This is a genomic window from Kordiimonas laminariae, from assembly GCF_023008165.1.
GTDB lineage: Bacteria > Pseudomonadota > Alphaproteobacteria > Sphingomonadales > Kordiimonadaceae > Kordiimonas > Kordiimonas laminariae.
Genome location: NZ_JAKQZA010000001.1, coordinates 515,949 through 719,295, shown reverse-complemented (window position 1 = coordinate 719,295; position 203,347 = coordinate 515,949). Strand labels below are relative to the sequence as shown.

187 protein-coding genes, 1 other RNA gene and 1 riboswitch (1 of these 189 running past the window's edge) are annotated in these 203,347 nt (G+C 47.0%); of the genes, 110 read left to right on the top strand and 78 right to left on the bottom strand.

Annotated elements, in window-relative coordinates:
- Positions 1-221 precede the first annotated feature (221 nt).
- Positions 222-1,796 carry a sodium:solute symporter family transporter gene (locus tag MF542_RS03385; protein WP_247015953.1) on the bottom strand — a complete coding sequence of 525 codons (1,575 nt, stop codon included), beginning with the start codon at positions 1,794-1,796 and terminating at the stop codon, positions 222-224.
- A 48-nt stretch (positions 1,797-1,844) separates the two neighbouring features.
- Positions 1,845-3,683: an amylo-alpha-1,6-glucosidase gene (locus MF542_RS03380; RefSeq protein WP_247015951.1), complete on the bottom strand. Its 1,839-nt coding sequence runs from the start codon at positions 3,681-3,683 to the stop codon at positions 1,845-1,847.
- A 143-nt stretch (positions 3,684-3,826) separates the two neighbouring features.
- Here MF542_RS03380 and MF542_RS03375 point away from each other — a divergent pair, with 143 nt between their 5' ends.
- Positions 3,827-5,095 (top strand): glycerate kinase type-2 family protein, encoded by a 1,269-nt coding sequence (locus MF542_RS03375; protein ID WP_247015949.1) that lies wholly within the window; start codon positions 3,827-3,829, stop codon positions 5,093-5,095.
- A gap of 23 nt (positions 5,096-5,118) precedes the next feature.
- A complete protein-coding gene (locus MF542_RS03370) occupies positions 5,119-6,132 on the top strand; it encodes a LacI family DNA-binding transcriptional regulator (protein ID WP_247015947.1) in 1,014 nt (337 codons plus the stop codon).
- Here MF542_RS03370 and MF542_RS03365 read toward each other — a convergent pair.
- A complete protein-coding gene (locus MF542_RS03365; RefSeq protein WP_281501481.1) occupies positions 6,129-7,298 on the bottom strand; it encodes an ROK family transcriptional regulator in 1,170 nt (389 codons plus the stop codon). The genes MF542_RS03370 and MF542_RS03365 overlap by 4 nt on opposite strands.
- Positions 7,299-7,637: 339 nt before the next feature.
- Here MF542_RS03365 and MF542_RS03360 point away from each other — a divergent pair, with 339 nt between their 5' ends.
- The 7 genes from MF542_RS03360 to MF542_RS03330 all read left to right on the top strand — a co-directional run bounded on the left by MF542_RS03360 (position 7,638) and on the right by MF542_RS03330 (position 16,891).
- Positions 7,638-10,091, top strand: coding sequence for a TonB-dependent receptor (locus tag MF542_RS03360; RefSeq protein WP_247015943.1), 2,454 nt, complete (start codon positions 7,638-7,640; stop codon positions 10,089-10,091).
- 92 nt (positions 10,092-10,183) lie between these two features.
- On the top strand, positions 10,184-11,479 hold the full coding sequence (locus MF542_RS03355) for an MGH1-like glycoside hydrolase domain-containing protein (protein ID WP_247015941.1): 1,296 nt from the start codon (positions 10,184-10,186) through the stop codon (positions 11,477-11,479).
- 2 nt (positions 11,480-11,481) lie between these two features.
- Positions 11,482-12,276 carry an SDR family oxidoreductase gene (locus MF542_RS03350; RefSeq protein ID WP_247015939.1) on the top strand — a complete coding sequence of 265 codons (795 nt, stop codon included), beginning with the start codon at positions 11,482-11,484 and terminating at the stop codon, positions 12,274-12,276.
- Positions 12,269-13,465: a mannonate dehydratase gene (gene uxuA, locus MF542_RS03345; RefSeq protein WP_247015937.1), complete on the top strand. Its 1,197-nt coding sequence runs from the start codon at positions 12,269-12,271 to the stop codon at positions 13,463-13,465. The genes MF542_RS03350 and uxuA overlap by 8 nt, the downstream gene beginning before the upstream one ends.
- Before the next feature lie 11 nt (positions 13,466-13,476).
- On the top strand, positions 13,477-14,388 hold the full coding sequence (locus MF542_RS03340) for a sugar kinase (RefSeq protein ID WP_247015935.1): 912 nt from the start codon (positions 13,477-13,479) through the stop codon (positions 14,386-14,388).
- The gene (locus MF542_RS03335) at positions 14,385-15,260 is read left to right on the top strand and encodes an SMP-30/gluconolactonase/LRE family protein (RefSeq protein ID WP_247015933.1); all 876 of its coding nucleotides are present in this window, start codon (positions 14,385-14,387) and stop codon (positions 15,258-15,260) included. Before MF542_RS03340 ends, MF542_RS03335 begins: the two co-directional genes overlap by 4 nt.
- A gap of 239 nt (positions 15,261-15,499) precedes the next feature.
- On the top strand, positions 15,500-16,891 hold the full coding sequence (locus MF542_RS03330; protein ID WP_247015931.1) for a serine hydrolase: 1,392 nt from the start codon (positions 15,500-15,502) through the stop codon (positions 16,889-16,891).
- 55 nt (positions 16,892-16,946) lie between these two features.
- On the opposite strand, the gene MF542_RS03325 is transcribed toward MF542_RS03330, so the two are convergent.
- Positions 16,947-18,224: a serine hydrolase domain-containing protein gene (locus MF542_RS03325; RefSeq protein WP_247015929.1), complete on the bottom strand. Its 1,278-nt coding sequence runs from the start codon at positions 18,222-18,224 to the stop codon at positions 16,947-16,949.
- Between the two features lie 601 nt (positions 18,225-18,825).
- On the opposite strand from MF542_RS03325, the gene MF542_RS03320 reads away from it, so the two are divergent.
- The gene (locus MF542_RS03320) at positions 18,826-21,075 is read left to right on the top strand and encodes a calcium-binding protein (RefSeq protein WP_247015927.1); all 2,250 of its coding nucleotides are present in this window, start codon (positions 18,826-18,828) and stop codon (positions 21,073-21,075) included.
- A 43-nt stretch (positions 21,076-21,118) separates the two neighbouring features.
- Here MF542_RS03320 and MF542_RS03315 read toward each other — a convergent pair whose 3' ends face one another.
- The 3 genes from MF542_RS03315 to MF542_RS17775 all read right to left on the bottom strand — a co-directional run bounded on the left by MF542_RS03315 (position 21,119) and on the right by MF542_RS17775 (position 25,602).
- On the bottom strand, positions 21,119-23,449 hold the full coding sequence (locus MF542_RS03315) for an aminotransferase class III-fold pyridoxal phosphate-dependent enzyme (RefSeq protein WP_247015925.1): 2,331 nt from the start codon (positions 23,447-23,449) through the stop codon (positions 21,119-21,121).
- A gap of 188 nt (positions 23,450-23,637) precedes the next feature.
- Positions 23,638-24,624 carry an alpha/beta fold hydrolase gene (locus MF542_RS03310; protein WP_247015923.1) on the bottom strand — a complete coding sequence of 329 codons (987 nt, stop codon included), beginning with the start codon at positions 24,622-24,624 and terminating at the stop codon, positions 23,638-23,640.
- Between the two features lie 132 nt (positions 24,625-24,756).
- Positions 24,757-25,602 (bottom strand): LytR/AlgR family response regulator transcription factor, encoded by an 846-nt coding sequence (locus MF542_RS17775; protein ID WP_247015921.1) that lies wholly within the window; start codon positions 25,600-25,602, stop codon positions 24,757-24,759.
- Between the two features lie 310 nt (positions 25,603-25,912).
- Between MF542_RS17775 and MF542_RS03300 the strand changes: the two genes are divergently transcribed.
- On the top strand, positions 25,913-26,425 hold the full coding sequence (locus MF542_RS03300) for a hypothetical protein (RefSeq protein ID WP_247015919.1): 513 nt from the start codon (positions 25,913-25,915) through the stop codon (positions 26,423-26,425).
- Positions 26,426-26,481: 56 nt separating this feature from the next.
- Here MF542_RS03300 and recQ read toward each other — a convergent pair whose 3' ends face one another.
- Both recQ and glk read right to left on the bottom strand, forming a co-directional pair.
- Complete coding sequence (gene recQ, locus MF542_RS03295; protein WP_247015917.1) at positions 26,482-28,305, bottom strand: DNA helicase RecQ; 1,824 nt, start codon at positions 28,303-28,305, stop codon at positions 26,482-26,484.
- 69 nt (positions 28,306-28,374) lie between these two features.
- Complete coding sequence (gene glk / locus MF542_RS03290; RefSeq protein WP_247015915.1) at positions 28,375-29,358, bottom strand: glucokinase; 984 nt, start codon at positions 29,356-29,358, stop codon at positions 28,375-28,377.
- Between the two features lie 234 nt (positions 29,359-29,592).
- Here glk and MF542_RS03285 point away from each other — a divergent pair, with 234 nt between their 5' ends.
- From MF542_RS03285 to MF542_RS03235, 11 genes are all read left to right on the top strand, one after another.
- Entirely contained in the window at positions 29,593-31,155 is a 1,563-nt protein-coding gene (locus MF542_RS03285) for a sodium/sugar symporter (RefSeq protein ID WP_247015913.1), read from the top strand.
- A 59-nt stretch (positions 31,156-31,214) separates the two neighbouring features.
- A complete protein-coding gene (locus tag MF542_RS03280; protein WP_247015911.1) occupies positions 31,215-32,222 on the top strand; it encodes a LacI family DNA-binding transcriptional regulator in 1,008 nt (335 codons plus the stop codon).
- A gap of 135 nt (positions 32,223-32,357) precedes the next feature.
- Complete coding sequence (gene zwf, locus MF542_RS03275) at positions 32,358-33,824, top strand: glucose-6-phosphate dehydrogenase (protein WP_247015909.1); 1,467 nt, start codon at positions 32,358-32,360, stop codon at positions 33,822-33,824.
- A gap of 11 nt (positions 33,825-33,835) precedes the next feature.
- A complete protein-coding gene (gene pgl, locus MF542_RS03270; RefSeq protein ID WP_247015907.1) occupies positions 33,836-34,531 on the top strand; it encodes a 6-phosphogluconolactonase in 696 nt (231 codons plus the stop codon).
- A 24-nt stretch (positions 34,532-34,555) separates the two neighbouring features.
- Positions 34,556-36,373: a phosphogluconate dehydratase gene (gene edd, locus MF542_RS03265; RefSeq protein ID WP_247015905.1), complete on the top strand. Its 1,818-nt coding sequence runs from the start codon at positions 34,556-34,558 to the stop codon at positions 36,371-36,373.
- On the top strand, positions 36,373-36,996 hold the full coding sequence (gene eda, locus MF542_RS03260) for a bifunctional 4-hydroxy-2-oxoglutarate aldolase/2-dehydro-3-deoxy-phosphogluconate aldolase (protein ID WP_247015903.1): 624 nt from the start codon (positions 36,373-36,375) through the stop codon (positions 36,994-36,996). Before edd ends, eda begins: the two co-directional genes overlap by 1 nt.
- 76 nt (positions 36,997-37,072) lie before the next feature.
- Positions 37,073-37,546 (top strand): MOSC domain-containing protein, encoded by a 474-nt coding sequence (locus MF542_RS03255; protein ID WP_247015901.1) that lies wholly within the window; start codon positions 37,073-37,075, stop codon positions 37,544-37,546.
- A gap of 96 nt (positions 37,547-37,642) precedes the next feature.
- Positions 37,643-38,173: a hypothetical protein gene (locus MF542_RS03250; RefSeq protein ID WP_247015899.1), complete on the top strand. Its 531-nt coding sequence runs from the start codon at positions 37,643-37,645 to the stop codon at positions 38,171-38,173.
- The gene (locus tag MF542_RS03245) at positions 38,173-39,657 is read left to right on the top strand and encodes a sodium/proline symporter (protein WP_247015898.1); all 1,485 of its coding nucleotides are present in this window, start codon (positions 38,173-38,175) and stop codon (positions 39,655-39,657) included. The genes MF542_RS03250 and MF542_RS03245 overlap by 1 nt, the downstream gene beginning before the upstream one ends.
- Positions 39,658-39,688: 31 nt before the next feature.
- A complete protein-coding gene (locus tag MF542_RS03240) occupies positions 39,689-41,134 on the top strand; it encodes a cryptochrome/photolyase family protein (RefSeq protein ID WP_247015896.1) in 1,446 nt (481 codons plus the stop codon).
- Between the two features lie 60 nt (positions 41,135-41,194).
- On the top strand, positions 41,195-43,291 hold the full coding sequence (locus MF542_RS03235; protein WP_247015894.1) for a DUF748 domain-containing protein: 2,097 nt from the start codon (positions 41,195-41,197) through the stop codon (positions 43,289-43,291).
- On the opposite strand, the gene MF542_RS03230 is transcribed toward MF542_RS03235, so the two are convergent.
- The 3 genes from MF542_RS03230 to MF542_RS03220 form a co-directional block, all read right to left on the bottom strand.
- On the bottom strand, positions 43,284-44,375 hold the full coding sequence (locus MF542_RS03230) for a CaiB/BaiF CoA transferase family protein (RefSeq protein ID WP_247015891.1): 1,092 nt from the start codon (positions 44,373-44,375) through the stop codon (positions 43,284-43,286). The two genes, MF542_RS03235 and MF542_RS03230, sit on opposite strands and share 8 nt — an antisense overlap.
- A gap of 129 nt (positions 44,376-44,504) precedes the next feature.
- Positions 44,505-45,275, bottom strand: coding sequence for an SDR family NAD(P)-dependent oxidoreductase (locus tag MF542_RS03225; protein ID WP_247015889.1), 771 nt, complete (start codon positions 45,273-45,275; stop codon positions 44,505-44,507).
- A 184-nt stretch (positions 45,276-45,459) separates the two neighbouring features.
- Positions 45,460-45,930 (bottom strand): DUF1842 domain-containing protein, encoded by a 471-nt coding sequence (locus MF542_RS03220; RefSeq protein ID WP_247015887.1) that lies wholly within the window; start codon positions 45,928-45,930, stop codon positions 45,460-45,462.
- A gap of 350 nt (positions 45,931-46,280) precedes the next feature.
- Between MF542_RS03220 and gor the strand changes: the two genes are divergently transcribed.
- The 3 genes from gor (at position 46,281) to MF542_RS03205 (ending at position 50,676) form a co-directional block, all read left to right on the top strand.
- A complete protein-coding gene (gene gor, locus MF542_RS03215) occupies positions 46,281-47,627 on the top strand; it encodes a glutathione-disulfide reductase (protein ID WP_247015885.1) in 1,347 nt (448 codons plus the stop codon).
- A gap of 161 nt (positions 47,628-47,788) precedes the next feature.
- Positions 47,789-49,639 (top strand): 2-oxoacid:acceptor oxidoreductase subunit alpha, encoded by a 1,851-nt coding sequence (locus MF542_RS03210; protein ID WP_247015883.1) that lies wholly within the window; start codon positions 47,789-47,791, stop codon positions 49,637-49,639.
- 11 nt (positions 49,640-49,650) lie between these two features.
- Positions 49,651-50,676, top strand: a complete 1,026-nt coding sequence (locus MF542_RS03205) for a 2-oxoacid:ferredoxin oxidoreductase subunit beta (protein ID WP_247015881.1) — start codon at positions 49,651-49,653, stop codon at positions 50,674-50,676.
- Positions 50,677-50,679: 3 nt separating this feature from the next.
- Here the strand turns inward: MF542_RS03205 and MF542_RS03200 are convergent, their stop codons facing one another.
- Positions 50,680-51,378 (bottom strand): helix-turn-helix transcriptional regulator, encoded by a 699-nt coding sequence (locus MF542_RS03200; RefSeq protein WP_247015879.1) that lies wholly within the window; start codon positions 51,376-51,378, stop codon positions 50,680-50,682.
- A 142-nt stretch (positions 51,379-51,520) separates the two neighbouring features.
- Here MF542_RS03200 and MF542_RS03195 point away from each other — a divergent pair, with 142 nt between their 5' ends.
- Complete coding sequence (locus tag MF542_RS03195; protein ID WP_247015877.1) at positions 51,521-52,291, top strand: hypothetical protein; 771 nt, start codon at positions 51,521-51,523, stop codon at positions 52,289-52,291.
- A 111-nt stretch (positions 52,292-52,402) separates the two neighbouring features.
- Entirely contained in the window at positions 52,403-53,896 is a 1,494-nt protein-coding gene (locus MF542_RS03190; RefSeq protein ID WP_247015875.1) for a DUF7133 domain-containing protein, read from the top strand.
- On the opposite strand, the gene MF542_RS03185 is transcribed toward MF542_RS03190, so the two are convergent.
- Complete coding sequence (locus MF542_RS03185) at positions 53,893-55,116, bottom strand: S-methyl thiohydantoin desulfurase family protein (RefSeq protein WP_247015873.1); 1,224 nt, start codon at positions 55,114-55,116, stop codon at positions 53,893-53,895. The two genes, MF542_RS03190 and MF542_RS03185, sit on opposite strands and share 4 nt — an antisense overlap.
- Before the next feature lie 224 nt (positions 55,117-55,340).
- On the opposite strand from MF542_RS03185, the gene MF542_RS03180 reads away from it, so the two are divergent.
- Complete coding sequence (locus MF542_RS03180) at positions 55,341-55,967, top strand: glutathione S-transferase family protein (RefSeq protein ID WP_247015870.1); 627 nt, start codon at positions 55,341-55,343, stop codon at positions 55,965-55,967.
- 46 nt (positions 55,968-56,013) lie between these two features.
- On the opposite strand, the gene MF542_RS03175 is transcribed toward MF542_RS03180, so the two are convergent.
- Positions 56,014-56,754: a DUF1330 domain-containing protein gene (locus MF542_RS03175; protein ID WP_247015868.1), complete on the bottom strand. Its 741-nt coding sequence runs from the start codon at positions 56,752-56,754 to the stop codon at positions 56,014-56,016.
- Between the two features lie 112 nt (positions 56,755-56,866).
- Here MF542_RS03175 and MF542_RS03170 point away from each other — a divergent pair, with 112 nt between their 5' ends.
- Positions 56,867-57,748 (top strand): LysR family transcriptional regulator, encoded by an 882-nt coding sequence (locus MF542_RS03170; RefSeq protein ID WP_247015866.1) that lies wholly within the window; start codon positions 56,867-56,869, stop codon positions 57,746-57,748.
- 76 nt (positions 57,749-57,824) lie between these two features.
- Positions 57,825-58,190, top strand: coding sequence for a hypothetical protein (locus tag MF542_RS03165; RefSeq protein ID WP_247015864.1), 366 nt, complete (start codon positions 57,825-57,827; stop codon positions 58,188-58,190).
- A 29-nt stretch (positions 58,191-58,219) separates the two neighbouring features.
- Here MF542_RS03165 and ribB read toward each other — a convergent pair whose 3' ends face one another.
- On the bottom strand, positions 58,220-58,885 hold the full coding sequence (gene ribB / locus MF542_RS03160) for a 3,4-dihydroxy-2-butanone-4-phosphate synthase (protein WP_247015863.1): 666 nt from the start codon (positions 58,883-58,885) through the stop codon (positions 58,220-58,222).
- A gap of 117 nt (positions 58,886-59,002) precedes the next feature.
- A riboswitch (FMN riboswitch) is annotated at positions 59,003-59,151 on the bottom strand.
- 146 nt (positions 59,152-59,297) lie between these two features.
- Here ribB and MF542_RS03155 point away from each other — a divergent pair.
- The gene (locus MF542_RS03155) at positions 59,298-60,176 is read left to right on the top strand and encodes a calcium-binding protein (protein ID WP_247015861.1); all 879 of its coding nucleotides are present in this window, start codon (positions 59,298-59,300) and stop codon (positions 60,174-60,176) included.
- 60 nt (positions 60,177-60,236) lie between these two features.
- On the opposite strand, the gene MF542_RS03150 is transcribed toward MF542_RS03155, so the two are convergent.
- From MF542_RS03150 to rimO, 4 genes are all read right to left on the bottom strand, one after another.
- Positions 60,237-60,935: a glycine-rich domain-containing protein gene (locus MF542_RS03150; protein ID WP_247015859.1), complete on the bottom strand. Its 699-nt coding sequence runs from the start codon at positions 60,933-60,935 to the stop codon at positions 60,237-60,239.
- A 75-nt stretch (positions 60,936-61,010) separates the two neighbouring features.
- The gene (locus MF542_RS03145; RefSeq protein WP_247015857.1) at positions 61,011-61,931 is read right to left on the bottom strand and encodes a bifunctional helix-turn-helix transcriptional regulator/GNAT family N-acetyltransferase; all 921 of its coding nucleotides are present in this window, start codon (positions 61,929-61,931) and stop codon (positions 61,011-61,013) included.
- Positions 61,932-62,028: 97 nt separating this feature from the next.
- Complete coding sequence (locus tag MF542_RS03140) at positions 62,029-62,595, bottom strand: hypothetical protein (protein WP_247015855.1); 567 nt, start codon at positions 62,593-62,595, stop codon at positions 62,029-62,031.
- A gap of 27 nt (positions 62,596-62,622) precedes the next feature.
- Complete coding sequence (gene rimO / locus MF542_RS03135; RefSeq protein ID WP_247015853.1) at positions 62,623-64,008, bottom strand: 30S ribosomal protein S12 methylthiotransferase RimO; 1,386 nt, start codon at positions 64,006-64,008, stop codon at positions 62,623-62,625.
- A gap of 114 nt (positions 64,009-64,122) precedes the next feature.
- Here rimO and MF542_RS03130 point away from each other — a divergent pair, with 114 nt between their 5' ends.
- Together MF542_RS03130 and MF542_RS03125 are read left to right on the top strand one after the other, a co-directional pair.
- The gene (locus MF542_RS03130) at positions 64,123-64,593 is read left to right on the top strand and encodes a nuclear transport factor 2 family protein (RefSeq protein WP_247015851.1); all 471 of its coding nucleotides are present in this window, start codon (positions 64,123-64,125) and stop codon (positions 64,591-64,593) included.
- 69 nt (positions 64,594-64,662) lie between these two features.
- Entirely contained in the window at positions 64,663-65,526 is an 864-nt protein-coding gene (locus tag MF542_RS03125) for an acyl-CoA thioester hydrolase/BAAT C-terminal domain-containing protein (RefSeq protein WP_247015849.1), read from the top strand.
- A 38-nt stretch (positions 65,527-65,564) separates the two neighbouring features.
- On the opposite strand, the gene MF542_RS03120 is transcribed toward MF542_RS03125, so the two are convergent.
- A complete protein-coding gene (locus MF542_RS03120) occupies positions 65,565-67,010 on the bottom strand; it encodes a serine hydrolase (RefSeq protein WP_247015847.1) in 1,446 nt (481 codons plus the stop codon).
- 200 nt (positions 67,011-67,210) lie between these two features.
- Here MF542_RS03120 and MF542_RS03115 point away from each other — a divergent pair, with 200 nt between their 5' ends.
- Positions 67,211-68,419, top strand: a complete 1,209-nt coding sequence (locus MF542_RS03115) for an adenosylhomocysteinase (RefSeq protein ID WP_247015845.1) — start codon at positions 67,211-67,213, stop codon at positions 68,417-68,419.
- A 47-nt stretch (positions 68,420-68,466) separates the two neighbouring features.
- On the opposite strand, the gene MF542_RS03110 is transcribed toward MF542_RS03115, so the two are convergent.
- Positions 68,467-69,948: a tyrosinase family protein gene (locus MF542_RS03110; RefSeq protein WP_247015843.1), complete on the bottom strand. Its 1,482-nt coding sequence runs from the start codon at positions 69,946-69,948 to the stop codon at positions 68,467-68,469.
- A 13-nt stretch (positions 69,949-69,961) separates the two neighbouring features.
- Complete coding sequence (locus tag MF542_RS03105; RefSeq protein ID WP_247015841.1) at positions 69,962-70,423, bottom strand: hypothetical protein; 462 nt, start codon at positions 70,421-70,423, stop codon at positions 69,962-69,964.
- Positions 70,424-70,664: 241 nt separating this feature from the next.
- Here MF542_RS03105 and MF542_RS03100 point away from each other — a divergent pair, with 241 nt between their 5' ends.
- Positions 70,665-72,017, top strand: a complete 1,353-nt coding sequence (locus MF542_RS03100; RefSeq protein ID WP_247015839.1) for a serine hydrolase domain-containing protein — start codon at positions 70,665-70,667, stop codon at positions 72,015-72,017.
- 44 nt (positions 72,018-72,061) lie between these two features.
- Here the strand turns inward: MF542_RS03100 and MF542_RS03095 are convergent, their stop codons facing one another.
- The 4 genes from MF542_RS03095 to dapF all read right to left on the bottom strand — a co-directional run bounded on the left by MF542_RS03095 (position 72,062) and on the right by dapF (position 76,337).
- Positions 72,062-73,129, bottom strand: coding sequence for a DUF6607 family protein (locus MF542_RS03095; RefSeq protein WP_247015837.1), 1,068 nt, complete (start codon positions 73,127-73,129; stop codon positions 72,062-72,064).
- A gap of 173 nt (positions 73,130-73,302) precedes the next feature.
- On the bottom strand, positions 73,303-74,232 hold the full coding sequence (gene ftsY / locus MF542_RS03090) for a signal recognition particle-docking protein FtsY (RefSeq protein WP_247015835.1): 930 nt from the start codon (positions 74,230-74,232) through the stop codon (positions 73,303-73,305).
- A gap of 27 nt (positions 74,233-74,259) precedes the next feature.
- On the bottom strand, positions 74,260-75,537 hold the full coding sequence (mtaB, locus tag MF542_RS03085) for a tRNA (N(6)-L-threonylcarbamoyladenosine(37)-C(2))-methylthiotransferase MtaB (protein ID WP_247015832.1): 1,278 nt from the start codon (positions 75,535-75,537) through the stop codon (positions 74,260-74,262).
- Positions 75,534-76,337 carry a diaminopimelate epimerase gene (dapF, locus tag MF542_RS03080; RefSeq protein ID WP_247015830.1) on the bottom strand — a complete coding sequence of 268 codons (804 nt, stop codon included), beginning with the start codon at positions 76,335-76,337 and terminating at the stop codon, positions 75,534-75,536. The genes mtaB and dapF overlap by 4 nt, the downstream gene beginning before the upstream one ends.
- 135 nt (positions 76,338-76,472) lie before the next feature.
- On the opposite strand from dapF, the gene MF542_RS03075 reads away from it, so the two are divergent.
- Positions 76,473-77,432 (top strand): hypothetical protein, encoded by a 960-nt coding sequence (locus MF542_RS03075; protein ID WP_247015828.1) that lies wholly within the window; start codon positions 76,473-76,475, stop codon positions 77,430-77,432.
- On the opposite strand, the gene MF542_RS03070 is transcribed toward MF542_RS03075, so the two are convergent.
- Positions 77,421-78,902, bottom strand: coding sequence for an SLC13 family permease (locus MF542_RS03070; protein WP_247015826.1), 1,482 nt, complete (start codon positions 78,900-78,902; stop codon positions 77,421-77,423). The genes MF542_RS03075 and MF542_RS03070 overlap by 12 nt on opposite strands.
- Before the next feature lie 162 nt (positions 78,903-79,064).
- Between MF542_RS03070 and MF542_RS03065 the strand changes: the two genes are divergently transcribed.
- The 11 genes from MF542_RS03065 to MF542_RS03015 all read left to right on the top strand — a co-directional run bounded on the left by MF542_RS03065 (position 79,065) and on the right by MF542_RS03015 (position 91,135).
- The gene (locus MF542_RS03065; protein WP_247015824.1) at positions 79,065-80,882 is read left to right on the top strand and encodes a DUF885 domain-containing protein; all 1,818 of its coding nucleotides are present in this window, start codon (positions 79,065-79,067) and stop codon (positions 80,880-80,882) included.
- A gap of 98 nt (positions 80,883-80,980) precedes the next feature.
- Entirely contained in the window at positions 80,981-82,774 is a 1,794-nt protein-coding gene (locus MF542_RS03060) for an ATP-binding protein (protein ID WP_247015822.1), read from the top strand.
- Between the two features lie 217 nt (positions 82,775-82,991).
- On the top strand, positions 82,992-84,401 hold the full coding sequence (gene ffh / locus MF542_RS03055) for a signal recognition particle protein (protein ID WP_247015820.1): 1,410 nt from the start codon (positions 82,992-82,994) through the stop codon (positions 84,399-84,401).
- Between the two features lie 119 nt (positions 84,402-84,520).
- Positions 84,521-84,910 (top strand): 30S ribosomal protein S16, encoded by a 390-nt coding sequence (rpsP, locus tag MF542_RS17770; protein ID WP_343264779.1) that lies wholly within the window; start codon positions 84,521-84,523, stop codon positions 84,908-84,910.
- A 63-nt stretch (positions 84,911-84,973) separates the two neighbouring features.
- Positions 84,974-85,579, top strand: a complete 606-nt coding sequence (gene rimM, locus MF542_RS03045) for a ribosome maturation factor RimM (RefSeq protein WP_247015818.1) — start codon at positions 84,974-84,976, stop codon at positions 85,577-85,579.
- Entirely contained in the window at positions 85,579-86,298 is a 720-nt protein-coding gene (gene trmD / locus MF542_RS03040; protein ID WP_247015816.1) for a tRNA (guanosine(37)-N1)-methyltransferase TrmD, read from the top strand. Before rimM ends, trmD begins: the two co-directional genes overlap by 1 nt.
- A gap of 4 nt (positions 86,299-86,302) precedes the next feature.
- Positions 86,303-86,674 carry a 50S ribosomal protein L19 gene (gene rplS / locus MF542_RS03035; protein ID WP_343264775.1) on the top strand — a complete coding sequence of 124 codons (372 nt, stop codon included), beginning with the start codon at positions 86,303-86,305 and terminating at the stop codon, positions 86,672-86,674.
- A 186-nt stretch (positions 86,675-86,860) separates the two neighbouring features.
- Positions 86,861-88,273 carry a 3-isopropylmalate dehydratase large subunit gene (gene leuC / locus MF542_RS03030; RefSeq protein WP_247015812.1) on the top strand — a complete coding sequence of 471 codons (1,413 nt, stop codon included), beginning with the start codon at positions 86,861-86,863 and terminating at the stop codon, positions 88,271-88,273.
- 15 nt (positions 88,274-88,288) lie between these two features.
- Positions 88,289-88,894, top strand: a complete 606-nt coding sequence (leuD, locus tag MF542_RS03025) for a 3-isopropylmalate dehydratase small subunit (RefSeq protein ID WP_247015810.1) — start codon at positions 88,289-88,291, stop codon at positions 88,892-88,894.
- A 22-nt stretch (positions 88,895-88,916) separates the two neighbouring features.
- On the top strand, positions 88,917-90,002 hold the full coding sequence (gene leuB / locus MF542_RS03020; RefSeq protein ID WP_247015808.1) for a 3-isopropylmalate dehydrogenase: 1,086 nt from the start codon (positions 88,917-88,919) through the stop codon (positions 90,000-90,002).
- Positions 90,003-90,112: 110 nt separating this feature from the next.
- Positions 90,113-91,135 carry an aspartate-semialdehyde dehydrogenase gene (locus MF542_RS03015; RefSeq protein ID WP_247015806.1) on the top strand — a complete coding sequence of 341 codons (1,023 nt, stop codon included), beginning with the start codon at positions 90,113-90,115 and terminating at the stop codon, positions 91,133-91,135.
- A gap of 36 nt (positions 91,136-91,171) precedes the next feature.
- Here the strand turns inward: MF542_RS03015 and MF542_RS03010 are convergent, their stop codons facing one another.
- Positions 91,172-92,437, bottom strand: a complete 1,266-nt coding sequence (locus MF542_RS03010; RefSeq protein ID WP_247015804.1) for a sensor histidine kinase — start codon at positions 92,435-92,437, stop codon at positions 91,172-91,174.
- Between the two features lie 183 nt (positions 92,438-92,620).
- Here MF542_RS03010 and MF542_RS03005 point away from each other — a divergent pair, with 183 nt between their 5' ends.
- A complete protein-coding gene (locus MF542_RS03005; RefSeq protein ID WP_247015802.1) occupies positions 92,621-94,450 on the top strand; it encodes a M2 family metallopeptidase in 1,830 nt (609 codons plus the stop codon).
- 87 nt (positions 94,451-94,537) lie between these two features.
- The gene (locus MF542_RS03000; RefSeq protein WP_281501522.1) at positions 94,538-95,413 is read left to right on the top strand and encodes an HpcH/HpaI aldolase/citrate lyase family protein; all 876 of its coding nucleotides are present in this window, start codon (positions 94,538-94,540) and stop codon (positions 95,411-95,413) included.
- Positions 95,414-95,427: 14 nt separating this feature from the next.
- Here MF542_RS03000 and MF542_RS02995 read toward each other — a convergent pair whose 3' ends face one another.
- The 5 genes from MF542_RS02995 to MF542_RS02975 all read right to left on the bottom strand — a co-directional run bounded on the left by MF542_RS02995 (position 95,428) and on the right by MF542_RS02975 (position 104,432).
- Entirely contained in the window at positions 95,428-96,234 is an 807-nt protein-coding gene (locus tag MF542_RS02995) for a DUF3667 domain-containing protein (protein WP_247015798.1), read from the bottom strand.
- A gap of 41 nt (positions 96,235-96,275) precedes the next feature.
- On the bottom strand, positions 96,276-98,189 hold the full coding sequence (locus tag MF542_RS02990; protein WP_247015796.1) for an alpha/beta hydrolase family protein: 1,914 nt from the start codon (positions 98,187-98,189) through the stop codon (positions 96,276-96,278).
- A 208-nt stretch (positions 98,190-98,397) separates the two neighbouring features.
- Entirely contained in the window at positions 98,398-100,329 is a 1,932-nt protein-coding gene (locus tag MF542_RS17765) for an alpha/beta hydrolase family protein (protein ID WP_247015795.1), read from the bottom strand.
- Positions 100,330-100,457: 128 nt separating this feature from the next.
- The gene (locus MF542_RS02980; protein ID WP_247015793.1) at positions 100,458-102,428 is read right to left on the bottom strand and encodes an alpha/beta hydrolase family protein; all 1,971 of its coding nucleotides are present in this window, start codon (positions 102,426-102,428) and stop codon (positions 100,458-100,460) included.
- Between the two features lie 69 nt (positions 102,429-102,497).
- Positions 102,498-104,432: an alpha/beta hydrolase family protein gene (locus MF542_RS02975; RefSeq protein WP_247015791.1), complete on the bottom strand. Its 1,935-nt coding sequence runs from the start codon at positions 104,430-104,432 to the stop codon at positions 102,498-102,500.
- Between the two features lie 237 nt (positions 104,433-104,669).
- Here MF542_RS02975 and sdhC point away from each other — a divergent pair, with 237 nt between their 5' ends.
- From sdhC to MF542_RS02950, 5 genes are all read left to right on the top strand, one after another.
- Positions 104,670-105,065 (top strand): succinate dehydrogenase, cytochrome b556 subunit, encoded by a 396-nt coding sequence (gene sdhC, locus MF542_RS02970; RefSeq protein ID WP_247015789.1) that lies wholly within the window; start codon positions 104,670-104,672, stop codon positions 105,063-105,065.
- Positions 105,066-105,449, top strand: coding sequence for a succinate dehydrogenase, hydrophobic membrane anchor protein (sdhD, locus tag MF542_RS02965; RefSeq protein WP_247015787.1), 384 nt, complete (start codon positions 105,066-105,068; stop codon positions 105,447-105,449).
- 3 nt (positions 105,450-105,452) lie between these two features.
- Positions 105,453-107,240, top strand: coding sequence for a succinate dehydrogenase flavoprotein subunit (gene sdhA / locus MF542_RS02960; protein ID WP_247015785.1), 1,788 nt, complete (start codon positions 105,453-105,455; stop codon positions 107,238-107,240).
- 15 nt (positions 107,241-107,255) lie between these two features.
- A complete protein-coding gene (locus tag MF542_RS02955; RefSeq protein WP_247015783.1) occupies positions 107,256-108,032 on the top strand; it encodes a succinate dehydrogenase iron-sulfur subunit in 777 nt (258 codons plus the stop codon).
- A gap of 157 nt (positions 108,033-108,189) precedes the next feature.
- The gene (locus MF542_RS02950; protein ID WP_247015781.1) at positions 108,190-108,897 is read left to right on the top strand and encodes a substrate-binding periplasmic protein; all 708 of its coding nucleotides are present in this window, start codon (positions 108,190-108,192) and stop codon (positions 108,895-108,897) included.
- Here MF542_RS02950 and MF542_RS02945 read toward each other — a convergent pair.
- Positions 108,894-109,688 carry a tyrosine-protein phosphatase gene (locus MF542_RS02945; RefSeq protein WP_247015779.1) on the bottom strand — a complete coding sequence of 265 codons (795 nt, stop codon included), beginning with the start codon at positions 109,686-109,688 and terminating at the stop codon, positions 108,894-108,896. The two genes, MF542_RS02950 and MF542_RS02945, sit on opposite strands and share 4 nt — an antisense overlap.
- Positions 109,689-109,885: 197 nt before the next feature.
- On the opposite strand from MF542_RS02945, the gene zapE reads away from it, so the two are divergent.
- The 7 genes from zapE (at position 109,886) to lpdA (ending at position 120,228) form a co-directional block, all read left to right on the top strand.
- Positions 109,886-111,079 carry a cell division protein ZapE gene (gene zapE, locus MF542_RS02940; RefSeq protein ID WP_281501520.1) on the top strand — a complete coding sequence of 398 codons (1,194 nt, stop codon included), beginning with the start codon at positions 109,886-109,888 and terminating at the stop codon, positions 111,077-111,079.
- A gap of 371 nt (positions 111,080-111,450) precedes the next feature.
- Positions 111,451-112,413: a malate dehydrogenase gene (mdh, locus tag MF542_RS02935; RefSeq protein ID WP_247015775.1), complete on the top strand. Its 963-nt coding sequence runs from the start codon at positions 111,451-111,453 to the stop codon at positions 112,411-112,413.
- A 32-nt stretch (positions 112,414-112,445) separates the two neighbouring features.
- A complete protein-coding gene (gene sucC, locus MF542_RS02930) occupies positions 112,446-113,615 on the top strand; it encodes an ADP-forming succinate--CoA ligase subunit beta (RefSeq protein ID WP_247015772.1) in 1,170 nt (389 codons plus the stop codon).
- Positions 113,615-114,490, top strand: a complete 876-nt coding sequence (gene sucD / locus MF542_RS02925; RefSeq protein ID WP_247015770.1) for a succinate--CoA ligase subunit alpha — start codon at positions 113,615-113,617, stop codon at positions 114,488-114,490. The genes sucC and sucD overlap by 1 nt, the downstream gene beginning before the upstream one ends.
- A 45-nt stretch (positions 114,491-114,535) precedes the next feature.
- Positions 114,536-117,442 carry a 2-oxoglutarate dehydrogenase E1 component gene (locus MF542_RS02920; RefSeq protein WP_281501519.1) on the top strand — a complete coding sequence of 969 codons (2,907 nt, stop codon included), beginning with the start codon at positions 114,536-114,538 and terminating at the stop codon, positions 117,440-117,442.
- Between the two features lie 59 nt (positions 117,443-117,501).
- A complete protein-coding gene (odhB, locus tag MF542_RS02915) occupies positions 117,502-118,743 on the top strand; it encodes a 2-oxoglutarate dehydrogenase complex dihydrolipoyllysine-residue succinyltransferase (RefSeq protein WP_247015766.1) in 1,242 nt (413 codons plus the stop codon).
- A 78-nt stretch (positions 118,744-118,821) separates the two neighbouring features.
- On the top strand, positions 118,822-120,228 hold the full coding sequence (gene lpdA / locus MF542_RS02910; RefSeq protein ID WP_247015764.1) for a dihydrolipoyl dehydrogenase: 1,407 nt from the start codon (positions 118,822-118,824) through the stop codon (positions 120,226-120,228).
- An 81-nt stretch (positions 120,229-120,309) separates the two neighbouring features.
- On the opposite strand, the gene MF542_RS02905 is transcribed toward lpdA, so the two are convergent.
- The 7 genes from MF542_RS02905 to MF542_RS02875 all read right to left on the bottom strand — a co-directional run bounded on the left by MF542_RS02905 (position 120,310) and on the right by MF542_RS02875 (position 124,432).
- Positions 120,310-120,747 carry a universal stress protein gene (locus tag MF542_RS02905; RefSeq protein WP_247015762.1) on the bottom strand — a complete coding sequence of 146 codons (438 nt, stop codon included), beginning with the start codon at positions 120,745-120,747 and terminating at the stop codon, positions 120,310-120,312.
- Positions 120,748-120,826: 79 nt separating this feature from the next.
- On the bottom strand, positions 120,827-121,300 hold the full coding sequence (locus MF542_RS02900) for a DUF1203 domain-containing protein (RefSeq protein WP_247015760.1): 474 nt from the start codon (positions 121,298-121,300) through the stop codon (positions 120,827-120,829).
- 80 nt (positions 121,301-121,380) lie between these two features.
- A complete protein-coding gene (locus tag MF542_RS02895) occupies positions 121,381-121,884 on the bottom strand; it encodes a methylated-DNA--[protein]-cysteine S-methyltransferase (RefSeq protein ID WP_247015758.1) in 504 nt (167 codons plus the stop codon).
- A complete protein-coding gene (locus MF542_RS02890) occupies positions 121,868-122,440 on the bottom strand; it encodes a bifunctional transcriptional activator/DNA repair enzyme AdaA (RefSeq protein ID WP_247015756.1) in 573 nt (190 codons plus the stop codon). The genes MF542_RS02895 and MF542_RS02890 overlap by 17 nt, the downstream gene beginning before the upstream one ends.
- A gap of 54 nt (positions 122,441-122,494) precedes the next feature.
- A complete protein-coding gene (locus MF542_RS02885) occupies positions 122,495-122,788 on the bottom strand; it encodes a hypothetical protein (RefSeq protein WP_247015754.1) in 294 nt (97 codons plus the stop codon).
- Between the two features lie 22 nt (positions 122,789-122,810).
- Positions 122,811-123,764 carry a tyrosine recombinase XerC gene (locus MF542_RS02880; protein ID WP_281501478.1) on the bottom strand — a complete coding sequence of 318 codons (954 nt, stop codon included), beginning with the start codon at positions 123,762-123,764 and terminating at the stop codon, positions 122,811-122,813.
- 2 nt (positions 123,765-123,766) lie between these two features.
- Positions 123,767-124,432, bottom strand: a complete 666-nt coding sequence (locus MF542_RS02875) for a COQ9 family protein (protein ID WP_247015752.1) — start codon at positions 124,430-124,432, stop codon at positions 123,767-123,769.
- Between the two features lie 271 nt (positions 124,433-124,703).
- On the opposite strand from MF542_RS02875, the gene rpsU reads away from it, so the two are divergent.
- Positions 124,704-124,922: a 30S ribosomal protein S21 gene (gene rpsU / locus MF542_RS02870; RefSeq protein WP_247015750.1), complete on the top strand. Its 219-nt coding sequence runs from the start codon at positions 124,704-124,706 to the stop codon at positions 124,920-124,922.
- A gap of 68 nt (positions 124,923-124,990) precedes the next feature.
- On the opposite strand, the gene MF542_RS02865 is transcribed toward rpsU, so the two are convergent.
- Both MF542_RS02865 and MF542_RS02860 read right to left on the bottom strand, forming a co-directional pair.
- Positions 124,991-125,284: a DUF3892 domain-containing protein gene (locus MF542_RS02865; protein WP_247015748.1), complete on the bottom strand. Its 294-nt coding sequence runs from the start codon at positions 125,282-125,284 to the stop codon at positions 124,991-124,993.
- 175 nt (positions 125,285-125,459) lie between these two features.
- Entirely contained in the window at positions 125,460-127,115 is a 1,656-nt protein-coding gene (locus MF542_RS02860) for a thiamine pyrophosphate-binding protein (protein WP_247015746.1), read from the bottom strand.
- A 227-nt stretch (positions 127,116-127,342) separates the two neighbouring features.
- On the opposite strand from MF542_RS02860, the gene MF542_RS02855 reads away from it, so the two are divergent.
- The 4 genes from MF542_RS02855 to MF542_RS02840 all read left to right on the top strand — a co-directional run bounded on the left by MF542_RS02855 (position 127,343) and on the right by MF542_RS02840 (position 131,494).
- Entirely contained in the window at positions 127,343-128,275 is a 933-nt protein-coding gene (locus MF542_RS02855; RefSeq protein ID WP_247015744.1) for an MBL fold metallo-hydrolase, read from the top strand.
- A 31-nt stretch (positions 128,276-128,306) separates the two neighbouring features.
- On the top strand, positions 128,307-129,305 hold the full coding sequence (locus MF542_RS02850; RefSeq protein ID WP_247015742.1) for a YheT family hydrolase: 999 nt from the start codon (positions 128,307-128,309) through the stop codon (positions 129,303-129,305).
- Positions 129,306-129,452: 147 nt separating this feature from the next.
- The gene (locus MF542_RS02845) at positions 129,453-130,418 is read left to right on the top strand and encodes a DUF2336 domain-containing protein (RefSeq protein WP_247015740.1); all 966 of its coding nucleotides are present in this window, start codon (positions 129,453-129,455) and stop codon (positions 130,416-130,418) included.
- A 137-nt stretch (positions 130,419-130,555) separates the two neighbouring features.
- The gene (locus MF542_RS02840; protein WP_247015738.1) at positions 130,556-131,494 is read left to right on the top strand and encodes a DUF2336 domain-containing protein; all 939 of its coding nucleotides are present in this window, start codon (positions 130,556-130,558) and stop codon (positions 131,492-131,494) included.
- A 54-nt stretch (positions 131,495-131,548) separates the two neighbouring features.
- On the opposite strand, the gene MF542_RS02835 is transcribed toward MF542_RS02840, so the two are convergent.
- From MF542_RS02835 to MF542_RS02825, 3 genes are read right to left on the bottom strand one after another with little or no spacing between them, the layout of a single operon-like run.
- Complete coding sequence (locus MF542_RS02835; protein ID WP_247015736.1) at positions 131,549-132,013, bottom strand: hypothetical protein; 465 nt, start codon at positions 132,011-132,013, stop codon at positions 131,549-131,551.
- Between the two features lie 46 nt (positions 132,014-132,059).
- On the bottom strand, positions 132,060-133,193 hold the full coding sequence (locus MF542_RS02830; RefSeq protein WP_247015734.1) for a hypothetical protein: 1,134 nt from the start codon (positions 133,191-133,193) through the stop codon (positions 132,060-132,062).
- Positions 133,180-133,839, bottom strand: coding sequence for a DedA family protein (locus MF542_RS02825; protein ID WP_247015732.1), 660 nt, complete (start codon positions 133,837-133,839; stop codon positions 133,180-133,182). The genes MF542_RS02830 and MF542_RS02825 overlap by 14 nt, the downstream gene beginning before the upstream one ends.
- A gap of 387 nt (positions 133,840-134,226) precedes the next feature.
- Here MF542_RS02825 and MF542_RS02820 point away from each other — a divergent pair, with 387 nt between their 5' ends.
- On the top strand, positions 134,227-134,760 hold the full coding sequence (locus tag MF542_RS02820) for an adenine phosphoribosyltransferase (RefSeq protein ID WP_247015730.1): 534 nt from the start codon (positions 134,227-134,229) through the stop codon (positions 134,758-134,760).
- Between the two features lie 27 nt (positions 134,761-134,787).
- Here MF542_RS02820 and MF542_RS02815 read toward each other — a convergent pair whose 3' ends face one another.
- Positions 134,788-135,912, bottom strand: a complete 1,125-nt coding sequence (locus tag MF542_RS02815) for a M14 family metallopeptidase (RefSeq protein ID WP_247015728.1) — start codon at positions 135,910-135,912, stop codon at positions 134,788-134,790.
- Positions 135,913-136,346: 434 nt separating this feature from the next.
- Between MF542_RS02815 and ykgO the strand changes: the two genes are divergently transcribed.
- Together ykgO and MF542_RS02805 are read left to right on the top strand one after the other, a co-directional pair.
- The gene (gene ykgO / locus MF542_RS02810) at positions 136,347-136,472 is read left to right on the top strand and encodes a type B 50S ribosomal protein L36 (protein WP_191251113.1); all 126 of its coding nucleotides are present in this window, start codon (positions 136,347-136,349) and stop codon (positions 136,470-136,472) included.
- A gap of 83 nt (positions 136,473-136,555) precedes the next feature.
- Entirely contained in the window at positions 136,556-137,164 is a 609-nt protein-coding gene (locus MF542_RS02805) for an HAD family hydrolase (protein ID WP_247015726.1), read from the top strand.
- A 4-nt stretch (positions 137,165-137,168) separates the two neighbouring features.
- Here MF542_RS02805 and pyk read toward each other — a convergent pair whose 3' ends face one another.
- Positions 137,169-138,626 (bottom strand): pyruvate kinase, encoded by a 1,458-nt coding sequence (gene pyk, locus MF542_RS02800; protein WP_247015724.1) that lies wholly within the window; start codon positions 138,624-138,626, stop codon positions 137,169-137,171.
- 142 nt (positions 138,627-138,768) lie between these two features.
- Here pyk and MF542_RS02795 point away from each other — a divergent pair, with 142 nt between their 5' ends.
- Together MF542_RS02795 and MF542_RS02790 are read left to right on the top strand one after the other, a co-directional pair.
- Positions 138,769-139,536 (top strand): N-formylglutamate amidohydrolase, encoded by a 768-nt coding sequence (locus MF542_RS02795; RefSeq protein WP_247015722.1) that lies wholly within the window; start codon positions 138,769-138,771, stop codon positions 139,534-139,536.
- Positions 139,537-139,546: 10 nt separating this feature from the next.
- Positions 139,547-139,858, top strand: coding sequence for a DUF1244 domain-containing protein (locus MF542_RS02790; protein WP_247015720.1), 312 nt, complete (start codon positions 139,547-139,549; stop codon positions 139,856-139,858).
- Positions 139,859-139,893: 35 nt separating this feature from the next.
- Here MF542_RS02790 and glpD read toward each other — a convergent pair whose 3' ends face one another.
- A complete protein-coding gene (gene glpD, locus MF542_RS02785) occupies positions 139,894-141,387 on the bottom strand; it encodes a glycerol-3-phosphate dehydrogenase (RefSeq protein ID WP_247015718.1) in 1,494 nt (497 codons plus the stop codon).
- A gap of 135 nt (positions 141,388-141,522) precedes the next feature.
- Between glpD and MF542_RS02780 the strand changes: the two genes are divergently transcribed.
- Positions 141,523-141,831: a DUF2312 domain-containing protein gene (locus MF542_RS02780; RefSeq protein WP_247015716.1), complete on the top strand. Its 309-nt coding sequence runs from the start codon at positions 141,523-141,525 to the stop codon at positions 141,829-141,831.
- A 59-nt stretch (positions 141,832-141,890) separates the two neighbouring features.
- On the opposite strand, the gene murI is transcribed toward MF542_RS02780, so the two are convergent.
- From murI to MF542_RS02765, 3 genes are read right to left on the bottom strand one after another with little or no spacing between them, the layout of a single operon-like run.
- On the bottom strand, positions 141,891-142,724 hold the full coding sequence (gene murI, locus MF542_RS02775) for a glutamate racemase (RefSeq protein WP_247015714.1): 834 nt from the start codon (positions 142,722-142,724) through the stop codon (positions 141,891-141,893).
- A 33-nt stretch (positions 142,725-142,757) separates the two neighbouring features.
- Complete coding sequence (locus MF542_RS02770) at positions 142,758-143,378, bottom strand: pyridoxamine 5'-phosphate oxidase family protein (protein WP_247015712.1); 621 nt, start codon at positions 143,376-143,378, stop codon at positions 142,758-142,760.
- Positions 143,379-143,385: 7 nt separating this feature from the next.
- Positions 143,386-144,834: a sigma-54-dependent transcriptional regulator gene (locus tag MF542_RS02765; RefSeq protein ID WP_425531244.1), complete on the bottom strand. Its 1,449-nt coding sequence runs from the start codon at positions 144,832-144,834 to the stop codon at positions 143,386-143,388.
- Between the two features lie 325 nt (positions 144,835-145,159).
- Here MF542_RS02765 and MF542_RS02760 point away from each other — a divergent pair, with 325 nt between their 5' ends.
- The 4 genes from MF542_RS02760 to MF542_RS02745 all read left to right on the top strand — a co-directional run bounded on the left by MF542_RS02760 (position 145,160) and on the right by MF542_RS02745 (position 148,573).
- A complete protein-coding gene (locus tag MF542_RS02760; protein WP_247015707.1) occupies positions 145,160-146,290 on the top strand; it encodes a Re/Si-specific NAD(P)(+) transhydrogenase subunit alpha in 1,131 nt (376 codons plus the stop codon).
- Position 146,291: 1 nt separating this feature from the next.
- Positions 146,292-146,615: an NAD(P) transhydrogenase subunit alpha part 2 gene (locus tag MF542_RS02755; protein WP_247015705.1), complete on the top strand. Its 324-nt coding sequence runs from the start codon at positions 146,292-146,294 to the stop codon at positions 146,613-146,615.
- Positions 146,612-148,033 (top strand): NAD(P)(+) transhydrogenase (Re/Si-specific) subunit beta, encoded by a 1,422-nt coding sequence (locus tag MF542_RS02750; protein WP_247015703.1) that lies wholly within the window; start codon positions 146,612-146,614, stop codon positions 148,031-148,033. The genes MF542_RS02755 and MF542_RS02750 overlap by 4 nt, the downstream gene beginning before the upstream one ends.
- Before the next feature lie 129 nt (positions 148,034-148,162).
- Positions 148,163-148,573 (top strand): hypothetical protein, encoded by a 411-nt coding sequence (locus tag MF542_RS02745; RefSeq protein WP_247015701.1) that lies wholly within the window; start codon positions 148,163-148,165, stop codon positions 148,571-148,573.
- A gap of 30 nt (positions 148,574-148,603) precedes the next feature.
- On the opposite strand, the gene MF542_RS02740 is transcribed toward MF542_RS02745, so the two are convergent.
- Positions 148,604-148,891: a hypothetical protein gene (locus MF542_RS02740; RefSeq protein ID WP_247015699.1), complete on the bottom strand. Its 288-nt coding sequence runs from the start codon at positions 148,889-148,891 to the stop codon at positions 148,604-148,606.
- Positions 148,892-148,913: 22 nt separating this feature from the next.
- Here MF542_RS02740 and MF542_RS02735 point away from each other — a divergent pair, with 22 nt between their 5' ends.
- The 6 genes from MF542_RS02735 (at position 148,914) to MF542_RS02710 (ending at position 156,422) form a co-directional block, all read left to right on the top strand.
- Positions 148,914-149,462, top strand: a complete 549-nt coding sequence (locus MF542_RS02735; protein ID WP_247015697.1) for a hypothetical protein — start codon at positions 148,914-148,916, stop codon at positions 149,460-149,462.
- A gap of 76 nt (positions 149,463-149,538) precedes the next feature.
- Positions 149,539-149,970 (top strand): DUF6491 family protein, encoded by a 432-nt coding sequence (locus MF542_RS02730; protein ID WP_247015695.1) that lies wholly within the window; start codon positions 149,539-149,541, stop codon positions 149,968-149,970.
- 169 nt (positions 149,971-150,139) lie between these two features.
- Positions 150,140-153,229 (top strand): efflux RND transporter permease subunit, encoded by a 3,090-nt coding sequence (locus MF542_RS02725; protein ID WP_247015693.1) that lies wholly within the window; start codon positions 150,140-150,142, stop codon positions 153,227-153,229.
- A 13-nt stretch (positions 153,230-153,242) separates the two neighbouring features.
- The gene (locus MF542_RS02720; protein ID WP_247015691.1) at positions 153,243-154,334 is read left to right on the top strand and encodes an efflux RND transporter periplasmic adaptor subunit; all 1,092 of its coding nucleotides are present in this window, start codon (positions 153,243-153,245) and stop codon (positions 154,332-154,334) included.
- A 21-nt stretch (positions 154,335-154,355) separates the two neighbouring features.
- Positions 154,356-155,549, top strand: coding sequence for a sensor histidine kinase (locus MF542_RS02715; RefSeq protein WP_247015689.1), 1,194 nt, complete (start codon positions 154,356-154,358; stop codon positions 155,547-155,549).
- Positions 155,550-155,609: 60 nt separating this feature from the next.
- Positions 155,610-156,422 carry a LytR/AlgR family response regulator transcription factor gene (locus MF542_RS02710; protein WP_247015687.1) on the top strand — a complete coding sequence of 271 codons (813 nt, stop codon included), beginning with the start codon at positions 155,610-155,612 and terminating at the stop codon, positions 156,420-156,422.
- A 54-nt stretch (positions 156,423-156,476) separates the two neighbouring features.
- On the opposite strand, the gene MF542_RS02705 is transcribed toward MF542_RS02710, so the two are convergent.
- From MF542_RS02705 to MF542_RS02685, 6 genes are all read right to left on the bottom strand, one after another.
- Entirely contained in the window at positions 156,477-157,151 is a 675-nt protein-coding gene (locus MF542_RS02705; RefSeq protein WP_247015685.1) for a class I SAM-dependent methyltransferase, read from the bottom strand.
- 7 nt (positions 157,152-157,158) lie between these two features.
- A complete protein-coding gene (locus MF542_RS02700; RefSeq protein ID WP_247015683.1) occupies positions 157,159-157,974 on the bottom strand; it encodes a TIGR00282 family metallophosphoesterase in 816 nt (271 codons plus the stop codon).
- 26 nt (positions 157,975-158,000) lie between these two features.
- Complete coding sequence (locus tag MF542_RS02695; protein WP_247015681.1) at positions 158,001-158,582, bottom strand: 5-formyltetrahydrofolate cyclo-ligase; 582 nt, start codon at positions 158,580-158,582, stop codon at positions 158,001-158,003.
- 17 nt (positions 158,583-158,599) lie between these two features.
- Positions 158,600-158,760: non-coding RNA, 6S RNA (ssrS, locus tag MF542_RS17880), on the bottom strand.
- 10 nt (positions 158,761-158,770) lie between these two features.
- Positions 158,771-159,088 (bottom strand): cell division protein ZapA, encoded by a 318-nt coding sequence (locus MF542_RS02690; protein WP_247015679.1) that lies wholly within the window; start codon positions 159,086-159,088, stop codon positions 158,771-158,773.
- Positions 159,088-159,573: a hypothetical protein gene (locus tag MF542_RS02685; protein ID WP_247015677.1), complete on the bottom strand. Its 486-nt coding sequence runs from the start codon at positions 159,571-159,573 to the stop codon at positions 159,088-159,090. Before MF542_RS02685 ends, MF542_RS02690 begins: the two co-directional genes overlap by 1 nt.
- 243 nt (positions 159,574-159,816) lie before the next feature.
- Between MF542_RS02685 and tkt the strand changes: the two genes are divergently transcribed.
- The 3 genes from tkt (at position 159,817) to MF542_RS02670 (ending at position 164,122) form a co-directional block, all read left to right on the top strand.
- The gene (tkt, locus tag MF542_RS02680) at positions 159,817-161,820 is read left to right on the top strand and encodes a transketolase (RefSeq protein ID WP_247015675.1); all 2,004 of its coding nucleotides are present in this window, start codon (positions 159,817-159,819) and stop codon (positions 161,818-161,820) included.
- A gap of 55 nt (positions 161,821-161,875) precedes the next feature.
- Entirely contained in the window at positions 161,876-162,880 is a 1,005-nt protein-coding gene (gene gap / locus MF542_RS02675; protein ID WP_247015672.1) for a type I glyceraldehyde-3-phosphate dehydrogenase, read from the top strand.
- Between the two features lie 78 nt (positions 162,881-162,958).
- Positions 162,959-164,122 (top strand): phosphoglycerate kinase, encoded by a 1,164-nt coding sequence (locus MF542_RS02670; RefSeq protein ID WP_247015670.1) that lies wholly within the window; start codon positions 162,959-162,961, stop codon positions 164,120-164,122.
- A 47-nt stretch (positions 164,123-164,169) separates the two neighbouring features.
- Here MF542_RS02670 and MF542_RS02665 read toward each other — a convergent pair whose 3' ends face one another.
- Positions 164,170-166,113 (bottom strand): ATP-binding response regulator, encoded by a 1,944-nt coding sequence (locus tag MF542_RS02665; RefSeq protein ID WP_247015668.1) that lies wholly within the window; start codon positions 166,111-166,113, stop codon positions 164,170-164,172.
- A 9-nt stretch (positions 166,114-166,122) separates the two neighbouring features.
- On the bottom strand, positions 166,123-167,127 hold the full coding sequence (locus MF542_RS02660; protein WP_247015666.1) for an ABC transporter substrate-binding protein: 1,005 nt from the start codon (positions 167,125-167,127) through the stop codon (positions 166,123-166,125).
- A gap of 192 nt (positions 167,128-167,319) precedes the next feature.
- Here MF542_RS02660 and MF542_RS02655 point away from each other — a divergent pair, with 192 nt between their 5' ends.
- Complete coding sequence (locus MF542_RS02655; protein WP_247015664.1) at positions 167,320-168,240, top strand: class I fructose-bisphosphate aldolase; 921 nt, start codon at positions 167,320-167,322, stop codon at positions 168,238-168,240.
- An 87-nt stretch (positions 168,241-168,327) separates the two neighbouring features.
- Positions 168,328-168,966, top strand: coding sequence for a thiamine phosphate synthase (gene thiE, locus MF542_RS02650; RefSeq protein ID WP_247015662.1), 639 nt, complete (start codon positions 168,328-168,330; stop codon positions 168,964-168,966).
- A 39-nt stretch (positions 168,967-169,005) separates the two neighbouring features.
- On the opposite strand, the gene MF542_RS02645 is transcribed toward thiE, so the two are convergent.
- On the bottom strand, positions 169,006-169,560 hold the full coding sequence (locus tag MF542_RS02645) for a peroxiredoxin family protein (protein WP_247015660.1): 555 nt from the start codon (positions 169,558-169,560) through the stop codon (positions 169,006-169,008).
- A gap of 97 nt (positions 169,561-169,657) precedes the next feature.
- Entirely contained in the window at positions 169,658-170,023 is a 366-nt protein-coding gene (locus MF542_RS02640) for a helix-turn-helix domain-containing protein (RefSeq protein WP_247015658.1), read from the bottom strand.
- A gap of 312 nt (positions 170,024-170,335) precedes the next feature.
- Between MF542_RS02640 and efp the strand changes: the two genes are divergently transcribed.
- The 7 genes from efp (at position 170,336) to MF542_RS02605 (ending at position 178,097) form a co-directional block, all read left to right on the top strand.
- A complete protein-coding gene (gene efp, locus MF542_RS02635) occupies positions 170,336-170,899 on the top strand; it encodes an elongation factor P (protein ID WP_247015656.1) in 564 nt (187 codons plus the stop codon).
- Between the two features lie 93 nt (positions 170,900-170,992).
- A complete protein-coding gene (locus MF542_RS02630) occupies positions 170,993-171,805 on the top strand; it encodes an inositol monophosphatase family protein (protein ID WP_247015654.1) in 813 nt (270 codons plus the stop codon).
- Between the two features lie 231 nt (positions 171,806-172,036).
- Positions 172,037-173,203 (top strand): hypothetical protein, encoded by a 1,167-nt coding sequence (locus MF542_RS02625; RefSeq protein ID WP_247015652.1) that lies wholly within the window; start codon positions 172,037-172,039, stop codon positions 173,201-173,203.
- A 5-nt stretch (positions 173,204-173,208) separates the two neighbouring features.
- The gene (locus MF542_RS02620) at positions 173,209-174,297 is read left to right on the top strand and encodes a peptidoglycan -binding protein (RefSeq protein ID WP_247015650.1); all 1,089 of its coding nucleotides are present in this window, start codon (positions 173,209-173,211) and stop codon (positions 174,295-174,297) included.
- 8 nt (positions 174,298-174,305) lie between these two features.
- Positions 174,306-175,304 carry a serine hydrolase domain-containing protein gene (locus tag MF542_RS02615; protein WP_247015648.1) on the top strand — a complete coding sequence of 333 codons (999 nt, stop codon included), beginning with the start codon at positions 174,306-174,308 and terminating at the stop codon, positions 175,302-175,304.
- 111 nt (positions 175,305-175,415) lie between these two features.
- Positions 175,416-176,375 (top strand): polyphosphate kinase 2, encoded by a 960-nt coding sequence (ppk2, locus tag MF542_RS02610; protein WP_247015646.1) that lies wholly within the window; start codon positions 175,416-175,418, stop codon positions 176,373-176,375.
- A 138-nt stretch (positions 176,376-176,513) separates the two neighbouring features.
- Complete coding sequence (locus MF542_RS02605; RefSeq protein WP_247015644.1) at positions 176,514-178,097, top strand: hypothetical protein; 1,584 nt, start codon at positions 176,514-176,516, stop codon at positions 178,095-178,097.
- 34 nt (positions 178,098-178,131) lie between these two features.
- Here MF542_RS02605 and MF542_RS02600 read toward each other — a convergent pair whose 3' ends face one another.
- Positions 178,132-179,916: an ABC transporter transmembrane domain-containing protein gene (locus MF542_RS02600; RefSeq protein ID WP_247015642.1), complete on the bottom strand. Its 1,785-nt coding sequence runs from the start codon at positions 179,914-179,916 to the stop codon at positions 178,132-178,134.
- Positions 179,917-180,111: 195 nt separating this feature from the next.
- On the opposite strand from MF542_RS02600, the gene rpmE reads away from it, so the two are divergent.
- Together rpmE and MF542_RS02590 are read left to right on the top strand one after the other, a co-directional pair.
- Positions 180,112-180,339 carry a 50S ribosomal protein L31 gene (rpmE, locus tag MF542_RS02595; RefSeq protein ID WP_247015640.1) on the top strand — a complete coding sequence of 76 codons (228 nt, stop codon included), beginning with the start codon at positions 180,112-180,114 and terminating at the stop codon, positions 180,337-180,339.
- 213 nt (positions 180,340-180,552) lie between these two features.
- Complete coding sequence (locus tag MF542_RS02590) at positions 180,553-181,011, top strand: Hsp20 family protein (protein ID WP_247015639.1); 459 nt, start codon at positions 180,553-180,555, stop codon at positions 181,009-181,011.
- Positions 181,012-181,128: 117 nt separating this feature from the next.
- Here MF542_RS02590 and MF542_RS02585 read toward each other — a convergent pair whose 3' ends face one another.
- Entirely contained in the window at positions 181,129-181,323 is a 195-nt protein-coding gene (locus MF542_RS02585) for a DUF1192 domain-containing protein (protein WP_247015637.1), read from the bottom strand.
- Between the two features lie 73 nt (positions 181,324-181,396).
- Between MF542_RS02585 and MF542_RS02580 the strand changes: the two genes are divergently transcribed.
- Both MF542_RS02580 and MF542_RS02575 read left to right on the top strand, forming a co-directional pair.
- Positions 181,397-182,377: an NAD(P)H-quinone oxidoreductase gene (locus MF542_RS02580; RefSeq protein ID WP_247015635.1), complete on the top strand. Its 981-nt coding sequence runs from the start codon at positions 181,397-181,399 to the stop codon at positions 182,375-182,377.
- 210 nt (positions 182,378-182,587) lie between these two features.
- Positions 182,588-183,208, top strand: a complete 621-nt coding sequence (locus MF542_RS02575) for a DUF1013 domain-containing protein (protein WP_247015633.1) — start codon at positions 182,588-182,590, stop codon at positions 183,206-183,208.
- Between the two features lie 70 nt (positions 183,209-183,278).
- Here MF542_RS02575 and MF542_RS02570 read toward each other — a convergent pair whose 3' ends face one another.
- Positions 183,279-183,446 carry a DUF465 domain-containing protein gene (locus MF542_RS02570; RefSeq protein ID WP_247015631.1) on the bottom strand — a complete coding sequence of 56 codons (168 nt, stop codon included), beginning with the start codon at positions 183,444-183,446 and terminating at the stop codon, positions 183,279-183,281.
- Between the two features lie 155 nt (positions 183,447-183,601).
- On the opposite strand from MF542_RS02570, the gene MF542_RS02565 reads away from it, so the two are divergent.
- Together MF542_RS02565 and MF542_RS02560 are read left to right on the top strand one after the other, a co-directional pair.
- A complete protein-coding gene (locus tag MF542_RS02565) occupies positions 183,602-184,186 on the top strand; it encodes a UbiX family flavin prenyltransferase (protein WP_247015629.1) in 585 nt (194 codons plus the stop codon).
- Positions 184,187-184,265: 79 nt separating this feature from the next.
- A complete protein-coding gene (locus MF542_RS02560; protein WP_247015627.1) occupies positions 184,266-184,469 on the top strand; it encodes a YdcH family protein in 204 nt (67 codons plus the stop codon).
- Between the two features lie 14 nt (positions 184,470-184,483).
- Here the strand turns inward: MF542_RS02560 and MF542_RS02555 are convergent, their stop codons facing one another.
- Positions 184,484-185,224, bottom strand: coding sequence for a GGDEF domain-containing protein (locus MF542_RS02555; protein ID WP_247015625.1), 741 nt, complete (start codon positions 185,222-185,224; stop codon positions 184,484-184,486).
- A 204-nt stretch (positions 185,225-185,428) separates the two neighbouring features.
- Here MF542_RS02555 and purE point away from each other — a divergent pair, with 204 nt between their 5' ends.
- From purE to MF542_RS02540, 3 genes are read left to right on the top strand one after another with little or no spacing between them, the layout of a single operon-like run.
- The gene (purE, locus tag MF542_RS02550; RefSeq protein WP_247015623.1) at positions 185,429-185,926 is read left to right on the top strand and encodes a 5-(carboxyamino)imidazole ribonucleotide mutase; all 498 of its coding nucleotides are present in this window, start codon (positions 185,429-185,431) and stop codon (positions 185,924-185,926) included.
- Positions 185,927-185,938: 12 nt separating this feature from the next.
- Positions 185,939-187,012, top strand: a complete 1,074-nt coding sequence (locus tag MF542_RS02545; protein ID WP_247015621.1) for a 5-(carboxyamino)imidazole ribonucleotide synthase — start codon at positions 185,939-185,941, stop codon at positions 187,010-187,012.
- Entirely contained in the window at positions 187,009-187,404 is a 396-nt protein-coding gene (locus MF542_RS02540) for an ASCH domain-containing protein (protein ID WP_247015619.1), read from the top strand. The genes MF542_RS02545 and MF542_RS02540 overlap by 4 nt, the downstream gene beginning before the upstream one ends.
- A 10-nt stretch (positions 187,405-187,414) precedes the next feature.
- Here the strand turns inward: MF542_RS02540 and MF542_RS02535 are convergent, their stop codons facing one another.
- Positions 187,415-187,732 (bottom strand): hypothetical protein, encoded by a 318-nt coding sequence (locus MF542_RS02535; protein ID WP_247015617.1) that lies wholly within the window; start codon positions 187,730-187,732, stop codon positions 187,415-187,417.
- 5 nt (positions 187,733-187,737) lie between these two features.
- On the bottom strand, positions 187,738-187,995 hold the full coding sequence (locus tag MF542_RS02530; protein WP_247015615.1) for a YjhX family toxin: 258 nt from the start codon (positions 187,993-187,995) through the stop codon (positions 187,738-187,740).
- Between the two features lie 238 nt (positions 187,996-188,233).
- Here MF542_RS02530 and MF542_RS02525 point away from each other — a divergent pair, with 238 nt between their 5' ends.
- Positions 188,234-188,668 carry a nuclear transport factor 2 family protein gene (locus tag MF542_RS02525; RefSeq protein WP_247015613.1) on the top strand — a complete coding sequence of 145 codons (435 nt, stop codon included), beginning with the start codon at positions 188,234-188,236 and terminating at the stop codon, positions 188,666-188,668.
- Here MF542_RS02525 and MF542_RS02520 read toward each other — a convergent pair whose 3' ends face one another.
- The 3 genes from MF542_RS02520 to fsa form a co-directional block, all read right to left on the bottom strand.
- Positions 188,669-189,331, bottom strand: a complete 663-nt coding sequence (locus MF542_RS02520) for a class I SAM-dependent methyltransferase (RefSeq protein WP_247015611.1) — start codon at positions 189,329-189,331, stop codon at positions 188,669-188,671.
- Positions 189,328-189,753: a hypothetical protein gene (locus tag MF542_RS02515; protein ID WP_247015609.1), complete on the bottom strand. Its 426-nt coding sequence runs from the start codon at positions 189,751-189,753 to the stop codon at positions 189,328-189,330. Before MF542_RS02515 ends, MF542_RS02520 begins: the two co-directional genes overlap by 4 nt.
- A 63-nt stretch (positions 189,754-189,816) precedes the next feature.
- On the bottom strand, positions 189,817-190,470 hold the full coding sequence (fsa, locus tag MF542_RS02510) for a fructose-6-phosphate aldolase (RefSeq protein ID WP_247015607.1): 654 nt from the start codon (positions 190,468-190,470) through the stop codon (positions 189,817-189,819).
- 196 nt (positions 190,471-190,666) lie between these two features.
- On the opposite strand from fsa, the gene MF542_RS02505 reads away from it, so the two are divergent.
- The 6 genes from MF542_RS02505 to MF542_RS02480 all read left to right on the top strand — a co-directional run bounded on the left by MF542_RS02505 (position 190,667) and on the right by MF542_RS02480 (position 198,021).
- On the top strand, positions 190,667-192,895 hold the full coding sequence (locus MF542_RS02505; RefSeq protein WP_247015605.1) for a primosomal protein N': 2,229 nt from the start codon (positions 190,667-190,669) through the stop codon (positions 192,893-192,895).
- Between the two features lie 248 nt (positions 192,896-193,143).
- Positions 193,144-193,704 carry a F0F1 ATP synthase subunit delta gene (locus tag MF542_RS02500; RefSeq protein WP_247015602.1) on the top strand — a complete coding sequence of 187 codons (561 nt, stop codon included), beginning with the start codon at positions 193,144-193,146 and terminating at the stop codon, positions 193,702-193,704.
- Positions 193,704-195,236 (top strand): F0F1 ATP synthase subunit alpha, encoded by a 1,533-nt coding sequence (gene atpA, locus MF542_RS02495; protein WP_247015600.1) that lies wholly within the window; start codon positions 193,704-193,706, stop codon positions 195,234-195,236. Before MF542_RS02500 ends, atpA begins: the two co-directional genes overlap by 1 nt.
- Positions 195,237-195,261: 25 nt before the next feature.
- Entirely contained in the window at positions 195,262-196,152 is an 891-nt protein-coding gene (locus tag MF542_RS02490) for a F0F1 ATP synthase subunit gamma (RefSeq protein WP_247015598.1), read from the top strand.
- A 24-nt stretch (positions 196,153-196,176) separates the two neighbouring features.
- A complete protein-coding gene (atpD, locus tag MF542_RS02485) occupies positions 196,177-197,595 on the top strand; it encodes a F0F1 ATP synthase subunit beta (RefSeq protein ID WP_247015596.1) in 1,419 nt (472 codons plus the stop codon).
- A gap of 18 nt (positions 197,596-197,613) precedes the next feature.
- Positions 197,614-198,021, top strand: coding sequence for a F0F1 ATP synthase subunit epsilon (locus MF542_RS02480; RefSeq protein ID WP_247015594.1), 408 nt, complete (start codon positions 197,614-197,616; stop codon positions 198,019-198,021).
- Between the two features lie 88 nt (positions 198,022-198,109).
- Here the strand turns inward: MF542_RS02480 and MF542_RS02475 are convergent, their stop codons facing one another.
- The 5 genes in view from MF542_RS02475 to gpmI are tightly spaced (at most 57 nt apart) and all read right to left on the bottom strand, a layout consistent with a single transcriptional unit that may run on beyond the window.
- Positions 198,110-198,568, bottom strand: coding sequence for an RNA pyrophosphohydrolase (locus MF542_RS02475; RefSeq protein WP_247015592.1), 459 nt, complete (start codon positions 198,566-198,568; stop codon positions 198,110-198,112).
- A 28-nt stretch (positions 198,569-198,596) separates the two neighbouring features.
- A complete protein-coding gene (locus MF542_RS17760) occupies positions 198,597-199,781 on the bottom strand; it encodes a divergent polysaccharide deacetylase family protein (RefSeq protein ID WP_247015590.1) in 1,185 nt (394 codons plus the stop codon).
- Positions 199,782-199,838: 57 nt separating this feature from the next.
- The gene (locus tag MF542_RS02465) at positions 199,839-201,185 is read right to left on the bottom strand and encodes a S41 family peptidase (RefSeq protein ID WP_247015588.1); all 1,347 of its coding nucleotides are present in this window, start codon (positions 201,183-201,185) and stop codon (positions 199,839-199,841) included.
- 25 nt (positions 201,186-201,210) lie between these two features.
- Positions 201,211-202,440, bottom strand: coding sequence for a murein hydrolase activator EnvC family protein (locus tag MF542_RS02460; RefSeq protein WP_247015586.1), 1,230 nt, complete (start codon positions 202,438-202,440; stop codon positions 201,211-201,213).
- Positions 202,427-203,347 carry the 3' portion of a 2,3-bisphosphoglycerate-independent phosphoglycerate mutase gene (gpmI, locus tag MF542_RS02455; protein ID WP_247015584.1) on the bottom strand. The gene runs 645 nt beyond the window's last position, so only the last 921 of its 1,566 coding nucleotides appear in the window; its start codon lies off the right edge, out of view; its stop codon occupies positions 202,427-202,429. Before gpmI ends, MF542_RS02460 begins: the two co-directional genes overlap by 14 nt.

Here is a 203,347-nt window from a genome sequence, read left to right as displayed (position 1 = left end):
GCGCAGATTGCCTAGATCCTTTGCCTGGCTGACCAACCACGAAGGGGAGACTAACCCTCCCCACAATACCACCTTAACTCGACCTGCAAGAGCATAGAAATAACTGCTTTGCCGATAAAAATACTGGTAGAAAAGCTACCTGCTATTACTTTGGTATAGCTATTAAATTAAAGGAATGCATGAAGAGAAGGCTCGAGTAGGGTCATTCGAGCTTGTTTGCTCTAGATGATCAATGTTGGCAGCAATGTGGAGATAAGCAGCATTGTAGCAAATGCACCAAGCATCAAGCTGAGCTCTTTCATGGTGATTAAAGCGCCTTCATTTGATGGTGCTATATCTGCGCTAAGGCGGCTAGTATGCTTACGCAGATAAGACATGGCCAGGCCAACTGAGAGTGCGCTAACACAGCCAATAAAGTTCCACCACAGCCAGAATACTTCTGGCACCATAAGCCAAAGATACATATTGATACCAACACCTGTGATCAGGCCAAGATTTGCATCGCGCGAACCAATACGTTTGAACATGATCGCCATCATGAATGTTGCGAGGATAGGACCGTAGAAAACAGAACCAATTTTATTGATGGCTTCAATCACTGTATCCGCAATATCACCACCAAATACTGAGAAAGTTACAATCACAATACCCCAGAAAAACACCATGATACGCGACCATGATACATACTGTTTTTCGCTAAATTCGCGGCCTGTAAGGCGCGTGAAATCTTCCATGGAAACAGCTGTTAACGAATTTAAAGTAGAACTAAGGGATGACATGGCGGCCGCCATAAGGGCAACCACTAGAATACCGATGATACCATGCGGCAGGTAGTTCACGATAAACAGTGGTACCATCAGGTCTGGCTTATCTTTAGGGATGAGCGAGAGGAATTCCGGTGTTGTTAATGTGAAGGTGCCAAGCACTAATCCAGTCAGGCAGTAGAGCATCACCATAGGAAAACGCAGAAGGCCGTTCATCAACAGGATCTGACGAAGTGTTTTTTCACTACTTGCAGAAAGGGAACGTTGGGCTTGTGTCTGGTCACAGCCATAATAGGAAGCATAGAGAACGATACCGCCAAAGATCATCGGCATCAGGCCCCATTCATCACCATTGAAACCGAAAGAATCCGCGCGGATAACGTCTAAACGTGATGTGTCTACATTTGCCACAAGTTCATCAACACCGCCCAGATTGTGTAGAGCAAAGGCGCCCACTATGATCACACCAAAGAAGATAAGTCCCATCTGGATGGCATCAGAATAAACAACAGCTTTCATTCCGCCTTGAAGGGAATAGATAATGGTAATAATCCCAATTACGGAAATGGAGGTCCAGAAACTAATCCCCATCATCCCTTCGAGAATAAGCGCAGTGGCATAAACCATAATGCCTGTACCGAAGGAGCGGCTGATCTGGAATACAGTGCTGATGAGCATGCGCGTGGATATACCAAAACGCCCTTCAAGATATTCATAAATACTCACCACACCGGAGCGGTATAGGGGAGGCAGGATAAACATCAGCAGCAAGATCATCGCCAAGGGTACCGCAAACTCGTACGCCAGCCACACCATGCCGCCGCCGCTCTTTAGGCCTACAAAAGCAGGGGCTGAAATGAAGCTGATTGCGGAAAGCTGGGTTGCCATTGTTGAGAGCGTGAGCGGAACAGTGCCCATGCTTCGGCCGCCAAGGAAATAATCCTTTTTGTCGGTGTTCTCTTTGAAGAAATATCCCATGCCCAACAAGGCAATCAGATATCCTGCGATAATCGCATAATCCAAAAAGTCCATATACCCCTCCCTACGAATTACTTAGTTTATAGGTGACGGCAGTGGCCGTCACGTTGCTTCTTTTTTGTGTAGATATTCCGCCATTAGGAGGAAGCTACTTGCAGTCCATGTAAAGCCCCGGTCACGTAGACGTTCGCCCGTTAGTGCATGGTGGTTTTCTGCAAAATCGAATTCCTTGCACATGCTGCAAAACCGTTTTGCAATATCGGTTGCAAGATCATTAAATCCGCTTCTTAAAAGCCCACTGAAGAACAGATAAGTGGATGGTCCCCAGATAGGACCGCGCCAATAACCATCATCCATGAATTTTGGGCTGTCAGGATGTTCGGTTGCCAAGCCGTAAGGTGTGATAAAACGTTTGATTTCAGAAACCAGTTTTCTTTTTATGTCCCCTGGTAGGCGATCTCCCAGCAGAATAGGCATGCAGTAGATAAGGCTATCAGAGGTGATAGTTTCGCCGCGAACCGCTCCTTTTGCAGTAAATTTTTCACCGTCCCAAAGCTCTTTGATGAGGTTGGCATATAAGGCGTCTGCGGTTTCTTTCCAGCTTTTGGCTTTTGCTTCAAAGCCATGTTGTTTTGCGAAAGAGGCGAGGGCATCACATTGAACAATCAGGAAGGTGTTCAGATCAGGGCTAATGACGGGCACCATTTCATCAAACATAGTGGCATTATCCCAGCCACTGTCATACCCATGCATATAGTGCGCAAGTTCATTTGCTTCTAGGCGGCGATGATTTAGCCAGAAATTGGTCCAGTTTTCGATGGAGTGAAACAGCTCCAGAGCTTTTGTTTCATCAACTTGATCGCCCATACGGTTTTGTAGCTCTTCCAGTGTCCAGCCGTGGATTGGCGGCTTGGTATAATTGAAGATCATATGGGTGTCGTTATAGGCATCCGGATAACCGCCAAATTCATCTTGTTCATCAGCCATGACCAGCATTTGGTCCCAGGCCAGGCTGTTATAGGCTGTGCGGTCTGAATTTGAAGCCAGTGCCAGGGCGTTGAAGCAGTGATCCCAGCTCCAGATACGGCACATATAGTTTTTTGACATCAGCATCGTGTCACGCTTCAGAAGGCCATGCGGCTTCACGGTAGCAGACCATGTTATATAAGCAGCTAGTTTTCTCGCAGGTTCAAGGTCCGGATTGGCCGGTGGTGTGTTTCCAAGCCATTCGCTAAAATCAGCAGCTACAGCAGATTTGCAAATATCAAAGCTGGCGCGGTTTGGTTTGGTCCATACGCTTACATAAAGATCAACCGCGATTTCCCAACTTTCGCCGGAAACATTAACCTGCACATTAAATTCTTTACCTGTCTCAGCTTCTCGTTCTGAGTAGATACTCATATGTCCGGAAAGGCGCTCAATCTGGAATTTTCTGTGGATGGGAAGAATGTTGAATGTGGCTACAGAGCAATTACCATGGTCTGCTTCTAGTGTATTTACCTCAGCTCGTTCCCTGGGGCTCAGGCTTAAGCGGCAGTCCCCAGTTCCTTTAATGCGGATAGTATCTGTACCGTCAAATACCGCTTCAACGGATTGCCCTTTGTGTTTCCAAAGGAGGGATGTTGGAGTTGCTGCAGGCCTTAGTTTTACATCTGGGTCAGTGAATTCAGGGATGAGTTCAATCACAGGCTTCGCATCGTGATGGTGGCATTTGATATAGTGACGATCGAGATCGTATGGTTCAAATTTGGCGATAAGAGGTGTGATTGAAAGCCACGAACCTCTTCTGCTGAAGGATACATCTTCAAGATTGATATGAACATCTGAATGCAAATTGCCGGACATAAACAAGCCTTTAACTGGCGCAAGTGCGCGTTCCAAACCCGCTGAGATTTTGAATTTAAGCGGTTTTTCAAATAAATTGGAACCGGTTTCTATCATTGGAGTTGGATAATTTCAACGAAAATAATTGTTATAGAAACATTGTATGCTTAATTATTGGTACCGGTTTCAATTTCCACTTGCTATAGCTGGTGAGGGGATTTATTTCTTGGTTATGTATTTTGTTATAAGTGGAGCGGGTGATGTCTGGATTGAGAAGGCGAGAGGAATTAATGCGCGAGATGTTCCGCGCTGCTGTTGCTGCGGTTCATCCAGAAACATGTTTGCCTCGCTATCTATTGGTAGCAGATAATTTCTCTGGTCGAACTATCGTTCTCGCAGCCGGCAAGGCAGCGGCTGCAATGGCTGTTGAGGCGGAGAAAATCCTCGGTTCTGTGGAGGGGCTTGCAGTAACACGTCATCATCATCTTCCTCAGGAAATGCCGAAGCATATCAGGGTGGTCGAGGCTGGGCACCCTATGCCAGATGATGCCAGTGAAAAGGTGGCTGCTGAAATGCTCACGCTTGCTGAAAGTGCGGGCGAGGGTGATCGGGTTATTGTTCTGATGTCAGGCGGGGCATCCGCGCTCTTGTCCGCCCCTGTTGTTGAAATTGATTTTGAAACCAAAAAGGCGGTGAATAAATTTTTGTTGCATTCGGGTGCTGCAATCTCAGAGATGAACTGCGTCAGAAAGCATTTGTCACGTATTAAAGGTGGGCGTTTGGCGAAGGCTGCATACCCTGCAAGCGTTGAAACCTATGCCATTTCTGATGTACCCGGCGATGTTCTTTCACATATTGGATCAGGACCAACATGCGGTGATACTTCGACGCTAAAGGATGCCAGAAATATTCTAAACAAATATGGATGGAAAGGTGATGCTGGCGTTCTGGCAGCTATTGAGAATGAAGGCAATGAAACTCCAGCGCCTGATATGTTTGTGGGCAATAAAGAGCTGATTATAGCTAAAGCCGCTGATGCACTTACTGCAGCAAAGCAGTTAGCAGTAAAGGATGGCCGGCAAATATTGATGCTGGGCGATGATCTTGAAGGTATTGCGGGTGATGTGGCGCAGGAACATGCGGAACTGGTTCGTGAATGCCGTGATAAAGGTGGGCGATGGGCTATTATCTCTGGTGGTGAAACCACTGTTGAGGTTAGAAACCCAAACGGAAAAGGCGGTCGGAACCTTGAATATTGTGCGGCACTGGTAGAAGCGCTTGCCGGTATGAAAGGTGTTTCTGCGCTGGCATGCGATACTGACGGTATAGACGGTACTGAAGATGTAGCTGGTGCGGTTTTTGATGAAAATACGTTATCCGCATTCGAAGGTGCTGGCGTTTCGGTGGCGGAAGCAAGGGCTACAAATTGTACGTATCAGCTTTTTGAAGCAATTGATGCATTGATTAAAACCGGGCCAACCCTTACCAATGTGAACGATTTTCGTGTCATTCTGATTGATGATGTCTAAGTAATTGAAGTTTGGAGCTTTCTTTGGTTAATCCCGAAAAAAATACTGGTGTGACAAGTATTCTTGCTGTGGCGAAAGCGGCTGGGGTTTCCAAGGCTACTGTAAGTAGGGTCTTGAATAACCGTCCGGGAGTGAATGCAAAAACCAAGGCGAAGGTTTTAAAAGTTATTGAAGACACCGGTTATCAACCGGATGAAACAGCACGTAACCTGTCTTTTGGTAAAAGCTCTAAAGTTGGTTTGAATACTGGCTTTAGTAGTCAGTTGAATGTGCATTTCTTCCTGTTCAGGCAATATCTGGAATCTGCTCTGTTTCCGAAAGGTATGCGAGTTGAACAGCTGCCAACCGATGAGCGAGGACTTTTTCCAGCTACTGCAGATCATATGGTTATTGCATCCATTTATGATGATGATCCCAGAGTGGCATATCTGCAGGAGCGTAATATTCCATTTGTCTCGCTCGGTAAAAGTAGTGCTGATTTTTGGGTAGCCTCTGATGAATATAGTGGTGGTCAGCAGGCTGCAGAGCATCTGCTGAAATTGGGACATAAGGATATCCTGGTGTTAGCGGGCAGTGTGTCTGGAGATGGGGCTATGTCGTCTCCGCTTCATACTCGCGCTACTAGCGAGCGTATTAGAGGTGTGCGAGATGCGCTGGGGGCCACCGGTATTGAGCTTTCCAACAAGCATATCCTTGAAGGCAATTTTACAGGGCTTGGCGCTTTTCTTGCTGTCAGGCAGGCTATTCGTGACAGTTTGAAGTTTACAGCGATTTTTGCGCTTTCTGATGTGATGGCTGCTGGTGCTATTAAAGCGTTAGAAGATCATGATCTTAGGGTGCCGGATGATGTTTCTATCATCGGGTATGATGAAATCCCGGAAGTTGGTGAGGCGATTACCACTATTCGGCAAAATACTGAAGAACTGGCCCATGCAGTGGCTGATCTGCTTGATGATGCGATCGAAGGTGCTGAGGCGCGCAGTATTATGGTACCTGTTGAATTGGTGGTGCGAGGCACCACTCAGCAATTACGCTAAACAGTGCTGTAAAAGTATTTATGAAGTGGGAGCATTGCTGCCCCTAGTACGCCGCCGTCCCCTGTGTGATCTGAAATAGTCAATCGCGGCATGGCGCGGGGTTCTGAGCGTCTGCCATCATCGTAGATTTTCAGTTTTTCAATAAGCATACGGGCGAGCGAGCGTGGGATGCGCCCACCAAGCACGATGGCATCTGTATCCAGAATAGCAGCGATTGCAGACACTACGAGTGATAGCGCAGGTTCCGTTTTCTCAATCCAATCCGTAACGCCGGGTTGCTCAGGATCAAATTTCGCCAGCATGTCAGAAATGCCTTCAATATCAGCGCCTTTTTCCTGAAGCATCGTGTGAAGGAGGTCCAGCATTGGGCGTGGGTACATATTGCTAGGTACAATCAAGCCAATCTCGCCAGCGTTACCGTTGCTGCCCCTTAGCATTTCACCGTTAATAACAATGCCGCCACCAATGCCCGCGGCAATGAATAGATATGCAAAATTTTCGTAATCACGACCAGTGCCAAGGAGGCTTTCGCCCAGAGCTGCGACATTGCCGTCGTTCTCCACCCAAACAGGGAGATTGAGTTCTTCAGCAATGATTTCATCAATATCAATGAGGGCCCATTCACCAAGGCCTGGTGGTGTATTGAACTTTGACCTGCCGCCAAGATTGTAGCCGGAGATAGCAACACCAGCGCCAAGGATGCTAGTGTGCTCGATATTGTGTTCGCTGGTGAAACTATCAAAAGACAGTTTGATCAGGTTAAGTACCTCTTTCCGGCTCATGGAGGGGGGGATGTGCGTTGTCTCTGCTATCGTTTCGCCAGCCAGGTTCACCAGTGCGATGGCAACGCAGTCTGTCATGATAGATATGCCAAAGGTGTAGGCGTAATCTCCTATAATGCTTGTAGAAAGGCTTGGTTGGCCTCTTTTCCCGGTTGCAACGCGGTCGGATGCAACGAGTATTCCCTTTTCAATCATCCCTTTGATAAGGCGAGAAATGCTCTGCTGGGAGAACTCTGATAGCGAGGTTAATTCTGCCAATGTCAGATTGGGGCGTCTGATAAGCAGGGACAGGATTTTCCTCTCACTGAGTGAGCAGGGGGTGCGGATCGAGTCTCTAAAAAATGGTGGTGTTGCAAAAGTTTTGTGACTCAAAAATCTGCTCATTCTCGCGCTTTCAATCCTGTTTTATTGCGAAATCCTAGAACTGATACGCATACCTCTATGCCGGGACGTATGTTGTCTAAAATTCCAAATATTTCAGCGGTTTCGAAATCTTACTCTAGCGATTTATATGTGTTTGGCAACTATAAAACTTAAATATAACTCATAATAAGTTTTAATAATTGTGAAAAATATGTTGCAAATATAGTTTTTATTCACAATAGTCTCGACCTAAGAGCGAGGACCCGCTGAAATTCGGGGATTGGCTTAAAAGTCCATCAGCGTTTGACAGGGAAGGAAGGCGCAAGTTGGATGTGATATAGTGTAAATGGGAGGGATAAGATGACGTTTAGCTCACTTAAAACCAAACTTTTAACCGGCGTAACTTTATTTGCTGTTGCGGGTGCTGCATCTGCGCAAGATGCGTCTGAAAAAGAAGAAAAAGTACTGTCTTTGGAGGAAATCGTTGTTACCGGTACGAGTAAAGCGCGTAGCAGCTTTTCTACACCTGTTCAGGTAACGTCAATTTCTGAAGATCAGCTTCGGAAGTTTACCGCAAGTAGCCAGGCAGATATTCTGCGTTCAGTAACAGGTATTAAAGCTGAAGGCGGTGGCGGTGAAGTTGCTGCGAACGTTTTCATTAAAGGTTTGCCGTCAGGTGGCCAGTTCCAGTTTACACCGCTCCTTTATGATGGTGTTGCATCCTTCAGTACATTTGGTCTGAACTCTTCAGCTTTTGATGTTTATTACCGTAATGATCTAGGCATTGAGCGCGTGGAATTTGTTCGTGGTGGTGTATCCAACCTGTTTGGCCCGGGTTCAGTCGCCGGTGTTATCAACTATATCTCCAAAACGGGTGAAGATGAGCCGGAAGGTCAAGTTCAGTTTGAAGTAGCTGAAGAAGGCCGGTACCGCGCCGATTTCGCAGCGAGTGGCCCGCTAAGCGCTGATGAAGGCCTTTATTACGCTGTGTCTGGTTATTACCGCTATGATGAAGGGCCACTTGATTCTGGTCTGCCAACTGAAGGCTACCAAATCCGCGGTAACATCAAAAAGGAATTTGGTGACGGATCTGGTTCTGTAACACTCTATACGCAGGTAATTGATGATAAAGTTCAGTTCTTCCTGCCTTTCCCGCTAGATGGTGATACGCGTGAACGCCCAACGGGCAATGATGGCGAAACTATCTATACGCTGCAAACCCGTGATGCATCACGCTTGAGCTACCAAACACCTGATGGCGTTTTTGAAACGCCTATTGCGGACGGTGTTTCCACACAAGGCGCTACTTTTGCGTTAGCGTTTGAGAAAGAGTTGGAAAACGGTTGGGGCTTTAACGGTAAAGTTAAATACGCTGATTATGATCACCAGTTTAACCTGTTCCTTGATGGTGACGGTATTGCGAATACACCAGAAACACAGGCTGGTTTCCTTGCGGCTCGCGGCTTAGGTGATCTTGCCGGTGCATCATTTACATTCACAGAATCTGGTCAGGCGCTTGGTGCGAATGATCTGCTGTTTGCTAACCGTATTCTGGATCGGGACCGCCCGGCGACAGATTTTACCAGTGAATTGAATATCACAAAAACATTCAATACAGGTGACTGGGAACACAGTTTCACGCTTGGTGGTTTCTTCGCGAACGCTGAAGCAGCGGATGATAATGTTATCTCAACATACCTTGGTGAATTCAATGATCAGCCGCGTCTTGTGGATCTGACCTATACGGACGAAAATGGTAATCCTGTTGTTTTCTCACTGAATGGCCTGACAAATGCTGGCGTTATTTTCTCTAATCGAGAACATACAGCCAAGCGTATTGCAGGTTACATCGCTGATCAGTTTGAAAATGATCGCTGGGTATTTGATGTTGGTTTCCGTGTAGAACGGTTTGTAGGCGATTTCTTCCGTGAAGGAACAACAACAGCTGTTATCAATGATGATCCAGGTTTTGCTCCAGGCCTTCAAAGTGTAGTAACGGGTGATGGCTCCTTCCAGATTGGTTCTGTTTCTACAACAGAATGGGCGGTTGCTCTTGGCGCTCTATACCGTCTCAATGACAATGTGAACCTTTACGGTAACTTCTCTCGCGGTTTCTTCTTCCCGCAGCTTCGTAGTGTACGTGTAAATTCTCTTGGCGAAACAGCTTCTTACGATGCTGAAATTATCAAGCAAGCGGAAGTAGGTGTGAAATATGGTTCAGCTAATTTTGCAGCAACATTCTCTGCTTTTTATGCTGAGCTTGATAATCGTGCGAACGTTGATTTTGTAAACGACGGTAATGGTGGAGTTGTTGAAGAAGTAAGTCTTCAGTCAACTAAGTCATACGGCATCGAAGCTACTGCTTCATATAATATTACAGAAACACTGCGCGTAGATGCGAATGTGACCCTTCAAGACCATGAGTTGACGCAAAATGACGGCAACCCGGCACTTATCGGCAATGAACTTCGCCGTCAGCCAAATCTGCTGTTTAACGCTGGTGTTTACTATGATGATGATACCTTCGACGTATCCTTCTTCCAAAACTATGTTGGCGATAACTTCGCAAACGATTCCAACAGTGTTGAGCTGGATGCCTTCAGTATCTTCCGTTTGGACGCTGGTTACAGCTTTGGCTTTGGTGGTGAAAAGAACGCACGTATTGGCCTCGGGGTATTCAACCTGTTTGATAGCCAAGGCACAACAGAAGGTTCGCCTCGTCAGGGTACATCTCAATCAAATACAGGCAACTTCTTTGTAGGTCGCCCGGTTCTGCCACGCCGCGTAACACTGCGGTTTAACTACAAGTTCTAAGTATTCGCAGAACCAAAGTTTCGGTGAGGGGAGGCTTCCCCTCACTTCTGTTAAGTATCAGTAAGTTTGTAGTTATTTAAAGTAGATGTATCATGGAAGCTGAGAAAATTGAGCTTCAAGGCCCGACAAATAAAGCCTTGCATGAAGCCGCAGAAAAGATCCTGATTGAGAATGACCTGGGCGGCTATTCGGTACCAAACAGAGATGTGTATCCGTTCCAGTGGAACTGGGATTCTGCTTTTGTTGCTCTGGGATATGCACAGTTCAATCTTGATCGCGCATGGCAAGAGCTTGAAACTCTTTTCAAAGGCCAATGGGACGATGGTTTCCTGCCGCAGATTATCTTCTGGAAAGATAACGCAGGATATTTCCCAGGGCCTGAGATTTGGCAAACAAATCAGCAGCCACGTACATCCGGCATCAGTCAGCCACCTGTTGTGGCAACTATTCTTCGCCAGCTTTGGGAACAAAATCAAAATGCTGAGGCGGAAGAAAAAGTTAAACAGCTAATTCCTCAGGTGTTTGCCCTGCACCGGTGGTTCGCATCCTTCCGCGATCCACTAAAAAAGGGCCTTGTTGTAACTACTCACCCATGGGAAACAGGCCGCGATAACGCGCCGGAATGGGATGAGGCAGCCAAACGTGTTGATACCAGCAATGTCACACCTTATGTGCGCCAGGATACCAAGCATCTAGATAAGAAGATGCGTCCACACAAAGAGGATTACGACCGTTTTATCGCCATGGTGGAGTTCGGCCGTGATGCTGGTTGGGACCATAAAAAAATCATCGAAGAAAGTCCATTCCGCGTAGCTGATGTGGGCATGACAATGATGCTCCTGCGGGCGAACCGAGATCTTCTTGTATTGGCTGAGCAGTTTGGTTTTGAAGGTGAAGCTGAGTTCCTAAAAAATCAAGTTTCTCTCTCTGAAACAGGTGTTGATTATCTTTGGAATGAAGAGAAGCAGGCTTTCTGTTCCCGCGATGTTATTTCAGGTGAAAGCACAGGTATTATCAGTAGCGCATCGTTCCTGAATTTTTATGCGGATGTTGGCACTGCTGCACAGCGGGCGGCCACGGAAGCTCATATTGATCGGATTGCAAAAGTAAGCCAGTTTCTTATGCCAAGCCTTGCGCCGGGTGAGAAGCAATTTGACGCAATGCGCTATTGGCGCGGCCCTATTTGGGCGGTTGTGAACTTTATGATAGCAACAGGGTGTGCTGAGCAAGGTCTTGAGACGTGGGCTGATAAAATCAGAAACGATACTGCGGCGCTTATCAAAATCGCAGGATTCTCTGAAGCCTTTAATCCTGAAAGTGGTGAAGGAACGGGTGGTACAGATTTCTCCTGGACGGCAGCTATGTGGCTGCACTGGGCAGGAAAATAACCATGCTTCAGGATAAGGTCATTATTGTTACGGGTGCCACCTCTGGCATTGGTTGGGGGATTGCGCAGGAAGTATACAGGCAAGGTTCAAAGCTTGTCCTTCATGGCCGCAGCCTTAAAGAAGCGGAAGCCGCGGTAGAGAAGCTGGGTAAAAGGGCCTTTCCTGTAGAGGGTGATCTGACTGATGAAACCGTTTTGGATGCCTTGGTGCCAGCTGCTGTGGAAGCATTCGGCAAGCTTGATGGCCTTGTAAACAATGCCGCTGTGATGACCCGGGATGATGTTGAACACACCACTCGCGATTTACATGATGAGATTATGGCGATCAACTGTCGCGCGCCACTGTTTCTCAGTCAATCTGCCATCAAACAGTTCCTGAGACAGGGCTCGGAAGGTGCGATTGTTAATATCGGTTCCATTAATGCTTATTGCGGGCAAAACAACACCCTTACATATTCTATGGCAAAAGGGGCTCTTCAAACCATGACCCGAAATTTGGGTGATGCATTAGGGCCCCAGCGAATTCGTGTAAATCAGCTCAATGTTGGTTGGACGGACACTGAAAATGAAGACCGTATCCAGAAACTACAGGGTATGGGGGCAGACTGGCGGGAGCAAATTCCGCCGGTTTTTGCACCGTCCGGGCAGCTGCTTCAGCCTCACAACATTGCGGCACACGCTGTTTTCTGGCTTTCAGATTTATCTGCACCCGTAAATGGCCAAGTTTATGAAGTTGAGCAATACCCGGTAATTGGCCGCAATAAAATCAATGTAGCCGAAAGGGCGAGCAATGCGTGAGGCATGGCGGTGGTTCGGCCCGAACGATCCCGTAAGTTTATCAGAAATACGCCAGACGGGTGCGACGGATATCGTTACAGCACTTCATGAAATTCCAATTGGCGATACTTGGCCGCTCGAGGCAATTCTTGAGCGCAAAAAAATGATTGAAGAAACGCCTGAAGGTTTATCTCCTCTGCGGTGGTCAGTTGTTGAAAGTGTGCCTGTTCATGACGCTATCAAGCGTGGTGATGCTGATGCGGGTAAATACATTCAAACATTTATCGAAAGTATGCGGAACCTGGCCGCTGCTAATATTCGGGTGATCTGCTATAATTTCATGCCTGTTATTGATTGGACCAGAACGGATCTGAGATACAGAACCGATAAGGGCGCGTATGCTTTGAAGTATGATCATGATGTGTTTGCTGCTTTCGATCTTTTCATTCTTCAGCGTGAAGGTGCTGAAGAGGACTATTCCGCAGAAGAAATTGAGCGGGCAGGGCAAGTTTTTTCATCAATGAACGTGGGTGAGAAAGATACACTTGCCCAAACAATTATGGCAGGCCTTCCAGGCAGAATGACAGATCAATACGGGATTGATGAATTCCGGAATGCCGTCGGGCGCTATGCTGATATTACGCGTGATGAATTACGAACCAACCTGTTTAGGTTCTTAAAGGCAGTTATACCCGTTGCTGAAGAGCTGGGAATGAAGCTGGCAATTCATCCAGATGATCCGCCACGTGATCTGCTTGGTATTCCCCGAATTATCTGTACCCCTGATGATCTTGAACTGTTGTTTAGCGAAATTCCGAGTGCATCAAATGGTGTAACTCTGTGTGCTGGTACATTTGGCAGTCATCCGACTAACAATGTGGTTGAAATGGCTGATACGTTTGCGGAGCGAATATATTTTGCGCATCTCCGCGGTGTCACCTTGGATAAGGAAAACCCGCTTACTTTCACGGAAGACGAACATTTAGGTAGTGATCTGGATATGGTGGGCTTGATCCGTAATCTGCTCGATGCAGAAAAGCGTAGGCCGAAAGGATATACAGGCGAAGTGTTCATTCGGCCAGATCATGGCCATCTGATGATGGATGATGTGGGTAAGAAAAGTAACCCGGGATATTCCGCGATTGGTCGTTTGAAAGGCTTAGCAGAGATCAGGGGCGTGATCCGAGCACTAGAGCAAACAGGTAACTAATGGTGGCCGCTATGCAGATTGCCATTGTTGGGGAATGCATGATTGAACACCGTGAAGATACACCCGCGGGTGATCTTCATTTCGGTGGTGATACGGTAAACACCGCCGTTTATCTATCTCGCTTGTTAAGCAGCGAAAAGGTGGATGTTTTATATGTAAGCCAGTTAGGTGGTTCAGAAAAAGATAAACGGCTTCTAGCGCGTTTTAAGGATGAAGGGCTTAATTGTAGCATGCTGCCGTTACTGCCAGAAAGGCAGACGGGCAATTATACAATTCACACAGATGAGACGGGTGAAAGGCATTTCACCTATGATCGTGCGCACTCTCCGGCGCGCGAAACTCTAAGGAGCATTGCTTGCAATGCAACGGGGCAACTGGCGAGCTGTGATGTCTTATATGTAACAGGCATCACACTCGCGATTTTTTCACCAGAAGACCGTGAAAAGTTGCTTGCATTGATGGCAAAGATGAAAGAGGCGGGCAAACAGGTAGTGTATGACATGAACCACAGGCCCGTATTGTGGGAAAGCGCGCAGATAGCCCATGAAATACACCAGAGAGCAGCCGGTGCCTCCAATATTTTTATGCCGTCTATAGAAGATCTGGAAATGGTGTTCGGAGCAGAAGAAAGTCTCTCTGTTGTTGAAAAACAACAGGGCAGAGATGATCTGCTGCTGGTGCTTAAAAATGGTGGTGGTGAGCTGGCAATCTCGAAGGCTGGCAGGCAGCATGTTTACGGCCTGGGCGTAAATGAAAACGTTTTAGATACAACGGGCGCAGGCGATAGCTTTAACGCAGGGTTTCTTGCAGCGTATCTCACGAATGGATCCATTGATGAGGCGGTAGAAAAAGCCCACCAGCTGGCATCAACGGTAATTATGCATCGCGGTGCAATTATTCCGCAAGAGGCCATGCCTTCATGAAGCCTATTGTTGTTACAGAGAACATTATCTGCACTTTAGGCGAAGGGCCAATGTGGTCAGCGCATCATGGTAAAATTTTCTGGGTAGATATTTTTGAAGGAACGGTACATGGGCTTCATATCCAAACCGGCGAAACAGAAAGCTGGGCTATGGGGGCGAGAGCATCTGTCGTTGTAGAAGATGCTGATTATAACCTTCTTGTCGTATGTCAGAACTCTAATAAAAAACTCAATCCGTTAACCGGAAAGATAGTAGAGCTATCAACGTTTGAAGAAGGGTTGCCTAATAACCGCCCTAATGATGGCAAGCTGGACCCAAAAGGCAGGCTTTGGTTCGGTACTACAGATCATTTGGAACAGAATATTTCCGGCAGCATCTATATGCTTGATAACGAAGGTAGGCTTCATAAAAAGCTAACTGATTTTGGTAATCCAAATACTTTTGCGTGGAGCCCGGACGGTACGATTTTTTACCTTGCTGACTCTGTAAAACAAACAATGTGGGCGTTTGATTTTAGCTTGGAAACGGGTGGGATTTCAAACCGCCGAGAGTTTTTCTCACTTGCGGGCACTGATATTATACCTGATGGCTCTGCTGTTGATGCTGAAGGTTATCTCTGGAATGCACAGTGGAATGGTTGGCGTATAGTACGCTATGCACCTGATGGTTCGGTAGACCGGATTATCGAAATGCCCGTTTCTTGCCCAACAAGCTGCGCATTTGGAGAGAATGACCTCGATATTCTGTATGTTACTTCGGCCCGAAAAGGACAAACAGAAGCCCAGTTAGCTGGCCAACCGGACGCAGGAAAACTGTTTAAGATTGACGCAAAGATTCCGGGAGTTGCGGTTGGTTCTACGCCCTCCCATTAGATGTTCATGCTTTCCATCCAGAACTTTGAAAGCCCTAGACTATTGCTGAACTTAACAGTTCTCTAGAGTTACAGAAATTTAGATTTGCTGATCAGCGAGCAAATTTAATCAGTGCAAAAGAAAGCAGATTATCGACACCTATACCGCTGCAGGAGGCGTTTCTTTTCGTTGACATCACAGCCGGATACCGTATCTACTACACGTGTAGTAGACATTTTCGCGAAAAGAAGGGGGATGTGATGAAATATTATTTACTAGGAGCTTCCGCGCTTTTTGCTCTGGAGGCTAATATCGCCAGTGCACATGCAGCTAATTATTTAGATGCAGCTGTTGATCCTGTCATTGAAACAGTTAAAAAAATACCAGAATTGATGAAGGTTTATGGCGTTTCCGGCTTGGCCGTAACAGCCGTAAAAGAGGATAGGGTTCTTTTCTCTCAAGGGTTCGGGGTTACCGCGAGTGGGCAATCTTACAGTTCTTCAACTTCCTGCGGTTTATATTCAGCTACGAAGGTATTGGCGTCGCTTACATATGCGAATCTTGCAAAAGATGGCAGGATTAATATGGAAGGTGAATTGGCTGACTATATTGAAGATGCGCCAGAAGCATGGCAGGATATCCCTTTCTACAGGCTCCTTAATCATACCTCCGGTATCACGATGGCCGTCAATAAAGACTGGTTTGGTGAATTAGCTTCTAATCCTGCAACACAAAACGCAGATATTTACCAAAAAGTGAGAGATATCCCCCTTGATTATAAACCGGGAGAGTTTTCAAGGTATCGTCAATCGGGTTATGCTGTTGCGGAAATGATTTTAAAAAACCAGTTGGATGCAAGCTTCGCTGATTTGGTCCATGAATATCTTACCACCCCCGCAGACATGACGAACACTAAGCACCCCAGTGTTTTGGATGATAGTCAGCCCGCTTTTCTTCTAAGCGCTGGTGGGTTTGTCACAACTGTTGATGATATGGCAAAACTTTTTATAGGGATTAATAATGCTAAGGTAATTGCCCCACAGAAATGGAAAGCATTCCTTCTTAATCAGGATTATCTCTTTAAGGATTACAGCCTAGGCAGTTTGATCGAAGAAAGAGACGGTATCTTAACTGTGGGCCATAGCGGAGGTGGCGCAAGAGCGAATATTCGCTATGCTCCAGATGAACAGACTGGTGTTATGGTTTGTACGGATGACCGCAGTAATAAAGGATTAGCTATTCCTTTGGCACGTATGCTTATGCATGAATTGGTGACAGGGGAAGTACCTCCGATGCCACTTTTAACAGCATTTGGTGATTATAAAGCTATGAATGGTGCTGATATTATCTCTGTTTATAAACAAGCGAAAGAACGAGTTGACGGCTATGATTTCTCTGATGCTGAGGCTCTGTTGAATAATATTGGTTACACATTCCTTTCCGATAAGAGGGTAGAAGACGCAATTCAGGTGTTTAAGCTGAACGTGCAGGAGCATCCGAATTCAGGAAATGTTTATGATAGCCTCGGAGAAGCGCAGTTAACAGCTGGCGATAAACTAGCTGCGTTGGCAAGTTATCAACAAGCAGTAGCGCTTAATCCGCACAACCAAGGCGCTGCGAAGGCTGTGAAAAAATTGCTTCAGGAAAAATAAGTAAAATGAGCTAGAGAAGTGACCGATTGAACCGCTCTAGCTCTTTTCATTGTAGTTATTTGTGTGATGAACTTGCTTTATATAGCCATACAAATCTGGCGATAACCGATAAAATCGAAATTAGCCATCCAAGAAGAATGATATTGATCATTTGTTCTGACTGTATGGAAAATAGCATCAGGTCTATGTTACCAGTTTGCCAATAAACCCATTCGCCTGCCAGTTCAGTTGCCAGAATCTTGTTACCTGTTTCTAGAATGATAATACCGTCACCGTTTGCGGGGTTATAGCGTGCGGAAGTGTTAATAGCTGGCTCGTTGCTTCCGTCATGACCTGCAATGAAATCACCGTGGTTATTGGATGCATATAGGATGGTACCAAGCCCCCAGATATCTGCGCCTAGTTCAGAGGCATGAGGTTCACGCATATGAAGCAGCATTTCAGGGGGTAAAATGCCTCTGCCTGCTGGAAGAGTACCTGAAGGGAAGTGCGCTTGTATGAACAAACTCATATCATGGCCACTGGTGTAGAGTGAGGATGCAGCAAGTGCTGTGAATTTATAGTGAATGGCTGGCTTGCCGTTTGTGCTATAGAGCGTGGCAAGATTCTTTTGGTTAGTATCGAGAATATAGGTGGACCGCACCATGCCTAACGGTTGGAATATATGCTCTTGCATATAATCGTTAAAACTCTGTCCGGATACTTCTTCAATAAGCAACTGGAGCAATGTGTACCCCCCACCCGAATATGCGAAAGTGCCACCAGGTTTGATACCCACCATAACGCGTCCGTCTTTCCCGGGTGAAGCATCTGCTGCGTGCGTTAGTGATTGTTCAAGGGATTGAACTTCTTGTTCGGGAAGAAAACCCGCGTACCCCAAGCCATCTGTAAGACCTGCAGTGTGGCTCAGGAGGCGCCTTACAGTTACTTTCGTGTTATCAAATTTACTTGCTGGAAGTTGCCAACGAGTTAGGTAGGTGCTGATAGGTGAATCCAGATCAAGTTTATTTTGTTCTACAAGAGATAAAACACCCCAGGCAGTTACCCACTTGCTGAGAGAAGCAACCTGAAAAAGAGTGTCGGCATTTACACTATTGTCTGGCGAATAGCTGTAATTGGTATGAATGATGCCATCTTTGATCAGGAGAAGAACGCCATTTCCCTGAGCCTGTGCGTTGAGCTTTTTTTTAGTTGCGGCTGAGAAGGCTTGTGTGTCCTCTTTCACTGCCAGTGGGGTATGAAACCAGCCTTGGTCAAAGCTTGTGAAAACCAGAAATGTCCAGAGTAATCCAAAGAAGACTGCTGTGAGAAATGTATATATATAAGACCGCATAGTGAGTTCCTGCATTGCTGACATTTTTACTATAGCTGCAGGTTTGTGAGTTTAGATATTTTTCAATTGCATACAGTCATTTGTTCTGTGAGCGGTTGCGTATAATCTGCAATCGGTGGGAGTTAAAGGCGCTGCATCACCATCTTCATATCCGGTTGATCTGCAATATGCTGAGCCAACGGTAGATCACATTTTAGTCATCAACTTAAATTAGCGTCAGTATGTAATAGATAAAAGTAGTTTTATAAATAAACCAAAATGCAACTATTGCGTTATTTTAGATAAGGTATAAACTACCCTATTTGTTTAATATAATAGATATATATTTTTAGTATACATAAAATATAGGAATATAATTTTATAACTTAAGGTTAAAATAATTCGATAAAAATTGTATAAATATATGATATTTATGAATAACATGAAAATATTTTCAGAAATTAAATAACATAACAAGTTAATTTTCTATGTAATATCTATTGTATTTTTATTGCACTCAATAATAGTATTTCGGCTTGTTTGGAGTAGATAAGGGAGCCACAGGTTTGAATGATCATCTGGTGGCTGTTTGTGCAATTGAGACAAGAGAGGGAGCCCTATCATGCCAAGCACGAATGGGAACGCGGTAACGGTAGCGGGCGTAGAATATACGGAAGTTTCACATGAGGTCTTGTTTGGACCGGAAGAGCTAGCAGAAGAGGGGCTGTCTACTTTCCCCTTTGAAGCATTCAATAACCTTCCGGCGTTTATTACGTCTGCCAGCTTAAGTAATCCATTGTTTGATTTCGGCGTTGCCGTGGTGAACGCTGCAGACGAATCTTTCGACGGATTTGTTGATGATTTGGCTGCGGTTACAACAGCCGCATTGGAACTGATTTCAGATGTTATTGTTGGCGCTGACGGAGCAGATATTCAGGTAGCGGTCACAATTAATCCAACCCTTGGGCCTGGAACTGTTGCAAGTGCAACGGCGGGGAGCTTCTTTGTAGGGCCTGAAGACGAAAACGGTTTCGTAGAGGTATTTACTTCCGCGCAACTGGAGCTTCAACAGGGTGTAGACTTGAACGGCGATACCCCAGATATCGTTATCAACGTAAATCCTGAATTTTTACTTGGTGCATCTTTTGATGTTGATCCGGATCGTGTTGCAGTACCGGGTGTGACGGATTTTGTTTCTGTACTAGCACATGAAATTATCCACAGCCTTGGCTTCTTGTCGTTCCGCGATAATACAGGTCAAGATTTTCTGCTGGATATCGATGGTGATGGTGAGCTTGAAACGCTCGATTCTACATATGGAACATTTGTAGAGTTTGATGAGGTCGACGGTTTCCTTACGCCTACCTTTAATGGCGACAATGCCGTTGAGGTGTATGGTGAAGCAATTACGCTTGAGAGCACATTTGATAGTGCTGGTTCAGACGTTTCTCACTTCGCTCTCCGTAACCCTGACGGTTCTATTGCCGATACAGCACTTGCACTCGAAAATCCTTCTGTGATCCCGGGCGATATCGTAACACTCGGTGCGCTTGAACTCGCTGTATTTGAGGATCTGGGTTATACGGTGGAACGCCCGGATGGTATTGGTCTGGTGAATACACTTGACGGCTTGCCGTTTACGCCAACGGTATCTGTAAACCAGCAACTTTCTGCTAATGGTGATACGGTTGAACTAACACTGCAGTTTGATTCAGCATCGCTCTTTACCACCCTTCCAAGTTCTGTGGGTATCACGGTTGTGGATGCAGATGGTTCTGAGCAAACATTGCGTGCCCAATTCAATCCAGGTGAAACCACTGTAACTATTGAACTGGACGCTGCAGAGTTCTTTGATGTGACGGGCCCTGATGGTTTTACAAGCATATCTGGTGATATTGACGTAACGCTCTTCTTCCCAGCACAGGCTGAACTGGCAAATGGCGGACAAACGGAAACTGTATCTGTTTCCGCAAACCTGATCAGTGGTACAATTGGTGATGATGTTATCAATGGTAGTCACGGTAATGACCAACTGTTTGGCGGTGATGGCGCTGATGATGTAAATGGTGGTAATGGCAATGATCTCGTAAGCGGCGGTGCTGGCGATGACGAGCTAGACGGTAGCCACGGTAATGACTCGCTTATCGGCGGTGCAGGAGATGACGATCTTTCAGGTGGTACAGGCCACGATCTACTGTTTGGTGGTGATGGCAACGATACTGTGGAAGGATCTCATTCCAATGATACGCTTGATGGCGGTTCTGGTGATGATGAAATCGACGGTGGTACAGGCAATGATGTAATCAATGCTGGTGCCGGCTCTGATGTTGTTGAAGGCAGTCACGGTAATGATCTTGTGTTCGCGGGTGCTGGTGATGATGATGTTGAGCTTGGTACAGGTAATGACACTGTAACTGCCGGTGATGGTAATGATACCCTTGATGGATCACATGGTAATGACCTCCTGATTGGTGATGCTGGTGATGATAATATCTCCGCAGGTACGGGTAATGATATTCTTGTTGCCGGTGCGGGTAGCGATACGCTTGAAGGTAGCCACGGCAACGATAACTTTATCTTGGGCTTTGGTAATCAAGATGATGCAGATGTTATCACTGACTTTGGTAGAAATGACACGTTATCGCTTGATGGCTTCACAACTTTTGAAACAGCAGAAGATGTGTTGGCAGCGGCCGCTCAGGTAGGGGATGATGTTCTGATCACTCTTGATGCAGCTACAAACCAGACAGTACTTCTTGAAGATGTTGATCTTTCTTCTCTTCGGGCATCAAACATTTCACTTGAAACTGAAGAGTTTGAACTGCCAACTTTTGGTTCTTTCATTTCGAATGATCTGGCTAACCTCGCATAAGGTTGCTTTAGGTATGGAAAGGCCCGCATTTTGCGGGCCTTTTTTATGGTGTGCTTTGAAGCCAGTTTTCGAAATGCCTGAGGAACCTGTCTGCATCTTCTGTTGAAAAAACAATAGGTGGTTTGATTTTTAAAATATTATGAAAAGGCCCTTCAGTGCTGAGGATGATATGACGCTCTTTAAGATACTCAATCAGTTCAGCTGTTTCTTCTGTTGCCGGTTCTTTCGTATCGCGGTTTCGTACCATCTCCACACCCAAGAATAAACCAAGACCACGTACATCACCCAGTATTTCAAAGTCTTGCTGTAGTGCTTGAAGTTTGCCTTTGAAATAAGCACCAACTTCAAGGGCATTTTCTCTGAGGCCTTCATCCTTAATCACATCAAGAACAGCCATGCCAATGGCACAGGAAACCGGGTTGCCTCCAAAAGTATTAAAATATTCCATACCCGTAACAAAAGCATCTGCAATTTCCTGAGTGGTAATAACAGCAGCTAGCGGATGCCCGTTACCAATTGGTTTGCCGAGTGTCACTATATCTGGAACCACGCCTTGTGTTTCGAACGCCCACATGTGTGTGCCTACGCGCCCGAAGCCTACTTGTACTTCATCTGCAATACATACACCGCCTACGCTTCTTACATGTTTATAAACATGTTTGAGATAACCCTCTGGCATAATAATTTGGCCGGCCACACCCTGCAGACTTTCACAGATAAAGGCTCCCAGTTTTTTACCTGTGCTTTCAAGTTCAAGAATGGCTCGCTTTACATCAGCGGCATATTCTTTGCCTGTTTCTTTCGTGGTGCCCGCATAGGTGCCTCTGTAAGGATCGGGCAGTATTACTTTATGAACATAATCTGGTGCGCCTTCCCCACCTGGGCCATCAAACTTATAGGGGCTCGCCTCAATGCAGGCATTTGTGTTGCCGTGATATGCGCCTTCAACCGTTAGTAGCTCTCTAGAACCAGTGAAATTACGTGCAAGCCTGAAGGCAAGTTCGTTAGCTTCACTGCCTGAGTTTACAAACATACAAACAGATAGCTTTTCAGGCATGGTAGAGAGTAGTTTTTCAGCATACTCCACCAGATTGTCGTGGAGGAAACGCGTGTTGGTGTTGAGCTTTGCCATTTGCGCTTGGCCAGCGGCAACCACCTTTGGGTGGCAGTGGCCAACGTGGCAAACATTGTTCACCATATCCAGATATTCAGTTCCGTTTTCATCATAAAGATAAGGGCCTAAACCACGGACTATTTTAAGCGGTTCCTTGAAGCTCAGGCTCAGCGTTTTTCCTAGATGTTGCTGGCGGAAATTTTGGATATCGTTTTTGGCGTGACCATTATCGGGTTCTATGCCGCACGCTTTCTTAAGTTGGCATTCAATGGCAAAAGGCGCCATGCGTTTAAGTTTTTTAAGGAGGTCAAATGCAGGGCGCACAGAAACCAGTAAATATTCATTGTCTGGATGTTTTTTATATTCCGTTGCTGCGTTACAAAGTGTGGTGCAAAGTCTGAGAGCAATTAGTCCGTAAAGTACTTCGAATTCCGCACCGGACAGTGGGCGTGCTTGATGATAAGCACTAACAATAGCTTTCAGTGTTTCGACAGGGTCGACCTGATCAAGTAACGCATAGGCACAGGCGATTGCCAGTTCATTAATAGTGTGGCTATGAACCATATCGCCAAAATCAATTAGTCCGGTAACAGTTTTGGGCTCGTTAGCGTTACCTATTAAAATGTTATAGTCATTTGCATCATTATGGATGACGGATGTTTCAAGTCCAGCGAGCTGCGGCATGATATGGCTGTGGTAGTAGCTTAGGAAATGCTCAACAACGCCCTTATGTTCTTCGCTTAGATCGGCTTTTTTGCTTTGGCAGATACCGTGGCCATGGGCCAAATCCCAATCAAAAAAGCGGTATGCGCCAGTATGTTTGAAGTTTTTGAGAGTGTTGTCCATTGCGCCTAAAAATGTACCTAAACTGGCCCATAATTCGGCGTTGTGGGTTTCTGGTTTTGCTTCCGCGTAAAACTGACCTTCAAGGAAGCTGAGAACACGAAAATGGAAGTGCGTGCCTTCACCGTCTATGATGAAGCTAATCTCACTACCTTCTCTAGATTTAAGTGTATGAGGTACAGCGATTTTCGCCTTAGTTAAATGCGCCATCGCAGCATTTTGCATGTCCAGTTCGTGAAAGCTCTCTTGCTTATTGGCTATTTTTACAATGAATTTATTATCGGTATCGGTTTTCAGAAGGAAATTTTGATCGCTATAACTTGCGAGCCCTTTAAGTGTACCTTTCAAATCATAATGATGGGAGAGGTGATCCAGAATGGCTGCTTTACCAAAAGACGGGGTAAGCGATTGAGACATAATTTTTACTCAAGTTCCTATTTAATCGTCCGTATGAATTATAGCGCAGTCACATAGAAGGAAGCGCAGAAGCTAGGGGGAACTATAGTGATAATTTCGTCTTGGGACAGTTTTTTTCTTGAAGGCTGGGGGCGATTCTAAAATGCATATTGATGTTGCCACCAATATGCGAGGATGTTTTTTATGGGCTATTTGGCTGGCAAAAAAGTACTTACTATTTGTTCGAACTTTTCATTTTCTTCTGCCCATATCCAGTGCCCGCTTTTTTCAAACATTTCAAATTTCGTTGTCTGTTCAGGTAGCATTTTATAAAGGCGGTATACCAGTTCCGGCGTGGAAACCTTATCAGCCCGACCACCAAGGATAAGGGTAGGGATATTAAAGCCCTGCAATTTGTCCTCAACCGTTAAGCCTTTAAGCGTGCCGGTGATTTCCCATTCTGGATCTTCCCCGATAATATCCAAATACACTTGGAAATTAAAACGGTCACGCTGATCATTTGAACGGTATTTCCATAAGCCTTTCCGGTTTTCCCGGTTGAACCACTGAAGTTCACGACCAAGTGCGCTCTCGTAAATCAGATCCAGATATTCATCTTCAGAGGAAAGCATACCTTTTGCACGTAATGCCATAACCTGCTCATGAATTTCAGGATATTTGGTTTTCATTAGATGGCTTACGTGATCAATATTCATTTGTTGGCTTTGAGCGTCATAGGATGCGCTTAACATAACAAGGCGTTCAACATGTTCTGGATATTGAATGGCATACTGCATGGCTGGAATGCCGCCATATGAATGGCCCATAACCACAATTTTTTTTGCGTTCAGGTGTGCCCGAAGCGCTTCCATATCATCCACCGTCATTTGTGGTATAAACTTGCCTTTGATGTTTCGTTCAGAACGGCCCCTGCCAATGTCATCGAAGTAGACAATCTGGTATCCTTTTGTTTTAAGGAATTCAAACCAACCTAAGAAAACCCGGTGACCCGCACCTGGCCCGCCATTAATAATAAAAACAGGCGTGCCACTGCCTTCAGTCTCGTAATAGATTTTACCACGCGATGTTTCCAGATACTGCCCATGACCATATGGGGTGTTTTGCTCGGCATCAGATTGGCTGAAAGCTGATTGGGCGCCTAGAATGAGGGCTGATAATAAAAGAAGAATACGCAAAGTTCGCTCCTGGTCTATTTGTAAGATTGTGAAAGAAACTCCCGTGAACCGCAGCTGTGCACAAGGCCTCAATCGGCCAGTTGGGCATAGATGCGGTGAACTGGATTGTTGGTAAGGAAAGTTGGAGTGCTTTTATTTGATGCCAGCAAAACGGCTTTTGAAATCTTTCATATAACTACGGCTGGAAGCGATTTTGGTGCCGGACTTTAGAATAAGCGTGAAGTCACCTTTTCCTTTTGGGTCCAGTTCTTTGATGGCGTGCAGATTTACGATGGTTGAGCGGTGGACACGCTGGAACAACTGTGGGTCCAATGTACGGTTCATATTGCTTAAGGAATCGCGTTTTAGAAATGTGCCATCATCGGTGCTGATTTCTACATAATCTCCCGCACCTTGAATAACAGTAATACTTGCGACAGGTAATAGGACAATCTTCTTGTTCCGCTCTAGTGCGATAAATTCAGGATAAGTAGAAACGGAAGTGATGGAAGAGATTGCTTCCGCTGCTTTTTGTGCTTCATCGCCTTTTACAAACTTTAAGCCCATTTTGAATGCCAGATAAAGACCGCACCAAACAAGAATAACCAGCGAGAAATTTAATGAGCCTGAAAACCAGCGAGGCCAAGGTAGTTCCCAAACGAGTAATCCCCGCATGGCAAAGGCGATAGGGTTTACAAGAAGGGAAACTGCCGTACCAATGGTGTAAGCGCTCAATAGAGTAGTCAGGAGTAGTTTTTGCGTACTTTGCAGGCGGCTTTGATCGAACAGTGGAATTAATAGAAGTGTAGAGACAAAACCTAAAATGCCATATGAAATGTTCCGTACCAGTGCAACTTCAAGCGTTTTAAACTGGGATAAGCCAGCAAGAAACATGATGACAAAAGTTATGCACCAGAAAACGAGATGAAATCGCCAGAATTGATTGCCAAACCCCTTTTTCTGGTGAGGTTCTATATCGTTGTTATCTGTGGCGTTCACGAGCCATGCACCCTGAAAAATTACATTTATAAAACTTGTTTTCGGACATATGTAAGATAGTCATACTAATCAATATGTCTATTGATTAGAGCTGTTTAGTAATAATTATGGTTAACGAATCAAAACTTTCTGCTTGAAGCAAAATTAGATAAGAATTTAATAAAATATGATGTTTTTATCGCGCTCAGATGGTGCTTCGCGGTGTGATTTAACAAAAAACATTCATAAAAGTTGAATTAAATTGCCTTTTATCTCAATTGCGGGAACACTGAAGTTCGTGGGTGATAGAAATATCAACGAGGGATTTATCGTGAATAAATATGTAAAACTACTAGCAGGCGTTTCTGCAGGCGTAATGATGACAACAACAGCAGCTTTCGCTGGTGATAAAGGTGATTGCTATGAAGCTGTTGCAGCTTATGAAAATGGCATGCCTTCAATTGCTAAAGCGCAAGGTATGGAAGTTGAAAAGCAGGTTGAGCTTGTATCTGGTGAGTTCAAGAAAGTTATCTCTGCATCAACTGCTGCACACCGCTGCTATGTGAAAAGCATGAAATCAGCGTCTGATGCTGATCGTGCTGATCTGAAAGCTGGCATGAAAAAAGCTGGTGCCATTCTTATTAAAGCACAGTCGCAGTTCAGCGGCTGGATTGATGAAATGTCAGTTTCCATGATGTCTGATATCGCGCCGGCAGCTGGTGCAACGACAGAAGCAAGCGATGCTCCATCTGCTATGGAAGCAAGCCTTGACGTGCTTATTGGTTCTTACATGCTGCTTGATGATGCGACAGAGGTTGCGTCTCGCATGACTAAAGGCAACTAATTTAGCCAACATAATTTGGAAGAGCCGCTCAATATTGGGCGGCTTTTTTTATGAGATTATTTATTGGCTTTGATGAAGCTCACAAAATCTGGCCCAAATTCTTCCTGCTTGGATGCGCCTACCCCGTGCACAAGGCCGAAATCAGTAAGATTAGTGGGTTTCATGAGTGCCATATCCACCAACGACTTATCAGAAAATATTACATAGGCAGGCACACTGCGCTCAACTGCAATTTCTTTCCGGTACTCCTTGAGCGCCTGATAAAGATGCTGAGCGTGTTCCGGCAGTTCAATTACAGCCGCTCTTGAGCGTGAAGCGCCAGCAGCTTTTTTCTTTGAAACCAAGTCAGGCCGATACTGAAAACTCTCTTCACCTTTGATCAACTTTATACCTAAATCAGTAATCTTCAGGGCGCCAAATTCCATATCAGCAACAATGAAGCCTCGCGCCATTAGCTGTCGGGCAATGGTTTTCCATTCATTCTGACTGTATTCCTCACCAATACCGTAAGTGGGTAGTGTATCATGGCCAAGTTTTTCGATTTTGTCTGTAAGCTTGCCAAGAAGCACATTCACGATATGGCTGGTGCCAAAGCTTTGGCCTGTGCGGTAAGCCGCAGACAGGAATTTTTGCCCGGCCTCGGTGGCCTCGCTTGTAGGTACAGGGTTTGCACAGAGATCACAGTTGCCGCAGTGTTCAAATTCTGGTGTTTCAGCAAAATATCGAAGCAGCGTAACACGCCTGCATTCTGGTGCTTCCGCATAGGAAAGCAGGGCGTTAAGCCGTTGGTGACTACGCATTTTATGATCATCGCTCGCGAATTCATCATCAATGAACATGCGCCGCATGCGGATATCATCCATGCCGTAAAGCATGTGCGCAACAGCAGGTTCACCGTCTCTGCCCGCGCGGCCAATTTCCTGATAGTAAGCTTCAGGGGAGGATGGTAGATCTGTGTGAAATACAAAACGGATATCCGGTTTATCAATCCCCATACCGAAGGCAATGGTCGCCACCATAATTAGATCATCTTCCGCCATAAAGCGGCTGAGATTTTCTTCTCTCGTCGCGTTTGACATGCCTGCGTGATAGGCAAGTGCGTTATAGCCTTTTGCTCTCAGGATACTGCACGCTTCTTCAGTTCGTTTGCGAGAAAGACAGTAGACAATGCCGTTTTCCTGAAGGCCTTCACCGGGTTTGGTACGGCCAGCGATAAAGCGCACCATTTGCTGTTTCCAGCCGTTTTTGATTTCAACATTCAGGCTGATGTTCGGGCGATCAAAGCCTGTAAGGAATGTATGAACCTTGCGCGAAAAAATCTTCTGTTCGATCTGATCGCGGGTGGTTTCATCTGCGGTGGCGGTAAGTGCGATTACTGGGATATGAGGGAACCTTTTATGAAGCAGGGCCAGGTCTTCATACTCGGGCCTGAAAGCAGCACCCCACTGTGAAATACAGTGGGCTTCATCAATGGCGAATAAGCTTACGTTCAGGCTTTCGACCGCATTCAGCATGTTGGTAGTTAGTAGCTTTTCTGGCGAAATATAAAGCAGTTTCAGCGTGCCGTTCTGCATCTTTTGCCAAATTGCTGCGTTTTCTTCCCGGCTATTACTGCTGTTAATGGTGGCCGCTTCAACGCCCAGAATTTTAAGGGCTTCTACTTGGTTTTGCATTAATGAGATCAGCGGAGAAACAACAATCCCGAAACCTGATTTCATCAAGGCTGGGATTTGGTAGCAGAGCGATTTACCAGCACCAGTGGGCATAATAGCAAGCACACTTTCACCCGTTGTTACACGGTCTATAATCTCGGCTTGCTTACCTCGAAAGCTTTCATACCCAAATACACTATGTAAAATTTCTGCTGCAGTTTGCTGCATGAAAGCCCCTAAGAGATACTAAATTTCTGCATTCTTAACGGGCTTTATATCTGGCGGCTAGTCAGAAAATTATTGGTCAAACATTAAGGCTGCTCCTTTGAGAGCGGCATCTGGTGCTGTGATAAGGTTTACAGGGATATCAGCCACGAAATGTGACATGGGTGGTTTGTGCAGAAAACGCTTCAGGAAGTGGCTGTTTGTGAAGAAATCGGAAACCTTTGGCAGAATACCGCCACCAATGAAGACACCACCTTTTGCACCAAGTGCCAAGGCCAGGTCACCTGCCACGCTACCCATAATGCCGCAGAAGATAGTGAGAGTTTCCATGCAAAGTTCATCTTCACCATCCATAGCGAGCTGAGAGATTGTACTTGGTTCATAATTAAGCGGTGAAACATGGCTGATATGGCATAATTCTCGGTAAATCCGCATCAAGCCAACGCCCGAAAGCATTGTTTCAACGGTTACACGTTCAAGGCTGTTTTGAAGGTTTTCCCATACTGCTTGCTCTCGCTCGCCCTGCGGTACAAAGGAAATATGCCCACCTTCGGTGGGGACTACGGTAACACCAGCTGCATGGCGCACAAGAAGTGCAAGACCAAAACCGGTGCCCGGGCCCATGATGGCGATTGGGCTATCAGGCGCGTTATTACCGTTCGTTAAGGTAACCAGATCATTATTTTCCAGCGCTGTGACGGACCGGGCAAGTGCTGCAAAATCATTCACAAGTTTAACATCTGTGAAACCAAATTCTTGCTGGAGTTTACTTTCATCAAGATGCCACCCAAGATTTGTAAGGTGGGCTGTGCCATCAAAAATTGGCCCAGCAACAGCCAGACAGGCACAAGTTGGTTTATGGTTGGGGAAGTCGATTTGGTACTGCTTAATAACCTGCGACATATCGTGATATTCAGAATTTGGATACGCTCTGAAATCTTGTATCTGCGGGGCTGAATTATCAGTGCTGAGTGTGGCAATTGCCAACCGTGCGTTGGTGCCGCCAATGTCGCCGACCAAAATAGTCTTGCTGCTCTTCACTGTTTTCTCAAGCATGATCATCCCCTCTCACTAGTTTTTACTGGTGGTAATCACAGATTATGAATTGTCCTTCCCGAGGCTTATTTCTTAATCTTGCTTGACAGCGCTGTCAATTATTGCTTTAGATATTTTGGGAATTTTCGCCACACTCACATGTGTGGCAGGGACTATTTGGAAGGAATGCCGTACCTTATGGTATGAGCATAAATAGGGGCTCAAGCGGCCCGCTTAGTAGTTTAGGGGAGGACTATGTTATCAACTCTCGATGTCACGGTTGTGGCACTTTATGCTGTTGCGCTTTTTGCAATTGCGCAGTGGGTATCTCGTGAAAAAGCAGGACATGAGAAAGATGCCTCGGATTATTTCCTTGCAGGCAAGGCGCTGCCTTGGTGGGCAATTGGTGCGTCCTTAATCGCGGCCAATATTTCTGCTGAACAGATTATTGGTATGTCTGGTTCCGGATATGCAATGGGACTTGCGATTGCATCCTATGAATGGATGGCGGCTGTTACGCTCCTGGTTGTTGGTAAATATCTACTGCCGATCTTCTTGAAGCGCGGTATTTATACTATGCCGCAGTTCCTTGAGCAGCGGTATGACCACAGCGTGCGTATGGTAATGGCCTTCTTCTGGCTTGCCGTTTATATCTTTGTGAACCTAACCTCTATTCTGTGGCTGGGTGCGCTGGCTATTTCATCAGTGGCGGGTGTTGATCTTGTTACAGGCCTTGTTGTGCTGGGTGTGTTTGCGGCGGCATACAGCTTCTATGGTGGTCTGAAAGCAGTGGCCTTTACTGATATTATTCAAGTTGTTCTGCTTGTATTCGGTGGCCTTGTGATCGCTTATATTATGCTTGATCAAATCTCTGGCGGTGCAGGCGTTGCAAGCGGCTTTAATACGCTTCTAGAGAGGGCGCCTGAAAAGTTTGATATGGTGTTTGAGAAAGGTCACCCCTTCTATGATGCCCTGCCGGGTATTAGTGTGATTGTTGGTGGTATGTGGATTATGAATCTCTCTTATTGGGGTTTTAACCAGTATATTATCCAGCGTGCACTTGCTGCCAAAAGCCTTCCGGAAGCGCAGAAAGGTATCGCTTTTGCTGCCTTCTTGAAGATTCTTATGCCTGTTATCGTGGTGCTACCGGGGATCGCTATTGGGGTTCTTTCTACAGAGCCTTTAAGTGCCCCAGATCAAGCATATCCAGAAGCTATGAAGCTGTTGCCAACGGGCCTTCTTGGTCTTGTGTTCGCAGCGCTTATCGCGGCTATTGTTTCAAGCCTTGGCTCCATGACTAACAGTATTTCAACCATCTTCACTATGGATATTTACCCATCCTTTGTGAAAGAAGAAAACCGTAAGAACCCTGTTGTTGTTGGCCGGTTTGTAGCGGTTGTTTCCATGTTGATTGCGATTGTTATCGCGAAGCCACTTCTTGGTAACTTTGATCAGGCGTTCCAGTATATCCAGGAATTCACAGGCTTCTTCACGCCAGGTATTGTTGTGATCTTCTTCCTCGGTATGTTCTGGAAGAAGACAACGGCTAAAGGTGCTCTTGCTGCTGCCGTTGGGTCGTTTGTCTTGTCACTCGCTTTCAAGCTTTACTGGCCTGAATTGCCGTTCATTGACCGTGTTGGTGTTGTGTTCCTTATCTGTGCGGCGCTTGCGGTTGTGATTTCCCTTGTCCAGAAGGGTGGTGACCAAGAAGGTGCGGTTGAATTGAATGATATCCAGTTCAGCACTACAGCGGGCTTTAACATTGCCTCGATAATCGTTGTTGCAATTATCGCAACACTTTATACGATTTGGTGGTAAGTAGAGTTTGGAAGGTGGGTATGGGCCCGCCTTCCAAAATTTCAGGCTAAGGGGGCCGTATGTCTGGTTCTGTGACCATTGATGACGTTGCCAAAAAGGCAGGCGTTTCCATGAAGACCGTATCACGTGTTGTAAACCGTGAACCGAATGTCAGCGCTAAAACCAGAGAAAAAGTTCAAGCTGTTATCAGCGAATTGAATTACAGGCCTAATCCTTCGGCTCGTGGCCTTGCCAGCCGCAAATCATTTGTTATTGGATTGTTGTACGATAGGCCCAGCCCAAACTATCTCGCAAAATTACAAGCCGGCGTCCTCGAAGTATGCCAGAGAAGTGGTTATAGCATGGCGCTTGGGCCGTTTGATTTTCATACTGAAAACCTTGTTGAAGATATCCTCAATTGGGTGCGCCATTCGAATATAGACGGTGTTATCCTTACACCGCCGCTTAGTGATTTTTTCCCACTCTTAACAGCGCTTCAGGCACGCAGGATTCCTGTTGTAGCTGCATCATCTAAGGGAAATGGTGAAGTACCTTCCGTGATGATTGATGATGAAGAAGCGGCTTACCAAATGACGCGGCATCTCATTAAAGGCGGCCATACCGATATAGCGTTTGTAAAAGGACATCCTGACCATTTGTCTACCCGTTACCGTTTTGAAGGATTCTCCCGTGCGGTGACCGAAGCGGATATTGAAGTGGCAGATACATTTATCTGTGACGGTCTTTATGATTTTGAAAGTGGCCGCACAGCAGGTGAAAAATTACTCACTCAGGCAAAACGCCCCACCGCGGTTTTCGCCAGTAATGATGATATGGCAGCGGGTGTCATGAATATGGCGCATCAGCTAAATATTAAAATGCCAATTGAGCTTGCTGTTTGCGGATTTGATGATACTCCGATTTCGCAGCAGGTTTGGCCAACCATGACGACAATCCGTCAGCCAATCCGGCAAATGGGAATTAGCGCTGGCGAGATACTTCTGAAAAACATCAGCGCCAAGACAATTGAGGCGGAAATATCTCATCACCAATTTGAACTGAAAGAGCGCGGTTCTACCCAGAAATAGCTGTGAATTTGACTAATTTCTTCATTAAATCACATTATGAATATTTGACAGCGTTGTCATATGGTAATAACTTCACTGTCATGAATTGAAAACATCTCGGCCCTATGATGGGAAGTGTAAGTTGGAAGGTGTGATATGGTTGATGTGTTTGATCTGGTGATTTTTGGTGGTACCGGGGACCTATCCCGAAAAAAGCTGTTGCCCGCGCTTTATGCTGGTTATGTGGCTGGCCGTATCTCAAGTAAGAGCCGTATTTTTCTAACTTCACGAAGTGCGCAAGATGTAGCCATGGAAGAATGGCTCAGGGAAGTGTTTGCGGCAACTACGCCAGCATGCGGGATTGATGCTATATCAATTCGTGAGTTTGCGAATATGGTGGAAGTGGTTGAACTTGGTCTCACTGAAGGTGGTGAGCAGTGGGAAACGCTTCAGGCAAAGCTTTCAGAAACCAAAAGCACGTCTGTTGTTCATTTCCTTGCAATTCCGCCATCACTATTCACAAGCACATGTAGCTTGCTTGCGGAATATGGCCTTAACGGCTCGAATGCCCGTGTTGTACTTGAAAAACCACTTGGCAATAATCTGGAAACGGCGCAAGCGATCAATGCGGATGTAGGTAAGTTTTTTGGTGAAGACCAAACTTTCCGGATTGATCATTACCTTGGTAAGGAAGCGGTACAGAACCTTCTTGCCCTTCGTTTCTCGAACATCATGTTTGAAGAGCTTTGGAGCGCCCGCACTATTGATCATATCCAGATTACGATTGCCGAAGATCTGGGTGTGCAAGGCCGAGCAGGTTTTTATGAAGGCACAGGTGCTATGCGCGATATGGTGCAGAACCATTTGCTACAACTTCTTTGCCTTGTAGCGATGGAGCCGCCAGCGCGGCTTGATGCAGATAGTATTCGCGATGAAAAATTAAAAGTTCTGAAATCACTTCGTCCACTTGAAGGCGATTTGATCGACCGTAATGTGGTGCGTGCTCAATATGGCGCAGGTGCTATGCATGGCGAAGCAGTGAAAGGCTATGCTGATGATCTTGAGCTTGAAGAACCATCAAACACCGAAACTTTTGTGGCTATTAAAGCCCATATTGAAAACTGGCGTTGGGCAGGTGTCCCTTTCTATTTACGTACAGGTAAACGCCTTCCAGAACGGTTTGCTGAGATTGTAATCCAGTTCAAAGAGGTACCGCATAGCCCGCATCCTGATTGGAAAGGCGGCATTAATCCGAACCGCTTCATTATCCGCTTGCAGCCCGAGGATCATCTGGCGCTCCGTATGATGGTGAAAAACCACGGTGCGAAATCGGAAACACTTCGTGAAGTGGAAATGAACCTGGATGTGATGGGCAACAGCGGCACACGCCTTGGCCCTTACCTCCGCCTTATTCTTGATGCTGTTAAAGGGGATCAAAGCCTCTTCGTACACCGTGATGAGGTTGAACATGCCTGGCGCTGGGTGGACCGTATTATCAACCACTGGCAGGAAAAAGGGCAGGCACCAAAAAGCTATCAGGCAGGCACATGGGGGCCTTATGAGGCGCATGATTTGATGGTGCGAGATCGCCGTGAATGGTTCCATGAAACCGTTGGTAAATAGGGTTTAGAGTTATGATTTGGCATAAGTTTGATAACCGGGATGAAATGGTGGCTGCGCTGAAGCGAGCTACTAAAGAAAAGCTTGAAGCAGCACTTGATGCGCGCGGCCAGGCAAGTTGGTTGGTGTCTGGTGGTTCAACACCAAAACCGCTTTTCGAGGCAATGAGCGCCGAAAAACTTGCGTGGAATAATGTGCAGATTGCGCTTGTGGATGAACGTTGGGTGGACATAGGTCACCCGCGGTCTAACGAAGCCTTTATGCGGGGTGCACTTGAAAAGGGTGAAACCGCGGCAGCTAATTTTATTGGTATGAAAACCGAGCATACTGATCCGTTTGAAGCAGTGGAAACCGTGAATGAACGGTACGGTACTATCGTTTATCCGTTTGATAGCGTGCTTCTCGGTATGGGGCCTGATGGTCATACCGCTTCCCTGTTTCCTGATGCAAAAGGGCTGGATTCTGCTTTTTACCCGGAATGCCGTAATATCTGTGCGGCGCTAACGGCTGTTAAATCAGATGTTACTGGGGAAGAAGTGGACCGTATGAGCCTAACTGCGGCTGCGATCACTAAAGCCCATCATGTGGTGTTGATGATTACTGGCGAAGAAAAATTGCGAGTGCTTGAGGAAGCCCTTGATCCTCAATCCCGCTTGCCAATTGGTAGGCTCGCACGCCGCAAACCGTTTGAAGTTTATTGGGCACCGTAAGGAGCCATCTGTCAGGAGTGTGCAATGACACATCCAAAACTCGTTGAAATTACAGAGCGGATTAAAGAACGCTCTAAGAATACCCGCGCAGTTTACGAAGCACGTATTGAAGCCATGCGGGCGCAAGGCAGGGCGCGACCGCGTCTTTCCTGTGGGAACTTGGCGCATGCTCTGGCTGCTTGCTCAGAAACTGAGAAGCATAAGCTGATGCAAGACGGTATGGCGAATATTGGTATCGTAAGCGCATATAATGATATGCTTTCTGCCCACCAACCGTATCACCAGCTTCTGGATCAGGTAAAAGAATATATCACCGATGTTGGTTCCGTGGCACAGATGGCAGGCGGCGTTCCGGCCATGTGTGATGGAGTTACTCAGGGCCAGCCGGGCATGGAGCTTTCGCTTTTCAGCCGGGAAGTGATTGCTATGTCAACGGCTGTGGCGATGACCCATAATGTGTTTGATGCAGGGCTCCTGTTCGGTATTTGTGATAAGATCGTACCTGGTCTTCTTATTGGCTCTCTTTCTTTCGGACACTTGCCATTTATGTTCCTGCCCGCAGGGCCTATGCAAACAGGTATTTCCAATAGCGAAAAAGCCAAAGTGAGGCAGGAATTTGCTCAGGGTAAAGTTGGCCGCGCTGAACTGCTTCAAAGCGAAAGCCGTGCTTACCACAGCCCGGGAACATGTACTTTCTACGGTACAGCAAACTCGAACCAGATGATGCTTGAAATGATGGGGCTTCAACTACCGGGTAGTAGTTTTGTGAACCCAACCGATCCGCTAAGGGAAGCGCTCTCGCGTTCAGCGGCCGCACGTATCGCAGAACTGGCACAGCCTGATGCAAATGTTGGTTTGGCTGAGATGGTAACAGCGGAGTCAATTGTGAACGGTACCATTGGCCTCTTGGCAACAGGTGGTTCAACAAACCACACGCTTCATATTGTGGCGATAGCAGCAGCAGCCGGTATCCAGATCAATTGGCAGGATTTTGCTGATCTTTCCGAAATTATACCACTTCTTGCTCGTGTTTATCCGAACGGTACGGCGGACGTGAACGCATTCCACGAAGCTGGTGGTACACCATTTGTTGTGCGCGAGCTTTTATCTGCTGGTCTTCTTAATACCAATGTTCAAACCATCCTCGGTGAAGGCATGGAAGCGTTTGCAGAGACACCTGTGCTGAAGGATGGTATCGCCGTTTGGGAAGAAACACCAGCTGAGCCGGGCGATGATATGATCCTCCGCAAAGCAGATAATCCATTCCAGCCAAACGGTGGCTTGGCTGTACTTCACGGTGAACTTGGTGAAGCGGTGATGAAAATCTCTGCAGTGAAGCCCGAGAAGCGGTTTGTAGAAGCGCCAGCGGTGGTGTTTGAAGATCAGGATGAACTTCTTGAGGCTTATAAAACCGGTGAACTTGAAAAGGATTTCGTGGCAGTTATCCGGTTCCAGGGCCCAAAGGCAAACGGGATGCCTGAACTGCATAAGCTTACCCCAAGCCTTGGTGTTCTTCAGGACAAAGGGTTCAAGGTTGCACTGGTAACGGACGGCCGTATGTCTGGTGCATCGGGCAAAGTACCTGCAGCAATCCATGTAACGCCAGAGGCGGCACATGGCGGCGCTATCGCGCGTGTGCAAAGCGGTGATCTTGTGCGTGTCGATGCTGAAGGCGGCAAGCTTGAAATCCTTGTGGATAAAGCTGAATTTGAGGCGCGTACACCATCAACTGGCCCTGTAGTTATGGATACTTTTGGTCGTGATCTGTTTGCTGGTATGCGCAGCCTGGCGGGTCCTGCGGGCCTGGGTGCTTCTTTCTTTGAAAATAATGGAATTCGCTAATGACAACTGTTCTTGAAGTAATGAAAGCAGGGCCTGTTATCCCTGTACTTGCATTTAAAAGTGCTGATGAAGCGGTAGCTGTGTGTCGCGCGCTTTACGAAGCGGGTATCCGTGTTTTCGAAATCACGTTGCGCCATGCAACTGCGCTTGAAGCGATTAAAGCGGTGGCAGATGACTTGCCTGAAGATGCAATTGTGGGTGCTGGTACAGTGCTCACGCCAGAGCTGGCAGAAAAGGCAAAAGCTGCTGGTGCGGTTTTCGGTGTAAGCCCGGGTCTTACAGAAGAACTGGCGAAAGCAGTTAAAGCACTTGATTGGGCTTTTCTTCCAGGTGTGGCCAGTATTTCTGAAGCGATGCAGGCCAAAGAATGGGGCTTTACCGAGTTGAAGTTTTTCCCAGCAAGCGTTTCTGGTGGGCCAGCTTTCCTGAAGGCAGTTGGCAGTGTGCTGCCTGATCTTACCTTCTGCCCAACAGGTGGTGTAACACCTTCAACTGCGGATGATTACCGTGTACTAGCCAATGTGGCAACGGTAGGTGGTTCATGGATCACACCGCGCGGTGAAGGCGGTACGATTGACCTTGTTAAGGTGAAAGAACTTGCTGCTGCTGCGATAGCTGCATAGGGATAAAGAAAACTTGTAATGCGCTTGTTCCCTCTGCTCGGTATGGTGACTATATCAGCAGGAAGGCAGGCGCATTATGTTATCTGATTTACTCAAAAAATTCTCGTCACATGGTAGCGTTGATTGGATTGGCCTCAGGCCGGAACGCAAAGCGCCTATGAAAGTGGTGGAAGAAGTTGAGGTTACAGAAAGTGGCCTTGTGGGTGACAGGCGTGAAAAGCCGGGCAAGCGGGCTGTTACCCTTATTCAAGCAGAGCATCTGCCTGTTATTGCGAGCCTTGCTGGCCTGGAAGCGATCTATCCTGAACAGCTTCGCCGGAATATTGTTGTCTCTGGCTTAAATCTTCTCGCTCTCCGACACCATGAAATCAGGATTGGTGAAGTTATCCTCCGTACTACAGGACCCTGTGCGCCATGTAGTTATATGGAGAAAACACTTGGGTTCGGTGCCTATAACGCTATGCGTGGGCATGGGGGTTTAACTGCTGAGGTAGTTCAGGGCGGTATCATCAGGTTAGGCTCTGAAGTTTCCCCTGTTTTAAAAGACTAAATTCAACGATTGTTGAATAAATACACTTTAGTGACTTGACGCTCTATCGCTCTCGCGACTAGGCTTTCTCGAAATACTGGAGGGGAGGCCAGTCCTGTGAAGCTTATACATGTTGTTTTTGCTCTGCTACTTGTCGTGGCAGGGATTACTATTTTCGTCCTTACATCCGAACCACCACTGAATGCCGCTGGTATTGCCAGCGATAGCATTAAAGGTGTGAGTTTAGGTGGTGATGGTGCTGCGCGCCTCAGCACTATTGGTGACGCGCCGCTTTATTTCCAGATTGCCGTTATTCTTCTGGCTGTATGCCTTCTGATGATGGGTGTAAACCCAAAGCGCAGGGATACTCTCTTTAAAGGGCTTATGGCAGGAGCCGGTGCTTTTGCATTGTTTGCTTGGATTATGCTTTACACCAGTTATCAGGATTATCTGGCAACAGGGCAAACAGATATTGTTGCAGGTTTCCCGGTGCCAACCAATTGGTTCTTCTGGGGTGTTTGGGGCAGCTTTGTTGTTTTTAATATGATTTATGTGGTGTTCTTTAACCGTTACTTCCTTCACCCGGATGATGAAAAAACATTTCAGGACTTAGTGGCAGAACTTAAAACCGAGAAGGGAGGCGCATAATGGAAGCGATGCGTCAGGAAATTATTCTCGGCTGTGTGTTTATCTATCTGCTGCTGTGTATTGGTGTTGGCTTGTGGGCAATGCGCCGCACGAAATCCGCTGGTGATTTCTTTGTAGCGGGCCGGGGTCTTGGCCCTGTGGTGATCAGCTTGGCTGTATTCTCCTCCACCCTTTCCGGCTTTGGTTTCGTTGGTGGGCCAGGCCTTGTTTATGCAACAGGGCTCTCATCTGTCTGGATGGCAGTGTGCTCCGCGCTTGGTTTCGCAACAGGCTATTATCTCATTTCCAAGCGTATCAGGATGATCGCAGAGGTGCGGGATACTATGTCTATGCCTGATGTGGTGTTTGCTCGTTACGGAAGCGAAACGGCAAGACTGCTTACAGCAGCAACAATCATTCTGGGTGTGCTTGGGTATCTTGCAACACAAATTCTAGCTATGGCACTTGTGCTGCAGAGCATACTTTCTGCCACTGATATGCTTGCTGATATCAGCCTTCTAGCGTGTGTGGTTATCTCATCAGCTGTGTTGATTTTCTACTGCGTAACTGGCGGTATTATCGCGTCTGTTTATACGGATTTGGTGCAGGGTATTGTGATGATTATCTCGGGCGCACTTGTGGTGATTACCGCATACAGTGTTTTTGGTGGTGGTTTTACGGAAGTAAGTTCCATCCTGCTTGAGAAAGACGGTGAAGATATCATGCCGTTCGGGACACTGGGATCTATGGCATCGCTCAGCTGGTATTTCCTCTTCGGGCTTGGCCTTGCGGGCCAGCCTCATGTTGCCAGCAAGATGATGATGAACCGGAAGCTCTCGGATAACCGTGTTGTGCTGCCGATGACCATCTTCGGCTATGTGATCGCGGCTATGTTGTGGGTGAGTGTTGGCGTGGTGATGCGGGCGCTTGTGCTGGGTGATGTAGCATTGCCGCTTGGTGCTCCTGATGAAGCAGCTCCCGCTTTCCTTTCTACTTATGCGCATCCGCTTTTGGCAGGTATTGTATTCGCAGGTTTGTTTGCGGCGATCATGTCGACAGCAGATAGTTTCCTCAATATCGGTGCTGCGGCAATTATTCATGATATTCCGAAGGCTATTCGCGGGAAATCACTGAATAACGAACTTTTCTGGGCCCGTGCATCCACCGTGGGGTTGGCGGTTTTTGCAGCGGCTATCGCGCTATATAGTGGTGATCTGGTGGCGATCCTCGGGGCCTTTGGATGGGGTACATTCGCTGCTGCCTTGGTGCCGGTGATATTGATCGGATTAAATTGGAAACAAGCTTCGGCAAAAGCAGCAATAGTTTCTATTTCAATCAGTTTGCTGATCAACTTTGTAATCCAGCTTTATGGTATCAAAGTGCCGTACGGTATCAGTACAGGTTTCCTTGCAATGCTTACGAGCATGATCCTGTTCATTGGTATTTCACTGCTCGAGAAGCCGAAGAAATTACCATATGATATTGATCGGATTATGGATTTATAGCGTAATAAGCCTCAAGTAATTGAGGGCTTTTATGAAACCTATTCTGGTGTTGATGAACGGTGCGTTGCGCCTTAGTGATCATCCGGCGCTTTATAAAGCGTCGGAAACTGGTGCGCCTGTTATTCCTGTTTATATCTATGACGATGAAAGCCGGGGTGTGCGGCCGCTTGGCGGGGCTTCAAAACTTTGGTTGCTGAAGTCGCTTGATAGTTTGACCAAGTCTCTCGACCAGCTGGATAGTAAGTTAATTATTCGCCGAGGTGCCACACTTGAGGTGCTTAGAAACCTTGTCGCTCAAACGGATGCAGGTGGTGTTTACATGACCCGCCGTTACAGCCCATGGGCCAGAGATATCGAAGAAGATATTCACGGTTTTGCTGTGAATAGCCAGATCGAATGCGGACGTTTTGGGGGTAATCTGCTTATAGAACCAGAAGAGCCGAGAACTCTGCAAGGTAAACCTTACGGCGTGTTCAGCCCTTTCTGGCGAAAGCTTCAGGAAATTCTTGGCGCTGTAATGCCGTTGCCTTTACCTCAAAAATTGGTGTCACCAGCAGTTTGGCCTGAAAGTGAAAGTTTGAGTGCGGACGATATTATCGCGAAGCCACATCACTGGTTTGCACCAATCAAAGAAGCATGGAAGGTGGGCGAAGCTGGTGCAGCTGCGAAACTGGAGCGTTTTACCGAGGAAGCTGTTCACCACTATGCCAAAGGTCGTGATTTGCCCGGGCATGATTTCACTTCTCAGCTATCCCCCTATCTGGCGTTTGGTGAGATAAGTCCGCGGCAAATTTGGTATCATGTGCAAGAGGCAACCGAAGGCCGTTCTGAATGTGAAAAGGGTGCATATTCCTATCTTCGGGAGATCGGCTGGCGGGAATTTAGTTATCACCTGCTATTTCATAATGAAAAAATGCCCAAGGAGCCGTTGAGACAGAATTTCAAGGATTTCCCTTGGTTCAAAGGCAAGGGTGATACGCTTGCGGCGTGGCAAAAAGGTAAAACAGGCTTCCCGATTATTGATGCAGGAATGCGGCAGCTTTGGCAAACGGGCTGGATGCATAATCGCGTACGGATGATTGTTGCCTCTTTCCTGGTGAAAGATCTTTTGTGGCACTGGCATGAAGGAGAAGAATGGTTCTGGGATACGCTCGTGGATGCCGATATCGCGAATAACACCGCCAGTTGGCAGTGGGTAGCTGGATGTGGCGCTGATGCGGCACCCTTTTTCCGAATTTTTAATCCTGTCACACAGGGGGAGAAGTTTGATCCAGATGGTGCTTACATCCGGAAATATGTGCCAGAGCTTAAGCATATGCCTGATAAATTTATTCACAGACCTTTTGAGGCTCCACTACTGGTGCGGAAAGAAGCTGGTGTGGAACTTGGTGATACGTATCCCGAACCGATTGTGGACAGAAAAAAGACACGCGTTGATGCACTTGCGGCATACGAAACGGTGAAAGTCGCAAAATAACCTCTGGATTGTGTTTCGCCGATTTAAAGCCTATATCTGGGGAAACATTCAGAGGGTTTTATGCTTAAATTTATCCGCCGTTTTTTACTTGTTCTCTTTGTTCTAACCGGGCTGTTTTTTGCGCTCAGCCCCATTCTCGTGCCGTGGGTGGTGGAACGGTCTGCACAAAGTGCCTTTTCCAAATCGGTGACTGGGGAATTAAGTATTGAGCGAACATCCTTTAATCCCTTCACATTGAAGCTGGAAATTGAAGGAACCCGAGTTAATGGCCCCGATGGGAAGCGAGTGGCAGAGTTTGCCAAACTGCGTTTGGATGTTGCCTGGCGTAGCTTGTGGGCAGGGCATGTTGATGTTGAAGAAGTAGCGCTCCTGAGCCCTGATGTTTTTGTTGAGCTTACCGCCGATGGTTCCCCAAAAATTCTGCAGATGCTGAAACCTTCTGAGACGGCAGAGGTGGCTGAAGAAGAAGTTGGAGAACCGCTTATTGTGCAGATTGCACAAATTGTGATCGAAGGTGGCCAGCTTGAAGTGCAAGATAGCCAGAATAATACCTTAAAAACTGGCGAAATTAACCTTACCGCGAAAGATATTACAACTGAGGCTGGGAAAGCTCTTAATCTTTCTGAATTTCTGGTGCCACTTGCTGATGGGCGCTTGAGTATTACGGGAGAGATTAAGCATTCACCGCTAGAACTCGATATACGCATTGAGGCTGAACGTTTGCCTGTAGCAAATATAGCTGCACTTGCTGGAAATCCCGATTTTAAGGTGAAAGACGGATTACTGTCTGGCAGCCTCACTTTAAAACGCACAGAAGTATATAGCGCCGTCGGAAATATTGAGCTTGAAAGCTTTGAGGTTGAAACACAAACACCCCTCAAAACAGCGAGCATTGATAAACTCACGATCCCTACTTTTTCTGCAGATACAGAAAACAGTTCGTTGATATTGAGTTCGGGCTTGGAGCTGGTTGGCTTTTCCGCGGAAACAAATACGCCCGTTAAACAGGCAGCTGTTCAAGCGCTTACGGTTGACGATTTTTTGTATGATTTTGCCGCCAGTGAAGTTGTTGTTGGCCCAGTGCGTATTGACACACCAGAACTCATAATCGATCAGAGCCAGAAAACAGCGAATGAAGCTGCGGAAGTAGGTACCGAGAAAGATACCCCGCTCGAGATATCTCTTGCAGAACTTAAAGTACAAAATGGTGCTGTGACATATGTGGATAGCTCATTACCAGGTGACCATCAGGTTGATGTTACAGAATTAAATGTATCGCTGACAGATGTGAAAGCAGCAGAAGCTATTGAGACAGCGTTTGATGTTTCAGCGGTGGTGGCGGGGGAAAGCCCGTTTACGGCAAAGGGTAATTTGAAGCAGGCAGATACGCTGAATTTAGAAGGCAAGTTCGTGCTTGATAAATTAAGCCACCAAGTGGTTAGTCCATATACAGAAGCGTTTATTGGCCGCTCCTCTAAAGAAGGTGGTTTGTACATTGATATGGATTACAAAATCACCGAGAACCAAATGAACGGTAAAAACACTCTACTGTTTGATCGTTGGTCTTGGAGCAACACGATTGATGGTTATGAAGGCGATGCTGTGCCCGTGGATATGGCCTTTGCTCTTCTTCAAGATAGCCGTGGTCGGGTGAATATGAATATCCCTGTGGAAGGGGATTTGAATGACCCGAATATCAAAATTGGTGCTCTTGTCAGGAAGGCAACTGCCAACGTTGTTACCAAACTTGTGAGCTCACCGTTCAAACTTCTGGGAAGTTTGATACCGGGCGGTAAGAGCGATCTTGATCTTACCAAAGTGAAGTTTGAAGCATCTGCGTTTGAAATGGCACCACTTGAAAAAGCAAAGCTGGATGCTTTGGCCGTAGCTCTTAAAGAACGCCCTCGCTTGAAACTGGAATTAGCGGGAGAGGCTTATCAAGCATCTGATCTGTTGCCGCCAGCGGAAGAAGACGGTGAACCAATTGTGCGAGACGAAGTAGCCCTTAAGAAACTAGCGGTGATGCGTGCAGATAGTGTGTATCAGCTGTTGCTTGAGCAGGGTGTGGGGCCAGACCGTCTGATTAAAACAATCCCTAAGGTGGGTTTGTCTAAACGCAAACGGTCTGCCTATGTGCGGTTGAAGTTGATTAAATAACACCAAGTTCCTTTAGGATCACATCGGTATCAGCACCTTTTTCTACAAGGCCATGGTTTATTTCTGGTTCTGTGCGGGAAAATTTAGGTGCTGGTGCTGGCTGCATCAAACCGTCTATTTCCGTGAAGCTGTTTCTTGCCTGGTTGTGTGGATGCTTGTGTGCTTCCCAGAATGGTAGAATAGGTGCAAAGCAAGCGTCTGACCCTTCAAGCAAATCGCACCATTCTTCCTGTGTTTTGGTTTTAAAGAGCGTGCGCAGTTCGTCTTTCAGTTCCGCCCATTTGCTGAAATTCAAGTGGTTTTGCATCCAGCTTTCATCGAGGCCTGTTTTCTCAATAAACTCCTGCATGAATTGAGGTTCCATCGCCCCGAAGCTCACGAACTTGCCGTCTTTCGTTTCAAAAGTGTCATAGAAATGCGCGCCACCGTCTAGGAGGTTCACACCGCGCATAGGCGCCCAGCGCTGGCTTGCCATCAGGCTGTGCATCAGGGTCATCATCAAAGAGGAGCCTTCAACCATGCTTACATCAATAACCTGACCTTTGCCCGAGTTCTTAGCCTCAAGTATGCCGCATACCATACCGAAGGCGAGCATCATAGCGCCGCCGCCATAATCACCAATCAGATTGAGGGGCACGGTTGGCGGGCCATCTGCGGGGCCAATACCGTGGAGAGCGCCAGATAGAGAGATATAGTTGATATCATGCCCAGCAGCATGGGCCAGAGGGCCGGTTTGCCCCCAGCCGGTCATGCGGCCATAAACAATCTTTGGATTGCGCTTCAATACATCATCAGGGCCAAGACCAAGTTTTTCCATCACACCGGGCCGGAAGCCTTCAAAAACAGCATCTGCGGTTTCGCAGAGTTTGAAGAAAATTTCTTTATCTGCGTCTGATTTTAAGTCTAATGCGATCGAACGCTTGCCGCGACGATTGATATCAACGGGAAGTTCAACAGGGGAGGCTGCGCCTTTGCGGTCAATGGCAATAACTTCGGCTCCCATATCTGCCATCATCATGCCTGCAAATGGCCCCGGGCCAATGCCAACCAGTTCAATTACTCTAACGCCAGAAAGCGGTCCCATATTGTCCTCCCACATCTCATTTATCTGAGATTTAGACTGATTAGTCTATTTTGCAAGTATCCTTTGAAAATAGAAAAAGGTGGCACCATTACAGTGCCACCTTTTTTGTAACTGCGGAAGATCGTTCGCTTATTTTGGAGCCATGCGTGCAGCAGCATCCATGCGAATTGTTTCGCCGTTAAGGTATGCGTTTTCAACGATGTGAGCTGCAAGCTTTGCATATTCTGCTGGCTGACCAAGGCGTTTCGGGAACACAACCTGTTCCTTAAGGCTTTCAACAGCTGCTTCTGGAAGGCCATCAAACAGTGGTGTGTGAATAAAGCCCGGTGCAATTGTCATCACACGAATGCCTGAGCGGGCAAGCTCACGTGCAACAGGAAGAGTTAGGCCAACAACACCGCCTTTGGATGCAGAGTAAGCTGCCTGACCGATCTGGCCTTCGTATGCTGCAACAGATGCTGTGTTGATGATAACACCGCGCTCGCCATCAGCATTTGGTTCATTTGCCTGCATTGCCTCTGCTGCGTGAGAGAGAACATTGTATGTGCCCACGAGATTTACAGCGATAATTTTCTGGAAGTATGCGAGCGGGTTGCGGTTGCCTTCGCGGTCCAGCACCTTTTGTGGTGTACCGATGCCCGCACAGTTCACTGCGATGTCAACACTGCCGAATTTTTCTTTGGCATAGTTGATGGCTGCCGTAACTTCACCTTCATCAGCAACGTTTGTTTTCTTGTAAGCAACTTTACCGCCATGAGCAGCTACTAGCTCAGCACCTAGATCATCGTTCAGATCGATTACCAACGCGTTCGCGCCTTTTTCTACAAAATACTCAACCGTCGCACGGCCAAGGCCAGATGCACCACCAGTTACAACAGCGGTCTTACCTGCAAAATCCATTTCTCGTTCTCCGTAAGGGTTTGTTGCGGTGCAGCATATGCGCGGCGCACAACTTGATCAAGCCAAACTATTATGAAGTATATGAAAGGAAAATAGATGTGCATTGATGGAAGGCAAAAAAGAGAGGAAGCGAGTGGTTATACGCTTCCTCTCGTAGCTGGGAGTTAGGTCTTTGGAAACTTTATTATTCTGCTGCTACCTGGGCTGCTGAAGTCTGCTCGTCGGCAATATGTATTGGCTTTACACCCGGGTTTACCCATTCGCCATTACGTGCTTGGTACTGGTATGATACCTCACCCTTTTGCCAGTCTGTATCCAAAAGGATTGTCGCTTTGAAATTCTTTGGAATAACTGGGCCGACACCGCCGCCTTTAGGCCAGTCAATCACTGGGTAGCCTTCGAGATCGATACGAATTTTAGAGCCGGGGCCCATCACTGTTTCATAGATAACAGGGCCTGCAACATCAGCCGTACAAACAACAGGCTGAGCAAGAGCCTGAGTTACCTCTGCAAAACCAGAAGCGCGGTCATGTACTGTATCAATGCCGAGGAATAGATGTAGAGTAGGTGCACCCGGCATACCGCCTTCTGCAATTAGAGGGAGGCGGAATAAACCAGCACGTTGCTGGCCTTCAAATGTAGTTGTTTCAGTCATGATTAATCCCAATCGTGTTCCAAGATTTAAAGAAATGTTGGTGATTCAGTTATAATCGGATGAGTATTAAAATACAATTATTGATATAAATAATTCATATTAATCGCTTATAAATTTCTACTAAAAAGTGTATTTTAAAAATAGATATTTTGAATCAAAAACTTAAAAATTTTGGAAGGCAACTTAGAATTTTTTGAACTCTTTGGTGTGATAAATGGTTCTATTCAAAATGTGTGCTTGACGCTGCGATCATAAAATTGTGATCCTGTTATCAGGAATGTAGCCATTGGCAGTCGGAATATCATGTCCATATAGAGGACAATTCGTTTATAAAGCCGGGAGGCAGTTTAGTGACTTTTGATTATGATTTGTTTGTGATTGGAGCAGGTTCTGGCGGCGTACGCGCCAGCCGTATTGCGTCCAGTTTTGGTGCCAAGGTAGCGGTAGCTGAAGAATACCGTGTTGGTGGTACATGTGTGATCCGCGGCTGTGTGCCGAAAAAACTTCTAGTGTACGCTTCTCATTTTTCTGAAGATTTCCATCTTGCAGAAGGTTTTGGTTGGACAGTTGGTGAAACATCGTTCGACTGGAAGAAGCTGATTGACCGTAAAGACGCCGAGATTGACCGTTTGAATGGCCTTTATATCAATACCCTGAACGGTGCGGGTGTAGAGATCATCAATGGCCGTGCAACTGTTGAAGATGCAAACACCGTGCGTGTTGGCGACAAAACTTATACAGCTAAGAAAATTCTTGTTGCTGTTGGTGGTTGGCCTTCAATGCCTGATGTGCCGGGTATTGAGCATGCGATTTCATCCAATGAAGCGCTGCACCTTGAAGAGCAGCCAAAGCGTATCGTAGTCGTAGGTGGTGGTTATATCGCCGTTGAGTTCGCAGGTATTTTTGCAGGTATGGGCAGTGAAGTGATTCAGCTTTACCGCGGTGATCAAATTCTGCGCGGCTTTGATGATGATCTTCGCGAGCGCCTCGCCCGTGAAATGACAGGCAAAGGCATTGATCTTCGTCTCGGTACAAACATCACTGAAATTAAAAAAACAGATGATGGTGTACGCCTTACATTGACAGATGGCTCCACGCTTGATGCAGATGCCGTGATGTATGCAACAGGTCGTGTGCCGAAAACAGCAGGCCTTGGCCTTGAAAATGCAGGCGTTGAAATGGAACGCGGTGCCGTGAAGGTTGATGCATACAGCCGCACAAACGTGCCGAGCATTTTCGCAGTAGGTGATGTAACCAACCGTGTACAGCTAACTCCTGTTGCGATTAAAGAAGGCCATGCTTTTGCGCTAACTGAATTTGGTGGCACTGAACAAGCGGCTGAGCATGATGCTATTCCATCTGCCGTATTCTCACAGCCGCCGATTGGCACAGTGGGCCTTTCAGAAGCGCAAGCGCGTGAAAAATATGGTGAGATTGAAGTTTACACATCTGATTTCAAGCCAATGAAACACACGCTTGGTGGTTCTGATGAGCGCGCTTTCACAAAAATGATTGTGGATAAGAAAACGGATGTAGTTGTTGGTGCACACATGATTGGTGCTGATGCCGCTGAAATTATTCAGGGTGTTGGTATTGCAGTAAAAGCTGGGCTTACAAAAGCACAGTTTGATGCAACAGTTGCGGTACACCCTTCAAGTGCAGAAGAATTTGTATTGATGCGTAACGCTAACTCCTAAATAGTGAATAGGTTCCCTTTGCCCCGAGTGCGAAGGGAACCATTTTAATATGTAGAGAGTGGTTAACAGTAAGAAGTTTATGGTGAGTATGGTATAGTTGAAATGATCTCAGGATAGCGGTTCCCTTGTATCTACCGTGACACCTGAAGGAGGACATGGCGATGGCGTTAGAGGTTCAAACTCTTGAATCTGCAGTGGTTCGATTTGCGGGCGACAGCGGGGATGGGATGCAGCTAACCGGTAGTCAGTTCACTAATTCAACCGCACTCTCAGGAAATGATCTTGCCACTTTCCCGGATTTCCCAGCTGAAATCCGTGCTCCTGTTGGCACCACCTTTGGTGTTTCTGCTTTCCAGATAAATTTTGGTGCAACGTCTATCAAAACAGTGGGCGATCAGCCCGACGTGCTGGTTGCTATGAACCCGGCTGCTTTAAAGGTAAATCTCAGTAACCTGCGCAAGGGTGGGATGCTGGTACTGGATGAAGGATCATTCACTACACGTAACCTTCAGAAAGCCGGGTATGCAGATAACCCTGCAGAGGGGGATACGCTTGATGGTTATCAGGTGATCAAACTTGATATCTCGAAGATGACCATGGAGGCGGTGAAAGAATTCGGCCTTGGCAACAAGGAAGCTCTCCGCTGTAAGAATATGTGGACATTGGGGCTTATGCTTTGGATGTACACAAGAAAGCGCCAGCCTGTGATTGATTGGCTTGAAAAGAAATTTGCCAAGAAGCCAGAAATTGCGAATGCAAATATTGCGGCTTTGAATGCAGGCCACGCGTATGGCGAAACATCAGAACTATCAGCGCACATACACCAGTATGAAGTGGAACCAGTGCATGCAGAACCGGGCATTTACCGGACCGTAACCGGAAGTCAGGCACTTTCCTGGGGTATTGCTGCAGGCGGTGAGCTTTCAGGGCTCGAGATAATGTTTGGTAGTTACCCGATTACACCTGCTTCTCCCATTCTTCACACGCTATCAGGTATGAAAGAGCTGGGAATTGTAACATTTCAGGCAGAAGATGAAATTGCCGCTATTTGTGCTGCCCTTGGTGCATCATATGCAGGCGCTTTAGGGGTAACCAGTTCATCAGGGCCAGGTATTGCGCTGAAGACAGAGGCACTTGGCCTTGCTATTTCAACAGAACTTCCGCTGGTGGTGATAAACAGCCAGCGTGGTGGGCCATCAACGGGGCTCCCGACCAAGACAGAACAATCTGATCTCTATCAAGCAATTTATGGTAGGAATGGTGATGCACCCATGCCTGTAGTGGCAACCAGAAGCCCGGGGGACTGTTTTGAAGTAGCTATAGAGGCTTGCAGGTTGGCTGTAAAATATATGACGCCAGTAATGCTGCTAACGGACGGCTTTATCGCCAATGCGGCGGAACCCTGGAAGCTGCCTGATCTTGATGCTATTGAGCCGTTTCCTGCTTCTCAGGCCAAAACACCAGAAGGAGATGAAGCCTTCAATCCGTTCCTTCGCGACGAAGAAACACTTGCCCGCAATTGGGGCGTGCCGGGTGTGAAAGGTACAGAGCACCGCATTGGTGGTATCGAGAAAAGTTATGACACTGGCCATATTTCCTATGACCCAGCCAATCACCAGAAGATGACAGATACCCGTTTTGCCAAGATAGACGGCATCGCGGGTGATATTCCTGATCAGGTTGTTGATCAGGGTGAAGATAGTGGAACGCTTGCCGTGGTAGGCTGGGGGTCAACATACGGTCCTATTGAGGAAGCTGTGAAACGGGCGCGCGCAGATGGCCTGAGCGTTAGCCATATTCATTTGCGGTATCTCAATCCTTTCCCGAAAAATCTGGAAAATTTGCTGGGAGGATTTGATAAAATTCTGGTGCCGGAAATGAACAACGGCCAGCTTAAAACTGTGTTGCGGGATAAATTCCTGCTGGATGCCAAGCCGTTCACACAGGTTTCTGGCCTGCCGTTTAAAATCGGTGACCTGCTCAGTGCAATCCGTGCAGAAATCGCAAGTTAAGGGGGCGAACGATGAATGAAATGACAACCCCACAAGAGAAACTCACCATCAAGGATTTTACCAGTGATCAGGAAGTGCGGTGGTGCCCGGGCTGTGGTGATTACGCTATCCTGAAGTGTATGCAGCGCACACTGCCAGAACTGGGAGCGACCAGAGAGAATACCGTGTTTGTTTCCGGTATCGGGTGTTCGAGCCGGTTCCCTTATTATATGGATACATACGGTTTTCACACCATCCACGGAAGGGCGCCTGCCATTGCAACAGGCGTTAAGCTCGCAAAACCTGAACTGGATGTGTGGGTCATCACTGGGGATGGGGATGGTTTATCTATTGGTGGGAACCATCTGGTACATGCCATCCGCCGCGATGTGGATTTAAATATCCTGTTGTTTAATAACCAGATTTACGGTCTTACCAAAGGGCAATATTCACCAACCTCAGTGGTAGGAACAAAAACACCTTCAACCCCGCAAGGGTCTGTTGATCCAACGTTGAACCCGATTGCTTTTGCACTCGGTTCCGGTGCGCGGTTTGTGGCCCGTACTGTGGATACAGCGCAGAAACATATGCCTGATGTATTTAAGCGTGCTCACGCCTTTAAGGGGGCTTCGTTTGTGGAAATTCTCCAGAACTGTATCGTTTATAATGATGCGATATGGGAAGAGATTACTAATAAGAAAACAGCACCTGATCATCAATTACTGCTTGAGCACGGTACGCCCATGATCTTTGGTGCTGAACGCAATAAGGGAATTATCTTCAATACCAAGAGCTTTGCGCTCGAAGTGGTAACCATTGGAGAAAATAGTGTCACGGAAGGGGATATTCTGGTCCATGATGAAACCAGCCTGCAAATGGCCCGCATGCTTGGTGATTTAGGTGAAAAACCCGGAGAACCTGCCCCTATGGGAGTAATTTATGCCTCAGAAGCTGATCATAGTTATGTAGATGCTGTGCGCGGCCAGATGGATTCTGAGAAAGGTAAGCGCACCTTGAAGGATATTATTCGCGGCGGCCAAACATGGGTTGTGGAATAAAGCCTAATCCCGCAGTTTTTCTTTATGCTGATACATACGCAGCCAGTTCTTCAGGCTGGTTTCGGGAGTATCCTTGAACGGTTCGCCTGTTTTCTCCGCAGTTTTCATACGGTCGAGCCGGAAATGGCGGTAATCATTTCTTAGTTCGCACCATGCGAGTAACAGCCATGTTGGCCCCCAGAATGTAAGCGCTAGCGGGCGTACGGTGCGTTCAGATGCTTTGCCAGATTCGTCTTCATATTCAAGGCGCAATATATCTTTGGCTCTGATCGCTTTCCGAAGTTCAGAGAAGTCAATGGTCCACGGAATTTTAATGCGGCTTGGCGGGGCATACATCGCGGTGCCTGAGAATATCTCCCTGTCGCGCTCAGGAAGTACAGATTTCAGTTTGTTCACTAGGCTGCGGGCAGATTTGGCCATGGTTTCATCAGACCAGCTACTTACCATTTCCGCCCCTAACATAAGGGCCTCAAGCTCGCTAACGTCAAGCTGCATAGGCGGCAGGCAGTAGCTTTTATCAAGCAGATACCCAACGCCTGCTTCGCCTGAAATAGGAACACCTGTCAGGATCAGGTCTTGTACATCCCGGTAAACGGTGCGGATACTTACATCAAACTCTTCTGCAATATCTTGCGCCGTTACAGCAACCCTGCGGCCCTGCATGAAATTTACTATCTGAAATAATCTGTCTGAACGTCTCATGAGTTTGCTTTTAAAACACTATTGCTGTCAATTTTTGTCAGTATAGCTGATTGGGTAAATAATTCAGCAGATTTCACTGTGGACTTCCGGTGGCTCAAACGGCACTTTGGTTGCGACCAAACGGGGAGCATATGAGGCACCAATGACAGCGAAGAAACATTCGGCGCTTTACCGCCATATTGAAAGCTTGCAAGGAGCAAGTGCGTGGGGTCGTATGCTTGATGCTGGTACTGGTGTGAATTCCCTTAGTTGGGTTTCAAGCCTGAAAACTGAAAGTTGGACTGCTGTCACTGGTTCTGCGCAAGAAGCAGATTGGGTGCGTGATACGCTTCAAGCCAGCATCCGTTCACAAGACAATATCATTGAAGGTAACTGGGCTGATCCTCAGCTTCTTAAAGGCGAAGTTTATGATACTGTTCTAGCAGATTATCTCTTGGGCGCGATCGAGGGATTTGCGCCGTATTTCCAATCGTATTTGTTTTCCCGTCTCCGGCCTCATGTAGGGGGAAGGCTATATGTTACTGGGCTTGAGCCTTATGTGCCAACTATGAAGCCGGAAACTGAAGCTGGTCGTCTGCTGTGGGAAATTGGTAGATTCCGAGACGCATGTGTGTTGCTTTGTGGCCAGCGGCCATACAGGGAATACCCTGCGCAGTGGGTAGTTGATAGTTTGCAGCGGTCAGGCTTTGCGGTTCGTTCAGTAAAACATTTCTCCATTGGTTTTAAGAAGCGCTTTGTGAATGCACAAATTGATCTGGTAATGCCCGGGCTTGAAACACTTGAAGATAGACAATTAGCAGATACACTCAAAGCTCGTGGGGAAGCATTACGCCGTGAGGCGTTCGACATGATCACCTCTGAAGGAGCGCTCCGTCATTGCCGGAATTATGTGGTCGTTGCAGAACCATTATAAAGCGCTGATCCAATTCACGATAATGGGAGGGAGCGGTTGTTTGCCTGCTCATCCCTTGTCGGGTTTCCCTTATCGCTCTAACTTTCTTACTGTCAGGGTAGGGAGAGCGTGATGCTGAAGAAAATTGGACTTGGTTTTTTGGTTCTGTTGCTGGTGTTAATACTGGCGCTATGGATTTTCTGGCCTAAAAATTTAAATATAGGTGGCCCGCTTCTTGATTTTGTTACGGGCAAACAGCTTGAAACCCCTGATACTGCAACAATGAATGCGCGCTTCCAACTACCGGATGGGTTTAAGCTTGGAGTGTTTGCCGAAAATGTAGCTCACGCTCGCATGATGCGTACCACAAGCCGGAGTGATCTGGTGGTTAGCAGTATGCGGGAAGGTAAGGTTATTCTCTTGCATGCAGATGATGATGGTGATGGTCGCTCTGATGGTAGAACCGTGCTGCTTGAAGGGCTTGATGTACCTCATGGGCTCGCACTACAGGATGGCTATCTCTATGTAGCTGAAACTCACCGTATTATCCGCGTTCCTTTTGCTGCAGCTACCAGAAAGGTTGGTGCCATTGAAAGCGTATTTGAGGGCCTGCCACCTGGAGGAAATCATAGAACACGTACAATCGGCTTCGGCCCTGATGGCTGGCTTTATGTAACCATTGGTTCAAGCTGCAATGTATGCATTGAAGAACATGAATACCGTGCTGCTATGCTTCGGATGCGGCCTGATGGCAGTGAAGCCCGTATATACGCAACTGGCCTGAGGAACACTGTTGGATTTGATTGGCACCCTACCACCGGTAAACTTTACGGTACAGATAATGGTCGAGACCTTCTGGGTGATGATACGCCGCATTGCGAAATTAACCAGATTGAAGAAGGACAATCCTACGGCTGGCCTTACACCTATGATGATAAGCAAGTTGACCCAGATTTTGGTTTGGGAAATGAAGATAAAATCGCTGCTTCTAAAGCTATGGTGCACGGGCTTGGTGCACATGTTGCGCCGCTTGGTATTAAATTTCTGAAACCAAACTTGGCCCCTGAAGAGTATGATAGTGTTGCGCTTGTTGCACTGCATGGTTCATGGAACCGCAGTAAGCTTTCTGGCTACAAAGTAGTATCGCTCCATTATGGTGACGATGGTTCAATTGAACAGAGAGATTTCCTTACGGGTTTTGAGGAAAATGAGGATGTGATTGGTCGCCCTGTGGATATCGAACAAGGGCTCGATGGGGCTATTTATATCTCGGATGATTATTCAGGTACCATCTACCGTGTGGGGTGGGGCGATATTCGAACCTCTGCGGCTACCGAAGAAAATGGAGTAGTGCGTGATCCATTTGAAGATTTGGGCGAGGACAGCATTCGCTCATTAAGTGCGGTAGGGGAAGTGCTGTATAGAGAGCAGAACTGTGCATCTTGTCATGAAGCCGGGCAGGCAGGTGAAGGTGTTCAGGTGAAGCTTTTGCAGGGTTTACAAAGTCGCTACACCTTAAGCAGCCTGCAGGCGTTGCTTGATACACCGCCCGGCCCTATGCCGAGGCCTGATATCTCGGATGAAGAGCGCAAAGCCCTAGCGGCCTATTTGCTTTCAACACGTTAGATAAGGCGTTCTTCAATAGGGATATAATCCACGTCATAACCAAAGTATCTTGGTGCAAAAACGGACAATCCCTCTGCAGTACGCCACAGAGGGTCACATTTGAAACCTAGTACGGTGACGGCCTGGTCTTTCTTGAAATCAGGGTTATTGACGCCTTCTGCTGTTGCTTCATCCACTACTGTGATGAGGTCCGGGCAAGTAGCTATAACTTTATCATTAAGGCGTGCAACAAGGTGTTCGTTTTTATAGTTAAGAAGCATAGTCTGGCCGTTAAAATGATCTGTGCCGGATAAGGTTAATGTGCCAACAAGGAAACCGTCTTTATCTTCCCAAGTGAAGTCTTTTACATATCCGCTGAATAATTTATATCCGCCGCCTGCAATGCGTGCTGCTTCAATAGGGTTTTGGTCTTTACTTTTTGCAGTGCGTGCTGCTTTGCCGATTGCTGCAGCTAGTGAAAAGCTTCCAGTTACGAGAGTGCCTTTTTTCTTTGCCTGTGCGCCCGTGATCGGGGCATCGGCAACGCCCACAAGCCTGCTGATAACAGACAATGTGCGGAAAATGTCTTCTTCCCGGGATGGATCTTGCAGGCTTTGCAGAATGATTTCATCGCCAAACATGGTAACGCCCGCGGCGGGGGTAAGAGGGTAACCCGCAACACGGACAGAGTGTTGGTTGATTTCAGGTGTAGCGCGGCCCACAGTATCAGCATCCAGCGCAGGCACGCCAAGCCGTGCAGCAATGGATAGACCTTCTGCCATGCTGAGTGGCCCTATCTCACCGAGAATAACACCTGCGAAAGTTTGCCCTATATGTTGTTCTAACAATCGAAAGGCATTCAGAACTGGCATTTCTATCTTGTTCGGGATAGTGTTCAGGCGAGCTTCCATTTCACCGCTGATCGGGGCAAGGCTAGCGAGCGCATAGGGGCAGGCAACGCGGTCAGTATCCTTTAACGTATCTACGTCTATGCTTTTGAACTGCAAGCCATTGGCTAAATCAGCTGCAATAAGTTCCCGTGCTTCAGAGAGGCTACCTCCACCGCCACAGCCAAGGTAGCTGCTGCCCACCAGTGCATCTTCAAGTATTTGTGGTGTTAAAGTTTTACCGTTATTTAGTGATGGATTTGCTGTGTTTGAAGAAAATGCAGGTGTTGTGCTCAGGGGGAGTGCGCCTGTTGCAACAGCAAGTCCTTGAAGAAATTTACGGCGTGCCAGCATGGGCTGCTCCTTTTGTTGATGCCCATGGGGAAAGAGCATCATTACGGAAATTGAAAGCTCAGAACACCAGATATTAGTAACAATGAATAAGAAGCTGGACAAGGTTATTAGCAGAGGGCCTTCAGAGAATATTTCAAACGAAAGTGAATAAAATTACCTGAAGGTGGATTTCCTCGAGGGGCAAGTGATCTAGTTCATAAAGAAAGTAGATCAGGGAGCATTTTATGATCAAAGTTCACCATCTGAACAACAGCCGATCTCAGCGTATTTTATGGGCGCTTGAGGAGCTTGGACTCGAATATGAAATTATCTACTATCAGCGTGATGCGGAAACTCGCCTTGCGCCTGAAAGCTTAAGGGAACTCCATCCGCTGGGGAAATCCCCAGTGCTTGAAGATGGTGATGTGAAAATTGCCGAATCTGGCGCGATTGTTGAGTATCTTATCCGCACATATGGCGGCGGTAAGTTTGCTCCTGCAGTGGATAGTGCAGCATACAACAAATATGTGGAATGGATGCATTATGCAGAAGGATCTGCCATGTTGCCGTTGTTATTGGGGCTATACACAAGCTTACTTGGTGAAGCTGCAGCACCGCTTCAACCGCGTATCCAAAGTGAATTTGCCAACCATTTCGGATATATGGCGCAGTCGCTTGGTGAGCAGCAGTATTTCATGGGTGATGAGCTTACGGGAGCAGATTTTATGCTTAGCTTCCCGATGGAGGCTGCGAATTCAAAAGGCGCATTAGGCTTTTTCCCTAACCTTGATGCCTATATGAAGCGGATAGAAGAGAGAGAGGCGTATAAGCGTGCTCTGGAGCGTGGCGGACCATATAAGCTTGGTGCATAAATGCATGTGGCAGGCTTTGGCCTGCCATTTATGCTATAGGTATCTATTACTGAGGTGCGGTTAAGCGGTAAAACTCCAGCTTTTGGATGCCGTTTTCCCTTAAGGGTACATGCTTTTTATAGTCAGGGTTTCGGCTTAGCTGGGCAAACGCATCAGGGGTATCCCATTCAACAAATGTTAGTTGCGCCGGGGCTTGGCCTTTTGTGTTGGCTTCATATTTTGGGGTTTGCATTTTATAGATAAAGCGCCCACCTGCTTCGTTTACCACCTGTTTGATTGCGTCCAAATAGCGGAAATAATCATTAGGGTGCTCAGGGTTTGTCCAGGCAACAACCAGTGTATAGCTTTTTTCCGGATCGAAGGTGATGTTGAGGTCATGTTCGATGGTTGCGCTGTAGAACTTAATCTCTTTCCAAGCTTCTTTACGTAGTTTTACGATCTCAGGCCACATTGCTTCGTTTGTTAAATTTCTCTCTGATGCTTGATCAGGATAGGAGAAAAATAAAGCTGCTGATGGGTTGTAATCACTTATAATTTTCTGTTCAACTTTCAGGCCCACCTCTCTTTTCAGCCCATATTTTTCCGCTAAAGGAAAAGCTGCGGAATAATAAGCTTCGCGAAGCATGTTTTTCGCTGGGTTGGTTTCAGGAAGAACAACGGTAAGGTATTGTCCTTTTTCAAGATGAAGGGCTGGTGCTTTATTTCCAGCATAAACCGGAGAGCTGTTTTGGTGCCATATTCCTGCAATCAGGAATATGGCGATTTGGGCTAACAAGAGGTTTTTCATTTCCATAATCCTCGGCTGTCTTTGGAAGAAATTGTTTTGTGGCACCAAGGTAGGGAAATAATTTGAAGATGTATGGATTTACTTTTGCTTTCTTTGGTGCAAAATTGCACCAATGGAAAATTGGGATGATTATAGATTTATTCTGGCTCTAAGCCGGTACGGGACTGTGCGAGGAGCGGCGTGTCAGCTGCGGGTTACCCATTCTACGGTTTCCAGGCGGTTGGCTGTGATTAATGGCCGGTACGGTGCTCCGGTTTTTGAACGTGTTGCTGGTGGGTATCGCTCCACTGAACTTGGCGACCAATTATTAGCGGCCGCGCGCAGGATGGAGCAGATAAATTATGCGGCTAACCGTAAGCAGCGGGCACAAGGCAAAGGCGAAGTAGGGCCAATTACTATTTCCATCCCGGTTGTTATGGGGCAGTTTTTTCTGCTTGATGCGCTGGATGAATTTTCCAGAATGTACCCCGAAATCGAGCTAACTATTAACAGCGGATATCACTTCGCTGATTTGGATAAATCGGAAGCTGACGTGGTGGTACGGGCAACATCAAAACCACCGGAACATTTGGTGGGGCGAAAGCTATTCTCCTTTTATCTGAATTATTATTGCAGGGTAGATTATCTGGAAGAAACACCTGTTTCAGATATACGGTGGATTGTAAATTCGCTCGATCCTGCACCAGAAGAATGGATTGTGAAATCACCGTTTCCTGAAGCGCCTATTGGTTGGCGGCTTGATGATTTTTTGTTACGCCACCTAGCTGCGCTTCAGGGACGGGGGATATACCGGGGTACTTGTTACATGGCCGATCCAGACCCCAATTTAGTGGCGCTCGAAGGAAGTGATCCCTTCCCTTGGCAGGATATATGGGTATTAACGCATCCTGATTTGAAAAACACACCACGAGTAAAGCTCCTGATGCGTTTTATCTCGAAGGTGCTTATGGAAAAACAGGATCTTCTCCAAGGCAGGTATAAAGTGTCGCAGTGACAAGCTGTCATCTCTGTTTTGTATCTAACACTTCATAAACTGTCTTTCACATTCATTAGCTGTGAGGGGCTGACTTATGAATATTTATCTGATGGCAGCGGCTGCTGCATCTTTTCTGACATTTGCAATCCACACATGGGTTGGTGGGCCAGTTATTGCCAAACCACTTGTTGAAAGCGATATGCACAGGGTACCTAAATATACCAATTATGCATGCTGGCATATTGTTACCATTATGCTTTTTGCTATGGGAGGTGCTTTTCTTTGGGCTGCTTATTTCCCAAGTGCTATTGAACTCGCCTGGTTTGCATTTTTGCTATCAAGTGCAACGCTTGTTTGGTTTGCAGTATTGATCTTATGGAAACGATTAAGTTTGGTTGAATTCCCGCAGTGGGCGCTTTTTGTCACCATTGATGTTTTGGCATTTATGGGGTTGGTATAGCCCCCCACGGAAGGGGCTATAGGGATTGTTTATGCCGCGGCGCTATTTTGCGCTTCAAGGTATCCAATCAAATCTTCGATGGTTACGACAGGCATATTATGGGCTTTGCCGTAAGCACAGATTTCAGGCAGGCGCGCCATGGTGCCATCAGGTAAGGTGAGCTCGCAAAGTACGCCTGCGGGCTTGAAGCCAGCCATCCGCACCAATTCTACAGAGGCTTCTGTATGGCCGTGACGCGCAAGCACACCACCTGCGTGGGCCCTTAACGGGAATACATGGCCAGGGCGTGCAAGCTCGCTTGGTTTGCAACCATCTTTGATGGCGGTTTTGATCGTGGTAACACGGTCAGCCGCAGAAACACCGGTGGTTACGCCTTCTTTCGCTTCGATAGAAACGGTGAAAGCAGTACCCATGCTGGATGAATTATCTGCAACCATCTGCGGCAACTCAAGCGCCTGAAGTTTTTCATCAGGTAGCGTGAGGCATACAATGCCTGAACCTTCACGGATCAGAAGCGCCATTTGCTCTGGTGTAATAGTTTCAGCGGCAAAAATGAAATCACCTTCATTTTCCCGATTTTCATCATCCATAACTAAGATGCCGCGCCCTTCTTTAAGTGCAGCAATAGCATTTTCAATACGTTCAACCGATGTGCCGAACTCACTTAGTTTAATTGTTTGATCAGTCTGATTCACTGTGTGTCTCCATAAATTTCAGACAGCAGGAATCAGGGCGTAAATATAGGGAATAGGCGCGCAAAACGGAGCACGTCCTATAGCAATAGGCCACCCATAAAAAGGATGCCTTATGCTGCTTCCACTCTACCATCCGGACTATACCGTCGGCTCTGGCCTCTCACCAGATCTGCTGACCCCACCACAGGTGCGGTGGGCGCTCGCGGGCTTATCTGAAAAACAGACATACCGCCGGTCAGGAATTTCACCTTGCCCTGAGTACAAGCTATTTCAATCACTTCTAGTAAGCGACCATTAGTAAATATAGCCCGATGCCAAGAATTTCAACTGATTACAGTTATCACTATCGTTGATTGTTTTATGTTCTCTTTAGGGGTATTTGTGGTGGATAAAACTAAAATTGGGGGTTTTTATGAATTTTGACACAGATGATACTCTTATAGGAAGCGGGAACAGAGATACTTTAGAAGGCTTCAATGGTGATGATGTAATCGTTGGCGGAACGGCATATGATCGCTTAATTGGCGGCGATGGGAATGATTTTCTTATCGGCAGTTTGCACACGGATGTTATTGTAGAGGGACAGACAGTTATACACGCTGATTTTATGGTTGGCGGTGAAGGTGATGATACTTTGGTTGGAGGTAGCTTTTATACAAGTCCTTTGTCACTTGGTAATGGCGCTCCTGCAGAGGCAAGCCCTAATTTTGGTAGCGGAGCTTTGTTAAAAAGCAATATCGCGAAAATCCATTCGATGTGGGCAGGCGATGGAAATGATCTTATTCTGAGTGGCCATGATGATATTATTGGCACAGGCGCAGGAAATGACACTATTCGATCTGTATCAGGTGATGACACTATTTATGCCGGTACAGGCGATGACCATATTATAAGATATTTAGATTCAGCAGTTATTTACGGCGGCGATGGTAATGACTCCATTGTTGCAGGTTATAACAGTGATACTGTTTGGGGAGGCGCTGGTGATGATACAATTAATGGTGCTGTAGACCAGCAGGCTGAATTTGAGCAGGATACATTCTATTTCGCCAGTAATCATGGCAATGATGTATTGCTTGTAGGTGGTGATGCTGACAGTTTTATTTTAAACTTCGAAAATTTTTCGGGTGGCGTATCTTCAGCATCTCAGCTGAGAGCTACCGCCGAAACTGTTTCTAGCGATCATCATTATTATTCATTTGGTTTGAAGCTTACTACGGATGATGGAGATAGTATTACCATATTGTCTCATGAAGTGATTACTGCATCTGATTTAAATATCGTTTTTTAAGGAAATCTATGACAGGGGCAGAGATATATCTCTGCCCAAATATTATTGTAGATCTATGTGTTAGCTGCTGCACCCGCCGCCACAGCCACTGCTGCATCCGCCACCATCACCACCGCCATCTCCGGCACTGTCACCACCTGAAGCGCCAAAGATTGCCGCGCCGCCGGAGGCTGCACTTGTTCCTGCGGCGGCCGCTGCCATACACTGGATGTGCCGTGCATTAAAAATACGTTCATCAAATGCGGATTTATTGAGTGTATAGGTAAAGCCGTTTTTCACATTAAAGCGGGCATCAAGCGCAAAGAGGGGCGGCAACCTGTCTGGTTTTTTAGGATCTATATTCTGTTGGCGGCATGCATACCTCCAGACGCGCTTAAGGCTTTCTTGCGCGGAGTTTTCACTGTGCATTGCCTCGGAAGGAATATGATGAATAAAACGGCCTAGCCCTTTTTGGCAGAAGCTTTCATATTCACGTGTTGAAAGAATAAACTCATGCCATGCGTCATCGACAATTTTTGACGGCATAGCGATACCTTTCTTTTTCTCTTGCTGGTGGATGATGAAATAATCCCTGAGAGCTGAGAAAATTGTGTTGATATCGCTGCGGCTAAGTTCCGGATATTTTTCAGATACCTTCTTTTGTACATGTTCTGGGAACTGGTAAAGTGCTAGAAATTGTTTTTCTTTTGCTGTTTTCCATAGCCTGTAAGCACCATAAGAAAAGCCGATGCCTACCGCTGCTGCTATATATTCAATCATAAGCCCCCTGTGTATTAAATCACAGTAATAGGTGGGGAGTTAGCTAGCAATTTCAAGATAGATAGCTGATAGGGTTTATAGAGCGAGACGCCATGTTTGACCAACTTGTGGCCCTCCAAAGTCTTCATGTGTATCTTCGCCAATCAGTTCAAAGCCTGACTTTTCATATATATGGCATGCGGTTTCCAATACCTTGTTGGTCCAAAGTTCAATCTGGCTATAGCCGGCGTTTCTTGCAAAGGCGATACATTCCGAGACGAGTTGTTTGCCCAGACCGTATCCCTGCGCATCGGGTGATACATAGAGAAGTCTTAGGCGTGCTGTGGTTTCATTTTCCCATACCAGCATAATAGAACCTACATTTTTGCCATTTAGTTCTGCTATCCAGCAGTGTTCCAATTCAGGATCATAATCATTGATAAAATCAGCGGCAATTTTGGCAACCAGTGCTTCAAACCCTTCATTAAAGCTGTGATGTTCCGAATAATACTTACCGTGTTCTGAAATAATCCATCCGATATCGCCTGCACGGTGACTTCGGATTATGGGGGCAGGTATTTGATTGCTTGAACTTTGGAAAGTTTGTTCAATGTGATTAAGGCTCGCAGTTAATGTGGCAAGATTATTCGGAGATAGTTTATCCATTTTTTCCGCAAGATCATCATTGGCACGGTCTGCCATTAATTTAGCTTGTCGCTTACCTTCCTTGGTCAGGGAAACATGATAGGCGCGGCCATCCTTCTTTGAACGTTCCTTGGAAACAAGGCCCATGCTTTCGAAACGCTTGATAATGCGGCTCAGATAACCGGGATCAAGTTCCAATTCTTTAACAATTTCTTTAGAGGTTAAACTATCAGTTTGTGCAAGATCATAAAGCACTCGAGCCTCTGAAAGTGAATAATCAGAATCTAAAAGGCTTTTGCGTAATAAACCAAAGTACTTGGTATAGAAGCGGTTAAACTTTCTAACTGCTAAAATTGCATCGTATTGCTTCATGTCTTTTGCCTCTCAATTTATTTGATTTTATCAAATATATATTTGCTTTTGTCAAATAAATTGAGATTTGAGAGAAATGAAATAGAGGTGTCCCGTATTACGTTAGGTGATTTCGAAGGGCTAGATGAAAATCTTTAGGTTGATCAAGAATCATATGGATAGATTTAACTGGTAGGCTGGAATTTTCATCTAGATTGATTGCAATGTTAGGTTCGGCGAGAAACACATTAATAACGTATCCTTTTTCTCGCCTAAGCTCCCGACTATCTTTTGGCTTGGTGATACTGCTTATCGCTTCAAACGGTATTATATGTTGGTTAGAAAATCCCCAGCGAGTTCTGATTATTCGGTTTGAAAAATCTACTTCTACAGGATTGTGTTTCCAGCTTTTTATGATGCCTACAACATATACTAGGCCAAGAAACCCAAGAATGAAAGCAGGTAAGCTCCAACTTGGCTTTAGGAATATCAGTAGAATATGAACAGCCACGATTTCCAGCAAAGAAGCCAATATCATAGCTTTCATCAGGCCAACGTCCTGATTGTCATCATAGTAGCTATAGTTGGTTTTGGGATCAGATGGTTGTTTTGGTTTTATCCAGAAAAATAAACCGAGGAGTAAGGTACTTATGGTTGGATGGAGTTTCGAAATTGTCTCGTACATAAGCACCTCTTATTGGGTTAGAGATTGTTACCAATCCCAGTCATCATCGTCTTCATCTGTGTCCACAACAACCACGCCGTATAGGTCATAGTCATTGCTTTCTGTGATATAGGCCATCACCATATCACCGGGGGTGTACGCTGTTGCACCTTCCAAATATACGCGGCCATCGATTTCCGGCGCGTCGGCATATGTGCGGCCAATGGCACCTTCTTCTGTTATCTCGTCAATGATAACGGCCATTTCCATACCAATACGTTTCTTTAGTTTTTCCGCAGAAATCTCTTGGGATACCGCCATAAAGCGTTCCCAACGTTCTTGCTTTACGTCTTCTGGCACTTGACCCTCAAGTTCGTTGGCTGCAGCGCCATCAACAGCTTCATATTTAAAGCAGCCAACGCGGTCTAATTGTGCTTCTTGTAGCCAGTCGAGAAGATACTGGAAATCTTCTTCAGTTTCGCCGGGGAAGCCCACAATAAAGGTAGAGCGAATTACGATTTCAGGGCAGATTTCACGCCATTTTTTTAAGCGCTCAAGCACTTTGGCATCGTTCGCTGGGCGCTTCATTGCCTTCAGTACCTTAGGGCTTGCATGCTGGAATGGGATATCCAGGTACGGCAAGATTTTTCCTTCTGCCATCAGCGGGATGACGTTGTCCACATGCGGGTATGGGTAAACATAGTGCAGGCGTACCCAAACACCTAAATCACCTAGCGCTTCCGCTAGGTCTTGCATATGTGCACGGATTTCGCGGTCTTTCCATTCTTCGGTGGCATGCTTGCGGTCGAGCCCGTATGCGGACGTATCCTGGCTGATAATCAGGAGTTCTTGCGTGCCTGCTTCTACAAGCTTTTCGGCTTCGCGAAGTACAGCCCGGATCGGGCGGCTATCCAGATCACCGCGCAGGCTTGGAATGATGCAGAATTTGCAGCGGTGGTTACAACCTTCTGAAATTTTCAGATAGCTATAATGGCGCGGTGTTAACTTCAGGCCAGCCTCAGGCACAAGATGTGTGAACGGATCGTGCGGTTGCGGCGCTGCCTTATGAACCTCTGATACCACATGTTCATATTGCTGAGGGCCTGTTACCGCTAGAACCCCAGGTACCACTTCGCGCACTGCGCTTTCATCCACGCCCAGGCAGCCGGTTACAATTACCTTGCCGTTTTCGTTCATTGCTTCTTTGATAGCGTTGAAGCTTTCTTCTTTTGCGCTATCGATAAAACCGCAGGTGTTTACGATAACAACATCTGAACCCTCATATTCAGGTGAGATTTCATAACCTTCGGAACGAAGCTGCGTGAGAATGCGTTCGCTATCCACCAGTGCTTTTGGGCATCCAAGTGAGATAACACCAACCTTGCTGGTTGCTGGTGCGGCTTTCGGTGATTGAACTGTATCGGTTTGTGTCATGTTATTTCTCTGTGCGGTACCCGTTGGTCGCTAAAGCAAACCATTACACCGCATCGATGTTTCAAATGTGTAGTCCACGCCTTATTTACAAGTGCAAATAACGTGGGGGATTCTATGTCGTATTTGAAACTGTTGGCCCTTTTGCCGTTCCTATATCTTTCATCGATGGTTAGTGCAACCGATGAATGCTCTAAAGACTGCCAATTATCAAAGATTCAGGCCTATTTTGCGCACCTTGATAAAGTGAGTATGCAAGGCTCAACAGTGGCTGATATTGATGCGCTACTCGGTGATATGCATGAAGATGTAGAATATATTCATGCTGAATATGATGCGAATTTTGATAGGGCGACTTGGCGCAAAGCGTTTATTCGCAACCTTGAAGCAGGTGCATATCAGGACGGGCCTGAGAATATCACACAGATAATCCATACAATTCACGGCAACAGGTTTGTGGCAGTGGAATATCTTGGTGCCTACAAGGATGAGAACGGGAAAAATATTCTGACCGAACCAAGACTGGCAATGTTTGGGTTTAAAGACGGGAAAATCATAAATATCACTGAATATTGGATTGCGAAATAACTGCCCTTGTAACGGCCCTCGCTGAACTTATGTTTAGATAATAACATATAAAAATACAGCGAGGATATTATGAAAAAGATTTTAGTAGCTGCTGCGGCTTATGCAGCAGTATCAATGGCGGTTCCCGCCCAAGCTTCAGATTTTAACTCAGTTCAAACGGATCAATTTGTTGCTGATTTTGCGCCTGCCGAGGGTAAGAAATATGGCGTGTTGGTACTTGGTGGTTCAGAGGGCGGCAAACCAAAAGATTTGGCTACTAAAATTTCAGATATGGGATATCCGGTTCTGTCTTTAGCCTACTTTAAGGAAGAAGGCCTGCCACAGGAACTGAACGAAATCCCTCTTGAATATTTTGATGCACCGAAAGATTGGTTGCAGGCTCGCGCTGATACAAAAGATGATGGTGTGATTGTTGTAGGTTGGTCTAAAGGCGCAGAACTTTCCCTTCTCCTTGCCTCGCGTGATCCTTCTTATAAAGGTGTAATGGCAATTGCCCCAAGCAGCGTTGTGTGGGCTGGTATCCTTAAAGATTGGACGAAAATACCATCGTCCAGCTGGACTGTGGGTGGAGAGCCAATGGCTCATGTGCCATTTGCACAGGGTGTTCAGATAAACTCCCTTGTTGATCTGTATGAGGCTTCTTTAAAGCAGGAAACCTTTGCAGAAAAAGCAGTGATCTCCGCAGAAAATATAGCAAGCCCCGTTTTACTGATGTCTGGTGGTATGGATGAAATCTGGCCAGCGGGTAAGATGGCGGATGGTGTTTGCAAGCGTATGGAAGCAGTGGGCGGTAGTTGCTCCCACGCACATTATCCAGATGCAGGGCACCTTCTAAACCCGGATTATCCTATTGGCGGCACTGATGAGGGTAATAAAAACGCGGGTGTGGATAGCACTGCCAAGATGAAAGCTTTTCTGAAGAAACTGAATTAATAAAGAAAGGGCGCTTTCTATAGCGCCCTTTTTAAAATCTATTCGGTTTCAGACAGCCGTTTGATAGTAGCTTCAATGCGCTTCATCTGTTCAGCGCCAGGGTTATGCTCAGTTGCTTTTCGGTAAAACTCGATGGCATGTGCTTTATCGCCAGAACGTTCGTAAGCATCTGCGAGGCTATCGTAAGTGTTCCAGGAATTTGGAAAGTCCTTAACGTTTACTGCGAACAGCTTGGTAGCACTTTCCAAATCTCTTTTACGCATCAACATATAGCCAACATCATTGACAATGGCTTCCATGTTGATGTCTGAATTATCGGCCTTCAGCTTCGTGTAACGTGCGATAGCATCATCAAAATCATACGCTAAAAAGCTGTTTGTGACTTGTTCGTGGATAAGTTTGTTTTTGTCATACAGTTTCTCATCCACAAGGCTTGCAACATGGTTGATGACCGTGTTGTGGATAATCTGATATTCAAACCCATTGCTTAGATAGATGATGGTGAGATCTTCTGTTGGGAATTTCCTGAAGCTGGAAACACCGCCCCCCGTGAAACCGATGCTATCCACGCCTGCAAGAGGATAATAATCCCAGCCGTGCATGAAACGGCGATCTGAGTTGCTGTAATGGAACTGCTGCCACATCTGCTGCTTGGTGCTGTTTTTTAGAAGTTCGCCTTTATCAAGGCGATTATTCCATTTTATGAACTCATTAAGACTGATGTTGAGCCCGTTCGAGCTGTGTGCAACGGGGCCAGCATTGAAATCAAGCCGTTCATAGGTTTTTGACGTCCGGTTAAAGTTATATTTTACAATTCGGTTTGGGATAACCTCGAAAGCATTGGAATTAAAAAGAGCTGATTTGGTGTTTTCGAGTTGGTGGGACAGGACAAAATCTTCGAAACTCTGTCCGGAAAGCTTGGCGATAATTCGGCTTAGAAGCCAGAAGTTGGTTTGATTATAACGGTACCTTGCGCCTGTTTCGAACTGCATATCGTATTTCGCAAGCCGATCTATGATTTCAGCTTCGGTTAAATCCTTGAAGGCTAATCGGTGTTCCAGAATATCCGGCAGGCCTGAGGAATAGCTGAGCAAGTGCTTTACCTGTACCTTTTTCCACGTCTCAGGAAAGTTGGGGAAAAGGGTGTGGACATAAGTTTCCACAGAAAGCTTGCCTTCCTCAATAAGCTGGAAAACAGCAACAGATGTTAATAGCTTGGTGGATGAATACACCCAGAACATCTGATTTTCTGAAACGGGTACGCGGTGTTCAAGGTTCGCATAGCCATAATATCCTTCGTGGATAGTCTTACCGTCTTTGATAACAGCAAGGGCAATACCGGGAATGCCATGGACCGTCATGACTTCGCGGATGTAGTTGTCAATTTTCTCTTGGGTAGGGTTCTCGGTTGTCGCTCGGGTTTTCAGTGGCGCTGCGGTAAACACTGCACACAGCAGTGCCATAGATAAGAATAGTCTGCACATTGTGCATATCCTCTCTGTCTAGAGTTCACATTATATGTGGTGCCGCATGTATGTTTTTATACTTATGAGAGAATATTTAGATGTTGTGAGTTCAGATTCAATTAAACCTAAGTTTATTAATTCTCTTCATTGGCTATAAAGGAAGATGGCTTTATACTCTACCCATCAATCACTAAATAACGCGCCTTGAAGGGACGAACGTGAACTATGAAAAAACGTATGAAATAGAAGATATCAATTTGGCCCCCAGTGGCCGCAAGCGCATTGAATGGGCGCGGGCAAACATGCCTATCACACATTCAATTGGTGAAAGGTTTGAGCGCGAAAAACCTTTCCAAGGCAAATCCATTTCCATTTGCCTGCATCTAGAAGCCAAAACCGGGGTTTGGCTCGAAGCACTCCGCAAGGGCGGTGCAGAAATAGCCATTACTGGCAGCCCGGGCACCACACAGGATGATACCGCCGCAGCTCTTGTCGCTGATATGGGCATATCCGTGTTTACTCGTAAAAATGAAAGCTTTGAGGAGCACCTATCCTACTGTGAGCACGTGTTGGAATTTACTCCCGATCTGATCGCCGATAACGGTGGGGATTTGCATCATTTGATCTACCAAAACTCTGAGTTTTCTCATCTGCAAACCTGCCTAGTTGGAGCGACAGAGGAAACCACGACTGGTGCTAACCGTATTCGTAGAGAGGAACTGACAGGTAATTTTCCAACCTTCGTAATCAATGATACGCAAGCAAAGCGGATTGTTGAAAACCGTTTTGGTGTGGGCTCCAGCGTGGTTGACGGCATTATGCGGGCCACCAACATCATGCTGCACGGGAAAAGGGCTGTAGTTATTGGATATGGTTATTGTGGCTCTGGTGTAGCGCAGCGGCTCAGGGGCCTGGGCGCACATGTGGTGGTGGTTGATGCGAACCCACTCACACGCCTTGAAGCACACCTCGAAGGGTTCCAAACCGCCGATCTTATGAATGCAGTTTCGGTTGCTGACCTCGTGATTACCGTCACCGGTGAAAGCGGTGTTTTAGGTGCTGAGCATTTTGCAGTGATGCAAGATAAAGCCATCATCGCTAATGCAGGTCATTTCGCTAATGAAATAAATATTGATGCATTGGCCCATATGTCTGTTGCTACCTCTGAAATCAGAGAACATATAACAGCGCACACCGTGAGTGATGATAAAACGCTTTATCTGCTGGCAGGTGGTAACCCGGTTAATCTGGCAGCTGGCGATGGTAATCCGATTGAGATTATGGACCTTGGCCTCGCTTTGCAGGCACTGAGCCTGGAACGACTTGCTCTGTGCGCAACAGATTATGAAAGCACACCGCAAATTGTACCTCATGATATTGAAAATCTTGTTGCCGAAGGTGCTCTTAAATATTGGGCTAAAGTATAAGATGGTAGGGCAGGGCAGAAAACAACTGCCCTGCTAAGGGCTGTAAACTATTCGTCCGTTACAAGAAGACGAGCATGAATGGTTGGGTCACCAACAGCTTTCAGGGAAATCCTGTCCCCAGTCATTTCCTTATCCATGGGTTCAATAACAATTCCCAATTTGCCGCCCTCTACTTTGCTTATTGGCAGGCGGAAATCCATGTTGATGAGAGCATTCGCGCTACAGTTTGTACAGGTTTCAGGTTCCGCAGGCTGGAAGAAACCCTTCCATGCGATATCTTCGCCGTTTTTCTGTAGGCGTACGATAAAGCTGCCAGGAATTTTAAGCCTGTTAATGCCTTTCACACGAACGGAGGTATTATCGACATCGATGGAAATTGCGTTTGTCGCTGGAAGAGAACCAAAGAACCGCAGCGCTTTTTCGGTGGTGAGAGTTTCGCTTGCCGGATGTTGGTAATCAGTATCCAAATTAGCCGCCAAATCGATGACTTCAGTAGTTTTCTGTTCGAATGGCGGCAGAACTTCCAGGGCAGGAACCTGGAAGAAGGCCAGGTTGCTTGCATCGGTAACTGTGCTGATGAAAGTTTCTAGTGTTGTAGCTTGCATTTCTTGCTGCCATTTCCACCACAGACGATCCCAGTTCGCATGGAAAAACCAGAAAATAGGATCAAATGCGGCTACTCCTTGATCAGCCATTGTTGGCCCTGTGGTTACATGGCCATCATCATGGCCGCCAATAATGCCGTAATAACCTTGGGCATTGAAACCATTGAATAGCTCCCAGGTTTTTTGCTTCAAGGCAAAGAGTGTTTGTGGCTGTACCTGGTTTTTAAAACCCTCAAGAATGTGAGAAACAGCAAACCGAGAGGTGGCATAGCCTTTTTGATAATTGGCAGAGACGGCTTCTGGCAAAGTGTATGATGCAAAAGGTTCCTTAGTAAATAAATCGGGGAACTCACTGGTGTTTCCGAAATCCCAATATGGAAGAGTTACATTCTCACAGCCGGGAACCGACCGAAGTGCGTTTTCAAAGCTGTGTAGGTAAGCTCGGTGCCAAGGGTTATAGTTGTTCACATGATGCTGGCAATAAAGGTTAGGTCCGGGGAACCAGTGGTAACCGGCTTGAACGAAATAACTGTTCGGGTCAGAAGTGTCTTTGCCCAAGATGCCTTTAAAGGCTTTAATTAAGTTTGTTACTTCCGCGTCTGAAAGTTCTCTTACTTCTTTTCGAATTCTAGTTGCCGGAGCTGTGTTGGTTGCGGCTAGAAGGTTGGTGGTTGGCGCAGTTCCCATGGGGTAGTTATTAATCATCCAGTTCAGGAAGCTCTTAATTTTATTATCGCTCCATGGGTCACCAGGAGGCATATGTTTGGCTGATACCTGCGCATAAATGTTGCTGGCGTTTGTTTTAACACCTTCATACGTACCTAGTTCCAGCCCAAATGAGCGCATATGTTTGATATCAATCTCTGAAAAGAAATACCGTATATCGGCATACCATGTAGGATTTTGAATTACTGGATCGGTCATTGGAGGCCCCCTTTTATGTTTGTGCGTTGAACCACTGATTGCTTTGGTTAAGGATGGTTACACTCAACAAATAGCCGGCACAGGTACCAATACCCATGCCAGCAATCATCGCAGCGTTAAGAACAACGCTGTTAAAAACTGTTTCTTCCATGAAATGAAAACTTGCCAGATCGCCGGCGAGCATCATGCCTGCAAACATCGTAATAGCGCCGATCGTGTGAATGGTAATGATCTGTAGCCGATTAAAGTGGTGTTTAAGGCAGAGGCCTGCTTTGAGGCAGGCAGGTATGCAGAACAGCAGCATGCCGATTGTCATGCCGCTAAACAGAATAAGCGAAATTGCCCCTGAATGCAGAGCATGGTGGTTTATAGGAAACAGTAGATCACCAAGGATCATGCCTGCACCACCAAATGATATTGCTCGTAAGCCGCAATTACAGGAAAGAGACGTAGCTTCTTCTAGTGTTAGAGACATATATCACCAGTCTTTGAGTGGAAGGATATACTTGAAACTACCTTTTAAATATATCTTGCTCTTTATAGGTGTGTCCGTGATCAAGGTCATGATGTGGATAATAAATTGCCAACACAGGTTTTCTCTCAGCCTTAGGCAGGGATAGATGATGAATGTCGGAAGGTATTGGCAGGTGCGTTAACACTTGCCTGCGCCTTTAAAAGATATAGTGTCATTCGTTCAATAAATCTGTGAGGTATGTATGAGCAAATGGTGGAAAATTCCGTTGGGTGCGGTAGGCGTATTGGCGGTGGCTTCATATGCTTCGGGTATCACGCCAGCCTATGTATCAAATGCGCCAGCCATGGTAACTGGGATGGGTGCGATGGTTGCCTGCTCTGCGAAATATGTTTCCGGCATTGGGGCTGAGCAGAACCTTAGCGATCTTGGTAGCTATTCTCCGCTATTGGCTGAGCTTGATATTACGTATGATGACAGTGAAAAACGCGTAAGTGCAGAATTTCTGGGCCTTGATGTAACATCGGCTTCTTACCGGGACGGCTTGGGTTGCGCGTTGGATATTGGCGATACATCAGCTCTTGATCGATTAACGATCCCAAATTTTGAGAATGAACCAAATGCTCTGTGGCCTATGGGGAATAAGGCGCTTGCACCCGATGCCAAAGTGCAGGCGGTTCTGGAAAGCCTGATCGTAAAAGATAATGTGGCTGGCCTTCAGACGCGAGCGTATCTCGTGGTGAAAGACGGGCAGGTTATTGCAGAAACTTATGCTGAAGGCTTCGACGCAAAAAGTAGGCTTTTTGGTTGGTCTATGACCAAAAGCATGAATGCCATTATGGTCGGTAACATGGAAATGCGCGGTCTTATTGATCCTGCTCATAAGCCCGTATTTGAAAACTGGGGTGGGGATGAACGCAAGGAAATTTCTCTTGATGATATGCTCCATATGGCATCAGGCCTTGATCTCGCGGAAACCTATCAGCCGGGTGAAACTGTAACCCGTTTGTTGTTCACAGAAAACAGCGGCTCGGCCCTTGGGCTTGATGTGCCGCTGGTTGCAGTACCTGGCACGCGTTACCAATATTCATCAGGCACATCGAACCTACTTTCACGCCTTGTGTTTGAAAAGAATGGTGGCGCGCAGGCTAACCTTGATTATCTATATGGTACTTTCCTGAAACCAATGGGAATGCGGGATACGCTCTTTGAAACAGACCCGCAGGGTGTTTTGATGGGTGGTTCTTTCATGCTTTCAAGCGCCAGAGATTGGGCGCGTGTAGGGCAGTTAATGCTGAATGGTGGTGAACTAAACGGCTACCGTATTGTGACAGAAGCGTGGGTGAAGCGCGCGCTAACACCAAATCACACGGAAAACAACAAGGGCTACGGCTATCAGTTCTGGTTGAATTACGGGAATGAGGAAGCGCGATGGCCTGACCTGCCGGCTGATACCTATGCCATGCTTGGTAGCCGTGATCAGATGGTGATGATGTTCCCAAGTGAGAATACCATTATCGTGCGTCTTGGATGGAATGCGGATAATGCCTACCCGAAAAATGAGCAGATGCGCCAGATACTGGATGCAATATCCTAAAAGGAAGAAAGGGCAAACCAAATTAGCTCGCCCTTATTTTTATCTTAATCGGAAGCAGCTTCTTCCTGTCTGGTAGCGGCCAAGCGGTCACCAGCCGATAGTGGTTTGGTGGTGATATATTCCGCCATAATCTCTTTAGTATCTGCGATAGATTTTGCTTCAGTGATTTTATCGTCTTGAAGATCAGCAGCGACACCGAGGATTGCCATATACATTTCCTGAGGCTCACCAAGAATAGTAAGCGCAACGGTATCATTTTCGGCGAAAAGCTTATCCCATTCTGCTCGAACTGCTGTCCACAAGCCTTCGGTTTTTTCCCAGTAATCAGTGCCTACATCAGTGCGGAAATCACCAAATTTCTTGTAAGTGTTCAGGCCAATCTCATGCACGAGAACCTCTGTGTTGTTACCATCAATAATAATCTTGGCGTTATCTTGCTCGTGCACCCAGCCGTTTGGTGTAATTGCATGGCGGTTTACGGCAGAAATTGTGTGGTAATCATCGCGCTTAGTAGCGTCACGGCGTGGAAGTGGACGCCAGCTTTTTGGGGAGGTCCAAGCTGGTGAACCGTTTGTATGGTCCCAAGCGGCAACAGCTGCATAACGCGGTGCATCATCAACCTGGTAAACAACCTGTGCCCATTTGCCTGCGCGTTCTGCTTCTGTCAGTTCACGCTTTTCCCAGATGTTTGCACCCGCATATTCCATGATGCTTGTAGGTTCGTAAATCCAGTCCTGACGCCAGTGTTTGATTGGCATAACCGGCATTTTCTCACCGTCGCCTACAATCAGAATATGCTGAAGAGCAATATAGGTGCCCGTATCTTCGATTACACGTACCATTTCGTGGCCGCCGGAAAGCTTCGGCTTTTTGATTTCATATCCGTCTTTGAAAGAAACCGTCTCACGAAAATCGAAGGTCACTTTATAGTCACCAACCATCGCGAGAATGGCAGCCCTATCTTGCTCGAAGGTTTTAATGACCTGTGCTTCTGAGTTCTGCACTGAAGATGTAGCGGCAGGTGCCGTATGGTTCGCGCATGCTGCAAGCCCAAATGCCGCAAGCGCAAATACCCCAGCACGTACTGGGGCGGAAAAACTGGAAAATGCCATGATGAATCCCTCTAGGCGAAAAATAATAATCATTATTATTATCGATTGGCCAAGTGAGTCAAGAATAATGCATATAAGAATCGTTTGCATTATTAATTAATATACAAATGAAGCAACAAAAAAGGGCCAACGTGATTGGCCCCATCATTTGCATTAATGCCATAAGTGGTTGGTTATTCAGCGCCAACGAGTGTTCTAGCGAACTCCTTAGGGTCAAAGGGCTGAAGGTCTTCGATGCTTTCGCCCACACCGATGGCGTGAACGGGCAAACCGAATTTCTCGGCGCAAGCCACAAGTACACCGCCACGAGCAGAACCGTCCAACTTAGTCATGATAATGCCTGTGATCTTCGCCATCTTCTGGAACACTTCCACTTGGTGTACGGCGTTCTGGCCAGTAGTGGCATCAAGTACGATCACTGTATCATGCGGGGCACCGTCTAGTTTTTTGCCAATTACACGCACTACTTTTGCAAGCTCGTCCATCAGCTCTTCACGGTTTTGAAGGCGGCCAGCGGTATCGATTAGCAGTACATCCACCTTTTCGCGGACAGCACGGTCCAGCGCTTCAAACGCAAGCGCAGCGGCGTCTGAACCAATTTCTTTTGTAACGACAGGCACGCCTGTGCGTTCCCCCCAAACCTGAAGCTGTTCAACAGCGGCCGCACGGAATGTATCGCCGGCTGCAAGCATCACCGATTTCCCTTCGCCTTTATACTTCTTGGCGAGCTTACCGATTGTAGTTGTTTTACCGGCACCGTTTACACCAGCCATCAGAATAACATGCGGCTTGTGCTCAGGGCTTGGCGTGAGCGGCTTTGCAACAGGGGTAAGGATTTTTTCAATCTCACTTGAGAGGATTTCTTTCACTTCCTCGCCAGTGATTTCTTTATCAAACCGATCTTTTGATAGAACTTCTGTGAGCTTTGCAGCTACACCAACCCCTAGATCGGACGTGATCAGCAGGTCTTCAAGATCATCCAGAGTGTCAGCATCAAGCTTGGCTTTCGTGAAAATACCTGTGATGCCATCTGAAATAGCGCTGGTTGATTTTTTAAGGCCGTCTTTAAGGCGCTGGAACCAACTTCTTTTTTGCTCGCTCACGGATGAGTGCTCCTGATCGTATCTTTATTATGCTTTGTCTGCTGTTGTCATACAGCGGGTATCATTTTTCGCCAAGACCACATCGATAATTTCACCTGCTTTGGCGGTGTTTTTTGTGGTCACTGGTATAAATTGTTCGGTATGGCCATGGGCTGTGCCGTCTTCCGCCACGCGCTCCAAAAGGAGTTTAGCTTTCCTGCCAACGCTGCGATCAAACAGTTTCTGGGTCTGCATTTCGCCAGCTGCGCGCAAGCGTGCGGCACGTTCTTTGCGGATTTGCTTTGGTACTTTGTTTGGAATGCGAGCAGCCGGTGTACCTTCCCGTTCAGAATAGGGGAATACATGCAGCCATGTAAGGTCACATTCTTCGATGAGCTTCAGGCTGTTTTCAAACATCTCTTCAGTTTCTGTCGGGAAGCCTGCGATGATATCAGCACCATACACCATATCAGGGCGTGCTTTTGAAACGCGCTCACAAAACTCAATGGCTTGTTCACGCATGTGGCGGCGCTTCATGCGTTTGAGAATCATGTTATCCCCAGCCTGCAGGGAAAGGTGCAGATGCGGCATCAGGCGTTCGTCCCCAATAATGGCGTCATAAAGTGGTTCATCCACTTCAATGCTATCGATCGAGCTGATCCGAAGGCGCGGCAGGTCTGGCACCAGTTTAAGGATTTTCTGTGTTAGCTGACCTAGGGTTGGATTGCCCGGCAGGTCTTCACCGTAACTGGTGATATCCACGCCCGTAAGAACCACTTCATTATAGCCTTGCTGCACAAGCCGTTTGATCTGGTCAACCGTTTCGCCCATAGCCACTGAGCGGCTGTTGCCGCGGCCATAAGGAATGATGCAGAAAGTGCAGCGGTGGTTACAGCCGTTCTGGATCTGCACAAAGGCCCGTGCCCGCTCGCCGAAACCGTCAATCAAATGCCCTGCGGTTTCTTTTACAGAGAAAATATCATTTACCTGTACGCGCTCAAGCTCATTGGTGGCAAGCGCCGTGAAGGATTTAGCTTCCAATTTTTCCTGATTACCAAGAACGGTGGTTACTTCATCCATTTTGGCAAATTCATCTGGGTTAATCTGCGCTGCACATCCCGTTACAATAATCGGTGTATCTGGGCGTTCGCGTTTCATGCGGCGAATGCTTTGGCGTGCTTGGCGGGTGGCTTCTGCAGTTACAGCACAGGTGTTCACGATGATTACATCATCGAGGCCTGCTGCATCTGCATGCCGCTGCATCACTTCACTTTCATAAGCGTTCAGGCGGCAGCCAAAGGTCACAATGTCAGCTTTGTTGGTCAAACTGCGATCTCGCCTTTATATACAAGCGTTGCTGCGCCTGTCATTTGAACCGTGCCGTCCTCTAGCCATTCAACTTCAAGATCTCCGCCATCAAGGCGTACGGTAGCCTTGCGGTCAATCAAGCCTTTACGAGTGGCAGCTACAACGCTAGCACATGCTGCTGTGCCGCAGGCTTCCGTGATACCAGCGCCGCGTTCCCAAACCCGCAGGCGGATAATACCGTCTTCCACAGAAGCAATCGAGGCATTCACCCGCTCGGGGAATAGTTCGTTCAGTTCTGTCTGAGGGCCGATCACTTCGATATGTTCGTTCTCAGCGTTATCAACAAAAAATACAGCGTGTGGGTTGCCCATGTTGACGCAGCCGGGGGCAGAAATGCCGTCAATTTCGAAATCGGCACTATCGGTTGCCATCTCCGACGCCAGTGGGATTTGATCCCAATCAGTACGGGCAGGGCCCATATTGACAGAGATACCAGCCGCAGCACGTTTCGCGGATAGAAGGCCTGCATCGGTTTCAATGCTCACTTCATCTTGGCTGAGTTCATCCAATATCAGCATACCAACACAGCGTGTTGCGTTGCCGCATGCACCAACGCGGCTACCGTCCGCGTTCCATATTTCCATGAATACATCTGCTTTCTTTGAAGCACGCAGCACAATCAACTGGTCACAACCGACACCGCGGTGGCGATTAGCCACACGGGAAGATAGCTCTTCATTCATCATGAGAGGTTCTGTGCGAGCATCGAAAATAACAAAATCATTGCCGAGGCCGTGCATCTTTAGAAATGGGCGCATATGTATCTCTTTATTCATAACCGCGCTTATATGGGGGTTTGATCGTTGCTGTCTAGTTTTGTAATGCCGCATTTATATTAAAAAATACTAAGCGAGGCATGGACAAAAGCTTATGCCCCCCGCTAAAACGGGGCCATGAAATCACTATACATCCATATGGGCTTGCACAGAACAGGCACAACAACACTGCAAAGGTTGCTGAAAATCCAGCGTGAAAAACTGGAAGAAAACGGAGTCTCGCTGGTTCTGCGTGCTGATATGTGTGCCCATGAAAACCTTGATATGCGAAGGTTTTATGCTTCTCGTTGGTGGAGACCGAAGAAGACAGGACTAATTGTGGATGGCCTTGATGCGCTCGGCGGTAACAGTGTGATAGTGAGCGAAGAAGGTTTGCCGGGTATTATGCCGGGTATCCGCAGTATGCGTGCTTACCCGACTGTGGATGTATTTGCGAAGAAGGTTGCTGAATTTTCACCGCGTTTTGATGTGCAGCCGCGCCTGATGTTAAGGCGGCAGGATAAATTTATAGAATCAGTCTATGCCTTCCGTGTGTCACGGGGGATGGATATGAGCTTTCGGGATTTTGTGAAAAAAGTACCAACGGCTGATCTTGATTGGCGGCGATTTACAAAAGCGTTTGAAAAAGCTGGTCTGAAAAATAGTGAATTTTATGTACTCGAAGATTTGCAAGACGAAGATTTCGCCGGCAAGCTCATAGAGATGGTTGGACTGAAAGATGTGCTTGAGACGCCAGGTCGTTTGCCAAAAGGTAATGGACGCCAGAGTGTTGAAGCGCTGAAATTGGCCCTTGCTCTTAACAAGGCTGAGTTGCTCACCGTTAGTGATGACCGGAAACAGTTTGTTTACCGAAAATTTGAAAAGAAGCGCGCTTTAACCGCTGAAGAGTGTTTGTACGAATTACCAATTAATCCGATTGAAAAGGACCGGGTACGCTCCTTTATGAAGGAAGAAACTTCCTTTGGATTCACAGATGAAGAGCGTGTGAAATTTCTAGCCAAATATGAAAAGGCCAATAGCGAACTATTGGCCCATGATTTCGTTAAAGCAGATGCTGATATCTGGCTAGAAAATTAGCGGCAACAGGAAATAACAAATACTGGATACAGCAAAAGTCCCCAGTACGTTCAGCCATAAGCCTGCTCGCATCATTTGCGGTACTTTTACTTCCCCAGTTGAGAAAATTACCGCATTTGGCCCGGTTGCTACTGGTAGCATAAAGGCACAGCTTGCAGCCATCGCAGCAGGCGCTGCCAGCATGATTGGGTCAATATTAGCGGTGGTAGCCAAGGCCCCAAGAACAGGTACAAGTGCTGCCGTTGTTGCAGTGTTGCTTGTAAGTTCTGTCAGGAATGTAATCAGCGCGACAATTGCAAGAATAATCAGGAATAAGTGAGCTGTTGCAAGACCACTCATAGCTTCGCCGAGCCATAGTGCTAGGCCTGTTGCTTTAATGGCTGCCGCAATGCTGAGACCACCACCAAACAGGAGAATTACACCCCAAGGTAGGGTAGCTGCGCTTTCCCAATCCAGCAGATTGCCTTGCTTTTTGTCAGTGTCAGCTGGGATGATAAACATGGTAAGGCCCGCCGCTACTGCGATATGCATATCTTTGATTTTTGCAACAAACGGCATTAGCTCTGTGAGCCATTCCCAGTCGGTATAAACCTGACGGAAACTCCAAGCAAGAGCGAGTGTTGTCATGGCAATGGCAACACGTTTTTCCGGTGTGGTGAGCATGCCGAGTTTCGCTAGTTCTTCTTGAATAACGCTTGATCCGCCTTTCGCAAGACGCGCCTCAAAAGGGAAACAGATACGCGTGAGAACTAGCCATGCCAGTGGGACCATCACCAGTACAATGGGAACTCCGATCATCATCCACTCATAGAATAGAATCTCTCTGCCCGTGCTTTCTTCAATAAAGCCTTTTACGAACAGATTTGGTGGTGTGCCTATATAGGTACCCAGCCCGCCGATAGATGCTGACCACGCACAGCCAATCAGAAGCGCGATCGTGAAGCGGTGGCCTTTAGCTTGCTCGCCGAGAATGGTGGAAGCCACGGTGATGGCGATCGGGATAATCATCAATGTTGTGGCTGTGTTCGATATCCACATAGAGAGAAGGGCACAGGCAGCCATAAAGCCGCCGATAAGCGCATAGGGATGATCACCAACACGAGCAAGAATATTAAGGGCGATCCGGCGGTGCAAATTCCATTTTTGCATGGCCATAGCTGCGATAAAACCGCCCAGAAGAAGGTAAATTACAGGGCTCGAATAGGGTAGAGATGCGCCCTTTGAATCTGTAATACCGAGCAGTGGCAGCAGCACGAGCGGCAAGAGACTTGTTGCAGGTACAGGGATAGCTTCAGTAGCCCACCAAGTAGCTAGGAACAGAGCAACAGCTACAGTTTTCCATGCTTCAGGTGATAGGCCTTCTGGCACAGGTAATAACAGAATTAGGCCGAATAAAAGTGGCCCTAAAAGCAGCCCAATTTTCTGATATAGCGCTTTGCCTTGCGGTTTGCTTGCAGCAAGCTCCGTCATACAGTCCTCCCCGATTGCAGGCCCCCGCCTGATTAGCGCCCATCATTACCCATGAAGTTCAGTTTGGAAAAGGTTTAATTGGTCTTTGTTCTGGGAAGTATGACTTGCGAACGGCTGGGCGCTAGGTATGCTCTCTCAAAATAGAGTAGGGAGGAAGCACATATGGGCTCGTATGTTTCTAAAGGGTTAAGCGCTTTTGCGGTAGCCGGTAGTATTTTGCTGGCAGCATGTTCTGAAGCGCCGGCAGAAAAAGCAGAAAAACTGTCGCTGGAAGAATTTCAGGAAAAAGTATTCTGGGATGAGGTGAAAGAAAGCCCGGAAACGCTTTCAAGCCTACGTATTCTAGCAGAGCAGGGCATTACAGAACATAATGGCCGCCTTGATGATCTTTCTGTGGCTAAACAGAAGGCTGACCTTGAGCGCACCAAAAAGTTGCTCCAAGAACTAAAAGCTTTTGATGATGCTTCGCTCACTGAAGAGCAAAAATTGAATAAGGCCCTTATGGTGCATTCCATGGAACAGGACATCAAAGAATCTCCATATATGTTCCATAATTACCCAATTACGCAGCTATACGGTTGGCACAATAATATTGCTGGTTTCCTTACAGGAACGCATGCTGTTACCACCGTTGAAGACGCTGATTATTATATCGCACGTCTTAACTCACTCAGGGGCCAGTTTAATCAGATAATGGAACAGCTCCGGCTTCGCGAAAAGCTGGGTATCATCCCGCCAACCTTCATTATTGAAAAAGCAGAAAAGCAAGTTGAAGGTTTCATTTCCGGGCAACCAAAAGAAAACGCTTTTTATGTTTCCTTTAAAAACAATGTCGAAAATATTGAAGGCATTAGTGATGTAGACAAATTACGCCTGCTTCAGGAAGCAGCAAAGGCTGTTGAATTGCATGTGTATACAATCTGGGGTGAGCTGAAGGCCTATCTCGCAGGCCTAAAGGCGCGCTCAAACAATGATGCAGGTGCTTGGAAGCTTCCAGACGGGGCTGCTTACTATCAAATCCAGCTGGAGCATTATACAACAACAGATATGACAGCTGAGGAAATTCATAACCTTGGTTTGAGCGAAGTGGCCCGTATTCAAGCTGAGATGCTTACGCTGTTTGAGGCGGAAGGCTATGATACATCAAAGTCATTCGCTGATTTAATTAACGGTTTTGCTGCAGAAGAACGCCATTATTATCCTGATACGGATGAGGGCCGTGCACAAATTCTTAAAGATTATACTGCGATGGTTGATGAAATCGCGGCTGGTATTTCCGATCAGTTTAATCTGAAGCCTAAAGCGCCGGTTGAGGTTGTGCGAGTGCCGGTGTTCCTCGAACAAGGTGCACCAGGCGGCTATTATAACAGCCCGGCTCTAGATGGCAGTCGTCCTGGTCGTTTTTATGCGAACCTCTATGATATTAAAGGCACACCAAAATTTGGTATGCGCGCCTTGACATACCATGAAGCTGTGCCAGGCCATCACTATCAGATTGCTTTGCAGCAGGAGCAGGAAGGCCTGCCAATGTTCCGTAAGTTCCTCGGTTACACGGCTTATATTGAAGGTTGGGCGCTATATTCCGAACGTGTGGCGGCAGAGATGGGCTTCCTGAAAACTAATTTTGACCGTATTGGTGCGCTTCAATCTGAATTGTTCCGGGCTGTGCGTCTTGTGGTGGATACAGGTATGCACGCAAAGAAATGGACCCGTGAAGAAGCGATTGATTATATGGCTTCTAATACCGGTATGGCCATGAGTGATGTTGTGACAGAAATCGAGCGCTATATTGTTTGGCCAGGGCAGGCGACAGCTTATAAAGTTGGACAGCTTTCCATTCTGGAGATGCGTGATAATGCCCGTGAAAAGATGGGTGATAAGTTTGATATTCGCGAATTCCACGATCTTGTGCTGAAAGGCGGATCATTACCGCTTACCGTTCTGGAAGCGCGTGTTGAAAATTATATCAACAGTAAATAGCCGTTACTTATTCTAAGGGGCTTTGGCCCCTTTTTCTTTTGCGGGATCAAAGGGTTTGGTCTAGGCTATGCTCCGGTGAGGAATTTGAGTGGGCTAGCATGCTGGATCGTTACTTCAAGGCGAACGATAGGATACAAGAGGCGCTTGATCGTCTCTATGTGCAGCAATTAAGCCGTATTCTTTCTATTGGTGCCTTTTATTATCTGGTTATCAGTGTGGCACATCTCTTCTTTGTTCCCCGTGATATATTAATCCCGTTGATATCCAGTTCACTTGCAACAGCGATTGTTTCTGTGATCATTCGTATAGCTGTTCTTCGAGGTGTTCTTACCCCAAAACAGTGTCGGTATGCTTTTATTCCAACAGGAATTTTGGGAAGTGTAGCCGTTTACCTGCATGTTTACCTGTCAGGGGATATTCTTCAGCTTACCAATAATGCACTGATCATGTTTGTTATATGCATGGCTACGCTTTCTGTGCGGATTTTCTTAGGGTTTTTAGCGCTTACAGCCGGGCTTTATATCTATGTAATGTTGCAACTTGGTGGCCCGCTTGTGGGCCACTTTGCCTTCCTGCTGTTTGGTACGACAGTCGTAAGCATTATGGGCTTTATGGTGCGGTATAAGGCTCTCTATAGCGCCGAAGAGTTGGCGCTTGAAAATGCTGATAAAGCAGCGCGGCTTGAAGAAGCGAATAAGCTTGTGGAGCGTAAACGAGCCGACGCGGAAAAAGCTGTGGAGGAAGCACGTAGGGCCAATATCGCCAAGGATGCATTTTTGGCCAACACTACGCATGAACTTCGGACACCGCTTACTGGCGTATTAGGTATGCTTGATGTTCTTGAAACAACTGCTTTAACAAAAGAACAGGAAGAAACTGTAAGCGCAGCACAGTTCAGCGCGCGGAGCTTGCTGGTTATTATCAATGACCTTCTGGATATCGCAAAAATCGAAGCAGGCAAATTTGAGTTCAGAACCAGAAGCTTTGATCTTGAGGTTATTCTTCAGCAGGTGAAGGGGCTGTTATTACCCAAAGCGCAGAACAAGAAAAATGTTCTTATTATCAAAAGGCTTACCGGCCCCCGCAAAACATTTCTGGAAGGTGACCCAGTTAGGGTTGGACAGGTTCTTTTTAACCTGATTGATAATGCGATTAAATTTACGGATGAAGGCTCGGTTGTTGTCAGTACTCAACTGACTGTCGAAGGTGATTTCGCCCATGTTTCATGCAGTGTAAAAGATCAAGGTGTAGGGTTCCACGCGGAGGAAGCTGAAAAGCTGTTTCAGCGGTTTGGGCAGATTGATGATACCTCAACAACATCAACAGGCGGCACTGGGCTAGGGCTTCCTATCAGCCGTGAACTGGCGCGTTTAATGGACGGTGATGTGGTAGCGGAAGCTATCCCGGGTGAAGGAGCAACATTCACCTTCACTGCTAAGTTTAAATTGTCTGACGAACAGGAAGCTACTAAATCCGCAGTGCAGACGGAAGTACTGCCCTCTATATCCAAAGCGCCACTCCGGGTTCTTATTGCTGAAGATGTTTCCATCAATCAGATGCTGATTGAAAAACTTTTGGCAAAGCATGCGTGGCAACTTGAGTTTGCTGATGATGGTCAGATTGCCCTTGAGAAAATTGAAGCCAACCCGCCGTATGATTTTATTCTTATGGATATCAGAATGCCGCGCATGGATGGTGCGCAGGTAATTCACGCTGTACAGGGAATGGAAAAGGCAAAAGCAGATGTTCCTATCATTGCATTAACGGCCAACGCTGGCCCTGATGATAGAGCGAGTTATCTGCGAATAGGGGCCGCTGCAGTGGTTGGAAAGCCGATTAAGGAACGCAAGCTTGCTGAAGCTATTAACAGGCTGGTTTCGGTGAAAGCTTGAAACCTTTAAAACAGCCCTTTTTCCTTGACTCTCATGCCTTAAAAGCTTAACGAATGCCTGCTTTTACAGCACAACATAGCTAGAGAGTGTCTACTGAGGCCTACCCAGTGATACCCACCAGTCAGCGAGTTTCGCCCACTGGTGCCATTGGTCTTTGGTTTGAATGTTACCTGTAATGCTTTGAATTTGAACCGCTTTTTACGAAGGTGAAGAGAGTATGTTTGATAGTTTGTCCGATCGGTTGAGTGGCATTTTTGATGGCCTGACGCGTCGTGGTGCGCTGAAGGAATCAGATGTCTCTGCAGCGATGCGCGAAGTGCGTGTAGCACTTCTTGAAGCAGATGTTGCGCTCCCGGTTGTTAAAGACTTTATCAAAAAAGTTACTGAAAAAGCGGTTGGCCAGGAAGTTCTTAAGTCGGTTACACCGGGCCAGCAGGTTGTTAAGATCGTTAACGATGAACTTGTTGGTATGCTTGGTTCTGAAGCCAGCACGATCAATACTGCAGGTGTCCCGCCTGTTGCGATCCTTATGGTGGGTTTGCAGGGGTCTGGTAAAACAACCACAACAGCGAAAATCGCCAAACGCCTGACAGAAAAAGATAAGAAAAAAGTATTGATGGCGTCGCTTGATGTACGCCGTCCGGCTGCACAAGAGCAGCTAAAAGTGCTCGGTGAACAGATTGGTGTAAAAACGCTGCCAATCATCACTGGGCAGATGCCTGTTGATATCGCAAAACGCGCTATGGATTCTGCCAAGTTGCAGGGTTTTGATGTTGTTATGCTTGATACGGCAGGCCGTCTTCACGTTGACCAAAGCCTGATGGCAGAAGTGGTAGCAGTGCGCGATACAACGCAGCCGCTTGAAACACTTCTTGTTGCCGACAGTTTAACTGGTCAGGACGCGGTTAATGTCGCGAAAGAATTTGATGCTCAAGTAGGTATCACTGGTGTGGCTCTCACCCGTATGGACGGTGACGGTCGCGGTGGTGCTGCGCTTTCCATGCGCGCAGTTACTGGTAAGCCGATCAAGCTTGCGGGTACTGGCGAGAAAATGGATGCGCTGGAAGATTTCCACCCTGAGCGTGTTGCCAGCCGTATTCTCGGCATGGGTGACGTTGTAAGTCTTGTTGAAAAAGCTGCTGAAACCATTGAGCAGGAAGACGCTGAAAAAATGGCCAAGAAAATGGCCAAAGGCGAATTCGATCTTGATGATCTCAGAACACAGCTTCAGCAAATGTCCAAGCTGGGCGGTATGAAGGGTGTTCTTAATATGTTGCCAGGTATTGGCAAGATGAAGAGCGCGCTTAACCAATCTGGTGTGGACGATAAAGTGTTCAAACGTCAGGAAGCAATCATCTGCTCCATGACGAAGACGGAGCGCAAGAAACCACAGCTTATCAATGCATCTCGCAAAAAGCGTATTGCCGCTGGTGCGGGTGTTGGTGTGCCTGAGGTGAATAAGCTCCTGAAAATGCACATGCAAATGGCCAAGATGATGAAGAAAATGTCCAAAATGGGCAAAGGTGGCCGGATGCCTGGATTACCTGGTGGAATGGGCGGAATGCTTGGCGGCGGTGGCTTGCCGGGCGGCGGTCTTCCTCCTGGGTTCGATAAACTGCTCAAGTAATTTGCGCGAGCCCCCTTTAAAATGGTTTCATTTTGAAGGGATAAGGCGAACCGGATATTGAGCAAAACTAAACTTGAGAATAATCCCATATTGGTTTGGGATTCTGAAAGGAAACTAAAATGGCACTAGCAATTCGTCTCGCACGTGGTGGCGCAAAAAAACGTCCTTACTACCGTATCGTAGTAGCTGACAGCCGCATGCCTCGTGATGGTCGCTTCATCGAGAAAGTTGGCGCATACAACCCAATGCTCGCTAAAGACGACGAAAACCGCGTAATTCTTATCGAAGACCGCATCAAAGAGTGGATGGGTAAAGGCGCGAAGCCTTCTGACCGTGTACTACGCTTCCTTGAAGCTGCTGGTATTGTTGCTGACAAACGCGTTCGCAATAACCCTAACAAAGCGAAGCCTGGTCAAAAAGCTCTAGAGCGTATCGAAGAGCGTAAAGAAAAAGCTGAAGCTGCTGCAGCCGCTGCTGCGGAAGCTGCAGAAGAAGCTGCTGCTGAATAAGCATTTCTTATGGAATTGGCGCGGGCTTTTGCTCGCGCCTTTTCTGTTTCAGGATAAAAGAAAATGACCATACGCCCGAAAAAAGATCTTGAACAAGCCGGTATTGAAGGCGGTTGGATTTGTATTGGTGCTTTCGCTGGCTCCCATGGTGTGCGCGGTGATGTGAAGCTGAAATCGTTCACAGAGCAGCCTGAGGCCATTTTCTCTTATTCTGATATTCATATTGGCGCAGGTGGTTCTAAAGTGGCGCTTAAGAAAGTGCGTGCGAGTAAAGATGGTTATGTTGCGCGTGTGGAAGGCGTTACTAACCCTGAAGATGCACTGAAGCTGAAGGGTAAACGCCTTTATATACCGCGTGATACATTTTCCGCTGAAGAAGATGATGAGTTTTATCTGGCTGATCTGATCGCGTTAACGGCCGTGGATGAATCAGGCAGTGAAATTGGATTCGTGAAGTCTGTTGAAAATTTTGGTGCTGAAGATCTTTTAGAACTTATCCTCAACGCGCCAGTAAAAGGCCTCGGACGCAGCGTCTTTATCCCATTCCGTAAAGCACTTGTGCCAGTGGTGGATATTAAAGCTGGTCGTGTGGAAATTGCTTTCTCAGAGTGGCAAAAAAGCCAAGTATCAGAAAGAGATACGGATGATGCCGCTGGAGAGCAAAACTGATGGAACCACAGTTTACAGCGCAGCTTTTAACCCTGTTTCCGGAGATGTTTCCGGGCACCCTTGGTCAGTCCCTTGCGGGGAAAGGGTTAAGGGATGGTAAGTGGGCGCTGAAAACACTGGACATCCGCGATTTTTCAAGCGATAAGCACCGCTCAGTTGACGATACCCCTGCGGGCGGTGGTCCGGGGATGGTTATGCGTGCTGATATTCTGGGGAAAGCCATTGATGCAGCGAGAGCTGAGGCGAAACCAGAATGGCCGCTTGTTTATATGAGCCCGCGCGGGAAAAGATTTGATCAATCTGAAGCGCAGCGATGGCAAGAAGCAGGCGGTGTTACAATCCTGTGTGGACGCTTCGAAGGCGTTGATGAACGTGTTCTTGAGGCGCGCGGGGTTGAAGAAATCAGCGTTGGTGATTTTGTGCTGTCAGGCGGTGAGCCAGCAGCGATCGTGATGCTGGATTCTGTTGTGCGGCTTATCCCCGGTGTGATGGGGAAAATGAGCACACTGGATGAAGAGAGTTTTACATCGGGGCTTCTTGAATACCCTCAATATACCAGACCACAGGTTTGGGAGGGTAAAGAAATTCCGGAGGTGCTAACAAGCGGGCACCATAAAAAAGTCGCTGAATGGCGCCGCGAAAAAGCGGAAGAGTTGACTCGTATACGCCGGCCGGATCTCTGGTCGACCTATGTACGGGAAAAAGAAGAAAAGGAATAATATCGTGAATATTATTGAAAAACTAGAGCAAGAACAGATTGCTAAACTTACTGAAGGTAAAGAAATCCCAACATTTGGTGCTGGTGATACACTTCGCGTAGACGTTAAAGTTCGCGAGGGTAGCCGTGAGCGTCTACAGGCGTTTGAAGGTGTATGTATCGCACGTGCTAACAAGGGCATCAGCTCTAACTTCACAGTTCGCAAACTTTCTTACGGCGAAGGCGTTGAGCGTGTATTCCCACTTTATGGTCCAGCTGTAGACAACATCACTGTTGTGCGTCGCGGTAAAGTACGTCGTGCGAAGCTTTACTACCTACGTGGCCGTACTGGTAAGGCTGCTCGTATCGCTGAGCGCAAAGACTGGATGAAAAAATAAGTCTTTGAAATAATATTTCAAAATTCAGCATTTAAGCTATTATTAAGTTGCTTAGTGTTGGAGGCGAGATTAAAGAACGGGGGCAGGATTAATTTCCTGCTCCCGTTTTTTATTATCTGATATCATTGGGCCAATCAGGCCAAAGGCGGGATATGTGATTTAATCGGCGATGAGCGGAGCATTTTCATGTCAGGTACCATGCCACAAACGATGTATGATAAGATTTGGGAACACCATGTTGTTGAAGAGCGTGAAGGTGGTGTGGCTCTCCTTTATATCGACAGGCATCTGGTGCATGAAGTAACAAGCCCACAGGCTTTTGACGGGCTTCGCGCCGCTGGACGTAAAATCCATAGGCCCGATAGTATTATCGCCGTGCCGGATCATAACGTGCCCACGAAAAACAGGCATCTTCCGAACCCTGATCCGATGTCTACGGCACAGCTAACAGCCCTTGAAGCGAATGTGAAAGAGTTCGGGCTTGAGTATATTGCTATAGATGATGTGCGGCAGGGCATTGTTCACGTGATCGGCCCGGAGCAAGGCTTTACCCAGCCCGGTGTAACACTGGTGTGCGGTGATAGTCATACCTCCACCCACGGTGCTTTTGGTGCGCTTGCATTCGGGATTGGTACCAGTGAGGTTGAGCATGTTATGGCAACCCAAACACTGGTTCTGAAGAAATCTCAGAACATGCGGGTAACGGTAAATGGTACCTTGCCTGTTGGCTGCACAGCCAAAGATGTGGCGCTTGCAATTATTGGCAAGATCGGCACTGGCGGCGGCACAGGTTATGTTATTGAATATGCAGGTTCGGTTATTGAAGGGCTTTCGATGGAAGGGCGAATGACGCTCTGTAATATGTCGATTGAAGCAGGAGCGCGCGCGGGCCTTGTGGCGCCTGATGAGAAAACATTTGAATACTTGCGCGGCAAGCCAAAGTCCCCAAAGGCAGGGCAGTGGGATGCCGCCGTTAGTTTCTGGAAAACGCTGGGCTCTGATGAAGGCGCTTCGTTTGATACGGAGGTCGTATTGAACGGCGATGATATTGTACCGCAGGTAACATGGGGCACAAGCCCGGAGGATGTGGCACCAGTTACTGGCTTTGTGCCAGAAGCATCGGATATTCAGGATGATCATAAAAGCGCATCCCTTGAAGCTGCACTGAAATATATGGGGCTCGAACAAGGGCAGGCGATCACTGATATCCCGGTAGACCGCGTGTTTGTGGGTTCATGCACTAATAGCCGCATTGAAGATATTCGCGCCGTCGCGGAAATCGCCAAGGGTAGAAAGATTGCCGACCGGATTATTGAAGCGATTGTTGTGCCGGGATCGGGCTTAGTGAAAGAGCAAGCAGAGGCTGAAGGGCTTGATAAAATCCTCATTGACGCCGGCTTTGAATGGCGGGAGCCAGGGTGTTCTATGTGCCTTGCTATGAACCCGGATAAAGCTGGTGCGGGTGAGCATGTTGCTTCCACAAGTAACCGGAATTTTGTGGGGCGGCAGGGGCCTGGTGCTCGCACGCATCTTGTAAGCCCAGCAATGGCTGCGGCTGCAGCGATCGCTGGCCATTTTGTTGATGTTCGTGATTTTTAAGGCAGGGGAAGAGAGATGGAAAAATTTACGCAAGTAACCTCAATCGCAACCCCTTATATGCGGGCGAATGTTGATACAGACATCATTATTCCGGCGAAGCATCTGAAATCAATCAAACGCACAGGGTTTGGTGAACACGCATTTGAAACGGTTCGTTTTGATGCGGTGGGTAACCGTGTTGGGGATAATGTTTTTGACAGTGACCGTTATAAAGGAGCGAAAATCCTTGTAACCGGTGATAACTTTGGCTGTGGTTCAAGCCGCGAGCATGCACCGTGGGCGATCGCCGAACTTGGTTTCCGCTGTATTATAGCACCAAGTTTTGCTGATATTTTCGCGGGTAACTGTGTGAAAAACGGTATCCTTACAGTGGCGCTGCCTCAGGCCGAGGTGGATGCGATTGCTATGGCTGCCGAAGGTGGGCAGGATATTACGGTGAACCTTGAAGATCAAACTGTAGAAGTTGGCAACAGCAAATATGAGTTTGATTATAATGCGGCACATAAACATATGCTGCTGAATGGCCTTGATAGTATTGGACAAACGCTTCAGGCATCAGCGGCAATTTCTGCGTTTGAAGAAAAACAAAAACACATGACACCGTGGCTCTATCGGGCATAAGCGGCAAGGGATTTAATTCATTATGACAACACATAATATTATGCTTTTGCCGGGTGACGGCATCGGCCCAGAAATTATGGCACAGGTTCGCCGCGTGATGGCGTGGGTTGAAGGCGCTTACGGTGTTATTTTCAATGTAGATGAAGGTCTTATTGGTGGCTGCGCATATGATGCGGAGGGTGTGCCGCTTTCAGATGAGACACTCGCAAAAGCAAAAGCATCAGACGCGATTGTCATGGGCTGTGTTGGTGGCCCGAAGTGGGACGGCAAAACCGATTATGATAAACGCCCGGAAGCCGGGTTGTTACGCCTCCGTAAAGACCTTGATTTGTTTGCAAACCTGCGCCCGGCCATGTGCTTTGATGCGCTTGCGGATGCATCAAGCCTAAAGCGTGATCTTGTTGCAGGCCTTGATATTCTGTTTGTTCGGGAACTTGCTGGTGGCGTTTATTTTGGTGAACCACGCGGTATTGAAGAATTACCGGGTGGTGGCCGTATTGGCATTAATACCCAGCGCTATACGGATGCTGAAATTATCCGAATTTCCCGCGTAGCCTTTGATATGGCGCGCAAGCGTGGCGGGCGTGTGCACAGTGCTGAAAAAGCCAATGTGATGGAAGCTGGCCTCTTGTGGAGAGAAGAAGTAACCAAACTTCATGCGGAAGAATATTCTGATGTGAAGCTTGAACATATCCTTGCAGATAACTGTGCTATGCAACTTGTGAAGGCCCCAAAGCAGTTTGATGTAATCCTTACCGATAATTTGTTTGGGGATATTCTTTCTGATGCAGCGGCCATGCTGACGGGTTCGCTTGGTATGCTGCCTTCTGCTTCACTTGGTGATGGCGGACCGGGGCTTTATGAACCGGTTCATGGTTCCGCGCCCGATATTGCAGGCCAGGGTATTGCGAACCCAATTGCGGCTATTCTCAGCTTCGCTATGGCGCTTCGCTACAGCCTTAATATGGGCGATGCAGCGGACAAGGTTGAAGCTGCAGTATCTGAGGCACTTGCTCAAGGCCTTAGAACGGGGGACCTGATGTCAGAGGGTATGACTGAAGTGAATACTGAGGGCATGGGGGACGGTATCCTCAAAGCGCTTGGCTAACATACTGGAACAAGAAAAATTGATTCACCACACTATGCATTAGTGTTTGACCATTAAGGGGGCTCCCGTCATTAAGGAGCCTCAAAATTTTTTACCCACAGGAGAGTATAATGGGTTTTCGTGTCGCTGTTGTAGGTGCGACTGGTAATGTCGGTCGTGAAGTACTTAATATTCTAGCTGAGCGTGATTTCACAGCTAAGGAAGTTATCGCGATTGCATCCCGAAAATCCATCGGTCAACAGGTGGGTTACGGTGATAAAGATCTCGATATCGTAGCGCTTGATACCTTTGATCCAAAAGGTGTTGATATCGCATTCTTTGCAGCGGGTTCAGGTGTTTCAAAAGAGTTCGCGCCAAAGTTTGCAGAAGCCGGCTGTGTGGTGATTGATAACTCATCCCTTTACCGTATGGACCCTGACGTGCCGCTTGTGGTGCCAGAGGTGAACGCAAAGGCGCTTGAAGGTTTTTCTAAGAAAAACATCATTGCGAACCCAAACTGTTCAACTGCACAGATGCTTGTGGCGCTGAAGCCGCTTCATGACGCCGCGAAAATCAAGCGCGTGGTTGTTTCTACATACCAGTCTGTTTCCGGTTCCGGTAACGCTGCGATGGATGAGCTCTTCAACCAGACACGTGCTGTGTTTGTAAATGATCCGATCGTAAATGAAGTGTACCCGAAGCAGATCGCTTTCAACGTTATCCCGCACATTGATGTATTTATGGATGATGGCTCTACGAAAGAAGAGTGGAAGATGGTCGCGGAAACACACAAGATGCTTGATGCGGATATTGAGCTAACAGCTACATGTGTGCGTGTGCCTGTGTTCATTGGCCACTCAGAAGCTGTAAACATCGAATTTGAAAAGCCAATCAGCCATACTGAAGCGCGTGAAATCCTCCGTGAGGCTCCAGGCTGCCTAGTTGTAGATAAGCGCGAAGATGGTGGTTATACAACACCAACAGAATGTGTGGGTGATTTTGCAACATACATTTCACGCATCCGCGAAGATAAAACAGTTGAGAATGGCCTCAATATCTGGGTGGTTTCAGATAACCTGCGTAAGGGTGCAGCACTGAATGCTGTACAGATTGCAGAATCCCTTGTGAACCAAGGCCTTATTTCTGCTGAATAAGTTGCGCTGACAATTAGAACTCAAAGGAAGGCGACTTTAGATAAAGTCGCCTTCTTTGTCTGATAGAAGTTCTTTAGGGAAATGTAAGCGCACAGTTGTACCTTTGCCTTCTGCGCTCTCGATAGAAAGTTGGCCACCTTGTTTTTCCATCATCATAATAGAGAGCGGAACACCTAAACCAGCACCATTTTGATGGAATTCGTATGTACTTCCGATATCTTTCATTGGCTTGGTTATTGCGGATATCTTTTCCACAGACATCCCAATGCCAGTATCTGTTATAGCAATTTCAGCGCCATCTTCAGTTTTGGAAATGCTGATTTCAATCTCACCGTTCTCGGTATATTTCACAGCATTGATAAGCACATTCAAAAGTGCCTTCTTGGTGAGGGTTATGTCACCAACGACATAAATAGGTTCTGTTTGTTTAATAGGGAGTATTTTAAGATTTTTGCTAGCGGCTTGCTGCATCTGCATGCGTTTGCCCGCAATTGCAGTATCCGTTAAATCAAAAGTTTCTTTGGCAATTGAATTACCCCAAAGCTCCAGCGAGGAGAGAGAGATAATATCGCTGACAAGCGCTTGCAGTGTTTCACCAATAGTACATATGCTATTGGCAAAATCCCTGACTTCTTTTGGGTCTACCTGACCGTCCCTGATAAGGGCCGCATATCCAATCATGGAGGCAAGCGGATTATGCATTTCGTGGCTGATATTCGCCATAAACATAGATTTTGTATAGTTCAGGATTAGGGAATCGCTCAATGTATCCTGTAGTTTTTTCTGCAAGATATAATGCTGCAATTCTGCTCTCGTTCTGGCGGCGGCAATGCGTGCGAAATCCATGATCAGGCTATCTACTTCAATAGGCTGCTGGCTGAGAGCGATGATAGCCCCTATTGTTTTGCCGTTTTCATCGATAAGCGGATAGCCGATATACCCTTCAATAGCATCGTCCACTAAATCCTGATCATCGGGGAATTCATGCTGAACACCTTTACGGTATATGCAGTAATCGCTGGTGACTGTTTCTGCGCACGGTGTTCCTCTGAGACCATATTGAAGATCATCAACATGTTCACCAAAACGGTACATAGCGATGGTTTGCATGCTTTGCCGGTCTTCGCTTAATTGCCCAACAAGCGCAATATCAGCGCCAAGCGCATCACATATGCTTTTAGAAACTGCTTTCAGATAGGTTATGCCGGAAACGTTTGCCAGACCTTCCAGTAAGGCCTTGATGGTGGGATTGATTTCTAAATTACTTCCAAAACTCTGAACGGTATCTGGCATATATGACATAGCAGCACCTTCTTATTACCCCTATGCATATACTTTACTAAATTATGTTGAAAATAAAGCTGTATTTTACTTCGGTTTAACTTTGCTTGACTGTCTTAAGTTATGTTCAGTTGACAGTGATGGCCGGATTTGTCAGACCGGATAGGTGAAAAATATAACAATATCTATCAGGAGGGGCTTGATATGAGGAATATGAAATCCGGATTATCCAAAGTTGCGGTGTTAACGGCTGCATCACTGATGCTGGCAGCATGTTTTGATAATGCTGCTGATACCCGAATTGCGAAAGTAGAAGCGCCAACGCTTGCGGAAGCTCAGGCTTTTATCTTGGATGCGGAAAAACAGCTGGATGCTGAAGGTTTGGCCTATGGCCGCGCTCTTTGGGTACAAGCAAATTTCGTAACCACAGATACAAACCAACTGGCTGCAAGTGCTGATGAAAAATTCACGCTTCTTACCGTTGATCTGGCTACAAAGGCAAAGCGCTTCAATGATGTTGAAATGCCTGCTGAACTACGCCGGAAGTTTAACAAGTTGAAGTTCCTTCTTGATCTGCCAGCTCCCCAGAATAAAGAGCGCACTGCAGAGCTTGCGACCATCAAAGCAAACCTTGGGGCAACATATGCAACGGGTAAGCTTACGCTGGACGGTAAAGAAGCTACACTTGGTGATGCTTCTGATGTGCTCGCAAAAGAACGTGATCCTGCCAAGCTTCTTGAAGCATGGGATGGCTGGCGTGAAGTTTCTGGGCCGATGAAAGATCAATATGCGCGCATGGTGGAAATTGCAAACGAAGGCGCCGTTGAAATGGGCTTTGATGATATTGGCGGCATGTGGCGCGGCCAGTATGAAATGGAAGATTTCGCCGGTGAAGCTGACCGTCTTTGGGGACAGGTGAAGCCGCTTTATGATGCTCTTCACTGTCATGTACGGGCCAAGCTTAATGAAAACTATGGCGATGAAGTTGTTTCAAAAACTGAAGCTATTCCAGCGCACCTGCTTGGCAATATGTGGGCACAGAGCTGGGGTAATATCTATGATATGGTGAAGCCTGAGGGTGACGCTAAAACCTTTGATCTCACTGAGCGCCTTGTAGCCAATGGGTATGACGCGAGGAAAATGGCGGGTGCGGCGGACGACTTCTTCCAGTCGCTTGGTTTTGAACCACTGCCGGATACATTCTGGGAACGTTCACTGTTTGTAAAACCGCGTGACCGGGAAGTGCAGTGCCATGCTTCTGCATGGAACCTGGATGCTAAGGATGATATCCGGATTAAGATGTGTACGAAGGTGAATGGTGAAGATTTTGCAACCATGCACCATGAAGTTGGCCATAACATCTACCAGCGTGCTTACAAACATCAGTCTGGTCTTGATCAAGGCGGTGCGCACGGTGGTTTCCATGAAGCTATCGGTGATATGATCGCGCTTTCCATTACACCCGAATATCTGAAAACAATTGGCTTGATTGATGAAGTGCCTTCGGCTGATGCAGATATTCCACTTCTTATGAAGCAGGCGCTTGAAAAGGTGGCATTTCTGCCGTTTGGTTTGATGGTTGATCAGTGGCGCTGGAAGGTGTTTTCTGGTGAAGTAACACCAGCAGGCTACAATGATGCCTGGTGGCAACTGCGTGAGAAATACCAGGGTGTGAAAGCACCGAATGAGCGCCCAGCTGATGCGTTTGATCCGGGTGCTAAATATCATATCCCGAATAACACATCTTACACACGTTACTTCCTGGCGCATATTCTGCAGTTCCAATTCCACCAGACAGCCTGTGAAGATGCAGGTTGGGAAGGACCGCTGCACCGTTGTTCCATCTACGGCAACAAGGAAGTTGGTGCAAAGTTCAAGGCGATGCAGGAACTAGGTTCATCAAAACCGTGGCCTGATGCTCTTGAAGTGTTTACAGGAACACGTGAGATGAATGGTTCTTCCGTGGTGGCGTATTTCGCGCCGCTTAAAGAGTGGCTTGATGAGCAAAACAAAAACCGTTCGTGTGGTTGGTAAATTGCCGCAATAGATAATCCAGTACTGGATTATTGCGAAAGCCCGGGTACAATGCCCGGGCTTTTTTCGTTTACCCTTATGAAGGATATGTCCGTGTCTGATTTCCGTCCCCGCCGCAGTGTTCTATTTATGCCTGCCAGTAACGCACGTGCACTTGAAAAAGCGAAAACACTGGCCTGTGACGCTGTGATTTTTGATCTCGAAGATGCGGTTAGCCCGGACGCTAAGGAAGAAGCACGAGAACAGGCAGTAGCCACCATCAAATTTGGTGAGTACGGCCATAGGGAGCGTATCATTCGCATCAATGGCTTGAATACTGATTGGTGGCAAGATGATCTGGTCGCCGCGGCATCTGTTAAACCGGATGCTATTTTAGTGCCTAAGATTGAAACCGCGAATGATGTGAAAGCCATTGCTGGTGCTCTTTTGGCTCAAGGCGATATGGATACAGCGATTTGGGCCATGATGGAAACACCACTTGGGTTCTTGAACGCACAGGAAATTGTGGGCGCGTCAGAACGGCTTAAGTGTGTAGTGATTGGTACCAATGATTTAGTGAAAGATTTGGGGGCAAGCCATACGCCATCAAGGGAGCCAGTCATTACAGCTCTTGGGCTTGCCATGCTCGCGGCACGTACACGAGATATTACTATTCTGGATGGTGTTTATAATGATTTTAAAAACACTGAAGGGCTACATGCTGAATGCGAACAGGCGAAGGCAATGGGGTTTGACGGTAAAACCCTTATCCATCCTTCGCAGATTGAAACGGCGAATAATGTTTTTGCTCCATCCATTGAAGAAGTTGCCTTTGCGGAACGCATGATTAGTGCCTTTGATAAAGCGAAGGCTGATGGCAAAGGTGTGGCGGTGCTGGACGGTAAGATGATTGAAGAACTGCATGTGGAGCAGGCCAGAAAGATAAAGGCAGCTGCTGAAGCAATTGCTGATATTGGAGGCTAGCAGTACATCGGCTTTTATATATAACCAGCCATCCTTAGTTCTGCTGCAACGGATATAGTTAAACCGGCTAAGGCAAAATATACCGCTGTGGATAAAAGCAGAGAGATCAACAAGCCAGGCCAAGTTAGCTTAAAGAAAATTTTTGAACCATACGCAAACATGAACAGCAGAACCGCTGAATAAACCCACAAATTAAAATAAGAAAGCATGCCGAAAAGAAGCATAGCGAGAAGAATGGGAATATTAATCAGGGCCGTATGCGCGAAGATATAGCAGAGAAAACTGGCAATCTCGGCATAGTTTCTGCGTTTTCTATAGTGTAGTAATCTCAGGAAAAGAGCTGCAATTGGGATCAGTATCAATTGCATTGGCTGAAGATACTCTGAGTAAACCTCAACGGTGGCTTTTTGCCGCGCTTTTGCATACTTCAGAACAGCATCATTTAAGTCTTTTGATTGTTCCTGCCAAGCCAGATTGGCTGTGGTTACTTTCTCTACAGTTTGGTCAATTTGGCCAGAGAGATGCATGATCGCCAGAATAAGTGCAAAAATAGTGATGCAGTATTTCACCGGGTTCAGGTAAGCAACGCGCGCACCGCCTATGTAATTAAGAGCAACTTGGCCGGGGTTCAGTGTAAGTTCTTTAATCGTACGGAATACTTTGGAATCCAGTTCCATAAGCGCTTTAAAAGCACCACCAAGAAGTGTCTTAATCTCAAGTCGCTGGGTATTGGCTTTTTGCCCACACTGATTGCAGTAGAGGCCAGTAATGGTATTTTCGCAATTTACACATGTTCCTTCATGCGGTGAAAATACTGTCATGCTGGCCTCATTAAATTTTATTTGGCTATACGCAAAATATCTTAGCTACCAAGATGTTCTTTCAGGAACTTCTCTGTTGCTTCCAACATCTTCTTTCTGTTGTCAGAGGTATACATGGAATGCCCGCCTTCTTCGAACAGGATATATTCGCTCTTTGTACCCTGCTTTTTCAGTGCTTTATGCATATCAGCTGAATGTTCATATGGAACACGAGCGTCATCTTTTGTTGCGATAAGCATCACAGGAACGTTGAACTCGGATGCACGGTGATAAGGGGAAACGTCCCTATCGTTTTTGTCCTCGTGCCCCATTCGTTTGATCCAGGCACTACCACCAATAGCGCTTTTTTTGTCAGTTACTTTGAGACGAGGTAGATTGGCAACACCGTTGATGGAAATAGCACATTTATAAAGACCCGGTTCCTTGATGGGTCCCATAAGTGAGGCGTAGCCACCATATGACCAGCCAACAATGCATACTTTTTCAGGATCAGCATAACCTTGATCAATAACCCACTTTGTTGCGTCAGTAACATCGTCTTGCATCAAACCACCCCACTGTTTTACGCCTTTGGCATAGTGGTGGTCGCCATAACCGCCGGAACCACGGAAATTAGGCTGAACTACCAAGTATCCACGGCTTGCATAAAACTGTGTCCAGTAATTCCAGTGTGCATCATCTCTGACACCGTATGGACCACCGTGTGGTAGGATAATCGTTGGCATGTTTTTCGGTGTTTCAATGCCATTTGGTACGGTGATGTATGTAGGTACTGCATCATCATCCCGGGTTGGGACGTTTACAGATAATACTGAAGCCATTTGTTTCGGATCAATGAAATCTCTGGCTGAAGCGAAATAACCCAGTTTTTTATTTTCCCGGTCATATACATAATAACTGCCAGGGTCCGTATCATTAGAGAGCACAAACATATAGAGCTCTCTGTCGCGGGCAGAGCTGATCAATGTAACGTTTTTGCTCTTAAGAGCCTTAGCAATACTGCGCTGAATTTTTGATAGTGTTTTATCGAAATATTTCGTGTGCTGGAAATCAGTTGTGTATGTCACGCCTGCTGGCTTGTTCGTGATAGGATTTAAAGTAATAAAATCCATATCGACCATTTCGTGGGTGAACAGTCTTTCCACAATTTCACCGGATTGTAGATCAAGAGTGAAAAGGCCATTAGTACCGTGATCTGTTTGGCCACTTACATAAATGATATTTGGATCTGTTGTGAAACCTTCAAATGTGTATTTCTGATACCAGCTAGTGTTCGTAAGATCCCGCCATTCGCCTTTAGTATTTTTAAAGCGAATGTTAAATGTTTCTCCTGAGAAACCTGTGCCTAGGCGTACTTCAGAACTGTAATCTGTAAACCAGTTTTGAATACCCTGACGTGCAGGTTTAACGGAGCGATATTTACCAGAATGAACATTTGCTTTGTAAACGGTTGAAGCGCCATCAAGCTCAAAATCCATTTGCAGAAGCACATGATCAGGATCATCAATAAGAAGATCCACGATACGCTCGTTCTGTGACATTCGCTTGTTTTTCTTCGGTTTAGCAAGCCAACGAAGTTTGTTTTTCTTTAGATTGTATGATTGAACCCGTGTTTCATGCACCTTTGTGCGAAATTCATCACGTTTACTGGTGCCGCCTGATGTTAAAATCATGATATTGTCGGTTTTCCAGTAGAAGGCCTCAATACTGGTATTTGCAGGTGCCGGAATAACCTTTGGGTTCTCACCGTCAATATTTTGCACAAAAAGGGCACTTTTCCCTTTCAGGTCGATAAAGAAACCTAGCTTTGTTCCGCTAGGTGATAGTTTTGGCTGACTGATATTTGGAAGCTTTGAGAAAGCTTCAACTGGTATGATTTCGTCTTTTGCAAGTACACTTGCTTCCATGGATATTGTGAAGAAAAGTGCAGTGAATACGCACAAAAATCTAAGCATATTTCTCCCCCGAAAAATAAGAATGCCCAATTTTGTAGAAGATCTGGCGACTTCTACCCCCAACAAGAGTTATACATCATTATTCCTAAAGTGTAAGACTTTAGTTCGCAAAGGCTTGGTGTGCGGTTATTGTTCATCTGTAGATAGGAAAATATGAGCAGCCGCCAAAGCGGCAACTCTTTAGTTAATTGCATATAAAAACAATAGATTAGTTTCCGATGTGTTTTTGAAGAAATTTTTCTGTTTCGGTTAGGAGCGTATGACGTGCTTTCGCCGTGACCAAGCTGTGACCACCGTCATCCAGTTTGATATAAGTGGAATCCTTACCTAGTTCTCTGAGTCGAGTATGCATTTGACCCGACTGTCGATATGAAACGCGCGTATCATCCTCCGCAGAGATAAGCATGACCGGAACTTTGATTTCTTGTGCCCTATGATAGGGTGATACCTGTTCATCATCCACGCCATCTAGGCCCATACGTTTAATCCAGTTTCTACCGCCAATACTATTGTTTTTGTCATCACGTTTTATACGCGGCAGATTGGTTACACCATTAATAGAGATCGCACATTTATATAGATCAGGTTCGGTAATCAGACCCATGAGGGATGCATAACCACCATAAGATCCACCAACAATGCAAATACGCTCAGGGTCAGCGTAGCCTTCACTGATAAGCCATTTAGTGGCATCTGTTAGATCATCTTGCATTTTGCCGCCCCACTGATTGAAACCAGAGTAGCGGTGTGTCCGGCCATATCCTCCAGATCCACGAAAATTGGGCTGCAATACGATGTAGCCGCGACTGGCATAAAATTGGGCCCAATAGTCCCAATGTGCATCATCTCTGACCCCGAAAGGGCCTCCATGAGGTAAAATAATTGCCGGAAGACTCTTGGTGTCTTCTTTACCTGCTGGGAAAGTAAGAAAGCTTGGAATATTTATGGAGTCTCGAGCGGTTATGTTCACCATTTTAACGGTGCCCATTTGCTCTGGAATAATATGAGCACGTACAGGAGCTATGACGTTGAGAGCTTTTAGTCCGCGATCATAAAGATAATAGGTGCCAGGATTTTGATCACTGGAAGACAGGAAAAGATAGCGTTCCTGTTCTTTTGCCGCATGGGTAAGGGTGGTAATATCCTTCTTTAAGACTTTGGCAATGCTACGCTGGATTTTTGCCATGGTTTTATCGAAAAACTTCACCCGGTAAAAATCTGTAGTGTAACCAACGCCAATAACTACTCCGGTGACTGGATGGGTTACAATGTTACTCATATCAACATCTTTATGTTCAAAGAGAGTATCAATAATTTTGCCTGAATTCAGGTCTAGCGTATATAATCCGTCAGTGCCGTGTTCAGATGGGCCGCTGACATAAATAACATTAGGTTGTGCGGTAAAGCCTTCGATGTCGTATGTTTTATACCAATCAACCTGGTTTAGGCTTTCCCAGTTGCCCTTATGGTTTTTAAAGGTAATGCGGAATTCATCATCATAATACCCTAATCCAAGGCGGACTTCCGAGTTTTGATCCGTGAACCACTGTTGAATACCAGGGCGATCTTGAATGATTTCACGCTTGCGACCATTTTTTACGTTCACTTTGTAGACAGATGATCGGCCATCAAGTTCAAAATCCATTTGCATTAGGATGTACTTGGGATCGTGTGGGAGCATATCTACGATACGTTCGTTTTGTGATGTGTAAATCGTAGCATTGCTGGTGCGGCTCTGTTTAGGTTGTCCGAGCCATGTATATTCACGCGTTTTCAGATTGAAAGCAGTTACTCTGGTTTCGGAAGTTTTTGTATTAAACTCAAAACGTTTCCATGTGCTGCCATACTGTAGAACGATGGTATGATTGTTTGCCCACCGGAAGCTGGTCAGGTTAGTGTTTTCACCTGATGGGATAATTTGACTCTCTTCCCCATCAAAGGGTTGAATCATTAAAGCTCTGCGGCCTTGAAGATCAACGAAATAGGCGACCTGATTACCATCGGGAGATAACCTGGGGCGGCTGAGATTTGGTAAGTTTGAAAAGGCTTCTACTGGTATTATTTCGTCTGTTGCATAACCCGGGGCCAGAGCGAAAAATAAAGCGCTGGCGATTAATAGTGATTTCTTAAATCCCCCCACAGGATACTCCTATAAATATATTACTATGGATTACTAATGGCATCTTTAAGTTTAGTTAGTAGAGAAAATATAACGATTAAGTAAAAGTATGAGCAACCGTTGATTGATGCGCTAATCGTCATTTAGGTTCATCTTCCAGGACGCAGTTTAATGCCGCTTTCCTGAATAGGCATTTCCTCGTCTAGGAACTTTTTAATTGCGGTTAAGGCTTTTAATCTTGAGCGTTTTGTATTGAGTGCAATACCGCCGTCTTTCGTTTCCACATAGGTTGCGCGTCTTTTTAATTTTTTGAGGCGCTTATACATCAGACGCGTTGGTTTTTGACTGTATGGGGAATGAATGTCGTCCGCAAAAATATATAAACCCGGTACATTATTTTCGTCGGCGCGGTGGTAAGGAGAGGCAAATTTATCAGGTTGGTTCTTCAGGCTAATGAAATCGTTCCAAAATTCATGTGTGATTGGGTGTGTTACCAAATAGGTACGTTTATATTCCGCTAAATCGAATATACCGTTGATGCTGATAAGACACTTAAACGTATCAGGGGCTTTAATTGCGCTCATGGCTGTTGAGTAGGCTCCATGCCAGACACCCATGGTGCAAATATTGTTTGAAATTCCTTGTTTTTTTAACCACCTGGCGACATCGATAATATCATCCTGTGGTATACCGCCCCATTGGTTTTTGGCTGCATATTCATGTTCTGCACCAAAGCCACGCGTACCTCTCGGGTTTGGTTTAATGACAATATAGCCACGTGAATTAAGATAGGCACTATACGTATCCCAATTTGTTGACTGATAACTGGATAAGCCATTATGCAGCATCATGATTGCTGGCATTGCCACGTTTTCTTTATAACCTTTAGGGAAGGCTATATGTGTTTCAATCGGAGTGTTGTCTCGATTGGTGATGATATGTGTTTCTGTATGAACTAAAGCAGTTTCAGTCATAGTTGGGTAGCTTTGAGCCCATAAGCTGATTTGTTTGTTGGCACGGTCATAAAGGTAATATTGTGCTGGTGTATGTGGGCTCGAGCTTTTGATGAGATATAGCGGCTTATCTTTCGCAAAGCTTATGATGTGATTTGATGTCGTCTTTAATGCTTTATCTATCGTACCTTGTACGGCCTTCATTTTCTTATCGAAATAAAAGTATTTTATTGAACCGTTTTCTGGGTAGGAGACCCCGATTATATGGCCATTTAGGGGATTGGTAAGAGGCCGCAAATAATCTATCCCCGGCATGGAAAACAGGGGCTCAAGGAGTTTTTTGGCAGCCATGTCAAAACGGAAAATGCCTCGAGTACCATATTGGGTGAGAGATTCTACCAATATGATGTTGGTATTATCGGTGAATCCAATGAAATAGAGACCGTCAAACCAGCTTTGTTTGTTAAGGTTGATCCATTCACTGGCGCGGGTTTTGTAGACGGTTCCTGTTCTATCACGATCTGTGAAAATTGCTTTGCTGCTGCGTCTGTCTGAACCGTAACCAAACCGTACCTCTGAATTATGATCAGTAACCCAGGTTTGAATACCGCGCTTGCCGCCTTTTTCTCTCAACAAATGTTTGCCAGTTGTTAGGTTGGATTTATAGATCGTACGTTGAAAGTTGTCTTGTGAATCGAGGCTGATGAGTACATGCTTGGGGTCGTTCGGTAATAAATCTACGAGTTCCTCACGGAATGAAGTTGCTTCCTGTTTTTTGCCATTGGGTTTGCCGAGCCAGCGGCTTTTTCCTCTTACAACATTGTGAGCAATAAGCCTGTGAACAGTGATGTTGGTATCTGTTTTTGTAACGTACAGCCATATGAGAAGTGTTTCTTCATTCGCCCACATCAGCCGTTCAGGCAATAGCTTTTTGTATGGTGGGATGAGAATAGGTTGTTTGCCAACAAGGCTCTGAACCACAATATAACGTGTGTCATCAATAGTTGATATGTGAGCTATTTTATCTCCTGAGGGGGAGAGGGTTGCTTGCTCATATTGTGGAAGCTCTGCAAATAATTCAGCGTTTTCTGCCTGTGCAGGTTTTAAAGAAACCTGTGCTCCGAGAAGAAAAACACCAGCAATCCACATCATGAAAAAAGTTTTCATGTTTCCCCCATATTCATAAAGTAGCTAGATCTCTCTAAAGCGGTGCATGCGTGTTGTGTATACTCAAATTTAATCAGAAACGGGCAAGTGTTTACCGAGGAAGTTTTCAACTGCTTTAAGAGTTGTAAGTCTTGCAGCTTCGGTGTTCATGCTGTGGCCACCATCTTTAACTTCGACATATTTCGTTTTTAGTTTCTGTTTCTTAAGTTTCTTATACATATCCTTCGACATTGTATACGGAATGCGTGCATCATCTTTTGAAGCGATGATGAGTGTGGGGACTTTAATTTCCTTCGAGCGGTGATAGGGCGAAACACCGTTTACTTCACCGTCTAGATTTCTGGTCACTCTCCAGTTTTTGCCGCCAAGGAAGCGCCGGTCCAGCGTATTCAGGCTAGGTAGGTTGGTTGCGCCATTAATAGAAATGGAACATTGGTATAGCGCTGGTTCTTTGATGGTACCCATCAATGCTGCGTATCCGCCGTATGAAGCGCCCATAATACAAAAGTCACTGGCATATCCATTATCTTTAAGCCAGTTTGTGGCGTCTGTTACATCATCCTGCATAACACCGCCCCACTGATTTTTCCCAGCTTGCTCGTGTTTGTATCCGAAGCCGTCAGAGCCTCGGAAATTAGGTTGTAAGACAACATAGCCGCGGTTTGCCAAAAACTGTGCCCAAGCATCCCAGTGAGCAGTATCGTGACCGCTGGGGCCGCCATGCACCAATATTATTGCAGCCTGCTTGGTATCTTTCTCGAAACCTTGCGGTAGAGTAAGAATACTTGGTATTGAAGCGTTGTCTCGTGCAGGAATTGAGATGCTATGAACATCGGCCATTTCTTTAGGGTTAATGCCATCAATTCTGTCTCCAAGGTAATTGAAAGTACCAGTTTGCATATTATGTAGGAAATATTTCCCTGGGATTTTTGAATTGCTTGAAAAGATAAGAGAATAAGGCTGTGTTTTTGCGCGGCTTACCAGAATATTGGAGGACCCCTGAATGGTTTTGTCCAGAACAGATTGGTAAGACTTGAAGGATGGATCGAAATAAAACGGTTTCTTCAGGCCATTTTCATAATAGGCAACACCAATGAGACGGTTGGTAATAGGGTGATGAAGCAGATGAGCATAGTCCACGGTTTCATTGGTGAAGAGTGTGTTTACGATTTCACCGCTGAGAAGATCGAGCTCAAACAGGCCGTAAGTCCCATATTCAGATATGCCTGAAACATATAGTCGGTTTGGATTTGGTGTGAAGTCCGCAACAGAATAGTATTTGAACCAATCAACATTTGTCAGGTCGATCCATTTGCCTTCTGTATTCTTGAAACGTGCATAGTAAGTTCCCTGATCATCATAACCAGATCCAAGGCGAACTTCATGGTTTTGATCGGTGTGCCAATCCAGTATACCTTTGCGTCCGCCCTGAACTAATTTACGACGACCTGAGTTGATGTTTACTTTGTAAACAGCGGGATTGCCGTCTAATTCAAAATCTAACTCTACAAGTATATGGTCAGGGTCGTTTGGTAGTAGATCGTTGATCTGTTCAAGTTGTGAAGGGATTTGGTCGCGACCAGTACCGACGGTTTGTTTGCGTTTAGGTTTGCCGAGCCAAATGCTTTCCTGCGAGGCGGTGTTGAAGGTAACGAGCCGTGTTTCAGCGGTTGCTCTATTGCCAAACCGTTTTGTTTCCGCCAACTGTTTCATGATAATGACATCATCATTTCCCCAATAGAAGTTGGATATCTCCATCTTATCAAGGGGCGGTAAGGTGAAGAATTTATCTCCGGAAAAACTTCTTACCTGTAAATACCGTTGGCCCTCATGAGAAATGAGGTAACCGAGCGTGGTGCCATCGGGAGAGATTTTAACGTTATCAAGAGAAGGAAGGCTGGCAAAGCGCTCTGTCGGAACCTGTGGTGGTAAAGCAAGGGCGTTATGAGTGCAGGCGAAAATTAAGAAGCTGAAATATACCAAAAATGTGCGAGCAAAAACCATGCTGCGTTCCCCCATCAAGTAGAAATGTTCAATCGCGCACACAATTAACAGTAGAATTATTGCGGGGCAATCGTGAATTTGATGAGCAGTTGATTTTGCTGCATGTGCGAAATATTATAGGGAAAGTGATATCTTTTCTTGCAGTTGCATGGGGTTGAAGGCTAAAAGTAAACTCGAATCAAAGCGTCCGTCAGTGGCGCCGGGTCAACAATGTTAATTTCTGTCAGGGGACTTTTCATGGCAAAAGCGAAGCGTCCGCTTTCCCCCCACCTTCAGGTTTACCGCTGGGGTGCACATATGGCTGTTTCCATATTGCACCGTGCTACAGGGTCAGCTCTTGCTGTTGGCTCAATCCTGCTTGCGTGGTGGCTCGTTGCAATGGCAACAGGGCACGATTACTTCAACACTGTTCAGGGATACGCAGGCTCAGCGCTTGGTCGTATCGTTCTGTTCGGTCTTACGTTTGCACTGATGCAGCATTTAGCATCAGGTATCCGTCACCTTTATATGGATGCAGGCAAATTGTATGATCTGAAAGTGAACACTCTTTCCGCTAAAGCAACTTTCGTTGTTTCGATTGTCCTAACAATCGTGATCTGGGTTGCAGCCTATAAAGTGATGGGAGTGCTTTAAATGACAGATTATAAAACACCACTCGCAAAAGTGCGCGGCCTTGGTTCTGCCAAGGATGGAACCCATCACTGGTTCACACACCGCATCACAGCGCTTGCCAACATTCCGCTGGTAATCTTTTTCGTGGTTTCCTTCGTAGGAAATGCAGGTAAAGGACACGACGAATGGGTGGCATGGCTCAAGCAGCCGCTGGTTTCAGTGTTGATGATTTTATTCGTTGCAAACTTTACGCATCATATGCGCCTTGGTTTGCAGGTGTTGATTGAAGATTATGTGCATACGCCGGGAACAAAAATGTTCTCGCTTATCATGGTGAACTTCGCTTGCATTCTTATTGCAGCAATCAGCATCTTTTCTGTTCTACGTATTGCATTCGGGGGCTAGGCCATGACTGCAGCTTATCCTATTGAACATCACACCTATGATGCCGTTGTTATTGGCGCGGGTGGTTCTGGTTTGCGTGCAACGATGGGCCTTGCGGAAGCTGGCCTGCGTACAGCATGTATTACAAAAGTTTTCCCAACACGTTCACACACTGTGGCAGCACAGGGTGGTATCGCGGCATCCCTTGGTAACATGGGCCCGGATACATGGCAGTGGCATATGTATGACACTGTTAAGGGCTCTGATTGGCTTGGTGATCAGGACGCGATTGAATATATGGTGCGTGAAGCACCAGCCGCTGTTTACGAGCTTGAGCACTACGGTGTGCCATTCTCTCGTACAGAAGAAGGTAAGATCTACCAGCGTGCGTTTGGTGGTATGACAACTGAGTTTGGTGAAGGCCCTGCGGCACAGCGTACATGTGCGGCGGCTGACCGTACTGGCCACGCGATGCTTCATGCGCTTTACCAGCAGTCTTTGAAGTATGATAGTGATTTCTATATCGAATATTTCGCGATCGACTTGATTATGGAAGACGGCGAATGTCGCGGTGTTATTGCCATGAACATGGAAGATGGTTCGATCCACGCTTTCCGTGCGAAATCTGTTGTGCTTGCAACAGGTGGTTATGGCCGTGCTTACTTCTCTGCAACATCAGCGCATACATGTACTGGTGATGGCGGTGGTATGGTTCTCCGTGCTGGTCTGTCTATGCAGGATCTTGAGTTCGTACAGTTCCACCCAACTGGTATTTACGGTGCTGGCGTTCTGATTACAGAAGGCGCACGCGGCGAAGGTGGTATCCTGATTAACTCTGAAGGTGAGCGTTTCATGGAACGTTATGCACCTTCTGCGAAAGACCTTGCGTCTCGCGACGTGGTATCTCGTTCAATTTCTAACGAAATCCGTGAAGGCCGTGGTGTGGGTCCTGATAAAGATCACATGTATCTGCACCTTGATCATCTTGAGCCTTCAATTCTCGCTGAGCGTCTGCCGGGTATTTCTGAATCTGCGAAAATCTTCGCAGGTGTGGATGTAACCAAAGAGCCGATCCCGATTATTCCAACAGTTCACTACAACATGGGTGGTATTCCAACCAACTATCATGGTGAGGTGATTAACCCAACAGCTGACAATTCTGATGCGGTTGTACCTGGCCTGTTCGCGGTCGGTGAAGCTGCTTGTGTATCTGTTCACGGTGCGAACCGCCTCGGTTCAAACTCTCTTATTGACCTTGTGGTATTTGGCCGTGCGGTTGGTAAGCGCATTCCTGAGACTATCAACAAGAACGAAGCCTTCAAGCCACTACCAAAAGGCTTTGATGAAATGGCTCTTGGTCGTCTGGATGCAGCACGTTATGCAGATGGTGGTATTCCAACGGCTGAACTTCGCCTTGAAATGCAGCGCACGATGCAAAATAACTGTGCGGTATTCCGTACGGAAGAAGTTCTTGCAGAGGGTGTTGAGAAAATCGATGCTGTGGCTGCGAAAGCTGGCGACGTTAAGACAACTGACCGTTCACTTGTATGGAACAGTGACCTTATCGAAACGCTTGAGCTTCAGAACCTGATCCCGCAGGCAGTACTTACAATGCATGGTGCTGCAGCGCGTAAGGAAAGCCGCGGTGCGCATATGCATGAAGATTATCCAGACCGCGATGACGTAAACTGGATGAAGCACTCCATGACTTGGTTCGACGGTAAGAAAGTGACAATGGGTGAGCGCCCTGTGCACGATTATACGCTTACCGAAGAAGTTGAATACATCAAACCTAAAGCTCGGGTTTACTAAGGGAGGGTATGAACAATGGCTGAATTTTCACTTCCCGCTAACTCCAAAGTTGGTAAGGGTAAATCTGTAAAAGCTGATGGTGCTACAAACACCAAGAATTTCAGTGTTTACCGTTGGAATCCGGATGACGGTGAAAACCCGCGCATGGATACTTTTGAAGTAGACATGGATAACTGTGGTCCGATGGTGCTGGATGCGCTCATTAAAATTAAAAATGAGATGGACAGCACTGTAACGTTCCGCCGTTCCTGCCGTGAAGGTGTTTGTGGTTCATGTGCCATGAATATCGACGGTAAAAACGGTTTGGCGTGTACAACTGCTATTGAAGACGTGAAAGGCGATGTATCCATCACGCCACTTCCGCACATGGAAGTTGTGAAGGATCTTGTGCCGAACATGTCAAACTTCTATGCGCAGTATGCTTCCATCAAGCCGTGGATGCGTACACAGAGCCCAACGCCTGAAGAAGAGCGCCTTCAATCACCAGAGGACCGTAAAAAGCTTGATGGCCTTTACGAGTGTATCCTTTGTGCTTGTTGTTCTACTTCTTGCCCAAGCTACTGGTGGAATGGCGATAAATATCTTGGCCCAGCTATCCTCTTGCAAGCATATCGCTGGCTGATTGATAGCCGTGATGAGACAACAGGTGAACGTCTGGATGAACTTGAAGATCCATTCCGTCTCTACCGCTGTCACACTATCATGAACTGCTCAAACGCTTGTCCGAAGGGCTTGAACCCAGCGAAGGCGATTGCAGAAACTAAGAAAATGATGGTTGAGCGCAAGTATTAGTTACGCGCTTGATTTCTAAGTTATTGAAAAGGCATAGCTTGTTGGCTGTGCCTTTTTCTTTTGGCTGATTTCGCGGGGAATAACTAAGTTTTAACATCTTCTATGCATAATGCGCCGCATGAAATGGAAAGACATATTTCTTCGGAATGGGGCAATGGTGGGTGCTGCACTAATATTTGGTGCGGCTTCTTTTTTGCTGCCTGTAAGTAGCGTGTATGCCGAAGATAAAGTTGTTGCAGGTATTTCAAAACAAAGTGTGTTGCGCACTGCATGGCGAGCAATACTTGATGAAACAGGCTTGCCGATCGAACTTAAGACCCTTCAGGCAAAGGACCGAAGGTTACAGTTTGTTGAGGGGCGTATAGATCTTGATTGTTGCTCAATCCCTGAATGGCGAACAAAACCTGAAGAAATGGCAGTGCAGCTTTATACCGAGCCGTTTTTTGTATCTGCTCAGTTTTTTATCTACCACGAAACAATGCCGTTTCACTATAAAACGCCAACTGATCTGAAAACAAAAACCATTGCCGTTATCAGGGGCCATGATCATCTCCATCAGGAGTATTTTGGCGATAAGGTTTTGGTGAATGATTTCAGGGAACTGTTTGAAGCGGTGTCTGATGGACGTGCGGATATTGCAATTGTGAACGAACAGGAATTTAAGTTCCAGATGTCGCAGTATGATTTTCCTGTGGCGCAGGGGGATGTGTTTCACCGTTTGGCGGCGAGAGCCAGAGTTCATAAAAGCCGGGTTGACCTACTGCCTAAGTTAAATGGCGCAATCAAAAGGCTGAAAAGCAGTGGTGAAATCAATATGCTTATTGGCCGTGAGATGCGTAAGAGAATGTACCAATCTAAGCCTTAAGCTAGGTATATATCTCTCAGATTTTCTAGGCGATCATCATCTAAACCAAGGGCTTCAGCGAAATAATTTTGCAAGCTGCCATAGTGTTTTTCAATAGAAGCATACGCAGCATGCAGGAATGAGGCTTCAACCCCTGCCAGTGGTACAACATCGGTTGGCTTGATGATGCGCCCAGCTTTCTTTGAAATCCACTGCGCAATTTCTTCTGTTGCTGTGTCTAGGTTTACCGCGCGGTTGGTAAGCAAGAAATCTTCCATAATCTGCTCATCAGGAATATCCAGCGCCTTCATAAGAAGGGCACCAGCAATCCCGGTACGATCTTTCCCCGCAGTACAGTGGAAAAGAACAGCATTGCCTTTATGGTCGTCAATCAACGTGTTGAAAAATTCTCTCAGGCCTTCGGCATTTTCAATAGGGATAGTTTCAAAAGCTTTGATAAACTGTTCATGTAGCTCTTTCGCCGGGAAATCACTGTCTGAAAGGCGGTCATAAAGTTCTTTAACCCATGCGGCTGCATTCCCGCCGATTGGTACTGGGTGATAATCGGGTATCCAGCTGTTTGGCCAGCGAACAGGATGGCGATCTTTCTCTCGTGGTGAGCGAAAATCAATCACTGTTTCGATATCGCGGGCGAACATCTCTGTGCCGCAGTTTTCTGTCATATCTGATAAATGGCCAGATCTGAAAATGCGGCCGGGGCGCATATACCTGCCGTCTCTTGCTCTGTAGCCTGCCATGTCGCGGAAATTTTTTACACCGCATAGGGGCACGATACGTGAATCGACGTTCATAAACAGGCCTTTCTTAGGGTCGCGCGTATCCATACGACTCATGATACCGCAAAATTACTAAAACATTATGATTACGTAATGTTTTCTTAGGGCGAAATTAGCAGCTTTCAATTTCTTTTACAGGCTTGTCATTCAGTGTGCTTTCGCTACATGATACGGAGACGAAAAGATAATAGAGGTTTTCAGTGTCCGAGACCATGCACCCTGAGGGGCCACTCGCAGCTTATACTGCCTTGGAAAAAGAAGGTGAAATCCGTGCGGATGATGATCAGCGCAGGGTTCTTGAGTATTTTGAGCGCCTTTATGGAGATTTGAAGGACTATCCCGAAGTTGGGGATAAGTCGGGCGGGCTTGCGCTAAAGAACTGGCGTTTTTCCCGCTTGTTTCAGTGGTCGGGTAAGGACAGAAAGCCTCCCCGTGGTCTTTACGTATATGGCGGTGTAGGGCGTGGAAAATCCATGATTATGGATTTGTTCTATGAGATCGCTCCGGTAAAAGCGAAACGCCGGGTGCATTTCCATGAGTTTATGCTGGATGTACATGCACGCTTGAAAGAATGGCGTTCTTTGTCCGGCAAAGAACGCGCGGCACGTGGTGGCAGAGCGTCAGAGGATGATCCTATTCCACCCGTTGCACGGCAGTTGGCGGCTGAAGCTACACTTCTTTGTTTTGATGAAATGCAGATCACCGATATTGCGGATGCGATGGTGATAGCGCGTCTCTTTAAGGAAATGATGGAATGCGGTGTTGTGGTTGTTGCTACATCGAACCGGCCGCCGAATGATCTTTATAAAGATGGTCTGAACCGTCAGCTGTTCTTGCCGTTCATTGATAAACTCAATGCCGATTTTGACGTGATTACTTTAAATGGCCCAACGGATTACCGCTATGACCGCCTTAAAGGGGTGGATACATATTACACCCCGGTGAATAGTGAAACCACGGCCAAGCTCTCTGAAGCCTTTTTTCGCCTGACGGACCGGGATGTTGAGAACCGAGATAAAGTACCTTCTGATGAGTTAACTGTTCAGGGGCGTAAGCTGTTCGTTCCGAAAGCTGCTCGTGGTGTAGCGGTTTTCTCATTCAAGCGTTTGTGTGCCAATCCTCTCGGTTCCGCTGATTATTTGGCTATCGCTCGTGCCTATCACACTGTGATCATGGTGGCGATCCCGCAGCTCAGCAAGGAGAAGCGTAATGAAGCGAAGCGTTTTGTAACTTTCATCGACGCGCTTTATGAGCACGGCGTTAAATTCCTTTGCTCTGCTGAGGTAGCTCCAGAAGAACTTTACCCGGCTGGTGACGGCTCGTTTGAATTTGAACGCACCGTTTCTCGTTTGATGGAAATGCAGTCAGAAGATTATCTTGCCAGGGGACACGGTATAGAGGCTTAAGATAGTTTCTCTGCATTGATGAGGGGCTTTTGGTTCGAGTCGTTAGAAAATAAGCTAAATTTCACCGATATTTCCGCTTAGTGGATGGTTAGGCTTTTAATTCAGTTGAGTTTTGTTCATAAAAAATTGAAGAATATTTCCAATTATGTGTCTGGTACGCACTAAATGCATAGCTGATGGGCTGAAAAAGTACGGCAAATGGGGTGTTTTTTTACTATGGTAACGTTTCGTCAACATATACGGGGCTAGGTAGAGTAATCATGGCTTGTCTGAGGGACATAAACGCGCTAGTTACCACCTTGAATATTCTTTCGTTTTCAGTAGCGACCTCAAGCTCGTTGTCGCCAAACACTTTGCTGGAGCATAATTAAATGGCACGTAAAAAAATTGCACTGATCGGTGGCGGTCAAATTGGTGGAACCCTTGCGCATCTCGCAGCGCTTAAAGAAATGGGTGATGTGGTACTTTTCGATATCGTAGAAGGCTTACCACAAGGTAAATCACTAGACCTCGCACAAAGTGCTCCGGTTGAGGGTTATAACTCTACACTTAAAGGCGCGAATGATTACGCAGACATAGAAGGCGCCGATGTTGTTATCGTAACAGCAGGTGTGCCGCGTAAGCCAGGCATGAGCCGTGATGATCTTCTCGGTATTAACCTGAAGGTAATGAAAGCTGTTGGTGAAGGCATCGCGAAGTACGCTCCCGATGCCTTTGTTATTTGTATCACAAACCCGCTTGATGCGATGGTTTGGGCGCTACAGAAATTCTCTGGTCTGCCAACAAACAAAGTTTGCGGTATGGCTGGCGTTCTAGACAGCTCACGCTTCAGCCACTTCCTAGCAGAAGAATTCAATGTATCTGTTCAGGATGTAACAACATTCGTACTTGGCGGCCACGGCGATACAATGGTTCCGCTAACACGTTATTCTACAGTAGCAGGTATTCCTGTTCCTGATCTTGTGAACATGGGTTGGTCCACACAAGAGAAAATCGACGAGATCGTTCAACGCACACGTGATGGCGGTGCCGAGATCGTTGGTCTCCTTAAAACAGGTTCTGCTTTCTATGCGCCTGCAACAAGCGCAATTGAGATGGCTGAATCCTACCTCAAGGATAAAAGACGTCTGTTGCCATGTGCTGCTTTCCTAAGCGGTGAATATGGCCTTAACGACATGTATGTTGGTGTACCAGTAATTATCGGTGAAAACGGTATTGAGAAGGTTGTGGAAATCGATCTTCAAGGCGAAGAAAAATCTGGCTTCGACCATTCAGTAGATGCGGTTAAAGGTCTGATGGATGCCTGTCAGAACATTGATCCAACTCTAGCATAATAGTAGGGGCACTCCTTTAGGGGTTTTGAATAATGAATATTCATGAGTATCAGGCGAAAGGCCTGCTAAAAAAATACGGCGCACCTGTTCTTGCAGGCGGTGTCGCTTACACAGCAGCGGAAGCTGTTGACGCTGCAAAAGAGCTTGGCGGTCCTGTTTGGGTTGTTAAAGCGCAGATCCACGCTGGTGGCCGCGGTAAAGCGGGCGGTGTGAAAGTTGTTAAGTCTCTTGATGATGTTGAAGCAACAGCAAAAGAACTTATCGGCAAAACACTGGTAACACACCAGACTGGCCCAGAAGGTAAAGAAGTAAAGCGTGTATACGTTGAAGATGGCTGTGCTATCAAAAACGAATTCTACCTTTCCATGCTTCTTGACCGTGCATCTGGCAAGCTAGCGATCATGGCGTCTACGGAAGGCGGTATGGATATTGAAGAAGTTGCTGAAGCAACTCCTGAGAAAATCGTAACAATCACGATCGATCCGGTAACTGGCCTTCAGCCTTACCACTGTCGCCGTGTTGCGTTCGGTCTGAACCTTGAAGGTGCAGCTGCTAAAGAATGTCAGAAAGTTGTGGCATCTCTTTATAATGCATACACAGACCTTGATGCCTCTCTTCTTGAAGTGAACCCACTTGTTCTTACTGAAGATGACAAGATGGTTGTTCTTGATGCGAAGATGTCATTCGATGGTAACGCTCTGTTCCGTCATGCTGACGTTCGTGAACTTCGTGATGAGAGCGAAGAAGATCCAAAAGAAATCGAAGCTTCAAAGCACGACCTTAACTACATCAGCCTTGATGGTTCCATCGGCTGTATGGTGAACGGTGCTGGTCTTGCGATGGCAACTATGGACATCATTAAGCTTAAAGGCGGTGAGCCTGCAAACTTCCTTGATGTTGGTGGTGGCGCAACAAAAGAGCGTGTAACCGAAGCATTTAAAATCATCCTTTCTGACGACAACGTAGAAGGCATCCTTGTGAACATCTTCGGCGGTATCATGCGCTGTGATGTGATCGCGGAAGGTGTTGTAGCAGCTGCTCGCGAAGTAGCGCTGGCTGTGCCACTTGTTGTACGTCTTGAAGGTACAAACGTTGAACTCGGCAAGAAGATCATGGCTGAAAGCGGCCTTCCGATCATCACTGCTGACGATCTAAATGATGCGGCTGAGAAAGTCGTTAAGGCCGTGAAGGAGGCCGCGTAATGTCTGTTCTTGTTGGAAAAGATACAAAAGTTATCTGTCAGGGTTTCACTGGTGCGCAAGGCACTTTCCACTCTGAGCAAGCAATCGCATACGGCACAAACATGGTTGGTGGTGTAACACCGGGTAAAGGCGGCTCTAAGCACCTTGACCTTCCTGTGTTTGATACAGTGGCTGATGCACGTGAAGCAACAGATGCGAACGCTTCTGTAATTTACGTTCCTCCCCCGTTCGCTGCTGACGCTATTCTTGAAGCAATCGATGCTGAAATCGAACTTGCTGTATGTATCACGGAAGGTATTCCTGTGATGGATATGGTTCGTGTGAAGCGCGCGCTTAAGAATTCTAAAACACGTCTTGTTGGCCCTAACTGCCCAGGCGTTATCACTCCAGGCGAATGTAAAATCGGTATTATGCCGGGCCACATTCACAAGCCAGGTAACGTTGGTATCGTTTCTCGCTCTGGTACACTTACATATGAAGCTGTTGCACAGACAACTGCTGCTGGTCTTGGCCAGTCTACATGTATTGGTATCGGTGGTGACCCAGTAAACGGTACAAACTTTATCGATTGTCTGGATATGTTCCTTGGTGACGAAGATACACACTCAATCATTATGATTGGTGAAATCGGCGGTTCCGCGGAAGAAGAAGCTGCTGAATTCCTGAAGCAAAGCAAAGTGAAAAAGCCTGTAGCAGGTTTCATTGCTGGCCGTACAGCGCCTCCGGGCCGTACAATGGGCCATGCTGGTGCTATTGTTTCTGGTGGTCAGGGCGGCGCTGAAGACAAGATCGAAGCTATGCGTTCTGCTGGCATCGTTGTGTCTGACAGCCCGGCAGGCCTCGGTACAACACTTCTTCAAGCTATTGGTGCTTAACTACTAAACAGAGGGGTGCGGCGTTATACCCGCACCATTTTGCCCATGGGTGCAGACCTAGATCAAATCGCCGCGCTGGAAGGCGTAAGCCCGCAATTCGTTGAAACACTTTATGAACAGTATATTGCTGATCCTACATCCGTAGATCAGGGGTGGCAGAATTACTTCTCCTCCCTTGAAGCGGGTATTTCAGCATCTGGCCCTAGCTGGGGTCGGTCTGATTGGCCACTTCGCCCGGATGATGACCTGACAACAGGTCTCGACGCGACAGACATGTTCATTGAAGCCAAAGGTGACAAACCTAAAGGCGCCTCGCTTTCAAGCGAAGATGTGCGCGCAGCGACAATCGACAGTATCCGCGCTCTGATGATGGTACGTACATACCGTGTACGTGGCCACCTGATGGCAAACCTTGATCCTCTGGGACTTGAAGAACGTCCAACAAACATTGAGCTGGAGCCGGCAACGTACGGCTTCGGCCCGAACGATATGGATCGTCCTATCTTTATGGACGGTGTGCTTGGTATTGAAACCGCAACGGTTCGCGAAATTATCGCCATCCTCAAGCGTACATATTGTTCAAACATCGGCGTTGAATTTATGCATATTAACGATCCGGATGAGAAATCCTGGATCCAACGTAAAATCGAAGGCCGCAATAACGAGATCGAATTTACTGACAAGGGTAAAATCGCGATCCTGAACAAGCTGATTGAAGCTGTTCAGTTTGAACGCTTCCTTGGCAAGAAATACACAGGTACCAAACGTTTCGGCCTTGATGGCGGTGAAGCAATGGTGCCGGCTCTCGAAGCTATTATGAAAACCGGTGGTCAGCACGGTCTTGATGAAATCATCATCGGTATGCCGCACCGTGGCCGCTTGAACGTTCTCGCGAACGTAATGCAGAAGCCGTACCGTGCGATCTTTAACGAGTTCTCTGGCGGTAGCTTCAAGCCTGATGATGTGCAGGGTTCTGGTGACGTAAAATATCACCTCGGTACATCTGCTGACCGTGAGTTTGACGGCAATAAAATTCACCTGTCCCTGAACGCGAACCCATCGCACCTTGAAGCGGTGAACCCGGTTGTTATCGGTAAAACACGCGCGAAGCAGGAACAGAAAAAAGATACTGGCGAACATAAAACAACCCTTTCGCTTTTGCTGCACGGTGATGCAGCGTTTGCAGGGCAGGGTATTGTTGCAGAATGTTTCGGTATGTCTGGCCTTCGTGGTTATAACACAGGTGGTACTGTCCACTTCATCGTGAATAACCAGATTGGCTTTACAACAAGCCCGCAGTTTGCACGTTCAAGCCCATATCCATCAGATGTGGCGAAAATGGTGCAGGCACCAATTTTCCATGTGAATGGTGATGATCCGGAAGCTGTTGTGTTCGCAACAAAACTTGCGACTGAATTCCGCCAGGAATTCAAGCGTGATGTTGTGATCGATATGTTCTGTTACCGCCGCTTTGGCCATAACGAATCTGATGAACCAGCGTTCACACAGCCGCTTATGTATGCTGCGATTAAGAAGCACCCAAGCGTTGTGAACCTGTATGCTGACCGTTTGATTGCAGCTGGTGTTATTACCGCCGAGCAGTTTGCAAGCATGGAAAACGAGTTTATCAGCTACCTCGAAGACGAATTTGAAGCTGGTAAAGATTATTCTGTAAATAAAGCGGACTGGTTTGAAGGTAAATGGCAAGGTCTTGGTCTTGCTGATGAAGACCACGAAAAACGCCGCGCTGAAACAGGTGTTGCTGAAATTATGCTCCGCGAAGTTGGTGAGCATATCACCCAGTACCCGGAGAGTTTCAATATTCACCGTACGCTGAAACGTGTGCTGGATAACAAACACAAGATGTTTGAAGAAGGCGCTGGGTTTGACTGGGCAACAGCGGAAGCAATGGCTTTCGGTACGCTGCTTCGTGAAGGTTACGGTGTTCGTCTTTCTGGTCAGGACTGTGGTCGCGGTACTTTCTCACACCGCCATGCAGTGTTTGTGGATCAGAAAACTGAAGACCGTTATGTGCCACTGAAAACTATTTCAGATAAAGCACACTTTGAGGTGCTGGATAGTCACCTCTCAGAATATGGTGTGATGGGCTTTGAGTATGGTTACTCAATGGCGGAACCAAATTCCCTTACTCTTTGGGAAGGTCAGTTTGGTGATTTCGCAAATGGCGCTCAGATTATTATCGATCAGTTCATCAGTTCTGCGGAAGCGAAATGGCTTCGTATGTCTGGTCTGACACTTCTTCTACCGCACGGTTACGAAGGTCAGGGGCCTGAGCACTCATCAGCGCGTCTTGAGCGTTATCTGCAGCTTTCTGCTGAAGATAACTGGCAAGTTGTGAACTGTACGACGCCTGCGAACTATTTCCACGTTCTGCGCCGTCAGATGCACCGCCCGTTCCGTAAGCCACTTGTGATTATGACGCCTAAGTCGCTTCTGCGTCACAAGCGCTGTATTTCGAACCTTGAAGATTTTGGCCCGGGCTCTCAGTTCCACCGTGTACTTTGGGACCATGCTGAAAACGAAGTTGGTGGTTCTATCAAACTGAAATCTGATGATCAGATTAAGCGTGTGGTTCTATGTTCTGGTAAGGTTTACTACGACCTTCTTGATGAGCGTGATAAGCGCGGTCTGGATGATACGTATCTTCTTCGTGTTGAGCAGCTCTTCCCATTCCCTGTGAATGCACTTTCGAAAGAGCTTACACGCTTCAAGAATGCGGAAAGCATTATCTGGTGTCAGGAAGAACCTAAGAACCAGGGTTCATGGAACCATATTAACGAACCGCTTGAAGATACTCTTATCAGCCTTGATCTGAAGGTTAAGCGCCCTGTTTATGCAGGCCGTGCTGCAAGTGCTGCTACTGCAACGGGCCTTGCGTCCAAGCACGCAGCCGAGCAAGCAGCGCTGGTAAATGAAGCACTTGGTGGTTAAGGTTTAACAAATTTTAGTCTGAATTTTCGACTTATTGATAAAGGGTAGGAGCACACCCAATGGCAATCGAAGAAATTGTAATCCCGCAAATGGGCGAATCTGTCGCTGAGGGTACGATTGGCACATGGCTGAAACAAGTTGGTGAAGCCGTGGCTCAAGACGAGCCTATTGTTGAAGTAGAAACTGATAAAGTTGCGATGGAAGTACCAAGCCCTGTGGCTGGTGTGCTTGTTGAGCATATTGTTGCTGAAGGCGATACGGTTGAAATCGGCGCACTTATTGCGAAGATTGATACTGAAGGCGCAGCAACGGCGGCACCAAAGGCTGAAGCTGCTGCTCCAGCCCCTGCGGCAGCGCCAGCAGCGGCCCCAGCGGCAGCGCCTGCACCTGCGGCTGCTCCGGCGCCTGCACCTGAAGCATTGATGCCAATGTCTCCAGCTGTTCGCCGCATTGTTGAAGATTATAATCTTGATCCAACATCAATTGCTGGTACAGGCAAAGATGGTCGCCTTACAAAAGGCGATGTGATGAAAGCGATTGAAGCAGGCTCTGCTCGTACACTTTCAGCACCAGTTGCAGCATCTGGCCCGGTATCGAATGAGCCACGCGAAGAGCGCGTGAAGATGACACGTCTTCGCAAAACAATTGCTCAGCGCCTTAAGGATGCTCAAAACACTGCAGCGATGCTTACAACTTACAATGAAGTTGATATGACAGCAGTGATGGCAGCGCGCGCGAAATACAAAGATCTGTTCGCGAAAAAGCACAACATCAAGCTTGGTTTCATGAGTTTTTTCACAAAAGCATGTTGCCTGGCACTTAAAGAAGTACCTGCTGTAAACGCACAAATTGATGGCGATGAAATTGTTTACAACAACTTCGCAAACGTTGGCGTGGCGGTATCTTCTCCTAAAGGTCTGGTTGTTCCGGTTCTTCGTGATGCACAGGATATGTCTTTCGCGGATACTGAACTTGCGATTGCAGGTTACGGTAAGAAAGCCCGTGACGGTAAGCTGACAATTGAAGATATGCAGGGTGGTACCTTCACTATCTCTAACGGTGGTATCTTTGGTTCACTTCTTTCAAGCCCGATCCTGAATGCACCGCAGTCCGGTATTCTTGGCATGCACAAAATTCAGGAACGCCCGATGGCAATTAATGGTCAGGTTGAAATTCGCCCGATGATGTATCTGGCGCTTTCATATGATCACCGCATCATTGATGGCCGTGAAGCGGTGACCTTCCTTGTGCGCGTGAAAGAAGCACTTGAGGATCCAACCCGTCTTCTACTGGACATGTAGGCATCGGCAGATTGATCAATATTTAAATGGGTGGAGCATTCAGTGGTTCCACCCGTTCTTGTTAAAAAGGGACATAAAATGTCTGACACATTTGACGTAGTAGTAATTGGCGCTGGTCCTGGCGGTTATGTAGCAGCTATTCGTGCGGCGCAGCTGGGCCTCAAGACAGCATGTATTGAAAAGCGTGAAACACTGGGCGGCACATGCCTTAACGTTGGCTGTATGCCTTCTAAAGCGCTTCTACATGCATCACACCTGTATGACGAAGCAAACCATGATTTTGAAAAGTTCGGTCTTAGCGTTAAGGGCCTCGATTATGATATCGAGAAAGTTCTTGCGACAAAGGACGAAACTGTAAAAGGTCTTACTGGCGGTATCGAATTCCTCTTTAAGAAAAACAAAGTGGAGTGGATCAAAGGCGCTGGTAAATTCACTGGTAAAGACACCATTGAAGTTGCCCTTAATGAAGGTGGTTCCCGTACAATCACTGCGAAGAATACTATCATTGCAACAGGTAGTGACGTAGCGAACCTGCCGGGTGTTGAAATTGATGAGAAAACAATTGTTTCTTCAACAGGCGCGCTTGAACTGAACCCTGTGCCGAAGAGCATGGTTGTTATCGGTGGTGGCGTAATCGGCCTGGAGCTTGGTTCTGTTTGGCGCCGGTTTGGCAGTGAAGTTACTGTTGTTGAGTTTATGGACCAGGTTCTGCCGGGCATGGATATGGAAGTGCGCAAGAACTTTGGCCGTATGCTGAAGAAACAGGGCATGACCCTGAAACTTTCTTCCAAGGTAACTGCTGTTGAGAAAACAGGTAAGGGTGCGAAAGTAACGTTCGAGCCGGTTAAAGGCGGCGATGCAACAACGCTTGAGGTTGATGTGGTTCTTGTATCCATTGGTCGCCGTCCGTACACAGACGGCCTTGGCCTTGAGACAATCGGCGTTGAAATGGATGAGCGCTCGCGCATTAAAATCGGCCATGATTTCTCAACAAATGTACCGGGTGTTTATGCGATCGGTGATGTGGTTGAAGGCCCAATGCTTGCGCACAAAGCGGAAGATGAAGGTGTTGCTGCGGCTGAAAATATCGCGGGCCTTACTGGTTATGTGAACCATGATGTGATCCCGGGTGTTGTTTACACATACCCTGAAGTGGCATCTGTTGGTAAAACGGAAGAAGAACTTAAAGAAGCTGGCGTAGCCTACAATGCTGGTAAGTTCCCGTTCACAGCAAACAGCCGTGCGAAGGCCAATCTTGCAACAGATGGTTTTGTGAAAATCCTTGCTGATAAAGAAACAGACCGCGTTCTTGGTGTGCATATTATTGGTGCTGACGCTGGTAATATGATTGCGCAAGCGGCAACTGCGATGGAGTTTGGTGCATCTGCTGAAGATATCGCACTTACATGCCATGCGCACCCAACAGAAACAGAAGCAATGAAAGAAGCAGCGCTCGCAGTTCACAAGCGCACAATTCATATGTAATCAGTTTCTGATTTAAGCATTTAAAAAGCCCTCGCAGATTGCTCTGCGGGGGCTTTATTTTTTATAAGTTGTCGTTGGCGGTTAAGGCACAAGCACAATTGGAATGCCGATTACGTGCGCAAGCTTGTTTGCAACACTGCCAAGCAGTAGATCAGAAATCCGAGAGCGACCACGACGACCAATGAATACCTGGTTCACATGTAGGTCTTTCACCCGCTTGCGGATCACCTCAACAGGGTCACCCCAATGGAATTCGGTATCAATTTCAACACCGTCTGCGGCGTATTTCTCAACAAGCGGCTTCAAAACGTCTTCCTTGGCGTGGCGCTCTTCTTCCGCTTTTTCCAGCGGGCGGTGTGCCATTTCATCAAGGGTCATAGGTTGGAAACCAGACCAAGGGATAACAGTGATGAGTTTCACCGCTGCTCCGGTCTGTTTTGCCATAAAGGCCGCATGCCTTGCAGCGCGCTCACCCCACTCACTACCATCTACTGCTACTAGATAAAGTTGCTTGGTCATGTCTGGTCTCCAGAATCATTTGCTTCCGATGAGCCATATTATACAGGAGTAGATTTGTAAGGATTTGACTGTGGTCAAATCAGGCGCGTTCTATACGGCACTGAAAGCAATGATATTTTGTGGTGCGAACATGGAGATATGCCACCTCGGGGTTTTTCAGTAATGCTCTACATTCGAGCTCCAATTCTGCAGTTTTAATGACCTTGGCGGCGTGATAATCAATCCGGTTATCTTTACTATAGCCTCGCACAATTACTTCATCCCAGCGGCTAAAGATTTCCGGTTTCTCGGATGTATTCGAATAAGCATCACAAGTTTCCTTATGCAGGAAGATTGGGCCCGTTTCTGCGTAGGGCTGATTTTCTTCAAAAGGCTGGTAGGCGAGCACTAACATATCATCTTCCGCTTTGATGGTAGTCAGGCAGTGGCGACAGTGACAGCCGGGACCGGATGAGGGGTGAACTTCTGGTGCCATGCCGTATGCATCCTTACCGTTTGATTGAAGAGCTTGAACATCATCCGTTGGGATACCGATAAATTTGAGCGCGGTCATATTATGTTTCCTATTATCTGGGCATACGAAAGGGTTGGCGCCCAGTGGGAGCATTGCCAAACTTTACCGTGTTGAGTGAGTTAGAGGTTTAGAATTGCACCTTCGTGCTTCAATAGCCATTCTTTACGGTCAAGACCACCTGCGTAGCCTGTAAGACTGCCATCAGCACCAATAACCCTGTGACAGGGATGGATAAGGCATACGGGATTTCTGCCATTTGCCCGCCCAATGGCTCGAGGGCTAGAGCCGAGCTGTTTTGCTAGCTCGCCGTAACTCATAGTGTTGCCTGCAGGTATCTCTTGTAGCGCTTTCCAAACGGATTGTTCGTAAGGTGTGCCAATCGGGCCTGATGGGATAGAGTTCAGAATGTCTCGATCACCAGCGAAATAGGCTTCAAGTTTTTCTCTGAGGCTTTCAGGAAGTGGTGTTTCGGTGATTTCATGGTTTGGGTAGAATCGTTTTATCTGTTCTTCCACTCGGTGTTGACGGTCAGCAAATTCGCAAATCACCATTGTATTATCTTCCAGCAAGATGGTGAGGCCCCCAACAGGTGTGGAGAAGGTAGATTTATAAAGTGTGGCCATTTGCAGTTCTCCATTCACTTGGGGATATTTTATAGTGTTGCCTGAATGCTGTATTAAATCGCCTCAGGCTTTTGAAGCCGGATGCAAAAGCGATATCAGCAATCTGGGAAGTTGGGTCCGTAAGCATTGCTTCGGCGAGATTAAGACGGTTTTCATTTCTGATTTCGATGGGGGACCGGCCCAAATGTTTCTGGAAAAGCCTCCTTAAGTGACGGTCAGAAACACCAAGTTCGTCTGCCAGTTCTGCCATACTATCTGGGCTGTCGCCGCGCGCAAGAATACGCATGGCGCGAATGATTGTGGCTTCGGTACCTTTCCAGGCAGGGCTTCCCGGGCGTGTTTCGGGGCGACAGCGTTTGCAGGCTCTGAACCTTGCTATTCGCGGCGCATCTGCATCAGAAAAATAGAGTACATTCTCTGGCTTGGGTTTTCGAGCCGGGCAGATTGGTCTACAAAATATTCCTGTGCTGGTAACCGCAAAAAACATCTTGCCGTCATACCTTGCGTCTCTCTTCAGCAGAATATCATAGAGAATATGTCTGGGTGTATCGTTCATGCCAGTGAGTATAGCAGACGCTTTTTAAAATACTCGCCGTTTTCGGACCTATATCTAAATGCCGCTGAAAAGCCTGATAGCGATGATGAGAGTGATGGAGATGGTCAGGAAAGGCCATAGATCCAGCTTTGGGATATCCCTGCTTTCCTTCAGGTGCTTAAAGAATAGAAGCATGGCACGCAGGTTTAATATTGCAGAGGTAAAGCTCAGAAAGGCCAAGCCGATAAGTATCATTGGTATTTCAGCTATGTTGTTCGACAGCTGGTAACAGGTGTAGAGAATAAGAAGTGAAATAACGCCAAGAACGCCATATAAGGCAGCTATAGTCCAGCCTCTGAATTGCTCCACGTAACGATCCTCTCAAAACTAACTAACGGCGGAATGCTTTATCATACACATCACGAAGGCGGGCGCTATCCACTTCTGTATAAACTTGTGTCGCTTTGAGATCAGCGTGTCCGAGAAGTTCCTGAATAGTGCGCAGATCGCCCCCACGGGATAGCAGATGGGTTGCAAAACTATGCCGCATTGCATGGGGCGTTGCGCTTTCAGGCAGACCCAGCACTGCACGAACTTGCTGCATGGTAGTTTGGATAACACGGGCATTGAGCCTGCCACCACGGGTGCCGCGGAACAGGGCTTCACCAATATCAAGCGTATGCGGGCATTTCCTTATGTAGTCGTCAACGGCACTATGAACTACCGGTAACAGAGGAACGATACGCTCTTTGCCTCGTTTACCAATAATGCGCATGCTGTCTCCCGGCGGGATATCGCCCATATTAAGGGAAAGTGCCTCACCTATACGAAGACCACATGCATATAGAAGTGTGATAACCGCGGTATCTCGAGCGGCCTCCCAATCAGTTTTCGCGAAATCACCCGCTGCCTCAAGTACGGTTTTTGCACCTTCTTCATTTAAAGGGCGAGGCACGCGGTGTGGAATTTTTGGCCCCTGAACAGCTTTAATAGCATCATTAGTAATGCCTTCGGTGCGTGCCAGAAAACGGTAAAAATTTCGAACTGCTGAAAGGCTTCTAGCCGCTGTTCTTGCTGAGATATCATCCTGACGTCTGTTTGCCAGAAATGCCCGGAAATCGCGGATTGTTAGCGAACCTAAAGCATTAGGCGATAGAGCCATATCTTTATGGGATGCCATGAACCGAATGAAGCTGCTGAAATCCCTGCCGTACCCATCAACTGTATGGGCAGACATTCGTTTTTCGCTAGTAAGGTAACGGTGCCAACGTTCCAATAAAAGGCGTGCAGCATCATCCAGCCCCGTAAGGCTTTCACCATCCAGAAACGGTTTTTGTGGGACCAAGGTTAGTGGCTCGTTGGGTAACGAAGGCGGCCAAGAAAGCCAGAAAGCGAAGGCATTTTTTCGCATGCTTTACGCATTTGAAACTTGGCTTTCTCGATTTTCATTACATCTTCGATGCGGCGATCAAGAAAGGCCCATGTATCGGCGAAATCTTCGCTTTCATCGTTCAGCCAATACATTACAACGGCACTGTAAACACCGCTTAGTGTCATACGCTTGGTGTACCAGTTATGATCTGTGCTGGTATCACCCGCGGCGCGCCACATGGTATCCGACGTAGCCCAAAGTGCTTTGGAGCCGAGTGCCAGATTTTGCGGCATCGCAAGTGTTGCTAAGCCTCTTCTAACAACTTCGCGGTTTGGTGTTTGTTGTTCAAGCCGCGTGCGAACGGCTACTGTAATACGGTCTCGGATTTTCATGGATTGAATGTCCATCTCATCCAGTTTTTCGGCGAGCGTTTTATCTGCTTCTTCAAAATGCAGCTCTAGGACTTCAATAACACCGCGAGGAAATGCAAGTTCAGCCATCTCGCGTGAGATATTTAAATCCTCTGCAGCCATTTTAAGCGCTGTCTCTGTCCAGCCATCGAACGCTACATGCGGTAGAATCGCTTCCAGTAGTGGAAGGCGAAGTTCAAGTGGTGTTCTATCGTCTGAAGCTGAAGTCATGAGGTATCTCGCGATTCGCAGGTTTTTACTTATCAGCTATATTCTTAGCATGCTTAAGTGCCTGATGCGAGAGACATAGTGCCGCAATTTTGCGTTATGGCCTCAAAAATGGTATACTTTCAGCATGAAAAGAGGTTGCTGCAGTTAGGAAACTTTGCAGAGACCTCTACTTGTGTTGAAAATACTTGTGCCATACATGGGGATTTGCTAAAGAGCGCGTGCCCATGCGAACTTGTTCGTAAATTATGGCTATGGAAGGAGTGTGAAACCCATGGAGGTTTCCGTTCGTGATAATAATGTGGATCAAGCTCTTCGTGCTCTGAAGAAAAAACTTCAGCGTGAAGGTGTTTACCGCGAGATGAAAATGCGCCGCTTCTACGAAAAGCCATCTGAAAAGAAGGCTCGTGAGCAAGCTGCAGCTGTACGTCGTGCACGTAAGCTAGAGCGTAAGCGCCTTGAGCGTGACGGTCTGGTTACTAAGAATCGTTAATTCGGTTTTTAAAACAGCATAAAGCATTTAAAAAACCCCTCGGGATATGTCCTGAGGGGTTTTTTTATTTATGCATCTGCAGGTAATTTCAATAGCCGCAGCGGTTCATATCGATCAAGCTCACTTTTTATAAAAGTGTCGCCGTAAATGCTTGTTCCGATTATTAGTTTTTCGATGCCTGATCCGTCTTTAAGGCTGATAAAATATTCAGACCTGCCAGAACGGATGTTTTCAACAGCCTCATCATGAGAGACGAGCCACTCAATACCATTGTCTAAACGACCCCCGATATGAGTAACAACCTCCTTGCCGCCCGAATCTCGCTTCCGCTTGGCAAGGTTCACCATGTGTTTCAGTGTCATTACTTCCCTTCGACCTCTTGAACTACAGCCTGAGGTGGGGGCGAAACTACTGATATTTGTACAACTGAAAAGGGAAAATTAAATTCCCTTTTTATAGTAATGCTTTGAAAATTTTACGAAAATTTGAAGCTTCTAATCAATCCACGAATCAGTGCAAATCACTATTAATAGTGATTTATACCTGCCTGAGGGAACTGATAGTTGCGGTGGGTGCAATGGCTTCAGGGTCTACCATCACTTCAATAAGAGCTGGCTTGCCGGATGATTGCGCAGCTTTCAGCGCTGGCGCGAAGTCTTCCGTTCTTTCAATACGTGTAGCGTGAAGGCCATAACTTTCGGCCATAGGCACAAAATCAGGATTAGTAAGCTCTGTGCCAGAAATGCGCTCGGGATAATTTTTTTCCTGATGCATGCGAATAGTGCCAAACATGCTGTTGTTGAACACGAGGAAAATCACATTTGCACCGTAACGAGCAGCTGTTGCAAGTTCCATAACGCTCATCATGAAGCAGCCATCACCTGCGCAGCAAACTACTGTTTTTTCCGGTGATACGATCTTGGCTGCGATGGCCGCGGGCACACCGTAGCCCATAGCCCCTGATGTTGGAGCTAGCTGGGTTGGAAACCCTCTATACTGATAAAAGCGGTGGAGCCAGCTGGCGTAATTACCAGCACCATTACAGAAGATGGTATCTGCAGGTAATTCTTCACGCATATGAGCATAAAGTTCAGCTAGCTGCACATCCCCCGGATTTGGGAGTGGCTGTTGCCATTCTGTATATTCGGTTTTTGCATCTGCCACATGATCTGCCCAATCCACGCTGCTGATGTCCCAGTCTTTGATAAGGGAGAGCAGTGTTGTTGGTGTGGCATTGATCGCGAGATCAGGTTGGTAAACTCGGCCAAGTTCTTCTGCACCTTGATGCATGTGAATAAGGATTTGTTCAGGAACAGGGGCTGATATCCGGCCATAACCGTCTGTTGTCATTTCCCCTAAGCGAGGGCCAAGGGCTAGAATAACATCAGCGCCCTGCATGCGTTTTACAAGTTTTGGATTTGCCCCGATCCCCATATCCCCCACATAATTGGGGTGGCGATTGTCCATTCTGTCCTGACAGCGGAAGGAAGCGGCGACAGGTAAGTTATTCTTTTCTGCAAATTTTTGCAGCATATTAACAGCTTCAGTTGTCCAACCACTTCCGCCTGCGAGCACAAAGGGGCGTTTTGCGTTCTGAAGCATGGACTTCATGTTTTCCAGATCAGCCGCTCCGGGGTGTGCAGTGGCTGCGGTGTATGGCACAGTTTTCTGGGGAGCACATAGTTGACGTAGCATGTCTTCTGGAAGGGCTAGTGCAACAGGCCCGGGCCTGCCTGAGGTTGCAACCCTGAATGCGCGGCCAATATATTCGGAAATACGCGAGGCATCATTAATTTCCGCAGTCCATTTGGTTACTTCAGAAAGGAACCTGCGGTAATCGATTTCCTGAAAAGCTTCTCGCTCTACCTGATCAGCAGCAACCTGCCCAATGAGCATAATCATTGGGGTACTATCCTGGAAAGCAGTATGCAGACCGATTGACGCGTGGGTGGCGCCAGGGCCGCGTGTTACGAAACAGATGCCGGGCTTGCCTGTCATTTTGCCATAAGCTTCGGCCATGTTGGCGGCACCTGCTTCGTGGCGGCAGGTAATAAAACGCAGTTTATCTTCGGTATCATGTAGGGCATCAAGGGCGGCAAGGTAGCTTTCCCCCGGAACTCCAAACGCGATGTCTGCACCGTTTGCAATAAGTGCATCAATTAGGGCTACGCCGCCAGAAACTTGGTCCGCCACAATTATCCTCCCCAGGCTGCAACGCTTCGAAAGATCGTAGGCTGGCCCAAAAAAAAATCAAATGGAACTAAAAGTTTGAAAATTATTATTTTTCACAGGATCAAACCTGCTGTGGTATGAGATTTGAGGCACCTTCACCAAGCTGTGAATAATGGTTACTGTTTCATGGGAAATATATGTCGCATATGGTTTAGGGAACTCGAATTGTTATTCAGTATGAGGGTAGAGTGTCGGAACTAGATACCAGCAATAAGCCATCGGCTGTCGCAAGTCCGTTAGTGGCAAAAGAGCTGCGTAAACACGCGGAATATGGTTTGATCAGACAGGTGGCGGACGGCATTTTGTGCGTGCTTGCAGATAATCCGAAAGATTATACCGGACCCGGAACAAATACATATGTGATTGGTGAAGAGACTGTGTGGATACTTGATCCAGGCCCAAATAGCCAAAAGCATATTGATGCGGTATTGGCTGCAGTGAACGGGCGCAGTGTTGAAGGTATTCTCGTGACCCACACACATTTGGACCATAGTCCAGCGGCTAATCCACTGAAAGAGATTACCGGGGCAAAAACATATGGCTTTGGTGCTCTCTCTAAAGATATTCTTGCGCTGACGGATGAAGATATTGATGAAGATTTCGTTCCTGATGAGGCGCTTTCACACGGCCAGATGTTGGGTGAAGGTGATTACCGCATTGAAGCGCTTCACACACCGGGGCACTTCCCAAACCATATGTGTTACCGTCTGTGGAATAAGGATGTTCTCTTCTCTGGTGATCATGTAATGGGCTGGTCAACAACTGTCGTTGTACCGCCTCTTGGACACCTTGGTGAATATCTGCAGAGCCTGAATGTACTGGAAGCCTGTGAGGCATCTTTGATGCTGCCTAGCCATGGTGATCCTGTTGATAATCCGAATGGTCGTATCCGCGAAGTGCGCGAACACCGTATGATGCGGCATGCACAGGTGGCGGATTGTATGGCCGAAGGCCTTAAGTGCCCAGAAAAGATCGTTGAGAAATTGTATGTGGATCTTACGCCTCGTCTGATTGAAGCGGCAAAAGGATGCGTTCAAGCTCATATTGAACTGCTTGAAGAAGAAGCCACTATGATAGCGCCAGTGAAAGAGTCTTTTGCATTTGATGTTGTTGCCCCTTAAATGAAGCGTGGAGCTTTTAGGGGAAAACAGAGTGCAGATTGTTGGCGCTGGTTTACAGGCATTTCTAAAAGAACAGGGTGGCGATCTATTGCCGCCTTTCAAACAGCGGTTCCCATGGTTGGGGGCTGATCTTCAAACCGTTCGTAATAGCTTTTCTCGTAACAAGCCTGTAGTTGAGATGCATAGCCGTCTTTATGCCTCCCTTGAAAATGGAGAGGCCATAAGTGTTGCGGTTACAGAGCCTCAAATACCTTCAGTGCAAAAATCTTTAGTATTAATCCACGGTTTGGGTGGGAATGAAGATAGCCACTATATGAAAGAGACGGCTCTAGCTTTCTCTCAGCTTGGCTGGCATGTATTCCGTATGAATGCTCGGGGTGTCGGGCCCTCCCGGGAAACTTCAAAACCGCCCTATAGTGCGGGGTTAACAAAAGATCTTAGATCGGTTCTTTCGGCGGTTCATAAGTGTCACCTTGAGAATAAGATTTATGCCATGGGTTTCTCGCTTGGTGGGCAGTTGCTACTGCGGACCTTAGGGGAAGGTGCATTACCTGTTGATTTAATTGCTGGTGTATCTGTATCTGCGCCCCTTGATCTGTCAGCCAGCCAGCAAAAGCTGGAGCGCCGAAGAAACGGTGTTTATGTGGATTATCTCGTTAAGAATATGCGAGCTGATCTCGAAGGTACAAAATCGCCAACGCATGATATTGCTCTCGAGGATATTAAAACTATCCGAGGATTTGATGAATATATCATTGGCCCATATTTCGGCTTTGAAGGGGCTGATGATTATTATTCGGGTATTTCCTGTAAATCAGTTATTGCAGATATCAAGCAGCCTGTTCTAGCTATTCATAGCGCCGATGACCCTTGGATACCTGTTGAAGATTATAGAGATGCCAATTGGCCATCTGATGTGGCAGCCGGAGCAGCCGTACTTCCGAAAGGGGGGCACGTGGGTTTCCACTGTAAGTATGCCGGCACTCCCTGGTATATCGGTGCGGCGAAACAATTCTTTGCAGTAATTTAGAAACAATTTTATTAAAATGATTCTATCTATGATAGATAAAAATTTATCCATAAGTTGACTAATTAACAATCTTATCTGACTATTCTTTCTCTCATCAGGCAATTGAATCGGAATTAAAGTCACTTCAGGCGTAAGTGAAATAAGCCGGTGAATGCGGGAAAGAGTGCATTGGTAGATGTAGCGAAATTAGAAAAAATGCTTCTTGCCAAGCAGGTGGGCCAGTTCTTGTGTGGTGACCATAATGCTGAAGAACGCACAACTGTGGAAGCCGCTGCCCGTAAACTTGCCGAAGATGTTTGCCGATATGTGCGTGAAACTTTAGCTTTTGAACTTCGCAAGTGTGATGATTTAGCACCGGATCTGGCTGAGAAAATTGCGCGGGATATTGAACCGGTTTCCAGCCCGTTTTTAGAAGAAACCAATGCTTTTTCCACAGCAACGCTTATTCGGCTAATCCCTCAGTTAAAAGAATATGCCCGTGCAGCAATCGCGCGCCGGACAGACCTGAGTGATGATGTACAGGAAGCATTGATTAAATCATCTTCTGAACAAGGTGTTACCAGCCTTGTCCGAAATGACAGAATAGAAATGCCGGAGAAAAACTGCAGCATCTTGGTACGTAGATTCCAGGATAATGTACGGGTAATGGATCAGTTCTCGGCTCGTAATGATTTACCGCTGATTATTATCGAAAAGATTGTGAATAAAGTGTCCACCCACTGCCGGAATATGCTTGTTGAAACATATTCTATTCAGAATGTGGTGGCAGACGAGCTGGCTGAAAATACTCAGTTTGAAGCTATGTGGCAGAAAGTAGCCGGGGCTACAGCAAGCCAGATCCACGGCTATGTAACAGATTTAAGAGATGAAAGACGGCTTAATCATCCATTGACTATCAAGGTGGCAAATCGCGGGTGTTTAACATTCCTTGAAAGCGCACTTGCGCTTGAAGCGGGTTTGCCAACTGGGCGGGTGAAAGAAATGCTCAGTCTTGAAGATCAAGCTGCATTTGTTCGTCTGATGCAGATGGCAAATGTTGATAAGAAGTTTGCACCTCAATACTTGAAGATTGCGAAGGCAAACTATTTGCCGGAAGGTAAAAAAGCGGCATAACTTTATACTCTGTAAGGGTTTGAAGTGTAAAACTGGATAGAGAAAAATTTTATCCAATGATTCAGCTTTTATAAAGTTAAAGAATGCCATACTTTGTTTCGGAACATTGAATGTTCCGGATGTTTTGGAGCTGGTTAATGAGTTTAAACACTGTAGACATTGTAAATGCTGCAACGCTTGAGAAGGTTGTTCTTGCCAAGCGTATTTCTGCATTTTTACGTGATGAGCACTCTGAAGAAGAGCGCGCTACAGTAGAAAATGTTGCCAGAATGCTGGCGCAGGATATCGCGCTGCAAGTGCGTGAAACACTCGCTTTCGAACTTCGTACATGCAACGCTCTGCCTTATGACTTGGCGGCCAAACTGGCGTCTGATGTAGAAAGTGTGGCATGCCCGTTTCTTGCGTCCACCTTGGCCTTCACTGATATGCAGCTTGCGGGTCTTGTACCGCATCTTGAAGAATATGCTCACGTTACGCTCGCACGTCGCCCTGACTTAGGGCCTCAGACATGTCAGGCGATTGTAACAGTGGGCTCTGATAAAACTGCCACATATGTGGTGCGGAATGACCATATCACGCTATCAGATCAAACCTGCGATATTTTGGTTAAGAAACATGCGGAAAACCAAGGCGTGATGGATCACCTTTCTCGCCGCACAGATCTTCCATTGTCTACTGTTGAAATGATCATGCATAAGGTTTCTGCTGAGTGCAGAACTGCACTTGTGGAGCACTACAGTATTGATCGATCTGTTGCCGAGGAAGTGACAGGTAATAGCATGTTTGAGGCGATGTGGCGGCAGCTGGAAAAAGCCAGCCCAACACAGGTGCATGCTTATGTTATTGACCTGAAACGTTCTGGTAGGCTTACCCATGATCTGGTGAAAGATATCGCCGGCCGTGGTTGTTTGGCCTTTTTGGAAAGCATGCTAGCTCTCGAAACAGGGTTAACATTGGGTGCTGTACGGGAAGTTCTCTATGCAGGTGATACAAAAGCCTTTGTTGGCCTGATGCAAAAGGCGAAGATCAATAAATCAGCTGCTCAGGATTACCACCGGATCGTTAATAGCCAATAACCGTTCTATTGAAAGTGGGTATAAAAAAGGGCGCTTTGTAGCGCCCCTTTTTGTTTATGCTTCTGTCGCTTCTGGCTTCTTGCCAAGCAGCGCCATAATTTCATCCTGACGGCGATACAGCATGTAAAGTGCAAAAATCAAAACGATCACAGCAGTATTAGCGAGTGTGTCATCCACGTGCTCTACACCGGCTTCATCTGTAAAGCGTACCACCCAGCCAAGCGGGCTGAAAAGGTGGAAGAAGATCGCACCAGCCATTGTGCCTGCGGCCAGAATCGCACCGTATAGGCGTAGGTTTGGGATAATCAGTAAAATTGAAGCAGCAAGTTCAATCACACCAGTGATCATCGCACCGTACTGAGAGAACCAATTCATACCAAGCCAGGTGCCGATTGTAGTAAATATATGTTGAGGTTCAGTGGCCTCCAAGATTTCAAATTTGAAAGGCAGGCTGCCCCCCAAAATTGCTACCATAAAAATAACTAAAGCCCATTCATGATGTTTCTTAATAAAATCCATGATGCTCTCTCTTCCTTTAGTTCTGGTTATGCCCCAGTTGTGCGATTTAGTGTGTTATTGGATATTGTTTTGTTAGTTGTTTTTCACGCCACCAAGCTTTTGCAAGTTTTCTCAATGACGTAGGGGCATGGCCCCGCTTCCTGTTTTTTGCACCAATAGCATATAAGTGCCCATATTGCTGCATCAGCGTTTTATAGGCTTGCCACAAGGTTGTACGCGAATCCCATATATGTGTTGGCTCGCCACCAGCACCATTCACTTCTATGATTTTGAAATCTTCCCCATTCTGGAACTTATCAAAACTTCCAAAGCGTACATCAAAACGGCCTACGTGGAATTCGTTCATGGTTTTGGCAATTTCGTCAAAACGTTTCACCATACCTTCGGTGATATGTTCGTTGCCGTTTCTGAAAATAGTGCCCTTGCTGTGGTTGCCTGCAAATGCCAGCTTAATTGCTTCACCAGAAGGAATAACTTCATCAAGGCGATCTTTGTGCCGCTCTAAATATAAGTGTGGTACCTTGCCTGCGCGCGGGTCTGCCATAATAAGTTCCCGAAGGGTAGCTTTGCCGTCACCATACACACGAGGGAAATATTTAAGGGTTAGGCTGATGATTTGGCCTTTTTCTTCACCAGGATGCTTGATGTAATAAACCCCAGCTTCACCTTCTTCATCCACAAGGGCCTGCAGCATAAATTCAGCGCCAGCCGGATAGCTTTCAATATATGCATCAAGCTCTGCATCTGTTTTAACGAGTTGCACTCCGGCCCCGCGCATACCCATATCAGGCTTGGCTACAAGAGGTAGGGCAAGGCCTGCTTCTTTCATTGCTTGTCTTGCGTCCTTCAGGCTGCGCTTCAGAGCGCCATCGCCGCTCCAGCGGACGCATTTTACATACGGGGAAACATAATCCCGTGCAGAGCCCGTAATCTCTTCCATCACTTCATATTTGCTTTCGCCAACGAGACCTGAGAAAGGCAAATGTGGGTTTGTGTTGGTTGGAAGGGTTAAGCCCATATGACGCAGCATCAGCCAGCCGCAATAAAGCGCTATGGGAGTATAAAAAAGATGCGATGGGGCGAACTCAAACCATGAGATATCAGCAGCTGACGCATCAAGCGCAGGCATACCAGCATGTGGTTCATTGTTATGTTGTGTTTTTAAGCTAGTTGCTTCCACGTGAAGTCTCAAAATTAGGGGGTAATGGTAGGTCTTCTTTTTCCTCTGTAGGATCAGGCAATTGGGTTGATAGGCCTGACGTCTTAATAAAGCGAGGAATAAGGATGATCATGGCTAAGGCAACAATAACAGCTGCAGAAATACTGGCGATACTGCCGTATTCAGAAAATGCCTGCTGGATTTCGCTGACGAACAGCACCATTGCGGTAACCCAGACGATGGCTGCTGCGCCCATAACAATCACAAAACGAGTGAAAGATAGCTTCAAAAAACCGAATGTCAGGTAGGTTACTAAGCGAGTGCCGGGTGTGAAGCGCGAAAAGAAAAGCACGCCCGATTCTTTGCCCTTTAACCAGCGTCTTAATTTTCTGGTTTTGCCAATTGGCAGTTTTTTACGCAGATAATTATTATCTCTGGCTGTCCAGCCAAGGCCGTAAAGCCCGATATCACCAACCAGAATGCCTGTGGCAATTGCTGTTATGGCAAATAGCGGGCTAACCACTCCCATACCAACGAGAATGCTGCCAGCAATTAGGGTACCGTCTTCTGTAGCGAAGGTGGCTAAAGCAAGTGCTAAACCCAGCAATAGCGGGTCATGCGCCAGACTTTCCAGTAGCTGGATGATATTTTCTGGTGACAAATCCATTACTTTTTACATCGTTTCCTTAGACCAGTTTGGGTATCTGGTGGCTTGTGTCAAGTTTCTGCTCTTTGGTCAACTGCTTCATTGCCACAAAAGATTACCTAAACCCAGCGTTCTGAAAACCTAATTTTAGGTGATAATAAGCGCGCGCTTACACACGGGTTTGTGAAATAAATGTGTAGCATCAGTTTATAGATAACAGTTTAGAAAGCCTCTATTCTAAAGTTTATTTAGGGTGCGATTGGAAAAATATCGCTGTTTTTTGAGATTGTTTAGTTTTGCCCTTGCGAATGCAATACACATTCTTGTGGGTGGAGTAAGCAAAAGTTAATGGGAACTCAGCATCAAGAACTGAGGCGGTAATAACTGTAATGATGAGTGAGACAGCAAGTGATAGAACAGCAACGAATTGATGGATATATCCGCACGATCCCGGATTTCCCAAAGCCGGGCATTGAGTTCAAAGATGTAACAAGCCTGTTTGCTGATGCGGAAGGTTTTCGCTTACTGCTGGATAAGTTTCAGCAAAAGCTAACTGGGTACCGTATTGATGCGGTGGCTGGTATTGATGCACGTGGTTTTATCATTGGTGGCGCGCTTGCTGATCGCCTGCGGTGCGGTTTTGTTGCTATCCGGAAAAAAGGGAAGCTTCCTGCTGATACCATTTCTGAAGCATATGAACTGGAATATGGTGAGGAAATTTTAGAAATTCACAGCGATGCAATCCAAAAAGGGCAGCGTGTTCTTCTCGTGGATGACGTGCTGGCAACTGGTGGTACAGCAAAAGCTGGCGTTAAGCTGATTGAGCGTATTGGCGGTGAGATTGTTATGTGCGCCTTCGCGGTCGATTTAGCGAATCTGGGCGGCCATGATGCGCTTGAAAGCGATGGCTATGAAGTTTTCAGCCTTAGCCAATTTAACTAAGGCTGATTTTTCTAAATTATTTTAAGCTTATAGCTCATCTGCCATATGGTGGAGTGTATCAATACATGCGCGTGCCAGATGGCGGCAACGCTGTGGGCTCCAGCCAAATTCTGGATCTGGTAGGTCATCATTATCTTTGAATGGCATTTCCAAAGTCATTGCCAAACAGCCATGTGTTTCAGCCACATAATCAGTACATTTCTTCATGTCTGCTGAACCCGGGGCATCAACGTCATAACCGAATTCCTGCTGGAAATCTGGCGAGATGATGCAAAGCAAATCTTGATACATTTTCAGAAGTTTCATCTGTTTTTCTGTAAGCGAAGGAATGCCTTCGAAGCCTGCGATAAAATTATAAGGCAGTGCTTCATCACCGTGTACATCCAGATGGAAATCAACACCTGTCTCTGCCATCTTTTCACGTACAAGGTAAACTTCCGGGCTGCGGTCCATGCTTGGGTTTGCCCATTCACGGTTCAGGTTGGCACCAGCTGCATTCGTACGCAGATGACCGCGTTTTGAACCATCTGGGTTCATGTTAGGCACAATATAGAAATGGCACTTTTCGAGAAGAGCTGTGGCAACTGGGTTATCTTGATCAAGAAGATAATCAAAGGCACCTTCCATCCACCATTCTGCCATGCTTTCACCAGGATGTTGGCGGGCGATAAGCCATACTTTCTTCCGGCCTTCAGGGCCGTAGCCAATTTCTACAAGGTCTAAATCCTGGCCGTCTAGTGTGTGGCCAAGTACGCTTGTGGAAACAAGTGGGCTATCTGAAACTTCTGCGACCATATCCGAATGGCGTTCCATGGAAAACGGCGCGAAATATGCGAAATAGAGGCTGTCTTGCTCTGGCTCAATTTCCCATGAAAGGGCGGTGCCGTCATATTCGGTTTCAATGCGGAACCAGCTTTCTCTGTCATAGGAAGCGCAAACTTTATATTCTTCCCAGCCTTCTGCGTAAGCTGCCCCACCTGCATTTTCGATTGTAAGCTTGCAAGGGGTATCTTCCACACCGGAAACACGGAAGTGGAACCACTGATAAAAATCGGAATTATTGTCCTTACGAATTGCGAGTCGCACATCTGACGGATCATCCGCCTTAATAATTTCGATATTTCCACTATCAAACGCACTTGAAATAAGCATGCTTGTGGCTCCTGAGCTTGGTTTCTCAATAAATGTAATTTGCCTTTGCCTATCGCCTTTTAGGGGCTTTGGTCAATCAGCAAGTTTGTGAACCTTAACGGAAACCATAGGGAAACGCTAAGGTTCGTATCGAAAAAACGTGAAAAATTAGTACAGATACTGTACTATCATCTTACTGACGCATATGCGTGAGAGGACTACCCTTGCTATCTAACAGGGGAATTTGAGGCGCTTTCTGCCAAGGCGGGAAGCGCCTTCCTTTTGAAAGTGCTATTTTCTTCTATGAAACAGGGCGCAACCTATTGACAGATTGGGCATCCCCCCTTATGTTCCGCCGCCAATGGATTCGAGGAATAACAGATTCGTTGTTCCCGCCGATTCCCGGTTTTCTGGGTCGGTGTAATTGTTAACTGGTTTAAGGAAGGGCCCGCGCTATGAAAGTTCGCAACAGCCTGAAGTCCCTAAAGTCTCGTCACCGCGATTGCCGTGTGATTCGTCGTAAGGGCCGCACATACGTAATTAATAAGACTCAGCGTCGTTTTAAAGCGCGCCAAGGCTAATCCTAGACTAGCCAGAGCATTATTGATTAAACCGCGCACTCTCATGTAGAGTTGCGCGGTTTTTGTGTTTGTGGGGTTGAGCAATGGCAGCTATTAAAACTGTACTGTTTGATATTGGTAATGTGTTTGTGCATTGGGACCCTCGGTTCCTTTATGAGAAGCTTATTCCTGATGGCGATGAATTAGATCGTTTTCTAAAGGACGTGGTGACCCTTGAGTGGCACACGGAGCATGATAGGGGTAAAAGCTTCAAGGAAGGCACTTCAGAGCTTGCTATGCGCTTCCCTAAGTATGAAGACCTTATCAAAGTATATGATACCCGCTGGACAGAAACCATCAGTGGCCAGATAGACGGAACAGTCCATATCCTTGAGAGACTCGTGGAACGAGGCATCCGTGTTTATGCGCTTACAAATTTCTCTGCGGAGAAATGGCCTCCCTTTTGCCGCGAATATGCTTTTACAGATTTATTTGAAGGTGTTGTGGTTTCCGGTGAGGAAAAGCTTGTGAAACCTGACCCGGCTATTTTCCAAATCGCTATAGACCGATACAGCCTTGATGCTGAAGCCACTCTTTATGTGGATGATCGGCTGGAGAATGTGGAAGCCGCTGAGGCAAAAAAAATGCAGGGCCATCATTTTACTGACCCTGCAAAATTACTTGCTGATTTGGAGGCGAGAGGCCTGCTTTAAGGTGTTAAACCTCGCTGCCATCCACCCATGCAATATGCAGTACGTTTGTAGCGCCCGGTGTGCCGAATGGTACACCAGCGGTTACCACAATGCGGTCACCAGCTTTGGCAAGGTTACTACGCAGCGCCATGCGCTTAGCTTTGCCAATCATTTCTTCAAACGAATCTACATCCTTGGTCTTCACCGTATGCAGGCCCCATACAATCGCCATGCGGCGCGCGATAGGTGTGCTTGGTGTTAGTGTAAGGATTGGTGCACTTGGGCGCTCACGTGATGCTCGGATCGCTGTGGCGCCAGATGTGGTGAAAGTTACGATTGCTTCAGCACCGATTGATTTAGTAACCTGACGTGCAGCTGCTGTAATCGCATCTTCTGTGCGGGAATTGGCATTCGCCAGTTCCTGACCTGTGGCCATATAATCTGGTTCTGCTTCCACACGCTTTGCTACCCGGTCCATTACAGCTACCGCTTCACATGGGAAATCACCAACAGCTGATTCAGCAGAAAGCATCACAGCGTCCGCACCATCTGCAACAGCTGTTGCGACATCAGTTACTTCCGCACGTGTCGGTACAGGTGACTGAATCATGGATTCGAGCATCTGTGTGGCAACCACAACAGGCTTGCCAGCGTGGCGTGCTTTACGGATAATTTTCTTCTGGATACCCGGAACCTTTTCAACAGGTTCTTCAACACCCAAATCACCGCGGGCCACCATCACACCGTCTGAAAGCTCGATGATTTCATCAAGAGCATCAACAGCTGCTGGTTTTTCAATCTTCGCCATAACGGCAGCTTTGCCGCCAACCAGTTTTTTCGCTTCCGCAACATCGGCAGAGCGCTGCACAAAGGAAAGTGCAATCCAGTCAGCACCGGCTTTTAGGGCAAATGCGAGATCAGCTCGGTCTTTTTCTGTGAGGGCAGCAAGCGGGAGAACCGCATTTGGAACATTCACGCCTTTGCGGTCTGAAAGGTAGCCACCTACAAGCACAGCTGTGTGGGCTTTGCCGTCTTCGATTTCAGTAACTTCAAGGCGGATTTTACCATCATCAAGAAGGATGTTTGTGCCAACCTCGATTGCATCAAAGATTTCTTTGTGTGGTAGGCCAACACGTTCTTTCGTGCCTGGTACATCGGTAAGATCAAGCGTGAAACGTTGGCCTTCTTCAAGAAGGACTTTACCATCCGCGAACGTGCCACAGCGTAGTTTTGGGCCCTGCAGGTCTGCAAGAATGGCGATAGGACGACCAACTTCTTCTTCAACACTGCGGATAATCTTTACAAGGTCTTCTTTGCCAGCATGGTCACCGTGGCTCATATTCAGGCGGAATACGTCAACACCTGCTTCAAAGAGAGCTTTAATACGTTCATGAGAACTTGATGCTGGGCCAAGGGTGGCGACAATACGAGTTTTACGCTCACGTCGGAATGCGGAAAACTCAGTATGGGTATAGGCGGTCAATGTTGCCTCCAGAAAGGGGGTTATAGTTCAACTTGCATGCATATGGGGGCTTTAATTTTTGCGCATGCTGCTTTAAACCTTGTGAAAGGTCCAGTTATTTTTTCAACTGAAACTAAATAATCATATATGTTAGGCCCTTCTCATGACTGTAGCAGCATACGCGCCAGAAATCATCAATCCTGACGCTACGGAAAATTTGGTAATTTTGTGTGAACACGCCAGCAATCATATCCCTGCGGATTTGAATAATCTGGGATTGCCTGCTGAAGAACTGAAGCGTCATATTGCATGGGATATTGGCGCGGAAGCTGTTACTCGCAAAATGTGCGAAATGATGGGTGTTTCTGCCGTAGTTGCTAAGGCTTCGCGGCTTGTACTTGATGCTAACCGGGAACCTGATCACAACACGCTTATTCCACTTGAAAGTGATGGCACCCTCATTCCGGGAAACCAAAACCTGAGTGTTGAAGATATTCAAAACCGTAAGGAAGCGTTTTATGATCCGTTCCACCAAGCAGCAGATGCAGTGATTGAACGGCACCTGGAAGCGGGCGTTAACCCGATCGTGATTGGTATGCACAGTTTCACACCGCATATGGATAGTTTCGACAGGCCTTGGCAGATCGGTTTCTTGTGGAACAAGGATCAACGGCTCGCGCAAGCGATGATCGGCCTTCTTGAACGTGAGACAGATCTTACCATTGGGGATAATGAGCCATATTCAGGGCAGGACCTTTATTATACCATGCAGCGGCATGGGGCTGATCGTGGTTTGCCGCAAACGACTATTGAAATCCGGCAGGATTTGCTTGCGGATGATAACATGGTTACCCAGTGGGCAGCGCTACTTGCAGAATGCCTTGATGAATGTATGGGGCGGGCTGATCTCATGAAACGTGAATATTTTTAGGAGCAGATAAATGAGTAAAGAACAAGCAATTGAAGCAGCAGTATTTCGCCGGCTCCTGAAGCATCTGGATGACCGCAAAGATGTACAGAATATCGATTTGATGGGATATGGCGGGTTTTGCCGTAATTGTCTATCTGATTGGTATGCTGAAGCGGCGGCGGACGCAGGTGTTGACGTGAGCAAAGATGAAGCGCGTGAGCGTATCTACGGTATGCCTTATGGTGAGTATAAAAAGGCATATCAATCGCCTGCAACTGAAGAACAGCTCGCATTGATGAATGAAAGCGTTGCGAAAAATAAAGCAGCACGCGGTGAAGCTTAATTGAATGTAGGAAAGGTCGTCATCGGCGGCCTTTTTTATTTACCCTGAAACCAGTTTTTCACGCCTTCGATTTCAGCAGCGGTTAAACGCAGCCCTAATTTTGACCTGCGCCATAGCGCATCTTCAGCGCAAGTGGCCCATTCTCTGTCCCGCATAAACTTCAATTCTGCCTCATAAAGACAGGCGCCAAAATGCTTGCCCATGTCTTCTATAGAAGTACAACCTTCGAGGATGCTGTGGATATCGTTGCCGTATGCTTCAATGAATCTTAGGCGAAGGGCGCGCGGCAGGAAGGGATAATCATGCTTGATGCGAGTGTTGAAGAAATCCATATCCGCATAATTAAGACCAACAGCGCCAGGCAAATGGGCATCTTTGGTCCAGGTGCCTTTATCAAACCCGAGAAGAGGTTTCAGTTTTTCCAGTGCTTCTTCGGCCAGGTGCCGGAAGGTAGTTATTTTACCGCCATATATGCTGAGAAGCGGGGCATTCTCTTTTGTATCTAACTCAAGCACATAATCCCGAGTGGTCTTTGAGGCATTTTTCTCACCGTCATCAACGAGGGGACGAACACCTGAATAGCTCCACACTATGCTCTCTGGTTTGATGGTGCGTCGGAAATAATCACTGGCTAGCTGGCACAGGTATTCTTTTTCTGTGTCGTTAATTTCCACGGAATTGGGGTCAGCTTCAAAAGGTACATCCGTTGTGCCGATAAGGGTGTAATCTTCTTCGTAAGGAATGGCAAACACCACACGGTTATCACTCCCCTGAAATGTGTAAGCCTGAGCACCATCATAGATTTTCGGCACGATAACATGGCTGCCTTTCACCATGCGAATGTTTTTGCGGCTGTCAGGTGCGGGGAAAGATTTTGCTTCGATATCATCAACCCATGGGCCGGCTGCATTCACGAGAGCTTTCGACCTGTATGTAGTTTCTTTATTTTGGCTGTTGCGCACGGTTATGTGCCAAAGCCCGTTTTCTCGGGTGGCTTTAATCACTTCATGCTGCGTTAGGATATTGGCTCCTTTATCTGCAGCGTCTCGGGTAGTAAGCACAACAAGACGTGCGTCATCCACCCAGCAATCGCTATATTCAAAACCTTTTGTGTAGCGCTCCTTAAGGGGCGCACCACTGGTGTGTTTCCTAAGCGCTCTTACTTCTGTAGGGGGGAGAAGTTTTCTGCCGCCGATATAGTCATAAAGGAAAAGACCAAGCCGTAGAATAAATGCGGGCCTCAGGCCTTTATGATGTGGCAGAATAAACCGCATAGGCCTGATAAGATGCGGTGCAGATTGCAACAGTATTTCCCGCTCAATAAGCGATTCTCTTACTAATTTAAATTCATAATGCTCAAGATACCTCAAGCCGCCGTGGATAAGTTTGGAGCTGGCTGAAGATGTATGCGAGGCAAGATCATCTTTTTCAGCGAGGGTGACCTTAAGCCCCCGGCCTGCTGCATCGCGCGCAATTCCTGCCCCGTTTATACCCCCACCAACTACAAAAATATCTGATATAGAATGCATAAATTCATAAGCCCCTTAACGGTGATATACTCTGCCTTCATTACAAATTTCGGTAAACAAAAAACTTGATTGAACCGCTATGGGTGGAGGCCTATAGTGCTGCCAATTTTGAGATTACCCAAGGGAGTTAACCGAATGGTTCAAGCAGGTGGTGTTGCTGGTGAACAGCTGCGCGGATTTATTGAGCGTATTGAGCGTCTGGAAGAAGAGAAAAAAGGTATCGCAGAAGATATCAAGGAAGTTTACGCAGGCGCTAAGGCTGTTGGCTTCGATGTGAAAATCATGCGTAAAGTAATTTCACTGCGCAAGATGGATCAGGCGGACCGACAGGAACAAGAAGCGCTTCTAGATGTTTATATGCACGCTATTGAAGGCGGCATGCGCCCTGAACCAGCTGGTACTGGTGTTGGCGAAGCTAATGAAGGCGCGGGTGACGAAGAATAATCTTTGTTATTTGCTATAATTTAAAAAAAGCCGCTTTTCAGAAATGGAGAGTGGCTTTTTTATACGTTCAGTTTCGCTTGATGAAATTGATTCAAGTGATTGGGCAAGAACAGGTTGGTCTTATTCACGGCTTTTGGATCCCCTGTTGTAAGTAGGCGAATATTGCCTTGGCCTTTGCTGTGGAAATGTGGGTGTCGTTTTAAGTAATCCGCGAGCGAATCTGCGACAATTTCTGGCTGGCTATAGAGAGAAACATGATCTGGTAGTGCAGTTTCAAAATAATGCTTCACCAGCGGAAAATGTGTGCAGCCTAGCACCACAGCATCAGGGTTAGTTTCAAGGGTTTCAGATACAAAACCGGATATAAGGCCGGAAAGAGGGGCGTCGCCAGCGCCGCCTTCGATAGCGTCTACTAAGCCTGGGCAGGCTTTTCCTGTTAGCTTGATTTGTGGTGCGCGCTTTAGCACTTCTTCTACATAAGCGCCGCTTTCAATGGTTTTACGCGTGGCAAAAAGGGTGATGCGGTGATTCCTGTTATCATCCGCATGAGGGCGTTCCTGTGACCACGGCACGCCGGTGAGAGCTTCAACCATTGGCACAAGTACGCCGAGGATACGGTTGCCCGGGTAAGCGGTTTCGAGCCAGTTTTGCTGGAGCGTGCGGAGCGCAACGGCGGCGGCAGTATTACACGCAAGCAGTACAAGCGAGCACCCTTCCCGCATGAGGTAATCGACAGAAGTTTTGGTCATCTCCACAATCTGTTCGCTTGTACGGTGGCCGTATGGTGCATTGGCGTGATCACCAAGATAAAGAAAATCCTGATCAGGCAGGCGTTTGGTAAGTGCATCAAGAACTGTGATACCGCCGGAACCTGAATCAAATACACCAATCATATAATGAGCTTCCCCTAAGTTTTCTGTGCGCTGTTAATAGAGTGTTTCTGCCTGCCGTTTAGGCAAAATGGCATCATAACTTTCTGCATCAAAACTTTGATCAGTGGCTTTTATCATCTGACCAGCGGTTGGAACAGTATCAAGATTATCTTCAGGTACCTTTTCCCAAAGAGCAGAGCGTTTAATGGCTCGCGCACACTGAAAATATACCTTGTCGATTTTCACGATGATAACAGTTTTTGGTGGTTTGCCATTCTCGCTGAAGTTTTCCAGCAATTTGGGATCAGCCGTGATGGTTGCTTTACCTTTAATACGCAGTGTTTCACCAACGCCGGGGATAAGGAAAAGTAAAGCGACATTCGGGTTTTTAATAATATTCCTGAGTGTATCAATGCGGTTGTTGCCTCGCCGATCAGGGAGCATGATAGTTTTGGGGTCAGCTATTTTAAAAAGCTCGCCTTGCTTATCCCCGCGAGGTGAACAATCCAGAAAATCATCACCCTGACTGGAAAAAGCATAAAAAGGCGCATGCTCCAGCCATTTTTTATATGTATCCGTTAGGTGATCGGTTTCTTTATCAAGTGATGCTTGTGCTGGCTGGCCGTACAGGGTTTGTAATTCTTCCAGCGTTGTAATTTTATGTGTGTCTGTCACATCGTTCTCACTTATCTAAACCGTATTCAGCAACTTTGCGGTATAAGGTGGAGCGTCCAATTTTTAAGCGCCTCGCAATTTCAGCCATACGGCCGTCATAACGCTCGAGCGCTGCTGCAATAATTGCAGCTTCCAGTTCCTCAAGGGACTTCATATGTCCATCTTCTGTGTGAAGGAAAAGTGTGGCGCCAGTTTGACCTGATTGTGGAATCATTTGCGGCGCGGGTGCGTAATGCGCAGGCTGGGCTATATTTACTTCAGGAACATAATTTTGCTGAGTGTCAGCAAACAGAGAGGGGAAATCATCTGGGGTAAGCACATCACCTTCAGATAAGATGACCGCACGGAACAACATATTCTGAAGTTGCCTGATATTGCCGGGCCAATCATAGGCTGAAACCGCGGCCAGAGCCGTTGCAGAAATTCTGCGTTGGTCAAGTCCTTCCATGGAAGAAATCTTTTCAAGGAAATGGTCTGTAAGGGCCGGGATATCGCTTTTACGTTCCCGAAGTGGGGGCAGCAGAATGGGGTAAACATTCAGCCGGTAGAAAAGATCTTCTCTGAACGCGCCTTCACTGATGCGTTCAACCAAGTTTCGATTCGTTGCCGAAACGACCCTTATATCCACTTTAATAGACTGTTTTCCGCCTACTGGATCAATCTCTTTTTCCTGTAAAGCGCGGAGGAGTTTCACCTGAATGTCAAGGGGAAGTTCACCAACTTCATCAAGAAACAGAGTGCCGCCGTTTGCTTCCTGGAATTTACCAAGACGTTTTTCGGTCGCGCCGGTGAAAGCTCCTTTTTCGTGCCCGAACAAAATACTTTCCACCAAATTTTCAGGGATAGCGCCACAGTTTACTGCAACAAATGGTTTGCCGGACCGGTCGCTTGCATCATGAATAGCGCGAGCAAACACTTCTTTACCAACCCCTGATTCCCCTTCGATAAGCACAGGAATACTTGCTTTGGCTGCTTTTTGTGCAAGCTTTGTTGCCCGCTGCATGGCAGGGCTATCACCTACTAGATTATCGAAAGAAAGCGGGCCAATGCTTTCCTGCATAGGGCCGATTTCACCAACGAGTGCTGTGGTTTTCAGAGACGCTTCCATAGCTGAACGAATACGTTCAGCGCTGGCAGGCTTTACGATGAAATCATTGGCGCCTGCTCGCATAGCGTCCACTACTGTATTAATAGAGGAATGCGCCGTTAGCATAATCACTGGCAAATTGGGGAATTTCGGCCTGATTTCACCAAGTACTTCAATACCGCTTTTGCCCGGCATTACAAGATCAAGTAGCATAATATCAATGTGTGGTGCAGGGCTCGTGTTAAGGCGTTTAATGGCTTCGCTGCCTGACATGGCTTTTTCCACATCGTAACCTGCGCGGGTAATAACCCCTTCAAGAAGCGCAAGTTGAGTGAGCTCATCTTCAACAATTAAAACACGTTTACCCAGCATAAAGCCCCCAAATAAAAAGAATATTCAAGGTGTATCATTTCAGGACATAGTAAACAAACATCTTATTGTATTAATGTGTATGCGTTTGTGACGTAGCGTAAAATAGCATGTAATCGTGCAAGTCGATCACAGTGATGTGTTTTTTTTGATAAGATGATACCCTTGTTTATGAAATTATGTTGCTCAATTAGGTATTTGCATTACCTACTAGTGCAAGGCGCTGAAGGCCCGTCAGAGGGGGCATATAATCAGTAATAACTAATGCTGGAGCCGGAGAGCCTTTAATTGATTGATATTAACCGTTTATTTTGGAGAAAACCCAATGAAGTTAGCGGTTGTTCGGGAGAAGCGAGAGGCTGAAAAGCGTGTCGCAGCAACTCCTGAGACGATTAAAAAACTCAAAGGCCTTGGCTTCGATGTTCATGTAGAAGCCGGGGCAGGCCAATCAGCATCAATCCCTGATGATGCATTTAAAGAAGCTGGTGCCACCATTTCTGCTGATATCGGATCAGCTCTTGATGGCGCTGATGTTATTTTTTCCGTTCAAGGCATTGAAGCAGAAGATGCGGCAAAAGCCAAAAAAGGCGCACTTCAGCTTGCCGTTTTGAACCCGTTTGTTGAAAAGGACCGTGTGAAAGCATACGCAGAGGCTGGTTTGATGGCGGTTGCTATGGAATTTGTACCGCGTATTACACGGGCGCAGTCCATGGATGTACTGTCATCTCAGTCAAACCTCGCAGGCTATAAAGCGGTGCTTGATGCAGCTGCTGAATTTAGCCGTGCATTCCCGATGATGATGACGGCTGCAGGTACAGTTGCCCCAGCCAAGGTAATGGTGATGGGCGCAGGTGTTGCAGGTCTTCAGGCGATTGCTACAGCAAAACGCCTTGGTGCGGTTGTAAGTGCGACGGATGTGCGCCCGGCTGCCAAGGAACAAGTAGAAAGCCTTGGTGGTACCTTCGTGATGGTCGAGGATGAAGAAACAGCTGCTGCTGAAACATCTGGCGGTTATGCGAAGGAAATGAGTGACGATTATAAAGCCAAGCAGGCTGCGCTCATCGCTGAAACGCTGGCGAAGCAGGATATTGCAATTACCACAGCACTTATCCCCGGACGTCCGGCGCCTAAGCTTATCACAGAAGAAATGCTTAAAACCATGAAGCCGGGCAGTGTGATTGTTGACCTAGCCGTGGAAATGGGCGGCAACTGTGCCTTATCGAAACCCGGTGAGATTGTGGAAGCCCACGGCGTGAAAATTGTCGGGCACCTTAATGTGCCGTCGCGCCTCGCGACAGATGCGTCCGCGCTTTATGCCCGTAACCTTGTGCACTATATCACGCCCCACGTGAAAGAAGGTGCGCTTGAAATTGATTTTGAAGATGAAGTTGTTGCTGAATCGCTGATTACCAAAGACGGTGCAGTGGTAAGCGAACGCCTTCAGGAGGCTTCATAACATGCATGAAATTCTCGTAAATCCATTCATTCAGCAATTCACTGTTTTTGTGATGGCTATTTTCGTGGGCTACTATGTTGTGTGGTCCGTAACTCCGGCTCTCCACACGCCGTTGATGGCGGTAACAAACGCTATTTCAAGTGTGATTATCGTGGGTGCGCTTATCGCTGCTGGCCCTGAGGGCATGACACTTTCCAAAATTCTTGGCTCAATCGCGATTGCGCTTGCAGCGGTGAATATCTTTGGTGGTTTTGCGGTTACCCAGCGCATGCTCGCCATGTATAAAAAGAAAAAGCCTTCCGAAGGTAAGGGAGGTGACAAATGAACCAGTTACATGCTGACTTAACAGCCGTTGCATATCTTGTTGCTGCTGTTCTCTTCATCCTGTCACTTCGAGGGCTTTCAAGCCCGGAGACAAGCCGCAAAGGTAACACTTACGGCATGATTGGTATGGCGATTGCCATTATCACCACGGTGTTGAACCCAGAGGTGGTTTCCTATGACTGGATCATTGGTTCCATCGCTGTTGGTGGTGTAATCGGCTTCATCATCGCTCGCCGTATTGCCATGACAGCAATGCCGCAGCTTGTAGCAGCTTTCCACAGCTTGGTTGGCTTGGCTGCAGTTCTTGTGGCTGCTGCGGCTTTCCTTAATCCTGTGTCTTTCGGTATTACCGATAGCCTTGGCCAGATTTTCATGGCCAGCCGGATTGAAATGTCCCTTGGTGCAGCGATTGGCGCAATTACCTTCTCTGGTTCTATAATCGCGTTCGCGAAACTTCAGGGCCTTATGTCTGGTGCACCGATTATGCTGCCGGGTCGCCATGTGATTAATGCGGTACTTGGCCTTGGTATTATTGGTATGATTGCTGCCTTTGCTATGAGCAGTGGTGCAGCATCCGGTGGCGGTATGCTGATGTGGTATATCATTGCAGCAAGTTTTGTTATCGGTTTCCTGCTGATTATCCCAATTGGTGGTGCTGATATGCCAGTGGTGGTTTCCATGCTTAATTCATATTCTGGCTGGGCTGCAGCTGGTATTGGATTTACGCTGCAAAACACAGCGCTTATCGTAACGGGTGCTCTTGTGGGCTCATCCGGTGCCATCCTTTCTTACATTATGTGTAAAGGCATGAACCGCAGCTTTATCTCTGTGATCCTTGGTGGTTTTGGTGCTGATGATAGCGCGGCTGCTGCCGTAGGTGGCGGTGAACAGCGCCCTGTGAAACAAGGGTCCGCTGATGATGCAGCCTTCATTATGAAGAACGCTGGTAAGGTTATCATTGTGCCGGGTTACGGTATGGCGGTAGCGCAGGCACAGCATGCTCTCAAAGAAATGGTTGATATGCTGAAGGCGGAAGGTGTGAAGGTTTCTTATGCTATTCACCCTGTCGCAGGCCGTATGCCAGGACATATGAACGTGCTGCTTGCGGAAGCCAACGTGCCGTATGATGAAGTGTTTGAGCTTGAGGATATCAACAGCGAGTTCGCTGGTGCAGATGTGGCGTTTGTGATTGGTGCAAATGATGTAACCAACCCGGCCGCGAAAACCGATCCTCAATCCGCCATCTACGGTATGCCTATCCTGGATGTGGAAAAAGCAGGCACAGTATTGTTTGTGAAGCGTTCTATGGGAAGCGGTTATGCTGGTGTGGATAACGAACTTTTCTTCCGGGATAACACCATGATGCTCTTTGCAGATGCGAAGAAGATGGTGGAAGAGATTGTGAAATCTCTGAACTAAGTGCGTTTAGGATGAAACTAGGAAAGCGGGGTGTTTTTGCCCCGTTTTTTATTGTTTGAATATATGAAGAATTGCTTTGCCAAAGACGACAGCTTAGGTTTGCTTAAAGTATAAAGATGATAGGTCGTGATGATGGGAATGGACCTGCAGAAAATCAATATAGTGTTGTATCGTAAGCCTTTACGCCGATTTTTAGGCACAATAGTACAGGGTTGTATGCTTGGGATAATTCTTGGCATTTTCCCTTTTGAGAACTTTATTGAATATGATTTTAGCGGGTGGGGGAATGTTCAATATCTGTACGCAGGAGCACTCTTTGTAGTGTTTCTAGGGATATTATACGGGTTTATTATCCATACTTGCTTTGCTCATATCCGGATTTCATCTAGAGGCGTGTTTCGGTTTGGTGTTGGCGGGATTATAAAAATTTTTGAAAGTCAGGAAATTAGAATGATGGAATGGCATGCAGAGGGACTTCTACTTGTCCAAAATAATGGGCGAAAATACCTCTTTCCTGCCACTCATTACAACAGCCCTTAAGGTATCATTGCTAAGTACACGGGGGCATTTTCATTGTGTTGGCCAATATACAAAATAAAAGGCCGCTTCCCATGGCGTGGAAGCGGCCTTGTCTTTTGCCTTAGGAAAACAAAAGGAGAGCGGTGGGATATCCAGGGCCAACAGGAACCCACCTATGGTATTAACGCCGCTGTCAGGTCCGGCGTGCAAGTTCAGCTCCCTTGATTGCGTCGCTTGCAAAATCATATAAACACGCATGATATTAATAATCAATCGCAAAAATGAAAAAAGTACATTTTTTTTAAACTCTCTGTGACAGATCGGTCTAAAGCGCTGCATTTCCTTGCTGAAATCCCCACATATGGCTATAGAACTATGGCAAATAGAAAGTGATGGCATGATAGAACAAGCGTCGATAATTGATTTTTTGAGCGCAAGCCTGCGTGGTTTGGAGGCTTCTGGCCGCTCGATTCTATCACCTGCCGAACAATCGGTTGCTGATGAAATTGCAAGATGCCTTGACGCTAAATTGCAGGAAATGGTGGAAGAACTAGAGGCTATTGCATCCTGCCAGCAGGATATGCCGCGAGTGGAAGGGCTTGATGAGCTGCCACCATTTGAAGCTTTCTGTATTGGCCTGAAAACAATCGGCGATGCTCTTCTACCGCACTTGGTGGCTGAATTTTCTACGGCTTGTTCCGAACAGGGTGCTCCAACAAAACCATTTCAGTGGATCATTCGAGCACGGGCCGATGCGTTTGTTGCCTATTTACTACAGATTGCGCAGGTTCACGGCCTTGCTTTTGATGATAAGCTTGAAACCGTTGGGAAAAGTGAGCAGATTGCCCTAGCAAACTTGGGGGCAGACCTGAGATTACGCATGCAGCAGGAAATGGATAAATTGGTATGAACCGCTGTTCAGCCAATATTAATGCTACATCGCTAGGTTAGGTTTGTTAACTGTGTTGGGATCTGTGATGAGAGCCTTGTCTTTAATTTTTATATTTGCTCTGGGAGTGATGCTTATCGGCGCTGTTCATGCAGCCGATGATAAGAAACAATCTCGGCAGGAAAAGTTGACGGCAGAACGTGTGGCTAAACTGAATGAGCGTTATCAGCCTACGGGTAAAATGCGCAAATGTGTGTCTTATTCCCAGATTCGCGATACTCAGGTTCTTGATGATCAAACCATTTTTTTTCGCGCAACCGGGCGACGTGGGTATGTGAATAAAATGAGTAGGAAGTGCCCCCGACTGCTTTCTGAAGAACGCTTTGCTTATCGCAGCCATACCGGGCAGCTTTGCCGCGGCGAAGTTATTTCTGTCCTCGATTCTTTTGGTCAAACCTGGGCAAGCTGCAGCCTTGGGGAATTTCAGGAATATATACGGAAACCAAAAGAGGAAAACGGCGATAAATAAAGATAAACTAAAGGGGTGTCACTTTAGTTTGAACGTATGATCTTTGGTATAAAGATGTTACATTCTATCGCACTTTGCTTTCCATTTAGCGCATAAGAATTTCTTAAATCAGCAATTAGGCGCATACCCGTTTCAAAGAGCTAAAAAGCCATTTGACGCGAGGTAAATCATGCAGCTCACCGAAAAAAGTTTGAAGAATCCAGCAGCCGTTATCGTGCTTGCTATGATCGCACTGGTTCTTGGGGGCGTTATGCTTACCAAGCTGCCAGTTCAACTGTTCCCTGCTATCGAACGTCCGCAACTGGGCGTACAGGTTTTCTGGCGTGCTGCCAGTCCGTCTGAGATAGAATCAGAAATCATCGAGCCAATTGAAGAAGTGATGCAGGGCGTGCCGGGGCTTGAGGAAATGCGCTCCTTCTCGAACCCTTCATTTGGCTTTGTTTCGCTTGAGTTTACCCTTGAAGCAGATATGGACCATGCACTTATTGAAGTGATCAGTCGTCTTAACCGATTACCACCACTTCCAGCGGACGCAGACAGGCCTCGTGTGGTCATGAATGGTGGCGGTGGCCCAGCTTCTGAAACACTTATTTATCTGTTCACACAGTTCCGTGAGGGAAGTGCCCTTCGCCAAGAGGAATATGTTCCTTTCATCGAGGATGAAGTTGTTCCGCGTCTTGAAGCAATCGAAGGTATTGCGGATATTTCTGTTGAAGCGGGCGCCGGCCTTGGTGACCAGTTGCAGATTGAATTCGACGCAGTAAGGGCCGCTCAGCTGGGTATTGATATCAACACGCTTACACGCCGTATCGGCCGTACAGTGGATAGTTCAGGCGGCTATATGGAAGTAGGGCGCAGGCGGTACCTTATGAATTTCCAGGGCCGCTATGAGCCGGATGAACTCCGGGAACTTATTCTGGATTGGAGAGACGGCAGCCCGGTGACACTTGGTGATATCGCGACGATCTCTGTTGCACCACCAGATGCTACTCAGGTGGTTTACCAGAACGGTAACAAAGCCATTGGTATGCGTGTGGTGCGTGAAAGTGGTGCGAACGTGCTGGCAACAATTGATAGACTGACAAAGGTACTGGATGAGCTGAATGCAGGTATGCTCGCAGACCAAGGTATTTCTATTCAGAAATCTTTTGATCCGTCCGTATTCATTAACCGCGCGATCAACCTTCTTTCCAGCAACCTGTTGATTGGTGTGTTGCTGGCGGTTGGCGTGCTTTGGTGGTTCCTTCGTCAGGTGCGTGCAACCTTGTTGATTGCGCTTACAATTCCGATTTGTCTGCTCTCCACTATCATTGTTCTCGCTCTCTTTGGGCGAACAGTGAATGTAATCTCGCTTGCAGGTCTAGCGTTCGCAACGGGTATGGTGCTTGATGCGGCTATTGTTGTGCTGGAAAATATTGTAAGGCTCCGTGAACGAGGTGAGAAGCCAAACATGGCATCCCTTATGGGGGCAAGTCAGGTTTGGGGTGCACTTCTGGCTTCCACAGCGACAACAGTGGCTATTTTTGTGCCGATCCTGTTCCTGAAGGATGTGGAAGGCCAACTGTTTGCTGATTTGGCACTCACCATTGCAATTGGTGTTGGGCTTTCGCTTGTTGTGGCGGTGACTGTGCTGCCGGTAGTTGCCGAGCACTGGCTAAAAAAACTACCTAAAAATGATGATGCCGGTGAACGTGCTGAACGTTTCTCCGCGCGCATTATGCGTATTACAGGTACACCAATGCGCCGTGCTGGTATCATCACGGGTTTGATTGGTGGTGCGGTATTCCTTAGTTACTCGCTTCTGCCGAACCTGAATTATCTGCCACCCGTGAAACGGGATGCGGTTGATGCGTTCATTATGTTCCCGTCCGGTGCAAACACAGAAACTGTGGACAGAGAGGTTGCGCAGGTAATCGTAGAACGTCTTCAACCTTATATGGACGGTGTTAAAGAGCCTGCGCTCAAAAACTATTACATCATTACTTTCCCGAATGGTCAGGGTGGATCGCTTGGCGTTCGTGCGAAAGACCAAGGTAAAGTTAAAGAACTGGAAGAAATCGTTCAAAACGAAATTCTAGCTGGTTTCCCTGATGTCCAGGCGTTTGCGCAGCAAGGTAACTTGTTCGGCGGCTTCGGTGGCGGTGGTTCAGTTCAACTGAATATACATTCCCGTGATCTTGATGGGCTACGTGATGTAACATTACAGGCAGGCCGCATTATCGGCGAGGCTGTGCCTGGTGCGCGTGCACGCCCGAACCCGGATCCAAACGTGATTTCACCTGAACTGAAAATCAACCCAAATGACAGACGCTTGGCGGAAGTAGGTTATGGCCGGAATGATATTGCTCGGATTATCCGTGCGCTTGGCGATGGTCAGTGGCTTGGTGAACATTTTGACGGTGAACGTCGTGTGGATATGATTTTGAAATCTCAGGAATGGACAGATCCTGAAATGCTTGAATCTATCCCGATTTCAACACCACGTGGCGGGATAGTACCGCTTGGCGAGTTAGTGAATATCGAGCGTGGTGTAGGCCCAACTTTCATTCAGCGTGTGGACCGCAAGCGTACGGTAACTTTCAATATTAACCAGCCTGATGGTATGGCTCTGGAAGATATGGTTACGATCCTGAAAGAGCAGGTTGAACCGCAAATCAGGCCGCTACTGCCTGCTGATGCGACCATCTCTTATGGTGGTAGTGCTGATGCGCTTGACCGTGCTGTTGGCTCACTCACTATCAACTTTGTTTTGGCTCTCGGCTTATTGTTTATGATTTTGGCAGCACTGTTCAAATCACCAAAAGATGCAATCTTTGTGGTGATTACGATCCCGCTTGCCAGCATGGGTGGTGTGCTTGCTCTTTGGATATTGAACCAAATTAACTTTGCGCCGCTAGATCTCCTGACAATGATCGGCTTCATCATCTTGCTGGGGCTTGTGGTGAATAATGCGATCTTGTTGGTGGCGCAGACACGCGCAGGCGAGGCTGAAGGTTTGAGCCGTGAACAAGCGATCGAGCGCGCGCTCGCACTTCGCCTGCGCCCAATTTTCATGAGCACGCTCACATCCATTATGGGCATGCTGCCGCTCGTACTGTTCCCAGGCGCGGGTAGTGATATTTACCGTGGTATGGCAACAACAATTGTGGGCGGGATGAGTGTATCAACAATCTTCACCTTGTTGCTATTGCCGTGCTTGCTACGCCTGACAGCTCCCAAGATTGAAGCACCAACAAAAAGTCTGCAACCAGCAGAATAAGCGAGGATATAAGATGACTATTCTGAACAGATTACAAAACCGTATGAAGACCCGGGTTGCCATCTTGTGTGGCATTGGCTTAATGGCAATGAACCCTGCTATAGCGCAAAATGGGCCACCACCCGCGGTGGTGGAAATTGCTGAGGCCAGTACTGAGGTAATGGCGCCACAGGTATTTATGCCGGGCACAGTTGTGAGCAGAAACGATAGCCGTATCGCCGCAGAAATTGCTGGTCGGGTGATGAGTGTTGTACCTGAGGGAACCGCTGTTCAAAAAGGCGATGTAATTGCTGAAATTGATAACCGGAACCTTAAGCTTCAACTGGAAAGAAATAAATCCCAAATCAAAAGGCTTGAAGCACGGATTCGTTTTCTCGAAGCTGATCTAAAGCGAGTGAAAGAACTCGCAGAAACCAATCACACGCCAGTAAGCCGTGTGGATGAAGCGCAAAGCCAGCTTGATATGACCAAGGAAGAGCTCGCACAGGCAAAGCTTAACTTGGATCAAACCCGTGTTGATCTTGACCGAACTAAAGTGCGGGCACCATTCCCGGGCCGGGTTGTTGAGCGTTTGGCACAGGCTGGGGAATATAGTGCCCCGGGCCGTGAAATTGTTCGTCTTGTAGATACAAGTCATTTAGAAGTAAGTGCTCAGGCACCAGTGAATCTTGCAAGTGTTCTTTCTGATAATCAGCGTGTTGCTCTTCGTCAGGGAGGTAGCTTTTCTGACGCAACGATCAGAGCACTGATCCCTGTTGGTGATGCGGTAAGCCGGACTATGGAGATTCGCGTGGAAGTACCCGAAGGGGCTGCTTTTGTTGTTGGGGCCGCAGTACAGATTGGCCTGCCGTCCAGCGCACCTGAACAGGTAGTGGCTGTGCCAAGAGATGCATTGGTTCTTCGCCGTGAGGGTACTTATGTATTCCGAGTGAAAGAAGATAATACGGCAGAGCGGTTAACAGTTCGCACAGGTGCCGCAAATGGCGCACTTGTAGCTGTTGTTGGTAATATCTCTAACGGTGATCGTGTAGTGATCCGTGGGGGTGAACGCTTGCGCTCCGGGCAACAGGTTAAACTACGAGATGAAGTAACAACCAGCCGCTAAGTTATTATTGTTTGGAGTATCATGACCAAAAAAAATAAAAACAAGGTTGGCGATACGCCTTCTCCTAATCATAATGCTGCTTCAGAAATCGATTTGAAGCAGCCAACCCATTCGGCTGCAACCAGCATGGAAGGCCGCTCTGGGACTATGAAGTTAGTAGAACGTTTTTTTGGTACAAAAGACCGAACTTTCTGGACTTTTCAGGCCGCCGGCTGGACCGGTTATGCAATGCTGCGCACGCTCCAGGCGGTTATTAACAGCGAAACTTTTCCTGAATATTTAGGTTTTGTAGTTTTTGTCCTGCTTTTGGGTGTGGGACTTTCTCTGGTAATGCGTTCCATATACCGCGTGGTTAGAAACATGTCATTGGCGGTGACGCTCTTGGGTATCATTGTGACATGTGCAGGACTTGGGCTTGTGTTTTCATGGGCGGAACTTCAGGTGGGGCCTCTGCTTGTCGAAGACATGGAGTTAATTGGTGGCATTCGCTTGTTGGGCAACGCCATGTTTGAAATTACAGTGCTTTTGGCGTGGTCTGCCATCTATTTCGGATATCACTATTATACCAGTCTTCAGGAACAAAAAGAACAGGTGCTTAAAGCAACGGCAATGGCACACCAAGCGCAGTTGAAGATGCTCCGCTATCAGCTTAACCCCCATTTTTTGTTTAATACGCTGAATGCCATTTCTACGTTGGTACTGGAAAAATCAGAAGCTGACGCAAACCGTATGCTCACGAAGCTTTCCAGCTTTCTACGTTATACACTTGTGAATCAACCTACCCAGCGGGTAACACTTGATCAGGAACTACATGCGCTTGGGCTTTATCTGGATATTGAGAAAGTTCGTTTTCAGGATAGATTGCTTCTTGAATTTGATATTGGTGAAAAAGCGCGTGATGCCTTGATACCAAGTTTGCTTCTACAGCCTCTTATTGAGAATGCTATCAAGTATGCAATAGCGCCTTCTATTGATGGAGGTACTATCAAGGTAAGTGCCGATGTAGATGACGGACGCCTGAAGGTGGCGCTTACCGATACTGGCCCGGGTATGGAAGACTTAACAAATATCGTGAGTAAATCTGGTTCCGGTGTTGGTATTGCCAACACACGCGAGCGCTTGATGCAGATTTACGGTGATGATCATGAGATTACACTCAGGAATATGGACCCAACTGGTTTAGGTATTTTTATTGAACTACCTTGTGACCGCTAATTTTATGTTTACATAATGATGTGAAAATGCCGTTGCTAAGGCTCGATAGGGGAAGAATATATGGCTAAAATCAGAGCGCTTTTGGTGGATGATGAACCACTTGCGATCCGCGGGTTAACGCTACGCCTTGAAAAATTTGATGATTTGGAAATCATCGGAACATGTTCAAATGGCCGGGAAGCCGTGAAAGCAATTAAAGAACAAAAGCCTGATCTGGTTTTCCTCGATATCCAAATGCCCGGCTTTGATGGGTTTTCGGTTGTGCGTTCACTTGTTGGGCAAACGGAAATTCCGCTTATTGTTTTTGTAACTGCTTTTGATCAGTATGCCTTTGAAGCGTTTGAAGCCCATGCGCTTGATTATCTTTTGAAACCAGTTGAAGAAGAACGGCTTGAAGAAGCTATCGTACGTGTGCGTGAAGCGCTTAGCCAGCGTATTGCAATTGAACAAAATGCGCGCCTTGTAGATTTGATTGAAAGCATGGATGAGCCCCCCAAAGAAGCGCTCACCGCTATTCTGGAAAAGCCTGTAGAGCATAAAGAGGAGCGTTATGATCCGCATCTTCGTATTAAAGATCGCGGGCATATCACGATTGTGGATGTTGCAGATGTTGATTATGTAGACGCGGCTGGCGATTATATGTGTATTCATGTGGGTGAGAAAACCCATATTCTTCGAGAGACCATGAAAACCATGGAAAAGCGCCTTGATCCTCGTGTTTTCCAGCGTGTTCACCGATCTACTATTGTTAACTTGGATAAAGTGAAAGAAGTGCGCCCTCATTCAAACGGCGAGTGTTTTCTGACCCTTATGTGCGGCGTTGAATTAAAAGTAAGCCGTTCATACAAAGATGTTGTAGGTAGGTTCTTGTAAAGTACTACGCCAGCAATGAATTAGGATTTTTTTGAAACACGTTTTGGGTAAAGGTTATATTTTTTTAGCCTTAACTAAAAATTGGAAAGTAGACCAATCTTCTATTCTGTTGTGCGATATTTCTTCAGCGGGTTTGTTAAAAAGTTTAGCTAATTGTTTGATTGCATTATTAGTGTTTTGTGTTTGAAATTTTCTAGGCTTAACAAATTCAAGTTCAAAGCCACAGGCTTCAAACATGCTGATAATTGTAGCTTTTGTGAAAAATCTTAAGTGCGTTTTGTCTAATAGGCCTGCATCAGCGTATGGGAACTGACCATTCACCAAGTTGAAAATTATACTCCAATGAGACGTGTTAGGAATACATGCGCAAACGTGACCACCTGATTTTAAAAATTGACTATGACGTTTTAGTGAAGTCCAGGGATCTATAAAATGTTCTAAAACATCGCCGTAGATGATCAGATCAAAATGCTCATGAGTGTATCCATCATACCCAAGGTCTCGTTCTTCGGCGTTGCCAACAATAATATGATCAAGATGTTGTTTTGCAACGTTTGCAGCAGGTTCAAAAAGCTCGAAACCTACACACCTGGAAGCAGGATTTATTTCTTTATAACGTCTGAGAAATTGCCCTTCACCACATCCAAACTCAATGACGTTGGTAGCATTATGGCAAATGTCTAGCAATTCAGTGTTAATGTTGCTGTAGTATGTCGAGGATGTATTCATAAAATTGCTATATCCTTGGGATATGTTCCATAAGGCGAGGACCCATGCGCACGGGTTCAATGCGTTTGGCGAGGCCTGTGCGATCATCTGTTTCGACAAACGTGCCGCATACCGTTGCTTCACCACTTGCAGGATTGTACCGCTCTTTATTCATCTTGGTCAGGAAACGGCTGATAGGTTCTTCTTTGTCCATGCCGATAACACTATTGTAATCACCGCACATCCCGGCATCGGTTTGGTAGGCTGTGCCTTTATCAAAAATCTGGCAGTCTGCAGTTGGAATATGGCTGTGAGTACCCACTACAAGACTTACCCGGCCATCCAGATATTGGCCCATAGCCATCTTTTCACTTGTAGCTTCACCGTGAAAATCTACAACAATGGCGTCCACAGTAGCGCCAAGGCGGTATTTTTTCAGAATGTCATCTACAGCACGAAACGGGCAATCCATAGCGTTCATAAACACACGGCCCATGGCGTTGATAACCAGTACCTTCTTGCCTCGTGGTGCATCATAGATATTGTAGCCGCGCCCCGGGGTGCCGGGTGGGTAATTCACCGGGCGAAGAATGCGGCCATCAGCACCAATAGCTGTAAGTAGTTCTTTCTGGTCGAATGTGTGATTGCCACCAGAGATGACATCGGCACCAGCCTGAATAACCTGTCCGGCAATTTTGCTTGTAGTCCCAAATCCAGAGGCGGCGTTCTCAGCGTTTACAATAACGAAATCCAGTTTCAGTTTTTGGCGGAGATCAGGCAGGGCATCTGTAGCAGCGTTTCTGCCAGAACGGCCCATCAAATCCCCCAGAAATAGTAAACGCATATTTTTTCTTTCTAATTTCTTACCCGTTACATCATTTTTTTGCGGGGGAGAATAACACCTTCTTCGGTGATAATACCCTGCATTGGCCAATCAAATTCACTTCTTGGCAAGTTTTCCACAAATTGTGCCCCGTATGCAAACCCGAAGGCTTTAATTTCCGTATGAGCTGCCAGCGTGCGGTCATAGTAGCCGCCACCCCAGCCAAGGCGGTAACAATCCTCATCAAAAGCGAGCAGCGGTGCTAATAGAGCATTTGGAGTAACTTTAGGTGCATCTTTAACGGGTTGCATGGTGCCTAGGGCACCTTTCTCAAGCGGGTCGCCTTGCCCCCATAGGCGAAAGGTAAGCGGTGCATTTTCTGTGCTTACGACCGGTAAAGCGATGCGGTATCCAGCCTGTTCAAGTGCCAACATCAAAAACCGCGGATCAAGCTCATCTCCAATTGGCCAATAGCCCGCAATAATAGCGCCTTTGTTGAAACTGGAAAACATCTGCAGGCCATGTTTTGACGCTTTTTCTGCGGCCTCAAGAGCATACATTTGCGCGGCACCTGCACGCATGCGTTTCGCTTCGGCGCGGAGATCAGCTTTACTTGTTGGTCTTTTCATAGTGTCTTTCTGGTGGGTGCGGGACCACCTCTGCCGTTCTGACGTTTGTACTCTCCGGAACCTGATAAATCAGGTGGGCGCCGTATGAGAAGAACCACGGTTCTAACCAGTGACAGCTCCCTAGGAGTGTTTATAGCCCCGGGAATTACTGCATATCGCACGCACAGCGCAGTGCCCGCGCCGCATACTTAAGCGTTTGTGAGCTTTTCTGCAATACCTTCTACTTCTGAAGAGACTTCATTCAGGATTTTAGCGAGGTCAGATTCTGAAATAGCACTCATTAGTCCACCATTGCCGCCATTCTCGAGCGCTTCATGCAACTCATCAGCAATTAGAACAGCTGCCATTAGTAGCAGGCGAGATTCGTTGATGTGTCCAAGTTTGCCAGCAAGATCACGAGCTTTAGTATCTACATAAGCGGCAAGTTTTCGGATGCGGTCTTCATCACCTTCAGCGCAAGCGAGTGGATAAGGCTTACCGTTAACGTTCACACTAATCTGGGCCATTATACATCTCCTGCCAGTGGGTCAAGATTAGCGATCGCCTTGTCAAGTTCGGCCTTGATCATCTCTTTTTCTGCCTGCATCTCTTCCAACATCTTTTTCATACGCTGCATTTCTATTTGAGCACTCAAATTAATATCTACAGGTTTGGGTGTTTCCTGGGCTTCCAGCAGGTCAGCATACTTGGTTTTAAGTAATTTGTAGTTTTGCTCAAGTGAGGCTTTTTCTTCTTGTACAGTTGTTAATTGCCTTTCTATATCTGCAGAAGGTGTTTGCAGAGCATAGGCTGCAATTTGTTCATGTAGCTTCAGATTTTCCGCTTCCAGTTTTGCAACGCGTTCGGCTAGCTGAACTTTCTCGTTTGTAATGCTAGCGGCAGAATTTAGAGCTTCACGTGTTGTAACTACACCTTGAGCCAAGCCTGAAAGAGCTGTTTCGAGTCGCGCTCTTGCTGCTTCTAATTCCTGTGAAGATGTGTGCTCTGTCATTTTCTTGTCTCAACTTACCAACGGCGTTAGAGCCGATAATATCAGTGTGCAAAAAGCTAATTTCTCTTGAAGATAGGGTGTTTGCAGGACTGTCGTCAATCATACACAAGCATTGTTGCATCTGAAAGTAAGAAAAACACTGCTAAATAACGCTCACAAAGGTTGACTATGCAGTTCTTCCCCGCCATTTTGACCGCGATTTTCACGTCGCCTTTTTAGGGCCAAAAAGACAAGTTGATAGAAATGAGCGATATTTCACTCCAAGCTGAAAATGATCTTGAGCAAAAAATGGCAAATGCGATCCGCGCTTTGTCCATGGATGCAATCCAAAAAGCGAATTCGGGCCACCCTGGTATGCCAATGGGAATGGCCGATGTAGCAACAGTTCTTTTCTCTAAGTTTATGAATTTCGATCCCGCGTGGCCAACATGGCCAAACCGGGATCGTTTTGTATTGTCAGCTGGCCACGGCTCAATGCTGATCTATTCGCTCCTGCACCTAACTGGTTACGAAAACCCGACAATGGAAGATATTAAAAACTTCCGTCAGCTTCATAGCCCAACCGCTGGCCACCCAGAGTTCGGTGAGTGCCCGGGTGTTGAAACGACAACTGGTCCGCTAGGCCAAGGCCTAGCAACATCTGTTGGTATGGCAATCGGTGAGCGACTATCAAACGCTGAATACGGTGATGATATTACCAACCACCACACATATGTGTTGGCGGGTGACGGCTGTTTGATGGAAGGTGTTTCTCAGGAAGCTATCTCTCTTGCAGGTCACTTAAATCTATCGAAGATGATCGTGCTTTGGGATGATAACTCTATTTCTATCGATGGTTCGATCGATCTGTCATCAAGTGAAGATATGATGGCGCGTTTCGAAGCGGCTGGCTGGCACGTTCAGGCGGTAGATGGCCACGATATGGAAGCGATTGAGGTTGCAATTGGCCTTGCTAAAGAAGCAGATAAGCCTTCCATGATTGCATGCCGTACTACAATCGGTTACGGCGCACCAAATAAGCAAGGTACATCAGCAACACACGGCGCACCACTTGGTGACGATGAAATCGCTGCAACACGCGAGTTCCTTGGTTGGGACGCTGAACCATTCGTAGTTCCGGAAGATGTGCTGAACGCATGGCGCGCTGTTGGTGCAAAGGGTGCAAGCGCTTCTGCCGCATGGAAAGATAAATTCGGTGCGCTTGATCAGTTCGTGAAAGAAGATTTTGATCGCCGTCAGAATAAAGACCTTCCAGCAGGTTTCACAACAGCGATCAACGAATATAAAGCCCAGCTTGCTGCTGAGCCTGTAAAAGTTGCGACACGTAAAGCAAGCCAGATGGCGCTTGAAGTGATCAATGGTGTTGTACCTGAAACAATTGGTGGTTCCGCAGACCTTACGGGTTCGAACCTTACAAAAACAAGCCAGACAGAAGGCATCACTTCTGATGATTTCTCTGGTCGTTATATGTATTACGGTATCCGCGAATTTGAAATGTGTGCGGCGATGAATGGCCTTGCGCTATACAATCAGCACATTCCGTACGGTGGTACGTTCATGGTATTCACCGACTATGCTCGTCCGGCCATTCGTCTTGCGGCTCTTATGAAGCAGCGCGCGATTTATGTGATGACACACGATAGCATTGGTCTTGGTGAAGATGGCCCGACACACCAGCCAGTTGAGCATGTGATGAGCCTGCGCACGATGCCGAATGTGAATGTTTTCCGTCCATGTGATGCTGTTGAAACAGCTGAATGTTGGGCGCTTTCACTGGAAGCTAAAGAAACACCAAGCATTCTATCTCTTACACGCCAGGGCCTTATTCAGCAGCGTACCACACACACAGATGAAAATCTCTGTGCTAAAGGTGGTTATGTTCTGCATGAAGCAGAAGGCGGCGAGGCGAAAGTTGTGTTGATCGCAACAGGTTCTGAAGTTGAAATCGCAGCAGCAGCGCGTGATACACTTCAGGCAGATGGTGTGCCAACGCGTGTTGTTTCCATGCCGTGTACGGATCTGTTTGATCAGCAAGATGTAGCTTATAAAGCAGAGGTACTGCCTGCTACTGCTTTGAAAGCTTCTATCGAAGCGGGAACTACATTCGGTTGGGAGCGTTATACTGGCCTTGACGGCGTGAATATCGGTATGACCACGTTTGGTGCTTCGGCTCCAGCTGATGAACTATATGAGCATTTCGGAATTACAGCTGATGCATTGGTTGCAGCTGTGCGCGAGAAGCTCTAATTAATTACAAATATTTTGTTTGTACGAATACACCACTATTTGGAGGACAACCTCAATGACTGTACGTGTTTCCATTAACGGATTTGGCCGCATCGGCCGTAACGTTCTTCGCGCTATCTATGAAAGCGGTCGCACAGATATCAAAGTTGTAGCGATCAACGATCTTGGTGATGTGGAGATGAACGCTTACCTTCTCAAGCGTGATAGCGTTCATGGTCCATTCCCTGGTGACGTGAAAGTAGACGGCGATGCAATCGTTGTGAACGGTGACCGCATCCGCGTTACTGCTATCCGTAACCCTGAAGAGCTTCCTTGGGGTGATGAAAATGTTGATGTTGCAATGGAATGTACAGGCATTTTCACAGCTCGCGAAAAAGCAGCAATGCACCTAACAGCAGGCGCGAAAAAAGTTCTTATCTCAGCGCCTGGCGCAAATGCAGATAAAACAATCGTATACGGCGTGAATGATGGTGATCTGACAGCAGAAGATACAATCGTATCAAATGCGTCTTGTACAACAAACTGTCTGTCGCCAGTTGCTAAAGTGCTTAACGACCTTGTTGGCATTGAGCGCGGTTACATGACAACTGTTCACGCTTATACTGGTGACCAGCCTGTTCTTGATACACTGCATTCAGACCCGCGCCGCGCACGTGCGGCTGCACTAAGCATGATCCCAACATCAACGGGTGCTGCTAAAGCTGTTGGCCTTGTTCTTCCTGAGCTTGCTGGCAAGCTTGATGGTTCGGCGGTTCGTGTTCCAACACCAAACGTATCTCTTGTAGACCTTAAGTTTGATGCTGGCCGAGCGACAACAGCGGAAGAAATCAATGAAGCGATCAAAGCTGCTGCTGAAGGCGGTATGAAAGGCGTTCTTGGCTATGAAGATATGCCTGCGGTTTCTATCGACTTTAACCACAATGCAAACAGCTCAACATTTGATTCAAGCCAGACAAAGGTAACAGACGGCACATTCGTTCGTATCCTGACATGGTATGATAACGAGTGGGGCTTCTCCAACCGTATGGCTGATACAGCTGTGAAAATGGCGAGCCTCTAAGCTCTTTCATTTAAGTGATTATAAGGGCGGTCAGTTGATCGCCCTTTTTACTATCAGCCTTCTTCGAGAGTGATAAAAATGGCTTTCAAAACAATAAAAGACCTTGGTGACCTTACAGGTAAAACTGCTGTTGTGCGTGTGGATATCAACGTACCAATGCAGGACGGCAAGGTAACAGATGCAACTCGTCTTCACGCAGTGAAGCCAACAGTGGACGCAATCGCAGCCGCTGGTGGCCGTTCGGTTCTTCTGGCACACTTTGGTCGCCCTAAGGGTAAAGTGGTGCCTGAGATGTCCTTGAAACCAGTTGTGCCAGCACTTGCTGATGTTCTTGGTCGCAGCGTTGGTTTTGCTGAACTGGGCGATGATCTGCCAGCTGATGATGTGGTTGTTCTCGAAAACACGCGTTTCTTTGAAGGCGAAGAAAAGAATGATCCTGAATTGGCGGCAAAATTCGCTGAACTCGGCGATGTGTATGTAAATGATGCATTCTCAGCGGCGCACCGTGCTCATGCTTCAACGGCTGCTATTGCAAAGTTGCTTCCTGCTGCTGCTGGTGAAACCATGGGCGCTGAACTGAAAGCGCTTGAAAATGCGCTTGGTACGCCTGTGAAACCTGTTGTTGCTGTTGTGGGTGGTGCCAAAGTTTCGTCAAAGCTTGCAGTTCTTGAAAACCTTGTGGAGCAAGTTGATCATCTGATCATCGGTGGCGGCATGGCTAATACATTCCTTTTCGCACAAGGTATGGATATCGGTGCCAGCCTTTGTGAGAAAGATTTGAAAGATACGGCCCTTACCATTCTTTCCAAGGCTAAGGATGCTGGCTGTAAGGTGCACTTGCCATCTGATGTTGTTGTAGCAACTGAATTTAAAGCGCACGCTGCAAACGAAACTAAAGGCGCAGATGCTGTATCTGGTGCTGAGATGATCCTTGATGCAGGATCTGCAACTGTTGCTGACCTTGCTGAGGTGCTTAAGGTATCCAAAACACTTGTATGGAACGGCCCAATGGGTGCGTTTGAAATGGAACCATTTGACGCGGCTACAGTTGCGCTAGCAAAGGCTGCTGGCGAGCTTTCAGAAGCAGGTTCTCTTCTCACTGTTGCAGGGGGTGGTGATACAGTAGCGGCACTTGCCCATGCTGGTGTGAAAGAACAGTTTACACACATTTCCACAGCTGGTGGCGCATTCCTTGAGTGGATGGAAGGCAAAGAGCTTCCGGGTGTCGCGGCGCTTGGCTAAAGCTTCTTAAAACGTTTCAGGAAAGGCTCGCATGTGCGGGCCTTTTTTTATACCCGGTGAGTTTGCAGGCGAGAGAGATTGAAGATTTCTTCCATCAAATGCTCTTTGCTGATGGGTTTGGAAATAAACCCATTAAAACCAGCAACAAGTAGTTTTTCTCTGGTCAGCGGATCATTCTGGGTTGATGTAGCGATCATTGGCAGGTGCTTAAAGCGGGAGTCCATACCCCGGATTTCATGCATGGTTTCTTCACCGTCCATAATGGGCATATGAATATCAATAAAGGCCAAATCGATAGGGGGGAGATTAGGATAAATCAGCAAGTCTTTCATCGCTTGTATGGCTTCAGGCGCATTCTTGCAGGGATAAACTCTGTGCCCAAGCTTTTTGAGAAGGCTGATGAGGAAAGAGCGTGTTAATTCTGAATGCTCAACAAGTAGAATATTAAGCGGTTGCTGTTCGCGAGCAGTTAAGGCTGAATAACTGAAGTCGGACTGTGGATCAGCAATAGGCACTTCCATTTCCAAACTGAATGTGGATCCTTCTTCCAAAACGCTTGATACATGGATATCAGCGTGGAGGATATCCGCAATATCTTTACAGATAGTCAACCCAATACCCGCACCTTTATAGTTTTTGATCCGCTGATCATTCGAACGGTAGAAACGATCAAAGAGATGTTTTTGCTCAGTTGGGGCAATGCCGATGCCAGTATCAGATACTGATACATTCAGCAGCATACGTGAAGCATCAACAGGCTCACTGTTAACTGCGATGGTAATTGAACCTTCTTCGGTGAAACGAACAGCGTTATCCGTGAGGTTTACGAGTATCTTCCGAATGAGAATAGGATCGCTTTCCAACCAGATTGGGTCATCCTGATTAGATGTAACCCTTATAGCCAACCCTTTCTTTTTGGCCTGCATGATAGTGCTGTCTACGATATCCTGAATAAGAGAATTGATACAGAACGCTTCGGATGCTGGTTTCACAGTCCCTGCTTCAAGTCGACTGGTTTCAAGCAAGTTACTGATCAGGCCAGAAAGTGTGCGTGCGGATGCTTCTGTAGAGCGAAGATAAATTCGGGCTTCTTCATCCAGCTCTGATTCTCCGAGAAGGTCAATGAAACCAAGCAGTCCCGCAAGAGGTGTTTGGATTTCATGGCTCATGAAGCTTAGGAAGTTATTTTTTGCCAGATTGGCAAGTTCTGCATCATTTTTGGCATCTTCCAGCTCGGAAAGAGACTGTTCAACCTTCTCCGCCATTTGGTCGAAAGCTCGGCCAATTTCTGCAAATTCGTCAGCGCCAACAAGGTTAGAGCGAGCACCTTTTTTATTTTTTGCAAGTTTGGCCGCAGCACCTAATAAAGGTGAAAGGCGCATATCCAGATGACGCCGAAGAAGAATAATAGCGATAACCGATAAAACAAGCATCAGTGTTGCAAGTAATTCAGAAGGAATTGCAGCAATATCGGTGATGGATTTGTTCAAGTTGGAAAAATCATGAACGATAATCAGCGTCCATCGTTTCTGGTCACTTCCAACTGTGTGTCTTAGGGCTGCATACCCTGTGAGTAGTGTTTCATCCTTATCATGCCATTCTACTGATAGGGTAAGGGTGTCATTAACCTTATCAATCTCTGCCTTGGTGTATGGCGAGTTTGTAGAGCTTAGAGGTTCACCGATATTTCGGGAACGGTTTGAATATTGTACGATGAGATTTTCATCTACAATGAATAGCCGTTTGATAGCAGGATCGTTGTTCGCGAAATAAATCTCTTTCTCAAGTTCGCTGGTATCATCCAGATACAAAAGCTCAATGAATCTGGATTGCTGAATTTGAAGGAAGGTAAGCGCTTGGCGTTTGCTGAGATCTACAGCTTCTTTTTGGGCAACAGGGAAGCCAACTGTATAGAAGAACACCACAAGCATCAGGCTGCCGCTAAAAAATAGCAGTGGAATAAGATGCCTGAGTGAAATGTTCTTCAACATTGGATAATTCTAATTTTCTGTTTCTAGCGCTTTGGCGTCTTCAAAAGGTTTCGTATTAATCTTCGGCATAGACGAAAACTGCATCCGGTCACTGATAGCCTGAAATGCCATCAACCGTTTTTCTATGGTGTCTTTCAAGCGTCTGGCATCATCCCCTAGGAACGTGGTGTTTTCAGCGGTTCCAGCAAGTTTAACTTGGTTTTTTACTGCCTGAAAATCTTCAGGTTTCAGAAGGCCAGCAGGTAGATCACTGCCAGTTTCTTGGTTAGATATATATTCAACAGCCTTTAACCAGCCTTGTACAAGCTTTGTAACTTTGGACGGGTTTTGTTCCAGGTATTGGGTTCGGACAATAAGCACATCCAGAATTTCGCCTGGTATTTGTGAGCTATCAAAAATCTTCCGGGCACCCATTTGGGTCATATCGTTGATAGCTGGCCCAAAGGCGGAGGCAACATCAATTTCACCAGCTGCATAGGAAGAGGCGAGCACCTCATTTTCCATGGGGGCAAAATTTATATCATCAAGTGACATGCCATTGTTTTCCAGTGCTCGCAGCAGAAGGAACATGTTAACCGTATTGGCTTCTGCCGCGACATTTGCGCTGGTGATATCTTCAATGGATTTTATTGGTGGACGGGCTAAAATCTGATCAGCCCCATTGGACCAATCCAGAACCAGGATAATGGAGATATCTTGCCCTTGCTGAATGAAGGTAAGGGCGCGGCTTAAGGATATAGCTGCGGCATCCACTGTACCGGCTTGCAAGCTTTGCATTAACACCATTGAGGCTGGTGTTTCGATGAGATGAATATCTTTACCGGAATAGAAGTTTAGAGCCTCAGCAATATAGAGCGGTTCATACCCCGGCCAGTTGCTACTTGAAACCCTGAGGGGTTGATTAGGTTCAGATTGTTCGCATGCTGCGGTGAGGCAGCAAGCAAAAAATAAGGCAGATACGCGCAGGTATCTCTGAAAAACCTTAGTCCAACCAATATTTTGAGTGCGTTTCATATAGTCCAATATGTTGATAAAATATTAGTCTACTCGCCCCTTGTCGCATAATAACCTTATCTGGTATCAGTTAACCAGTCATTAAAGATGGAATTATGCGCCTTCAAACGTTGCGAATGCTAGGGAGTTTGTGTATCAAGGGCGCACAAAGCACCGCCTATATAAACACTATAGATCCTTTAGGGGGCCCCAATGAGAGTTACTAGAACTGTCAAAAATATTCTCGCAAACTACGAATCTGATAATCCAGGTACTAAAGCAAACCTAGCGCGCATTTTGTGCACAGGTAAGCTTGCTGGTACTGGTAAAATGATTATTCTACCAGTGGACCAAGGCTTTGAACACGGTCCGGCACGTTCATTTGCACCAAACGCTCCGGCGTATGATCCTCACTATCACTACCAGCTCGCTATTGATGCAGGCCTTAACGCTTATGCATCTACGCTTGGGATGCTAGAAGCTGGCGCTGATACATATGCAGGACAAATTCCGACTATCCTGAAAATTAACAGCTCTAACAGCTGGGCAACAACAAAAGACCAATCAGTAAACGCTTCTGTGGATGATGCTATCCGCCTTGGTTGCTCTGCAGTTGGCTTTACTGTTTACCCGGGTTCTGAGCATGCACTGGACCTGTTTGAAGAGTTCCAGATGATTGCTGAAGAAGCGAAGGCGAAAGGCCTCGCTGTTGTTCTTTGGTCATACCCACGTGGTGGTGATCTGTCTAAGGACGGCGAAACAGCAATGGATGTTGGCGCTTATGCAGCTCACATCGCAGCTGAACTTGGCGCACACATCATTAAAGTGAAGCTTCCAAGTGCTCACCTTGAGCAGCCAGAAGCGAAGAAGGCTTTCGAAGACGCTGGTATCGATCTTTCTGATCAGGCAGCACGCGTTCGCGAAGTGATGCGTTCTTCCTTCAACGGTCGCCGTGTTGTTGTATTCTCTGGTGGCGCGAAAAAAGGTGCTAACAGCGTTTATGATGATGCTCGTGCGATCCGCGATGGTGGCGGTAACGGTTCTATTATTGGCCGTAACACGTTCCAGCGTCCACGCGAGGAAGCAATTGCTATGCTGAATGAGATTATTGATATCTACAAAGGCAAAGCATAAGCCTATAGCTTATAAAGCTCTTTAGAATTTTGGCCCTTTCCCTATAGTGTGGGGGAAGGGCTTTTAAGTTATTGAGGACCAAAAGAAATGGCAAAAACCAAAGAACCTTGTGAACTGTATCTGTTAACACCTGATACACTTGATGATGTGGCGGCTTTTGCTGCCGATTTGGATGCTGTTCTAGCAACCGAAATGGTGCCTGTGGTGCAGGTCCGCCTCAAAGATGTAGATGATGAAACTTTCACGGATATTGCGAGCCAGCTGAAAGATGTTTGCCACAAGCATGATGTTGCAGTGATCATTAATGACCGAGTGGATATTGCAAAGGCTATTGGTGCTGATGGTGTTCATATCGGACAAGATGATATGAGCCTGGAAGACGCACGCAATATCCTCGGCGAGGATTTTGATATCGGCGTCACCTGCCATAACAGCCGTCATCTGGCCTATGAGGCAGGTGAGGGTGGTGCTAATTATGTGGCTTTCGGAGCGTTCTTCCCAAGCGTGACAAAAGCAAATGCAGAACCTGCGGAAATTGAAATTCTACAGATGTGGGAAGAAGTAACAGATATCCCGTGTGTGGCAATTGGTGGTATCACAACAGAGAACTGCCGCAGTGTTGCGGATGCAGGCGCACATTTTGTAGCGGTATGCGCGGGTGTTTGGCAGCATGAAGCGGGTCCTGTAGCCGCCGTGAAAGCCTACCATCAGGCTCTTAACAGCTAGGCAATAAAAAAACGCGGCTTTGAGGCCGCGTTTTCTGTTTTAAAGCTTATCCAGCTCAGAGAGAATAACTTCTGTCTCTGGTCTGTTTTTATAGCCTTCTTCAAACAACTTGGCTTTGATTGTACCGCTGTTGTCGGTGATCAAGATAATTGGGTGCGGAATACCGTATACACGGTCACCGGGTTTGTACTTTTCATTGAGTACACCAAATGACTTGATGATTGCAGAACCATCATCGGAAAGCAGCGGATAGCTGATACCGCGTTTTTTGGTGAATTTATCAAGTACCTTCACGCTGTCATAGCTAACACCAACAACATTGAAACCACGCTTACGAATTTCTTCTGCAGCTGACTTCTCGATGTTGATAAGCTGGCGCTGACAATATGGGCACCACTTTGCTGAGCGGAAGAACACCAATACTGTGCCATTTTCACCAGTAAGCGATGAAAAAGACTGTTGCTGGCCTTTTTGATCCATCACTTCAAGATTGTGTGGGATTTTAGAGCCAACAGCCGGCCCCAAATCGGATGCGGCGGCAGGGAAACTGCTTGCAATCAGCAGTACAATGCCGCTTAGAATTTTTTTAAACATAAGCTCCCCTGAACTTTATTAATAAACACAAGGGTGCTTATGAAACTATGTTTAGTTGAAACCAATTCACATCTAATTGATAACGATAACAGTTCCGTTATAAGAGGTCGACCTGTGAGGTAGTTTCCGGGGCCTGTGCAATTGCTTCCATCAGGTTAAGGAATTGACTACGCACATGATCTGGCATTCTTTCGGTATATTTAATGAGCTCTGCGATCTCTTCTGATTCTGGCACATCTTCATAGGCCATGCTGCCTTTAAAAAGTTCAGAAACGTCTACGTTGAAGATGTCAGCGATTTGAACAAGTTTGCTGGCAGAGATTCGATTTTTGGCTTTTTCGTATTTTTGAATTTGCTGGAACGTTAACCCGACTGCGGCGCCTAATTCTGTTTGTGTGATGTGGCGCTCCTTGCGAAGCTGCCTTATTCGCTCGCCAACAGCGATATCTACTGGATCAGCCATGAACTCCCCCTCTAAGCTACAGGGCTTTATTATTAACTAAAAGTTAATTATGGGGAACTCTTTATTGTAGCATGATTTACCTTCATAGCTGCATGCCGGGAAAAGTCTTTATATTAATTATGCTTATATCCCAGTGGGGATAATCGTTATTTCATAACATCCGCTATGATTATCAGGGGATTGAATTCAAGATGGTGAAAAACACTGTGAATCACTCTTCAGTTTGTTTTCCCTGATTGCTTTCTCTTGATAAATCTGCTATCCCCCGCCCAATTTTGTTCTTTGACTTTGAGAAATCTGAAAGGCTGTTCCATGAAGATAGATGGTAACTCTATCCGTCCGGGTAATGTAATTATTCATAATGGTGAATTGTGGCGCGCAGTAAAAATTGCACACACGCAGCCGGGCAAAGGCGGTGCTTACCTGCAGGTTGAACTTAAAAACCTGATCAATGGCAGCAAGCTTAACGAACGTTTCCGTTCCAGCGAAAAAGTGGAACGCGCTGTTCTTGAGCAAAAAGATTATCAGTTCCTGTTTGCTGATGGTGATATGTACACATTTATGGATGGTGATACATACGAGCAGATTTCTCTCTCTTCAGAAGATATTGGTGATGACACTGTATTCCTTCAGGATGGTATGCAGGTTCAGATCGAATTCCATGAAGAAAAGCCACTAGGCGTTAGCCTTCCTGATAAAGTAACTCTTGAAGTTGTTGAAACTGAACCTGTTGTGAAAGGCCAGACAGTTTCTTCAAGCTATAAACCTGCTGAACTAGATAATGGTCTGCGCGTTGGTGTGCCACCATTCATCAAAGCAGGTGACAAGATTGTCGTATCCACAGCTGAGCGCGAATACGTAAGCCGCGCTGACTAACAGCTTTTTAATGATTATTGCCGTAACCTGTTTCGCCGAAAACACAGCGAAGCAGGTTATGTGTTTTAATAAAGATTTATAGAGAGAACCCCCATGGCCCGTCGTTCCCCCCTAATTAACGTGATGGTCTCTGCCGTAATGAAAGCGAGCCGCAGCCTGCGCCGCGATTTCGGTGAAGTTGAACAATTGCAGGTTTCCCGCAAGGGTCCAGCAGATTTTGTATCTATGGCTGATAAGCGAGCAGAAGATACCCTGTTTGAAGAGTTGCAGCGCGTACGCCCGGATTTCGGTTTCCTTATGGAAGAGCGTGGTGAAGTTAAAGGCAAACGTGATGATGTTCGCTTCATCATTGACCCGCTTGACGGCACAACAAACTTCCTGCACGGTCTTCCGCACTTTGCGATGACAGTAGCTGTGGAAGAGCGCGGTGAAATCACAGCGGGTGTTATTTATGCGCCGCTTACTGATGAGCTGTTCTGGGCTGAAAAAGGCCAAGGTGCTTACCTGAACGATAGCCGCCTTCGTGTATCTGGCCGTAAGCGTATGGATGAAGCGCTTCTATCCACAGGTATTCCGTTTAAGGGCCGTGAAGGGCACGATGAGTTTAAAGCTGAGCTTGCTGAGTTTATGCCGTCTGTTGCCGGTATTCGCCGTTTTGGTGCTGCAACACTTGATCTCGCATATGTTGCTGCTGGCCGTTATGATGGTTTCTGGGAGTCGAACCTTCAGCCATGGGATATCGCAGCTGGTATTCTAATGGTGAAAGAAGCAGGCGGTTATGTAACTGATCTAAACGGCGGTACAGATATGCTGAAAACAGGTGATATCATTGCAGCCAACGATCAGCTTCATATGCCGATGCAACGTGTGATCAAACGTGCGCGTCGTGGTTTAAAGCAAGGCTAAAATATAAAAACTACCTTATGGTGGAATTTGATGCTTTCGGGCAGGAGGGGTATAGTGATCCTCTCCTGCCCTTTTTGTTTCATTGAAGCCCTTTCACGGGAGATAAGAGCGATAAAAATACGCTTTCCTGAAGCTAGGCATTGCAAGTCATAATTTCGCCCTTAAACTAGGCTGGTATGTATTCCAACGTGTTGGTACCATTTGATTTCTTCGCCGGGGAGAGTTGCAGGCATGCAAAAGCCAAACAATTTCATAACACGCATGGCACTATTTTCACTTGCTGTGGTGCTGTTGGGTGTGCTCCTGAGGGATGCGCTGGTTGATGCATTTATGGCCAATATAGCTCTGAATGGGGTTATAGTTTTCACTCTCCTTATCGGTGCTGGTTTTGCGTTCCGCCGGGTGTTTGATCTGAAACCGGAAATTGAATGGATCAATGTCTTTAAACGCCGTGATAGTACGACCACATCAGTAACACCAAAACTTATGGCGCCCGCTGCTCAACTACTGGCAGCACAGGAAGAGGGCGGTATGCGTTTGTCCACTCTTTCCATGCGGTCTGTGTTGGATGGGATCGCTTCTCGTCTTGAAGAAAGCCGTGAAATTAGCCGTTATTTCACGCAGCTCCTTATTTTCCTTGGTTTGCTTGGTACATTCTGGGGGCTTCTCGGAACTATTGGCGCAATTGGTGGAACCATTAACAGCCTCACCGTTGATGGCGGTGATATGGCATTGATGTTCGACGAACTTAAGGCTGGGCTTGAGACGCCGCTCGCAGGTATGGGGACGGCTTTTTCAAGCTCGCTTTTTGGCCTAGCTGGTAGTTTGATTCTTGGATTTATGGATTTGCAAGCCAGCCAGGCGCAAACGCGTTTCTATAATAATGTGGAAGATTGGCTCGCTTCTGTAACTCATCTTTCCCGCAGTGAAATGTCTGAAGGTGTCGCCAGTCCAAACAGCTATATGACAGCGCTTATGGAGCAGACGGCTGACGGCATTGACCGTTTGCAGCGTACGCTTAAGCAGTCTGAAGATGCTCGTAATCAAACACAGTCGTCTATGATTGCTATCGCAGAAACACTCGCCAGTCTTTCTGATAAAATGGAAGCGCAGGCAGAGCTTGTGCGTCATAGCGATGAAACTAACCGGTCACTGGCAACAGCAATCCAGCAATTGGCTGCCGCGCAAGCAAAGCCGCATGATGTGCCTGCACCAGCTCCTGCGATGGATGATGCCACCAAAGGGCATATCCGAAATCTTGATCTGGGTATCAAGCGTTTGATTGAAGAACAGTCTCGCAACAGTGAAAACACTGTGGATGAACTCCGCAGTGAATTGAAGCTTTTATCGCGCACGATTGCAGCAGGGCTGGATAGCCGCCGTGATGGGGAGCAATAAGCTAGATGTTTGCTCGGCGTAAAATAGGCGCTCAAGGGGATAGTAGCTGGCCGGGGTTTGTGGATGCATTGTCCTCGCTCTTGTTGGTGATTATCTTCTTGCTATCCATGTTTGTGCTTTCGCAGTTTTTCCTTGGGCAGGCACTTTCAGGCCGTGATCAGGCTCTTGCTGAACTCAGAGGGCAGGTGGCTCAACTCGGGAATCTTTTGAAACTTGAGCAGCAGGCTAATAGCTCGCTTAGGGAGAATGTGGCTAACCTCTCTTCTTCATTGAATGCTGCCAATGCAGACCGTGATAAATTAAGTGCTGATCTTGAGGCAGTACGCAGCGCGCTTTCGTCTTCTGATACACGGCTTGAAGAAATGACAGAAGCGCGTGAGCGTTTTGAAAAACTCGCCAGTGATCTGGAGCTTAAGCATAAAATCTCGTCTGGAGCACTGGCGGAAGAAAAGGCGATTTCCCAGCGTGCGCAGCAGCAGGTGGCGCAACTACAGAATAATATTAATGTGCTCAGGGAACAGCTTGGGCGTCTTGAAGCTGCTTTGCAGGCTAGTGAAGAGCGGGACCGCCGTAATCAGGCAGTGATCGTGGATATGGGCCGCAGGTTGAACCGTGCTCTCGCCAGCAAAGTGGAAGAATTGGCAGGATACCGTTCAGAATTCTTTGGACGGCTTAAAGAAGTGCTGTCTACACGCCCTGAAATTCGCATTGAAGGTGACCGCTTTGTATTTGCTTCAGAGTTGCTGTTCGCAAGCGGACAGGCCGACCTGGGTCCAGAAGGTCGCGCGGAGCTTCGGAAATTTGCCGAAACACTGATTGAAATTTCAAGCCAGATTCCATCGGAGCTCCAGTGGGTATTACGGGTTGATGGCCATACAGATAAACGCCCGATTTCAACAGCGCAGTTCCGGAGCAATTGGGAACTATCAGCGGCGCGAGCCATTAGCGTGGTGGAATTCCTTATTGAAGCGGGTGTACCAGCGAATAGGTTAGCAGCCGCAGGCTTTGGTGAATTCCAGCCGATTGATCCTGATGATAATGTATTTGCTTATAGCCGTAACCGTAGAATTGAAATGCGCCTGACCCAAAGATAAGAGTTTTTATGCAAAGATTCGGAACCGTAATATTCCTCATTTTAGCATTATGCACTTCAGCCTTTGCTGATGATATCAGCCTTGTTGGCGAGGAAATCAGTGAGGGTAAGCACAAAGGTGTAAAGGGCGGTATTGTTGCGGTGGATGGTAAAATCCTCTTTGAAGCTTATGCGCCGGGTGAGCAGGCGGATAAAGCAAGGGATATTCGTTCAGCGACCAAATCCATTACATCCCTTCTGATTGGGAAAATGATTGAGCTTAAAATGCTCAAGAGTGTAGATGTGCGGGTGTCGGAGATATTGCCTGATGAGTTTGCTCATATGGCACAGAGTGACCCACGGCGGAATATCCGTATTAAAGATATCCTCACCATGCGTATGGGTTTGGCCTGTAATGATTGGCAACCAGCTTCACTGGGGCAGGAAGATAAAATGTATGAAACGCCTGATTGGGCGGCATTTATACTTTCACAGCCATTATCCCATGAAATCGGGGAGCATTTCAGCTACTGCACAGGTGGTGTGGTGCTCTTAGGGCGTGTGATAGAAAAGCTTTCAGGTATGAAAGTACCTGCATTTGCAGATAAGCATTTGTTTGCGCCGCTTGGTATCAAAGTAGCTAAGTGGGATAAAACTCCAAAAGGATATACAGATACAGGTGGTCATCTGAAGCTAACTCTTAAAAGCCTGTACCGAATTGGCGAAATGATGGCGTCTGGTGGTGAAGATGTTATTCCGGCATCGTGGGTTAAGGATGCAATAAAATCCAAAACACGGATTTACGAACGCCCTGAAGGGTATGGTTATCTGTGGTGGCTTCATGGCGGTGAAATTGAAGGTAAGAAGGTTACCCTTATTTACGCCCATGGGAACGGAGGGAATTTTATTTTCCTCGTGCCGGAACTCAAAATCGTAGCGGCGTTTACTGGTGTGAATTTTGGTTCACGAGACCAGTTCATTCCTAAAAACCTGCTTACACGGCGCATTATTCCAGCCTTGTTAAAATAGCCAAACTCTCGGTTTTTCACCGAGCATATTTGACCATTATCAAAGTAACCATTGGCGCGAATGCTACTGATGGATTTTGGTATTGGGGGTATGACTGAAAGGGGAAGCCGCATGACAACGACGCAATCCAAACAGCAGCAAGTAAAGCCAGCCATCAAGGCTGTGCCAAAATCTCAGCCTGTTGAGGAGACAGTGGAAAAATCATCTTTCCCTGTGGTGTCGCCTGATAAAATCCGTGAAGCATTTGAAACGGGTGAATACCCCTATAAAGAAAAGCTCTTGCGTAAAGCTTATGAAGATGAAAAAGCCAAACTGCAAGCGGAGCTTCTTAAGGTGCAGCTTTGGGCGCAGGAAACAGGGCAGAAATTTGTAATTCTGTTTGAAGGACGTGATGCGGCTGGTAAGGGGGGCACCATCAAACGCTTCACCGAGCATCTTAATCCGCGTCATGCGCGTGTGGTCGCGCTCAATAAACCAACAGAGGTGGAACGCGGTCAGTGGTTCTTCCAGCGTTATATTGAGCACCTGCCAACTGCAGGGGAACTCGTTTTCTATGACCGAAGCTGGTATAACCGTGCTGGCGTCGAGCGTGTGATGGGGTTCTGTCAGCCAGATGAATATCTTGAGTTTATGCGCCAGACCCCTGATCTTGAACGTATGTTAACCCGCTCTGGCATCAGGCTCTATAAATATTGGTTCTCAGTAACTCAGGATGAGCAGAAACGGCGTTTTGATGGCCGCAAGACCGACCCACTCAAGCGCTGGAAATTAAGCCCTATTGATGAAGCGAGCCTTGGGAAGTGGGATGATTATACCGAAGCTAAAGAGGCGATGTTCTTCTATACGGATACAGCAGATGCCCCGTGGACGGTGATTAAATCAAATGACAAGAAACGTGCCCGTATCAACTGTATGAAGCATTTCCTGAGCACCATTGAATACCCTGATAAAGATTATGATCTGGTGAATGGCGTGGACCCGCTGATTGTTGGGCATGCCAGCCATGTAATTCACCGGTCAGAGCATATCTTGGGACGCTCTCTTCATCCCGAGCAGCGACGCGGTAAATAAAGTTAAGAGAAAGCCCTTATTTTTGAGGGCTTTCTTTTCAGGGGAGGCTTAATCAGGAGAGGGCTTGGTAATTAATGTGTGTATCTGCATCAATACCTGTTAGACATGTGAAAATTTCAGTATGAAAACGGGTGTTGCATGGACTTTCTGAGTAAAGTGAAGCAAATTTTCAAGAAGACTTCGCTGGATGATGATCTTCGCAGTCAGATAGAAAATATTCTTAGTGGGCAAGCAAAGTTACCTGCTTTTAGAGCTCTGCATCATACGATGCGTGAAATAGAAAAACGGGATGTACTTGCGTCTTTCTTTCGCCCTCCGTTCTACCATTGGAAAAGTCTTCTTGGAAAAGAAGAACGTGAACAACTAGCAGTTAGGTGCAGAGTACTTTCTAATCACACTGATGCGCTGACCTCTCTTGATCATATAAGAATTTATGGTCTTTTGCTGCGTTTGCAGGGGCCTGTAGAGGCTGAAGTGCAAGCGTTTAATGAAGTGATCGAATCTCTTGATAGTATTGAAACGCTTGACGATGAACTTTTGAATGAACTTCTTATTATTCTTGTTGCAGAGAGTAAATTTCCTCGTGTACGGCAATATGTTCTGAAAGCTCTTGAGAGAACAACCATTAATTCTCAACTGCGTGAGCTGTATTGCGATTTATACTTTCAAAGTATTTATAACAGTATTGCCAGTCATGTGTTCAAGGATACCTTTGATGATACGCACCGGAAGTTGCTGTCGGATGCCTTGGAGCTCTGTGAAATGTATTTAGGTGCAACTAGTCCGCACCTCAATCATTATAGAGCCATCATTGAATGTACGGAAAAAAGACATGAGGAGAGCGTTCGCTGGCTATGTCGCCCTGATAGCAAAGAAGGGTACTTCTCTCAATTCTTTAGGGCTGGTTTTAATGTGAAAACCCCCGAGGATATGAGGGCTTTTGCAGAAGCACCTGTTGGCGAAACAGAACACCTGAAGATCAATATGCGGCACACAGGGGCGCGAGATTGTACACTCGTTTCCTGTAACAAAGTTTATTACAGCATGTACTTTAAGAACTTTGCGGAAAGTTTTGCCATCAAAAATCCAAAGGGTACGCTGCATTTGCATGCCATTAATTTTGAGGTAGATGAAGATGCATTACAAACGATTGAAGATGAGTTTGGCATCTATATTAACTTCACTGAAGATTCAACTGATCTGGATGTGTTAAACCCCGATATTATGAAGGGGTATTGTGCTGGGGCACGTTACATGTATGTGCCTCAATATTTGGATATTTATGATGAAATCCTAATTACAGACATTGATGGTGTATTGAAGCTATCGCACCAAGATGTTTGGTCTGGCAGGGAAGGCCGTATCCTTCTTTCAACCTTGATTCTCGATCCTGCGCGCGCCGCAAATTTTGTTTTCTGGAGCAATATTGGCGCAGGTGCAACGGGTATCCCTGCGACGAAAGAGGGGCGGTTATTTGCCAAAATATTCTCTCATTATCTATTTACACGCTTTGTAGAATGCCAAAAGCGGGGAGAGCGTTTCTTTTTTTCTGATCAGGTTGGGCTTCTGCTCAGTTTAATGTTTATGAATTTTGACAGTGAAGTGTTTATGAAAATGCCTCAACTTTTTGCACAACCCGCGGCAGATAGAGTGGTTAACAGGGGCAGGGCAAAGAAGGACGCACAGAGCAAGTTGCTTGAAGGTATGCGTGAAGCTGAATAGAAGGCCAGCATGCGCTGGCCTCAATAAGGTTTTTTTAGTGCATTTCGCCAAACTGTAAATCGGCTAGACGTTTATACAATCCGTCTTGTTTCACCAGTTCACTATGTGTGCCTTCTGCGACGATCTTACCTTCATCCAAAACAATGATGCGATCAGCCTTTTTCACCGTTGCAAGGCGGTGTGCGATCACAATAGTAGTTCGGTTTTTCATCAGGTTCTCAAGCGCCATCTGCACCTTTTGCTCGCTTTCAGCGTCCAGAGCGCTGGTTGCTTCATCAAGAAGCAGGATTGGTGCGTCTCTAAGAATGGCACGGGCAATAGCAAGGCGTTGGCGCTGGCCACCAGAAAGACGGGTGCCGCGTTCACCAAGATAGGTATCATATCCTTCACCGGCACGTTCAATAAAGCTATGAGCCGCTGCCGCCTCTGCGGCTTCAATAACCTCTTCGTCGGTGGCATCAGTGCGGCCATAACGGATGTTCTCTGCAATCGAATCAGCAAAGATAATTGTTTCCTGAGGCACGAACGCCAGATGCTGGCGAAACTCGGTTGGGTCTGTATCTTTGATATCAATACCGTCGATTTTAATATTGCCTGACTGAGGGTCATAAAACCTCAGAAGAAGCTGCAGTACAGTTGATTTACCGGCGCCTGATGGCCCTACCAGCGCGATTGTTTCGCCCGGTTTGATATGCAGGTTTAGCTTTTCAAGTGCCGCATCATCTTTCTTGGTTGGGTAGTGGAAGGTCACATCATTAAAATGAATACTGCCGTCGATATCCGCGGGAATCGCAAGCGGTTTTTCTGGTGCCTGAATTTTGGCTTCTGCGGCGAGTAGTTCGGCTAGTCGCCCAGCAGCGCCTGCGGCACGCTGAAGCTCGCTATATACCTCAGAAAGCGCTCCAAATGCTCCTGCTACAAAAATTGCCAAGAGGATAAACTCTACCATATCACCGCCACTCATGGTGCCGGCAATCACATCCTGTGCTCCTTTATAAAGAACAAAGGCGATGGCCCCGAAAATCATGAAAATCATGATGAAAGTAAGACCAGCACGCACTTGAATACGGCGTTTCGCTGCGATGAAGGCGTCGTCTACATGGTCGCCAAAGCGTTTTGCTTCAGTGGTTTCCTGTGTGAAAGCCTGAACAATATTAAGAGCCGAGAGCGATTCGTTTGCCCTTGCACCTACATCTGCCACTTTATCCTGACTGGTACGGGAAAGGTTCCGCACTTTCCGGCCAACAATGATGATGATGGCAAGAAGAAGTGGAATTACCACAGCGATATAAAGCATCAGTGTTGGTGATTTAATAAACAGAAGAACAGTACCCGCGACAGCAATTAACAGATTCCGCGCCCAAACAGAAACGCTGGAACCAACGATAGATTGGATCAGTGTTGTATCGGCAGTAAGGCGAGAGACAATCTCACCCGGGCGATTCTCTTCGAAGAATTCAGGAGAAAGAGTAATAAGCCGTTCATAAACACCTTTGCGGATATCTGCGACGACTCGCTCACCAAGCCATGTCACGAAATAAAATCGGAAAGCAGTAGCCACAGCCATGATGGTTACGATGGCAACAAGAACAAGGAAATAGTCATTTACCAGAGTTGCGCTCTCTGAATTGAACTCGTTATCGATGATATCACCCATAGCGCGGGGTATAGCGAGCGATGTAGCAGCAGCAATAAGCAAAAACAGTGAAGCGAGAATCAGTTGCGTTTTGTAAGGTTTTACAAACGCCCACAGGGTTTTCAGCTGCTTAAGTTTGCCTTTTGGCGGTTCATGCTCTTTGCGGATGGTACTATCTGACATAAATGTTTCCTTGCTCCTAGAGTGCCAGATATAGGGGGCTAAGGGCCTAATTCCAACGAATGTTTTTGAATAAACATGATCGGAATTGTAAATAAATTGCGAAAAAAGCGCAGGCCATGCGGAAAAGCGCATCATAGCCCTTGCATTATGTCAGAGTTTCTCTTATACGGACGGCCTGTTTTGGAGATTTGACCAATGAAACAAGATATTCATCCCGACTACCACACTATCAAAGTGGTAATGACTGATGGGACAACTTTTGAGACTCGTTCTACATGGGGCTCGGAAGGTGACACTATGAACCTTGAAATCGACCCGAAGTCTCACCCAGCGTGGACAGGCGGCGTGCGTAACGTTATGGAAGGTGGCCAAGTGGCTCGCTTCAAGAAACGTTTTGCCGGTGGTCTTTCTCTCAAGAAATAAGTGCACTGCCCAAAGTTTTCTTAAAAAAGGTACCGAGTTTCTCGGTGCCTTTTTTTATTTCTAAAGTTTTTTAACCTTTATCCCTTGTAAGCTCAAAATCGCATACCTACATGAAGTTTACCGGTCGCCGTATAGCGGGGCTGGATAGTTTTAAAGGCCTGACCATGATGGTGGGCGTTAACCAACTTGTCGCTTCATATAGGAGGACTAGACATGCGTAATTTTGACCTTTCTCCATTAATGCGTTCCAGCATTGGATTTGACCATTTATCCCGTCTTGTAGATTCAGCTTTATCCAGCGAAAGCAGTGCTGCTTATCCGCCGTATAATATCGAAAAGCTGGATGAGGACGATTACCAGATTACTATGGCTGTGGCCGGTTTTGCCCCTGATGAACTGAATGTAGTTATCCAGGAAGGCACATTATTGATTTCCGGTGCGGCTAAAGAAGATACCGCAGACCGCAAATATTTGCATCGCGGTATAGCAAAGCGCGCTTTTGAACGCCGATTTGAGCTCGCAGAAACCATTAAGGTTGGGGATGCCCACTTTGAAAATGGACTGCTGCAGATTGATCTTAAACGAGTGATCCCTGAGCATAAAAAACCGCGTAATATCGAAATCAGATCAAGTGAGCCACGCGTGAAAACGCTTGAGTCCTCGGATATCTAAGCCCAGATTTCCCTTTAAGTTGCGATTTCTCCCTATTCCACGATCCTCGCAGTCGTGAAACTTCAGCGGGAACCGACCAATCCTCCCCCGATATGGTCCGTTCCCGCCTTTTTTCGTTTATGATTTGAAGAAGGCGTCTGCCGTCGCGCGGCTCGCTTTTTTGGCCTTTATTTCCTCTTCTGTACGCGTAATCTCTGTTTTTAAAACGGTAATGCGTTCTTCAAGCTGATCAACGCTTGCTTCAGATAGGTCTTCTTTCTCAAGAGCAGCAGTTGGCGTATCTTTCTTCAGTGGTAAATCATCAAAGTCCATCACGGGGTCTCTCGTATAAAAACTTGTACATGTATCAAAATTGCCCACATTATACGGGTTATTGGGAGGATGTATGCAAGCAATAGAAATTAGTAAGCCCGGGGGGCCTGAAGTTTTGGTGCCCTGCGAACGAGATATCCCTGCACCCAAAGCAGGTGAGGTGTTGATTAAGGTAAAAGCAGCTGGTGTAAACAGGCCGGATTGTGTGCAGCGAAAAGGCTTATACCCCCCACCACCGGGTGTAACAGACATTCCGGGCCTAGAGGTGGCAGGCATTATTGAAGCGCTCGGCGAAGAGGTAAAAGGGTTTGCTGTAGGCGATTCGGTATGTGCGCTCGTGCCGGGTGGTGGTTATGCGGAATATTGTGTTTCTCCCATAGAAACCCTTCTTCCTGTGCCGGAAGGCTTCAGTTTTATGGAAGCGGCAGCTATTCCGGAAAACTATTTTACCGTATGGTCAAATGTGTTTGACCGCGCGGGGCTGCGGGCAGGTGAAACCATACTCATACATGGTGGATCATCAGGAATTGGTGCCACAGCTATTCAACTTGCTAAAGCTTTTGGAGCAACTGTTATCACCACAGCAGGTAGCGAAGAGAAAGTTGCTTTCTGTGAAAAACTTGGTGCCGATAAATGCATCAACTACCGAGAGCAAGATTTTGTAGAAGAAGTGCTTTCTTTCACCGGTGGCGGTGTGAACGTCGTGCTGGATATGGTTGGCGGAGAGTATATTGGCAAAAATATTATGTGCCTCGCGCCTGATGGCAGGCATGTTTCCATTGCATTCCTAACGGGACCGCAGGTGGAAGTGAATATGATGCCTGTAATGCTGAAAAGGTTAACACTTACGGGCTCCACGCTTCGACCAAGAGATAATGGTTTTAAGGGTGATATTGCAAATGCTCTAAAAACACAGGTTTGGCCACTGCTTGAAAAAGGGCAGTCAACGCCTGTTATTGATAGTGTGTTCCCTCTAAAGGATGCTGATAAAGCGCATGCTTTGATGGAAGCGAGCACGCATAAAGGGAAAATCATTCTAGAAGTTGCAGAGTAATGAGCGGGATAAAGCTCCCTTGATGCAGTTTTTGTATGATTTAAATCAGAAACCACCATTTCGCGGTGACAGTAAGCCTGTTACCTGTTAAGAATGATTCAGGAGGATTTTCTCCACCCCCTTTTCATTACAATTGAAAACTTCAGGGGGCAGGCTGGCGGGGGCTAGTCTGTGCACGGGAGATATCTGTTTAACAGTTAGGAAATTGGGATGACACAACCTTTAATGCCAATGGCCACTGCGGTGTGGCTGGTTGATAATACGGCCCTGACATTCAAGCAAATTGCGGATCTCTGCAATCTGCACGAGCTTGAGATTCAAGGTATTGCCGATGGTACGGTTGGTATCAATATTGTAGGACAGGATCCAACGGTAAGCGGTCAGCTTACGTGGGACGAAATTAATCGCTGTCAGGAAGATCCAAAAGCATCACTTCAGATTGAAGAGGACGATGTGAAGGCGCTCCCGCGTACAAAGGGCCCACGCTACACACCGCTTTCCAAACGTCAGGATAAACCAGATGCGATTGCATGGCTTGTGCGTCACCACCCTGAGTTAACTGATCTACAGATCAGCCGACTTGTGGGAACAACAAAGCCTACGATTCAAAGCATTCGCACACGCAGTCACTGGAATATTTCGAATATTCACCCGCATGATCCGGTAGGCTTGGGGCTTTGTAAGCAGCAGGAGCTTGATGAAGCGGTTCAGGCTGCTGCATCGCGTCGTGAGAAAATGCTGGCGGACGGTGAAGAAATAGCGGCTCCAGAACCAATGGCTGAAGAACAAGTAGAAGAGCCAAACGCACTGGATACAGATCCAACGTTTTAGGCGATTTGAGATTTAGATAAAAAAAGAGCGCGGGAACCATCTGGTTCGCGCGCTTTTTGCTGAAAGCTTGTTAATGTTTGGTGAGCCTTGTGAGCTCTTCTTTCAGTTTCAGTTTCTTTCGCTTGAGGTTCATCAGACGAATACTGTCTGGGGAGGGCCTATGTTCTTCTCGTTCGATAGAGAGTTCAATCTCTGCATGTTTCTGGTTGAGTGATTCTACATGCGTTTCTAGGCTCATACCTGTCACTCCTCTATAAGCTTTTATGTAAGAGAAGTATTCGACCATCTGAAATGCGACTTGTCACGTAAAAGATTTACCTTCTTCAAGATAGCCTGTATCTTCGGGCACTTAGCTTGATCACTTTTTTTACCCGCGAAGGATTGTTTCAAAAAATGCCAGAGACTCATCAGGAAAAAGAGACTCGTAACAAACGCATGATCGTTGCTATCACTGGCGCGAGCGGTGTGTGTTATGGTGTGAAAGCTCTGGAGCTTTTGAATAAAGCTGGTATCGAAACGCATCTTGTTATGTCGAAAGCGGCGGAACGCACCCTTCATGAAGAAAGTGATATCAGCCCCGCTGATGTGAAAGCAATGGCCCATACGCTTTATCCCACCAAGGATATTGGTGCTGCGATTGCCAGTGGTTCTTTCCTGACAGAAGGAATGATTGTGGCGCCGTGCTCCGTTAAAACAATGGGTGAGATCGCAACAGGGATCACGTCAAGCCTCGTTAGCCGAGCAGCTGACGTGGTGCTTAAAGAACGGCGCAGGCTTGTGCTGATGGTGCGGGAAACACCACTCCATACCGGACATCTACGAACGATGACCAAGCTTTCTGAAATGGGCGCTATTATTGCGCCGCCGGTGCCTGCATTTTATTCAAAACCGAAAAGCCTTGAAGAAATGGTTACTTTTACAACGGCTAGAGTTTTGGATCTCTTTGATATTCATATGGATATTAACCGCTGGAGCTAGGTGTTTGTTATTCCTCGCCTTCTCTTGTCTGCGAGTTCGTGGTATAACCACAGCAGGGTACTAATTTCAGGGCTATTCAATGAATTTGGACGAAGATGCCATTCGGGAACATCTCACCGAAGTTATAGAGCAACACCGCGATTTAGACGATGCTATTACTGCTATGGGAGTGGCTGGTTCATTTGATGCACTTCAACTGCAGCGTATGAAAAAGCGGAAACTGGCATTAAAGGATGAGATTGAAAAATTTCAGAATATGCTGGTGCCGGATATTATTGCCTGAGGGAATCGCCGTACTTAGCGCGTGTTTCCTTCGCCCTTAAGTTCCCGTTTGTTTTCATACATGGCTTGGTCTGCCTTATTAATGGCATCATCTGGTTGATCACCTGAGCCAAACGTGTAGGTACCAAACGCCAGCGACATGGGGATGTTAATCCCGTTATGGTCCATTGGGTTTTTATCGAGAATACCTGCTAGTTGCTGTGCCTTTTGGGCGCCTATGGTTTCATCTGCTTGGGCAAGCAGGATACCAAATTCATCACCACCTAAACGGCCAATTACATCGGTACCCCGGATATTTTCAGAAAGCAGGCGCGCCACATGGAAAAGTGCTTTATCACCCACGTCATGGCCGTAGCTATCGTTGATTTTCTTCATGTCGTTCAGATCAATGAACATCAGCGTAGACGGTGTACCGTACCGCTCTGCAAAGGAAATCATTCTATTAAGTTCACGGATAAAGGCACGCCGATTTGGCACTGGAAGAAGGGCATCTGTATCGGCTAGGTCTTCCATTTCACGAAGACGGCGGTTGGTGTTATCAAGTTCCCGGCGTAGGCTATCTACTTCTTCCATCAAACCAAGGATGGCTTTTTGTACGCGTTCAGTCATTTCCTCAGGGGGAATGCTTAGAACTTGAACCGTATCGTGGATTTCTCTGGGTCTGGCAACAGAGCCTGTGCTGGTGGCGCTATCCGCCTTGCGAGTTGGCCGCGCTGGGCCTGTTCTCATTATGCCAGGTGTGTTGGTTATTTTCATCTGAATACGCCTACTTCTTAGACCCTTAACTATAAGACATACCTTAAAAAATCCTGAATGTGAATCCCTTAGTGAAACTTGTGAACAAAATGAAATTGCCAGCATGCTTGCATTCGGAGAAACGGTTTCTATAATGCGCGCTCCATCGGTTAGAGGCGCTTGGGGCTTCTAATCAGGTTCGCGGATCATAAAATGGGCCAATCCATGAGCGACACTACACCACTAGTGGGTATTATTATGGGCAGCCAGTCAGACTGGCCTACCATGAAACACGCGGCAGATATTCTTGCCGAATTGGGAATTCCCTTTGAAAGTAAAATCGTTTCTGCACACCGTACGCCGGATCGTCTTTACGATTATGCAAAGTCAGCCCGTGATAGAGGCTTGAAATGCATTATCGCGGGCGCAGGCGGTGCAGCACACTTACCGGGCATGGCTGCTGCCATGACACCACTTCCGGTTTTTGGTGTGCCAGTGCAGTCAAGCATGCTTTCCGGGAAAGATAGCCTTCTCTCTATCGTGCAGATGCCGGGCGGTGTTCCTGTTGGAACGCTGGCGATCGGTAAAGCCGGGGCCAAGAACGCAGGCCTTCTGGCTGCAAGCGTTATGGCGCTGATGGATGATGAGGTAGCAGCTAAACTGGATGCTTGGCGCGAAGCGCAAACCGAAAGCGTTGCTTTAGAGCCAGTTGATAGCGAATAAAGAGCTTTAAAAATGACGAAGATACAGCCAGGCGGCACCATAGGGATTTTAGGGGGCGGCCAACTAGGCCGTATGATCGCTCTAGCCGCTGCTAATTTAGGGTATAAATGCCATATATTTTGCCCGGAAGAAAACAGTCCGGCATTCCATGTGGCTTATACTCATACAGTTGCTGATTATACGGATCAGGATGCGCTTAAGGCTTTTGCCGAAAGCGTTGATGTCATCACCTATGAGTTTGAAAACATTCCTGCTGAAACCGCAGAGTTTGTAGCGAAGATCAAACCGCTTCGCCCGGGGGTACAGGCGCTTTCGCTTACGCAGGACCGTTTGACAGAAAAAGAATTTCTCAATGATGCTGGTGTGCAAACCGCGCCTTTTATGGCATTTGAAACAGAAGAAGAACTGCTTGCCGCCTATAAGAAAATAGGCCACCCGGCTGTCGCTAAAACTAGGCGTTTTGGGTATGACGGTAAAGGTCAGGCAATGGTGAAATCCAAACTGGATTTTGATGATGTCTTGGCGGTTACCAAGGGTACTCCCGCTATCCTTGAAGGCTTTGTGCAGTTTGACCGGGAAGTAAGCGTGATTGTTGCTCGGTCTGTTTCAGGCGATGTAGCGGCTTTCCCTGTGGGCGAAAACGTTCATACCAATCATATTCTTGATACTACCACAATCCCCGCGAACGTATCAGAGCGCCTTGAAGCGACTGCCAAAGTAATGGCCACTAAAGTTGCAAATGCCCTTGATTATGTGGGGGTGATGGCTGTGGAGATGTTTGTAAACGATGATAGTGGTGAGATCGTGGTGAATGAGATTGCACCACGTGTTCATAACTCTGGTCACTGGACTATTGAAGGAGCGGAGACCAGCCAGTTCGAACAGCATGTTCGTGCTATTTGTGATTTACCGCTTGGTCAAACAGCAGCACGCGGCAAGGTGCTTATGAAAAACCTTCTTGGTAAGGATATTCTTGAGCATGAGAAATATCTGGATGATCCAAAAGCCAGCTATCACCACTACGGTAAGCAAGAACCCCGCGAAGGTCGTAAAATGGGCCATGTTACTTGGGTTGATAGTGAATGACTTTTATCCCTGCTGCCGAATCGCCGTTGGGAATGATGGAGTTTGCTTTTGGCGATTCTCCAGAGTTGGCCGATGAACTTCTTGCCCTTGTGCTTGAGGGTAAGAAAACAGCGACATGCGATGAGGCAGACAGCGAAGAAGTTTTCAAGGTTGGTAAGCGTCAGGTTGTTCTGAACGGCAAAGGAGACCGCGCCTGTGTGATTGAAACCACAGCGGTCGAACGTGTGAAATTTACCGATGTAACAGCCGCGCATGCAGCCCGAGAAGGTGAGGGAGACCTGAGCCTGAAATTCTGGAGAGATGTTCATATAGAATATTTCACCAGAACAGGTGCTTATGAACCTGATATGCTCCTAGATTGTATCACCTTCAAACTCGTGGAGGTATTCTGAACATAATAGCCTATACCGGGGCAATGCCCCGGTATTCGTATAGTTCGCGCATCAAGCCGTCCGGCCCTTCTGCTTCATAGAGAAAGTCCCACCCTGTCAGCGCTGGCTCAATAAGTTCACGCTGGGGTGTGTACAGCTCAAGATGTGCTGCCCCAAAATCCGCAAGAAGTTCTTCTGTTAATAACCCTAACAGCATCTGCGCCTCTCCCGCGGAAAGTGCATTCAGGATTGTGATTGTATCTTCCTGAGCTGTTGCTGTAGGGGCACTGCGGCCCACCAGCTTATAGTGGTGGGCACCACCTTTATATGTACATAAAAGTTCAGGCATAAATCTCACCTGTTATCCAGTTGGGCGCGTACAGCCTCAAGTCCCTGCAAAGTAATGCGGTAGGGGCGGCTGTTCTGGCTTTTGATAAAGCGGCGCTTTTTGAGTTTTTTGAAAAGCTCAAGCGTAAAGCCCGAGAGATACCATCCTTCACGGTTTACACAGTTTGCTTTGATAATTTTCCGGGCGTTATCGCGTTCGATTAAAATTAAACCACCCTGAGCGAGCGCATGAAGCGCACGTTGCTCGTGTTTGGAAATATTCACTGGGGAATTCTCCGAGATCCATAAGTAAAGGGCACGGGTACGAATGCGTATCCGTGTTGCTTATGAAACCTGCCGCGCTGTGGAAAAGTGTGTACCTACAGGGGCAGGTGTTAGCGGGTCTCGGTAGAATTGTTCATCAAACTCACTCCAAATGTGATGGCTGAAGCATATGGAACATTGCAAAGTTTGTCTAGGTTGATTTAATGCTGGGGTGTTTGCTGCGTATCAGGAGGTTGGAATGCTTAAATATTTTGTGAGTGTGTTGTTTGTGCTTGTTGTTTTCGGAATGCCTTCGAGAGCAGATGAAAATGCAGATGTTCGCGCCGTAACTGAGCTGGCTGAACGCTATATCAAAGCAACCTACGAAGCTGATATCTCTGCTATGCGTGAGATATTCCATGAAAACGCTGTGATGAACGGCCATCTGTTCGGGAATGAGCAGCTAGGCACACCGGAAGATTTCTTCAAAAGCCTGAGCGCAAATCCTTCTATGAAATCTGCAGGCGCACCTTTTAAAGGTTGGGTCGAAGATGTGCGGGTGACAGGGAATGTAGCTAGCCTTACAGTTAAAGAAACAGGCTTTTTCGGCAAAGCCAGCTTCACCGATTATATGCACCTCATTAAACTGAAGGGCCGCTGGTGGATTATCAGTAAGACATTCACCTCTGAATAATCAGGGGCGCGTTAACACCCAGGTTGCCCAATCAGCTTCCACTTTAAACCCGTGTTTTTCAGCGAATGCATTCACGGTCTGGCGCATAGGGTAGCCCTTAGTTCGGTTCCAGTGCCAGTCATCACCTGTGATACGGGCGTTTGGCCATAGTTCGATACAGACGTCGAGGTCATCAGGTTTTTTGGTGCTGTCGATATAAATCAGATCAGGTTCAAAACCTTTTTCTTTCAGGCTCGGTAGGGCCTCTGGTGAATAAGCGCGGTAGGGTACAAAGCGTTGCTCATAGCCCTTAAGGTTTGCCATAGCGGTGGCAAAAGGGCCCTGTGTTTCGATATCGCTGGCGAACTGTTCCTGCACTTTAATATCTGGGTAAGCGCGCGTAAGGTTCGGGCGGCCCACATATTTTTTGCACTGGTCAATGAGCCAATCAGACCACGGGTCTACGCCTACAATTTTCAATTCTTCTGAAACATTCATCCAGCGTTTGGCGGATGCACCTAGAAAGCAGCCAATTTCCAGCATGAATTTTGGTTTATCCGTACGGATGATTTCATCAATCAGTTCGCGCCCGCCGCCGCCAAGGCTGTAATCCCACGCGCGGATACCTTCCGGGTTTGGCCACGGGTTTTCTTCACGAAGTTTCTGGAATGCTGTTTCTGTCATGGCTTTTTACGCGTTTGTTTATATTTATTCCAAGTATGATGGGTCCAGTTGGAAAAGATATATGCAACATAAATGACAGGTCCCATGAACCAATGCTTTTCGAACGTCTCAATATACAAGGTGATCGGTTTTTCAAGGATAATATCGAAAGGTATTGGGCCTGACAGTAAGGCGCCTATAGGTAGCATACCAAAGCCAAAAAAGATCATGAATATGAGCGCATAAATATTATCGATAACAAAACTGAAGCGTTGAATACTTCCTGTGCCAATAAAGAAAATATTGTCAATTTCTTTATTAGTGTAGTTTTGTTGGAGCATAATTTTTCGAAGTATATGGAAATGGCCTGCGTTTAAGGCTTCCTGAAATTCAGGAAGGGCCATAACTTTCTTGGCGTGCTCTATTTCTTCAGTTTCGGTCATAATCTTTATGGCATATACAAAAAGGGCGCATGGTTGACCCCGCGCCCTTCTGGAAAACAGGTATTAAAGGATTGAGAAGCCTGTTGCTGCCCAGTCTTTATCAAAGCCTGCTAGGCCATTGTCTGTCAGTGGGTGTTTTGCAAGCTTGCGCAGCACATCAATTGGGAATGTTGCAACATCAGCACCGATGCGCGCAGATTCGAGAATGTGTGTAGGGTGGCGAACAGAAGCCACGAGGATTTCTGTATCGAACGCATAGTTATCATAGATATTGCGGATATCTTCGATCAGCTCCATGCCGTTGAAGCCGTTATCATCATGACGGCCAACGAACGGCGAAATGAAAGATGCGCCAGCTTTGGCAGCAAGAAGCGCTTGGTTCGCAGAGAAACAAAGCGTTACGTTCACCATGATACCTTCAGCGCGAAGAGCCTTACATGTTTTAAGGCCTTCAAGTGTTAGCGGCACTTTAACGGCGATATTGTCAGCAATTTTCGCGCACTTAAGGCCTTCTTTCAGCATAGTTTCGTGGTCGTGTGCTACTGTTTCAGCAGAAACCGGGCCATCAACTTCCTTGGCGATTTCAGTGATTACTTCGAAAAACTCACGGCCAGCCTTTTTAATAAGAGATGGGTTTGTTGTAACACCATCCAGAAGACCAGTTGCGTTTGCTTCGCGGATTTCATCAATATTGGCAGTATCGAGGAAGAATTTCATTTTATGCTCCTTGAGGCCCGTTTGGGGCTAGTCCCTTATCGCGGCCGACTATAACAAGACTATCCTATAAAGCGTGAGGATAGCTTACGCGCTGGTGTCTGCCTATTCGAGATTGGCGCATTTTTCAAGTGCTATAGGTAATTGCGCGCGTGGCTCTCTATGCTTATGGTGCGGGGAAAGAACGAAACAGGAAATTATGCAACAGTCTTCCCTTATACTTGGTGATGAAGAGGCCCTGGAGGCCACTCGGGTTAAGGTATTGTTACCACTGCCTCTTAATGGCCCTTTGGATTACCGTTTGCCGGAAGGCTCAGGCCCATTGGTGGTGGGGACGATTGTTGAAGTGCCGCTTTCGGGCCGCAAAATTGTTGGTGTTGTCTGGCCTGCGGGGAACAACGGCGGCGGTAAAACCCTGCCACTTTCAAAGCTGAAACCGATTGAGAGAATCGTAGACGTTAACCCCCTTGGGGAAGATTTGGTGAAATTTGCCGAATGGGTTTCCGCATACACACTGGCAAATTTGGGTGCTGTTCTTAGGATGTGTCTGTCGTCACCGGCTGCGCTCCAGCCTGTACCGACCAAACGTTACTATATGCTTGCAGACCCGCTACCACCCACACTGAAGATTACCTCTGCGCGCGAAAGCATTCTTGACTGTATTCAAGATGGTGAACCACGCCTTGTTTCTGAAATTGTGGAAATGGCTGGGGTGAGCGAAGCGGTGGTGCGTGGTTTCCATAAAGCAGGCGGTATGGTTTCAACCGAAATGTCTGTGGATAAGCCGTTTGGTGCGCCAGATGTCTCTATAGAAGGGCCAATTCTTTCGGAAGAACAAGATGCTGCGGCCTCTGCGATTCGAGAAAAAGTACAATCCGGCGGATTTGCGCCTTTCTTATTAGACGGTGTAACAGGTTCCGGTAAAACCGAGGTCTATTTCGAAGGTCTGATTGAAGCGCTGAAAGACCCTGAAGCACAAGTGCTGGTGCTTGTGCCGGAAATTGCGCTTACCTCCCAATGGATGGAGCGGTTTGTAAAGCGTTTTGGCACTCGGCCTGTTGTTTGGCATTCAGAAATCGGGCAGGCAGGCAGGCGGCGTGCGTGGAAAGAAATTGCGAACGGAAGTGCCCGTGTGGTGGTTGGTGCCCGTTCGGCGCTATTCTTACCGTTCCAGAAATTAGCGTTCATTACGGTGGATGAGGAGCATGATCCTTCCTTCAAGCAGGAAGACGGTGTTCTGTATCATGCACGGGATATGGCGATTGTACGGGCCAAACAGGCGGAATGCCCTGTGGTGCTGGCAAGCGCAACGCCTTCCCTTGAAACGCTCGTTAATGCGGAAGCTGGGAGATACCAGACGCTGAAGATGCGTGAACGACACGGTAGTGCAGTGCTCCCTGAAATGAAAGCGATTGACCTGAGGCATGAAGCACCTGAGGCAGGTACATGGCTTTCACCGCCGCTCGTAAAAGCAATTGAGGAAACCGTTGCTGCTGGCGAGCAGGCAATGCTGTTCCTGAACAGGCGCGGGTATGCACCGCTCACGCTGTGCCGCACATGCGGGCACCGAATCGAATGCCCAAGCTGTTCGGCATGGCTTGTGGAGCATAGGTTCAGGAAAGAGCTTCAGTGCCACCACTGCGGCTTCACCATGGAAACACCGAAAGAATGCCCTGAATGCGATACTGAAGATTCGCTTGTGGCTTGCGGTCCGGGCGTAGAGCGTATGTTTGAAGAAGCAACACAGCGGTTCCCGAATGCGCGAATCTCTGTGATGACCAGCGATACGATGACAACAACCAGTGAAACGGCCCGTGTTGTTGCCGATATTGCAGCGGGCAAGCTTGATATTGTGATTGGTACACAGATTGTAACCAAGGGCTATCACTTCCCCGGGCTAACGCTCGTAGGTGTTGTGGATGCTGATCTTGGTCTGCGCGGTGGTGATTTAAGGGCAGGTGAGCGGACGTATCAGCAGCTTGTGCAGGTGGCGGGGCGTGCGGGACGTGCTGAGAAGCCGGGTACTGTATATCTCCAATCATACGAGCCTGAACACCCTGTGGTGCATGCGCTTTTGTCGGGTGATCATGAAAGTTTCCTTGCGGCAGAGAAGGATGCTCGCCGCCTCCACCATATGCCGCCCTTTGGGCGTTTGGTGGGAATCATCCTTTCTGGTGAAGATATGAAAGATACGCTGGAGCAGGGACGTAAACTTGCTGCTTGCGCACCTGTTGAGCATGGAGTGGATTTTGTGGGTCCGGCACCCGCGCCAATGGCTCGGGTAAGGGGGCAACACCGATTCCGTATGCTGGTGCATGCAAGAAAACAGATAAAGATCCAGCCGCTTATCCGGGATTGGGTGATGAAAGCCCCTAAAATTAAAGGGGTGAAAATCAAGGTGGACATCGACCCATACAGCTTTATGTAAAAGCGTGAATCTTGAGCCTGAAAACGGTGTGAATTATGCCTCTTTATAAGAAGAATCGAAAATGAGGCATAAGGCGGCTTGCATGCTGTAATTCCCTGTGCTAGAGGGGTCACGCATTTTGGCTGGTTTGCGCCATGCTAAGACATTTTGTCTTGGAGAAAGCATTCCAAATTTTTTGAGCGTGTTCGGGGCCATTCGGCACCGTTTCACATATGATTAACTAGGTTCAACCTAGGGGAACGTCTGAAGTGACCTCGCACAAAGCGATAGTTTCTGGGATTACAGGCCGCTATGCGGTAGCGCTATTTGAACTCGCACAAGAGGGCAAAGCGCTTAAGGCGGTCGAATCCGATATGGCTTCACTGAAGGATCTGCTAGCAGAGAGCGCAGATCTTCGTGAGCTTGTTAGCTCTCCACTCATCAGCAGGGACGAACAGTCCAAAGGCATTGAAGCAGTTGCTAAAACTGCTGAGCTTTCCGAGCTGACTGGCAAATTCCTGGGCACACTGGCTGCGAATCGCCGCCTTGCTGCTCTTTCAGGAATTGTTACAGCGTTTGAAAAGCTTGTTGCTCACCACAAAGGTGAAATCAGTGCTGAAGTTGTTAGCGCGCATGCCCTAACAAAAACACAGCTGGCTGAGCTGAAGAAAAAATTGAAATCTGCTGTCGGCCGTGATGTTGCCATCGAAGCTTCTGTCGATGAAACATTGCTCGGCGGCCTGAAGGTTAAAGTGGGTTCCCGCATGGTGGACAGCTCACTTAGAACTAAACTCGATAACCTCGCAATCGCCATGAAAGGGGTTCAGTAATGGATATCCGTGCTGCGGAAATTTCCAAGGTCCTGAAGGACCAGATTGCAAACTTTGGCAACGAAGCTGAAGTTTCTGAAGTTGGTACCGTACTCTCAGTGGGTGACGGTATTGCTCGTGTATACGGTCTTGACCAGGTACAGGCTGGTGAGATGGTTGAATTTCCAGGTGGTGTTAAGGGCATGGCTCTTAACCTGGAAACTGATAACGTTGGTATCGTTATCTTCGGCGACGACCGTGGAATTAAAGAAGGTGACACAGTAAAGCGTACTGGCGCGATTGTGGACGTACCTGTTGGTAAAGGTCTTCTAGGCCGCGTTGTTGACGCGCTTGGTAACCCAATCGACGGTAAAGGCCCTATCGAAGACGTTGAGCGTACTCGTGTGGAAGTTAAAGCTCCTGGCATTATTCCTCGTCAGGGCGTTTCCGAGCCTATGCAATCAGGCCTTAAGGCGATTGATGCTCTTGTACCAGTTGGCCGTGGCCAGCGTGAGCTTATCATTGGTGACCGTCAGACAGGTAAAACTGCTGTAGCGATCGATAGCTTCATTAACCAGAAAGCTGTAAACGACGCTGCGTCTGACGATTCTGGTAAGATGTTCTGTATCTATGTTGCGGTTGGCCAGAAGCGTTCAACTGTAGCTCAGATCGTTAAAGCTCTTGAAGAGAACGGCGCGCTTGAATATTCAATCGTAATCGCCGCGACTGCTTCTGAGCCTGCACCTATGCAGTTCCTTGCACCATACACTGGTACAGCAATGGGTGAATATTTCCGCGATAACGGCATGCACGCTGTAATCGTACATGATGACCTGACAAAGCAGGCTGTTGCTTATCGTCAGATGTCTCTACTTCTTCGTCGTCCTCCAGGACGTGAAGCGTACCCAGGTGACGTATTCTACCTACACAGCCGTCTTCTTGAGCGTGCTGCAAAAATGTCTGACGAGCGTGGCGGTGGTTCCCTCACTGCGCTTCCAGTAATTGAAACACAGGCTGGTGACGTATCTGCATACATCCCAACAAACGTGATCTCTATTACTGACGGTCAGATCTTCCTTGAGACTGAGCTTTTCTATAAAGGTATCCGTCCTGCGATTAACGTTGGTCTGTCTGTATCCCGTGTGGGTTCTGCAGCGCAGATTAAAGCGATGAAACAGGTTGCTGGTTCCATTAAACTTGAGCTTGCTCAGTACCGTGAAATGGAAGCGTTCGCACAGTTCGGTTCTGATCTTGATGCCGCTACACAGCAGCTTCTGAACCGTGGTGCTCGCCTAACCGAGCTTCTAAAACAGGCACAGTATACACCGCTGCCAGTTGAAGAGCAGGTTGTTTCCATCTTCGCAGGTGTGAAGGGCTACCTGGACGGTATCGCAACAACAGACGTAACTCGTTTCGAAGAGCAGTTCCTTGCTGAAGTTCGTGCGAAACACGCTGATGTTCTTGCAACAATTCGTACAGAGCAAAAGCTTTCTGACGATACGACTTCTAAGCTGAAGTCTATCCTAGACGCTTTCGCAAAGTCTTTTAGCTAAGTAACCGGACGGGAGAGGCTGAGCAATGCCAAGCCTTAAAGATCTAAAAGTTCGCATTAACTCCGTTAAGTCGACGCAGAAAATTACTAAGGCCATGAAAATGGTTGCTGCGTCGAAACTGCGCCGTGCACAGGAAGCTGCTGAAGCAGCACGTCCTTATGCAGAGCGTATGGAGAAAGTTCTTGCGGGCCTCGGTTCTGCCGTGAAAGATCAACCTGGTGCTTCCCCGCTTCTGGCGGGGACCGGCTCTGATGATGTACAGCTCGTTATCGTAGCAACATCTGAGCGTGGTCTGTGTGGTGGCTTCAACACGAATATCGTGAAAGCAGCACGCCAACACATTAGCGAACTGGTTGCCGCAGGCAAAACTGTGAAAATCCTTTGCATCGGCAAAAAAGGCGTAGGCCTTCTTCGCCGTGATTACGGTGATCTGATCATCGACACCAAGGATATGTCTGGTGTTAAAAAACTTGGCTTTGCTGATGCACAGCCAATTGCACAAGAAGTGCTTGGAATGTTTGAGCGTGGTGAATTTGATGTCGCTACACTCTTCTACGCTAAATTCCAATCAGCTCTCGTGCAGATCAACACCAAGCAACAACTAATTCCTGCACCAATTCCAGAAGCAGCCAACGATGACGAAGGCGATGATCTGGCTGGTGCGATTTACGAGTATGAGCCATCAGAAGAAGCAATTCTTGATGACTTGCTTCCACGCAACGTGGCAATCCAGCTTTACCGTGGCCTTCTTGAGAATGCTGCGTCAGAGCAGGGTGCACGTATGACTGCGATGGATAACGCAACTCGTAATGCTGGTGACATGATTGATAGTCTGTCTATCACGTACAACCGTACGCGTCAGGCTAACATCACTAAAGAACTGATTGAAATTATCTCAGGCGCTGAAGCGCTTTAGTAATTACACGAAGGAGTGTAAAAAATGGCTAAGAATACTGGCCGCGTAACACAGGTGATTGGTGCTGTTGTTGACGTACAGTTCGACGATAGCCTGCCGACTATTCTGTCTGCGCTTGAAACAACAAACAATGGCGAACGCCTTGTTCTTGAGGTGGCTTCCCACCTTGGTGAGAACACTGTTCGCACAATCGCTATGGACGCGACTGACGGTCTCGTACGTGGTCAAGAAGTAACAGACACTGGTGCACCGATTTCTGTACCAGTTGGTCCTGAAACTCTAGGCCGCATCTTGAACGTTGTGGGTGAGCCTATTGATGAGCGTGGCCCTGTTGGTCACAAGCAAGTGGCTCCAATTCACGCTGAAGCGCCAGCTTTTGATGATCAGTCTACAGAACAGGAAGTTCTTGTAACTGGTATTAAGGTAGTTGACCTTCTCGCACCTTACGCAAAAGGTGGTAAGATTGGTCTGTTCGGTGGCGCGGGTGTTGGTAAAACAGTACTTATCATGGAACTGATCAACAACATCGCTAAAGGCCACGGTGGTTACTCTGTATTCGCTGGTGTTGGTGAGCGTACTCGTGAGGGTAACGATCTTTACCACGAGATGATCGAATCAAAGGTTATTAACCTGGACGGCGATTCAAAAGCTGCTCTCGTATACGGTCAGATGAATGAGCCTCCAGGGGCGCGTGCACGTGTGGCTCTAACTGGTCTTACACTTGCGGAATACTTCCGTGACCAAGAAGGTCAGGACGTACTATTCTTCGTAGATAACATCTTCCGCTTCACACAGGCGGGTGCTGAGGTGTCAGCGCTTCTTGGCCGTATCCCATCTGCTGTGGGTTACCAGCCAACACTAGCGACAGACATGGGTGCCCTGCAGGAGCGTATTACATCTACTAAGAAGGGTTCCATTACATCTGTACAGGCCGTTTACGTACCTGCGGATGACTTGACTGACCCTGCACCTGCTACATCATTTGCGCACCTTGATGCGACAACAGTACTATCTCGTCAGATTGCGGAGCTTGGTATTTACCCAGCGGTGGATCCACTAGATTCCACAAGCCGTATTCTTGATCCACGTGTACTAGGCGATGAACACTATGCTGTTGCTCGTTCTGTACAGGAAGTACTTCAGAAGTATAAGTCTCTCCAAGATATCATCGCGATCCTTGGTATGGACGAACTTTCTGAAGAAGATAAGCTTGTTGTGGCACGTGCTCGTAAGATCCAGCGTTTCCTTTCACAGCCATTCCACGTAGCGGAAATCTTCACAGGTATCCCTGGTGAGCTTGTATCTCTTGAAGATACAATCAGCGGCTTTAAAGCGATTGTAGCTGGTGAATATGATCACCTTCCAGAAGCTGCATTCTATCTTGTAGGTAACATTGAGCAGGCTATTGCGAAAGCAGAGAAACTTGCTCAAGACGCTGCATAATTAGGGTTGAAGGACATCATGGCTGAGACAATGCGTTTCGAAATCGTATCTCCAGAGCGTCTCTTGAGAGATACAGAAGTTGCGATGGTTGTGGTACCAGGTACAGACGGTGATTTCACCGCGCTTCCTGCCCACGCACCAATGATGTCCACACTCCGTCCCGGTGTTGTAGAAATCTTCGCGGAAGAAGGTGCTGAAGGTGAAGAGCTGTTCGTTAAGGGCGGCCTTGCACAAATCGGCGCTAAAGGTCTGACAATTCTGGCTGAAGAAGTGATTGCGCTTGATAGCGTGAGCGCTGATGATCTGGCTCAGAAAATTTCAGATACTCGTGAAGATATCGAAGACGCAAAGGATGATGTGGAGCGTGCATCCGCTGAAAAAGAGCTGGCTTGGATGACAGCTCTTCAGGATGTGATCGCGGCTTAATCAGCGGTTACTTCAATCGAATATTATGAAAAGGCGGCCTTGGGTCGCCTTTTTTGTTGGGTAATTCGACATGAAATGAATGCGAAGGTTAAAGGAGCAGCTCTTCAGCGACCTTTACGTACACATCGCGTTTGAAATCTACGATCTCACTGATAAGTTCTTCTCGGCTGGACCATTTCCAGCGGATGAATTCTGGGTGTTCTGTTTCAAGGTTAATCAAGTTTTCATTGCCGATTAGTTCAAGTAGGAACCAGTGTTGCTTCTGCCCGCGAAATTTGCCACCCCACGCCACGCCGACTAGGTCTGAAGGGAGATCATAGGCAATCCAGTCAGATGTCCGCTTGAGGACCTTCACAGCGCTTGCGGGTACACTGATCTCCTCCTCTAATTCCCTGAGCGCGGCTTCTTTCAAGCCTTCGCCTTCATCCACACCACCTTGCGGCATTTGCCATGCGCCTGGTCGGTCGAGCCGTTCGGCAGTGAATATCTTGCCTTCAGAATTCAAAAGAACAATGCCAACACAAGGACGGTAAGGAAGATCAGTCATTTGAGATATCCTGAATGGGATTTTTGAATTAGCGAGGAAGCGGCTGAAGGTCTGCCACAGCACTTACAGGCACAAAAAGGATCCCTTTATCAGCCAATGTATCTTTCCAAGTGTTGATCGCACGGATCGTAACTGGATAGGCACGAGCATGGCCAAGTGCAGCTCCTTGCGCTCTAGCTCGTTTTTCAAGCTCTTGAAGCTGGCTCATAATCTCGCTTTCGGACAGTACTTCATCCAGATTACGGTTATTGATCGCGGTTGGCATACCAATGGCACGAGACATAGTAGCCGCCACTGAATATTGTGATGAGCGGCTATCAACGAACATCAAGCCACGACGGTTTAGTTCGGCAAGAATAGGTCGGATACTGTCTGCAGACGCAGTAAAGCGAGATCCCATATGATTGATAACACCGACGTAACCTGTAAAGCGTGCCAGAGAAGATTTCAGTAGGTTGATGTTTTCCCGCGTAGTGCGCGCTGTTAACAGTGAAAACGGCCCCGGATCATTTTGAGGATAATTTACGGGTTCCATCGGAATTGTAAGGTAAACCTCGAAACCTTTTGTGCGGGCTTCTACTCCCCATTCATTCAACCGCGCTGAATAGGGTGAAAATGCTAATCCAACCTCTGTAGGCAAGCCGTCAATCGCGCGTTTGGTGTTACGGGATAATTTGCCAAGGTTAGTCATAATCAAAGCAACACGAGGTGAATTTCTGTCTGATGGTTGAGGCGCCGCATAAACATTACGAGGCTTGCGACCGTCATCAGCAATTTTCGGAAGAAAACCTTGGCTTGTTTCCTCTAAAAGTGCGGGTATTGCTTCGATTTGAATACTTGCCGTAGCAGTTTGAGGTGCCGGTTGATTATTCACAGGTGCTGCTTGACCAGGAGCTGGCAGGCTTGGCTGCTGAGTAGCAGGCTGAGTGCTGTTATTGTTTTCAATAGGCGCCTGAATAGGTTGATTAAGCGTAGCTTGTTCTTGTGTTTGTTGCTGAGGGGTATCCGTTTGTGATGTAGTCTGTGCAGGCGCATCCATGGAAGCTTTCTCCATGGTGTCAGCAGTATCCGTATCTTCTGCATGCGTGTTGGTTGATGCAGGCTGTTCTTTCGCCATGGGCGTGTGAACAGCTTCAAGCAGCACCAAACCACCAACAACGGTAATCAGGCTTAATGCCCAAGCGATTAGAAGCGCATTCAGGTTAGACGGCACGTTAGCTCGACCCTCTTTGTTTGCTACAAGCCAGAAGCAATTGCTTCTGGCAAGCGGCTATTGTTTAATTTCAGCTTCCGCCACTTGCTCTTCAGGCAAGCGGGAAAGGTTTTTCAATAGCTTAATCGCATATCTCAGTTGTACGTCAACCCGTTCTGGCTCTTTTCCTGCAGTTTCTTTTGTCGCTTCTTCAACAGAAACACTATTATCGAGAGCGCCTTCTTCACCACTGCGGTCAAGTTTGCGCTGGTCGTTTCTGATGACACCGTTTAAGTCTGCTTCACGGCGAGGCTGCGCATTGCGCTGGCTTTTTGGACGTGGGAACTGTAGTGGGATATCTGGCTCCACGCCACGCTCTTGGATAGAACGGCCACTTGGTGTGAAGTAGCGTGCAGTTGTCAGGCGAATAGCTTGGTTCGCGCGGCGACCTAAACGAATTTCACTTTGCACAGTACCCTTACCAAATGTTTTGTCACCAAGCACGATAGCACGGCGATGGTCCTGCAAGGCACCTGCAACAATTTCAGAGGCAGATGCAGAATAAGCATTTGTCAGAACAACAACAGGTAGGCCATCAAGCATATCACCCGGTGTAGCGTACCAGCGGTTATTGTTTTCTGGACGGCGGCCACGAGTAGAAACAATCTCACCACGGTCGAGGAAAGCATCTGAAATACGGATGGCTTCTTTTAGAAGGCCTCCCGGATTGTTGCGAAGATCTAGAATAACACCGTCAAGCGCACCACCAGATTGTTCCATCAATTTTTCAATAGCGTTTTCCACACCAACACCAGATTGCATGTTGAAAGTGGTTACACGGATATATCCGATTGTATCTTCTTCGATACGGTGGCGAACAGAGCGAACGAGAATTTTCTCGCGGATAATTTCCATATCAAAGGGGCCATCTTCACCTTCGCGAACGATGGTAACGATAATTGGTTCACCCACTTTGCCGCGCATTTCTTTCACGGCTTCTGTCAGGGTTTTACCGAGAATGGCATCACCATCAATATGGGTGATATAATCGCCGCCCTGAACACCTGCTTTGGCGGCTGGCGTATCATCGATAGGGGAAACGACTTTCACCACGCCGTTTTCCATCTGCACTTCAATACCTAGGCCACCATATTCACCTTCGGTTTGAACACGCACCTGCTGGAAAACATCGGGGTTCAGATATGTTGAGTGTGGATCCAGCGATTTCAGCATGCCTTGGATGGCAGCTTCGATCACTTCTTTGTCGTCCACTTCGTCTACATAATCATTTCTGACGCGCTCAAGAATATTCACAAGAAGATCAAGCTGTTTATATAGTTCATCTTCATCAGATTTAGATTTCTGTGCTTCTGCTGGCATAGCCATCATGAAAGCAATCAAGGCGCTCGTCACAAATTTACGCATTACATACCTTTCTACTCATCTGCAATCAGCGAGAAGCTAATTGCTTTTGTAACCAAGGTTCTGGGTTAATTGCGCGGCCCTTATGGCGCATTTCCAGATACAGCTGGTCTGTTTCATCACTCAGTGCCATGGTTCCTAGCGGTTCCCCTGTTAAAACCCACTGTCCAACAGCGCCTGAAAGTTCATCTAGTCCCGCAAGCAGACTATGGTAACCGCCTGCGTGTTCAACAATCAATAGTTGGCCATAATCTCTAAACGGCCCGGCAAAAACGATTTTCCCTTCATAGGGGGCAACAACTTGTGCACCTAATCGGGTTTCAATCTTAATACCTTGTGCATTTCCAACGGGTTCCTTGTCTCCAAAGTGGCTTATCAATCGTCCGATAGCCGGGAAGATCAAACTTCCTTTTCTGCGGTTTATCGGTACACCCGTTAAACTGGCGTTTGCACGTTCTATAACTTTAGGCCGTTTTTCAGCTAAACGTTTCGCTTTTGCGGCCTGCTGTTCCAGTTTTGCGATCAAATCCTGCAAGTTTTTAGCATCACGTGCAAATTTCTTTAGTTCACGTTCCAGTGCTTCTGCTTGCTGAGACGCTTTTTGCGCTTCACTTCTGCGCTGTCTTACCAGTAGATCAATTTTTCCTTGATTAAGGGTTAACTGCTCCAAGGTATTTTTAAGGGCAAAGCGTTCTTCACCTAACTCCTTTTGCATATTGGCAAGCAATGTAAGCTCGCCTCTAAGTGCTTGGGCTTTTTCCCTAATATCAGGAATGATGGTACCCATCAGCGAAGCGCTTCTTGCTGTTGTAAGGGCTTCCCGTGGCTGAAGTAAGGCAAGAGCTGCTGGGCGCTTGGAAAGGCGTTCAAGAACAGAGAGCAGTTCCAGAAGTTCATCCTGTCTGCCATCTAGCCGTTGTTCTTTATCCCGTACTTCAATTTCCAAGATTTCAATACGGTTTTCGAGCCTACTGGCGTTCGCCTCTGAGGATCGGATACTTTGTGCGAGCTCAACAAGCTGAATAGAAAGCCGTTCCGCTTCACTAAGGGCGAAGGTGCTTTTATCTTCCAGTTCTTGTTTTTGAGCTTCCGTTTCTTTGATGGTTTTGGTGATTTCTTCCAAACGCCGTTTAGCGGCTTCATTTTTTTCCTGCGCCAGAAGAGGCTGGCTTACCATGAGCGTAGTAGCCAGCAAGCCGCTTAAAACCAATCGGCTATGAGCAAAGTGCCCTTTATATTGCCGCTTAAGCAGAGGCACGAACGTCCGCTTCATTTGATACGAGTGATCGGCCTGTCATCTCTGTTGGTTGCTCAACACCCATAATAGAGAGAAGGGTTGGCGATACATCGGCAAGACTACCATCTTCAAAACTTGATTCATGGTTTATAAGAAGCGCTGGCACATCAAAGTTTGTGTGTGCTGTGTGCGGTTGGCCTGTGTTTTCATCAACCATCTGTTCCACATTGCCGTGGTCAGCGGTGATGATCATAGCGCCGTCTACCTTTTTCACTGCTTCTTCAAGACGAGTGATGCATGCATCAATGGTTTCAACAGCTTTAATAGCCGCTGATAGTACGCCTGTGTGGCCCACCATATCCGGGTTCGCGTAATTAACAATGATTGCGCCGTACTTGCCGCTTTCAATCGCTTCTACAAGCTTATCGGTTACCTCAGGCGCTGACATTTCTGGCTTGAGATCATATGTGGCCACATCGGGTGACGGGATAAGGATACGGTCCTCGCCCTCAAATGGGTCTTCAGCGCCGCCGTTAAAGAAGAAGGTAACGTGGGCGTACTTCTCTGTCTCTGCTATGCGGAGCTGTGGAATGCGAGCATTTGCAAGTGTTTCACCAAGGCTGTTTACAATATTTTCTGAAGGGAAAATTACCTTTAGAAACGCATTGTGAGCGCTGGAATATTCAACCATGCCGGTTTGTGCGGCAAACTTAATTGTGGTGCTGCGGTCAAAACCGTCGAAGGCTGGGTCCACAAGTGTGGTCAGGATTTCACGAGCACGGTCAGCACGGAAATTAGCCATAAGAAGGCCATCACCATCTTGCATGCCGGCATAACCACCAACAAGTGTTGGCTCTACAAACTCATCATTCTCATCACGTGCGTAAGCAGCTTCAATGCCCTCAATGGAATTTGTAGATGTATAAGC

Bases quoted from the DNA above. Each gene is read 5' to 3' on its own strand.
- MF542_RS03385 (WP_247015953.1), bottom strand. From the start codon at position 1,796: ATGGACTTTTTGGATTATGCGATTATCGCAGGATATCTGATTGCCTTG.
- MF542_RS03380 (WP_247015951.1), bottom strand. From the start codon at position 3,683: ATGATAGAAACCGGTTCCAATTTATTTGAAAAACCGCTTAAATTCAAA.
- MF542_RS03375 (WP_247015949.1), top strand. From the start codon at position 3,827: ATGTCTGGATTGAGAAGGCGAGAGGAATTAATGCGCGAGATGTTCCGC.
- MF542_RS03365 (WP_281501481.1), bottom strand. From the start codon at position 7,298: ATGAGCAGATTTTTGAGTCACAAAACTTTTGCAACACCACCATTTTTT.
- MF542_RS03360 (WP_247015943.1), top strand. From the start codon at position 7,638: ATGACGTTTAGCTCACTTAAAACCAAACTTTTAACCGGCGTAACTTTA.
- MF542_RS03355 (WP_247015941.1), top strand. From the start codon at position 10,184: ATGGAAGCTGAGAAAATTGAGCTTCAAGGCCCGACAAATAAAGCCTTG.
- MF542_RS03350 (WP_247015939.1), top strand. From the start codon at position 11,482: ATGCTTCAGGATAAGGTCATTATTGTTACGGGTGCCACCTCTGGCATT.
- uxuA (WP_247015937.1), top strand. From the start codon at position 12,269: ATGCGTGAGGCATGGCGGTGGTTCGGCCCGAACGATCCCGTAAGTTTA.
- MF542_RS03340 (WP_247015935.1), top strand. From the start codon at position 13,477: ATGCAGATTGCCATTGTTGGGGAATGCATGATTGAACACCGTGAAGAT.
- MF542_RS03335 (WP_247015933.1), top strand. From the start codon at position 14,385: ATGAAGCCTATTGTTGTTACAGAGAACATTATCTGCACTTTAGGCGAA.
- MF542_RS03330 (WP_247015931.1), top strand. From the start codon at position 15,500: ATGAAATATTATTTACTAGGAGCTTCCGCGCTTTTTGCTCTGGAGGCT.
- MF542_RS03325 (WP_247015929.1), bottom strand. From the start codon at position 18,224: ATGCGGTCTTATATATATACATTTCTCACAGCAGTCTTCTTTGGATTA.
- MF542_RS03320 (WP_247015927.1), top strand. From the start codon at position 18,826: ATGCCAAGCACGAATGGGAACGCGGTAACGGTAGCGGGCGTAGAATAT.
- MF542_RS03315 (WP_247015925.1), bottom strand. From the start codon at position 23,449: ATGTCTCAATCGCTTACCCCGTCTTTTGGTAAAGCAGCCATTCTGGAT.
- recQ (WP_247015917.1), bottom strand. From the start codon at position 28,305: ATGCAGCAAACTGCAGCAGAAATTTTACATAGTGTATTTGGGTATGAA.
- glk (WP_247015915.1), bottom strand. From the start codon at position 29,358: ATGCTTGAGAAAACAGTGAAGAGCAGCAAGACTATTTTGGTCGGCGAC.
- MF542_RS03285 (WP_247015913.1), top strand. From the start codon at position 29,593: ATGTTATCAACTCTCGATGTCACGGTTGTGGCACTTTATGCTGTTGCG.
- MF542_RS03280 (WP_247015911.1), top strand. From the start codon at position 31,215: ATGTCTGGTTCTGTGACCATTGATGACGTTGCCAAAAAGGCAGGCGTT.
- zwf (WP_247015909.1), top strand. From the start codon at position 32,358: ATGGTTGATGTGTTTGATCTGGTGATTTTTGGTGGTACCGGGGACCTA.
- pgl (WP_247015907.1), top strand. From the start codon at position 33,836: ATGATTTGGCATAAGTTTGATAACCGGGATGAAATGGTGGCTGCGCTG.
- edd (WP_247015905.1), top strand. From the start codon at position 34,556: ATGACACATCCAAAACTCGTTGAAATTACAGAGCGGATTAAAGAACGC.
- eda (WP_247015903.1), top strand. From the start codon at position 36,373: ATGACAACTGTTCTTGAAGTAATGAAAGCAGGGCCTGTTATCCCTGTA.
- MF542_RS03255 (WP_247015901.1), top strand. From the start codon at position 37,073: ATGTTATCTGATTTACTCAAAAAATTCTCGTCACATGGTAGCGTTGAT.
- MF542_RS03245 (WP_247015898.1), top strand. From the start codon at position 38,173: ATGGAAGCGATGCGTCAGGAAATTATTCTCGGCTGTGTGTTTATCTAT.
- MF542_RS03240 (WP_247015896.1), top strand. From the start codon at position 39,689: ATGAAACCTATTCTGGTGTTGATGAACGGTGCGTTGCGCCTTAGTGAT.
- MF542_RS03235 (WP_247015894.1), top strand. From the start codon at position 41,195: ATGCTTAAATTTATCCGCCGTTTTTTACTTGTTCTCTTTGTTCTAACC.
- MF542_RS03230 (WP_247015891.1), bottom strand. From the start codon at position 44,375: ATGGGACCGCTTTCTGGCGTTAGAGTAATTGAACTGGTTGGCATTGGC.
- MF542_RS03225 (WP_247015889.1), bottom strand. From the start codon at position 45,275: ATGGATTTTGCAGGTAAGACCGCTGTTGTAACTGGTGGTGCATCTGGC.
- MF542_RS03220 (WP_247015887.1), bottom strand. From the start codon at position 45,930: ATGACTGAAACAACTACATTTGAAGGCCAGCAACGTGCTGGTTTATTC.
- MF542_RS03210 (WP_247015883.1), top strand. From the start codon at position 47,789: ATGGCGTTAGAGGTTCAAACTCTTGAATCTGCAGTGGTTCGATTTGCG.
- MF542_RS03205 (WP_247015881.1), top strand. From the start codon at position 49,651: ATGAATGAAATGACAACCCCACAAGAGAAACTCACCATCAAGGATTTT.
- MF542_RS03200 (WP_247015879.1), bottom strand. From the start codon at position 51,378: ATGAGACGTTCAGACAGATTATTTCAGATAGTAAATTTCATGCAGGGC.
- MF542_RS03195 (WP_247015877.1), top strand. From the start codon at position 51,521: ATGACAGCGAAGAAACATTCGGCGCTTTACCGCCATATTGAAAGCTTG.
- MF542_RS03190 (WP_247015875.1), top strand. From the start codon at position 52,403: ATGCTGAAGAAAATTGGACTTGGTTTTTTGGTTCTGTTGCTGGTGTTA.
- MF542_RS03185 (WP_247015873.1), bottom strand. From the start codon at position 55,116: ATGCTGGCACGCCGTAAATTTCTTCAAGGACTTGCTGTTGCAACAGGC.
- MF542_RS03180 (WP_247015870.1), top strand. From the start codon at position 55,341: ATGATCAAAGTTCACCATCTGAACAACAGCCGATCTCAGCGTATTTTA.
- MF542_RS03175 (WP_247015868.1), bottom strand. From the start codon at position 56,754: ATGAAAAACCTCTTGTTAGCCCAAATCGCCATATTCCTGATTGCAGGA.
- MF542_RS03170 (WP_247015866.1), top strand. From the start codon at position 56,867: ATGGAAAATTGGGATGATTATAGATTTATTCTGGCTCTAAGCCGGTAC.
- MF542_RS03165 (WP_247015864.1), top strand. From the start codon at position 57,825: ATGAATATTTATCTGATGGCAGCGGCTGCTGCATCTTTTCTGACATTT.
- MF542_RS03155 (WP_247015861.1), top strand. From the start codon at position 59,298: ATGAATTTTGACACAGATGATACTCTTATAGGAAGCGGGAACAGAGAT.
- MF542_RS03150 (WP_247015859.1), bottom strand. From the start codon at position 60,935: ATGATTGAATATATAGCAGCAGCGGTAGGCATCGGCTTTTCTTATGGT.
- MF542_RS03145 (WP_247015857.1), bottom strand. From the start codon at position 61,931: ATGAAGCAATACGATGCAATTTTAGCAGTTAGAAAGTTTAACCGCTTC.
- MF542_RS03140 (WP_247015855.1), bottom strand. From the start codon at position 62,595: ATGTACGAGACAATTTCGAAACTCCATCCAACCATAAGTACCTTACTC.
- rimO (WP_247015853.1), bottom strand. From the start codon at position 64,008: ATGACACAAACCGATACAGTTCAATCACCGAAAGCCGCACCAGCAACC.
- MF542_RS03130 (WP_247015851.1), top strand. From the start codon at position 64,123: ATGTCGTATTTGAAACTGTTGGCCCTTTTGCCGTTCCTATATCTTTCA.
- MF542_RS03125 (WP_247015849.1), top strand. From the start codon at position 64,663: ATGAAAAAGATTTTAGTAGCTGCTGCGGCTTATGCAGCAGTATCAATG.
- MF542_RS03120 (WP_247015847.1), bottom strand. From the start codon at position 67,010: ATGTGCAGACTATTCTTATCTATGGCACTGCTGTGTGCAGTGTTTACC.
- MF542_RS03110 (WP_247015843.1), bottom strand. From the start codon at position 69,948: ATGACCGATCCAGTAATTCAAAATCCTACATGGTATGCCGATATACGG.
- MF542_RS03105 (WP_247015841.1), bottom strand. From the start codon at position 70,423: ATGTCTCTAACACTAGAAGAAGCTACGTCTCTTTCCTGTAATTGCGGC.
- MF542_RS03100 (WP_247015839.1), top strand. From the start codon at position 70,665: ATGAGCAAATGGTGGAAAATTCCGTTGGGTGCGGTAGGCGTATTGGCG.
- MF542_RS03095 (WP_247015837.1), bottom strand. From the start codon at position 73,129: ATGGCATTTTCCAGTTTTTCCGCCCCAGTACGTGCTGGGGTATTTGCG.
- dapF (WP_247015830.1), bottom strand. From the start codon at position 76,337: ATGCGCCCATTTCTAAAGATGCACGGCCTCGGCAATGATTTTGTTATT.
- MF542_RS03075 (WP_247015828.1), top strand. From the start codon at position 76,473: ATGAAATCACTATACATCCATATGGGCTTGCACAGAACAGGCACAACA.
- MF542_RS03070 (WP_247015826.1), bottom strand. From the start codon at position 78,902: ATGACGGAGCTTGCTGCAAGCAAACCGCAAGGCAAAGCGCTATATCAG.
- MF542_RS03065 (WP_247015824.1), top strand. From the start codon at position 79,065: ATGGGCTCGTATGTTTCTAAAGGGTTAAGCGCTTTTGCGGTAGCCGGT.
- MF542_RS03060 (WP_247015822.1), top strand. From the start codon at position 80,981: ATGCTGGATCGTTACTTCAAGGCGAACGATAGGATACAAGAGGCGCTT.
- ffh (WP_247015820.1), top strand. From the start codon at position 82,992: ATGTTTGATAGTTTGTCCGATCGGTTGAGTGGCATTTTTGATGGCCTG.
- rpsP (WP_343264779.1), top strand. From the start codon at position 84,521: ATGGCACTAGCAATTCGTCTCGCACGTGGTGGCGCAAAAAAACGTCCT.
- rimM (WP_247015818.1), top strand. From the start codon at position 84,974: ATGACCATACGCCCGAAAAAAGATCTTGAACAAGCCGGTATTGAAGGC.
- trmD (WP_247015816.1), top strand. From the start codon at position 85,579: ATGGAACCACAGTTTACAGCGCAGCTTTTAACCCTGTTTCCGGAGATG.
- leuC (WP_247015812.1), top strand. From the start codon at position 86,861: ATGTCAGGTACCATGCCACAAACGATGTATGATAAGATTTGGGAACAC.
- leuD (WP_247015810.1), top strand. From the start codon at position 88,289: ATGGAAAAATTTACGCAAGTAACCTCAATCGCAACCCCTTATATGCGG.
- leuB (WP_247015808.1), top strand. From the start codon at position 88,917: ATGACAACACATAATATTATGCTTTTGCCGGGTGACGGCATCGGCCCA.
- MF542_RS03015 (WP_247015806.1), top strand. From the start codon at position 90,113: ATGGGTTTTCGTGTCGCTGTTGTAGGTGCGACTGGTAATGTCGGTCGT.
- MF542_RS03010 (WP_247015804.1), bottom strand. From the start codon at position 92,437: ATGTCATATATGCCAGATACCGTTCAGAGTTTTGGAAGTAATTTAGAA.
- MF542_RS03005 (WP_247015802.1), top strand. From the start codon at position 92,621: ATGAGGAATATGAAATCCGGATTATCCAAAGTTGCGGTGTTAACGGCT.
- MF542_RS03000 (WP_281501522.1), top strand. From the start codon at position 94,538: ATGTCCGTGTCTGATTTCCGTCCCCGCCGCAGTGTTCTATTTATGCCT.
- MF542_RS02995 (WP_247015798.1), bottom strand. From the start codon at position 96,234: ATGACAGTATTTTCACCGCATGAAGGAACATGTGTAAATTGCGAAAAT.
- MF542_RS02990 (WP_247015796.1), bottom strand. From the start codon at position 98,189: ATGCTTAGATTTTTGTGCGTATTCACTGCACTTTTCTTCACAATATCC.
- MF542_RS02980 (WP_247015793.1), bottom strand. From the start codon at position 102,428: ATGAAAACTTTTTTCATGATGTGGATTGCTGGTGTTTTTCTTCTCGGA.
- MF542_RS02975 (WP_247015791.1), bottom strand. From the start codon at position 104,432: ATGGTTTTTGCTCGCACATTTTTGGTATATTTCAGCTTCTTAATTTTC.
- sdhC (WP_247015789.1), top strand. From the start codon at position 104,670: ATGGCAAAAGCGAAGCGTCCGCTTTCCCCCCACCTTCAGGTTTACCGC.
- sdhD (WP_247015787.1), top strand. From the start codon at position 105,066: ATGACAGATTATAAAACACCACTCGCAAAAGTGCGCGGCCTTGGTTCT.
- sdhA (WP_247015785.1), top strand. From the start codon at position 105,453: ATGACTGCAGCTTATCCTATTGAACATCACACCTATGATGCCGTTGTT.
- MF542_RS02955 (WP_247015783.1), top strand. From the start codon at position 107,256: ATGGCTGAATTTTCACTTCCCGCTAACTCCAAAGTTGGTAAGGGTAAA.
- MF542_RS02945 (WP_247015779.1), bottom strand. From the start codon at position 109,688: ATGAACGTCGATTCACGTATCGTGCCCCTATGCGGTGTAAAAAATTTC.
- zapE (WP_281501520.1), top strand. From the start codon at position 109,886: ATGCACCCTGAGGGGCCACTCGCAGCTTATACTGCCTTGGAAAAAGAA.
- mdh (WP_247015775.1), top strand. From the start codon at position 111,451: ATGGCACGTAAAAAAATTGCACTGATCGGTGGCGGTCAAATTGGTGGA.
- sucC (WP_247015772.1), top strand. From the start codon at position 112,446: ATGAATATTCATGAGTATCAGGCGAAAGGCCTGCTAAAAAAATACGGC.
- sucD (WP_247015770.1), top strand. From the start codon at position 113,615: ATGTCTGTTCTTGTTGGAAAAGATACAAAAGTTATCTGTCAGGGTTTC.
- MF542_RS02920 (WP_281501519.1), top strand. From the start codon at position 114,536: ATGGGTGCAGACCTAGATCAAATCGCCGCGCTGGAAGGCGTAAGCCCG.
- odhB (WP_247015766.1), top strand. From the start codon at position 117,502: ATGGCAATCGAAGAAATTGTAATCCCGCAAATGGGCGAATCTGTCGCT.
- lpdA (WP_247015764.1), top strand. From the start codon at position 118,822: ATGTCTGACACATTTGACGTAGTAGTAATTGGCGCTGGTCCTGGCGGT.
- MF542_RS02905 (WP_247015762.1), bottom strand. From the start codon at position 120,747: ATGACCAAGCAACTTTATCTAGTAGCAGTAGATGGTAGTGAGTGGGGT.
- MF542_RS02900 (WP_247015760.1), bottom strand. From the start codon at position 121,300: ATGACCGCGCTCAAATTTATCGGTATCCCAACGGATGATGTTCAAGCT.
- MF542_RS02895 (WP_247015758.1), bottom strand. From the start codon at position 121,884: ATGGCCACACTTTATAAATCTACCTTCTCCACACCTGTTGGGGGCCTC.
- MF542_RS02890 (WP_247015756.1), bottom strand. From the start codon at position 122,440: ATGAACGATACACCCAGACATATTCTCTATGATATTCTGCTGAAGAGA.
- MF542_RS02875 (WP_247015752.1), bottom strand. From the start codon at position 124,432: ATGACTTCAGCTTCAGACGATAGAACACCACTTGAACTTCGCCTTCCA.
- rpsU (WP_247015750.1), top strand. From the start codon at position 124,704: ATGGAGGTTTCCGTTCGTGATAATAATGTGGATCAAGCTCTTCGTGCT.
- MF542_RS02865 (WP_247015748.1), bottom strand. From the start codon at position 125,284: ATGACACTGAAACACATGGTGAACCTTGCCAAGCGGAAGCGAGATTCG.
- MF542_RS02840 (WP_247015738.1), top strand. From the start codon at position 130,556: ATGAGTTTAAACACTGTAGACATTGTAAATGCTGCAACGCTTGAGAAG.
- MF542_RS02835 (WP_247015736.1), bottom strand. From the start codon at position 132,013: ATGGATTTTATTAAGAAACATCATGAATGGGCTTTAGTTATTTTTATG.
- MF542_RS02825 (WP_247015732.1), bottom strand. From the start codon at position 133,839: ATGGATTTGTCACCAGAAAATATCATCCAGCTACTGGAAAGTCTGGCG.
- MF542_RS02815 (WP_247015728.1), bottom strand. From the start codon at position 135,912: ATGCTTATTTCAAGTGCGTTTGATAGTGGAAATATCGAAATTATTAAG.
- ykgO (WP_191251113.1), top strand. From the start codon at position 136,347: ATGAAAGTTCGCAACAGCCTGAAGTCCCTAAAGTCTCGTCACCGCGAT.
- MF542_RS02805 (WP_247015726.1), top strand. From the start codon at position 136,556: ATGGCAGCTATTAAAACTGTACTGTTTGATATTGGTAATGTGTTTGTG.
- MF542_RS02795 (WP_247015722.1), top strand. From the start codon at position 138,769: ATGACTGTAGCAGCATACGCGCCAGAAATCATCAATCCTGACGCTACG.
- MF542_RS02790 (WP_247015720.1), top strand. From the start codon at position 139,547: ATGAGTAAAGAACAAGCAATTGAAGCAGCAGTATTTCGCCGGCTCCTG.
- glpD (WP_247015718.1), bottom strand. From the start codon at position 141,387: ATGCATTCTATATCAGATATTTTTGTAGTTGGTGGGGGTATAAACGGG.
- MF542_RS02780 (WP_247015716.1), top strand. From the start codon at position 141,523: ATGGTTCAAGCAGGTGGTGTTGCTGGTGAACAGCTGCGCGGATTTATT.
- murI (WP_247015714.1), bottom strand. From the start codon at position 142,724: ATGATTGGTGTATTTGATTCAGGTTCCGGCGGTATCACAGTTCTTGAT.
- MF542_RS02760 (WP_247015707.1), top strand. From the start codon at position 145,160: ATGAAGTTAGCGGTTGTTCGGGAGAAGCGAGAGGCTGAAAAGCGTGTC.
- MF542_RS02755 (WP_247015705.1), top strand. From the start codon at position 146,292: ATGCATGAAATTCTCGTAAATCCATTCATTCAGCAATTCACTGTTTTT.
- MF542_RS02750 (WP_247015703.1), top strand. From the start codon at position 146,612: ATGAACCAGTTACATGCTGACTTAACAGCCGTTGCATATCTTGTTGCT.
- MF542_RS02745 (WP_247015701.1), top strand. From the start codon at position 148,163: ATGATGGGAATGGACCTGCAGAAAATCAATATAGTGTTGTATCGTAAG.
- MF542_RS02740 (WP_247015699.1), bottom strand. From the start codon at position 148,891: ATGCAGCGCTTTAGACCGATCTGTCACAGAGAGTTTAAAAAAAATGTA.
- MF542_RS02735 (WP_247015697.1), top strand. From the start codon at position 148,914: ATGGCTATAGAACTATGGCAAATAGAAAGTGATGGCATGATAGAACAA.
- MF542_RS02725 (WP_247015693.1), top strand. From the start codon at position 150,140: ATGCAGCTCACCGAAAAAAGTTTGAAGAATCCAGCAGCCGTTATCGTG.
- MF542_RS02720 (WP_247015691.1), top strand. From the start codon at position 153,243: ATGACTATTCTGAACAGATTACAAAACCGTATGAAGACCCGGGTTGCC.
- MF542_RS02715 (WP_247015689.1), top strand. From the start codon at position 154,356: ATGACCAAAAAAAATAAAAACAAGGTTGGCGATACGCCTTCTCCTAAT.
- MF542_RS02710 (WP_247015687.1), top strand. From the start codon at position 155,610: ATGGCTAAAATCAGAGCGCTTTTGGTGGATGATGAACCACTTGCGATC.
- MF542_RS02705 (WP_247015685.1), bottom strand. From the start codon at position 157,151: ATGAATACATCCTCGACATACTACAGCAACATTAACACTGAATTGCTA.
- MF542_RS02700 (WP_247015683.1), bottom strand. From the start codon at position 157,974: ATGCGTTTACTATTTCTGGGGGATTTGATGGGCCGTTCTGGCAGAAAC.
- MF542_RS02695 (WP_247015681.1), bottom strand. From the start codon at position 158,582: ATGAAAAGACCAACAAGTAAAGCTGATCTCCGCGCCGAAGCGAAACGC.
- MF542_RS02690 (WP_247015679.1), bottom strand. From the start codon at position 159,088: ATGGCCCAGATTAGTGTGAACGTTAACGGTAAGCCTTATCCACTCGCT.
- MF542_RS02685 (WP_247015677.1), bottom strand. From the start codon at position 159,573: ATGACAGAGCACACATCTTCACAGGAATTAGAAGCAGCAAGAGCGCGA.
- tkt (WP_247015675.1), top strand. From the start codon at position 159,817: ATGAGCGATATTTCACTCCAAGCTGAAAATGATCTTGAGCAAAAAATG.
- gap (WP_247015672.1), top strand. From the start codon at position 161,876: ATGACTGTACGTGTTTCCATTAACGGATTTGGCCGCATCGGCCGTAAC.
- MF542_RS02670 (WP_247015670.1), top strand. From the start codon at position 162,959: ATGGCTTTCAAAACAATAAAAGACCTTGGTGACCTTACAGGTAAAACT.
- MF542_RS02665 (WP_247015668.1), bottom strand. From the start codon at position 166,113: ATGTTGAAGAACATTTCACTCAGGCATCTTATTCCACTGCTATTTTTT.
- MF542_RS02660 (WP_247015666.1), bottom strand. From the start codon at position 167,127: ATGAAACGCACTCAAAATATTGGTTGGACTAAGGTTTTTCAGAGATAC.
- MF542_RS02655 (WP_247015664.1), top strand. From the start codon at position 167,320: ATGAGAGTTACTAGAACTGTCAAAAATATTCTCGCAAACTACGAATCT.
- thiE (WP_247015662.1), top strand. From the start codon at position 168,328: ATGGCAAAAACCAAAGAACCTTGTGAACTGTATCTGTTAACACCTGAT.
- MF542_RS02645 (WP_247015660.1), bottom strand. From the start codon at position 169,560: ATGTTTAAAAAAATTCTAAGCGGCATTGTACTGCTGATTGCAAGCAGT.
- MF542_RS02640 (WP_247015658.1), bottom strand. From the start codon at position 170,023: ATGGCTGATCCAGTAGATATCGCTGTTGGCGAGCGAATAAGGCAGCTT.
- efp (WP_247015656.1), top strand. From the start codon at position 170,336: ATGAAGATAGATGGTAACTCTATCCGTCCGGGTAATGTAATTATTCAT.
- MF542_RS02630 (WP_247015654.1), top strand. From the start codon at position 170,993: ATGGCCCGTCGTTCCCCCCTAATTAACGTGATGGTCTCTGCCGTAATG.
- MF542_RS02625 (WP_247015652.1), top strand. From the start codon at position 172,037: ATGCAAAAGCCAAACAATTTCATAACACGCATGGCACTATTTTCACTT.
- MF542_RS02620 (WP_247015650.1), top strand. From the start codon at position 173,209: ATGTTTGCTCGGCGTAAAATAGGCGCTCAAGGGGATAGTAGCTGGCCG.
- MF542_RS02615 (WP_247015648.1), top strand. From the start codon at position 174,306: ATGCAAAGATTCGGAACCGTAATATTCCTCATTTTAGCATTATGCACT.
- ppk2 (WP_247015646.1), top strand. From the start codon at position 175,416: ATGACAACGACGCAATCCAAACAGCAGCAAGTAAAGCCAGCCATCAAG.
- MF542_RS02605 (WP_247015644.1), top strand. From the start codon at position 176,514: ATGGACTTTCTGAGTAAAGTGAAGCAAATTTTCAAGAAGACTTCGCTG.
- MF542_RS02600 (WP_247015642.1), bottom strand. From the start codon at position 179,916: ATGTCAGATAGTACCATCCGCAAAGAGCATGAACCGCCAAAAGGCAAA.
- rpmE (WP_247015640.1), top strand. From the start codon at position 180,112: ATGAAACAAGATATTCATCCCGACTACCACACTATCAAAGTGGTAATG.
- MF542_RS02590 (WP_247015639.1), top strand. From the start codon at position 180,553: ATGCGTAATTTTGACCTTTCTCCATTAATGCGTTCCAGCATTGGATTT.
- MF542_RS02585 (WP_247015637.1), bottom strand. From the start codon at position 181,323: ATGGACTTTGATGATTTACCACTGAAGAAAGATACGCCAACTGCTGCT.
- MF542_RS02580 (WP_247015635.1), top strand. From the start codon at position 181,397: ATGCAAGCAATAGAAATTAGTAAGCCCGGGGGGCCTGAAGTTTTGGTG.
- MF542_RS02575 (WP_247015633.1), top strand. From the start codon at position 182,588: ATGACACAACCTTTAATGCCAATGGCCACTGCGGTGTGGCTGGTTGAT.
- MF542_RS02570 (WP_247015631.1), bottom strand. From the start codon at position 183,446: ATGAGCCTAGAAACGCATGTAGAATCACTCAACCAGAAACATGCAGAG.
- MF542_RS02565 (WP_247015629.1), top strand. From the start codon at position 183,602: ATGCCAGAGACTCATCAGGAAAAAGAGACTCGTAACAAACGCATGATC.
- MF542_RS02560 (WP_247015627.1), top strand. From the start codon at position 184,266: ATGAATTTGGACGAAGATGCCATTCGGGAACATCTCACCGAAGTTATA.
- MF542_RS02555 (WP_247015625.1), bottom strand. From the start codon at position 185,224: ATGAAAATAACCAACACACCTGGCATAATGAGAACAGGCCCAGCGCGG.
- purE (WP_247015623.1), top strand. From the start codon at position 185,429: ATGAGCGACACTACACCACTAGTGGGTATTATTATGGGCAGCCAGTCA.
- MF542_RS02545 (WP_247015621.1), top strand. From the start codon at position 185,939: ATGACGAAGATACAGCCAGGCGGCACCATAGGGATTTTAGGGGGCGGC.
- MF542_RS02540 (WP_247015619.1), top strand. From the start codon at position 187,009: ATGACTTTTATCCCTGCTGCCGAATCGCCGTTGGGAATGATGGAGTTT.
- MF542_RS02535 (WP_247015617.1), bottom strand. From the start codon at position 187,732: ATGCCTGAACTTTTATGTACATATAAAGGTGGTGCCCACCACTATAAG.
- MF542_RS02525 (WP_247015613.1), top strand. From the start codon at position 188,234: ATGCTTAAATATTTTGTGAGTGTGTTGTTTGTGCTTGTTGTTTTCGGA.
- MF542_RS02520 (WP_247015611.1), bottom strand. From the start codon at position 189,331: ATGACAGAAACAGCATTCCAGAAACTTCGTGAAGAAAACCCGTGGCCA.
- MF542_RS02515 (WP_247015609.1), bottom strand. From the start codon at position 189,753: ATGACCGAAACTGAAGAAATAGAGCACGCCAAGAAAGTTATGGCCCTT.
- fsa (WP_247015607.1), bottom strand. From the start codon at position 190,470: ATGAAATTCTTCCTCGATACTGCCAATATTGATGAAATCCGCGAAGCA.
- MF542_RS02505 (WP_247015605.1), top strand. From the start codon at position 190,667: ATGCAACAGTCTTCCCTTATACTTGGTGATGAAGAGGCCCTGGAGGCC.
- atpA (WP_247015600.1), top strand. From the start codon at position 193,704: ATGGATATCCGTGCTGCGGAAATTTCCAAGGTCCTGAAGGACCAGATT.
- MF542_RS02490 (WP_247015598.1), top strand. From the start codon at position 195,262: ATGCCAAGCCTTAAAGATCTAAAAGTTCGCATTAACTCCGTTAAGTCG.
- atpD (WP_247015596.1), top strand. From the start codon at position 196,177: ATGGCTAAGAATACTGGCCGCGTAACACAGGTGATTGGTGCTGTTGTT.
- MF542_RS02480 (WP_247015594.1), top strand. From the start codon at position 197,614: ATGGCTGAGACAATGCGTTTCGAAATCGTATCTCCAGAGCGTCTCTTG.
- MF542_RS02475 (WP_247015592.1), bottom strand. From the start codon at position 198,568: ATGACTGATCTTCCTTACCGTCCTTGTGTTGGCATTGTTCTTTTGAAT.
- MF542_RS02465 (WP_247015588.1), bottom strand. From the start codon at position 201,185: ATGCGTAAATTTGTGACGAGCGCCTTGATTGCTTTCATGATGGCTATG.